The following is a 230686-nucleotide window of genomic DNA, read 5'->3' on the forward strand; positions in this document are numbered from 1 at the left end:
ACTGAAGCCATGCATTTCTTCCGTTTTGTCAGCCCAATGGATTTCTTCTTTGGTACTGAATGGAACCCAGGTTTTAGTACTTCAGGCAATGCGGAAGGCAGTTATGGTCTGCTCCCATTAATTTGGGGAACCTTGATGGTTAGTGGTATTGCACTACTGGTTGCAGTACCTTTAGGTCTCATGATTGCCATTTACTTGGCTGAATATGCTTCTTCAGGCTTCCGTTCTTGGGCAAAGCCAGCTATTGAAGTTCTCGCAGGTATTCCAACCATTGTTTATGGTGTATTTGCGATGATGATCATTGGTCCATTCTTTAGAATGCTCGGTGAACAAGTCGGCGTGAACATCAATGCGACCAGTGCGTTGACGGCTGGATTCGTGATGGGCATCATGATTATTCCATTCGTATCTTCACTTTCAGACGACATTATCACTCAGGTACCTCGTGCATTACGCGATGGTTCTTTGGGTTTAGGTGCAACCAAGTCTGAAACAATCCGAAAAGTAGTTTTGCCAGCAGCTTTACCTGGGATTACAGGGGCTTTCTTACTGGCAGTATCTCGTGCTGTTGGTGAAACCATGATTGTGGTTTTAGCCGCAGGTAATAGTCCATTACTTCATGCAAACCCACTCGAAGCAGTATCAACCGTAACAGTGACGATTGTGAAGCAATTAACAGGGGATACAGATTTTGCCAGCCCTCAAGCATTGGTTGCTTTTGCATTGGGTCTGACCTTATTTGTGATTACTTTGGGTCTGAACATTATTGCACTTTACATCGTGCGTAAATATCGCGAGCAATACGAATGAGCACATCGAATTCTTCTTCTATGGGTCAAACATTTGACTCGCAATCGGCTGCTGAATTGCGCGAAAAACGTAAAAAGATTATTGAAAACTCATTATCTAAACGTCACCGCAAGGAAAAAATCTTTCGTGGATTTGGCTTTGCAGCAGTAATCTCTGGCTTATTCTTCGTGGTTTTACTGTTTGGCAGTATTTTGGCGAAAGGTTTGCCTGCCTTCTGGCAAACCAGTATGTCAGTTCCAGTGTATTTTGACCCAACGATTGTGAATGCGGGTGCTAAACCTGTACAGCGTGTAGGAGAGTCTCCAGCACAGTTTCAAGAGCGTTATGTGGCTTGGCAAACCGAAATGGGAATGGTTGACTGGGATGCACTGATTGTGAATGGTCTGATTAAAAAAGATCCGTCACTGGCAGCTCAACGTGATGAACTTACCAGTATTTATACTGATTCAGAATCGTACCGTTTACGTGATATGGTGTTGGCTGATCCAACGTTGATTGGTAAAACAGAAGATATTAAGTTGTTAACCGATGCCAATGTCGATGTATGGTTGGCGGGGAACATTGACCGTAGTCTTCCTGATGAGCAACAGCAATTAAGCCCTGAAGTTCGTCAGTTGGCTGATTCTATGGAAGCGAAAGGTGTAATTGAAAATACCTTTAACACCAATATTTTCACCAATCCAGATTCACGTAGTGCGCCAGCAACATCAGGTTTAGCAGGTGCATTTATGGGCTCGCTGTTCATGATGTTGATTGTGATTTTTATCTCAATTCCAATTGGGGTGGCATCAGCAATCTATCTTGAAGAATTTGCGCCCAAAAATATCGTTACCGATATTATTGAAGTGAACATTAACAACCTTGCAGCCGTTCCTTCGATTGTATTCGGTTTGTTGGGTGCAGCAATATTTATTGGCTGGATGCAGTTACCATTGTCTGCGCCATTGGTTGGTGGTTTGGTATTAAGTTTAATGACTTTGCCAACGGTAATTATTACCACACGCGCATCTTTAAAAGCAGTTCCGCCATCCATTCGCCAAGCTGCATTAGGTTTGGGTGCATCGCGCATTCAAACTGTATTCCATCATGTGCTTCCTTTAGCACTCCCAGGGATCATGACAGGTTCAATCATCGGTGTTGCACATGCACTGGGTGAAACTGCACCACTACTATTAATTGGAATGAGTGCCTTTGTTGCCAGTATTCCAAGTACACCATTAGATCAAGCCACAGCATTACCTGTACAAGTTTATTTATGGCAGGGTAATGAGTTGCGTAACTTCTTTGAAGGACGTACTGCGGCAGCCATTATCGTACTTCTTGCATTAATGATTGGATTAAACAGTCTTGCAATTTGGTTACGTAAGAAATTTGAAGTCCGCTGGTAATTGAGGGCAATATATGAATACCGTTGTAAATAACTCTTTAGAGCAGGACAAGTCAGTGAATCCACAACAGACTCAATTTACATCTCCTGAAGCTGATTCAAAGCGTCAAACGTCGTTTATTTCGCAGTTTGATACGCAAGCGTCTGCAAAAAAAGAAAATGAAACTGCCAAAGTAAAACTCAGTACTTCTGATGTTCATGTTTATTATGGCGATGCTGAAGCCATTAAAGGGATTGATTTAGAAATTTATCAAAATGAAGTGATTGCCTTTATTGGTCCTTCAGGTTGCGGTAAATCGACTTTTTTACGTACCTTAAACCGCATGAATGACACCATTGATTCATGCCGTGTGACGGGTAAAGTCTTGTTAGATAATCAGGACATTTATGATCCAAATCTAGATGTGGTGTTACTGCGTGCGCAAGTAGGTATGGTCTTCCAAAAGCCAAATCCATTTCCAAAGTCTATTTTTGACAATGTTGCGTATGGTCCAAAACTACACGGTTTGGCACGTGATAAATACGACTTGGAAGAAATTGTTGAAAACAGTTTGCGTAAAGCAGGTCTTTGGGATGAAGTTAAAGACCGTCTGAATCAACCAGGGACAGGTTTATCAGGTGGTCAGCAACAACGTTTATGTATTGCACGTACCATTGCAGTGAGTCCAGAAGTGATTTTGATGGATGAACCATGTTCTGCACTCGATCCAATTGCGACCGCAAAAGTGGAAGAACTAATTTCCGAGCTTTCAACACAGTACACTATTGCAATCGTGACACACTCAATGCAACAAGCGGCACGTGTTTCAGACCGTACAGCTTACTTCCACTTGGGTGATTTGATTGAAGTGAACTCGACAGAAAAAGTGTTCACGCAACCTGATCATCAGCTTACTGAAGCATATATTACAGGTCGTTTTGGTTAATCAGATCTACTTGTATCTAACCGCAAATTTTAATTTGCGGTTTTTTTTACCTGCAAAATTTTTCCTGATTTAAGTTAGAAAGGCCAATAATTACAAGGCAATTTTTATCCCAATATTATTGCAAAAACGATATTGAATTTTCACTATAAAAGCCCCATCTTATACTCAATGTAAACAAAATTGAGAATTACTTACATATGTTATTTCAATTGCCGAAGTTGCCTGCGGAAATACGAGTTAGTCACTTAAATGCACGCGTAAATGAACAAAGAAAAAAAATTGCGCAAACGACTGCTTCAAAATTAGAGCTTTTACAATTGACACAACAATTGGCCAAAGAAGCACGCGCGCGTAAAAAGAACAATCAAAAAATCTATGTATTGGACTTTAAAGGTGATACCGCAGCATCTGCTGTAGATAATATTCGTGAAGAAATCACTCTTATTTTAGCGACTGCTAAGGCAGGTCGTGACCGTGTTGTTGTTCGTTTAGAAAGCCCTGGTGGTATGGTACATGGTTATGGCCTAGCTGCTGCACAGTTAGTGCGTTTACGTGATGCAGGTTTTCATTTAACCATTTGTGTCGATAAAGTTGCAGCGAGCGGCGGTTACATGATGGCATGCATTGCCAGTGAGATTATTGCTGCACCATTTGCGGTGGTTGGTTCTATCGGTGTGGTTGCTCAAGTACCCAACTTTAACCGTTTGCTGAAAGAACATCATGTTGATTTTGAGTTGTACACAGCAGGACAATTTAAACGCACAGTGACTATGTTTGGTGAAAATACCCCTGAAGGTAAAGCAAAATTTGAAGAAGAGTTGCAACAAACCCATGAGTTATTTAAGCACTTTGTCGAAAAATACCGTCCACAGTTAAATGTTGAAAAGGTAGCGACAGGTGAACATTGGTATGGGCGTGATGCGCTAGATTTGAATTTGGTCGATAAACTACAGACTTCAGATGAATACCTATTGAGCTTGTTACCACAACATGACGTTTATGTGATTCAAACTCGTCGTAAACCAACTTTAGGTGAAAAAATTGGCTTACAGGCAGCACAAATTGCAGACCAATTGGTTCCAACTGTGATGCATAAAGTAATGGAAAGTCTAAGTAAGGCAAATGCGAATTTGGTGCAAATGCGCGATCCTAAGCTTTAATTTTAATGCATAAAATGATGAAATTTTAAAATGCCCTTTATGGGCATTTTTTTCTGCTGAATTTTAATTTTCAAATCAACTTGTATTGGTATGAAGCGTTTATTAATTCACAATGAGAAGTTGTGATATGAATCGCACCATCACAATAACCCCAAATGCTAAGATTGACTGAGTGCTTCTTTAACTTACAGTTATTTGGCAGTTGCTCATCTTTCGAATTATCCGAATCGTATTTTTGTCCTGTGTAATACTTATTTTTTAGATGTGGAATTTGCGGTAAGGGCAGGATAGATTAAGTACAAAATGCCATAAATTAAAGAACCTATTGTCGCTAACAGCATGTCCATATGAGCATCCCAGATATCGCCTTGTTGACCGTTATAGTTTTCAGCATCTTCTGGAGAAAGTTGAATGGCAATTAACCATTCGACCCATTCATAAATCAGGCTGGTTGCCATCACAAACTGGATCACTAAAAGGAAAAGTACATAAGGTTTGAGACTAGGTAACCAAACTTGAAACACACGATAGAAAAAAGGATAGAGGAGCAGTCCATAGACCAAATGTACCCATCGATCGTACATATTGCGTGTCCAGCCCATGGTTTGATTTAAATCAAAATGAAAAACTTGCTGGAACCATTCATTATAGGGCACATAGGAATATAAATAATGGGCACCGATAATATGAATGAATAGGAAACCCAAGTACAGGCTAAAAGTAAGAAAACTCAGTCCGATCTTTTTCATCATAATGAACAGAACAATAAGCATAAAAATTGTTCCTGCTTGATGAAGTAAATATGATTCGAATTCTAGGGGATGAATACTGGTAATTAAAATTGTAGTGGCAATGAACGCTAAGCAAAGCCAGTGTTTTAAAGTCAGTTGGTATTCAATCATGTTTTTATGTTCATATCTGTTAAATAGCAGGGCACAAAAAAGCGAAGCCTAAGCTTCGCTTTTTAAATTAACAGCAAATTAGATTTTAGCAATTAAATCTTTAATTTGTTTTGCTTGTTCAGCAGCATTACCTGTGTAACTTGCAGGTGTCATTTCAGCTAAACGTGCACGATCGGCTGCTGGTACAGCTTCAAGTTCATTTCCATTGACAAAGTCAACCATCATCTCACGTGTCATAGCTTGACCGCGTGTAAGGGCTTTCAATTTTTCGTATGGCTTTTCTACGTTATAACGACGCATAACCGTTTGAATTGGTTCAGCAAGTACTTCTTGAGCGTTGTCTAGGTCTTCAAGAATACGCGCAGCATTCAGTTCAAGTTTGCCAATACCTTTTAAGCATGCTTCAAATGCGATTAAGCTTTGAGCAAAACCAACACCCATGTTACGAAGAACAGTTGAGTCTGTAAGGTCACGCTGCCAGCGAGAGATTGGTAATTTTTCACCTAGGTGCGCCAATACAGCATTCGCAAGACCTAAGTTACCTTCAGAGTTTTCGAAGTCAATTGGATTCACTTTGTGTGGCATCGTTGAAGAACCGACTTCACCATCTTTAAGTTTTTGTTTGAAGAAACCTAAAGAAATATAACCCCATACATCGCGGTTAAAATCGATCAAAATCGTATTGTAACGACGTAAAGCATCAAAAAGTTCCGCCATGTAGTCATGTGGTTCAATTTGCGTGGTGTACGGGTTAAAGTCTAAACCTAAAGATTCGACAAATGCTTGGGAATGTGCAGGCCAGTTAATGTTTGGGTAAGCTGATAAATGTGCATTGTAGTTACCCACAGCGCCATTAATTTTGCCCAGTAATTCCACATTTTGGAATTGCTTAATTTGGCGCGCTAAACGGTAAGCTACGTTTGCCATTTCTTTACCCAAAGTTGTTGGGCTTGCAGTTTGACCGTGTGTACGAGAAAGCATTGGTTGTTCAGCGTGTTTCTCAGCCAATACCACAATTGCATCAATAATTTGTTGCATAGAAGCAACCAATACATCACGACCATTTTTCAACATTAATGCATGAGACAAGTTGTTGATGTCTTCAGATGTACATGCAAAGTGAATAAATTCACCCGCATTTTTAAGTTCATCAATATTGGCAATTTTTTCTTTTAAGAAATATTCAACCGCTTTTACGTCATGGTTGGTTGTACGTTCAATTTCTTTAATGCGGTTTGCATCTTCTTCAGAAAATTGAGCAACGATAGCATCTAAAGCTGCATTTGTTTCAGCCGTAAATGCTGGAACTTCAACAATTTCAGGGTGGTTCGCAAGCGCTTGCAACCAGCGCACTTCAACAGTCACACGAGCATGGATTAAACCAAACTCAGAGAGGAAAGGACGCAAAGCATCACATTTGCTAGCGTAACGTCCATCTAATGGAGAAAGTGCAGTTAAAGCGTTCATGGTGATTCCTTAAACTTTGGAATAAAACGTAAAACGAAAATTTCGTACAGCATTAGGTTAAACCACCTGATACTGTAAACGAGCGAGATCTTGAATATCTTGAAGCAATTTACGTTTGCTAAAAATCATGCTCCAAGAGCTTCCTCCAAGCTGACGCCACAAATGTGCCATTTGTAGACCGGTAAAGAGGGCAGCACGAATTCGATTGGTGTGCGCTGTATCCTTAAATGCTTCTGCATTGCCACGTACCATAATCCGAGGATTAATTTGTCCTGCGGTATCGACATAGGTTTGGGCTAAGTTTGCAAGAATGCTCGGATGCGTATAATTATTGTCGAAAAAAGAGAGTTGTTTCAGAATCTTTTGCTGTGATTTTTCAATAATTTCTACAAACTTTGGATTGCTATACACCTTCTTTTCTAATTGTAATAATGCCATAGCATAGGACATCGGAAGCTTAGCATTTGAAAGTTTAGGTAAGCGAGATTTTGGTGCAGGATTAAATGGCTGGGTAATACTACTTTCTAAGGTTTTTAAACCAAGCGAAATATCAGCGAGTTGGTTGAAAAAGTCCAAGGTTTGGCAGGATTGATTGGAGGTCGGACGAATATTTAGGCTGGCTTTAATGAGCTGCTCTAAATAGAAATTCCCGCTATCTCCGATGCTCTGTCGCCCAGAAATAGCGGTCATATGGGTGAGTTGTGTTGCCTGAAACACAGCCGCAAGCGCCAATGCACGATTTTGACGTTGACTTAAAGTTTGAGGCTGTTGAAACGGTAACTCAACCATACCGAACAATCCTTTTATGCAATAAAATCTGGCTTAGGCGCATTGGTATGATGAATGACACCACCACCTAAACAAATATCATCTAAATAAAACACGACACTCTGACCTGGAGTAACAGCACGTTGTGATTCATCAAATTCAACCCGAACACCGTTTGGCATCGTGTCATCTTTATATAATACGCAAGCTTGGTCAGGTTGGCGATAACGGGTCTTAGCTGTACAGCGGAAACCCGTAGCAGGGATGTCTTGTTCACCTGCAACCCAGTCAATCGCTTCACTCCAAAGCATCGTACTTTGCATTAATGGGTGATCATGACCTTGACCGACGACAAGGCGGTTATGTTCAATATCTTTGTGTAAGACGAACCAAGCACCTTCTTCAGCACCTTTCATACCGCCAATGCCAATGCCACCACGCTGACCGAGCGTATAGTACATTAAGCCGTGATGATCACCAACCTCTTTCCCATTATCCAGCACAATTTTTCCAGGTTGAGCAGGCAGGTATTGTTTCAAGAAGTCATTAAATCGACGTTCTCCAATAAAACAAATGCCAGTTGAGTCTTTTTTCTTCGCAGTGACTAAACCTAGTTCTTCTGCAATGCGGCGAACTTCGGGTTTTTCAATTTCACCGACAGGGAACAAGGTTTTATTAATTTCACGACCATGTACGGCATGTAAAAAATAAGTTTGATCTTTGTTTTGATCTAAACCGCGCAGTAAAGGCGCATATTCTTCACCACGAGAGTTGGTTATGGTTTCCCCGCGGCGGCAATAATGACCTGTAGCAATAAAGTCTGCGCCTAAATTCACTGCATGGTCGAGGAAAGCACGAAATTTAATTTCTTTATTGCATAGAATGTCAGGGTTTGGGGTACGACCTGCTGCATATTCAGCAAGGAAGTGTTCAAATACACGATCCCAATATTCCATCGCAAAATTTGCGGTATGTAATTTAATTCCAATTTTATCGCAAACAGCTTGTGCATCGGCAAGGTCTTCCATTGCCGTACAGTATTCCGTGCCGTCATCTTCTTCCCAGTTCTTCATGAAAAGTCCTTCAACTTGATATCCTTGTTGAAGAAGAAGTGCTGCAGATACAGAAGAGTCTACACCACCAGACATACCGACGATGACACGTTGTTGCATAGGATTAAGCATCCAGATTTGAGATAAGAGGAGAGTTTTGATGCTCATAAACGAGCGATAAAGGGTATTTTTGCCCAGCGAGAGCATCTTTGACCGCTTTAATGACTAAAGGGCTACGTGCGCGAGCAGTTTCTTGAAGTTCATCTAGGGTCATCCATTTTGGACCAACAATACCTTGATCGAGTTCAGCTTCAGGAAAATACTCTAGAACATGTGCTAAAAAACAAAATCTAAAATAAGTACGATCAGGGAACATAGGCGGAGTGTAAGTATAAATGCCTAGTAGAGCATCTACTTCAACCGCATGACCTGTTTCTTCCATGGTTTCACGAACCGCTGCTTGAATAATACTTTCACCGCATTCAACATGCCCAGCGGGTTGGTTAAACACCGTATGTGTAATACCTTCGCTGTATTCTTCGACAAACAAAAACTTTCCGTCTTTTTCAACGACAGTAGCTACAGTGACATGAGCTGCCCAAGCGGTCATAAAAAAGTACCATGGAATAAAAGGAGTATTCTACAAAATTTAGAAGGCGGTGGCTATGTTGACAGGCAGTTTTCTTCGGGGGAATCAATCCTCTGTTGTTTTGGTCATTCAGTTTTATTTCTTAAGCTCCCACTAACTTGTGAAATGGTATTAGGGTATTGTGTTATTTTTAAAAGATCTAACGATATATCAAGCCTAATTACGCTTTGAATTGACAGTTTTTGTTTAGATCTGCTGTTCTACAGAGAAATCTATGATATGTTGGTTTAGTTCTAATTTTAATCACATCAAAAATGAAAAAAGCTTTTCCTAATATCTCATTCACGATGACCACAACCTTCTTGCAAGGCTGTGTGTAAATTTTAGAACGTCCCTTACAATTCTATAATCTAACCCTCAGCCAATAATGGCTAGGGTAATGCTCTGTTCATTATTGGTAAGAACGGAGCTCTAAATGTCTAATTTAATTGCACGTAAAGCACTAATTATAGTTGATATGCAAAACGGTTTATTCAAACAAGCTATTGCACCATTCAATAATAATCATGTACTGAATAATATTAATCTTCTGATAGAAAAAGCAGACCTATCTCAGGTGCCTGTAATTTATATGCGTCATGTTAGCTTAGCTCACACGCCTTTAAGTCCAGAAAGCCCAATGACTCAGTTAATTAGTGAACTTAAAATGGGCAATCATTACAATATTTTAGAAAAGCAGTACCCAAATTGTTTTAGAGAAACAAACTTACATAAAATTTTGACTGAGCGTAAGGTCGAAGAGTTAGTAATTGTCGGAATGAAAACAGAGTATTGTATTGATACAACTGTACGAGCTGCGGCTGATTTAGGTTTTAATGTAAGCCTTATTTCGGATGCACATACAACTATTGATTCTGAGCAACTCTCAGCTCAGCAAATTATAATGCACCATAACTCAACGTTGAATGGAGCTTTCGCTAAACTTACTACAAGTGCTGAGTTTAATTTCTAAGCTTACAACGCGAATCTATACCACGTATGGTCACGTAACATTACTTAATAAATGAGACATTAAAAAATAGCCCCAATTTAAGGGGCTATTTAAAATAAAATTTATGCTGAATATTAATCTTGTTCTCGGTAATTATTCGCGACCTTCACATAATGACGTGCAGAGTAAGTTAAAAACTCTTTTTCTTTATCGGTTAATGGGCGTGATTTTTGCACTGGGCTACCGACATAGAGATATCCACTTTCTAGACGTTTACGTGGTGGAACTAAACTACCCGCGCCAATCATTACATCATCTTCGATAATCACATCGTCTAAAACGATACTGTTGATTCCGACCAATACACGATTGCCAATAGTACAACCATGTAAAGTGACATGATGTCCAATTGTGACATCTTCACCAATAATAAGGGGAGAACCGTTTGGTTTAGCATCATTTTTATGGCTAACATGTAGCATACAATGATCTTGCACATTACTGTATTTGCCAATACGAATACTATTTACATCACCACGAATCACAGCGAAAGGCCATATGGAAACATGATCTGCTAGTACGACGTCTCCAATTACAATAGAGGCATCATCAACATAGCAGCTTGCATCAATCTTCGGTTTGCTATCTAGATAAGGACGGATATTTTTTTTCATGTTCATACAGCATCATTCAGCAATTTACAGCAGAGTATAAAAGAAAAAAGCATTCGTATTTGCATACGAATGCTTTAACTTTAGTTTAAGTTGTTAAATCTTAAAATAAGTTTGCGAAGAATTGTTTGATATGATCGATTAAACGTGCAAAGAATCCAGCTTCTTCAACCGCTTGTAATGCAACCAATGGTTTTTCTGAAATCACTTTGCCATCTAAGCTTGCAACGTACTTACCAACCACTTGACCCTTTTGTAAAGGAGCCGTCAGTTTAGGTTGAACCACAAGTTGCGTTTTAATTGCGTCTGCTTTGCCTTTAGGCATGGTTACGTTGAAGTTTTCAGCTAAGCCAATTTGAACTTCGTTTTCTTTACCAAAGTAAACTTTTGCTTTAGCTAAAACTTGGTTTGCAGGCTGTACTTTTACGGTTTCAAAGTTTGCAAAGCCCCAAGCCAGTAAGCTGCGTGTTTGTGTTGCACGCTCTTGTATGGTTGGCGTACCAAATACCACAGAGATCAAACGCATTGGACCACGTTTTGATGAAGTGGTTACGCAGTAACCTGCTTCTTCAGTATGACCTGTTTTTAAACCGTCTACACTAGGGTCTGTATAAAGCAAGGCATTACGGTTGCCTTGTTTAATCCCATTATAGGTAAATTCTTTTTCAGAATAGATTGGATAATATTTTGAACTGTCATGAATGATATGCTGCGCAAGCGTTGCCATATCTTTTGCAGTTGAGTAATGGCCATCTGCTGGCATACCAGTCGAGTTGATGAAGTGGGTATTGGTCATGCCCATACGTTTCGCTTCTTCATTCATCATGTAAGCGAAAGTACCTTCATTTCCAGCAATGTGTTCAGCCATTGCTTTAGATGCATCATTACCCGATTGAATAATAATACCACGCAACATTTCTAAGGCAGTCGCAGTACCGTTTAAAGGAACATACATACATGATTCTGTGCTACTACCACGACACCATGCAGATTCGTTCATACGAACTTTTTCATCTTCAGTGAGCTCGCCCTTCAACAGTTTTTGTTCAATGATGTAACTGGTCATCATTTTTGTCATTGAAGCAGGTGCTAACTTTTCATTTTCATTTTTCGCTGCGAGGATTTGCCCTGTCTCATAGTCCATCAAAACATAAGATTTATTATTGAGTTCTGGCGGCGTAGATAAGACAGTTGCTGCGAAAGAGAAACTTGGTAATAGTAATGTTGCAGCAAGGGCGCTTTTACGGATCATTTCTAGCGGGTTCCAATATCTTGATGTAAGCACAAAGAACTTAGCATTCTAGGACAAAGCATAGCCGACTTCTACCTGTGAAATCGGCTTATTTCAAAAGTATTGTAACCAATTTGTTTCAATTGCTATAGGTGGTCAATTCTTGACAGATTTCTTTATTTTTATCATCGCCCGCAGTTTTAGCATCAGATTTTGCCTCGGCTAAAATTGGTTTAAATTTTTTATTTTTACTTAATTCAGCCAAAGCAGAAACAGCATCCTTTTCTTCAGGAAGATGTTCCTGTGCTAGTTTGGCATAGCCTTGTTCAAAGCCATTTTTATTGTCAATTAGGCTCGGGCAGATTTCTGAAAGTACATAAATGGCAGCGAGTTCTTGTTGAGTAACTGTTTGGTTTGGTGTGACTTCAATATTTTCGTCTTTGCTTTCTTCAGCATGAGCGAAAGAAAAAGTAAAAGCGGTGAGTAAAGCTAAAGATGTTGTTTTTAAAGCGGCGAATTTCATAAAGAATAAACTCAAAAGATCAATCTATTTGAGCTAAGGTTAAACAGATTATGTAGAAATGGAAGAGGGGAAATGTATATAAATGGTTGAAATAGTGAAGAAGTTGTGGACTTTGGAAAAGGCTAGCTTGAACTTACGAATAACTTGACTTGAAGTCATTCGTAAGCAATTTTAGCAATTACGCTTGATATTCAACAACATCCATACATACAGCTTGTTGTTCTTCTTTACTGGTTTCTTGGGCAGCTTTGCGTGTTTCTTGCAAAATAGATTTGTACTCTGGATCAGCTTGCAGTTGATCTAAAGTCATTGAGCCAGTGTAGTCTTTTAAATACATTTGCGTGAGTAATTTTACATTTGCATCTAATTTTGCATTTTTCCCAATAACTGCAGGGCAAACTTCAGCCATAATTTGGGTGGAAGCGATATCTTCTTTTACAATGCTATTTGCTTCTTCTGGGCTTAAACCATCATTTGCGTTAACTGCTTGAGTAAATAAAACTGCAAGACCAAACCCCAAAACACTACGAAATGATAAAGTTTTAATCATTGTAAGGCACTCATTTAGTGATAGATATTGAGCGCTAATATATATAATTTCACATATAATTCAATGAAATGTTCTAGTCAGTCACTTTTTAAAGCGAGTTTTTTGTGAATATTCTTATTGCCAATGATGATGGTGTTTTTGCGCCAGGGATACAAGCTTTAGCACATGCGTTAAAACCATTAGGTCGTGTGGTGATTGTGGCACCTGAAAGTGAACGAAGTGGTTTTTCCAGTGCTTTAACTTTAGATCGACCGCTGCGACCAATCTCAATTGCGCCAGATGTTTGGGCGGTGAATGGCACACCCGCAGATTGTGTGTATCTCTCCATGAATGGACTCTTCGACTTTGAATTTGATTTGGTGGTCAGTGGCATTAATAGCGGTGCCAACCTTGGTGATGACGTGCTGTATTCAGGAACAGTTGGTGCAGCATTTGAAGGGCGTTTAATGAAACAGCCCGCAATAGCAGTTTCTTTAGCAGGAAGCAATGTACGTGGTTATGAGCATCCAGAAGATTATGCAGTTGCGGCAGAATGGGTACACGACTTCATTCAGGCAGGTTTGCCAGAGTTACCACCGCGTCATATTTTGAATATTAATATTCCTGATGTTGCTGAGCTGCAAGGTCAGAAAATTACCTATCAAGGTCGCCGCTATCAATCCAAACCGATTACTAGTCATGTCGATCCACGTGGTCGCCAAGTATATTGGATTGGTTTGTCGGGAGAGGCGGTGGCTGAACCAAAACAAGGAATTGCGGGGATTGAGTCAGATTTCTTTGCTGTTGCAAATGGTTTTGTCAGTATTACACCCATTCAAATGGATGCGACCAATTATGAAATTTTACAGAACTTACATGAACAGTATCGCTAAAGCATCAAAAGTCTTGTAAATGTTGTAACTTTGTGAAAAAGTCCGTGAATGCGGATTTTTTCAAAATATTTTTGCTACTCTTACGCGCATGAAAACCAATAACGACATATATAGAGAGGAAGATAAATGCCTGCGATGTCGCAAAATCGGATCTTTGCTACGCCAACAGCATTGTTGAAAACCCTAGTCATCTCAACAGCTATTGTTACCACTGTTATTTTAAGTGGATGTGCATCCAAACCTCAAATTAATAATCCGACCCGTTACGCGACGGCTCCCGACTATTATACTGTACGCTCTGGCGATACCTTGAGTGGAATTGCGGCACGTTACGGACTAAGTTATGTCAGCATTGCTGATATGAATGATATTGCACCGCCGTATCGTATTTATGTAGGACAGTCACTTAAGTTGAAAGGCTCGGGTAATAGCCGTCGTACTACAACGACACAGGCAGTTACACAAACTGCTCCGATTCAACGTCAGGCAATTACTTTACCAACCACGCCATCAGCCACAACAACACCTTCGACCAACTCTGTACCTGTTACTCCAACGCAGGTAACTTCATTACGTTGGGTTAAGCCATCGAATGGCGCAGTCATTGAAAACTTCAATTTAGCCAATAATGTGAAAGGTATTCGTTATAGTGGTAATGTGGGTGATCCAGTGTATGCCGCAGCAAATGGTCAAGTGGTCTATGCTGCTGATGGGCTGAAAGAATATGGTAATTTAATCTTAGTTAAGCATATTGATGGTTATATTACGGCTTATGCACATAACAGTAAGATGATTGTGAAAAGCGGAGAAAATGTAACGGCTGGTCAAAAAATTGCAGAGATGGGTTCATCTGGTGCAAGCCGTACCATGCTTGAGTTTCAGGTACGTTTAAATGGTAAGCCAATCAATCCGACTAATGTTTTACCAATAAATTAAATTAAGATCATTACAACTTTAAAATTTCACCGTATAATCCAATGAGTTGCTTTTATCGAAAGGTAGGAGCATCTCATAAGTTTAGAGGGAAATTTATGTTAGATCAACTTCGAGCAATGGGAGTGTTTGCTTGTGTTGTGGAAAAATGTTCGTTTAGCGGAGCCGCACGAGAGTTAGGAATTACTACAAGTGCTGTAAGCCAACAGATTCGTTCTTTAGAACACGAGATGGAAGTGATCCTTCTACATCGTTCGACACGGAAATTGAGTTTGACTGAAGCTGGACAAGCTTTTTTTCATAGCTGCCAAGAGATGCTAGCTGCTGCAGAGCGTGGGAAGATTCGTATTAACGAATTACGTGATGACCTAGTTGGGGAGTTGCGTATTGCAACAACTCCAGAGTTAGGTGCAAATCACGTTATTCCTGCATTATCACATTGGATGTCGGCCCATCGAGGTTTAGCTGTTCATTTGGAAGCGGACAATCATTATATTGATTTGATTGAAGGTCGAATTGATATTGCGTTACGCATGAGTCCGAAAATTGAAGATCAAAGTTTACATGCGGTTCCATTGGCCCGCGTTGAACAAGTGTTAGTTGCTTCACCAAGTTATTTAAATCAGACGGCACCAATTTCGCGTCCTGAAGATCTAAAGAATCATGATCTGATTCCCGTTAACTTAATGAAAAACTATGAAAGTTTTGCTTTCCAACATGGCATGTCTGGTGAATCTGTGAGTATTGAAATGAACTCACGTTTGACCACCAATAATGTGTTGGTTGCCAAGTCTTTATGTCTACAAGGACATGGAATTTCTCGAATTTTATATCTTGATGTTCAAAAAGATTTAGTCAATGGTGCATTGGTAGAAGTATTACCAGAGTGGAAATTGCCTAATTTCTATTTATATGCAATTACATCGAAACGTGAACAACAGCCGATGAAAATTCACCGCTGTTTAGATGCATTGAAACAATATTTTTGCCAATTACCCGGTGGCAGAATTTATCAAGAAGCTTCATAAAAAGCTGAAATAAAAAAGCCGCTAAAAGCGGCTTTTTTTGTTAAGCGATGTAACATGTATTACATCGCATTGTGCTTAAGCAAGGTAAGCTTGAATCATAGTGACTAGACGTTGAATCAATTGATCTGCTTGCTCTTGAGTGATGTTTAACGGTGGTAATAAACGAACCACTGAACCCGCGGTTACATTAATAATCAGTTGATGTTGATCGCGTGCAATATGAACTAATTCGGCACATGGTTTAGGCAAATCGATACCAATCATCAAGCCAAAACCACGAACAGCGACTTTTTGATCAGAAAGTTGTTGTGCCAACTCTTGCACAATATAGCTGCCCATATTCGCTGCATTTTCAACTAGGTTTTCTTTCTCGATTACATCGATAACAGTATAAACTACACGCGAACCTAAAGCTGTACCGCTATAAGTTGAACCGTGGTTTCCAGCAGTGAGTACACCTACACCACGACCTTGGGTCATCACAGCACCAATCGGGAAGCCATTACCCAAACCTTTAGCTGTGGTAAGTACGTCTGGTACAATATTGGTATGTTGATAAGCAAAATATTTACCAGTACGACCATTACCTGTTTGAACTTCATCAAGCATCATTAACCAATTGTGTTGATTACAGATACGACGAATATCTTCTAAATAGCTAAAGCCTTGCGGTGCTGTATTTACACCACCTTCACCTTGAATAGGTTCAACCAGAATAGCCACGATATCTGGATGTTGAATAGCAGCTTCTTCAATCGCTTCTACGTCACCAAAAGGTACACGAATAAAACCTTCAACCAAAGGTCCAAAGCCTTCTTGGACTTTCTTATTTCCTGTAGCAGATAAAGTCGCTAAGGTACGCCCATGAAATGAATGATCTGCGACAATAATTTTAGGTGTTGCAATACCTTGTAAGTGTCCGAATTTACGTGCAATTTTGATTGCGCCTTCATTCGATTCTGCGCCACTGTTCGAGAAAAATACTTCTTCCATGCCAGCAACTTGTGCAAGTTTTTGTGCAGCAGCAGTTTGCCAAGGGACTTCAAATAAGTTGCTGGTATGAATAAGCGTGCCCGCTTGTTCTGCAATAGCTTGGGTCACTTCAGGATGCGAGTGTCCTAAACCACAAACTGCAATCCCTGTTAAGGCATCTAAATATTCAGTTCCATCCGCAGTGTATAAATACGCTCCTCGGCCTCGGACAAAGCTGATCGGCTGACGGCCAAACACAGGCATCAAATGAGATGGTTGATCAGTTTGTATAGGGGCTTGAGTAAAGGTATTCATAACTAACTCGTATTTGAAAAGAAATAATAGACTTCACTAGCATCGGTTTACCGAAAGTAGGGGGATGTTAGTGGATTGATTTTACAATTCTGGACAGAACTGAAAAACAAACCCTATATAAGCAAAATCTCATCTAGAATTAAAGCCTGAATGTAAATAAAACTGGAAATATTGCTTTAAGCATACTGTTTTGTTGTGTTTTGGGTATAATGCAAGGCAGATTAGTTGAGGATTCATCAATGACTGAACAAACACGCGATACAGAAGCGTTAATTCGTGACCAGATTGCTAAACACGCAGTTCTTCTTTATATGAAAGGCACTCCGCAATTTCCACAGTGTGGTTTTTCTGCTCGTGCTGTAGAAGCACTCAGTCAAATTGGTCGTCCGTTTGCTTACGTTAATATTCTAGAAAATCCAGATATTCGTGCAACATTACCGCGTATTGCAAACTGGCCGACATTCCCACAATTGTGGATTAACGGTGAGTTGATCGGTGGTAGCGATATCATGCTTGATATGTTCCAAAAAGGTGAATTAAAGCCTTTAGTTGAACAATACAGTCCAGCACCAGAAGCATAATTTGTTTCTGCTGTAAGTAAAAAAGCCAACATCATGTTGGCTTTTTTTTATGCTTGAAAATTAAAACTGATATTGGAGCTTAAGCCATTTTTAAATGAGCTGGCAAAGCTGGAAGTTTCTGGTCTCGTCCTACCATATAGGTGTATTGGGCAAGGCTGAACATTTCGAGATCTTCTTCACTATTGCCATAAGCGTAAATGCTTGCATATTCAGCCACAGAGTATTGCTGAGAAATACGGTTTTTCTTTTCAATTCGACTACAGTCGGCAGATTGATAATATCCTGTAAGTCGACCATCTCGAATTTCAGTTTCAGTACAAATAAGATCAATCGACAATAATTGGCATAATGGTTTTAGATATAAATCGACTGATGCTGAAACCAAAACCACGTCATGTCCAAGTGCTTGATGTTGGCGCAATTGCTCAATAAATTTAGGGTCTAATTCGTGCATCAGTTGATGTGCATATTCTTCAGCAATTTGTAGAATTTCAGCATAATCAATGTCTTTAAACATGCCATAAAACAGTTTTGGTCGCATGGCGTGAGCAGGGTAGACATTTAAATAGTAGGCTTGAATCCATGGTAGGAGTTTCAAGCCTTGTTTGACGATATGTCTTTTGGAGAGTGCAAAAAAAATAAAGCCAGTAAAGCTGTCTTTTTTGCACAAAGTGCCATCAAAATCGAATAATGCTAGATTTTTATGCGTTTCGCCCGTTGCATACATGTTTCATAACGTCCATTTACACGGCTGGCAAACCAGTTGGTATTGTAATCGCGACTTAATTTTGGTCCAGAAATGACGACTTGAGGCATCATGGCATAAAATGCCTTTTTACCCGTTTTTTCTTCATATAATTTAGTCACTGCGCGATAAGTCGCAGTTTCTTCAAAGTCTTTCTCTTTTTCTTTCTTTAAATCGCTGCGAATTTGGCGTGGTGTAACTAAAATATTATTTTGAGCAAATACATTGATTAACTCACGCTCTGATTCACTTTTTGCTGAACGTACAGACCCATCTTTATTATAAAGTAGAAGATCACCGTCAAGGCTAAGTTCAGCTTCGGTCAAGTCATTTAACATGCTTTGGAAAGCTGCATTGCGACTTGAATACATACCTGAGTTGTAATCAGCGAAACGGTAAATCGCCTTGTCATAATCCGCTGGATACATCATTAAACGGTGAATGCCGTAATATAGTCCGCCGTATTGGCTGTATAGGTCTGTACGTAGCTCTGCAATACTGCCACCTTGACGTTTATGTGCTTTGGCATAGCCGATGTGAACCTGCATAGAACCCAAAGTCGTAATTGGGTTCATTTTTTCACCGACATCTTGTCCAACCAATTTGGCTGCGCCTGTAAGTGCGCTGACATGATAATGTTGCGACATGTAGTCGAATATTTCCCGATAAAGTTCGTCCAATTGGCGCTCAGTTTGTACGCGGCGCATTCGGCTTAAGTAATTATCTTCGGGACTAGGCTGGGTTTTTAAAACTTCTTCAAAATAACCAGCAACTGTCCCACCAATGTTTTCACCCAATTTATCGGTAAATCTTTCGGTGAGACGGTCTTGCACTTCTTTAACTGCTTTTTCACCCAAACCAGGCACTTTAGGATCGGCAACAAAGTTAGATTCTTGATCGACTACAGCCACAATACTGCAAATATTTTCTTTAGTTTGAGGAATACCTAACTGCTCGGTAATGTCAAAAATATCTTTGGCCCAAGAACTGCGCTCATTTACACGTGAAGGAATAAGACGATTAATTTGATCACTATTTAAAGTAGGCTCGTCATCTTTCCACCATGAGTGATCGCCGCAGGCAATAAGACTAAATGAGAGTGCTAATACACTTAATGGCTTTAGTGATTGAATTAGGGATACAGAAAAAGCAGTTTTTCTCATAGTCTCTGGACAATAGGTAAGGGGGTGAGCAAATAGAGCAGGTGCAGTATACTATGTTGCTGATTAAAAGTTATGAATATATATGTATATTGCCTCCTATCAACTGTCAAATAATTTAGTTGTTGCCTTTAAAAGATGGATGAGAAGGATGAAGGCTTTTAAATATTTTATTGAATTGCTGGCGGATTCTAAACATGAGGCGATATGAAACCTGATTGTAAACTTTAATCTTTCGTTGTTTTTGTGTTATTTTTGTGTAAATGCTATAATTTTAGCATTGATAATAATTTTTTAAAAAACTGCTTGTCATGATGCAACTACACGTATCCAACTTAACTATGAGCCTGGCTGATCAGGAGCTGAGCTCTATAGCGCGAATACCTGCGATGCAGCGTCGACGGTTATCATCACTTGCGAAACTTGCATTAAATAATGCTATCCACGTTTTAGATCTTGGAAAAGCTGATTATATTGTATGGGTGTCACAATGTGGCGATGAGGCGAAAACCCTCACTATTTTGCAAGATGTGCTGAATGATCAAACACCATCGCCGACCCAGTTTTCGACTTCAGTGCATAATGCAATTTCTGGGTTATATTCCATTTTATGTCAGGATGCCACTCCAGCAACCAGTTTAGCTGGCTCATGGAATGATGGTTTAATTGAAGCATATGCATGGTTAAAAACAGCCCCCAATGCACGCCAAGTCTTAGTGGTTTATTATGAAGAACCATTGCCTGATATTTATGTTGAGCATCAAGCATTTTCTGCTTTTTCGATGGCAGCTTTAGTTTCATTGCAGCCAGTCAATTTGATCGTGAATCCCAATATCCTGCTTGAAGCAGAAGCACATTTTAAACAGGCTTTGAAATTTTATGATTTCTGGCAAAACACTGACCAGAGTCAATACGAAGCGTGGACCAAATGCTAAAAAAATTGCAAGTTAAACAAAAAGCCAATTATATCTGGCGTGTTGGTGCGACTGGATTGAGTTTTGCCAGTTTTGGTCTTGGTGGTGTAGCGATTGGTGCTTTGATTGCCCCAATGGTGAAGTTGAGTTCACAAGACTTGGACATTCGCACGCAGCGGACACAAAAGGTTATTAAGCATAGCTTTAAGGGTTTTACCGAAATGATGGTAAAACTCGGCATTATGACTTATGAAGTTGAGGGCTTAGAGAAACTACAACAAAGTCAACAGGAACTGGTGATTGCCAATCATCCGACACTGATAGATGTAGTGGTTTTAATTGGCTTGATGGAACGGGCGAATTGTGTCGTGAAACAGACGCTATGGTCAAACCCATTTACTAAAGGGCCTGTACAAAATGCAGGTTATATTTTAAATGCGGGTTCTGAGCAATTTATTCAGGATTGCGTGTCAAAATTACAACAAGATCGCGCAGCATCTTTGCTGATTTTTCCTGAAGGGACGCGGACTGCAAAGGGTGAACAGTTGAATGATTTTCAACGTGGTGCAGCTAATATTGCGTTGCGTGCTGGAGTCCCAATTCGTCCCGTACTGATTACATGTACACCATCGACACTCACGAAAAACGAAAAATGGTATCATATTCCAGATCGTCCCTTTCATATTCAAGTGAAAGTACTGGATGCAATTCGTGTGGAAGACGTATTGGATGACGTAACAGTTAATCCTAAAAATGTGCGTCAATTAAATCAACAATTACAGTGGTTTTTTAACCAAGAGTTATCCGTAAATGAGTAATCTTGCTGATGAATTAAAGCAAATGATTATTGATGTCCTTGCCCTTGAAGACATCAGTATTGACGACATTGATACAGACGCACCTTTATTTGGTGATGGTTTGGGTTTGGACTCAATTGATGCTTTAGAATTAGGTTTAGCTTTGAAAAAGCGCTATGGCATACATTTGAATGCAGAGTCGACTGAAACTAAAGAATATTTTAAATCAATTCAAAGCTTAGTAGCTTTGGTTGAAATGCAACAAACGGCATAAGAGGTTGTAATGCTAACTCAAGAACAAGTACTCGAAAAGTTACGTGAATGGATGGATGAACTTTTTGAGATTGAACAAGACGATGTTCAGTTAAATTCAAATCTTGCATCTGATTTAGATGTAGATAGTATTGATGCCATCGATTTGGTGGTAAAAATTAAAGAATTGACAGGTAAGCAAGTCAATCCTGAAGATTTTAAGAATGTCCGTACAGTGCAAGATGTTGTGACTGTTATTCAGAACATGTCTGCTGCATGAGCAATATTTTGAAAGGGGTAGCAGTGGTCGGATTGATCCTCTATCCTTTTTTTGTGGCTTATGCTTTAGCACATGGACAGTATGTTTGGGTTAGCGCCTTATTGATTGCACTGGGTGTTCTTCGTCTATTGAGCAAGGGTAATGCGTTGCTGTGGCCATTAACGGGTTTTGCCATTTTATGTGGTGGACTCAGTTTGATTTTAAAAGATCATGCATGGCTTAAGCTTTACCCTGTCTTTATGAGCCTTGGGGCACTGTTTATTTTTGCTAGTACCTTGATCCGACCACCATCGATGATTGAACGTTTTGCACGTTTGGTCGAGCCTGATTTGCCCAAAGAAGGAGTAGAATGGACTCGTCAAGTCACTAAAGTCTGGTGTGGATTTTTCTGCATCAATGCAGTCATCGCGTTGATCACTGTTTTTTTTGCACCGATGAATATTTGGGTGTTGTATAACGGTCTGATTTCCTATGTCTTGATGGGTGGTTTGTTACTGGGTGAGTTCATCTTGCGCAAACGCCAGCAACGACTGTATCAGGCACAGAAATAACAGCGACTTCGAACTATAGCGATTAGAAATACGGTTTTAAAAATAAATTTTATGTCTTGTCATTTTCAACACCATATACATTCATCTCGTCCCTTGTGTATTCAGGGCGATTTAAGTCTGATTTCTTTCCAAGCCTTTTGGTCGGATGTGGCTGAGCAAGCTGCGCAAATTCAATACTTGAATCAAACTGTATGGGCACTTTGGGAACAAGACAGTTATGAGTTTTTGGTATTATTGTTTGCGGCCTTGCAGGCAGGAAAAGAAGTACTGTTGCCTCCGCACCGGGTTAGTGACTTAGAAAAAGAACTGGCTGATCAGCAGATTTATTTTTTAAAACGTTTGCCGTCGACTGTGCCATCGACGTTCGAACTTCAATTTGATGCTGCCTTTTTCAATCAGGCACAGTTGTATTTCTATACTTCGGGCTCAACTGGGCAGCCGAAAAAGATTCCTCGCACTTTGCAACAACTGTTCAATGAAGTCTGTGGTTTAGAAGCCAGTTTTGATTTGCCAGAGCAGGCGGTAGCCATTGCCACAGTGAGCCATCAACATATTTATGGTTTGTTGTTTAAGTTGTTGTGGCCCTTAGCCAGTGGACGCAGTTTCTATCAAAAACAACTGGCTTTCCCTGAAGATGTGGTTGATGTTCAAAAGAAAATCACCCATGTGCAGCTACCCAATTATGTGATTTCCAGCCCCGCTTTGCTGAAGCGCTGGACCACAGATGTAGTATTGCAAAACTGTCATATGGTCTATTCCTCTGGTGGAAAGTTGGATGCTGGTGTGCGTCCTTTGCTGAACCGTCCGATCACCGAAGTATTTGGTAGTTCTGAAACAGGTGGTATCGCTCACCGTCAGGCAGATGATGCACTATGGACACCTTTTGCCAATGTCGCAATAGAATGTACCGAGCAGCAAGAGTTAGCCGTTAAAACCAACCATGCCTTTAGCACGGATTGGATTTTGACAGGTGATAAAGTAAAGGTCGTGGATGCAGATAATCCCAAAAGCCCATTTCAGTTATTGGGGCGTTTGGACCGCATTGTCAAACTTGAAGAAAAGCGTTTAAGTCTCGATGCAATTGAAGCGAAAATCGCTGAGTTGGCTGAAATACAGCAGAGCCATGTTTTAATTCATGAAAAAGAACAACGTCAGATTTTGGCAGTGGTAGCGGTGCTGACGGATCAAGCTCGGAACCTGCTCAGCGAAAAGGGTAAAGCTGCCTTTACAGCACAACTGAAAAAACAATTGCAACAGAAGCTGGAAAGTATCGCGATTCCGCGGCAGTGGCGGTTTTTAACGCAAATGCCACAAAATGCACAATCGAAGTTGAATAAACAGTATTTAAAATCGCTCTTTCAGCCGATGACCTTGCCTGTGGTATTGACGCAGCAATCTCAAGATACGCAGATCAGTTATGCTTTAGAATTTATTCCAGAGTTGGAGTGTTTTAAAGGGCATTTCCCGAACTTTCCTATTTATCCAGGCGTGGGACAAATTGGTTTTATCCAGCATTTTGCTAAACAAAACTGGGCAGATTTACTGTGGTGTAATGGTTTTGAGCAGTTAAAATTTCAGGGGCTGATCCAACCCTATCAAACGGTAGAACTTGTGCTCAGCCGTAAAGCGCATAAGGTCAGTTTTGAGCTAAAAAACGATGACAAAATATTGGCATCAGGACGTTTGCTATTTGCTGTCCCTTCAGACGTTTAAGCCGAGAGACAAAATGAAACACTGCTTTGTGATTCCTGTGTATAACCATCCGCATTATTTGGCCGCGTTATTGTCACATTTAAGCTCTTTTGAGTTGCCGATTATTATGGTGAATGATGGCAGTGATACTGATTGTACAGCACTGTTACATCAGCTCGCGTATGACCACCCATTAGTCGATCTGGTTGAACATACACACAATCAGGGGAAGGGGCAGGCAGTGACCACTGGGCTAAAGCATGCTTATCAATGCGGTTATAGCCATGCCCTGCAACTAGATGCCGATGGACAACATGACTGGCAGGATGTGCAACGCTTTTTAGACACATCTATCCAACATCCTGAAGTCATGATTATTGGTCAGCCGATTTTTGATGCGACTGTTCCGAAAAAACGTCTCTATGGCCGTTATGCAACGCACATTTGGGTGTGGATTAACAGCCTGTCTTTTGACATTAAAGACAGCATGTGTGGCTTTCGTGTCTATCCTCTGGCGCAGACGGTAAACATTTTAAATACAGCCAAGTTTCAACCGCGTATGGGCTTTGACTCGGAAATTTTGGTGCGTTTGAAATGGGACAATGTGCCGTTTATCAATCTGCCCACACATGTGATTTACCCTGAAGGCGGCATTTCACATTTCGATGTTTGGCGTGACAATCTGGGTATGGCGCGTGCGCATAGCCGCTTATTGGGTGGCATGCTGCTGCGTTTCCCCAAGCTGATTTATCAGAAAGTCAAAGGCTAAGGCGGTCAGAGAAACATATGCAGAAATGGAGCGCCGTGAAAGAGCGGGGCGGGATGTTGCCGCTGATGCTGATGCTGGGTTTCTACCGTTTGGGTGGGCGCTGGCTGTGCCGGGTCATCTTGTACTTTGTGATTTTATGGTACTGGCTCTTTTCCAATACCGCGCGTCAGGCTTCCCTGTTGTACTTAAAAAAACTGCATCATTTTGCAGGTGCACAGTCACCGTTTCAAGCTGAGCCGCAGCTTTGGCACAGCTATACGCATTTGATGCAATTTGGCGAATCTATTTTAGATAAAATTGAAGGTTGGCTTGGGCATATTCCTGAGCAGAACTTAAAGCTACATGGTCATGCGCACTTTCATTCACACTATCAAAAAGGCGCGGTCATTGTGGTGTCACACTTTGGCAATATTGAATTACTGCGTGCAATTAAAGCAGAGCATTCGCAGAAAATTAATGTGTTGGTGTATCAAAAACATGCCACCAAGTTCAATGAGTTTTTAAAAAAACTGAATGAACATGCCGATGTTAATTTGGTTTCGGTGGATGAGCTAGGAATCGAAACAGCACTGATTTTACAGGATAAATTGGATCAGGGTGAATGGGTGATTGTGGCGGCAGACCGCGTACCTGTGCAGTCGGATCGGGTACAATCTGTTGCTTTTTTAGGCGAGCAGGCACTATGGCCGCAGGGCGCTTGGATTCTGGCCAGTTTATTAAAAGCCCCTGTGTTGGCGGTGTTTTGCTATCGAGTCGATACACATTTTGAAGTGCATATTCATCAAGTGGCGGAGCAGTTAAACTGGCCGCGTAAAGAACGTTTACAGGCCATGCAGCAGACCACACGACAGTATGTGCAACTGTTGGAACAGCATTGTATACGCGCGCCCTATCAATGGTTTAATTTTTATAATTTTTGGAATAAAGGATAAGTCTTGTGTTAATTGTTGGGGAAACTCCGCTCAGTATTGAAGATGTTGTGGCTGTAGCGCGTAAAGAAAAACAGGTGGCATTGCCTGCATCTGCTGAATGGACAGCATTGATTCAACGCGGCGCAGATTTCCTCGATCAGCTGTTGCAAGACGAAGGCGTTATTTATGGTGTGACTACGGGTTATGGTGACTCGTGCTTGGTTGAAATTCCAGCCCACCAAGTGCATGAGCTGCCGCTGCATTTGTCGCGTTTTCATGGCTGCGGCATGGGGCAAAACTTAGACCTGATTACAGCGCGAGCTGTGGCGGTGGTGCGTTTATGTTCTTTGGCACGTGGTTATTCGGGTGTTTCACACGCCTTGTTAGAGCGTTTGGTCTGGATGCTGAATGAAGATGTAATTCCTGTGATTCCCTCGGAAGGTTCGGTGGGTGCCAGTGGGGATTTGACGCCATTGTCTTATATCGCTGGGGCCTTGGTCGGTGAGCGCGATGTGTATTATCAAGGTCAGATCGTACCGATTGCACAAGTGTATGCTGAAAAAGATGTGCAGCCGTTGGTGATGCGTCCTAAAGAAGGCTTGGCCCTAATGAATGGTACAGCAGTCATGACCGCGATTGCTTGCCTGAACTATAAAAAAGCAGAACAGATTTCTTTTGCCAGTACTTTGATTACCGCACTGAATGTTTTGGCCTTGGAGGGCAATCCAAGCCATTTTGATGAAGTCTTATTTGCGCAAAAACCACATCCGGGACAGCAACGTATTGCAGCTCAGTTACGTGACTGGTTGAATAGTGAAGTGCAGACCGAGCACCAAAGTTCACGTCTGCAAGACCGTTATTCATTGCGCTGTGCACCACATGTGATCGGTGTATTCGAAGATTCTAAACTGTGGCTGCGTCAGTTTATTGAAAATGAGCTGAATTCAAGTAATGACAATCCATTGATTGACCCAGTGAACCTACGTGTATTGCATGGTGGCCATTTCTATGGCGGACATATTGCCCAAGCCATGGATAGTCTAAAAATCATGATTGCCAATATTGCCGACTTGATGGATCGTCAATTGGCGCAGTTGGTTGATTATAAAATGAACAATGGCTTGCCACGTAATTTAACTGGTTCAAGTGCTGAGCGTTTACCACTGAATCATGGCTTTAAAGCAGTGCAAATCGGGGTTTCGGCATGGACGGCAGAAGCTTTAAAACAGACGCTCGCTGCGTCGATTTTCTCACGCTCAACCGAATGTCATAATCAAGACAAAGTCAGCATGGGCACCATTGCTGCGCGTGATGCCAGTCGAGTCATTACCCTGACCGAACAAGTGATTGCGGCACTCAGCTGTGCAGCGGTTCAGGCGGTTAAACTCAAAGGCGTAGATACAGAACTCAGCCCTGTTTTAACAGCATTTCAACACTGGGTGCTTCAGAGCTTCACCTATGTAGAGGAAGATCGTCCTTTGCAACATGAACTTCAGGCATTGGTCAATCGCTTTGAAGATTTAGAACTGTTAGACAGCATTGCTGTTCAATATTCATAGGAAATGAGCATGTATGCTGATGTAATTATTGAAGTGCCCTTTCATGATGTCGATACCATGCATGTGGTGTGGCACGGTCATTATTTAAAATATTTTGAAATTGCACGATGCAAACTGTTAGATCAATTTCACTATAACTATAACCAGATGCGTGACTCAGGCTATGCATGGCCTGTGATTGAAAGCTATGTGCGTTATGTGCAAGGCATTGAGTTTGAGCAAAAAATTCGTGTGCGCGCTGTTTTGAAAGAATGGGAAAATCGTTTGAAAATTGAATATCTGATTTTCGATGCAGTTTCGGGCAGAAAGCTGACCAAGGGCTTTACTTCGCAAGTGGCGGTACACATTGAAAAACGTGAAATGTGCTTCCAGTCGCCGCAGGTGTTGTTGGACTGTTTAAATGCATGGCCTGAGTTTAAGGCGGAGTAATGCAAGCATGATTCGATACAGACTCTCTAAGACGATTTCCGTTGCGTGTATGGCAAGTGCGATGACTTTGCTTGCTCCCGCAGTGAATGCACAAAATACTGAATTGAAGCAGGTGTTTGCTCAACTCGGTGCAACGCCTGTGGTGCGTGCCCAATTTGAGCAGCAGAAAAAACTGGCAGCTCTGAATAAAACTTATGTGTCCAAAGGCACGGTACTGTTCAGCAAAAATCAAGGTGTGCTGTGGCAGATTCAAAGTCCAGTCAAAGCCGATTTGGTGGTGACACCGCGTAAGTTGGTACAAAAGACGCAGCGTACTTCCAGTCAAATTGAAGTTGACAAAACTCCGTATGGCTCTATAGCGACGATGTTTTTACAGTTGATGTCGGGCAATGAAGCGGCACTCGCTAAAAACTTTAATGTGGTGTCTGCCAACTACAGCCCGACGCAGTGGAATGTCAGCTTAACGCCGAAAAGCAGTCTATTTAAAAAGCTTTTTGTCCAAGTTGATGCGCAAGGTCAGCGCTATGTGGATCGTATCACGATTTTGGAACAGGCTAATAACCGCACCGTCATTCGTTTTAGTCAGCAAACGGCTCAACCTCAAACTTTAACGGCTGCGGAAAATGCGCTTTTCCAATTGGCAAAATAAGTTTAGCGCCCTTTGGCTACTGATTTTGTGTGTCATTGCTTTGGCACTGGGCACGGCTTGGCTGAATAAAGGCATTAAGATTGAAACCAATATCTTTGCTCTGTTGCCTGAGGCTCATCAAGATGCTCATCTGGAACAAGCACAGCAATATGTGAGTCAGCAGTTAAATGATAAAGTTTTTGTGGTGTTGGATGCCAAAACGGATCAGCAATTAGAACAGGCAACACGAGCACTTAAAACCCAAGCTAATCAAAGTCAACTGTTTTTACCTGTTCGTCCACAGCTTGACCCCGATCAATTTGCCCAAGCGCTGTATCAGCATAAAGCAGGGCTATTATCCAAGACTGATCAGCAGCTTGTGCAGGGGCAGGACTATGCTGCGTTGATGGAGCAGGGCTTATTACAACTGATGAGTCCGGGCATGCCGATTACGGCTGAAATGCTCAAGCAAGATCCATTATTGCTGTTTCCCCGTTATGCAGTGGGTTTAAGCGCCTTACAAACCAATGCCGATATCAATTTAGAGCAGGGTTTTGCGACGCTTCGTAATGAGCGGGGCATCTCGCGCCTGATGGTGCTTCAGCTCAATAACAGCCCTTATAACATTGCCTACCAAGAGCAGACCGCTGCCTTTATTCAACGCATTAATCAGCAGCTCAACCAGTTGCAGGTTAAACCGCACTGGACAGGCACGTTATTGTTTGCACAGTTTGGTACCAATTCGGCCAAAGAGGAAATCTCGACCATTGGCGTGGGCTCGACTATTGGCATTTTGCTTCTGGTCTGGTTTGGCTTCCGTTCGATACGACCGATGCTAACGGAAATGGTTGCGGTGGGTACAGGTAGTCTGGTGGCCTTTGCGGTAACATATTGGATTTTTGGCGAAATTCATCTGATGACATTGGTCTTTGGTGCCAGTTTGATTGGAGTCTGTGTCGATTTTTCATTTTACTTCATGGCCATGCAGTCTCAGCACCGTCAGATTGATGGATTTACTGTTTTAAAACCGTTGCTGCCGAGTCTATTTGTGGGGTTGATGACCACGCTATTGGCCTATGTGGTGCTGAGTTTTACCCCATTTCCAGGGTTTAAACAAATTGCAGTTTTTTCCATGGTTGGATTGAGTGCTGCATGGGTGACCAGCATTTTATTACTGCCACGTTTGCCTGCGCTGAATGCGGAACCAGCGATACGTTCACTGGGTTTTATTGGCAAAGCACGTAATTATGTGCAAAGCCACAACACGCTGCGCTATGGCATGATTTCACTGATTGTACTGGTAACAGGCAGCAGCCTCGCCTTTCTGAAAAGTAATGATGACATCCGTAATTTACAAAGTATGGATGCTACCTTAAAGCAAGAAGATCAATACATTCGCTCGCGCTTTATGCAACAGCAAAGCAGTGAATATTTTGTGGTACAGGGCCGAACACCCGCAGAGTTAGAACAGCATGAACAGCAACTGCTGGCAAAACTTGCTCCCTTACAGCAGGTTGGCAAGTTAGATGCTGTGCAAGCTTTAGGGCAGTGGATTCCCTCGCTTGAGCAGCAAAAACAGAATGTTGCGATGTTACAAGCGATTCCTCAGCATGCTTTAGTGGAATATGCACAAGCGTTACAGCTCAATACCGCCGATGTTTTAAATTGGCAAGCGCATTTAAAAGACCAACCGTTATTGACCGAAGCAGTCTTTAAAGATCATCCGTTGCATTTTCTGCAGATGAGCCCCACGCAACGTTTAGTGATGCTACAAAATGTGCATGATGTGAACGCTGTGCAGCAGCTTGAAAATGCTGATGTGCAACTGTTACGTCCTGTTCATCAACTGTCTGAGTTATTCAAACAACATCGTGAACAGGCGCAATGGCTATTGCTTAGTGCTTTGATGATTTTAGCCATTGGCTTGGGTGTACTTTATGGCAAAAAATCTATTCTGCCTTTGGTACTGCCCGTCAGTATGGCTCTAATGACCACTTTTGCGATTCAAGCATGGCTGGGTGTCGAGATTAATTTATTCAGCATTATGGGCACCTTTTTGATCATTGGAATTGGGGTCGATTATGCGATTTTCTACCGCCACGGACATGATCACCCGCAGGTGGTGGGTATGGCTTTATTCCTGTGTATGATGTCGACTTTCTTCGGGTTTGGCTTATTGTCGTTTAGTCATACTTATGCCATTCACAGTTTTGGCTTAACAGTTTTATTGGGCGTTATTTTTTCATTTCTTTACGCCACACTTTTTACATCTTCCGATGCAAAACATGTTGTGGTTCAACAATATCAGCCAAAGAGCTGAGTTAAAGGGTACAGTGCAATGAGCACCATGCAACAGACAGATGTATTAATTATTGGGGCGGGACCATCAGGCAGTTCGGCAGCAGCTTTGCTACGCCAAAAAGGCCATCAAGTCACAGTGATCGAAAAGCAATATTTTCCACGTTTCTCCATTGGAGAGTCCTTATTACCGCAGTGTATGGTGTTTTTAGAAGAAGCGGGCTTATTGGATACAGTTCGTGCACATGCTGATGAATATGCCTTTCAGTTTAAAAATGGTGCAGCTTTTTTAAGAGGCACGCAGCGCAGTTTTTATGACTTTACCCAAAAATTTAGTGAAGGTCCTGGCACCACATGGCAGGTAAGACGTGCCAATTTTGACCAGCTCTTAGCTCAGCAAGCCGAAAAAATGGGCGCAGATATTCGTTTTGGTCATGAAGTTTTGGCGGTCGATGTGGCATCTACACAGCCGATTTTGACGGTCAAAGATGAGCAAGGCAACAACTATCAAATTCAGGGTAAATTCTTATTGGATGCCAGTGGTTTTGGTCGCATTTTGCCAAAGTTTCTTGACTTAGAAAGCCCGTCGGACTTTCCAGTGCGCCGTGCGGTCTTTACCCATATTGAAGATGGTTTGTTGGATGATCCTGAATTTGACCGCGAGAAAATTTTAATTACCGTGCATGAAAAAGACCACCGTGCATGGTATTGGCTGATTCCCTTTGCCGATGGACGTTCTTCATTTGGTATTGTGGCGGAGCAAGATTTTTTTGAAAAATACGGTTATGACGGCAGTGCAGATTATGACTTAGAAGCCTTGCAGAAACGTATTTTGGCCGATGATGCCAGCTTGTCGCATGTACTGCGTCATGCTAAACATGACACTCCTGTACGTACTTTGGTGGGCTACTCTGCCGATGTAAAACATTTGGCATCTGAAAACTATGCACTACTCGGCAATGCGGGAGAGTTCCTTGATCCTGTCTTTTCTTCGGGTGTAACGATTGCCTTAAAATCGTCTAGTCTAGCCGTACCATTGGTCGAGCAAGTGTTGCAAGGTCAGGCAGTAGACTGGATGGAGCAATACGAAAAGCCACTGCGTAAAGGTATTCAAGTGTTCCGTGCCTATGTTGAGTCATGGTATTCAGGTGAGTTTCAGGATGTGGTGTTTTCGACTCAGCAGGATGAAAAAATCCGCCGTATGATTGCATCTTTACTGGCAGGTTATGCATGGGATACAACTAACCCGATCCATCGTAATGCCAAGCAACGCTTGAGCACTTTGGCAGAATATTGCCGCGAAGCACAACAACAGAATGAGTTGCTGACTGATGAAACTTAAGCTGTGTTTAAAGACCATCAGTTGGGTTTTAGCCAGTGCTTTGCTTTGTAGTGCCTGTCAAAGTTGGATCCCTAAAGCGCAAGGATTGGCGACTCCGCAGTGGGTGGCACAAAATTACCAACGCCAAGATCAAATAGAAGTGCAGTGGAAAACCCAGAGTTTTAGTTTCTTACTGTACCAGCAACAGCAGGGACAATCGCTTGATATGTTGGCACTTAGCCTTACAGGGCAGCAGTTGTTTAAGCTCAGTTTTGATGGTCAAAAGGTTAAAGTCGAACAGCGTATTGAGCCGATGAAGTTGTTACCATTTGATTATGTGGTGCGCGATATTCTGTATGCAACTTATCCAAATTTTGCCGCATTACATGCTGCTCAAAATACTGTTATGCAAAAAGTAGATACCATTTATATTCAACAGCAGCCTGTGTTGAAAATTCAGCAAAAAGAGGGCGTGATTGAGCTGGATAATTTGCAAGTGCCATATCAAATGGTGATCAGTGCAGTGAGTAATACTTTAGAAGATGATCAAGGCGGTATCGATGACTAAAAATGTACAGCACACTTCAGCCGTCGGTATTCAGTTCAGTGCAGCGTTGTCGGCTTTGGGACAAAATCCTGCTGAGCTTCAACATGCATTAACAAGCACCGAAAATACCTTGTCGCAACGAGAGGATCTGATTGCTGGGCGTACGGTATGGGTAGGTGCTGCTGATCAAACCTTGATTCAAGATATTCCTGAAGTTTTGAGCCCAATCGATTCGCGTAATTTACGTTTTGCCTTGACGGCTTTGGCAAAAATTGAAACTGAAATTCGTACTTATACCGCACAGTTTCCAAAACAACGTCTTGCGGTGATCATAGGCACGTCAACGTCAGGAATTGCGGATAATGAGTCAGTCTTAAAAGCACAGTTTCAACAGTCAGCATCACAGTCTATACAGCATCAAAAACAAGAAATGGGTAGTTTAGCGAAAGCTTTACAACAATATTTGGGTTGGGAAGGACCTGCCTATACCATTTCTACCGCCTGCTCCTCAGCAGCAAAAGCCATGGCAGCGGGGCAACGTTTGCTCAATGCCGATTTGGCCGATGCTGTGTTGGTTGGAGGCGTTGATACGCTATGTAAACTGACCTTAAATGGTTTTGACAGTTTGGAAAGTTTATCGAGCAGTATTTGTCAGCCTTGTGGTGCTAATCGTGATGGCATCAATATTGGTGAAGCCGCAGGACTATTTTTATTGTCGAAAGCACTAGCACCTGTAATGTTGCTATCGAGTGGTGAGTCAATGGATGCTTGGCATATTTCAGCACCACATCCAGAAGGGCGAGGGGCTGCTGAAGCGATGCAAAAAGCATTAGCTGCTGCACAGCTTGAAGCTCGTGATATTGGTTATTTAAACTTGCATGGTACTTCTACACCGCAAAATGATGCGATGGAGATTAAGGCAGTACAGAGCGTATTTTCAGATGTCACTGTAGCCTTGAGCAGCACCAAACATAAAACAGGGCATTGTTTAGGGGCAGCGGGTGCAATCGAAGCTTTTATTTGCCAACAGGTTTTATTGGATCAATCATGGTTACCGCTGCATCATGCTGGTGAATTGGACGATGCTTTGGCTGGGCAAAATTATGTGCTTGATCCTAATTTAACAGCGCCAATACGTTATGTCATGAGTAATTCATTTGCGTTTGGCGGTAGCAATATTAGTCTAATTTTGGGGACAGTTTTGCCATGATGGATGCAGTAGAGTTTATTCCGCACGAAAAACCCATGGTTTTTGTCAGCCATCTCATTGAAGTGAATGATGAGTTTGCTATTGCAGAACTTCATATCACACCAGATTTGATGTTTTGTGAGTCAGAAGGTTTGCCAACATGGAGCAGTATTGAGCTGATGGCACAGACCATCAGTGTCTATGCAGGCTATAAAGGACAAACTCAGGGATTGCCACCAAAAATTGGTTTTTTATTGGGAACGCGTAAAATGCAGTTGCCTTGTGCCTATTTTAGTTTGGGCGCAACCGTGCGGATTCGGGTAGAACAAAGTTATCTGCATGAGGGTTTAGGGCAGTTTCATTGTGAAATTGAATATCAAGAACACAAATTCAGTGCCATGTTGAGTGTATTTGAGCCTGAAAATATGAACGAAATTATTGGAAAATTAGTGTGAATAAAAGAATTTTAGTAACAGGTTCGAGTCGAGGAATTGGCAAAGCGATTGCTTTAGAGTTGGCCAAAGCAGGCTTTGATGTCACGGTACATGCACGTTCAAGACAGTCAGAAGCAGAAGTAGTGGCACATGAGATTCAAGCCTTAGGTCAAGACAGCCATGTGTTGATGTTTGATGTGAATGATCGTGAAAAAATTGCAACGATTTTAGAGCAAGATATTGCGCAACATGGTGCTTTTTATGGGGTGGTGCTGAATGCAGGACTGACCCGAGATGGCGCCTTTCCTGCATTGACCGATGATGACTGGGATGATGTGGTTTCAACTTCATTAAATGGTTTTTATAATGTGCTAAAACCAGTAATGATGCCAATGATCCGCTTGAAAAAAGGTGGTCGTATTGTGACCTTGTCTTCAGTGTCTGGATTGATGGGCAACCGTGGTCAAGTCAACTACAGTGCGGCTAAAGCGGGCTTGATTGGTGCGACCAAAGCACTGGCGCTAGAGTTGGCAAAACGTAAAATCACGGTGAACTGTGTAGCTCCGGGCTTGATTGAAACTGAAATGGTGACCGAAGAAGTCAAGGAACATGCTTTGAAAATGATTCCGATGCAACGCATGGGGCAGGTGGAAGAAGTGGCTAAAGCCGTGAAGTTTTTATGTAGTGATGATGCCAGCTATATCACCCGCCAAGTGATTTCAGTCAATGGGGGGCTGATCTAATGAAACGTGTTGTTGTGACAGGAATGTCTGGAATTACCTCTTTAGGCGAAACCGCAGACCAAATTTTTGAACAATTTGCACAAGGCAAAAGTGGTATTCGTTATATGCCTGATTGGGAAATTTATTCCGATTTACGCAGTAAATTGGGCGGCCCAGTCGAATCATTTACCGTACCCAAGCATTTTAATCGCAAGGTTACACGAGGCATGGGACGCGTTGCTTTAATGTCGGTGGTCTGTGCTGAAAAAGCATTAGAAGATGCAGGTTTACTAAATAATGATATTTTAAAAAGTGGTGAAACTGGTGTCGCGTTTGGTTCATCTGCTGGAAGTGTGGATGCTGTACGTGAATTTGGTTCGATGTTGATTGATAATAATATGAACCAAATGAATGCGACGACTTATATTCGGATGATGTCACATACCAGTGCAGTGAATATGACCATCTATTTTGGCTTAAAGGGTTTGACGCTGCCAACTTCAAGTGCCTGTACTTCAGGTTCTATGGCCATTGGACAAGCGTATGAAGCTATTAAATATGGCAAGCAAACCGTAATGATAGCAGGTGGTGCAGAAGAGTTGAGTGCCGCAGGTTCAGCTGTGTTTGACGTACTCTTAGCGACCAGTATGCAAAATGATCGACCTGAAGTAACACCACGCCCTTTTGACGCGAATCGAGATGGCTTAGTGGTGGGAGAAGGTGCAGGTTGCCTCATTTTAGAAGAATATGAACATGCCAAAAAACGCGGCGCTACAATTCATGCCGAGATCATCGGTTATGGAAGCAATACTGATGGTCAGCATGTGACTCGACCTGATTCTGAAATGATGGGGCGTTGTATGCAGTTTGCATTGAAAGATGCACAGCTTACTGCCGCTGATATTGATTATGTCAATGCACATGGGACATCAACTGATCAAGGAGATATTGCTGAATCACAGGCGACAGCGCAAATCTTGGGTAAAAAACCGATTAGTTCATTAAAAAGTTATTTTGGGCATACATTGGGGGCATGTGGTGCTATTGAAGCATGGTTAAGTATTGAAATGATGCACCGCAAACAGTTGGTGCCTACGTTAAATTTAGATCAGATTGATAGTGCTTGTGGTGATTTAGATTATATTGTGTCAGGTATGCGTTCCGCAGAAACGCAAATCATCATGAGCAATAATTTTGCTTTTGGGGGGATTAACACCTCTCTAATTTTTAAACGTGTTGAATAAAACAAAGGTTATAATGATGTCTTTTAATAATTTTTTTGCAGCAACAGTATTTTCTTTATGTGGTATTGCTTCTGTTCAAGCGGCAGACCAGATGTATGATTTTAATTTCCAAGATGCGGTGAATCGTGCAATTGCCGATGGGGTATTGGATGGATCCGTTAAATTTTATTTGGCGGGAACCAAGTCGGGTGGCAAAGTGATTCAAAAAGATTTGGTGACCAACAAAAAAACCAATGGTTTTGCCAAGTCAGCAGAAAGTTCATGTGACCATGTATTACGTTCTGCACTGATTCAATTTCAAAACACAGCTAAAGCCAATGGGGCAAATGCCGTGACCAATGTGGTGAGTTTCTATAAATCAAATGAAAAACGCAGCACCACTACATACCAATGTGCGAAAGGAACAGCTCTGGCGGGCGTAGCATTAAAAGGGAATTTGGTGAAATTCTAGAGTAGTCGAGAATATTGACTACCCCAGATATACACATCTTTTTAAGACTGTTTAAACTCGGATTTACCTAAATCCGAGTTTAATTGACCATATTAGATTGTTAATAAGATTAGCTACTCGGATTCTCTACGATGAAATCCTTTCATGGCATCATCAATTTGTATGTCATCCCACTTAGCATGTGTCTTTATTAACTTAGATTCATGAATTGTTCCAAATTTTTTGACATCATGTGGCTTTCTAGATTTACAATAGCCATGTTGATTCGTATCTCTGCTCCAAGCTATTGAATCCTTTCCTAAGCTAAAGGTGCTTTCACAAAGTTCTTGTTGTAACGTGTGAGGAATCATTCCTGACATAATATCGAGTTTTACCATCAGCCTATTATATATTTGCCAATTGAAGCTATTTTTTAACCATACTAAACATTTACGTCATGACTATTGAAGTGACGAAAATGAGGGCTAAAGAATAGCTAAACGTGTTGGAGAGTATTTCAAATTGATTGAGAATGTGGGAATTTAAAAATTGAGTCAAAACAACACTATTAAAGAATTGTTTGATAAATCAATAGACAAGAAACTTTGGGTTGCTCCGATGGCGGGTGTGACAGATCGCCCATTTCGGACACTTTGTAAATACTTTGGTGCTGGACACGCGGTCAGTGAGATGATGACAGCCGATAAAACCCTGCGTATGAGCAAAAAAAGTTTGTATCGAGCTAACTTTGATGGAGAGTTAGCCCCAATTTCAGCACAAATTGCAGGTTCCGATCCGAAAGATTTGGCAGAGGCAGCTCGTTACCAAGTCGCAAATGGAGCGCAAATTGTCGACATTAATATGGGTTGTCCTGCCAAGAAAGTGTGTAATAAGTTGGCTGGTTCTGCTTTATTACAAGATGAAGATTTGGTTGCGCGGATTTTAGATGAAGTTGTTGCTGCGGTAGATGTACCAGTTACCTTAAAAACGCGTTTGGGCTTTTTAAATGGCCATGAAAATATTTTGCGTGTAGCGCAAAGAGCCGAGCAAGCAGGTATTGCTGCTTTGGCATTACATGGGCGTACTCGTGAAGATATGTATTTAAATACTGCACGTTATGACCTAATCAAAGAAGTTAAACAATCACTGAATATTCCCGTAATTGCCAACGGTGACATTGATAGTCCTGAAAAAGCCAAACATGTATTGGACTATACGGGTGCAGATGCAATTATGATTGGGCGAGCAGCACAGGGCCGACCTTGGATTTTTAGAGAAATCGCACATTATTTAACGACAGGACAGCATTTAGCTGCACCACAGATTGCAGAAGTCAAAGAGGTTTTACTCGGACATTTAGCCGAACTCTATCAATTTTATGGTGAATACTCAGGCTGCCGAATTGCACGTAAGCATATTGCTTGGTATACCAAAGGATTACGAGCAAGCAATGAATTTCGCCAGAACATGTATAAGGTTGAAACCACAGCAGAGCAGGCTCAAGTTGTTGAAACTTATTTCAACTTATTGTTGAGCGAAGGTCAAACCATGCACGATGTTCAAGTTGAACAGGTTAATTTACTTGATATTTAAAAGTCGGATGTTAAAAGCCCAGCTATTGCTGGGCTTTTTATTTATTGTGCCTGACTTAATTCCAGCACCAATTGATTGATCAAATCAGCAGCTTCCAATTCCCGAATTTGAGCCACATTCGAGCCTGCCCAGAATGCTCCATAGCTATGGTCACCTTGTTGACTTGCTGCTGCATGTAACTGTTTGGCCAAGTCATAAGCATATGGGTAAGCGGGTACAGCAGGACGGTCTGGTTGATCCACTGTCATGTGCCAAGTGTTTACTAATCCACGGGCAGGGCGACCAGAAATACTGTCCGTAATTTGTGTAACTGGTGCATTTAATAATGCTTTACGATAAGCAGTGTTGGCATTTGAACTTTTACATTGAACAAATGCAGTGCCGAGTTGTACCGCTTGAGCACCAAGCTGTAGTAATGAATGTGCTTGCTGTCCAGTCATGACTCCACCTGCCGCGATTACTGGAATATGGCAATGTTGGCTTAATAGTTGTACTAAATCAGAGGTTTTGATTGCACCATCAATACTTTGATTAAAAATACCACGATGACCACCCGCTTCAATTCCTTGAGCAATTACCATATCAATACCTGCTGCTTCAATTGCTAGTGCTTCTGGCAAGTTTGTCGCAGAGACCATCGTGAGAATGCCAGCAGCTTTTAATGCTGTTATTTGATGTGGGTGTGGAATACCAAAGTGAAAGCTTACGGCTTTAGGTCTGGTTTCAAGCACAAGATTTAAAAAATCATCATTGTCTAAAAAACTTGGATAAATACATTCTAGCTGCTGAGGAGCAACGACATTCAAGCGCGAGAATTGTGGGCTTAAATATTCGATCCATTTCGCTGCAATCGCTTGGTCTAAGACTTGGCTTTGGTGGCAGAAAAAATTTACTTGAAATGGATGATCAGTTAAGGCTTGAGTTGCAAGAATTTGTTCGCGTGCAGAATTTACAGAGCTTGCTCCTAAGCCCAATGAACCTAATCCACCTTGATTAGAAACCTCGGCTGCCAATGTCGGTGTGGAAACACCTGCCATTGGGGCTAGAAAAATAGGATGTTTAATTTCTAGTTGTTCTAGTAAAGACATAATCAGGCTCCATGTATTTACTTAACTGTGCCCAAGCTGAATAAATTAAGCAAATAATATTCACTATTTAATCTAAAAATATGGGTTAGAAAATACTGACTTTGTATGTAATTTTATAATTTATGTGGCTGTGTTATAGAGCTTTAAATAAAAAAATTTAAGCAATAAAAAACACCCTGTAGTAGGGTGTTTTTTACTAAATATTACTGTTGTGCTTTTTCTTTTACATCAGCAGCACCTTGCTCAACAGCACCCGCAACATGTGCTGTTGCATCTTTTGCGGCATCTTTCACGTCTTTAGCAGCAGCTTCGGTTTTAGCAGCAGCCTCATCCGTTGCATTGTCAATTTTATTTACGGCTTCATTGGTTGCAGCTTGAGTTTTGGCAGCAGCCTCACTAGCAGCATTTTCCATATCATGGCTTGCTTGTTGAGCAGCATTTTCCAAATGCTCGCCTGTCGTAGCACCAGTTTCTGGAGCTTTTTCTTTACTACATCCAACTAAAGTCACAGCAGCAGCTAGACCTAAAACAATAAGCAATTTATTCATAAGAAGTTTCCTTTTTATTTGTTCTATCCGACTAAGGGATAGACAAAATATAAAGTAAATTTGCTGAAAGTATGCTCAAAAAATGTTAAGTATTTGTAATTATTATTGATACTCTGATGTGGGTGTGAAACATGTAGGTATTATTCTGTAAATCGTTAGTGATGCCTTTTGTACCAATAAAAATATGAAATTGTTAAGATATACTTTATAGTGTACAGTGATTATGAAGAGCTGATTTTTTATGGCTTGTTTTATTTCTAATAAGTCTAGAAAAATTTTAGGTTGAATATAAATTATTGTTTTGAACAAAAATGCCAATCGAATTTAAATGAATATATATTTAAGTTAATTACATAAATCATCATTTAAAACAAATGCTTAAATTTTATTCAATAAGATTTTAAGCATTAAATTGGATTAAACACATATAAATATTAAGGGATTTTATTATTTACTTTTGATTAAATGTTAAAAAATTGATGTTTTATGTCAATAAAATAATTTATAATGTGAATTAAGTCACACTTTTTCTATTTGGTTAAGTCATGATTTTACAACAATACAAAATTGTTTTTGGTGGGACGATGGGGGCAGGTAAGTCTGCTGCGATTAAAACACTTTCTGATGTAGCAGTAATTAGCACAGAAGCAGTGAATACCGATACCCAAGCTCATTCTAAACTTTTAACCACAGTCGGAATTGATTATGGTGAGATTAAATTAGATGACGATACAAAAATAGGCTTATATGGAACCCCAGGGCAAGACCGATTTGATTTTATGTGGTCAATTGTCTGTAAAGGAGCCATAGGGATAGTATTGCTGATTGATCATAGTAGTTCAGAAAGATTGCTCGATTTAGAATTTTATTTAAACGCATTTGAAAATTATGGTTCTAATATTGTGGTGGGTATAACCCATATAGATGTAGAACATGAATTAAAGTTAAAAACTTATAGAGACTGGATGCGTATCCATCAAAAAAATTATCCTATATTTGCTGTGGATGCGCGTGAAAAAGATGATGTGCTACTTTTAATTGAGACATTAATTGCAATGCTTGAAAGCCAAAACCTTATAGCGATTTGAAGGTGCAGTTCAAATGTCTAGTTTATGTGAAATGATACAGCCATTTAAGAAACTATTCATAAGCAACTATTTGTTTTATAATAATATTATCTATTTTTTGTTGATTGTTTTTTAGCTTTAATTGCTTTGAACTCGTTACCGAATCTCAAAATATCTTTTGAGAATCTGAGTAAAGTTACAGTGGTTAGTATTTTTTGCATTGATTAAGAATAGCCCACTTTATAAATTTCAGAGTATAAGTTTAAGTGAAAAAATTGGGAAAGTTTTTTATCGGTGGTAACACTTGATTGCTCCAATCGTCTTAATGGATTTTGTCCATAATGATAATTTAATTGATGAAAATGTATTTTTACTTTCAAAAATTAAATGAAAAATTGATGGAATTGTCGACGTAAAGATGTGTTTTAAATCTTGAAATTATGGTTAATTTTGAATGAAGAGCATTTTAAATATTGCAGTATTTGGACTAAGTTTAAGTACGTTAGATCATATTAAAACGCAGGTTTTACTTGCACTACCATCTTCAACACAGGTGAAATGGGTAAATTTGGCAGAGAGTAAAATTGATCTGTTGCTTGTAAATGATGTGTTTTTTAATGCACCAGGTATTCAGAAAGTTTTGAGTAATCCACATATTACCTATTTGCGTTTAGTCAAAAAGGTCGAACATGCTGGGCGTATTATAGGTGATCAACTCTTTTACCCTTTTTCAAATTTAGAGCATCTACATGAATGGCTGTCTGAAAAATTGATACCAGTCACGGCTATGCCTTTTTCGTTACCTGTAAGTAATAAAGCAACGTCAATTTTGCCAACGATTACTCCACAGGAACAAATGTCAATCGAGAAGGTATTTGCTGAAATATTCACTCCAAGAAATGGTTTTATTCAATTATTTGATGCGAGTGGTTTTTTAGCTTTGATTGATACACGTACAGAAAGAGTATGGGTAGACGCAGGTAAAACTATTCAACTGAATTCAACTTTGAATCAAACTTATGCAACAGCGCAATTTGTGCAAGACATTACAAAAAATAAAGAAGTTTATGATTTGCGCACATGGTTGTGGAAAGTGGTGAATGCTTCAACAGATTTGAAACTACCTGAGGTTAAGCTAAATCAGAATTTTAAATTAGATCTTTGGCCTCAATTTGAACGTGATTTTAAGCGTAAAGAGTTTCTAAAAATGGCAGCATGTTTCTCGCATGGCGCAAAAATAAGCGATGTAAAACAGTTTTTGAATTTAAGTCATGATCAGATATTGAATTTTGTATCTTGTGCTGTTTTACTGCAATTGGGGCGTTTTGTAGATCAAAATGAAGTGAAGTTTCAGGAAGATACAAAACAAGTAGAATCTGGCCAGGGACATAAACTTCGTAGTTTTATTGGAAAATTACGCAAAAAACTTGGCTTATAAATAATCTGCGCCTAATCATAATTTTAACGGGGTAATTCCCATACCAAGAGGAAACAAGAAATGGCACGTGTTAGTCTAGATGCTCTAACAAGTTTAGATGGTTTTGTAGCAGCAGCACTGGTAGATAGCGACAGTGGTCTTGCTTTAGCTACACAGGGGACTGGTGTAGATTTAGAACTTGCAGCTGCGGGTAATACTGAAGTGATTCGTTCTAAACGCAAAGTGGCAAAAGCATTACAACTCAATGATAATATTGAAGATATTCTTATTTCTTTGGGTAAGCAATACCATTTAATTCGCCCATTAGATACCAATGAATCATTATTTTTGTATTTGGTACTCGACCGCGCTAAATCAAACTTGGCTATGGCTCGTTATGAACTTAAAGGCTTTGAAAAAGGTCTTGATTTTTCTTAATAAAATCAAAGCTATTCAAATGCCAATGTAACTCACATTGGCATTTTTTGGTTCTTATTCTAATAATAAATTTGGTGTGCAGTTTTAAAAGTGCTTAAATGGAGCTGAACTAATTCAGGCAGGGCTTGATAGCCACCAGCCAAGACAAACATCAAAGGAATCTGATGTTTTTTAGCTAATCTGAAAATCATCTCATCCCGTTTTTCTATTAACTCGGTGCTAAACCAAGTAGAACCACAAGGATCATTTTGGTGACAGTCCATGCCAGCCTGATAAACAATTAGATCGGCATTCCATTCAATTGCCCTTTTAAAGGCTTGATAAATGGCGAGGATATATTGGCTAAAATTCCCACTATGTTTATGTATGTGACTGGTTTCAGAACGTTCGTAGGTGGGGCAGCCAAAGGCAAGTCCATAAATACTATAATTAAATAGATTCTCGTATCGCTTGGTAAACTCAGCTGTTCCATTCCCTCCGTGTTGATCACAATCGAGTACAAAAATACGTTTATTAGGAAATGTTTGGGCGATGAGTGCTAAACCATTAAATGTACAAAATGAACTACCGAACTCATAAATAGCGTGATGAAATCCTTGAGCAATATTGGCAGAAATTTGATGTTTCCATGCTAATTCAGCTGCGAGAATCTGTCCTGCATTAATTTGATAAACAGCATCTCTAAGTTGCGTGTTCCAAGGTTTAAAGCCCTGAAATGTTGCCATCTTTTCAGGACTTCCTGTATGAAATGCATCGACATATTCAGGCGCATGTAATTGCTTTAAACTCTCTATTGATAGAGGATGAGGCTCATGAAAATTTGCTATGCCTAAGGGTTTTAATGCCTCAGCCACCGCAGTTAATTTCTCCATACTATTGGTATGAGTTTGTGCGAAGTACTGCGGAGAGTAACAAACCTGAAGCATCGGACTAACCTTGAATCTGCATTAATGCAATATCACGTAATTGTTGGAGTTGAGTCGTTCCTGGACTAAATAAGCCATTATCAACTTGCTGTTTATAATGTGTTGTAAAAGCTCGTTCACGATTTTCTGGTGAAACAGCTAAGGTTGTAAGGCGTAAAAACCAAAATCCATTAATGGCTGAGTAAGGTATAACGTAGCCTTTAAATTTTTGATTGGCTAATTTTTCCTGAATGAGGGTACGATCATAATTCACAGAAAATAATGATCCAGCGGGTAAACATACGCCATTCATTAAAACAGGTTTCAAGCTAATACAAGAGTGATTATCTCCCATATTTAATTTTTCTAATAAAATCGGTTGTTGTTGTTCATCGACAAAAATATTGATTTCACCTTGTCTAAGCATACGACCATGCGCAATTTTAAGGAAGAAATTTTCTGCCATTGGGCATGAACCCACTTTAGGCTTTTCCTCTAAAGCTTTTAATTCGACTAGACCTGTTTGTGCAGACGTTCTAGGTAAAATAATATCGGCAATTAAACTACATAAAAGTTTACTTTCTTCTAATGTTGCCTGTGAAGAAATTCCACGGAGTTTTTGTTGCAGTTTAATTTGCTGCTGTACTTCCAACTTAAGCTGTTCAGGCGTTGAGTCTGGAAGTGTATGTGCTGCATGATTTAGATCTAAATTATGCCAATCTGAAATTGCGAACTGAGATTGCTCCAGCAAAGTTTTTAATCCTTTTGTTTCAAATTGATTAAAAAGTTTTAAATCAGAAAAATCTTGTGGCAATCGAGTGGTATTGATGTATTCAGCCAATACTCGAGTGGCCTGTGTGTAGCCACAGCCTCGGCGTTCTGTCTGATGTGAAAAATGCTCATTGAGCATTTCGGTAAGTTTAGATGATAGCGGATGAATATGTTGTTTGAACAATTGAATAATTTCGTGATCGGTTTCGTTCATCCTTGCCTCATTTTTATACAAAAACATTTTGAAGTACATTTCTTTTAAATGAAATGTCTGATTTATTCTCAAGTTTTATTAGAGATTTATAAGGTCATACAATAGCAAAAAAATATTTGAATAAAATCACTTATACTATTTTTATTCATTATATTGGATGATTTTTATACCTTTGTTCAAAAGTGAATATAAATAACCAGCCTCGAAAGACTGGTCATTCTTTAGGGTTCAGATTGAGTTAGTGTTGAAGATTTGGCTCACTTGCAGACACTTCTACTGTTTCACTACTTTCTTTAAGTAATTCATCAGTCAATTGCTCAGGGACTTTGGCTTTTTTCTTATCTTTTTTGGCTTTTTTCTTTTTTTTCTTTGGCGCTTCTTCAATTTCTGCACCATCTTCGATTGCCTGCCAATATTCAAGCTGTTCCATGACCGCAGCGTAGATTGATCCTTTGCTATAGCGACCTTTTTTATCGAGTGTGCCTACAGGTCGAGCCATTAAAATTTCAAGAGCTTGATCAATCGTTTCAATGGCATGAATATGGAATTGACCTTGTTCAACGGCTTCGCGCACATCAAGACGTAACATTAAATGTTGCATGTTTTGACGTGGAATAATAACCCCTTGTTTGCCTGTAAGTCCTTGTAGTTTACAGGCATCGAAGAAGCCTTCAATTTTAGCATTGACGCCACCAATAGGTTGTACTTGACCTAATTGGTTCATAGAGCCAGTAATTGCCCATGACTGATCAATAGGTAATTGGCTAATTGCAGAAATGAGTGCTGATAGCTCAGCAACAGTCGCACTGTCGCCATCGACCTGACCGTAGCTTTGTTCAAAGGCGAGGGCGGCAGAGAAATGCAGAATTTGCTCACGACCAAAATGTGCTTTTAAGAAGCTCGACATTAAAAGAACGCCTTTGGCATGTAATGAGCCACCGAGTTCAACACTACGTTCAATATCAAGAATATCGCCACCACCTTGATAAACAGAGGCCGTTAGGCGAGAAGGTAAGCCGAATTCAACATCTGCATAGTGGATGACGGATAAAGCATTGATTTGTCCTAAGCGATGACCACGTGTTTCAATTAGTTGTGTACCACGGGAGAGATCTTGCCAATACAGTTCACGCAAATAGCCTAAGCGATACTGACGATGTTGTAAAGCAGTATTAATATGTTTGTCAGCTACAATTTTATCGCCTGCTTGTACAGCATGATGGTGAGCTTCACGAATTAGGTCACCCAAAGTCAACGCGTGGAGCGAGAGGGAGCTTTGGTCTTCGGCTTGGCGGCTCGAATCTGTGAGCAAAGCAGCCAAGGCTGAGCGATCAAAAGGTAATAATTTATCAGCTTGTACATAATCTGCAATCAACTGCATATAAGCTTGTTCATTGGCGTCATTACGTTGCAGTGTGTCGGTAAAATCGGCACGAATTTTAAATACACTACCGAGTTCAGGTTCGAGCTCCAAAATTTCATAATAGACTTCTGGCTCTGCCAATAATACGACTTTGATATTGAGCGGTATTGCTTCAGGTTCAATAGAAATACTGCCCGTAAGCGTTAACATGTGCTCAAGTGAAGACAGCTTTAATTTTCCAGATTTGAGTGCACGCTTTAAACCTTGCCATGCATAAGGTTGTTCGAGTAATTGTTCTGCTTCAAGCATGAGGAAACCTCCATTGGCTTTATGCAATGAACCTGGACGAATCAGCGTGAAATCAGTGGTAATTGTGCCATGTTGTGTGAGTTGTTCGACATGCCCCAATAAATTGTAGTGGGTTGGGAAGTCTTCAAAAATGACAGGCGCACCACTATTCGGCTTATAGGTTACAATAATATTGGCTTGGTAACGTGCTGGTACTCGGCTAAACAGTCCAGGTGTGAAATCATCTTCTTCTTGCTCAAGTACAATCTCAACATTGTTAATAATGTCTTCTGCATAAAGTTTTAAGTATTCGGCTAAACCTTCAACTTTAGAAAACTTATTAAGTAATAGATCAATACGCGGCATGACCACTTGATTGGCAATTTCACGATTCAGTTCTTGAACTTTGTCACGTGCGTCATCTTCCAGATCACCTAAGTGCAGACCTAAACGCTCAAGCTTTTTATCCATATAGCGCATGTTTGAGACAATTTCTGCGCGCTGTTTGCTATTTAATGCATCCAGATCCTTTTGCGACATCTCTTGTAGTTGATCGTCTTTAAATTGCACAGGAATAAAACAGTGCTCATCATGGCGCGTGACTAATTTCAAACTGAGTTCTTCGCCTTCTTTGGTTAATTCAACTAGGGCTTGTTGTTGTTCGTCACCTGTTTGTTGGCGAATTAGTTCAATACGATTGTGATAGGTTTCAGTCGTAAAGCGACGTTCAAGTTGCTTTAAGATGGTTTGCCATGTTTGGTGTAGTAGGGCCTGAAATTTGGGTGCTTGTCCCGCAGGGAGTTGAAGCGCAATCGGTTGGCGAGATGACTTGAAATTATTGACATAAACCCAGTCATTTGGTGTGGGCATGGTTTTGGCGTGTTGTTGCAACAGGCGTTTAACCATGGTGCGTTTTCCTAAGCCCGCAGTACCTACAGCAAAAATATTATAGCCAGAATACGGTAAAGCAATGCCTGCTTCTACAGAAGCACGTGCACGGTCTTGTCCAAGAAAATTATTGAGCGGTTTAATACGTTTAGTTGAAGTCGGAATGTTGGTTAAATTTGGGATATGGGTGAGTTGTTCTGATTTTAAACGTGTTTGATTGAATGTGTTTTGAATTTCGGTTTGCTCGAATGCAGTAATCAAGTGGTTTTGCGGATCTCGTGCTTTATTATTTGAAGGGTTGGAGGATAAAGAAGAATTCATCTGTTCAAGTTTTTGGGTCACTGTGAAATCCAAAACAAAATATTGCGGTAGAGGTTTAAGGTATACAGGTTTAGTGGAAAAATTCAAGCAATGCCGCTGTTTTTCTCGTCAAAATACCGTAATCATTTCATAAATACTGTTGAAACCAGAGCACTTAAACGGTTGAATAGCACACATGATTTTTTGTAGAAAATAATAACCGAATGACAACTCAAGCAAATGGATGGAAAGCGGCATTTCAGGCATTTCTCGATCGGCGAGCAGCAATTATGTTGTTCCTTGGTTTTTCAGCCGGTATTCCGATCTTACTAATCTTCTCTAGTTTATCTCTATGGCTTGGTGAAGCAGGTATTGAAAAAAGTGCTGTGACTTTTTTTAGTTGGGCAGCTTTGGGTTATTCCTTTAAGTTTGTTTGGGCTCCCTTGATTGATGAACTCCCCGTTCCATTTTTAACCAAACGGCTGGGGCGTCGCCGTGCATGGTTGCTGATTGCGCAATGCCTCATTATTTGTGCCATTTGTATTATGGCATTTTCAGATCCTGCTTTAGGACAAAGCTATTTGTACCAAATGGCAGTTGGCGCAGTTTTGTTAGGTTTCTCTGCGGCAACGCAAGATATTGTCATTGATGCCTACCGTATTGAACTGGCAGAAACCGAAATGCAGACGGTTTTGGCATCGACATATAATGCGGGTTATCGCATCGGGATGATTGTGGCGGGTGCAGGAGCGTTGTTTCTGGCGGCGTCATTAGGTACTGCGAAAGGCAATTATATTTATACTGCGTGGAAAACAACTTATCTTGCCATGGCAGCCGTGATGTTGGTGGGTATTCTAACGACCTTGATTATTCGAGAACCCCTAGTCAATCGTGTTTATAAAGAATATCAACGTTCAGATTATTATCGTTTGGTCATGGTGTTCTTTGTTGCTGTTATTAGTTTTGTCTTGTCCTATATTTATTCTGGCACTTTAATCGAAGCTTTGGTTGCATCTTTGGCGATCAAAGATTCATTTCTATTGTTTTGTTTTGAGGCATTACGTTTTCTGGCTTCAGGGGCTATAGCACTGATTGTCGGTGCAGTGTTAGTCAAAATGGGTGCAGTGAATAAGCAAATGGCATTTGAAACGTGGGTCAATCCGATTGCAGATTTCTTTAGACGTTATGGGGTAAAGCTCGCTCTAGTTCTTTTGTTATTGATTGGTTTTTATCGTATTTCCGATATTATTGCTGGTGTGATTTCCAATGTCTTTTATCAAGATCTAAATTTCACCAAAGAGCAAATTGCTGAAGCCGTGAAAATTTACGGTGTCATTTTTAGCCTTTTAGGCGGTTTCTTAGGTGGTTTATTGGCGCAGCGGATGAACATTATGAAACTGATGTTTGTTGGTGCCATTCTTGCAAGTTCAACCAATCTTATTTTTATTGGCTTGGTAAAATCAGGTCAACCTTTGCAGCAAGTCGACGTTTCGATTGGTGCACAGCATTATCAAGTTCAGGCAGATGAAGTGGGTTATTGGAAGCTGAATGTTCCAGCTCAAGTACTGAGTCAGTCCAATCAAATTCATGCTTCAGTTGCATTTGCTGATAAGTCTGATGAAAAATCATCTGTAGAGATGCCTTATTTAATGGGTTCAGCGACTAAAGCCATTATCTTATTTCCGTTAACTGCGGATAATGCTTTAAGCCCGAAAGAGGTTCAGCAATCTGTTGTGGTGAAAGGCCAGATTCAAGGTGTTGATGTTGCACAACTAAAACCAGAGCAACCCATCAGCTTATGGTTAGATGGTCAAGAATATCCTGCAAAACTAGATGCACAAGGCATTTTTAGTGGTGCGATTGATGGCAAGTTATTAGAAAATGCCAAAAATAAGCAGGTGATAGCTCAATTAAATACGCTAAATGCGTCTGAAGTCGTCAAGATTAACCATACTTATCAACTGTCTAAGCAACAATCTGCTTTAGAGTTGACGATAGACCCGATACTCACTTCAGTAGATGCGAAGCAAAATGTGCAAATTACAGGTAAGGTGATTAAATCGTATAGTACGTTATGGCTTTATTTTGCGATTATTGTCGATAATTTGGCTTCTGGATTGGCGGGGGCTGCATTTATCGCTTTTCTTTCTAGTCTGACGAGTGTTTCTTTTACCGCCGTTCAATACGCTATTTTTAGTTCACTGATGACCCTTACACCTAAAATTTTAGGAGGGTATTCGGGTACTATAGTGACTAATATTGGATATCCGAAATTTTTCTTGATGACCACTTTAATTGGAATTCCAATTTTAATTCTGGTGGTTTGGGTCGCGAAGTTACTCCGTGATCATCAAAACAAACAACTTCAACTGAAGGATGAATAATATGCGAATGCTCCATACGATGCTACGTGTAGGCAATTTAGAACAGTCATTAAAGTTCTATACCGAAGTGCTGGGTATGACTTTGCTCCGTAAACGTGATTATGAAGAAGGTCGTTTCACACTGGCATTTGTCGGTTATGGCGATGAAGCCAATAACACAGTGCTTGAATTGACACATAATTGGGATACTGATCACTACGATTTAGGTAATGCTTATGGTCACATTGCAATTGGGGTTGATGATGCCTATAAAGCATGTGAAGAGATTAAAGCACGTGGCGGTAAAGTTGTACGTGAAGCAGGACCAATGAAAGGCGGTGTAACCGTGATCGCTTTTGTTGAAGATCCAGATGGTTATAAAATTGAGTTGATTCAGCAAGATTCAAATGCACGTAATAACTAAGTATCGTGTTATTGATTAACTAAATATCGAATATAGCAGTTGAAAAGCTAGCAATATTTAAATAGCCCAGTAAGATGAAGTTGACCTACGGGTAAAATTTGTCTACTGGGTTTTATTTCATCTTTACTTTTTTAAAATATATATAACAGGACGTTAAGCAATGAACATGCTCAAGCTTCTTGCCTTGGATCGATTCACTTTACTCTTAGTTGCCATGGTTGTACTGGCATCTTTTCTTCCTGTCTCTGGTTCGGCTGCCCATTTCTTTAATGTCATTACTACGATTGCAATTGCAATATTATTCTTCTTACATGGTGCGAAACTTTCCCGTGAAGCAATCGTTCAAGGGATTATGCACTGGAAGTTTCATGTATTGGTATTTGCTTTCACTTTTGCAGTATTTCCAATTTTAGGCTTACTTGCAAAACCTGTCCTGTTACCAATGTTAGGGCAAGAGCTTTATTGGGGTTTCTTGTTCATGTGTTTCCTACCATCTACCGTACAATCATCAATTGCATTCACTTCAGTTGCCAAAGGCAATGTCGCCAGCGCGGTATGTAGTGCTTCATTTTCTAATATCATTGGAATGTTTATTACCCCCATATTGGTGAGTGTGTTTATTCTGGGCAAATCGGAACATGAATTTGATCCAACATCCTCCATCATTCAAATTACCTTATTGCTGTTACTGCCTTTTGTTTTGGGACAATTGTTTCGCCCACTCGTTTACCCACATATGATAAAAGTACCGCGCTTGGTTAAAAGCTTTGACCAAGGTTCGATCTTGATGGTGGTTTATGGCGCCTTTAGTAGTGCAGTCGTTGCGGGATTATGGAATGAAGTGAGTTGGCAAACCTTGTTGCTTTTGGTGTTGGCATGTTCGGTCTTTTTAACCGTAATCATGTTGTTGGCCTATTATCTTCCAAAGGTATTCGGTTTTAACCGTAAAGACCAAATTGCAATTTTTTTCTGTAGTTCCAAAAAGACGCTCGCTAGTGGTGTTCCAATGGCGCAAATTTTATTTATTGGTCAGCCTTTAGGGATGATTGTTTTACCAATTATGATTTTTCACCAAATCCAGTTGATGGTGTGTGGCATCATTGCCAATCGTTGGTCGAAACAAAATCCAGACGAATGAAGAGAATAGTTCGCTATCTGGATTTATTTGGCGTATAATAATGTCCACTTGTTGTGCTTAGCTCTGACGGTATCCGTCTCGGTGGGCCAAGAGAATGGTCTGTTGTGGTGTTGACCTGCTTTAAAGCTTTCCTTGCAATATGCAAGAGTGGTCAATTGCGATGACAGCATAAGCCTTTCTTACACTTAGGAGTAATCGACCATGCGCGCCGATATTCACCCAAAATATGAAAAATTAGTAGCTACTTGTTCTTGCGGTAACGTAATTGAAACTCGTTCAGCTGTTGGTAAAGAAGCTCTTTACTTAGACGTATGTTCTGCATGCCACCCATTCTACACTGGTAAGCAAAAGAACGTTGACACTGGTGGTCGTATCGACAAATTCAAGCAACGTTTTGCTGGTATGTCTCGTTCTATCAAACGCGACTAATACCCCAGTTGAAAAAAAACGAGCCATTGGCTCGTTTTTTTATGTCTATAGAAATATTAAAAAATAAGATAAAAGTACAAGACCTACTGGTCTTGTACATCAATTAAATGATCCAGTTTTTTCTGGAAATAGTCACCTTGCAGATAGCGTGCTTCCACATTCCATGCATTGGCGAACATCGTCATATTATTCAGTTCACGTAATAACATTTGTGTTGCTTTAATTTCATGGAAATGATTAATACGCTCTTGTAATTCTTCAGTAGATTTGTCTGAGTCAAGCATCTGTGCTAACTGATGATGCAACGTCACATGATTAATACTCATCTGATTCAAAATAGATTCGCTATAAATCGAGTTACCAAATTCACGTAATGATATTTCTGCACCGCTCTGAATTAATTGAGCTGTATATTTTTGTGCATCATTTAGATTCTTGGCAATATCTTCTTCAGAGAATTGTAAAATGAGCGGGTGGCTTTGTTTGCTACCCACAATCGTAATTAATTTAGCAATAAATGCAGGGAATGTACGGTCAGAGAAGAGAACTTCTTTGTTTAAATTGACAATAATTTTAGCATCAGGATATTGGGTAATAAAGTTATGTAACTGTTTACATGCCTCAACTAAAATCCAACGATCCAGTTTGATCGAGAATTCTGGGTCATCTGCAAGTTCACGAATTGATGTAATATCTTGCCAAGCATTATTGTAAATGAAGCCGCTGGTAACTTCGTAGGTGTATAGGTTACTATCTTGTTTATCATACAGTTGTTGATATTTAAGATGAATTTCACCCCGCTCTAAACTCTTTTGCAGTGCTTTTAATAAGCTAGAGTGTTCTTGCAAATTCAGATGAGAATCAATTAATTCAATATGAGGATGGGCTATTGGGTTAAGTTCAATATTATTTTGTTCTTGCCCAGATGGTAGAGCTGTGTTGTACGCTCGTTCTATTAGCTGTTGGAACTGTTGCTCATCCTTTATATTGTGTTGAATTAACGTATAACCCATTCTTAAATTTAATGGGAAGGTTTGTTGATTTACACCTAATAATTGTGGTTTAGATAAAGCACTTAATCCAATTAGTTTGGACTCCAACACACTTTCACTAGAACCTTGGAATAGACCTGCATATAACGCATGGTTGACCTTAAACAATGGAACATTGGTTTGTTCTTTTAAGAAGCTATGAATATTCGAAAAATAGGCATTTGAGGTTGCCCAATCTTGTTGGAATATAGATTCGGGACAAGATGCAAGTGAAAAAAGTACAAGCGCATTGAAATCAGCAGGTTGCTTGGCAATGGTTCTGTTAATCAGTTGATAGGTATTGGGTTGTGCGGCAGGGGCTTCAACTTGGGCAACCGTAGGCTGAGCCGATGTAGTGTGTTCAGTTTGATTTAACTCAATCGTGATTTGTAGGGCATCATCTTCAACGGCTGCTAAAAACTCAATTTTTAAAGGATTTGTTTGGACATGACTATTGAGTGTCGTCAGCTCAAAACGACCTTGGTCTAATTGCCCTTGCGATATTTTTTTAAAGCGTAGTTTAAAATCATTCAGATCTTGCGGTTGTAATACATCCAGTAAAGGCAGACCAATAATTTCATCTTCACTTTTTAAACCAAAGAGATGAATATATTCCTCATTGGCTCCGATATGAATTCCTTCTTGAATAATCGCAACAGCTTTATTACTTTCGCTTACCCATGCCTGTGCTTGTGTCTGTACATTTTCAAGCTCTTGCATGAGATGTTGTTGGCCTTGATTCAGGCGACTAAAAGAGAGCGCACGTAATAAAGACAAGTAAAATCGATCTGGAAAATCTAAATTGGCGACATCATAGACGCCTTTTCGAATATAGGTTACGTATTGGTTCGGCTCATAATCATCAGGTTTGAGTAAAATAAGCGGTAATTCAGGTTGCTTAGACAGACGAATAAGACTTAAGGCCTGTTCATATTTTAAATCGTAGGCACGACCGAAAATAACAATATCCCAATTTAAATGGAGTTGCTTTTCGAAAGTTTGTAAGTCATCTAATAAAAAAGCGTGTACTTGATGTTCACTTGTCGTTAATAAATCACAGATTTTGTTAAAACGAATTTGGTTGTCATCGATTATGAGTAAACGAGTTTCCGTACGTTTTAACTTTTTGGACAATAGTGGATTTCTCACTTCAATGCTTCCCATAAATCATGATTCTTAATTTCGTTGGTTTGTTTCCGAATAAAATTTTCAACCAAATGTTCTTGTTGATCATTTAGTAATTCAAAATCGAACCGCATAAAGCTTTGTGTAATTAAATGTGCTTTTAGTAAATAAACTTTCAGTTCATCTTGTTCTAGGCGTAAATGAATTGTTTGTTTTTCTCTGAATAAGTGTGAACCGGGTAAAATGAGGGTGGTTGACACTTCATTCAACTCGGCAGTTTGAACTAATAAGGCTGGATAGTAGTTGCCTGTATTACGATCAGTCTTTACGTAAACTGCACATGGGAAAATATCTTGTGCAAGCATTTCAAGTCCCAGTTCAAGACTTTTCTCAGTCGATTGTTTAATCCAACGGACAACGCCACCACGCCATTCACTTTGAGCATTTTCTTGTACCAGAATAAATTCACCTGTTTTTAAGTTTTTTGGGGTATTCCCAGACCACTTAATGCGGTAACCATTGACACTAATATCAAGAACTTCAGCTGGATAAATTTGTTTTGCTTCACGATCTAAAGTTTTAATATTGCTCGTACTTAATAGATTATGATCATTCATAGAGCTAAAAATATTACTTTCAGATTGCAGACCGTAATGTGCATCTAAATTTAGTGTTTCATTAAAGTTTTTGCCCTTCGATAAATAGAAATGGGCAACATTTAAGCCGAAGCAGATATGCAATTGAGCAGAATATTCATAACGCTCATGGCGGCGTTCAGCATTACTTGTGAGTAAACTATGAATATGGAAGTGTAAAGCAGGGGTGAGGAAAATTTTCTCATTTCGAGATAGATATTCACCATGCTTCCCTTGAGCTTCAGTAAGGTGATCTAATAGATTCTGAGTAGAAATATAAATTGATGGATTAAAACTACTATTTTGATGCGCGTTAAATACAGGTGGATGGTCTAAAGAAGTATCTACAATATAGCGTGATAAAGTCGTTTCTTTAGGTAAAACCTGAATTAACTTTGCCCAATCATAACTACATAAGAACAGCCCTTGAATTTCGGATGGTCGAATCTGATGCGGATTTAGGATGTCTAAAAGAATAATTTGCGCATAGATTTGACCAATCGTTTGTAGTTGGTGTTGCGTACCTTGCAATTGGTTAATGTTGGTTTGATTAAAATTATGTTGAATCGCACTTTCCATTAACTGATGAGTTACTAACCATTGACCAGACAGTGGATTGGTATACAGAATTTGTTGTTGATACAAGAGTTGAGCAAGCTGTTGTAAGCCATAATAACTTGCGAGAATACGTGCAGTTTGCAAGTTTTTCTTTTGACTAAAAGCAAAAAGGGAGAATTTTTGCTGATTCAGTTGTTGGTCACAGCGTTTCGCAATATCAATATATGTTTTTGCAAAACAACTGCGTAATAACATGGCCAATTCAATAATATGGTCATTTCGATCCGTTGTAATTAGACCTTGATTAAAAAAATGTTTTTCTAAGCTGGTTAATACATTTTCAATGGTCGGATGAATAGCATGAATTAAATCAAAACGCAGAGTTTCACTACATTGAAGTTCAGAAATTTCAAGTAGGGCATTAAATAGTGCACGAGAAGAGTCACCTAATTGTAAAATAGATAAATTGGACACCCAATCCTGAATGTCCGTCACCGTGCTTTGGCAAAAACTCAATTTATCCAACTTTAATTCAGTTGGCGTTTGAAACATTTCTGCGGTGCTCATATTCATAATTGTTATTTAACTCAGAAAGTTGAAACTCCAAAAAGCGGTGTTTTGTTTTTTTCGCCCGCAATTTCCCTGACAAGTTTAGGTACCAAATAACCTGGTAAGCTTGCTAAAACCTCTTTATAAATTTCATCGATTTCATTTGAAGCCAAATCAAAATGCTGCGCACCTTTGACTTTGTCAAGAACATGCAGATAGTAAGGCATCACGCCAGCTTCAAATAGTCGATAACTTAGATCGACTAAAACTTGTGCAGAATTATTAACCCCATTTAATAACACTGACTGATTTAAAACGGTGATTTGATTCTGAACCAATGTCTCAAGTTTGGCACAGGTAAAATCATCTAATTCTGCTGCATGGTTTGAGTGTACCACCAGAATTATGCGTAGCCTACTGTTTTTTAATAAAGAAACGAGCTCTTCATCGACACGGTTGGGGATTACAATAGGAACTCGTGAATGAATTCTCAAAAATTTAATTTGTGGGACAGATTCTAGACGTTCCAGCCATAATTTTAATTTACGATTCGAGAGAGTAAGCGGGTCACCACCACTTAAAATTACTTCGTTTACATCAGGCTGACTTTCGATATAAGCACGAATATTGATCCAATCATCATTTTTAGGCAAGTTTTCCTGATAAGGAAAATGTCGGCGAAAACAATAACGGCAATGTACTGCACATGCGCCTGTTAAAGTGAGCAAAAAACGCGATTTATATTTATGTAATACGCCAGGTTGCTGATTGGCTTGTTCCTCACCTAAAGGATCAGTCACAAATTCAGGATGCTCATTTAATTCTAAATGGTGAGGAAGGACTTGCAATAAAAGTGGGTCTAAGGCATCACCGATGTTCATTTTTCCGACGAACGCACGTGGAACACGCAATTTGAACTGTTCAGAAGCCAAGATTGCCCCTGATAATAATTGGTCTGGTGATAACTGGAGCGTCTCAAGCAACTCTAAAGGGTCTGTAATTAAGTTACTCAGTTGAGTTTGCCAGTTTTGCTCTTGATACAAATAGTTTATCATGCCACGTGTTAAAAATAGTGCTAGTCTAGCATTAATAGACTATTCTAGCATTAACAGATTTTAAGTTAGCAAGTTTGGAGTGTGCCAGTCATGGCCAATTATTCTACAAATGATTTCAAGCAAGGCCTTAAGGTGATGCTTGATGGTAACCCATGTTCAATCATGGAAAACGAATACGTAAAACCTGGTAAGGGTCAAGCGTTTAACCGTGTTAAATTACGTAACCTTAAAACAGGTAAAGTTTTAGAAAAAACATTTAAGTCTGGTGACTCTCTTGAAGGTGCAGACATTGTAGAAGTAGAAATGAACTACTTGTACAACGATGGTGAACTTTGGAACTTTATGGATCCTGTAACTTTTGAGCAAATCGCGGCTGATAAAACAGCAATGGGCGACGCTGCAAAATGGTTAAAAGACGATTCAAATGAACTTTGCACGATTATGTTATTCAATGGCGTGCCATTAAATGTAAGTGCACCGAATTTCGTAGTGTTAAAAATCGTTGAAACTGATCCAGGTGTTCGTGGTGATACTTCTGGCGGTGGTGGTAAACCAGCGAAATTGGAAACAGGTGCTGTAGTGCGTGTTCCATTATTCGTACAGCAAGAAGAAAGCGTTCGTGTAGATACTCGTACGGGTGATTATTTAGAGCGTGCATAATGGTTTAAAAATAGACTATTATCGAAGGGATGATGAAAAATCATCCCTTTTTTTATGCCAAAGTCGTAGAGGCAGACTAAAGTAGAAGGAGTAAAAAGGAGTAAAGTCGACAAGGAATTCGGCAGATATAACGCGAACAAAAAAATCAAACTGCTTAATAAATCTTAAATGAGGTCATGAATGGATACGATTCAACGAAAATCTACACTCCCTTCCAAATTGATCTGGAGTTTAGTCGCGATTATAGGCGCGGTATCTTTTGGAATATTGGCGGTTAGTCGCGGCGAGCATGTGAATGCAGTTTGGCTGGTTTTAGCTGCCATCTGTGTATACAGCATTGCTTATCGTTTTTATAGTTTATTTATTGCAACCAAAGTTTTTGAACTGAATCCAAGACGCTTAACTCCAGCTCATCGTTTAAATGATGGTCTGGACTATGTGCCGACCAATAAATATGTACTTTTTGGTCATCATTTCGCGGCAATTGCGGGTGCAGGTCCTTTAGTCGGGCCGATTCTAGCAGCGCAAATGGGATATTTGCCTGGTACCATTTGGTTGTTGGTGGGTGTTGTTCTTGCAGGAGCTGTTCAAGACTTCTTAGTCTTGTTTATTTCAACCCGTCGTGATGGACGATCACTGGGTGAAATGGCCAAGCAGGAGTTAGGATCATTTGCAGGTATTGTGGTCATGCTTGGCGCGCTGGGCGTAATGATCATTATTTTGGCTGTATTGGCTTTGGTGGTGGTCAAAGCACTTGCACATAGTCCTTGGGGTGTATTCACTATTGCTGCAACAATACCGATTGCGTTGTTCATGGGCATTTACATGCGTTACTTACGTCCAGGTAAGATCGCAGAGGTTTCCATCATTGGTTTTGTATTGATGATGGCGGCAATTGTCTATGGCGGTAATGTTGCTGCAGATCCATACTGGGGGCCATTTTTTACTTTAACAGGCGTACAGTTAACGTGGTGTTTGATTATTTATGGTTTTGTCGCATCTGTTTTACCTGTGTGGTTATTGTTAGCACCGCGTGATTATTTATCTACATTCTTAAAAATCGGGGTCATTGCAGGACTTGCAGTCGGAATTATGGTTGCAATGCCGATGTTGAAAATGCCTTCTGTGACGCATTTTGTTGATGGAACTGGTCCTGTATTTGCAGGTTCTATGTTCCCATTTCTTTTCATTACCATTGCTTGTGGTGCAATCTCAGGTTTCCATGCTTTAGTATCTTCAGGAACAACGCCTAAATTGATCGATAACGAAGTCAATATTCGTGTGATTGGTTATGGTGGAATGTTAATGGAATCATTTGTTGCGATTATGGCAATGATTTGTGCGACTGTGCTTGAGCCAGGGGTGTATTTTGCAATTAATGCACCTGCTGCTGTTCTTGGGACGACTGTAGAATCCGCAGCAGAGGCAGTACGAAATTTAGGTTTTGTTGTAACCCCTGAAACGTTAAGTTTGCTTGCAAAAGAGGTGGGTGAAACGACCATTCTTTCACGTACAGGTGGTGCGCCAACGTTTGCAATTGGTATGGCACACATCATTACGGAAATTTTTAATAACCGTTCGATGATGGCATTCTGGTATCACTTTGCGATTCTATTCGAAGCATTGTTTATTTTAACTGCGGTCGATGCTGGTACACGTGCATGTCGTTTTATGGTGCAAGATACTGTAGGTATTGTGGTTCCTTCACTTAAAAACACACACAGTTTTTTTGGAAACATGGTTGGGACAGCAGTTGCAGTTGCTGGGTGGGGTTTCTTCGTTTATCAAGGTGTAGTCGATCCGCTCGGTGGTATTAACAGTTTATGGCCGTTATTTGGTATTGGTAACCAAATGTTGGCAGCTATGGCGTTGATCTTGGGTACTGTCATTCTGTTTAAAATGAAGAAAGAGAAATATGTTTGGGTCACCATTATCCCAACGGTTTTCTTAATCATTACCTGTATGACGGCAGGTTGGCAAAAAATCTTCCATGAAAATCCAAAAATTGGTTTTTTGGCGCAAGCAGATAGATTCTCAGCTGCTATTGCGAAGGGTGAAATTTTAAAACCGGCGAAAACATTTGAAGAAATGCAAACGATTGTATTGTCGAATCAAATCAATGCTGCGCTTTGTGCATTCTTTATGATTGTGGCAGTGGTGATGATCTTTGCTGCGATTGGTGTAATTCGTCGTGCATTGGCAAGCCCAGTTCCAACGGTTAATGAAGCGCCAGCTGTGTATGCAGATCCTGAAGAAGTCACAATTTCTAAGTCACATTAATTTTTGCGATATGACTTTGCAAGTATATAAGGTGAGGTGAGTAAGATGAATCTTAAATTTGCCAAAGGTGGTAAAACGGTGATTTATAAAATCATCAAGATGACCATCATGTCGCAAAAAGGCTTAATTTTTTCGCCAAAAAATTGGTCAAGAATTACAACATTGTGGCAGGGTTTACAGCAAAGCTTTCGGTTGATGGTTGGTGTTCCAGATTATGAAAATTATGTGGAGCATATGAAAAAGCATCATCCTGATTTAACGCCAATGGATGCGAAAACCTTTTATCGTCATTGTATAGATTCACGTTATCCGACGGCTGGTGGCAATTTAAAGAAATGTCCGTGTTGATGGACATTTAGAAAGTCACTGATTCCTTTGGAAAAAGTTAAAAACGGTGTATGTTAATCATGCACCGTTTTTATTGGGGAACATTTGTGATTTGGGCAAAACAGAAAGAAGAGCAGCACTTAGCAGAAGACACACGGAAAATAGATGCCAAAATTCAAGCCTATGCCAGTAAAGTTCAGACTTTTTTGACTCAAATTAACCAGATTATTTTAGATAAAGAGCAACAAACCAAGTTGGCGTTGAGCTGCTTGTTGGCAGGTGGGCATGTACTTTTTGAAGATTTACCTGGTTTAGGCAAAACCACACTCTCTAGTGCTTTGGCGCATATTGCAGGACTACAATTTCAACGTATTCAATTTACTAATGACATGTTGGCCAGTGACGTGATTGGCGTCAATATGTTTAATCAAAAAGAGCATATGTTTGAGTTTAAACAAGGTCCGATTTTTACCCAAATTCTTTTGGCTGATGAAATCAATCGTTGTAGCCCAAAAACGCAAAGTGCTTTACTGGAGGCGATGGAAGAGGGTGCGGTTACTGTCGATGGGATTCGTTATGCCTTACCGCAACCGTTTTGGGTGATTGCAACACAAAACCCGCTATTTCAGAGTGGAACATACGCCTTACCTGAATCTCAGCTAGATCGCTTCTTAATGCGGTTGTCTCTGGGCTATCCTTCGCGCTCAGCAGAAAAATTATTATTACAGCAAGATTCAAGACAAGTTTTAATTTCAACTTTGGCACAAGTCTTTCAGCAAGATGAGATATTGCAATTACAACATTTGGTACAGCAGGTTTATGTGGGCGATGTTGTCATGGATTATCTTCTAGATTTTGCGCAAGAAAGCCGTAAAGGGCGTCACGGTTTATCAACACGCGGGCTATTGGCATTAAAAAAAGCAGCACAAGCACATGCTTTAATTGAACAGCGTAGTTTCGTCACTGCGGATGATGTCCAAGCTGTTTTTGTTGCGGTTACGGCACATCGAATAGGTCTCAGTGAAATTGAAACTGCACAGCTTATGCGACAGATTCCGATCAGTTAATGGCAAGGAAATTTACGTTGATTCAGTCATTGTGGGCGAAATGGACAAAAAAAAGATTTAGTTTTGAGCAACAGAAAATATTGACGCAAAAAGATGTGTTGGTTTTTATGTATCAGCAGGGGTACTTATATCTGGTATTGATTTTAATTACCTTTATTGCGGGTGTGAATTATGCCAATAATTTAATTCTTGGTTTTTGTTTTCTGATTAGTGCCATTTTATGTATTAGTTTTTACCTGACCTTTAAGCAGTTGCATGGTTTGCAGATTGAAGTTTCCTATACGGAACTGGGGCAAGTGGGGCAGCCTTTAAGCTTAGAGCTCTACTTTAAACAGTCTCAACATCAAGCACGTTATTTATGGATGAGTGTTGATACGCAGATACATCGGATCAGGTTTGCAGATCTTCGATATCGCTATGTAATTGAACTCAAAACAAATAAACGTGGAGCATTTGAATATCCTACAATCACGCTTTTTTCAGTCTATCCTTTTGGATTAGTTCGGGCATGGACTTATATGTATTTGAAAGGGCAATCTTGGATTGCACCTCATGCTCAATATTCAATAATGCAACAGCAGTATTCGCGACAAGCACAGGAATTAGATTTGGATGAATTTCGAGAGTTACGTGATTTTCGACAAGGTGATTCTATCCAAGCTGTTTCTTGGAAGCAGGTGGCGCGAGGACAAGGGCTTTATGTGAAAGTTTTTGAGCAACATGATGATTTACATAGCATAGATATTGATTATCTACATATGCCGAGTACAGATCATGAAGAAAAGTTGAGTTTGATGATGGGGCTGGTCGAACAATGTGAGCAACAGCAATATGCTTATCGTTTACTTCTACCACATGCTGAACTGGTCAAAGGGCTTGGGGAGCAACAAATGCTACAAGCTAAACGGTTGCTGGCACAGGCTTAAATAATGAAAAATACACTTAGCTCTTCGGTCAAATTAACCATTTTATTAAGCTTAAGTTTAATTTTGATAGCGCAAGCTGCATATTTGCCAATAATGCTTTCGGCACTTCTACTGACTGCGATTACAACGCTATATATTCATTTTAGACAAAGTGAATTACACGCTTTTTCAAAATTGTGGACAGCTTTGGGGGTACTCGCAGCACTTGCGAGCATTTATTTTAGCTATGGCACCTTTATTGGCGTTGAGGCTGGAGTTGCTATATTAACCACGTTTCTTTTTGCAAAAGCCTTAGAAATTAAAAATACGCGTGATGTCATTATTATTTTTAATTTTGCTTTATTCGTGGCTGCGAGTTCATTTTTATTTAGCCAGTCCATCTGGATGGCAAGTATCGTACTTGCCTGTTTAGTTAGTTGTTTTATGGGGTTATATCGGCTTCAAACCGCAGGTTTTCAGCATCAAGAGAGCATAACAGGTGGGTTTAAGCAGGATTTAAAACATGTTGCAAAGTTCATAGGCCTCGCGCTACCTTTTTTTGTGTTGCTGTTCTTATTTTTTCCACGCTTACCGCCGTTATGGCATATCCCCCTTCCTGAAAATAAAGCCGTTACAGGCATGAGTGATCGCATGTCTCCAGGAGATATTGCAGAATTATCTCAATCCAGTGCTTTAGCATTCCGTATTTTGGGGGATATGTCGAAGCTACCACCACGTTCAGAGCTGTATTGGCGAGCGATGGTACTCGATCACTATGATGGTCAAACGTGGACCAGTAGCCCATTTAATCAGCAAAATTATAACTCTGAAAATCAGACACGACTGGTTCAGCACGTGCAGTTTAAATATCGATATTTAGCAGCGGATCCGCAGAGCAGTTGGGTCATGGGGCTGGATCAATCGATCCCGAATAATCCTCAATATTTCTTAAAAAAAGATGGCAGTATCGTGCCAAATCGCGCTGTACAGTTGAATGAACCGATAGATTTACAGTGGTTAGGAAAAAGCACTCTTGCTGATTTTGTTAAAGAGGATCCAACTACTAGAAAAAGTACCACTAAATACCCAGCGCATTTGGATCTTCGCGCACAAAAATTAGCACAGCAATTATTTGAACAAGCGGGTCATGATCCAGAACGATATATCCATCATGTTATTGATTGGTATAAGCACCAACATTTTGCATATACCCTACAGCCAGGATTACTGGGACAGAACCGTATTGATGATTTTCTTTTTCAATCGAAGCAAGGTTTCTGTGAACATTATGCATCAAGTTTTGCTTTATTGATGCGATATGTGGGACTGCCAGCACGTATTGTCGTGGGATATCAGGGAGGAGATTTAGCACCCGATGGTAAAAGTTGGGAACTTAGACAACTCGATGCTCATGCGTGGACAGAAGTAAAGTTGCATGGTAAATGGATGAGGATTGATCCGACAGCGATTATTGCACCACAGCGCATAGACTCAGGGATGCAAAACTATATGGATGCTGAGCAAAATGTTTGGGGAGCAGAAAGGTCTAATGTGAGTTATCAGCAGTATGCTTTACTAAAAAAAATGCGTATTTGGAGTGATTATGCAAGCTATCAATGGCAAAGTAAGGTAGTTGGCTATAATGCCGAATCACAACAAAGCTGGTTAACTCGTTTAGGTATTCGTTCAACCTATGCAATGGTTATGGTATTGGTCTTAAGTGTTTTATCTCTTTTAGCAGGGTATTTTCTTTTTATCGTTTATCTAAAATGGAAAAATATCTCTGAAATTGATCGTTTACTTTGGCGGTTTTCTAAAAAATTACAGCATGATTTACGTAAGCAGGAGTCTGAAACAATCACTGTTTGGATGCACCGCCTTAGTGATGAAATAGAAATGGATGATATCCAGATCTTTGAAAATATCGCGCATTTACACCGAAAGATTATGTATGCACCGAAGCATAGTGAGCAAGAGATTGAACAATTTGCTGAAATGCTTAAAACTTGCACGTTTGTATTGAAAAATAAAAGAAAGATCTTGTCTAAGTGAAAAAAACTGAATATTATGCGTGACATATAGGCGTATAGCTCAGTTGGTTAGAGCGCTACGTTGACATCGTAGAGGTCTCCAGTTCGAGTCTGGATATGCCTACCAAGACAAAATAAGGGTTTACAAGCAATTTCAACGACTTGTAAGCCCTTTTTTTATGGTTTGAGTTTTGTTGTTTTGCCTAGATATTTTAAAAAATAGTAGAAATAATTAATAAACTTCCCCAGAAATGCACCAAGAATTGCACCAATGAAAATGCCAAAGCCCGTTAAAAGAGGCGATGTTTACCGTATTCAGCTTCAAATTGATGGAAAACGTGTATCTTGCACCCGTGACACCAGTCGAGAATGTGAACAGTGGGCTGCGAAAAAAATATTAGAGTCCAAAATTGCTACCAGAGAAGAAGAGCAAGGGATTAAACCTAAATTTTCCTTTCGAGAGTTGGTTGATCACTACTACGAGCATGTTGGCCAATATAAAGAATCTAAAAGTTCCCGCAGTTGGATTAAAGGTCAGATTGGTATATTTGATGAAAAGTTTGGTTTTCTGTCAGGTACGTCTGTGCATGATATTACGCCAAAGCAACTGACCAACTGGCGCAACCGCAGATCTGGAGAGGTTGGGGCGAATACGGTTTTAAAAGAGATCTCTTTTTATAGTGCTGTTTTTACTTATGCACAAAAAGAGCTGTTTCTAATCGATGAAAACCCATGGATGCTTATTACCAAGCCGAAGAAGCCCAAAGCGCGATCGCGTCGTATTCATAAGTCTGAAATTGAGTTAATGCTGAAAGCGTTGGATTATGAAGTGGGGGAAACTCCTGTTTTGCCACAGCATTATGTTGCATGGGGATTTTTATTTGCTTTGGAAACGGCTGTACGTCGGGGGGAATTAATTACGCTACAGAAAAAAGATGTGCATGAGCATCATATTCACTTGCCGAAAACCAAGAATGGTGAGCCTCGTAATGTACCTTTGACCGAAGAAGCGCGGGCTTTACTGGATTTGATTAAGCATGATGGTAAAAAGGTGATTCCACAGTCTGAAAATGCGTTTCGGTTAATGTGGGAAAGACGAAAGGAAGCGGTGGGTTTGAGTGGTCTGCATTTTCACGATACCCGACATGAAGCCATTACGCGGATGGTTCGAATAAGAAAATTACCTGTAGAGGTGTTGGCCAAGATCACTGGACATAAGAAAATTGATGTGTTGGTGAATACTTATTACAACCCGAATGCGGATGATTTGGTGGAAGCGTTTAACAGGCATAATTAAACCCGCGCAAGGCGGGTGATTAATTATTTTTCTTATTCCTTTCTGCGTCTGTGGGTGCGGGAGGTTTTGGACAGCATGGCATCCGCCAGTTCAGGGTCATATAAATGTTTGCCACAAGTTCCCTGGTTAATGGTTGCCAGTTTGGTTCGGACTGTGGTGTTGGATAAGCCATATTTCTCGGCCAGTTCTGAGGCAGATATGAGTTTACGTTTACCTAAATTTAGGGCTGTGACTTTGCCACCAAAGAGTTTTTGACCCAGTAAAATTTCAGGTGCTCGGTCTGCTTCAACCGTAATCACGTACTCAGCCATTTATGCCTCCCTTGTGTGCCACTGTTCTGAATTGTGCATGAGTTAAGTTTCTATATTTACTGTTGTTTTGTATTTTCATGAGTTGGGTGTTCCTGAAATGGCAGGATTTTGGAATATCCAACAGCGAACGGTATGTTCGCGTAAAGTTCGGTCTTCCAGTGCGTTTTTGACTTCGTCCGCAGGGTAGCGGTGGCTTTTGACCACTCGGCTTTTATCGACAAACTTATAGCGTCTGCTAGAGGTTAAAAGGTTCTTCATTTCTTTGATGTCTGGGAGCTGCTGATAGTTCTTGGCTGCAACTTTGTAAACCTCGTTTAGGTTGATGGCAATTTGGTGCGCATCATGCTCGAAATGGTTAATTGAGAAGTCGCTAGAACGGCTTGAATTGAGGTATTCGTACACGTCCCAGAACTGTTCAACCAATGGGTGATCTCCATTGAGCTGTTTCACGCGTTCATGTGCCATGTCGAGCAGCATGTCTTTGGCGGCACAGACATCTTCAAGATCTAGAACATCGTGCAAAACATGCTTTGCCAAGGCATCTATCAGGGCTGAAACTTGGGCATGGCATAGTGCAATACGGGTATGGGTAATGCCATTGTTATGGAACTCTTTTTCAATTTGATCGAGCTTCTCTGCATAGGTTTGGAGAAAAGCTGTTTCATGACGTAGGCAATGGGTCATGTAGGTGCAGGCATCTTCAATGTTCATGCGGTCGAGTTCATCGACTATGCGTTTGGTTTCGAGTGACTGTCCTTTACGGTCGAAATAGAGGTGTAAAGTACGGGTCAGAATCGCTTCGGATGCCTGAATAGCGGTGTTTTGGCTAATCATGATGGCACCACGAAATGGCGGCTCATAGGTTTCATTGCCTGCGGTTTTTAAGCCTTTAGAGCGAATGGCACGACCGTTGTAGGCATCTTTCAGTTCATCCCATGAAAACTTGGGTTTACCTACGGCATTGCCGTTTTGGTCGTTGCGGTCACCCTCAATAAGTACGACAGGCAAGTTAGAGATTTGGGCGAAATTACGGTACACCGCGACATTGGTGGATTTGTTGGCATCGAAACCTTCATAGTCTGGTCGACCTGAGAGCTTCCACATAAATTCGATAAGGCGTGATTTACCCGCACCTGCTTCCCCGACAATTTCGATAAAAGGGAAAGAGCTGTGCATGGCACGAATTTGTTCGGCAAAGTATGAGCCAGTCCACCACGCCAGAGCGATGAGTCCTTTTGCGCCACGGACACGATAAAAGTCTTTCCACCATGTCGGTTGAAAGGTGGTTTTAGGATTGAGCTGAACATTTGGGCTGTTTGCCAACGTCTTTAATTCAATACGACCAACTTTGTAGAAGTCATGGTCGTTAATCTCAATCACTTGTCCTTTGTAGACAGCATGTTGGTTGAAAATGTACGCCTTAAATTCTTTACTGTAGCCAATAAAGTCGATGGTTTTAACTTCACGTAAACGCTCGGTTTGGTTTTTCATGAAGGTTAAAAGCTGATGGTCATTGCCCGTCCACCATGCACCCACCTGAACTGACAACAGGCGTGGGGCAAACTTTCCTTTTGCCGAGATTTGGTCCGCAGTAAAGGTGGCTTTCATTTCTTTTTCCGAGTCTAAAATTTGGAAGTAGTACCAGGACTCATCGGTAATTTCATTGCGCTGAAAATACAGTGGGTTAAGCTGACGATTACAGATTTCGGAAACGGCAGCACATTGCTGTAAAGCCAGTTCTCGCTTTTGGTTATCGAGCAATAAGTCGCGCTCTGGATCTGTTTCTATGCGCTCCAGTTCTTTGGTGTATTTGTCCATGTCGAGGTTGAACCAGTACAAACGGAAGTTGTGGTTAAACCAGAAGGTTTTTCTGCGGGCATCCTTATGGTTGTAAATGAGCAAACCTGCTTGCTCTGGAGACTCGGCGATAAGCAGTTCGCCATAGTGTTTGTACTGGTCGCGGTATTCGGAATGCAGTTGGTCGCGTTGGTAAAGGTCGTTCCAGTCCAAAGTACCTGATGGCAGGGCTGCGGTGGAGTCCCATTTTTCCTGTAAAGCACGAAGGTGAAACTTCTTGATGGCCTTTTTGCCTGCTTTGTCGTTGTCGAATGCCCAACGTAGACGCGGACGGTCTTTTTTGAGTTCGATACAACGTTCGGCAATTTGCTTGAGGATAATGCTTGGATAGTTAGAGGTTGAAAGGGTAGCAATGCTGGGCTGTTTGCTAAAACTGAGGGCAATAGCATTAAAAATACCTTCAGTAATCCAGATAGAAGGTGCATTACACAAGGCATCGAGCTTGTCTAAAGTCCACGCATGACCTTCGTATTTGCCTATGAAGTTTGCTTTTTGGCGACCAAAACGCTCTGGTCGGTCGATAAAGCGTTCCCAATAAATGCCATTTGCTAGTTTAAAGCGGACGGTTGCGGTGACTTCGTTTGGGTATTTGAGGTCATTTCTGAAGAGTTCTTGCGTGTATAAACCTTTGAGCAAGTTTGGGTCTAAACCACGGGCATGGAGCAGGTAAGCGTCTGCTGCGGCATGCGGGTTTTCTTTGGTGCGTGGAAAGTCTTTAGACCAGTCTTTAAATAGGTCTTCACAGATTTCTTTGACGTGTTCTTCATAGCCGCATTTGTTAAGGCGGGCGCATTTGACCAAACGCGGATTGATTGCATGTGTGTAGAGTTCTTTCTTACCACAGTTTGGGCAGATTCCCTGACGATACCAGTCTCCAACCCGCTTAAAGCTGAAGAGCTGATTTATTTTTTCGTCGATGAGAACGTTAATATTTGACATGTAGACCCACTAAAATTTAACGACTTAACTGTATGAGTTTGTGTACTTTTTTGCTTTTTTGTAGCAATGCGATGTGCATAAAAACTGCTTTGATTACAATTGCGTGTCGCTTGGGGTGTCTTGCAGTTCGGGATGGTGCTTGACCATAAAATCACGGATATAGATGGCAATTTTGGTGTCTTTCTCGAATGCAATTTTCTTTAGGGCTTTGAGCTGTTTTTTAGTCCAACGTACTTGGGTTAGTTCTGTGTGCTTTGGTTTTGTTTGAATGTTTGTTGAAGTCATGCGAAAATCACCATAAAACGTACTTAGATACTTAGAGTTTCTAAATTTAGTACTAAATATGGTGTTTTACAAGTGCTTTTTTAGGAAAAAGTATGAAAAATGATGATTTATTGACTCGTGGTGGTCGTTTAAAAGCAGAACGGAAGCGTTTGGGGATACAGACTCAGGACGAACTTGCAGAAATACTTGGGGTAAAAAAGAACTCGGTTGGGCGTTTTGAGAAGCATAATGAGCCTTTGAACACAGACTATTTGGACAAGCTAGAAGACCACGGCTTTAACATTTCGTTCATACTGTGGGGTAAACAACCAGTTAAAAGTGGTGAGCTTTCTGATGAAGAAGTGAAGCTGCTAGAGCTGTACAGACAGACGCGTGAAGAAATGCGTGGGGGATTGGTTTCACTTGTTGAGACTTATGCGAATCAGTTTAAGAAATAATTCATTTTACTAAGAAATAAATATGTTAAATATACTCATCGTTAATAGCACTATTGCTTTTGTAATTTCGTTTATTGTTTTCAAACTTATAATTCCAAATGTACCTGAAAATTATAAGAAAAAAGCTAATGAAAATTTTGATTCGTTCATATTTGCAATCATTATAATGGGAGGAATATTTCTTTTCCTCTTTTTACCTTTAGTTTTTAAATCTTTAGCTGTAAATGTGTGGGGAATACCTCTTTCAATAGTTGATGAGAAAGGAACAAGCATCCCGCTTAAACTATCTGATTTGGGGCCTTTAGGTGACATATATGGTAGCCTTAATACACTATTTACTTCTATTACGCTTGGTATAGTTGCATATACTGCGGGCTTGCAGCGAAAGGCTAATGAGCAAACTTTTAATGCAACTGAAGCTCAATTGGATCTGGCACAAAATAATCATGAGGAGCAATTAAAAGAGTCACGTAATGCTATATTTACTAATCAGTTTTATGCTTTATTGAATTTTAAGAATGAAAGATTAAATAAGTTAATCTTAAGACCTAAAGATGAACCTATTATTCAAGGTTTTGAGATTTTCGATAAATTTAACAGAGAAGTTTACGCAATCTTTACTCAATACAAGAATAAACAGCATGAGTTAACTTCAGAAAAAGTTCGTGAAGAGTTTAAAAAAATTTCAAAAAAATATAATAATGATTTGATTTCGTATGATATTTTTAGTTATTTAGAGCTTTATGCCGCACTAGTGAATCTTTTACAGTTAACTCCTATGGAGAGAAAAGTTAAACAGTTTTATAAAGAAATGATATGTAGTTCTATGACTCCTACAGAACAATATGTATTATTTTTTTTGGCACCGATGTGGAAAAGAGTAATTATTCCACTTAAAGGATCTTATATTTTTAATACTTTTGAATTAGATGAATTTAATAAGGAGTTTGCAAAGCTTCATTATGATAAAACGTATTTTGCGCACAAATTTAATAGAGAAAGGTTTGATTCTAAGTAAATAAAGAAAAACCCCAGCCTAAGCTAGGGTTTTCCTCATTTATTCTGTACCGCTTTGGAGATCCGCTCGACTTGATAGTGTAGCGTGTTAAAAAGAGCTGTTAACTCTTCACCCATAAGTGGGTGGTCTAAATGCATTTTTGTAAGTGCTGAAAGCGTAAGTTCTAAGTTTTCAAGTGGATACTGAATTTCTTCCAGTATTTGTTCGGCAGTCATATCTTTATGGCTGTTAATTTCGATTGTTGAATGCATTGCTCCCCCTGTCTATTGATCATGGGTTTATTTTCTAAAAAATCTGTACCGAAATATAGGGTAGTGCGACCTGTAATGTCGCACCACAACATGAATATGTAACTAATTCAAGTTTGCTATATAAGTAAGGCGCTGTGTGGCTTTGCTCTACTTTGGAATACGAAGCATCGGTACAGTGAACGGTCAATGGTGCTACGCACAGCGACAGAGTGGTCTATACACTGGGGGAATGGCGCAGTACTGGTTTTTAGCTGCTGCATAAGTTGCTTTTTGGGTGGCAAAGCTGGAATGCAGGCAAGCAGTTGGCTGAGGTTTAGCGCAATGGTGTTGGGCTTTGCACTGTGGTTGAGTTGGTCTATGCCGTAGTCGTAAATGAGCGACCAGATGTTTTGCAGCACTGGCGATGCACCCAACGGACACAGGCAGGCGATAGGCACAATTTCCTTTTGTAGTTTGTGCTGATGAAACCAAAGGACTTCGGCAGTTTCGATAATGCCCTGAGCATTAGTCAGGAGTTGGCTGACGCTGAGTTGCGGACCGCCCGACACCAGTTGAACAATGGCACCTGTTTTTAGTTCGTCCCCACAAATGTGTTGGTTTTGCAGTTGGGTTGCCATGTGGTTGAAGGCTTGGATGTAGGCTTCTTTTATTTGGGCTGCTTTTGCGCCAGTAAAACCCATAACTAAAAAGATAAAGCCGTCTTTGGTCATTTCATAATATTTGGAATCGCGGGTGACAGCTCCAGCCTGAATAGGTTGCACGTGGGCTGAAAAGTTAGCCCACGTGAATTCAGGCGAACATTCTAGGTTTTCAATTTTCTGTAGAACGTTTTTATGGTGCTTACCAAAGTATTCGGCAACTTTTAAGCTGTCGGTTTTGATGAGGTCGTTTTGTATATAGACCGCATGTTCGATGTCGATAAGTTCGTTCATGATTATGCTCCCCAAAATAGAATGGAGAAGGTCATGGCAGCCATGCTTATAAATACAGTGGCTTCGACAAAGTTCTTGAGCAGTTTTTGGTGTTTGAGTTTTCTTTGGCGTAGGAGGTACGCGTTTAGATCGTAGATGGGAGTGTGTTCTTGTACTTTATTTTGCGTGCACGAATGCGTAGAAGCGAATGTTTTCATTGGCTTGTCCTGTTAGTCAAGTTTTAAACCTGACACCATCACTTTCCTAGGGTAATGGTGGCAGACTGAACAAGGCTAGGAAAACCGTTCTAACAGTAACGGCCAGCGCGAAGCTGCCTCATCCAGCCTACCAAAAAAGGCGTAGCCGAATTTTACGCAAAAAAATAGCCGCATGGGCGGACTTTTTTACGCCTGTTAGATTATGCAGGTTTCCTAGGCCTGACCACAGATTTTGCTGTGGTAAATTTAGAGTAGCTTAGATACTATAAGGGAGTCAATACTTTATAAAAAATTATGAATTGGGTGGGGTTTTGGGGTGAGTAATATTAATAAAATTAGCTTAGATGAAATTTCAACGAATTTAATAAAACAGAAAGAAAACTTATTAAATATTCTAGAAGTTCTCAAAGTTAATGTTGTTGAAAGTAAATTTGATAATATTGAAACTATTACCGAACTTGTTTATTTTTCAGGTTTTAATATTGATTTGGCAGTTGAACTAATTAATAAAACTGATGACCTTGAATTCTCAGACTATGATTTTATTATCAATAGAATTCATGCAAATAATGACCATATTGAATATCTTTATATTTTAATTGAAAAGAAGGATTTCACAACAGGTGGTTGGACTGAGCAAATAAGAGTGATTTTTAATAATATTCAAGAAATATGTATAAATATAGAAAAGAATAAAAAAGTTGAAGAACTTAGGAACTATAAAATTGAAGCTGAAAATTTAATTCTAAGCCTTAAAGATGAACAAGAAAATCTAAGAAAAAAGGTTAATCAGGTTGATATTATTTCTAATGATCTAAAAAATAAGGAAGTACACAAAATATTCGAAGATGACTCTGAAAAGTTTAAGAATTTAGCTAGACTTTATGAAATTGCATTTTATGTAGCACTGGCATTTTTATTTTTATATTTCTTTGGTTGGTATATAGAGGTTGATACAGCAAACGTTAAATTTAAGTTTGCAGAACAGTTCCATGGGAATCATACACCTACGTTCTATGTGCAAAAAATTTCTTTACTTATTCTTTCTACTACGCTTGCTGCTTTCCTTTTAAAGCGTTCATTTATGAACCGTCGTTTAGCTGATGATGCTTACCGCACAGCAAAAGAGCTGGATGCACTTCCACGCTATATGGAAGGTATGCCTGAAGAAATGAAAGAAAAAATTCGCTTTGACCTTGCTTATAAGTACTTTGGGAATGGTATTCACCATGAAAGTTATACAGGTGGTGAAAACTTGATGCATGAAAACATTAAGGCAAATACTGACTTTATAAAAGCAGTGAAGGATTTGACACCAAAGGTGGAAGTGCCGAAGGTGGATAAAGCTCCGAAAGATGCGGCTTGATTGGTCAGTTTTAATAGATTTGTATTGTAGGTTTTTATTATGTTAGAGGGTGGTTTTGGCGTGAATATGAATTTTGGTATAGATGTAAATGGAGAAAATGAGAAAAGAGAAAAAATATTCCAGGAAAATAAGACACAAGTTTTTGAAAACCTAAATTATATTAAAAATAAAATTAATGATGAGGATTTATTGGTTATTGTTCGAAATCTAATTAAAGAATTGGAGAAATACAATAGTATTAATAATTCTTTACTTTTTCAGGCAATTCTTGATTTAATGGATGATACTTTAAAAGACTTTAATGAATCTTTAGCTAATGAAAATAAAGAGTTTATTGAGAAGGTTAGGGGGGACTTGTTAGCAATTAATAGCTTGTTAGATGCTTATATTACTTCTGGTCGGCATTTTCAGCATGTGTTAGTAGAATATTTAGGTAAAGCATATAAAGAAGTAAGTAATGAAGTTTCAAGCTTTAGAAGAGCGCGAGCAATTGCAGATAATGCACTGACCGAGAATATTTATCATAATGCTGTAGAAAAATATCGTGGTTTAGAAATGGGCTATAGAACATATTTTTATAGAGCAATTGGAATTACTATTGGGCTTTCACTATTAGGTTTATTTTTAAAAAATTGGTTAGTTACTGAATATTTAGGAAATATCGAGTTTTGGGTCCTAAAACTTTCAATCCTTGCTGTAGGTATTACCTTAATTACTTATTTCTTAAAACAATCTGCTCACTACCAGCGCCTTGCCGACCAAAACTACCAAACTCAAGTAGAGCTGCAAGCATATCCAAGTTTTATGGAAAGCATACCAACAGAAGAAGCAGCTTCTGTGCGTAAAGAACTCGCATTGAAATATTTTGGCCGTGAAATAGATGGAGCTGCTCATAAAGACATGAGTAACCTGATCTCTGACCAAATGAAAAGCACAACGGAAATGGTGAAAGCTGCGACTGATGTGTTGACGTTAAAGCAGAAAGGGGGAAGTAATGGCGGTTAATTTGAATGGTGACTTAGATGCGACCCAAGTATTCCTAAAAATTTTAGAACAAAATTATGGCCTAGAACTTATCTATGCTTTGATCGTTATTGCCGCGTTGGTGGCATCTACTTATTTCATTGCTAAATCTGGTGTGGTCGCAGGAATAAGAGACTATTCAGACCACAGAAGAAAAAAGCGTAACGAACAAATTACTGAGCAAGAAAAGCTTTTAGAAGATGAGTTTTTAAAAGAATATGCTAGTGAATTGGAGTACCACGTTAAGGTTTCAAAGCTTGAAAATTATCTCAATATTAAAAATAAAGATTTAGATTTGCTGGCACTTATTATGTCGTGTCGTGACCGAGTAAAAGCGGTAAGGCTGTTTAAAATAGGAAAAGATTATCTTGAAAAGGATGAAGAAACCAATCTATATAAATTAAAGCCTAAGTATACTGAGAAGAAATTAAAGTCTGATTCTTTATGGGGTACATTTTGGTACATTCTTATTAATATATTTGGGGCAAGCCCTTTAATTTTAATGATACTTCTTCCTGTCCTTTACAAAGAAAAGGCTCCAGCAATTTCAAGTAGTGTATTCACTGTAGTGTTTCTCTTTTTTATCGCGGTTTTCATATTTTCTTTGTATGTACTTTGGGGCTTTTTAAAACCAGAAGCTGCACAGAATTTTTTAAAACTAGAAAAAATTAACAAAGATAAAAGTAAAAGAAATGCTTTAGACGAAGCTGCTTAAAAGGGTTGATACATTACCTTTTGCATAATGTATTTGCATTTGTTTTGGGTGGAATAAGATAAATTAATGGGCAAGAGAAGGGCTTAGTGGATGCTAAATAAATTAGAGAAATCTTTGGAAACGACTTTATTAGGGTTTAAGAATTAAGATGACATTAAATTCTCAAATTAGGATGGACCAAATTTTAACTGAATTTAAAGGTTTTTATCAGTTATTTCTTGATGGAAAAGTTATTTTTCCTGATGACTATTCTGAAAATGATAAAATTGAGTTCAAGTCAGGAATGGATAGTTGTGCGAGAACTCTCCAAGACTTTTATAGGTTTTTGCAAGATAATAAAAATTTAATAGATGAAGTATTAGATCAATATATCTCTGAGAAATTAGATTCATTATCCGTTTACCATATTAGAAAATTAAAGTTTGGTAAAGATGGAAAATTTATTTATGGAGATAAATGGATACCTACTAATGTTATGGGTTGGCTAGATGAATATAAAATTTTTGCATCAAACTTTATTAGTCAAAAAATGTCAGCTAAGAAGATGATTGATGATGAAGTGAGTGTGTTACGCAGTAAAATTGAAAACTATACAGCAGCCCAAATTTTTGAAGGAAATTTAGAGGCTTATAATATTTATAACACGAGCAGTAAGAATAATTTTAATTTAGCAATTTTTTTTGAACTCCTCTTTATTGCGGTTCTAATTGGTGCAGGTATTTTTACGTATGCGTCGTTTGAAAAATATCAGTCATTAGAAACACTTATGAATACACAGTCAATAATTTTTTTTATTGTCTCCAAAATTTTTATGACTGGTATTGTTGTTGCGCTCTGTACTTATTTTATTAAGCGTTCATCTCAACATAGAAAGATGGCACAGATTGAGCAGTCTACAGCTTTAGAGTTAAAAGCTATGGGACCTTATTTAAAAGGTGTATCAGACGAAAAGATTGAAGAAGTAAAGTTATCACTTATATCGAAGTATTTTGGTGTTACAAGAGTTGAAAATGAAGATTTTCATATCAATGAGGCTTTATTAAATAATTTAAAAGCAGCATCAGAAATTCTTAAAGCTAGTTCAGAAGCTGCTAAGTCTGTTGCAGATGTTGCTAAAAAGTAAACCATATAAAAGCTCGAAAACGAGCTTTTAAATGAACATTAAGAATGCTTATGGCAGTTAAAACCATAATTTTAGTGCTGCAATAATATACGAACATCGCCAGATGATCATGCACAATAAAATGAGAATACTAACTTTCCAGTAGCCATATTTTTCCATGATTACCTCAAAACTTTTGATGATTAATGCTATACTTTCAGACATGATTTGATCCTTAGTCGTGTAGGGATTGAATACAGAAACCTCAAAGACTCTGAATCTTTGGGGTTTTGTTTTGTCTGATGAGTCTATTTTTGAAAGAAGCATTTTTCACGGACTTCAATTTGTAAGAGGGGATGCTACAAATTGAGATTTTTATTTTTGAATGTGATTTGCTAAGTGAAATACGATTTAACTAATGAAATATAAGAAAAAAATACCGACAGAAATACAGCCGATTAACGTCCCCATTAAAAAAGGATAAAGCCACATTTACACCTCCTTGACTTTAACCTTTACCGTCAAACGCTCAATTACGCTATATTCCTGTTTCAACATGCTTTGCATACGAATGTACTGGTAATCCAGCATCATCCATAAAACCAGCAAAGCCACCACAAACAAAACAATGAACAGCACTGCAAAAGAAATCATCGGTATAAACTCCGTTTCAGTTCCAAATTACTCTGGCAAGCCACACACAAAGTCACAGCACCATACTTCTGACGCTCTGGTGGAATGTCATTGCCACATTCTTCACACTCGGTAAGAGAAGGCTTTGAATAATCTTTAGGTTGAATTTGAACTTGTTCTAACTGGCGTTGTTGCGCGATATCGATAATGTCAGCCATGACGACTCCGAAGTTGACGTGGATCATGGCTAACGACTGATTTAGCAATAGCACATGGGGCAAGGGGAAGCATGACTTCAGGGTTAGGCATAGCAGAAGGAGAAATAGTGGCAGCCCACTCCATATGCGCCCGACCAGTCCAACCACACTCTAGGTTTTGACACTGACCGTACAGGGTTTTTAAAAGAGCATTTTCAATGTGAGAATGACGGATGATGACTTTAAAACCGCAATGCGGACAGGTGTTCTGATTTCTTGTATTTGCCATGAAGTACCTTTTATAGGTTTATATTTTTAATTGTATAATAAAAGTATTAAATATAGTGCTTTTATATTGATAAATGTATTAAATAACGTTATTTTAAATAGACCCTCTTTATAGCTGCCTGTGAACAACTGGCAGCTTTTTTTATGTCGCACCTTTGGCTTTTTGAATACGTGCCCATTCACGTTTCACTGCCACTTGCGCGGTTTTTTTAGATTTATAAGTTCGCACCAAAATTAAGGGCTGACTTTGATCTCCCACAGTTAAGACCTGTGGTTTAGGTTTTGCCGAGTACCAAGTTTTCACGCCTGTATAAGTCTTATAGTTTTTCGCCTTTCTTTGCCCTGAATGGGTCTTAGTTTTTTTCTCTTGCTCAATTTTAGTGGTGTCATCAAACAACACAGACACATCATCTGCATTGGGCAATTGCACCTCAAGCTCTATGCGAGTGGTATAGCCAGAAGACTCATTTAAATCATGGGTAATGGTTTTGCCGAGCCAAACAATTTCATCAATTTGTGCCTTTAAACCCACAAAAGAAAACTCTTGTTCCGGGAGTAAATCTGGTCGACCTTTTGCCAAGGTATAAGACAGTGAAAGCTCTGCACGTTTACAGCGTTTTAACTCTGCCAAAGCTGCTAGTTCAGCAGTTTTTTTATCCCGATGAATAAAGCGGATCTCTTTGGGGTTGTCGGTATGGCTGCCAACAACGACATAGAGTTTTTCACCCTTTTGAGGGTTGTGATAATAGGCTTTCACACATTCCACTTTGTCGTGACTTTGACCGTATGAATAACTGTGTTGGTCGCCATCGGTTCTGACCAATTCAACTGCGGGCAGGCTAAGTCCTGAACTGGTTTGAGCTTCACCAATGGGCAGTAGTAGCAGGGTATTATTTTTGACCGTGGCAATGGCATCGTGTTCATCGGCTATGCGCGTCATAATGTTGGCATCGGAATCGTTCTGGTCGATGTGTGAAACCAAGCGGCTGCTTAAGCTGGCATGCACCAATACCTTTAAACCATATTCAAACGCCAATGCCTGAAATATCTCACTGACTGTTTGTTGATGGAAAGATCGTTCTCGCTTTTGTCTGAAGGCTTCGGCAAGGTCGGTACTTTCTGCCGAAATTCTGAGTACATCGGGTGCACCAGAGTGTGAACCACCAGTGACCAGATAAGTACCTTTATAGATTAAACCTGTATCTGACCAACCGAGCCAGACTTTCATTTCTGCACCGACAGAAGGAATATCTAAAGCATGGTCACTGTCGTCTAAAGTCAGATCGACACTGTCGGCCACCATGCCTCGGTTGTCTTGCAAGGTCAGCCCGATCAGCCGTGAAGCAAGGGTAGATGAAATATCAACGTCATTTACAGTAATGCGGTAAATAGCATGCGGGTAATTGCTGAGGTTTGAATAGGGCGTTGTATTTGATGGAAGGAAGCTCATAGGAATAAGCCTCCTAAACTTAACAATGCCTGACCTGTAGGACCAATCAATTTCTTGGTGGTGTCTTCGGTGATGGTTAGAGAAATACTAAAGCTGATTTTTCGGGTACCGCCATTATGGAAAAAGTTGGAACGAGTTTCCTGAACTTCTTTAATGACCACCAGACCGTAAATTTTGCCTGTGCCTTCAATCAGAATGTATTGCTTGCCTGTGTCGCCCATATTACGCAGCATATCCAACGAGTTTTGATAGCCCGTAATTTCAGGATAGATGCCTCCAGATAAGTTAATGGTTTCTTCATCTTTGCCTGTGAACTGATATGCAGGGGTATTCCCGACACGGTTATTGCTTGGGTGTCGCCATGCAGTCGTACGTTGTAGATCCTGATAGGAAACGGTAGAAAGTTCAAATACAAATAATCCTAAAGCCATCATCATGTGCACTACTCCCGATCGGTCAACATACGACGAAGTTGGGCATTGCGCTGCCGATCACGCTGCTCTAAGGCTTGACGTACTTCATTGGCTGCATTGTGCAGTGGTCCTTGTCCACTGGTATTGATGTGGATTTGAATGCTGTCACTGTTGGTAATGCTGATGCTTCTTGGGCTTTGAATGGCAGCAACACGTTGGAATTTTGGGGCTTGTTGGCTGCGGTCACTTTGTCCATTGAGGTGCTTTGCAGGTACAGGTTTTTCAGTGAGTCCAACCGTGTCTATAAAAGGTCGCTTCATACCTGAGCCGACAATAGGCATGGAGGTATCGAAAATGCCGAGGGTTTGTTTGAACTGGGTTTGCAGTGCTGGAGTACGGTTATTTAGCCCAACCCCAATGCCATCGACAATATGACCACCCATGCCTGCCATGACACGGCTGGGGGAGTGAATATCCATTTTCTTACGCATGAAGTCGGGCATGTAGTTGGTAATTTCAGACCATATATTTTTTAGTCCAGGGAACATGGATTCTATGCCGTTGATTAAGCCTTTAATCAACATGGAACCGAAGCCAGTGAATTGCTTAGGTAAATCGATTCCGAACCATGAAAGGACATCTGCAAAGGCAGAATAGAAAACGCCTAAAGGCGACCAGTTCAGGATGAGCGCGGTAACACCTAAAATACCGCCATTGAATGCGGTTTCGATTGTGGACCAAATACCTGTAAAAAATCCCGATATAGGCTCCCAATTCCTATAGATGAGATAAGCTGCCCCTGCGATTGCAGCAACTACACCTAAAATGATGAGTCCTACAGGTGAGAAAATTGCACCCAAAGCACCGAAGCCTATGCCAAGTACACTAAAGGTCATTTTTAAAATGGCGAGTGGACCGAGTAAGGTAGTAATGCCTAAAGCGAGGGCAGAAATACCCCCCAATAAAATAATGCCACCAACGGCAACTTTAGTCAGTGTAGCTGCCAAAGCTGGGTTTTCTTTTGCCCAGTTCCGCACATCATTGGTAAAGGAACGGACTTTAACAATGACTTTATTCAGTGGAGGAAGTAACACGTTACCAATATCAATGCCTAAAGCAGCGACACTATTTTTGAGCAACTGAATATTATTGGCAGAGGTTTCTGCACGAGCTGCATATTCTTGCTCCATAGAGCCTGCATATTTGCTTTTGTCTGCTACTAAGCCTAAATTCTTTTCCAATGCGCTCATGTTGGTGAGTAGTGGAGCAATGGCACTTAAAGATTCTTTGCCGAACAGATCGGAGAGTACGGCAGCTTGTTTGTATTTTTCTAAGGTCGCAATTTTCTTGAGTACCATGAGGGTTGTGCCATTAGCATCTTGCTGCATGTCTTTTGCGACTTTGCCGTAATCTAGACCAAGTTCTTTATAGGCTGCGATTTGTCCTTTCGTTGCAGACTCACCCGCGACTAAAGCCAGCATGGTGTTTTTAATCCCTGTTGCTGCAATTTCTTCTTGAATGCCCATGCCTCGCAAGGTTGCACCAAGAGCAGCAATACTGGAAGCAGCATAGCCACCCACTTCACCTAAAGGTCCAATACGTTGCACAATTTCCAAAATGCCTTTGGCTGCGGCAGGTGTGTTATTACCAAGATAGTTAATCTGGTCGGCAAGGGTGGTGACTTGAGCTTGTGACATACGAAAGGCCGTACGTAGCTCTGCCATGGATTGACTTGACTCTTCTGCGGAAATATCGAAAGCGACACCCATTTTCACGGCTGTTTCAGCAAAGGTGGTCAATTCCTTACTGGCAATGCCTGACTGTGCACCTGCTGCGACAATAGCCGCAATGTCTTTGGCTGCCATGGGCAAGCGTGTCGACATTTCGACAATTTCATTGTTAATGGTTTTGAACTCGGCTGCCGTGCCGTTAAAAACCTTTTTGACATCGGCCAAGGATGATTCATAGTCGATTGCCAGTTTGACAGGTACGGTCATGGTTGCAGTTGCAACACCTGCAACCATTAAGCCTTTTTTGGCGAAGTCTGAACCTTTTTGCAGGATGGCTTGGGTTTTGGCAAAACGCTTTTGAGCCTCACTATTTTTGTCTAGCTCATTGCGATGTTTATTTAACTTCATGGTGGTTTGGTGGATTTTGTCTTTCAGGGCACTTTCTTCATCGCTTAATTGCTCTACACCTTTGGATAGCTTATCGACGTTCATCCCAGACTTTTGTAGGGCTTGGATATGTGACTGTAATTCACTGCGTTGAGTGGCTTCGGTGGATTTAAGTCGACGAATGCCTTGTTCAAGATTCTTGATTTTGTTGAGCTGAGTTTCTGTCAGTGTATTGCCACTTTTCTGCAAAGTTTGTAGTTGTTTTAACTCGCTACGGTATTCTTTTGCTTTATTGGTTGTAGCTTCTAATGCCGTTTGGGTTTCTTTATAACGGTTGATATTGCCTTGCTGATCTTGCAAGGCTTTAAGTTCGGTACGGGTTTGTTTGAAGGCGCTGCTGAGGTCATGTGAACCCCCAATAATCGCCTTCATAGGTCCTGTGATTCTGTCTTTTGCATCAAAAAGAACTTGTAAATTTAAGGTCGACATTGGTGGGTGTTACCTTTACTCGTGGGTTTGGTTACGCTCTAAAGCCTTTTGGTGCCACATAAACAAATCACTTAAACTCATATCTGCGAAGTCTCGTGGCGACCAATGAAAGATCAGAGCGATGTTTGCGATGACATCTGGAATGCTGTCTATAACTGGATATCGGTCGCTGCACGCTGCGACTTCGGCATCAAAAAATAGATGATGTGTCCTGCAATTTGTCCCAGATCGACAGGGTCAATCAGTGGCATGGCTTCACGAGGGATTTGTGGCCAAACACATTTGGGAATGACTTGGCAAATGGCATTTACATCGGAACGGTAAATGTCTTGTAGGGACAATCCCGCAAGTGCCACTGTGCCTGGTTTACGAATGATGACTTCGGTAATGGTTTGCCCACCGACTTGAATAGGGGTTTCAAGGGTGTATTTGGCTTCGTTCGGGTTTTGAATAGCAGCTAGGTTTTCAGCTTGTTGTTGCGTGGTCATGTTTATAAATTCCTGAATATGAAAAGAGTCCTACTGCATGACGTGATGCAGTAGGTAAGGCATTACAGTCCGCAGGCTTTGCGCTGCGCTTCTAAACGGTCGACGCCATTGACGAATTCTTTCATCGCCAAAATATCAATTTCGATTTCTTTCTTGCCGTTGACTGTGAGCTTGTAATAGGTCCATTTGGTTTTGATGGTTTGTTCGGTGTCATCACCTGGCTTTTGTGTGCCCATGTTGATTTCTTCATGTCGACCGCGAAGTACAACTTCGACAGGAGTGACAGCACCCGTGTCATCTTGTTGGTAAGCACCAGCGAAGCGCAGCAAGACACCAGAGACAGAGGTAATGCCGTATTGACGAATTGAGGTTAGGTTGAGTCCACCAACTTTCCATTCAAAGTCGATAGAGTCTTCAGACATACCTTGATCGATCGCGACTGGAGCATTCATGCCACCACCACGCCAGTTCTCAAAGTTACGTCCTAGGGTGGGTAGGGTGCATTCAGCGATTTCACCCACTAATGATTCAGCATCATTAAACAGGTTCAGGTTTTTAAGTTTGTTTGGTAGTCCCATGTGTTTTACTCAAATAAGGGGTGGACAAATCACAGCGTTATGCCGTGATCCGTGCGCCAAAATCTGCAAGATAGTCGTCTGTGATCATTTGGTAGAAACCTAGATCTTCGAGAGGTGGAACAGGACCGTAGTCATAAGACAGTCGGAATTTGCCAGCTTTGAGGTTTTCAACAGGGTTCTTGGTTTCGTCATACCAAGCCTCACCACCCATGAGATAGCCGTTATTGGTCAGGTCACTGAGTTTGGCGCGAATGCCTTCAATCAGGTCACTTGCCAATGATGGATGCAATGGTTTATCGACTGCCCACATGTGTGCTTCGGCAATTGTGTCGGCAATAATCTGCGCGGTACGGGTATAGTTCTCGAAAGGAAATAGACCGTCAGTGTCGCAGGTACGTGAACCCCAGAAGCGGAAGCCATCTTCACGGATCAGTGTGGTGATGCCATTTGAGTTGAGGTAGTCGGCATCGGTTCCTGTTTGTTGTAAGTCCCACCAGACATCTTTGTTGATACCGACCACACCATTGACCGCCACATTGGAAATGACTTTGTGCCAACCTGTCAGGTTGTCGATTTTGGCACGTAGACCTAGCGCATAAGCCACAGGGGAAATGGCTTCGTTTTGGGATATTTCCGTGTTGAAGCGGATGAACTGTGGCCAGATGAGCATAAGCTCGCGGGCTGTAAAGGATTCACGATAAGCCACCACTTCTTCTTTTGTTTCGCAGCCATAGGCGTATGCATAAGCAAATGCGCGTAGCTTTTGTGCAGTGCTTACAAGTGCAGTGGTTACAGCTTGGGTATCAAGTCCTGGTGCACCAATGAGGCGAGGGGTGACGCCAAGTTTTGCTTTGGCTGTAAGCAAAGCTTTTAAGCCTGTGTATTGACCTGCTGCTGTGGTGGTGCCAATGACAAGCGAGCTTTGTTCTGCTTCGGTTTGTGCACTATCTACACGGACTACCACTACGGTCGTGTTAGTCTGATCGACAATTGCTTGTAGTGAAGATTTTAATGTACCAAGTACACCAGCTTTACCAATTACACTTTGGATATTGGTGACAAGCACAGGTGTATTTAGTGGAAACAGCGTAGCATCGGCATCTGAAGCAATTGCAATTAAGCCAATAATACTGGTAGCCACCGTTCGGATGGAACGTGTACCGTTATTGACTTCTGCAACTCGGACACCGTGGTGATATTCATCTAATGCCATAGGGCAACCTTTTGTTGATGTTCTAGTTCAACAAAAGGCTTGCATATAAAACCCCACGTTTTAAGCGTGGGGTTTTGTAAGAGGGTATGCTACAAATTCAAATTTAGAGAGTAGAGGCATAAAACCACATTTCATCGACTTGCTTAGCAGTTAAATTCAGAAATCCAAGCATATATTGAACAGATTGATTACTACGTTCGAACCGTTCTGATTCGTTGTATTCAATTTGAATACGGGTCTTGAGGGTTGGATCTTCAATTGTATTGATGGTCTGCTCGACGGTTTCGAGTAGGTTATTTTCCAATAATGCCAATTTAAACTGACGACGGGTGAGTGATTGGAATTGAGCCAGTCGAAGCTGTTCTTTTTCTTCATCACTGAGATAGTTTTGTGGATTGAGATGGCGATCAATTTCATCTGTGGTCATTGCTACAAATTCATCTGTAATTAAATCATCTTGTGAACCATCTGCTTCGAAAGCATAGACTTCACCTGTAGGGTTCTTAAAGTATTTCATTATCTTAACTCCGACCAGAATGCGATGGTGTTGGCTGTACTTGTCACACTATAGGTTGCACCTGCTGGAACAATGGCCTGAACTGCTGCACCACCACCAACTTGGTTTTGACGACCACGATCTACAGCAACTCCACCAACTGTAAGCGTCATTTCACCTTGGTTACTCTGCTCCCATGCGACAGATACCATGATGGGTTTACCTGTAGAATTGGTGTACGTAGTCGCAAGTGAACGACTTGCTGTTAAGTTTTGCCATGTTTGGCCAACACCTAAGCCAACTGTATCGATAGAAATATTACCTGAGCCATCGAAAGTGGCTGAACCTGTAATGGCACCTGTCAGGGCAATAGTACGCGCTGTTTGCCATTTGGATGCACTCGCGGCATTGCCAATGAGATCTCCTTCAAATTTGATCGCATACATTGACCCAATTGTCTTGATATCACCTTTTGAGTAAATTCCATTCGCTGGAACTAATGATGCATCTGCATATGCATTCGATACTAATAAGCCGCCTACATTAATATTTTGAGCAGAACCAGAATTAAAAAAGCCGACCGCTACGGCAGAATTCATCCCATTTTTAAGTGTAATTGAGGCATTAAAAGTCACTACCCCTGTAATGGTTCCACCTGTCAAAGCAAGCTTTGTATCATCAGCGATTGTAATATTTTCTGAACCATCAAAATTGACACCATTAATTGACCGTGCAGTAGCAAATTTGGTTGCAGTCGCGGCATTGCCTGTAATGTTACTGTCAGTGAAAGCAAACTCTTTCCAGCCTGACCATGTAGAACCTGCATTCGAGGTAATACGGTAAGCGATTCGCTGGTTGTTTAGACTAGTATAGATTTGTCCACGGTAACCGTTAGAACCACCTGCATCTAGAACATTCAAATTTCCGACATTATTTGTAAAGGGGAAGTTATTTGCCGTTGTTGCACTGGCAAAAGTGTCATTACCATAGTTCGCAGGGGCCGTCAGATTATTGATGTCGGCTACCAATGATTGTGTACGAATAGCAGTACCAATACCAAAGTCGCCTGACTTTAAAATAGCATTCGGATTTTTATCTAATGTGGATGTAGTGACATTTTTACTAGCAGCATCACCTAAATCTGAATTAACGACTAATGTTTGCGAACCTGTTTTTAATGGCAATGAGAACGATGCAATTTGACCACTTCCAGAGCCTAATGTTGATTTAGGACGTACAGCAAAATATGGATAACCACTGTCTGAACATTCAATGATGGCACCATGCTCACCTGCGGTATTCGGTGAAAATTCCAGTCGAGGATATGCATTACGATCAATTCTTAAAACTTGAGAGGATGCCGTACCTGTTAAAACAGGAGATGCTAGTGGGGCTTTTTCATCTTGCAGTTTTTTACCCTGTGCAGCCGTTAATGCCTGATCGGTAGCAGTGCTGGTTAAGGAGTCATTTAATTGCACTACACCACTTTGATTAACTGAAGCGGAACGAATGTTCTGTTGCGAAATACCTGTAATTTGTCCTTTATCATTGACCGTGATGGATGGAATTTGAATGGTTGAGGTATAAGTTCCTGCAACCACACCAGAATTGGCCAATGTTAAAATACAAGATGCATTTGCTGAACCATCAATGGAAAATGAACCAGTTGCTGCACCTGAAAAACTAACAGTACGTGCTGTTTGCCATTTGGATGCACTCGCAACATTGTCGGTGAGGGTAGCTAAGGTTTGGCTCCCTGTTTTGTTGGGAAAATAGAAAATAGCAATTTGCCCTGTTGAACTATTCAATGTTTCTTTAGGACGAATGGCAAAGTATGGCATTCCAGATGGAGCCATTTCTAAGATTGCGCCATTGGTTGCCCCCTTCGGTTTGAATTGGAGGGATGGGTAAGATGTATTTTCATTGCCTGCAACTAAAACTGGTGCTGAGATTCCACCTGTGAAATCTGCACCTGCAAGTGCTGCTTTTTCATCTTGAAGTTTCTTACCTTGCTTGGCAGTCAACGGTTTCGTTGCATCATTGGTGGTCAGGTTATCCACCAATTCATTACGACGAAGATAATTGGTATCGACCCATGCTCTAGTCGCGTAAATTAATGAATTATCTAAATAGAGTGCGATAACTTCAGCATTTTGAATATTAATAACGAGCTTCAGCGCAATTTCACGTGCGCCACCTTCATCGGCTAAAGGTTTGTAGGTTGGTGGATAGTTGGCATTCACCACCATGGTCGAACCTGCATAAAGCCCAAGTTCACGAATATAGAAACCACCTGTAGTTGAAGGAATAATAGCTTCACAGACGATTTGATTGGTGTTGTTTGGATTGATCTCGACTACATTGAGAGCGATACGAGCTTTTTCATTTACTAATGCAGTTCGCGTTTCTAAAGGAGTAGGCACTGAGCCATTGCCATCCCCAACCGCAATATGAGAATAGTTGATTTTATTATTGAGGGTTGCACTGGCAATCAGTGCTTTACCGTTATTGGTTAAAATACCTTTGTAGGTTGCTGCCATATTCTACTCGACATAAATTGTGACTGTTTCCGCGCCATGAGTGCCGACAGCAACTCGCGGAATACAGATGGGTTGAACGTTAATAATTAAATTGGTGAGGTGACGACTGGCAGGCTTTGCATCTTTTACAAGCCGATTCACTTCAGCATAGGTGTCTTCTGTCAGTTCCAGACCATTGAGATTTAGTTCTAAGGTGAAAGTTCCAGGTGTACCCATCGGGGTGGCTTCGAACCATTCTTTGAAAATGCACTGATAGCCAAACTGTGCCAGTACTTCACGAACCGCCTGACGCGTTCCTTTAATTTGATGTTGACGAAAGGATTTTTTAATCAGTTGACGCTGTAATGACGGTTGCCAACTGGTGTCCCATGAGTCGACTGAATACTGCCAAGCAAGAAATGATAAAAATGGATCTGGCGCATCATCGATGGAAGCCAGTGTTTTGATTGCTACAGGTAAGGCACTATTTTGTGATGTGACTGCTGTGACATTTCGCTCGAATTGAGTGCTATTCGGAGGGAGTAATTGGCTCATTCAACCCCTCCGATCGTTACTGAAATACTGGTGCAATAGGATGCTTGGGCAGGTGTTAATACGAAATCTGCCGCAGGGCTAATCAATTCGACTCGATTTACACCATCAATATGTAAAGCTGCATAGATTGCAGACATGCGAATGGATCTGCCCAATCGTTTTTGTTTGGTGGCGTAGGCAGTTACATTGGCAATTGCTTGTTGCAACAACGTTGCTGCTTCTGGATCTTTGCCAATGTAGAGTTTGGCATTAATGGCATAGTTAACAATCGATGCCGACTGAACGGTGACTCGATCACCAATAGGACGAACATCTTCTGCGGTCACCGCATTTGTGACAATTTGAATCAGTTCTGGAGAAGCAGATCCGGTTAAAGAGTCCGCTTGTAAAATGGTTAAAGTGACAAAGGCAGGTTGAGGTGAAACCACCGAAACATCCCCCACACGGCCATCGGCATCACGGGCAAATTTTTTATAAGCTGCTTCAGGTCCTGCAACAGATAAGGTATCAAAAGCCAGTTGAATCCGTTCACGGAAAGCATCGTCTGATTCCATGACTGCTTCAGTTGGTGGTGTAGTGGAATTATCGGCTGGAGAAACAACTAGACGTTTAACATTGAAGTTAGCGCCGAGTTGGTCTAAATCATTTTTTGTTGCATAAGCCAATAACAGGGCACGAGCAGCCTGATTAATCCGATTCCGTAAAATCATTTCCCGATAACAGTTTTCTTGAACCAGTTTAACCAGAGGTTCACTTTCACGTGTCAGCGTTTGGCGAATAGAGGGTTGCTCTTCGCTTGGCCAGAGCTGAATAAGTGCTTCTTTACGCTCGGTATATAGAGCTTCAAAGTCAATTTCTTCGATGATATCTGGTTGAATCAATTGCGAAAAATCAACACTCATAGCGAAGACCCGTAATTTAAAGGAATAGAGAGTTTCTTGGTTTGATCTGTACCGACGAGCTGCATTTCTAGGTCAATCTGGAAGCGACTATCTTCGGCTTTGGAAAACTTGGCACTGGTCAGTTTGACTCGGTCTTCCCAAGTCATAATGGCTGTAGCACTGGCTGCCATGACTTGCAGACGCACAGCATCATTAAAGGGTTGGTCAATCAGTTTAAAAATCATGGAGCCATATTCACGACGCATAACCCGACTCCCAATCGGGGTGAATAGAATGTCCTGAATAGACTGTTTGATGTGGGGAATCACATCAAGGCTTTGACCAGTTTCACGTGACATCATGCTTTGGATACTCCTGTATCAGAGCCACCCGCTTGAACCCCACCATGTTTATGATTTTTCAGGCTAATGCTTCCAGCTTTTACATCAGCTTCGGTACTAAAGTTACCTGAAGAATGACTGCTGCCTTGAACGAGTTGGCTACCGCCTACGGTGTTATTGCCAGTCATTGCTGTGCTGCCATTCACTTGCAGATTTCCATTGATGGTGGTGTCACCATTCACGGTAATTCCTCCAGTTGCGGTGAGAATGGCAGTACTGCCATTGGGAAGAATTGCCTGTAAGGAATGGTTGGCTGTGTCATAGCTGATCATGGCACCATCTTCATAAACTCTTAATTTGATGTTGGGATTCAATGACGGAGTGGGAAACGCTTCATTATTTAAACCCACCAAAACAATGCCGAGCGTCAGCTCACCTGTAGGGCTAAAGACCACACACTCTTCATTGATACTAGGTAAGTCATGGCTCAGGTCTGCACCTGCACGAAGATTGAATAGACGTAATTCATCAGTCACGATATCGCCTAGATCGACAGTGACTGTATGAAAAGGTTTAGCAGGGGTAACGCTTTTAATTCGACCTAAACGGATCAAATTTTCTAAGCGACGATGGATTTCAGCACTCATGTGCCTACTTTGCGTTAAGGCTGTGTGTCTTGCATTAATGGCAATTTGTAAGAGGGGATATTACAAATAGAACTTCTTCATTTTAGCGACAAAGTTAAGTTTTTAAGTGTCGCATTACAGAGTCTTCAATCAATTGAATATCAGTTGGTGTGAAGCCTAACAGTTCACGTTTGGGGTAGGTAATAGTAGGGCCATTTTGACTGACGCGAGAACGTAAACCTTCTTGATGAATACGTGCCACAAAAACGACATTAGTTAAAAACCCAACATTGACTTTGTCGGCATTGGAGAAGTTTCTGAAATAACGTTGAGCACGTAATTTGGTAAACATTTTGCGACGGATCCGTTTACCGTCTCGTAACCGTCTTGGAGTATAGCTAGAACCATCGGGATTAAGTTGAGCCGCAATCCGTTGTTGTTGGCTCTGTCTCAAATCTGCACCGACTTTTTTATTCAGTTTAGACATTTCGCCATCACTGAGTTTATTCAGTAATGGCGTCAGGTATTTAACCAAATCATCTAAGTTTTCACGCATGGTTTAACTCACTGAGGTTTTTTTGCCAAAGGCATTTCAAGTGCAACAGTATTAGAAGGCTCAATACTGGTCCATGTTGCTAGAATATTGCCTTGCTCATCTGCCATTTCACACTCGGTCACGGGCAATGCTGGTGAATATTGAGGTTCATCAGGATAAGAAAAATTGTAGCTGCCATTGTCTTGTCTTTGAATAATCACACGTTCTGTCAGCTCAAATTCAAACATCACATCGGCTTTGTCATTGTCCAGAAATTCAGCTTCAAACTTCACAGCATTCTTGTTCTTGTCTAAATTGGCGAGCAATTCAGACTGATTCACCCGCAGCCATTGAAATAGCAAGAAGGCAATCAAGTCGGGATCCCCCGTGAAGTCCTGAATAATGAACTTCACAGGAGAAATGCTTTCCATGCCGTAGCCGTTGGCAAGGGTAGAACGATAGCGACCACTTTCAATATGCATGCTGAGTTTGTCTGGATTATCCTGAAGAAACTTCAGATGGCTCACCAAATACTCTCGAAGGTTATTGGGCTTTTTCATGCTGCATTGCTCTGATAGCTAGGATCTAGGCGGTTCATAATGCGAAGAAACTTGGTGTCATAGCCGAGTTTTTTATAATTGCGACCGTTATACAGACTAAATACAGCATCCCAGTTCTCCTGGCGTAATGCCTCCAGTAAAGTCCACTTTTTGCCAGCGACCGTACCTGACTTGAACTCGCAGAAACGTAGAAAAGCTTCAAACTGTAGGCTTTCACTTTGATAGTGCTGTTCGATAAATTCTTGTACAGATGAATAGCCAAGGTCTTTCCAGTTTTCACCCATCAATTGAAAACGTCCCCATGACGCAGACATCAAGGCACAGTCTTCATCAATTTGTTTGGCCAAAGCCAAACGGGTGTATTCAGCCGCATTACCATGATAGCCACCAGTCTGGGTGTTCACGATATTGGGGTACTGCTTCATCATTTGGTCAGCAAAGTCTTTTCCACATTTCTGGTTGAGGTAAAAATACATACGGTGACGTTCAAACAGAATCTTTGGTCGACCATCAGGCAAATAACCATCGCCAAGTGTTTCAACTTCAGCAATTGCGCGAATGACAATTTCAGGGACACCTAGACGTTTAGCACCAGTCACTAAGTCTGCATCTTTTAGGTGTTTAGAAAAGTCCAGCCCTTTAAGTGCATTCAATGTTGCATTCCCAACAATGCCATCCACTTTTATGCCGATTTTTTTCTGGAATTGAATCACAGCATATTCAGTACTTTCACCAAAATCACCATCTACAGATAAGGCTTTATTATTTTTCCCTTTCACACCCTGTTTAATCAGGAGTTGCTGTAGCTCAGAAACGGCTGAACCTTTACTTCCAAACTTCAATAATTTCATGATGGACTCCAGATCAGTTTGGCAACATTACCGCGACTACGTAGCACAATCAGGGCAAGTAATATGGCGAAGATGGCATCCCATAGGGTGACAGGATCTTTAAAGAAAAGAATGTGCACAGACTGCCCAAGGAATGAGGCAATCAGTAAAGCTGCAAGCCAAGAATAGCCACGGTGAAATGATGTTTCTTCACGGCTAAAGCAGACAATCCGAACACCACAAAAGAGATAGGCTAAAACAGCAATGGTTTGAAATAAGAGTTCGATCATGAGGCACCTCCACCTCGAAAAGTTTTCCAAATGTCAGAAAGTTTGGATGCCTTTACCCAATCTACGGCCTTCACCAAAATGAACAGCGAGAAGGTCGATGCAATCAAGGCAGCAGTGGCATCACTGGTGATAAAGGTTCGACTGGTAATTTCAGGGGCAAGTAAGTAGCCAATACCTGTCGAAAGCAACATGGTGCGCAGACGCTGCCATGCCGATAAGTCCTTTTCATAGGTCGCAATAAACGCAGCACCCAATACAGCGCCCAGCAAGGCATTACCGTTAATAAAGGGTAGAATGGAAACAGCACTTAGACTGAGGGCTGTTGCGGTGGTGGTTGTAGCAGTTGGTTCAGGCATGCTTAATCCCATAAGTTAATTGTTTTTGTTGTCTGCTGTTGCGTAGGGATATCAGGCAAAATCACTTCTGTGCCCAGCGTGAGTATTGGTCCTTGTTCAGCCAGATCAGGGTTATATTCCAATACAGTTTCTGTGACACCCGCAGTCCGACCGTAATAACGCCAGCAGATCAGATCAATCGTGTCCCCCTGAACAGACTTCACTTTTTTCATATCAATTCCACAGTACAGCGACTTGTCCCCAACAAGTCCCGGATAGCCCAACGTAAGTTACGTCGATGGTCATCAATGGTCGGTGCTAATTGTTCAGCACGTTTCTGAGCATCACTGGTGCTGTCATAGCTTCGATATTTTTCGTTAATGTCTGCGGCAATGGCTGAATGAACTGCCCGTAAATACAACAGTTCAGTGTTGGGCTTGCCATCGATCGTGGATGTTGCAAGTTCGTTGAGCGTTGCTGCTTTTAATTTAAGTGCGCGCAGTTGGTCGTTAATTTCCAATATGGCTGCGATAGCCGCATCTTTCAGACGCGCATTTGAAACACTGCCATCTAAGCGCACGGATTCACGGATCAGGTTCAATTGCAGATTGGGAAAGAAGCTATCATTCACAATCAGCTCATCTGGTGTGGTGGTTGGGGCATTAAAGCTAAAACCAGTCATCGTCATATCCTAGGTGGTCGGTGGATGATGGTTCAGAACAACAACTTAAAAGTTTTGTCATCCCCATCATGCCGACCAGGTGCGGGGGGCACAGGTTAAGAAGACGCAGCAGCTTGCTGTTCCTCTAATTGTTTGGCCAAGAGCTTTTCGGCACGATCAAGGTCTTGCTTACAGCCGACATTGTCTTTCTTGGCAATGGCTTTTTTCATGTACTCAATGGCAGGCACATAGTTCTCGACAGAGAGAAAAATCTTGCCAATTGCACAGTACAACTTGGCGCGAATCGGGTCGTGCAGGTCATAGCTTTCAGTGAGCTGTTCCGCTTGAAGCAAAATGTTCAAATCAAACACATCACCCGCTTTTAGTTTGCTCAAAGCAGCATTGGCAATTTCTTCTGCCACAATGCTTGGGGTGTCACGACTGAATGAATCAGGCATATCTAAACCATGTGCTAAAGCAAACACGGCAATTTTTAAGCCCAAGTCAAACATGCCAGCATCTAAACACCACAGCATGATGGTGGTGACAATTTCGTCCTCCACCTTTTGATTGGCAACCAAAATACCTTCGACATAAGGCAGGTATTTCGGAATCAATTTGGCTTTTGCTTCAGCACGGCTTTCATCCGATTTAATGTGTGAAAGCAGTGATTTATCGTTTTTCAGTTCAGCCAGTTGAAGTTGGTAAACGGAAGCATCTTGGCGGGTTGCACCAAAGGCATCCGCCTTAGCAGATTTCTCTGCTAAAACGCGAAGGAAGTGATTACGTGCATGGTTCATAGATCACCTACAGGACTTCAATGTTTTCAACCAAAGCCACTTTTTCATAGGCTTCAATCACATAGTCTTCGTTGCTTGACTGATAGTCAGCAACACGGTTTTTCTCAGGTTCTTCACGAATGAAGCGACGTTTACCACCTTCTTGGTAGTAAATAGACAGGTTATCGAGAGAGGTGATCAGGAAGGCATTGTCTGGGAAGAACGGTACGCGAACAGCAGGTAAGCCACCAATCTGTTTTTGACCTACTAAAACCTGACCCGCAAGTGTGTTTTGGTTGTCTTGGTCTTGGTTCAAAATGGCAAAGTTTTTATCGTTCAATAATGAACGACCACAAATCACCACAAGGTCTGTTGCATCTTGATGCACTTCATCAATCAAGCTATCTACAGACTGTTTGACCAAGGCATCTAAGTTTTTATAGTCACCTGAAGAACCGATGGTGATTTTTCCTGAACCGACGACAACTTCGGTCATGTTGCGTTCAGGGCTTCGGGTACGAATTTTATGTAGCCAGCCTTCGTTTACATCTTGCAGCAATGGATTGGTATTGCGGTTGGTGGTTGCTGCAATGCTTGTACCATTCCAGCCAATCATGATGCGGTCTAAACCAATGGCTTTGGCACAGGCACCCGCCCATTTTTCAGGGAAGTCGGCAAACTTTGCCCAGGCATCAATTTTTGAATAGAGCAAGGCAATGTCAAAGTCGGTCTTTTGACAAGCATAGGTATTTGCCGATAAACCTGTCGGATCGGATGGATTACGTTTGGCATCACCAGTGGTATCGGTACGCCCAGCAATGGTGCTATTTACAGAAAGACCAATGGCTTGACCTGTCGCTTCAACCACTTCAATGACATTGATGCGCCCTAAAAACTCACTAGAGAGTTGAATCTTTTCTTCCAGCTTTTGTGAAGGTGTCGGGGCAACAGTGAACTGAACCGCTGCACTGTCCACTTCGTTAATTCGGGCAACTTCACCCATGTAGTGATTAAACTTTTTACGTGTATCGTTACGCATGATTAAAGAATTCCGTATTAATAAACAACAGCAGCATTACTGCCCGAATGCCCAGTGCTTTCAGGTCGCTTGTGATGATTTGGGTCAGGTTGATGATTGAATGAATCTGAAAGGGCGTTGTGCTTTTGCTCAAGTTCGCTGTACTTGGTTTGCAGCTCATTCAGTTCTTGCTGCATTTTTGAGAAAGCCGTACTTTGCTTGCCAAAAGTTTCTGCAATTTGCTCGAGTACTTTTTTGACTTCGGTAAAGTTCAGTTTGGCTTCTGCGCCTTGCTGTTCAATTTGAGGAGAAAACAGGTCACTGAACTTCTGAACCATTCCAGCAAATAAGCCTTTGCTGTCATCTTCAAATTCAATTTGAGCTTCTTCAGCAATTGAGAAGGCATTCTTTTCTGCATTTTCACCAAACTTGGCAACCATGCTAGAAAAGCTCAATTTTTCAGTGCCGATAGAGGCAGGGGAATCGGTCACAGCCAAGCCCACCAAATAGGCTTCGCCTTTGCCTTGGAAGTTCGGGTCAATTTCAATACTGGTGAAAATCTTCTGACGCTTTTTATTCATTTCCACCAAGTCGGCAGTTGCATCAATTTGTGCAAACAATGCCAGTTTCTTTTCACCGTTAATGTCGACTTCTTCGGCTTTTGCAGCAAGTACATCACCATAAGCACGGAAGGAAGAATCGGGCATTACACCACGTAAGTGTTCAACCCAAATACGAGCGCCATATACAGACTGGTTGTAGTTTTTTGCAGCTTGTTCAATCCAAGAGCGTTCAATCACGCGCTTATCAATAGTTTCTCCTTCGACTGCAACACGAAAGAACTTAGATTTATTTGTCATGTGTTTAACCGTTCTGGAATTTACTCATCAAATAATGAGCATCATTAAAAGTCCGACGGCATTAGTAAATAAATTGGATTTGTAAGAGGGGATGCTACAAAAAGGAAGTATGATTTGAATGTGTAAAAATTGAGGAATCAAACCTTTATTTCTTTGGAAGAGATATGTGATTTGATCAATAATGTTAATTTGAAAACGATAACAATTTAGGCAGCTTAAAAATTTCGCATAATAGCCATTATGCTAAATAGTAAAACTACACGAAATGGCACATATGATGTAAATATGAATAGAATTGGAGATTGAATACTGTGTTTGAAAACTTTAATAGAAATATAACTTTTTTAGGTGAAGGGATATATGACCCTAATTCATTTATAGGTTTGTGGCTCGATTACTGTGTTTGGTCTGATCTTGAATACTGGAAATTAGAAAAAGATTTATTAAGTATCAACTTTCATTATCCAAAGAATACACCGATTCCTCGAAATGTTTTATGGGGTGTTATGAGGATCACACAATTAATGATTGTTTCTGATTGGGATAATTTTTCTATTTTGAAAGAACATGAATTATATACCGTAGATGAAGATTGGGGAATTCCAACTATTTATGATAGATATGAAAGATTTAAATATGTATTAGGGATTTTATTTACTGATGAAACAGATCTAGATCACATAAATTTTGGATATAGTTTCAAAGCCAATTAGAAGCATTAACATAATGCATGTTATACGTAATTTAACTTTTTATTTCATATAATTCAGTGTTTTAATTTGTTTTACAAATCCAAACTTGCTCCAATCCTTACAGCTACTGCCAACGTTATCCAAACTTTTAAATAAACCTTCTTTGTAAGAAGGGATGCTACAAAAGCCAAATCAAGCATTGTGCAAAATGCATTGCTTTAATTGGCGCATGAATACATTTGACACCGAACGCTTTGAGCTAACTTTCGACAACCGAGTAAAGGCAAAGTTCCTTTACTGGATGGGTTGGCGTATTAGCAGCATTGCGGAATACCTACAGGAAAATGAAAAGACCGTTCACTCATGGAAAGCCCGTGATGAATGGGACAAAGACGCACCTGAAGGAATTGCAGCACAGGCACTCGAAGCTCGTTTATGTACCCTGTATTTATTAGAGAAGAAAACACCAGGGGATTTCAAAGAAATCGACCTGTTAGAACGTCAAAAAGATAAATACGCCCGACGCGAAAAATATCTGACTGATGGCGGTAATGAAGCCGACATTAACCCAAAAATTCAAAACCGTAATGCCAAACCGAAAAAAATGCCGAAGCGTAATCTCATTACACAGGCAATGATTGAAAAGGTTCAGGCAGATTTTGAAGAAGGGTTGTTCGACTACCAACGAACATGGTTCAAAGCCAAAAATCAGCGTTCACGTAATATCTTAAAAAGCCGCCAAATTGGGGCAACCTATTACTTCGGGCGTGAAGCCTTTGTCGATGCCATTACAGGCGGGGGCAATCAGATTTTTCTTTCTGCTTCCAAAGCACAGGCGCACGTTTTCAAATCCTACATTAAGTCTTTTGCAGCAGAGTCGATTGATCTGGATTTACAAGGCGATCCAATCGTCCTTAACTTTGAAGAAGGTCCTCCTTCAGAACTCATATTCTTAGGCACCAATGCCAAAACTGCTCAGGGCTTCCACGGCAATTTTTATTTTGATGAATACTTTTGGGTGCATGGCTTCCAGACCTTACAGAAAGTTGCTTCTGGTATGGCTATGCACAAACGCTGGCGCAAAACCTATTTCTCCACACCATCTTCAAAAAGCCACGAAGCCTATAACTTCTGGACAGGGGAAATCTTTAACAAAGGCAGAGCCAAAGACAAACGCCCGAACATTGATGTCAGCCATGAAGCCTTAAAAGATGGTCGATTGTGTGAAGACAAAATTTGGCGGCAGATTGTCACCATTTTAGATGCCGAACGCGGTGGTTGTGACCTGTTCGATATTGATGAATTACGCTTTGAGTATTCGGCAGAAAGTTTTGCCAACTTGCTCATGTGTATGTTCATGGATGATGGACATTCTGTCTTTCCACTTTCAGTCATGCAGCCATGCATGGTGGACTCATGGGTACTGTGGGACAGAGACTTCAAACCATTAGCCCTGCGTCCATTTGGCTATCAGGAAGTGTGGGTCGGTTATGACCCTGCCGAAACTGGTGACACCGCAGGCTTAGTGGTCATCGCACCGCCATCTATCAATTACCCAAAATTCCGCTTATTGGAACGCCATCAATTCAAAGGCATGGATTTTCAGGCACAGGCGGCTTACATCAAAAAAGTCTGTGAAAACTACCGTGTGACCTACATTGGTTTAGACACTACAGGCATGGGGACGGGCGTTGCCCAATTGGTACGCCAGTTCTTCCCAGCACTGACCACCTTTAGCTATTCGGTCGAAGTCAAAACCATGTTGGTACTGAAAGCGATGGATGTGGTACATCAAGGTCGTTTTGAGTTTGATGCAGGCTGGACCGATGTTGCACAAAGCTTTATGGCCATTAAAAAGACCATGACAGGCTCAGGTCGTCAATTCACTTTTGAAGCCACACGTTCAGAAGAAGTCGGGCATGCCGACCTTGCTTGGGCATGTATGCATGTCTTTGCCAATGAACCACTGGAAGGGCGTAACGTCCACAATACTGCTGCAATGGAAATATTCTAATGTCTGAAACTCAAAACTTGCCTGCTGTGGCACAAAACAATGGCATTCAAGCCTTTACCTTCGGTGACCCTGAACCTGTCATGAATACGCATGACTACATGAGCATGTTTCAGGTGTATTGGAATGGAACTTACTATGAACCACCAGTGAGTTTAGAGGGTTTGGCAAAGTCTTTCCGTTCTACGCCTTATTTGTCGACCGCTATTATTTATAAACGCAATCAGTTGGTTTCTGCGTTTAAGCCTAATAAGTTGATGTCTTCCAAAGCCTTTGAGCAATTGGTCATGGACTTTTTGGTGTTTGGCATGGGATATGTAGAAGCCATAAAAAGCCGTTCAAACCAAGTGGTGCAGGTAACCACGCCTTTGGCCAAATACATGCGACGTAAACAAGACCCGAAAGAATTTCTAATGATTACGGAAAACTGGAAGTACCACCATTTTGAGCGTGATTCGGTTTTTCAGGTACGTGAGTGCGATATTAATCAGGAAGTGTATGGCACACCTGAATATTTGGCGGCTTTGCAGTCTGCTTGGCTAAATGAGTCGGCAACTTTGTTCCGTCGTAAGTACTATAACAATGGTTCTCATGCTGGGTTTATTTTGTACCTGACCGATCCACAGCAAAATGAAGACGATGTAAACAATTTACGTCAGGCACTCAAAGACAGTAAAGGACCAGGGAACTTTAGAAATCTGTTTTTGTACTCACCGAGTGGTAAGCCTGATGGTATTAAGTTGATACCCGTGTCGGAAGTGGCAGCAAAGGATGAGTTTGCACATATTAAGTCCATTACTAGGGATGACATTTTGGCAGCTATGCGTACACCGCCTCAGTTACTTGGCATTATTCCTAATAATACGGGTGGTTTTGGGTCTATTACGGAGGCACAAGAAGTTCATTGGAATGCGGAGATTAGACCACTTATGCAACGGATTGCGAATCCGATTAATGAGTGGTTGGGAAGGGAAGTAATTGGATTTGAAACTAAAGCAGTTGGCTAGATAGCATAACCAACTGCATATTCAATTTAAGGTCTATGAATTCGATCACCAAGATAAAACAAAGACATAGCCGTAATGCTGAACAACTGGCTGACAAAAAACATTAGTGGAATTAAAAGTAATCCATAGACCAGATGAAAATAGAGATCTACAAAATTAATTTGGATTGACTCAAAAATATATTTAATTACAAGGCAGTAGAGAATTATGAAAATACTAATCCAAGCCAAATAAGCAAATGTATTCGTTAAGAATCTTCTGAATGTCATATTGTAGTTATTGCAATCAATAGGACAGTCATCAAAGTCAATCTCATCTAATTTAGGGTTATTAAACGAAACTATTGCTGCTAATGCTGCAATATAAAAACCAGGTAAGGTTTGTAGAAAACTCGTTAATAAACCAAAAGCATCACCTTTAAAAAATATTTTGAAGTCATTAAATATAAGGAGTAACACCATTAGGAGACTAACAATAAATGCAACAGTAGTAGGTAAATAAATATCTATCCACTTCTTTGCATTATATTTTACCCCATTACTTTTTTGAGCTTGCCATGTAATTTTAATATAGTCTAAAGGTCTAAATATCAGTTGAATCATGATCATCGACCTCATCTCTGAACATGTTGGTCATTCTACGGCATAAGTCATTATCAAAGGTAGAGTCTTGCGACTTATTTTGTCGTTCAAATTTATTAATCCATTTTCTTTTCGTAGCGAAATCTGAAACATGCTCATCGGTTGGATTAAAGCTAACGGTTCGCTTGTGAGACCCTTCTGGGTAACAGAGCTTATAGGTTATTTCTTTGGTTGCCTTTGATGTGTCAGTACCAAAACGCTTCTTAGCAACTCTTTTAAGACCAGAGTAAATAGTCTTCAACCCTTTATTACCATCTGTAAAAACAGGTTTGAGTTGGATTGACTGTAAGGTTTCATTCAGAAAGGGAGCTTCGCTATGAACTTTTGTAATATTTTTTTCTGAAATTACAATGTGATAAAAATTTCCAGCTTCCAATTGCTTTACAAATTCTTGATCTGTTACAGGATCTGTTTTAGCTTTAATTGCAAATTTCATCTGATAATTTGTGTGACCATTTGGGATTGTGCCAGCATAGTCTTCTTGGAAAAAATCTGGTTGGAAGTTTTCAGAATCAATTTTATCTAGAATTTTCTGCAATAGTAAACGCACAATTTGCTCTGAAATTTTACGATTACCTTCAATGAGCATGCGCGCACATACGCCTTCAGTTTGATCTAGTGGCAAAAATAAAACATGAGCTCTGATGAGGTGACTTTCATCTACATCAAAAGAAACAATTTCAGTTTTTCTCTTCTTTTTATTATGTTTGATTACATCTTCTGCTTGGCTGTCATCACAGTTAATGACGCATTCATAAATGCCTTTTTTATTTTGTCGAATACCTGAAAAATTGTAGGTATAGCGTTCTCTAGACTCTAACTCTACAGTTTGGTAATCATAATCCATTATTAAAGTAATAATGTCTTCAAATTTGAGTAGGGACTTAGGCTCACCAGAAAGTTTCTGTTTTGGCTTTTTTATTGGAGCGAAATAAATTTCATGAAAAGTAACTGGAATATCATGGCGAACACTCTTCTTTAACTCTGACGTTGCAATGATAGGATCTGATACTGCACTAGTCATGAATAACCCTCTATTTTATATTCTAATACTTGTAATAGTATCTAAGATATGGAGTTAAATCTATAAAAGTAACGAGTTTGTTTTTTAGTTTTGATATTTATCTTTTATGAATAAAGATCGAGTCAATAAACTTTAATGAAGTAAAAGTTAGTAGTTAAAATAAAAAAAAGATACTAAGATTATTCTTGTAATATATTGTAAAATATAAAAATGTAATTCTAAGAAGGTATTAATAACACAATGGCAACCACAATTTCGATTTTTAATAACAAAGGCGGTGTAGGTAAAACGACAACCATTTGGAACTTGGCAATTTCGTTAGCAGACAAAGGAAAGAATGTTTTGTTAATTGATTTTGATCCTCAATGTAATTTGTCGATTGCTAGTGTGGGTGATGAAGAATTTTCTGACCTTCTAGAGAGATCAACTAAACATCCATTTGGGCAAACAATTAGAGACTATGCTTTACCCTATATACAACGCAATAAAGCTGGAACTGTGCATACTCATGAATTAAAGACTCCGCCACAGTCAGGAACATGTCATATTGTTCCTGGAGATTTTTGGTTAAATAACTTTTCTGACATTCTCAGTGTTGGTACTGATGTTGTAAGTGGTTCTGGTTTATACCGTTTTATGATTCCGCAACTAATAACTGAAGAAGCACAAACTATTAATGATATTAACTATGATTATGTCCTGATTGATTTGCCGCCATCATTTAATACACTTGTAAGATCTGCTTTATATTGTTCAGACTATTTCTTAGTACCTTGTACTGCTGATTTATTCTCTGCGTATTGTGTAGGACTAATTGGTGAAATGCTTCCATTGTTTGTTGAAGATTGGGAGCAGGGGAAGAAAAGATTTTTAGCGAGTGATCCAAGTGATGAACTAATTAGAACTAAAGGTATGCCGAAATTTGGTGGTTGGATCTTTAATGGATTTGATACAAGACGCCAACCTGGTACTGATATTAAAAAGGAAGTGGGTGCTGACGCCGCACATCTTGTTGCGATTTCAAAGGCTATTGAGGAGAAAATGATCCCAAGTTTGCAAGAAATCAATACTTATGATGCAGTTCCTGAATTTATTATTACAGAACCTGTTGCAAAAATTGAAGATCTAAATGTAATGGCACCAGATAGTATTTATCAAAATATACCAATCAAATACTTATCCAGTGTAAGACCTACAAATGAATTGAGAAAAAGAGGACAGTGGGCTCCAAATCAAATTGAATTGATGCAAGAAATGGATGCTGTGTACGATTCTTTAGCTGATTATATTATTGATAATTTCGTGTGATAAAAAAGAGAGAGCGAAAGCTCTCTTTTTTAAAAATTAGCTTAAGGATTTAAGTTTTTCTAATTTCTTAATTTTTTTATTTTTATTTGGGTCATACTTATGGCATGTTAAACAATGGTCGCAATTGAGGGGTAGATTTCCATAAAAATCTTTCCAATTTACACCATAGTGCTCTTTGTAAATCTCATCAGGATAAATCGGCTTATCGTAAATACGAGTAAAAACATCAAGAGGCTCTGAAACAATATCCCAAGTAATAATATCCATAGCACTTACAATGTTGCTAGCTAAGACCTGATTATAAAGAATATTTTCAACGTGCTTACAATTGTCTTTAGCTTCTCCACAAATGTTACATTGATTCATGAAATATTGACACTTAACGTCATCATATATCCTTCCTGCTCTATGAATACAGTCTAAGGGATCAGATAAACATATCGAGCATATATATTTTTCTTTAGCTCTGATGCTAAATCCAAAATCAAGATGTAATAACATATTTGGGCATTGAGTTCGATGGTACCCAATATTTTGGTCAATTGGGCAACCATGATTTATATTTAAATACCTTCCAATAGCATGCATTAAAATAGATAATCCAACTCTTGAATTTTGGTAATACCAAAAACAATTCAGTAAATGATCAAGTGAGCGACGTAAATAAAACTCTTCATCATCTGGATAACGTCTTGATAGTCTCATTGACTGATTGAACATATGCCATGACTCAGAAGCTAATTCTGACGGGTTTCCAAAAAATGAAAGTTTAGCCTTAGAATACATTTTTAACTCACTTAAAAATTCCAACGTCTTTCATTTTTTCCAGCGTTTCATTAATGTTTTCAGAAACCCCTTCAAGCTCTATTTCTTTAGGCTTCCCATTTTTATCGTAACCGCTGTATCTTATTTTAATAATTTTATTCTTTTCTTGCCCTGAATAATAATTCACTTTGAGCCAATCAGTTATGAAGTTTGCAAAGATAGAAAATGGTATACCGTAGATAAGTGGTAAAATGATTTCTGCACTTTTAGTTACATAATACTGATGTTCATCACTTCTTAATACATTAACTGTAAACCCAGACTCTCTTAGATCTTTAGAAAACTCTATAGCATGTGCATTTAGTAAACATGTATTTTCATCTAAAGCTTCAGGAAGTACATAAAGTATTCCTGGTTCAGGTTCTAGATCCAAAGTTTCAAAGTAATGTGAAATATTTGAATCTTTGATTTGGTAACTCATATTCTACTCTGTTGTTTTAAAGTGATTGGTATAAATGCGGTGTGTATCACATCTTGACCCACCCATAGTATCTAAGCTACTCTAAAAAAACCACCTACATCGTGGTCGAGTTTCGCAGCTCGCTATCAAAAGGCAGATAAAATCCGCTGCTCAAGCGGTATTTTTTTATCTGAAGAATCCGTGTACCTTTCGTTATGGTAGATCGGATGAGGCAGCCTTCGGGCTGGCCGTTTCCTTTTGACGGTACTGCGAACCTCATTCGGTCTGCCACCAAATTTTCGCAGGTTTGGTGGCTGTAAGAACCTTTCAAAAGGAAAGCCATAATGAATAAAACTATTCAGGCACAAACACGCCTAGATCAAATTTGTTTTCAACGTCTAACTTCTCCAGACTTTGCACAAAAACTAAGTTTTAAATCACGCATCATCCATTGGATGAAAGGCGGTGCAAAATGAATGCACTCGATCTTAGCCAAGCTGTCTTTATTCAAGACCAAAAAATCAAAACCGATAGTCTCAAAGTGGCCGATGCATTTGGCAAAAGGCACACTCATGTTTTACGAGCTATTGAATCCTTAGATTGTCCAAAAGAATTTAACGAGCCCAATTTTGGGCTGGTTGAATATATTGATGCGAAAGGTGAATCTCGTCCTATGTACGAAATGACCAAAGACGGTTGGATGTTCTTGGTCATGGGCTTTACTGGAGAGAAAGCAGCACAAATCAAAATCGCATTTATCAATGCTTTTAATGCTATGGCAACGCTACTCCAAAACCAACAACTCATCGAGCAGCAGGGCATACAAGTCGGTACAAAGGTACGCCTAAACTCAGGCAGTCCAGAACTCACCGTAAACCAACTCATTACCAATGCAGAAGGCGTACTCGACCAAGTCGAAGTTATATGGTTTAGCAACCGACTGCACAAAACCAAACTGTCTATACATGCAGTCGTCCCAGTGGTCACACGTAACAACGCAGTACTGCAACACTTTTGGGAAGCCGTCCACAAGTACGGTCTACATCTACTCAACCATAGCCACAAGGCAGACCACATCGCATTGAACCTACCGCAAGTCTGCGCAGCCATCCACGGACTACCAGACAGCAAAGCACTCATACAAGAACTTGCAGCCAGTATCTATCCATACCCGCATTACATACAACACGGTCATGCCGTGCGTAGCGTGATAGATGACAAAACCCATCGCTGCATAGTGTTCAAGCAAACCGCAGTACAGTTGGGAGGTGTAGCATGATTCCACATCTTAAAGCAGGCAACCCACCAGCAGACCTAGAAGACCTATTGGAAACTGTAGGCGACTCTATAGAAAAGCTGGAGCTGTTCATCTCTGCCATGTCCCGCATGCACTATGACGATGGCATTCCAAGTGGCGAGTTCAATGCCATCATGTGCAGCCTTCACCTCCAAGTCCACGAGATCCAACAGCAACTCGCAGCAAAACCATAAACAAAACCATCCTAAGAATGTGCAGCCACCTGCACATTCAGGATTCACGCGGGCGGTTGACCCCCCACGTCACCTGCGGGCTTTTTGTCTCGGAATCACTTTAAAATTTCGGGACAAAAAGTTCCCCCCAACGCCTTATATAGACTGGGCTTGGCATAGAAAAAACAGAGGAAAGGGCAGTTCTGCAAAAATCCCGACAAATCTGCAAAACCCTGCACCTAAGAAAAACTGACCATAAGAAAGCAAGGGAAAAGTAGGGGAATCTAAGGGTCAAAATGACTTTCCCGAATTCTGTAACCCCTTCAAAAAAACGCTAAATTCACGATTTTATTAATGTATAAACAATAACTTACACGGTTACTCAAGGTGAGTAACTTAGCGAAACCCACAACCTTTAAAATTAAGTAAATTATTGATAATAAATAATATATTTTGAAACCGAGGGTTACAGTAAAACATCGTAACTCGTTACAGAATCGTCACGCAATCGTTACAGTATCTCTAAGGGTAATATTTATATTAATTTCAATATATTAAATACTACTTTTAAAAATCGTTACTCTAGTTACAGCTTTTGAACCATACCCAAAAGTTAAGAATTATTTTAAGATTTGCCTGAAATTGTATTTTAAATGATCAATCATCATTTATGGGACTTTATTTCATTGTCTATATATCGCGAAAATTCCCCAAATTTTCCCCAGCCTGATATAAGCCATTATTTTTGAATAAGATGCGCTGAATTTGATATCGTAGAGGTCTCCAGTTCGAGTCTGGATATGCCTACCAAATATAGCTGTTAATTCAGCAACTTAAAGCCCACTTCAAAAGTGGGCTTTTTGTTTTCGGGGAACTTTCGGGGTATTTTCGGGGAATGAAATATTTTCCAACTGTTAATAACTCGCCCATTTAAATTTAAAAACGATAACTAACGATACTCTAAGTAAGGGAATATTAACGAAATGAATAATGTTGGATTTAGTCATGGAAAAGTTGATATGACAGTTATTGAAGAAGTCGAGGAAACTTTGGGAATTAAATTTCCAGAGAGTTACAAAATCCTACTTTCTGAAAACGACTACTTGGATCCAGTAAAAAACTGTTTTACCTATACTGAGCCTTCAGGAGATATTAATGAGAATAGTTTTATATATGCAGGATATAATGATGAGATATATGGCGATAAAGTTAAATATTTGAATCAAGATTATAAGGACTACTATAAACAAATAGTACGGTTTGGATGTACAGGGAACGGGGATGATGTTGGGTTTGATTATAGAAGTAATAAAGTTGAACCAGCCGTTGTTTTAATATTACATGATTGGTTCTATGACCAAGATGAAGAAAATGAGAAAGAGTGGGTTGTGACGTTAGCAAAAAATTTTGACGAATTTGTTTGTAATTTATATGAGCCTATCATTTGATTAAAAAATGAATTACGTATAGCGTGCATTATGTTAATTTTAGATAAACTTTAAAGAACAAAAAATATGTGTGAATGCCAATCTGTAGGTAATTTTTTTGTATGTCCTACTAGTTTTTCAGATGTTTTCAGTCATAACTACAATATGAAGTATAAGTTTCCTCACTACTTCATTGAAGATCCTCCATGTGAGGAAGCCAAACCAGAATTTGATTATGGTGAGTTTTATTATGTTTGTGCCGAGTGTCAGCAAGCTTGGTATTTTGAATGTTATCCAGAAACACCAACATGCCCAATTTTTGGAATTAAAATTCCAGATATGAGCCAAGTATTAAGCCAAAACCGAATAAACAGTATTAAACAATTCTTAGTTGTTTTGGCTCATGAAGGCTTTTCAGAAAATAAGTGTATTCATAACGGATGTATGGATTATTCACTTAATGGAATTAAGGTATGTCTAAATCATTTTGGCTATAAGTTTAGTCCTCATTAAAAGATTCATTTAACATACTGGTGATTATATGAAATCAAAAGCTGATGATCCATTGAATGAACGCATCAGCTTTATTAGTATGACTATCGGTAGCTAATCCGCTCAGGTTTAGGCGCTTCATGACCTTCTAAATAGTGGTCGGTCATTTTCACATTTGCATGTCCAGCCAGTGCCTGTGCGTACTTTTTCCCATACTTTTGCGTAATGTTATAAATACCCAAAGCACGTAAGTCATGCAGCGATGGACGTTGGTTTGGTTCCAAATGATCATACGCACCAGACAGGTCCCGATACTTCTTAAACTGCTTGGTAATGTGATCTTCCGTTACTGCAAAAGGATGCAGTTTCGCATTACGGATTTGCTCATTAATGCGTTCTGGTCGAGTCGCAATTAGGTAAGGGCAGCGCAGCTTCATAGAATGCTCTACACACTGCAGTACAACTTCTCTTAACTCTGGATGCATATCCACTTCAATAAACACAGGCTTGTCGTAATTCAGCGATTTATGCTGCAGTACGGTCATGGTGTTGTCTTTAATGTTAATGCTTGAATGTTCCATTACCACCAGATCGGCACGCCGTTGAATAGAATGCAATGCAAGATCTATTGCCAGTTTTAACCAGAGCGGACAAACCGACTTCACTAATTCAATTGACTCGTTGGAGTGACGAGTACGCAGCTTTTCAGGTCGTATTGGTTTTAATGTTTTCTCGGCAATATTGTCTGGTACCCAGCCGTTGGCCACTAAATATTTCCAGATGTCGATAAGCTGTGAACGGTGCTTTTCTGCCTGAAAGTCTGTTTGCTTTTTCAGGTATTCTGAAATCATGAGCAGGGTAATATCGGTACAGTAAAGATGCCCCCACATGTCCTGATATTTCCCAATATTCGCCGTGACATTGACCAAGGTATTTTTGGCAAGTTTCTTCTTGGGTAAATGCAGCTTTTCATATTCACCCAATGCTTGGCCAAAGTTGGGAACACTACTTTTTTTATGTGCTTTTTCTACTGAAGATAGAATTTTAGACACAATGTCTGGGTTACGCTCAAGCACCGTGTTCAGTGCTTGAGCAGCCTTAATGGCTTCGATTCGGTCTTTACCTAATGACTTGCGCTGTCCGTTTGGTAGTAGGTAACGAAAGTACATGGTGCCGTTGGGCTTTTTGTCTACTTCGACATGGGGAGGTAGGTCCAAGTTCCCCGATTTACGACCTCGAGGAGCCATATTAAATCTCCGCTAGTATTCGGTCTGCAATAGAGTTACCCGTTTTAGGTGGAGACTCTAGTTCCACCTTAGGTACATCATCTGAATAGTACAAAGGTACACCCCAAGATGTGCATTCGACATACCATTGTTTACCAATTTTTTTACCACTGAGCCAGCCACGTTTTATATGGCTGACCAGTGTGTCGCGTTTTGGGCGGGATGCTTCGTCTTGCCAATAGCGTTCAGCAAATACGCTGAGCTTGAGGCGTAGGATATTAGACATAACCTTAACCTCTAATTACGAAATTGAAGAATTGGACGATTACCCAAAGAACGAAAGTAAGTAGAGCAAAAAGGCTAAACTCTTTAGCATTGGTATAAATAATTTGCCAGCGTGAAGGATGTAGGTCTGCAGTAGTAGGGTGTTGGAAAAGGATAGGCGTCGTTTGACTGGATATAGGTTTTTGTTCCATACTCATCTCGCAGTTATCTGTAAAGCACCCATGAGTTCGAAGGCAGGGGTGCTTTTTTGTTGTGTACGAGAATAAATATTACCAAAAAGGTAATTTATTGCAAGCTAAAATTACCTTTTATTATTGTAACAACTCCATCTATTAAATGGCATTTTAAAGTGCTGTAACATTAGGAAAAAATATTTTTTTAATAATATGTGATAATTCATTCTTTATAAAAAGACCTAAACCTTCAGCCATCAATGGTGGTACAGCATTACCTACTTGAGTGTATTTAGGACAACTATGTTTTCTTCTTTCTCCACCTGTTGTGTAGGGCCCTTGAAAATTATACCAATCTGGGAAAGATTGTAGTCTAGCAAATTCTCGAACAGTTAATATTCTTGCTTCGTCATAATGCAGCATATCTTCAGGTACAGTTGTCACAGTTGATGCTGGTAAATTCTTATCTAAAACTTTAGTAATGAGCTTCTTTGTGTATATTTCATTTTCTAAATAAGGTTTAGGTAGAGTAGTTCGACGGCGCAAGTTATATTTAAATTTTTGTTCAGGACAGTCAACATCTTGCAATATCTTGGAAAATTTTTTTAGTGTATTTTCATTGTGATTTGCTAAGCGTAAGCCTGATGGTAGATAATCTTCTTCTAGTCCTTTCCTAAGTAATCTAATGTAAGGGTTATTAATAATATTATTTCTTGATGCAATTTGAAAAAATAATTTACTGTTAATGTCAGTGGCATTGATCTGAGGATAAGTTTGCTTCGAGTTACATTGTGTTTTTAAATCATGTATAGCCTCTCCAACGTTGACGATTTCGGGGAGCCCCTTTAATTTTTTAAACTTACAAGCGAATTCTTCTAGTTTAGACTTAATAATTGGTGAAAATTGATTCGAGATCTCAAGAATTTCGTTAGTATGTAAATTACTTAATTGGGATTTTATTTGATCAAATCTGATTCCAATTAATATGAATCGAATACGTTGTTGTGGAACTCCCCAAATTGAGGCATCCTCAATAAAAGTAATAGGTAGATACCCTAACTCAATTAATTTAAGTTTGATTTCATGAGCTGGAGATGGGCTATCACTTTTAATTTTATAAGTTATACCCTTAACATTCTCCATAATAATAAATTTGGGCTGAACTAAATTTACTACTTTTAAGTAATCGTATACTAATTGGCTTCTAGGGTCATCTGGATCGCGTCTTCCAGCTGTTGAAAATCCCTGACAAGGAGGACCTCCAACAACTAAATCAACGACTTGTTTATGACCTAAATTTTCAAGAAAATTACATTTATCTTCAAGTAATTGATGAATGTCATGATTTTTAAGTGGAATCTCAGAAGTGTCCCATTTAAAACAATTAGTTAGTGACTGGGATGGTGTAACGAGATTGCTTTTTAAGCTATTAAAGGCGTCAGGGTTTTTTTCAATAGCGTAAAGACCTGTAAACCCTGCATTGAGTAGCCCTAATGAAAGTCCGCCGCAGCCTGAAAACAAGTCTATGAAACGCATATATATAACAAAACTTATAAGTTACGATGAAGTATATTGAATAATGTGAAAAAAAGCCAGGACTCTATTCTTTTTTTACACTATCAAGATTGCCATTGGTAAGCAAAGCCTTTAAATCAGTAAAATTATCTCTGTGAGTCAGAAGGTTCTGTCTCAAATTTTGAAACTCATTTTCTCCAAATGTCTTTTCATTAACTTTAAAAATTAGTTTACCATCTTCGATAATAGGCTTAGCATGGGCTAAAGAGTTTCTTGGTTTGATAACTTGATCATCGTAATTATTAATAATTTCGAAAATATTAGAAATATTATACTCATCTAATAATTTTTCCAAAAAACTTTTTAGGATTTGAGATTTTATCGAGCTACCACAGGCGCGGTGCTCAATAAGGTTTTGAAAGTTGCAGCCATCAACACTCTCAATAATTTTTTTAATTTGCTTTAAATTTGATGCATTTGAGTCTTCAATTTTACTTTGAATATACTTGTAAGTTTTATTTTTTTCCTCAGGGCATTCAATTCGATTATGAAGACTAGTTAAAATGTTAATGATTTCTTCATCAAAATCACTAACAACTTCCATCACAATTCCACGCATATGATTCAAGTCTAGAATTTTTTTGATTCTATTATAGATAATATTATAGGCTTCATTTTGAAGGGTAAACCGTTGTACACAGAAAATACCATCGATATTTTGGTTGAAAATTTGCTCACGCAGAGCTGTAGGTGTTGAAGAGCTATAGAAAATTATGTCTGTAAGAATTTGAGAGTTTCTTAATTTTTTTGCTATTTTTGCACCATCAATATCAGGCCGACCTAGATCATAATCAAGTAAAATAAGATCACTATCCTCTACAGAAGTTTTGATTGTGTGAATAATATTATTCAAGTCGCCTGTAGGTTTGTTCCAATCTACAATGAGATTAAACCCTAATCTACTTAGTCTGGCCCTTAAACGGTCTTCAACTTCTTTTACATTGTGAGGCTGATCTTCGAGCCATAAAATTTTATAATCTAAACGCATAACTATACCAGTCTGATAATAAATTGAGTACCGTTTTCGAAGCTTTCATTTAAAGTGATACTGCCGCCCATTTGTTCAATAATATGTTTAACATGATATAAGCCTAAACCAGATCCTTCAGTTGTACTGAACCCTTTTTCAAAAATTCTATTTTTTTCAAATGCATTAATTCCATTGCCATCATCAGAAACTTTAATTTCGATTTGCTTAGCATTCATTTTTTCGATACTTAAATTTACTGAAGTAGAACCTGCTTTTCTGGCATTATCTACTAGATTATCTAAAACCATAGAAAGCTCAATTGGTAGGAAAGTTCTTTCGAATACGGCAATATCACTAGAGAATGAAATTTGAAGTATATCTCCTGCATAAAGTTTGCAAATCCTCTCTAGATACTCTTTTATAAATAAAATTAAGTTTTCGGTTATAGTTTCTGATTGAAGTCTAAAATTTGCATGTGTAGCAAAACGTGACACCGCAAGTATTTGTTGATTCTTAAATGTTAATTGTTCAAAAATATTGATTAGGTCTTCTTTTCCAAAGTCTTCGTTATGATTTAACTTATCGATTTGATTAGCTAATAAATTATGGATGGAAGATGAATAAATGCCAATTTGATGATGTAAATTTACTATATTGTCCTTATCTAGGGATGAATTTGCAGTAAGAAATAAATTTCTTTTCTTTTCTTCCTCATATGCTTCAGAAATTTTCTCTTTTTCGATTATGATTTCTTGCTTTTCTTTAGCAATATGTCTGGTTTTTTCTTCAGCAATTAATTGTAATCTTTCATATTCTCTACTTTTTAGTTCAGATAATCGTGCTTCTTCCTCAGCTCTTTTTCTAGCCTCTTCAGCTTCGTATGCTTCTTTTTTTGCTAACTCTTCAGCTTGTTTTAATTCTAAATATCGGAGTTCTGCTTTATTAATTTTATCCCATAGTTCAGCATTGTCAGATTTCTTTGCTACAGACTTTAATCCCTCAATAGTGTCTTCGAACTCTTTGGATTTTTCATTTAGAATAGTAACTAAATTTCTACTATAATCTAGTAATTCAATATTGTTAGCATTTGCTAACCTTGAAACAATAGTAATGATTCTTGCCTTAGCTAAATCGGTATTTAATCTTTCAGGTGTATCCAAATCTTTATCTAAAGAATCACGCCAAGTAACATCAACAACATAGTTTTCTAATCGCTTAATACATTTTTCCATGAAGCATGCTTCTAATTGAAGATATGCAGGAGTTTCAATTAGACCTTGATCACGACTTGTTGCTTCTTTGAATTGTTCTTCGGTACCATTAACATCAATTTTTCCAATTATGTCACGTGTACCCAAATATCTTGCATAACCTTGTTGTTTTCTTCTATCTAATTGGAACGTGTCATCGCCTTCATTTCCAATAGGATATACTCTAAAACCATTTCGAAAAACAAAAATTGATCCAAAAGAGACGGAGGTGATACCCATTCGTCTTTTAAAAGTCATCTTTGCGGCAGTATTTAAGTAATAGACGCTGGAAGAAAATTCGGAATCTTTAATATATTTATATTCATTTGGTTCTTTAATTTTATAGATTAATTCACCACGATCAATAAGTGTTGAAGTGATATAGTTGCCATTATCAGTATACTTAACCTCAAGATGTGTAGATTTTGATTCTAATGTATCAAAAATAAAGTTTTTAATAGGTCCATTTACAATAGGAATATAATCATCAGTATTATCCGCAGATTCATGTTCTTTAATATCTTGTTCTAATTCATTTGGAGCATAAATTATAATTTCAAAATCATTTTTTTGTTGAAATGGATTTATAAGTTTAGCTAAAGAACTACGCAGTTCTAGTAGTTTTTTTCGATTCCAACTTTCGCGTAAGTTTTCAATTTCAATGATCGTTCCATGTTTAGGTAATATTATAGAGTCACATAATGAAAACTGATTAAATAGATCGAGAGAGTATTCGATGTTATCTAACTTAAATCTTGAGTTGGAATTATTGTAGACCTTAATAGCTTCAAATCTTTCTAAGTCATTCGATTCAAATTTATCCCACTCAATATCTAAAACTTCATTATGGTTTAAGTTATCTTTGTGTATTGTTTGAAGCTGTAAGTTTTTACCTAGTCGATCACAAGAAAATCTTCCAACACCTTTACTACCTGCGTATACTTTGTTTGTTACACTATGTCGATAATCAGTTTTTTGATTTTCAATTTTCTTTTCTGAATATGCTACAAATAGCCATTTATTTAATAAGTCTTCATGAGTCATGCCATGACCATCATCAATGATAATGATACGTTCATTATCAAAATATAATTGAACTTTTTTTGCTTCTGCATCAAATGAGTTTTTGACCAATTCAAAAATCGCTACAGTATCATTTATAATTAAATCACGACCAATAATATTTTTTAGTCCTGAGCTTACTTTAAAATTTAATTGTGTAGTCATGTTATCTCTATTAACTTATTGGTCTGCGATTCATTGTTAAGGTTGCAAATTTCGGTTGATCTGGATTGTATTCTATAAGGTGTAAGTAATGAAGATAAACGGATTTACTTTGCTCATCATCTTCAATTGACGTTAACCAAAATGAAGGTCCTTCACATGCACATTGATGTTCATCCTCGTCATACATTGAAAATTTTTCACCACATGCCCAGCACCAAATATTGAAATTAGAACATTTATCACATTTTGCAGAGCAAGTAACTGTCAGTGGTGAATCATCAATTATAGAAGGGTTAAGTTCCCATAGAATATTTCCTTCACATTGATTTAATTTACAATTATCCCAACCATACATGACAAAATTTTCAATTTCTTCTTCAGTAAGAATACGTATAGTAATTAATTCTTGTGCTCGTCGAAGTGCACTTTGAGTGTAGCCACTTGGACAAATTAATATGCCTCTCTGTGCATTAACATCACGCATCATTCCTTCAAATTCTTCAACTTTTTTAATATCTATTGGTCTTTTCTGATACTTACTATCTACGATAATTCTTTTATTGCTTTCTCCATTTTTACTATCTAGAAGTACATCAATTTGTCGAGATCTACCGCTAATAGAACCTATAATTTTTGCATTTGGTACGATGGTAGTATCAAAATCATTTTCGTCAAACATTAAATGAGATACTATTTTTTCATAGAGCTTCGAATCCAACTTCATTGTCAAACATCCCTATATAACCCAACGACTTTTCCAACCAGTTTGCAGCCTTCACGAAGCTCCATGATTTTTCCAAGCCATTTTGGGTTTAAGGGTTCTAAATACATACCGTTGCTTTCTACTATCAATTTTTTGAAAGTAGCCTCTGTTTCACCATCGCAAGCAACAATAACCAAATCACCTGTTTTTAAATCACTTATTTGAAAGTCAGGGTTCACATAAATTTTATCGCCAGGGCGGAAGTCTGGAAGCATTGATTCACCTGATACTTCTAGTCCGTAACCGTGTTTTCCACACTTAGGGTTTGGTGGTAACCATTCTTCAAACTGTGTACCCGCAGGCACAGCTTCAACAGTTGTCCAAGCACCAGCTTGAACCCAAGAAATGACTGGAACAAATTCACCTTTCATAGGGATTGGTTCAGAGACATTACCATCAGTTATATTTTGCTCATCATGTGGTAGGTCTAACCAACCATGCGGCTTATCGAATGCTAATTCAATTTCGCGGGCAACTTTATTGCCAATACCTTTAATTGGGTTCGTACCTGCAAATTGGCTAGTTTGAGATTGTCCTTTTCCAATTTTGTCAGCAAAACTAGACACGCCACCAACTTGATCAACAAGTAAGCGAGTGTTTTTGTATCTGATTGATTTGCTGTCCATATATTTCCTTTAATTTTTCTGTGACAAGTCACATTTGTTAATTGTAGTTTCATCACCAAAAAGGTAAACAAGAAAAAAGATTGTATTTACATTACCTAAAAGGTAATATTTCGATTGATACGAGAGGATCAATCAATGAATTTCCGAGATTTTATACTTCAGCAAAGCCCAAATGAATTAGAACAATATGCAAAAGATGCAGGAACAACAGTTGGTTATATAAAAACTCATTTATTTTATGGGTATAAAGAGCCTCGTAAAAATCTCCGCAAAGCCTTGTCTACAGCGAGTAAAGGAAAAGTTTCTGAAGCTGAAATTCATCAACATTTTGGTTTATATCCTGCATTAGTAGACAACAACCAAAATGGTAATAAGACAGCCATCTAATAAACACGTTCAAAGGAACCCGTTATGAACATATTAGATGCTGCTTATCACACCGTACACGACTACAAAGGTGGAGCAAACGCACTCGCACCACGTATGGGCATCAAAAGTCCCGCCGTGCTCAATAGCAAAGTCAATCCAAATACAGACACCCATCACTTAACGCTACTAGAAGCATCCAAGTTGATGACGCTGACCAACGACTACCGAATTCTACAAAGCCTAAATGCCGTACACGGCAAGGTCGCTATAGATCTGCCCGATATACCAGAAAACCGAGATACAGCACTCACAGATTTGGTGCTGAGCTTTGGAATGAAAGGCGGAAACGTCTACACGCTGTTTAAAGAAATGATGGCAGACGGACGCATCACACGCGGGGAAGCCATAGACATGTCTAAGGTCATTCACCGAATACACGAAATACTTGCCGAACTGGATGCACAAATACACCAGTGCGTAGACGACAAATAGAGGTAAACCCATATGAGTTTAGATGCAACGATTTGGGCTTGGAGAGCGGAAGTAGACAGTTCTACACAACGCCTCATATTACTTTCACTGGCAGACCGCGCAGGGGAAGACCACAAATGCTACCCAAGCATTATGCGAATGGTTAAAGACACCAAGATGAACCGCAAAACCATCATCAAAGTTTTAGACGACCTAGAGAAAAAAGCCCTGATTAAATTTACAGGCAGCATCGTCGGTAACGGCGTAAAAGTTTACCAATTGCTGGGTGTGGTCGGACGGGAAGATGAAACAACCAGTACCAAAAAGGGGACTAGTGGTAAAAACGGAACTAGTTCCAATTTAGGTACAGGTTCCAATATTGGGACTAGTACCGAAAACGGCACTGGAACCAGTCCCGAAAACGGTACCGAGACCAGTACCGAAATTGGGACACAGAATCTCCCAAGGAATCTCCCAATTGAATCTAAAAACAAAAAAGATTGGCTTTGCTTCAAAAAACTTCGAGAAGAAATTTCTTTGGCCGATGACAGCATCGATCCAAAAACCATCCTGACAGCGAAATGGGCTGAACGGGAAAAACGAGCATTCGAGATTTACAACCAAGACAAATCCCTATGCGATGAACTCATGAACTTCCACTTTGCCGATTGGTTGCTGAACGCCTATCGAAGCAAGTATTCCCAAGAGACCAAAACGGGATACAGCAAAACACCTACAGCCAATAACCCAAAACACCTGACTGAAAAACAGATAGCCACTTTCGCGCAGAAACTTGCTCACCATCCTGAGTTCTCAAGCAAGTACAGCGAACCAGGTGAGTCCTTTGAAAAACTTGCAGCACGTATCGCCGTAAAACTCGAAGATCCAACCCAAGCCAAAAAATGGGAGTCCTACCTGAAACAGGTTGGCTTCAGTGGCAACTTGAAGGAGGCAGCATGATTCCACACGGCGCAACCCACATTGAAAACGATGGAACCTTTTGGAATTGCACCAACGGCGTTTGGACTTACTGGAGTGAAGCCTTTGGATGGTGCGGATACATCGGGGCAGTCAATCAGATGTTCTTAGACAACAAAAGCGAATTGGGGACCATGTACGCATGAAAATCATGATTGGAATTGATACAGGGGTGAATACAGGTTTCGCCGTTGCAGCAGACCGAGGCAATGGTGGTGAGCTAGAACAGGTAGAGTCTTTATCCATCACACAGGCAATGGAGAAAGTACAACATCAAGTACAGACATGGGGAATCCAAAACGTGTGCCTATATATAGAAGATGCTCGGCAACGTACTTGGTTTACGGGTGGCCGTGAAAAGGCACAGGGCGTTGGATCTGTTAAACGTGATGCACAGATATGGGAAGACTGGTGTAAAGAGCAGGGTTATCTTCACAAGATGATTCACCCACAGAACAACAGTACCAAATATAAAGCGGAGACCTTTCAAAGAATTACCGGTTGGCTTGGTCGTACCAATGAACATGCCCGTGATGCAGCGATGTTGGTCCACCGCCGTTTTGCGAGATTTTGAGGGGGAATGGGATGAATGTAGTGGCAAAGCAAGAACATATTTTACAGGCAGTCGATTGGACACGTTTTGATTTAGAGGGGTGGTTATATCAATTTGGTACTTGGATGAATTCCGTATCTGTTACATGTGGGAAGAGTATCAATCCAATTGCTATAGCGATGGATAGCGCTGTGAAAGCGCAAAAATATAAGAAGCTGACTAAAGTGCAGCAACAGCAGATTATTGTGGATTACTTAACTGGTGATTTTGAACCGCCAAAGTCGCGACGTAGCAAACTAACTTGTCAAATTGATGATAATGAAGCCCGTGCCGTACAACGTCTAATATTAGATATGCTTGGTCAGTCTGAGATTATGGATGATTGGATGGATGCAATTATCGACCGTTACTTTTATGGCAACTCATGGGCTGAGATGGTGACAGATGAACGCAGTCAGATGGATGCACGTATGGATGTTAAATGTGGCTTGGCTGCGTTGCATTGTCGGTATGGGTTTATTGAGTATTAGATAAAAGCTAATGAAAAAATTAGTTTTTGGCTAATTTTATGATGTAATAAGTTGGTTTTTAATAAGTAAGCCGTGACTTACTTTCTAGGTAAAAAATATATGTCTGAATCGAATGATACTCATCGTATGACCCCTGAGCAATTAAGACAGGCAGGAGAGTTGTTATACGGCAATCAATGGCAAAGTGATCTAGCAAGAGCGCTTGAGGTTGATGCACGCCGTGTTAGAGATTGGTTGCAGGAAAGAAGACCAATTCCAGTCGGTGTGAAGACTGAAATTATTGAATTATTGAAAAAGAATAGTTTGGATACGGCAAATTATGCTGAATCGTTAAATGCTATATAAAAACAAAGATAGATAAAAATACTTGATGTACCCTAATTTTAGGGTACAATTATTCATGAGGTATGCCTGTAGGTGGCAGCCATTATCCGAACCCGAGGTGGTTAATCATGAATAATTTAGTTTTTAATGCACTAGAATTGCATCCAGTCCAACAGAATGACAATCAAATTTGGATTACATCATCTGAGTTAGCGAGAGCATTAGGTTATGCACGTGCTGATGCCGTAACCAAAATTTATGATCGAAATTTAGATGAATTCACCGAAGATATGACTCAAGTTATTAGTAATCCTCAGACCCCCAATTTGGGGTTACGGATATTTAACTTGCGTGGTTGCTATCTCATTACATTTTTTGCTCGTACACCAGTTGCCAAAGAATTTAGAAAATGGGTGTTAGATATTTTAGAAAAAGAAAGCAAACCGAAAGTTTTGACTGATATAAGAGATCGCATACAGCTAGCAGAAGCCGTAGGGGTTTTAGTCAGTAAATCTAACTTCAATACAGTTGAAGTTTATAAGATGATTAATCAACGCTTTGATGTGAACAAAGTCGATGAGATTCCACTTAAAACTTTGCCTTACGCCGTAGAGTATGTACATAACCTAACCGCGGTAGTCGCACGAAGTAATGAGCTACAACGCCAAGAACAAAAACAGATTCAGAAGTTGGTTGAAGCAGTCATTAATCAAAACTTTAAAATGATGAATGTTTGGAATGCGCTCAGATTCTTAAACATGCAGGACTATCTCAAGTATACAAGTTTAATCGTTCGAGCAAATGAACTGGCGCTTGATGTGAGCAGACGCTATAACATGCGCGGGTCAAACAGTCAGCCACTTATTAGCAAAGATTTCCGCGTGGTGAACATGTCTAACGGGGAAATTATGGATACCAATCCGAATTGGTTTAATGCGGAAGCTTAGATATCTCTTAACTGCATTAAATAATTAATGCAGTTAATCCTCCTTTTTTAATTAAATGAAATATGCTAGAAGAATATTAACTTTTAAACGGTAAGAAAAATGGCTAAAACTATTAAATGGTGGATAGAACGTAATTATAAAACTAAAAAATCTCTAACAGATGAGATACGAAATCTTATCAATCAGATTGATGATGATTGCTTTATTACTGAAGAAAAAGATATAGAGCTTCTTACATGGGTTCTTTCGCATCACCATGATTATTTAAATAAAATTAATGGTTCTACAAATTTCAAAATTAGAGTAAGGCGCTCTTTGGTTAATAGCGGTAACAAGGAGTTATTAATCTTGAGAGATGATGGAACTGAGATAGATATCAGCTGGACTAAAGCTCTAAATCCTCAGGGCTCATCTACTCACAAGGAGGACTTGAGAAATGCAGCTGTACAAGCAGTTAATGATCAAATAATTGAATTCAAAGATAAAAATACAGACACTATTTGTTGTCTTTGTAAGAAGCAAATAGAAGATAAAATAGAGGCTTGTCATTACGAACCTAGACTAAATGAATTATTAACACAATTTTTTGGTAATGATGAAGAAATGGAAAAAATAGATATTAAAGATGGTAGCTATGCATCAAGATATTTTAATCCTGAGCTAAGTGAAAAATGGGCTACTTTTCACGCCAATCAAGCAACGCTCAAACCAGCCCATAAAAAATGTATTCGACAACGGAAAAGTAATTAATCTAAATTTTAATGACATTAGTTGCTTTTCGTAAAATGTAGTAATTGAATTTAAAAATTTAACTAAGAAATTCAAAAGCTCACAATATTTTGAGCTTTTTCTTAAATAATTAAGTAGTAAGTTATGTATAACCTAGACCGTATAGAACAATTACTGAATAAATCACATCAACTAGAAATTGAACTTATATCACCGTCTATTGATCTTAATTTGTATGACGATTCACAAAGACTATTAGCTGTAGCAAGTCTAGCAATGCTATCTGTAGAACATTCAGCAGGAGTACGATACTTATTTAAAACGAAATGTATTGCTTCTGCTTTTGCTTTATTTCGCTTGCAATATGAAGCATTAGTTAAAAGTTTGTGGGTATTCTATGTGTCAAAAGATGAGGATATTGATTCGATAGTAGGAGAGTTGGAAGAAGCGAGAATAACTAAAAATAAAAAAGTTTTTCCGCCTATATCAAAAATGCTTGAGCAACTTTTATCTGCTAATACCCCTGCACATAGTCATGTATTATCTTTAGTTGAGTTGAAAAATTATTCTTGGGATGCAATGAATTCGTTTGTGCATTCAGGTTTGCATGCTGTACGAAGAAACATAACGGGCTATCCGACAGAATTAATCTATACCATTATTAAGCAGTCGAATAATTTACTGTATTTATCTGCTTATTTGAGAGCAGTCATAACAGGTAATCCGAATATAATTAAAGAGGTATCTCTTGCGAGACAAAGGCATATGGTCTGCTTTCAAATGGTTGCTTGACCCTGTACAAAGGATGTGGCATATTTCTGCTATAGTGAGCGAAGTTATAATAGTTCACTGATTATTAAGCCTGACATATTTGTTGGGCTTTTTTATTGCTTGAAAAATATACAATTTCATATATAAATAAATCTGTACTCTGAAATTGGAACTGACCAAGAATATGGGCTTAAATTTTCGAAAAAGCTTTAAGATCGCACCAGGTGTTCGCTTAAATGTTGGTAAAAAAGGTTTAAGCAGTGTTTCTCTTGGTGGGAAAGGTGCGAGAGTGAGTGTCGGTAGAAAAGGCACACGAACAACAGTAAGTGCTCCTGGCACTGGTTTGTCATACTCAACATATAAACCGCACAAGAAAAATAACACTGATCGACAACGACCTGACTATAGCAACCCAAATAATTTAATTGGCTATCCAAAATCAGAATGGATGGCAGCGGGTATAGTTGGGTTGATAGTTTTGATTGGATTTATATGGTTCATTGGTTAAGAGAACACCTCTAAATAAACAGATCTTTTGTTTTCAATTAGAGTTGAATTAATTAAAAGAAAAAATAATATTTTATTGCAAACTGTTTTTATTCTATAGTGCTAATCTTTTAAAGATCATAAAACATTATCTACATGAAATTTATAATGAATATTTTATTTAAAACCCTAATAAGCCTGTTTTTTTGTCTGAGTTTCACTGCGAATGCACAGGATGTCCAAACCATTAAAGAACAACCGAAAGGCGTAAAATGGCAAAGAGCACCAATAATAAAATTCAAGAATAGAGAACTTTTAGGATATGACCGAATAGTGAGGGTTGAGTTTAAGACGAATGCAAATGGTATTATTAAATCCGCAGAAGTAATAGAAAGTAGTGGGCTTGAATCAATAGACACAAAAGTACTAAATGCAGTAAAGCGTTCTAAATTTCAGCCTTATCAAGAGAATGGAATTTATTATCCTATTAGAGCAGTACAACCTTTTTTATTAGAGGTTTCAAGAGAGCCTAAATATAAACATTATCCGAAATTCTTTTTTGTGAAGCAAAAGCTTGAAGGTCAAACCTTATACGTTGGAATATATGCAGAAGCTGATGATAATGGAAATTTAACCAAATCTGAGATTAAAGTGAGTAGTGGATTACCAGAATTGGATAATTATGCTTTAAATGAATATCGTAAGCAGGCTAATTTTTATCCATTAATTGTTAATGGTAAGCCATATCCTATACGTATTACTAGTTCTTTTAGATTTTCTGAAGACTCAAATACGATCGACTAGTTGTTATTTAAACAGTTAAATTTTACCAGTCTGAATGAACTAAATCTGACAATCTTTTAAATTGTAAGTAAACCATCTTCGGGTGGTTTTTTATTCTCCTTGGCCGAATGGATTACGGCACATAAGACCGCACTGCTTGAGAAAGTTGGTGCGGTTTTTCTTTTTTATTCCGAGGTGTCTATGTCTTGCAAAGGCTGTGAAGAACGCCGTCAAAAACTAAAGGCAATGTATGAGTACAGCAAACAACGACTGCAACTTGCAATCAATCGTCTTACAACTGGTACAGCAGAACAATCAGTTGGTGGAACAGAACAACAAACTGACCGATCAAACCAATCAACTGATCCAACAGAACAACCAACTCATACAAATCAACAGTGACCAGACTGCACAGATCCGCATGCTGCTCGATGAGATCGTTGGCGATGAGGATGAACCACAATCACGTAACTTGGATGATGACTAAGGGTTTGCCCCATGAAACTACAGACACTTAAGCCAAGGCTAGAGATACGCCGTCAACAGACTGAACCCAAGAAAAACTGGGGAACAGGTCGTGGTGGTCGCCCTTGGCGTAGACTAAAAGAAAGCATCCATGTACGTGATGGTTATACCTGTCAACTCTGTGGTCTAGTCACACATCAATTGGAATGTGACCATAAGATCAACACGGCGCAAGGTGGAACAGATGACCCAAGCAATCTTTGGTCGTTGTGCATTGACTGCCATAAGAAGAAAACCCAGCAGGAGAGCAGACTATGATTGAAAAAAGAGCTCATCGCCGTTGGGAGGGGGGAGGTAAAAAGTTCAAAATCATTTATCAGCGGACACCACCGCCCATCTCACGTATAAAAAAATTTCCCTTTTTAGTTAAAAGTTAACTTTTAGAGTTAAGGAGTCGCAATGGCTTTAACAGCAAAAATGAAAGCTTTTGCTCAAGCTGTTGTTGATGGTATGAGCAATAAAGATGCTGCAATTTCAGCAGGATACAGTGAAAAATCTGCAATGCAGCAGGGTTCAAAATTAGCAAAAATCCCTGAAGTAATTGCATATATCGAACAATTTAAATCAGTCAAAAAGTTAACTTCTAAATCTGAAAAGTTAACTCCAGAAAAACCAAAAGTTAACTCCGTGGATAGTGGGGAAAATGACAACCCTTTGGATGATGAGAACTACGCCAAAGATGATCCACTCCAATTTCTTATTGATGTGATGAATAAAAGCGATGACATGTTCATGCGGGTGAATGCTGCTAAGGCCGCATTGCCTTACGTGCATGGCAAGGTTGCTGACAAAGGCAAGAAAGAATCTAAAACAGAAGAAGCTAAGAAAGCCAGTCAAACTGGAAAGTTCGGCACTTTGAATAATCAACTACCGAGTTAAAACATGACCGCAATGCTCCCAGAATGGACAACAGCTTGCCCAGACTGGGAGGAGCGTATTGTCAAAAAACAGTCGCTCATGCCATGTGCACCATTATTTCCTCAAGTGGCAGATGTTGCAGAGCGCATTTTTAAAGAGCTGATTCTTGTTGATGTGATGGATAGCCCAAAGATGGGTGATGTCACACTGGATTGGGTCATTGAATTTGTCCGTGCAATTTTTGGAGCATACAACCCACACACAAAACGCAGACTGATACGAGAGTTCTTTCTTCTGATTTCCAAGAAGAACACCAAGTCTACGATTGCTGCAGGTGTGATGCTGGTTGCGTTATTGTTGAATGACCGACTTTCAGCAGAACTTATTATCTTGGCACCAACGAAAGAAGTTGCAGACAACTCTTTCAACCCGATCCGAGACTTCATCAAAGCAGATGAAGAACTCAGTGCAATGATCAATATTTCTGAGCACACTAAAACAGTAACGCATTTAGGCACTGGTGCCACACTTAAAGTGATTGCAGCCGAATCTAATGCCGCGGCAGGTAAGAAAGCCTCTATCATTTTGATAGATGAGGTTTGGCTTTTTGGTAAACGTGCCAATGCGGAATCTATGTTCCGTGAAGCAAAAGGTGGATTAGCATCACGACCTGAAGGATGCGTAATTTACCTTTCCACCATGTCAGATGAAGTGCCTTGCGGTGTATTTAAGCAATTATTGGATTATGCCCGCGATGTAAGAGATGGAATCAAAGAGGATAAAGCCTTTTTACCGCTGATTTATGAATTTCCTAAACACCTGGTGGAAGCTGGTGAGCACTTAAAACCAGAGAATTTCTACATCACCAACCCGAATTTAGGTGCTTCTGTTGACCTTGAGTATCTGATTTCAGAGTTCAATAAGGTTAAAGATGCGGGTGAAGAGTCACTTCGAGACTTTCTTGCCAAGCATTTGAACATCGAAATCGGCATGAACCTGCGTGCAAACCGTTGGGCAGGTGCTGAATATTGGAATCAGCAAAAGCATGTATTCGGTCTTGAGCAACTGATTGAACAATCAGAACTGATCACCTTGGGAATTGATGGTGGTGGACTTGATGACTTACTTGGCTTTGCTGCCTTAGGGCGGTTGAAGAAAGATCCTCGTATCTGGTGGTTATGGAGTCGCGCTTGGGCAAATAAACTTGCCTTAGAACGCCGTAAAGAGAACATTCCCAAATATAAAGACTTCGAGCAAGAAGGGAGCCTTGTTGTTGTCGATAGAGTGGGTGAAGACATTGACCAGCTGGCGCTAATCGCAAAGCAAATTTATGACAGCGGTAAGCTCGACAAAATTGGACTAGATCCGCAAGGTCTAGGTGGTCTTATTGATGGATTAACTGGTGCAGGCATCCCTGAAGAGGTTCTTGTAGCGGTACCACAAGGCCACAAGCTCATGGGCTATATCATGACAACCGAGCGGAAATTGGCAGAGGGCAACCTTTGGCATGCAGGGCAACAACTTATGGTTTGGTGCGTAGGCAATGCACGAGTCGTGATGATCGGTAACGGGATGCGAATTACTAAGCAGGACTCTGGTATTGGCAAGATTGACCCAGTGATTGCGATGTTTAACGCTGTGGCATTGATGAGTCTTGCACCTGAAGCAAAGAATTTTGACATTGACGGGTATTTAGAGGATGTCGTGATAGCATGAGCGATTTACAAGACACGGGTTTTTGGTCCCGTTTCTGGTCACGATTGACTGGAAGAACCCAATTGAAAAAGGGGGATACTTCATATCCTTTTGATAGCTATCTGTCATCTGGTGGAGCGGTCGTCAGCCCTGAAACAGCCTTAAAGCTTTCAGCAGTTTGGGCATGCGTGAAATTGCGTGCTGAAACCATCTCAACACTACCATTGCATTTATATGATTCAAATAAAAAGATCGCCAAAGATCATGGTCTTTACCGAGTTTTACATGATTCGCCCAATGCAGATATGTGCGCAAGTGAATTTTGGCAGATCCAATCTGCATGTTTAGATCTATGGGGTAATGCCTACAGCTATATTACACGCCGAAATGATCGAAGCGTTATTTCATTAGAGCCACTTTTCCCTAGTGAAATGGTTAAGAAGCGCTTGAAAGATGGTGGCTTTGAATATCATTACACCGAAAATGGCAAAGTTAAAATCTATACTGATGATGAAATCTTGCATTTTAAAGGTTTCACCTTGGATGGTTACGTTGGACTTTCAGCAATTCAATTTTTTGCCCAAACCATAGGCATGCAGTTTGATGCTAATAATCAGGCTCAAGACTGGTTTAAAAATGGATTAAAGGTTGGTGGATTCCTTGAAACAGGGGAGCAAACGCTCACAGGTGAGCAGCGTACACGGATGCGCAACCATTTAGCAGAGTTCAGTAAGCCTGAAAATTCAGGTAAATACATGATTCTTGAGGCGGGGATGAAGCTTGCTTCTGCCAGCGCTATTCGAATTAATCCGATTGATGCGCAACTTCTTGAATCTCGCTACTTTGGAATTGAGGAAATTTGTCGTGCATTTGGGGTTCCACCGCAATTGATTGGACATACCAATAAAGCAAGCTCTTGGGCATCTAGCCTTGAGCAGACTAATCAAGGTTTTTTAACCTACTCACTGAATCCTCAATTGGTTCGATATGAGCAAACCATTTCTCGCAAATTGCTATTGCCGCAGGACAAATACAAATATCGCCCTAAATTTGCGGTAGATGGTCTATTGCGTGCAAATAACACAGCAAGAGCAGATTTCTACGTGAAGATGACCCAAAACGGGCTATATACCCGAAATGAAGTACGTGAGCTTGAGGATATGCCACGTGCTGAAGATCCAACGGCAGATCAACTCATGGTGCAAATGCAAATGGTGTCTTTGGGACAAGAACAGGGGAAAACAAGTGAATAGAAAAAGTTTTAATTTAGCAATTAAAGCCGTCCAAGAGGACGGTTTTTTTTCGGGCTATGGGGCGGTTTTTGGAAATATCGATTGGTACAACGATGTGATTTTGCCAGGGGCTTTCAAAGTATCCCTCGATAAATGGAAAACCAAAAATAAATTTCCACCAGTGCTTTGGAACCACAACGACAGCGAACCAATTGGGATCTACACCAACCTTTACGAAGACGAAAAAGGACTATTCGTTGAAGGTAAATTGCTTATTGATGATGTGCCGAGAGCTAAATCCACACATGCACTTCTGAAAGCGGGTGCCATTGATGGTTTAAGCATTGGATATTCCACCAAGAAGGCAAATCAGCAAGGCAATGGGATTCGAGAGTTGATCGAGGTTGATATTGGTGAAATCTCTATCGTGACTCAGCCAGCGAATGATCGAAGTCTGATTACTTCAGTTAAATCCAAATTAGATGAAGGCGAACTGCCAACGTTACCAGAATTTGAAAAATTCTTGAGAGAGTCAGGATTTTCAAAATCGCAATCTACTGCCATCGCTAGCAAAGGGTTGCGCTCTCTTCTGAGCGAGTCAGAGGAAGAAATCAAAGAAGCGAAATCAATTTCAAATGCTTTAAATATCTTAAAAGGAGTCAGCAATGCCTGATCAGAATTTAGAACAACTCGCTCAAGAGTTTAAAAAACAAGTTGATGAAGTCAAAGGAATCGCCGAAGACTTCAAAGGTAAGCGTGAACATGGTGATAAAATTGCGGAAGGTGCCAAACAGGCAGCCGATGAAGCGATTACCAAGCTGAATGAAACCAAAGCGCGTTTAGATGAACTTGAGCAGAAAATGGCCCGCCGTCCGGGCGATGCACCTGAAGAATTTAAGTCTTTGGGGCGTCAGTTTGTGGAAACTGAGCAATTTAAATCATTGCAAGGTTCAGCTGGACAGCGAGGTAAAGCAAATCTTGAAATTAAAGCCACGATTACTTCTGCAACAACAGATACAGCAGGTGCAGCAGGCGATTTAGTGCAAACCACACGTATTCCTGGCATCGTTGCGCCACCTGAGCGTAAGCTTACGATTCGTGATTTGCTTATGCCTGGTCGTATGGATGGCAACGCTTTGGAATTCGTACAAGAAACAGGTTTTACCAATGCTGCAGCAATGGTCGCGGAAGGTGCATTGAAGCCACAGTCTGATATCAAATTTGATTTGAAATCGACAAATGCAAAAGTAATTGCACATTTCATGAAGGCATCGCGTCAAATTTTGGATGATGCATCGCAGTTACAGTCTTATATTGATGGTCGCTTACGTTATGGCTTGGCGTTCAAAGAAGAAAACCAAATTCTGAATGGCGATGGTACTGGTCAAAACTTACTGGGTATCATTCCACAAGCAACCCCATATGTTCGTCCAGCGGGTGTCACAACTTCAGCAGAAAGTAAAATTGATACCTTGCGCTTCGCAATGTTACAAGCAGTCCTAGCTGAATATCCAGCAAGTGGACATGTATTGAACCCGATTGATTGGGCTGCAATCGAAACACTGAAAGACACTTCGGGCCAGTACATTATTGGCAATCCACAGGGAGCATTAAACCCAACTTTATGGAAATTGCCAGTTGTAGAAACCCAAGCAATTACAGTGAATAAGTTCCTGACGGGCGCTTTCTCTATGGGGGCTCAACTGTTTGACCGCTGGTTATCTCGTGTTGAAGTAGCGACAGAAAACGAAGATGACTTCATCAAAAACATGGTAACAATTCTTGCTGAAGAGCGCTTGGCTTTGGCGGTGTATCGTCCTGAAGCATTCATCTATGGTGACATTGTTCCTGTACCTTAATCGATTTAAATAAGGGGCATTTAGCCCCTTATTTTTGGAGTTTAAAATGGCAATTTATACAGTTAAGTGTGAGCACTATGGCGATAAATTCTATCGTACAGGTGAACAACGAGAAGCCAATCCTAATGATGTAAAGCATTTAGTTGCTAAAGGGGTATTAGCGGAAGCTTCTGAAGTAGTTGAGCCAAAAGTTAAGAAAACACCAGCCAAGCAGGTGAAACCTGATGATCAATCTACAGAAAGCTAAAAAGCATTGTCGAGTGGACGATGACACTGAAGATGATCTTATAGAGGACTGGATTGTTGAAGCCAACGTCGTAATTCAGAATGATCTAGACCGTAAGATTATTGCAGATGAAGCAGACCGTATCAATGAAACAGATTTGGTTGATAACGAAGCATTAGATTCTGCACGCCTTATCTTTGTTCAGTACCGTTACAGCCGAAGCTTAGACGATAAACCACAGGCTTATTGGTCATTGTTGCAAAAATTCAGAGAAATGGGAGTTTAATTTATGGACTTAACCCAAGAACTCTGCCATCGAGTCACGATCCAAAGTAAAACTGTAACTTACGATGAAAACAACCATGAAACTGAAACGTGGGCTGAGTTCAAAAAGCTCTGGGCTAAGGTTGAGTTTTTATCAGTTAAAGATGCAATCAATGCCAAGGCTTCTGGATCACTAACTACAGCCCGTCTAAAGCTGCGTAAACGTAGTGACATCACTACAGAAATGCGCGTGCTTTGGGACGGGTACACCTTTCAGATTGTTTCACCACCTAAGCCTGACAATGAGAACGGTAAGATCTATATGACGTTGGAGCTTGCAGTAATGGAGTAGGCCATGGTTGTTGAGGTTGAAATAACGGGGATGGATGAAATTGAGCGAAAGCTCAGAGCCTTGGCTAATCCACGTTTAGCAAAAAATGCTGCAAGGCGTTCAGCGCGTAAAGCTATGGCAATTGTCCGTGATGCAGCACGTAACAATGCAAAGACTTTAGATGATCCAAGTACATCAGAGCAAATCTATAAAGAAATTGTAATGCAGCCTGGCAAGTCTAGGGACAAAAATACTGTGGTTATGCGAGTTGGTGTCCGTGGTGGGGCAAGAATTCCATATACAAACAATGCTCAAAATAGACGATCAGGTAGAGTAGGTCAGTCTTACAAAACTGATGGTCGCGTATTTTATTGGAGATTTCTAGAGTTTGGTACATCCAGACAACCACCAACCCCATTTATGCGACCTGCTTTAGAAAACAATATTCAGGCTGTGACAGATTCATTTGCACAGAACTTTAGTACTGAGCTCGATAAGGAACTTGCAAAACTATGAATATTCTTCCAGTGGTTCCAACATTAAAAGCAGATTCAAATGTCACAGCATTACTAGGGAATAATCCCTTAAAAGTGTTTGAGGATATTGCACCAGCAGGTACAGCATATCCTTATGCAGTTTGGTCAGTTGTGACTGCAAATCCTGAAAACAACTTGGACTGTGCAGCGGATATTGATCATGTCTCATTCCAGATCGTAGTTTATGACAGCAGTCAAAAGTGTGCTTCTGATATTCGAGCAGCCATTCGTACTGCACTTGAACCATATTGTTATGTAACCAGTATTCACCCCAACCATTTTGAGCGAATTCTCGATACTAATGTTTTTGGACGTGGGTTTGATGCGAATTGGTGGTTAAACAGATAACAGATTTATTTTCCAACTTAACCGCCTTAAAGGGCGGTTTTTTATGCCTAAAAAGAGGAGTAGCTACTCATGGCACGTATTAAAGCGCAACGTACGCAAGTATTTGCTGTTATCGCAGGTGCAGTTGTACGCTTCAGTTGCCCTAAAGCATTTACTTTTGGAGAGGATTCCTTTTCTAAGATTGATGCAACTTGCTTGGATTCAGACACGAAGGATTATGAGCGCGGTTTACGAGATCCTGGTGAAGGTTCCATTCAGATTGACCTAGATGATGAAAACGCAAGCCATTTACAGCTTATCGCGTTAGCTGATTCTGGTGAAAAGGTTGAGTGGTATGTTGGTTCCAGTCATAACCAAACACCGCCAACTTATGATGTTACGACAGGTATTGATCTACCTGAAACACGAATTTGGTGGTCTTTCCAAGGCTACTTAAACCCAGCAGCACCAACCGTTGAACAGGACTCATTGATTGGTTACACCTTCACCTTGGTACGTACATCCGCTGTCATCACAACTCCACGAGTGATTCCATAATGGCTAAAACAAATCTTAAAGCCCTTCGAAAAGTTACCCAAAGTGGTGCGCCAATTGAGCGAACAGTAACATGGAAGGTATTTGCTACAGAAGAGAACCTTGAAGACCTTAAAGAGCTCACGAGTAAATCGGAGATGACTGTCGGTGATGAAGTTGAACTTGAAGGACAGGTCTTTATTAAGCGACTTTCATTCATTGCTCAGCAAGAAGTAGCAAAGGCTTTTGAATGGGATATCGTGACAAACCCAGATGACCCAGTGTTAAAAGAAATCAATGGTAGTCGTTTGGTCGCTTCACGTTTGATTGGTTCGATTTGTGAAGATGGGAAAGGAACGCCGTTTTTCACTTCACTTACTGATGTATATACTTCTGATCCAAAGTTCATTGATGCGGTATATCAAGAAGCTGACAAGGTGAACAACTTTACGGGAAAGTCACCGAAGAAGAATTCGAGCGAAATGAATTCTGGTGCGAACTTGTCCTCAACGGAATCGGTGGAAGTACCATCGAAGAAGCGCAAGCAAACATAAACAATGCTGAACTAAACATTTGGAGAGCCTACCGTAAAAAGTATGGCTCTTTATTTTTTGGGCGTAGGCTCGAACATGCTTTTGGTAACTGGACAGCGCATTACACTAGCTTGAAGATTCACAAGGAAGTAGATCCTTATGACTTCATGCCAAAAATGAACAGCGTAAGGAAATATCTCTTGAAGAATATATGGAAGCTAATTTTGGTACGGGGTAAGGAATCAGCTTAGGTTGGTTTCTCCTGCGTCTAGATAGAGCATCATAAATAAAGATAGCCTCCTTCAGGAGGTTTTTTATTGCCTGAGGAAAAGTTATGGCAGCAGCTTCACTGGGCAGACTAACCCTAGATTTAGTCGCACGAATTGGGAGTTTTACTGGGCCAATGACAAGAGCGGAACGTCAAGCAAGAAATTCAAGCAATAATATTGCAGACAGTTTTAGCGTTGCAACTGTGGCTGCGACTGCATTGGGCGCAGCTGTCGCAGGAATTTCAGTAGGTGGTTTAGTTGCTTTTGCTGATCAAACGATTCAAACAGGCAGTGATATTAAGAAATTTGCACAATTGGCAAATACTACTTTTAGAGATTTCCAATATTACGCAAAAGGTGCTGAAACAGCAGGTATCTCAATGGAGTCTTTTGCAGACAAAATGAAAGATATGCAGGATCGTATTGGTGATTTTCATCAATCTGGTGGAGGTCCATTGGCGGACTTTTTTGAGAATATTGCCCCAAGAGTTGGCGTAACCATTCAGCAATTTCAGAAACTTTCAGGTCCAGAGGCGTTACAGCTGTATTACAACTCGCTTCAAAAAGTAAATGCTACCCAGAATGATATGAAGTTTTATATGGAAGCGATCATTTCTGATTCGTCGCTGCTTATTCCATTGCTTGAAAATGGTGGTGAAGGCTTTAAGAAATGGGGGGATGCTGCTGAAAGAGCCAATGCAATTTTGTCAGATGATATGATTCAAAGTCTTGTGTTGGCTAAAGAAAATGTCCAGTTATTAAATTTACAATGGGAAGGCTTGCAAGCGACTTTTGTGAATGCTGTTGTACCAGTAATTCAAACTGTATCCGATAATATGGATGATATTAAAGCGGTAGCTCTTGCACTAACCGCTGCGATAGCAACTAAGTTAGTTGTTCAGGGGACAATTTTAGCAGGCACATTTACTATGGCTGCAATTCGTGCAGGGGTAATGGAAGTATCATTAATGGCACTTCAAGGTAGGGCTACCGGAACTGCAGCTAGTATGGGGATGCTTCGGGGGGCAATGGCGTTTCTTGGTGGACCAGCTGGTTTAGCTATGCTAGCTGTTCAGGGGATTGCTGCTGGAGCAGCGTTTCTGTATATGAAAAAGTCTAGCGATTCTTTAGATCCATCTTTAAGTACACAGGGTAAATCGATTGCTGAATTAACAGCAGAATATGAAAAGCTGGATGCCACTCAGAAGCGTGTACTCACTCGAAAAGCAACTGATGAACTTAACGAGGCCAATAAAGTTTATCGAGAACAAAGAAATGAGCTTCTTGGGCTTATAGATGCAATCACACGTAATTCTCAAGTTTCGGAAAAAGACCGTGAGATTGCCTCTCAACTTTTCGAACAGTATCGACAAGGTAAAATTAGTTCAAATCAGTTGGCTACAGCAGTTAATAGCTTGATGACAGTAAGTAATGCTGCAAAATCAAGTATTGATAGTAAGTCAGAGGCAGTTGGCAAAGAGTCTAATGCAGTCAATAATGCAAAATCTATCCTTGCTGCATATAACGGTAAAGTTAAAGAAAGTACTAAAACAAATCAAGAAAATACCAGATCAATTTTTGATCAGGCTAGTGCATTTTCAATCTTAACCCAAAAGCAACGAGAGGCGCTAAAGGATATTCAGGATCAAGTTGCTAAAGCTAATTATATTGATGCGAATATGGCTGCTGGTTGGAGTCGAGATAAGGCAGAATATTTTGCCGATTATCGACAAAACGCTGGGCTGAGTTTTATAGGAGCTTCATTATCTGCTCAAGAAATTAAACAAGTTGAGGCAGGCTATAAGCTTCAACAACAAACCAAGGCGCGGGAAGAGTCTGAGAAGAAAATTGAAGAATCAACCCGCAAACAAGTTGAATCACAGGAAAAGCTGAATAAGTTGGTTGGTGCTTCAGCTCTCAGTGGTTTAAGAATTAAATCTGCTGAATCAATCGCAGGAGGGCAAATCAGAGCGTATACAGCTGATTTTGCACAACTGGCTCAAAAACAACTTGGAGATGAATTAAAGAGATTTACCGCATTCAATGATACCTACCACAAAGGAACAAATAGCAAGCATGCGACAGGAAATGCTTTTGACTTCACTATTGCCGATTCAGCTAAATCTGCTGTAACCGTAGCGGAGCTTAAAAAACTTGCAAAGAGCTATGGTTTTGTTATTCGTGTTTTGGATGAGTATAAGCAGAAATCTTCACGAGCCACAGGTGGGCATTTACATGTTTCGGTACTTGGATATAAAGGCAATGCCGAAGCTGTTTCAGATGCTAAAGCTGCTGTTGAATTAGTCAAAGATACCGAAGCCGAAATCGAGGAGGAAAAAAAGCAAGCAGAAGAACGAAGAAAATCTGTTATGCAAATTTACTTCACTGAAGAAGAGCAAATGGCTGAAGATAATAAGGAGAAGTTGCTTCTTATTCAAAAAGCATTCGCAGGTGATCAGACTGCTATCAAGGAGTATACAGAAAAGCAAAAGATCGCTTATCAAGAGGATGTTGAAAACTATCGCCGTGCCCAAAAGGAAAAGTTCGATGCATCAAAAAATGACTTACTTGGGCAATTAGCAAATGCTGAGGATGCAATTTCTTTATTTGGTGTTGCAAATAAGTACGGCAAGAACTCACTTCAATATCAGAATGCAAGCCTAAGTATTACGTCAAAGCAGGCTAAATCTGCTGAATTTGACCGCTATACAAATAGCGTTAATCAAATTGGGAATGAATATGGTGCGCCTGATGAGGTTGAAAAGCGCTATGAGCTAATTGAGTTAGCCAAGAAGCTCCATCTTGAAAACATGAAGGCTTTGGATGCTGATTACCTTGCCAGTACAAAGCAAATGGCTTTGGATCAGTACCAACAGCAATTGGATATGTGGCAAGGGCTTTTGTCGAATGGACAAAATACATTTTCACAACTAACTCAATCAGTCAAAGATAGTGCAGGTGAGCAGTCTGGTTCATACCGAACAATGTTTGCCATGCAGCAGGCATTTTCTGTTGCATCTTCAGTAGTTGCGGCTTGGACTGCATATACACAGGCATTTGCTGATCCAAGTGCAATGACCTTACCGCAAAAGTTCGCAGGCGGTATGGCTGTCATGACTGCATTAGTACCTGCTTTGGCAACTATTTCATCGATGGCTATTCAAGGCTTTGCAGGTGGTGGCTTCACTGGTTATGGTGGTAAGTATGAGCCTGCTGGTATTGTTCACCGTGGTGAAGGTGTCTTGACGCAAGAAGAAATTGCAGCATTGGGTGGTCCAGCAGGGTTCTTTGCTTTACGCCAGTCTATTAAGAATGGTTTTGCAGATGGAGGATTGGCCCTTGATGCTCCTAAAGTCCTGAATATGCAAAGTTCCAAAATGAATGGTTATCGTGAGCAGGCTACTCAGTCACCGAAACAAGTCATCGATAACCAATTGCGAGTCATTATGGTTAAAAATGAGGATGAAGCAAAAGAACTTCTATATAGCCCAGACGGTCAAAAAGCCTTTCTTTATCATATGAAACGAACTGGCTATGCGAAACGGTAACCACCGTTCTAGGCAATTTTCAATATTAGGGGGATACTGGGTAAACCTATGGCTAGTGAATATAGTTTTTAGTATGATTCATCTGTTTGAAAATTCATGAAAAAAATAATTTTTTGAAGAGGGTAAAATGAAACTAAAAGCTATATTTACTACTTTATTAGCATTAACAGCTATGAATACATGGGCTTTGGATTTGGATAATCTAACTCTAGATGATTGTAAGGATAATGCAGATATCTTAGGTTATATGATGACTATCAAATCACAATGTAACCTTGATGAAGAAAGTGCGAACAGCGAAATTGCTGAAGCTATTTTCCAAATGAGCAAACAATGTATAGCCCAATATGGTGAAACCACAATGGGGAATGCAACTCGTGTTGGTATATTCTCAACCAAAAGTGAACTGGAAGAAACTGGCAGAAACGCAACTTGCTTAAGAGCACTGACGGATTATCCAGAACTTTTTGATTAATTTAATACTGTAATTGACCGTCCAAATGGGCGGTTTATTAATGCCTAATATTTGAGGACAAAATGAAAATACAAACAGCATATGGTGAGGTGCATGTATTAACAAATTGCCCTCTACTTGAATCTACTGAACGGCTTGAGTTCTTAACTGAAGTTCATGAATCATTTGAGGGGAGTGAAGAACGTAGTGCATTGCGAGATGCACCACGGCAGATCCTCAGCTTTAAGTACGTGCAAATGCAGAAAGCCATGGGCGACATGTTCCATATGCTGTATGCCAATTTACGTAAGTACTGGGGCATACCACTTCGACAAGTAAAGCGAAGCATTCCTGATATTGCTGAGGATGATTTTATTATCCTGGATACATCAAGTACTCAAGCCGACTTAAAAGTCGGTTTCGCTTTTATAGAGAGTCGTGAAGGTGTTGAGGTGGTCGAAATTACCGAGATCGGGCGCTACATCATTGTACAAGAAGAAATTCGAGATCCTGAAACCAATGAAGTGATTCAGCCATTAATCACTGAATATCAGGACGGCTTTCGACTTTCAGCAAATATCACGGTAACCAATGCGGTGATGATGCCTTTGCGGATCTGCATTATTGATGGCGATGCCTCGATCAATGCGGGTGGTTTCTGGTCCAATGCTTCGGTGGTCTTTCGTGTGATTGCTGAGGATTTGCCCGAACATGATGGTGATGAACCAATGCAATACTTGGGCGATGACCTGTATTTCAATCCCTTGCGCTTGGATGGTGATTCTTTAGAGATGACCTTGACCCAGCAGCAAAGCATTGTCGATGGAAGCATTGGTGGATTTCAGCAATTTACCCATCATGCCAAGCCGCGCTACATGAAGCCGTTTAAATCAGTACTAAAAGACTGGTTAGAATTTCATGAATACCGACGTTTTCTGTTTCGACGCATGGGACGTTTAAAAGCATTTTGGATGCCGTTGTATGAAAAGCATTTGCATATCACCAACACAGGCACGGTCTATAACGTACTGAATACAGATACCGCATATTTCTTGGAAGCGGATCGCGAGCATATTGCCGTCAAGATTAATGATGTCTGGATGGCACATGCGATTACAGCCAAAACAGCAACGACTTTGACAGTTTCACCCGCTTTGAATGTGCTAGTGAGTGACATTCAGAAAGTGTGCTATTTGGGTCTACATCGCTTTGATGCAGATCAAATTGAATTTCAGTTTTTAGGTGCTGGAATCACACAAGTCACGGTGCCAATAACGGAGTTATCTTCATGAAAACACGTGTCGAGCTGTATCAGCTTAAGCATGGGGATAAGACTTGGAATTTTACCAGTGCACGTAAAACTGTGGTCCATAACAGTATTGAATATTTACCAGTTCGTGGCTTACAACGTACTGTGATTGAAGATGAAAGCATTGATAAATGTGATACCGAAGTGACTTTTCCGCAAATGAATTTGCTTAATGCAGATGGGGATGATCTGAAAGCTGTATTCATTAACAAGATATTCTATGGCGGGGTAACGATCACCATTTTAGAGCTTTTAAATAATCAAACACTGGTATTACACAAAGGTCGCGTGACTCAACCTAAGTTTGATGAATCAGCCGATACCATGACGCTTGTTTGTGAAACTGGGGAATCATTCTTAAATCGAAATATTCTAACGCGGAAGTTTCAGGCCACATGCCCAAATTCAATTTATGATCGCTTCTGCGGTCTTTCTTTTGATGAATGGTCGTTTGATGTGACGATCACTGCAATCAGCGGTTTGAATATTTCATTTACGGTCAATCCAACCCAAGTACTGGATGAAAATGGTGATCCAGTTCTGGATGAGTTTGATCAACCCATGATGGAAACCAAAACCTATGCTGCAGGCTATTTGGATCTCGGATTACTACTTAAAGATGGGGTGCATACCTTATTGCACACTGGATCTGGTACGGGTGCCAAGCTGTATCGGCAGCATGTCGGTTTGACTGTTGGGGATGTGGTGCGTGTTGCACCAGGTTGTGATCAGTCTTTGAAAATGTGTCATGAGAAATTTGCCAATAATTTACGGTTTGCTGGGCATCCATTTATTCCGAATAGCAACCCAATTTATACGCAATTAATTAAATGAGGAGAGTCAAATGGTTATTGCACCTTGGGTAATTTACGCCATGCTTGCGTTGATGGTGGCCACAGCAGCATATAGCTACTACACCATGCGCAAAATGCAAAAGAAAAATAAGCAAGAGGCTAATCAACTGGATGGAACGATTGCAGATGAAGGAACTTCATTTTCAGACATTGCGGGAAGTCCGCACATGTATGGCAACATGACGCATATTTGGGGGCAACGAACTACACCAATTAAATCCAAGTCAGGTAAGTAATGAAAATCTATATGTGTGATTTACGCAAAACCCAGATGTGTGCTCGCGGATCGCGGGCATTTTTTTGTCCAAAGGTTGGGATTGGAAAGACTTTCTCGAAAATGGAATTGATCTAGAGAAAGTTGAAAAAGCTAATGATGCAATGGCGCAGCAAGTTGTGGAGTATGTAAAAAATGGGCGGGAGCAGTAAGCAAGTCACAGGCTATCAATACTTTGCCAATTTCCTTTTGTTTATTGGTAATCCGATTGAAAAATTGCTGGGCATTAATTTTGATAAGCGTGGATGGGCAATCCCATTACTTGATGATCAGGGTAATCCATTGGATGTTGGAACGATCAATAAACCAAATTTGTTTGGGGAAAATGAGGGAGGCATTGCAGGACAAATCCATGCACGTTATGGCACAGCCAATCCTATGCCAGTCTCTTTTTACACAGATTATCTTGCTGAAAATGACTTACCACCATTGGCTTATCCGTTTCAATCCTATCTTGCATTTGAAGATTTTTATCTGGGGAACTCAGGCTATCCAAAAGAAATGTTGCTGTGGCCGAAGCGAATTCACGTTAAAAATGATGGTAGTCCACAATGGCATGATTCAATGTCAGAAATACCATCAGAAATAACAAGTGACGATAGTGTCAGTGTTCCATACTTGGCAACTATAGGATTAATGTTGAAGGATGATATTGAGGAAAACACATCATCAAGTGCTGGGTTTGCAGAATGGGATAAGTCGCTAGCTTTTAATTATATTTTAACAAGTAGCCAAATTGATTATGCTGGTAACTCATGGGATGACAATAATCCAGAACATAATAGTCGCTATAAGGGAGATGTTACAGGTGGATTTAATTTTATTGGATCATCTCAAGCTACAACAAAAATATTTTTTACGCTTCATACTGATGGTGCTAGGGATTATGCTTATGTTCCTATGGTTTATTTTAATAATCAAAGTGTTATTGAGTTCAGCGTTAATCATGTTGAATTGACAGGCAACCTAACTAGACATGAGTATTCTATTACTTTCTTTGGTGACTCTCTATCTGTAAATATAACTTGCAAACCTCATCAAATATCCATAAATCAACAGTCAAATAGGATTTTTCCACTTAGTGTTCAAGTTTTTTATCCTGATGTATATAAAAATATCTCATATTCTGGAGATATAAATCCAGTCCATAAAATACGTGAAATATTAACTGACGACACGGCAATGAATATGCCTGAATCTGACATAAATGACGTTAATTTTGCTAAAGCTGCAGATAGAATATGGGAGGAAAAACTAGGAATTTCATGGGCGATCACTGAAAAATCATGTGTGGATGCCATTAATGAATTGTGCTCGCACATTGAAGCGGGGATTCGAGTCAATCGTCAAACAGGCTTATATGAAATGGTGCTGTTTCGTGACGACTGGTTTAAAGAAGATGAAATTCACACACTTGCTGAAAGTAAGATTAAATCTATCTCATTTGAAGTCCAGAATGCAGATGATGTAGTGAATCAACTTAATGTGAGTTATTACGATCGCAATAATATTAAAAATGCATCATTTTCAATTTCTGAAAATGCATCCATCAAGAATATGAGTGGTCGAGTGAATGCTGAGAGTTCAGATTTTCCATATTTTATGAATCAGCGTAATGCTGCAGTCGTAGCGCAATGGAAGCTCAAACAATTCACAACACCGTGTTGGAAAGGATCTTTTACGACTGGCTACAATCAGGCACGTAAGTGGAACCGCTATGACATTGTGAAGCTAAATTGGTCACGCAAAAACATTGTGGATTTACCTGTGCGTATTATGAGCATCAATCTCGGTGATGGCATAGACAATACTGTCAGTATTGATTTTGTTGAAGTTACCCATTTCTCAGATGAATTAACATCTACAGTCGTTATTGATGACAAGATTGATGTGACACCATTGCCACCGCAACCCATTTTATTTAAAGCTTTTGAGTTATCTTATTTTGAGGCGGTACAAGCTTATGGGCAACGTACAGTAGATGATGAGTTAGCTTATAACCCAGATGCAGGGTATGTTGCTGTCGTAGCACAACGTTCTCAAAATAACTCGCTGAATGCCCAAATGCATACAGATGCTGGCACTGGATATGAAAATTCCGCAGTGATTCAGTACTGTGAAACAGCTCAACTCGATCAGTTGATCGATCGCCTTACTTCATCTTTTATTTTAAAAAATGTTGGGGATCTGGAATCGGTTCGAATTGGAAGTCAAATCTTTATAAACAATGAAATTATGGTGTTTCAGGGTTTTGATACAGCATCTAAGTTATTAACAGTAAAGCGCGGTGCTCTGGATTCAATTCCGCAAATTCATGCTGATGATAGTGTCTTATTTTTTGCAGATGACTTTGTTGCAATTGATTCGACTGAATATGCAGATAGTGAAGTGATAAATGTAAAAGCATTATCAACGACGCCAAGCGGTGTTCTTGATCTTAATGCTGTCACGGCACAATCTGTAGAAATTCAGTCGCGTGCTATTTGCCCATATCCACCTGCGAATGTGAAAATCAATGATGCGTACTATCCTGAAACATTGGTTGTGACAAATGATATTGTGTTGACTTGGGGGGATCGAAACCGTGTGCAGCAAACAGGAGGTTCAATTTTAGGCTTCTATGATGCAGGGGTAACTATTGAGGCAGAGGTAACGTATAGCTATGAGTTAATTTCTGAAAACGTGGTTTTAGATTCAGGTGCGAATATTACAGCAAATACGATCACCATTCTGTCTTCTGTACTACTGCAGAACCAACCGCATACCTTAAAACTTTGGTCTGTTCGTGATGGTTATGCATCTTACCAAATTTTTGAACATGCTTTCTTTGTCGAATCTGCGAGTCTGATTTTGACTGCGACTGTAACCAAATCACAGGTGGCAGGGAACACGGTGCCTGTGGCAAATATTACGGTGAATGTGGATGAATCATTATCAGCCAATATGAAGTTTGACGGTTCAAGCATTAGTGGAAAGGCTCAGGCTGGAGCAACAATCACAATCAAAATTGAGGAGTAAGTATGGCGACATATACAGCAACAGCGGATGCAAATGGGGACTTTACGGTCCCTTTTTCAGCTAATTACACCTCGGGTCAAAAAATTATAGTAACTGCGGAGAAGGATGGCGCTACAAAATCGATTGAATTGTATGCTCCTAGCGAAGTAACTGGCGGAGGGGTGATTAAATTTAGCGGCACATATTCCAACTTCCCTCAGAATATAGGCGTAGTCACGCTAACAAGCCAAATCTCTGGAATAATCCAAGCCAATGCAATGAAATCTGGAAGTAGCGCAGATAATATTTTTTACTGCGCAACAGGTTTGATTATTGAGGGTGCAGTAACGGAAATCAAAGACTATGGTTTTGATGGTTGGTATAAAGCCTATCAGTTAACACTACCAAGTGGCTTGATAAAGATAGGACCGTATAGTTTTCAGCGATTTGGCAGCGCTGCTACAGTGGACTTTGGGATTACTTTGCCAAATACTGTGACAACACTGTCAAATTATTCATTTTATTACGCGAATATGAAGAGTTTTGATATAGGAACTGGTGTCACAACGATCCCTCAATGGTGTTTTGCGTACACAGCAAAATTAGAAACTTTTAATTATAGAAACGTGACGACTATTGCTGACAATGCTTTTTCCAGCACAAATTTAAAATATAACTTAATCCCAAATACTGTAACGTTGTTGCAGTCTGGTTGCTTTCAATTTGCAAAATCAATTGAAGTGAGCGTTGGTTCGGGAATTACGACAATTCCAACATTCGCCTTTTACCAAAACACTTCATGTTTAAAATTTACAATCGGTGTGAATGTCTCAAGTATTGGGGCTAATGGGATGAGTTATATGACAGCATGTAATGAATTAATTTGCTTACCGGCAGTTCCACCAACAATTACGAGCACAAGCTTAACTTCATTAAAAGCAACGTGTGTTATTAAAGTTCCAGTCGGGTCGCTTTCTGCATATCAAACAGCCACCAACTGGTCCGCGTTTGCTAGTCAAATGGTAGGTGTATAGTACAAATCACTTAAGAAAATACATAGCACCCGAATGGGTGTTTTTTTATGTCTGAAAAATAGGGGAAGGGCATGTCTGAAACAACAACTGCAGTTGCTGAAACTTCAGCTGCGATTGCGGGAAAAGTCACTACAGCAACAGGTACAGGGGTAACACTTGTATCCTGGGCAGCAACATGGGACTGGGGTTTTTTAATTGGTGTTGGAATTGGTTTGGCTGGTTTGATTATTAGCTTCATGAATTTCCTATCGAATCGCCAATTTCAGAAACGTAAAGATCAACGTGAGCAAGAAATACATGAACTAGAAAAGCGCAAATTAAACGGGGAGTGCAATGTCAAAGACTAAATATTGGGTGATGGGATTAGCAGCTTCGGCTGCTTTTTTTTCGTCCCTAGAATTGCATGAAGGTTATTCTGCCAAGCCTTATAAAGATAGCGGTGGTGTAGTAACTCAAGGTATTGGCTCAACAGTAAAACCGAATGGCCAATCGATCAAAATGACTGATCCACCCATTACCCGCAAAACAGCTTTGGAATGGGCAAAGGCGCATGTGGCCAAAGATGAAGTGGCTTTTCGTAAATCTATGCCAGGAGTGAAATTGTCTCAGATTGAATATGACATTTATCTCGACTTTACTTACAACTTTGGCCAAGCCAATTGGAATCAATCTTCCATGCTTCGCAATTTGAAAGCGGGGCAGTACGTGCATGCATGCAAATCTCTTTTGAAGTGGAAGTATGTGGCCAAGAAAGATTGCTCAATTCGTAAGAACGGCTGTTATGGCGTTTGGGTTCGTCAGCAAGAGCGTTATCAAAAATGTATGGAGGCGCAGTGATGCCAATACTCATAGCCTTTTGGAACTTCAAATACTGGATCGCAATAGCGGTCTTTTTTGTTTTATGGATCTGCCAAATTGCATACAGCAATCATTTGGCTGGGCAATTAAAAGATGCAGATTCCAAATGCATTGCAAAAGTGCAGGAAATTGAACAGAAGCACTTAAATGCCCTGGCAGCCAAGCAAGATCAAATCAATAAAGTGAGTTCAGATTATGAAGCTGAAAAATCAAAGCAACGTGTCAAAGTCGAAACGGTTACACGTGAAGTGCAAAAGATCATTGATCGTGATGTGTATCAGCAGCATTGTTTTGATGATGATGGGGTGTCAGCAATCAACTCACTTATCGCCAACGATTCCAGCGAACCTCCTTGAGCCGTGTGCTGATTTGCAAAAGCTAGAGTCAGGGCAGGGTAAAGACGTTATGCTTTGGTCGATTGATACAGTCGCTAAATATAACGACTGTAAGGCGAAACACAGTGCTATTGCGGATGCCCTCAATTGAGGGCAGTTCGAATAATCGCCACTAATAGCAGAAAATCAAGGTATCAGTTGAGGTTTAAAAAAATATAGAATCTTTATTAAATTTCTCAAATAGTTCAATAATTATTGGATATTTAAGATCTAGCTGATCCCATATTTCTTTCGGTAAAGGAATAAATTGTAATGTATCTTGCCCATCTGAATGATTACAGAATCGAATTTCATAATCTGGTTGGATTATTTCATTTAACGAAAGTAAGGTGGTATTGCGATCTGCACCTGCACCTTGATACGGAATAATCAATGATTTATCTGCATAAGAAATGCTAATAGTAAAACCTTGCATATTATTAGACTTTTCTAGTTGAGAAGAGAGAATTCCAGTCTTTAAAATATTTTCACAGTATTGGATAATTTCGCTATCGTCTTCCCTCCAATCTATAGTCATTACAATATCAGAGCGGTTTTCAAGAATCTCGTCCTCTAGCTCATTTATGTAATTCTCAATATAAGACTCAATTACTTTGAGTTTCTCAAGGCTATAATTATTCATTTTTGGGACTCGTCTATTTTTCAAAACTAATAATATCTTATAATTTAATTATTAGTAGAAAATCTAAAATTAAGATAATGCACATTATACGTAATACTTGAAATTTTTATATAAGCATCAATATCTTATTTGAAACCATGATGGGGTTCAGCGCACTATCATGGTTTCTTTGTGATCATTTGCATATGTTCATATCGCCGTAGGTGTGTAGTGGGTTAATGAAAAAAGCCCTCGAAATGATGCCAGTTTCGAATAAGCTCCATTAGGTTAAATAACTGGTTTCACAAATTAAAGATTTGGAAATCGAACCTTTGTTTCAGCTTTTCTAATTTCATTACTAGTAAAAGAAATAGTTGTTCCTAATGAATAAGCATGGATTCCTTGGATAGAATCATTAGATGATTCATATGAAATATAAAACCCATTATCAACCCGTTCTACCCATTCAAAATTATTTTTATATTTTTCAAATAGATAGTTAATTAATTTCTTTTTTGTTTCTACATCATCTATATCAATTTCATAAGCAATAGAATGAAGTTTACCTTTCCACTCTTGAAGGGAAATAAATCCTACTGGTGTTTTTAATCTGTACCAGTTTGATTCTTTAATGAAATTTACTCCTGAAGTCTTTGCTTCTAAGCTGAATTTAGTTTGAATATCTGAAAAATTAGAACCAATTTCAAATATAAATGGTTCTAATATCATATTTGCCTTCAATGTATTGGTCTCTGCATGTGATAGATTATTGATAGAAGTTGAAATTAACGCGACAACTAGCATAAAAGCTTTGAGCATAAGTAATTTTTAAAATTAATAATTCATAAAATCAACATAATACACCATTTGCAAAATTCTTGAAATTTTACATTGAGCATCAATATCTTATTTGAAACCATCATGGATTGGGTTCGACCAATCATTAAGAAGTTGGTTCAGAATTTTGCATAAATAAAGCGCCGTGGGGCACTTTATCTTTATATGAGGTTTATCGGCTATACATATTTTTTAAGGTAGTGTATATTGTATATATACGCTATACGAATGGATGCTAAAGCTTGATTAAGAGTTTTAAACATAAAGGTCTTCAGGCTTTTTTCCAAACTGGTACAACAGCAGGTATTCAAGCAGCGCATTCTGCCAAATTACGTTTAATCCTTGCGGCATTACATGCTGCCTCTACAGTGAATGATCTAAGAACTCCACCCAATTGGCGATTGCACAAGTTAAGTGGAAATCTACAAGATCAATGGTCGCTGACTGTAAACGGTAATTGGCGGGTAATTTTTAAATTTGAAGATGGTGATGTCTACATTGTGGATTATCTGGACTATCACTAAGCCCAGCGCAGGAGTACTAAAATGAATATGATGTTCAATGCACCACATCCTGGTGAAATGTTACGGGAATACATTGGTGAAACTCCTGTGACGGAGGCTGCTCAAGCACTAGGGGTTACTCGTGCAAATCTGTCTCGTATTTTGAATGGTCATACTGGTATTTCAGCAGATATGGCAATTCGTTTAAGCGAGGCTTTGGAAACATCACCAGAGTTTTGGTTAAATTTGCAGATGCAGCATGACTTATGGAATGCCAGTCAACGTCAGAGACCAGTCATAAAGAAATTGGTTCAGAATTTTACATAAGAAGAGCGCCGTGAGGCGCTCTACTTGCTTAGTTTCAGATTAAAATTACTAGTCTTTATTGCATTTAGCATCTTGACCTAGAGCACGGATTTTATCTTGCTCTAAACGTTTATTTAATACATTTTGATTTGCATTGTCCGTTAATAGACTACCTCGAATTGTATAGAGGGTAAGCTTCGATGTATTTGAATCAATAGGCGTAATGGTTGTCTTAAAGATATAAGTTCCATACGGTGGTCTGCCGTAAAAGGTCCCGATGCTGTTTTCACGATCCAAATTAGCATCAATTTTTAAGGAATCATTTAAAGTTCGGTATTCCATACACTTGACGTATGCTTGCTTTAAATTTGCATACGATTGTACATAATCCAAAGGAACTTCTACTGAACCACCACCATTAATTGATTTCGTTACTAATTCAGCGTCTGAAGTGGGTAGCATCATACGGACGCAACCTTGTAATGCTAAAACAGAAACCAACAGCCCCAAAGTGCTTCCAAACTTAATAAACTGATACACGTTTGAAATTCCCATGCTCAATACCTTGAATGATTCGTTTTTTCACTATAATTGATTCAGGTTCATTAGGCTTGAATTTTGAATCGATTTCATATTCAGCAATGAAAACCTGTGCTTTGCCATTAGGGATTCTGTCTACCCCAATTACATAGTCTTTATTTGCTTCTAAAGTTACATTCTTAATCTCTGTGAAATAGCTGTGACTTCCAACACCACTCACAAAAACAAGGTCATGTTGTCCGACCGGTAATTTTAACTTTGATTGAGAATAATCAAATCTTGTCATGGTCGTTGAAGGGCTGAGCATAGAGTTTTCAATAAACTTTACACGTTTTTGATCAAAGTTGTAGAGGGTATAAGGGTATGCACTTAGTGAACCAGATCCTTGAAAAAATTCGTATGGAATGGTTTTTATAGTTGCATATTGTTCAGTAGAGCTGACAAGTTGATTGGTATATGCTTCTCGCTTTTCTTCAATTGATGCTTTTGGTGATACGTTTAAATAACGTACTTCATCAGGTATGTGTAATGGCAACATAGATACAGATTTCTTATTATCTGCATTTGTAACAACCTGGCATCCAGAAAGGATGCCAAAAAGTCCTATAAGTAAAAGTGGTTTTATTTGCATTATCATGAATCCAAAATTAGTCATATTTTTTGGTGTGAATAATTTACTTAAAATATATGACCACTTAAATACATTAGATTACATTTAAATCTAATAGGTTGAATTGCGAGCGATATAAGCGGTTGTATTTTTACAACCATCTATTTTTTCTTCTTCGGGCACTTCTTACCGTTTCCACCCGACAAGCATTCACATGCTTGACCATCGCCGTCACGGTCTAAACTTTTCCAGCCTGTTTGTCCTGATTATTTGCGTTGTTCATACCATTTCAGTGCTTGCTGCTGAGTAGAAAAGTCAGCGCATTATCTGAAGTCAAACAGTGATTTGCATTGTTGCTCGATGAATCAGTCACAAGCCGTATAAAAGTTATTTAACTTGATAAATCCTTGAATTATCCTGATTTTTTTATTGACAAATTTGTTAAATAGACATAAATAGGGAAGGTTAATTGGTTCGTCATCAGCTGTTCAAGGGGGATAATAACTATTTTGAACAGATGGCAAAGTCAGTTGTGATAGAAAATGATTAAACTCAATAGTTGATAGAAAGTTTTATGAAATATATATTGGAATTTTTACATTTCTTTGGCTCAATATTATTAGCTAATATTGAAGTTAAATTCCCTAAAATTTATTCTTTTATGTATTCTATTCTTGTTGGTTTTTTTGAAATTAAATTAATATGTTTTTTTAATAAAATTATTTTAATTTTAAAGTATTTAATAAAATTTTCCTTATTCTCTATTGTTTTTCTTACATTCCTAGTGCTGTTTGTTAATTTTTCTGAGTTTGTTATACTTTTGGTCTTGAATTTTACTATCGGGTTGAAAGAGTCTTTTAGTAATGCAACTACAGAGAATAAACTTTATTTGATTGATTTGTATATTTTTCTGGCTTATTCTTTTGTTAAGAGAAAGGATGCATCATTAAGAATATATAATTATATTGGAACTTTGAGAAATAAATACTTTGATTCAAAAAATAAGGAAAATGTTGAAAAGTATAAAAGTGTTATCTTGTTTTTTTGTGTTTATGCTTTTATTTGTTTTGTAGGGTTAATTTTTTATAAAATAAATGGTCATGGATGGAATGCGGGTAATAAGGGGGATATAATTAATATATTTATTTGGGCTACTTATTTAATTGCTCCATTAGTTGTAATATGGGCATTTAGTGATTGGAGGAATGTGCATAATAAACAAGTTGAAAAAGATTTATCTATTTCTTCTTATAATAAAATGGATGAAGTAGTAGATTTAATACATGGTATTTATTTTTCTTTGAGAAGATTAAAGAATGCGAGATTCGATGAAATTGATATTGTGAATTTTAAAATTGTAGAAGATAATTGTGCTCTATTAAAAGAAAAACATACTTTGTTAATTTCGAGTTTAAATTTAACTGGCTATCTTTCTGTGGAAATAGAGGGGGAAAAGAAAGAAATAGATTTTTTGAGTGAGATATATTCAACTGAATTTCATAAATATACAAAAAATTCAAAGAATTTGATGGAAGAAATCAGGAAAAAGTATAATAGAATGAGAGACGATGAAGATTTTATTTATAATGCGGATATAAATATTTTAAAAACAGTACTTTATAGTAAGATTGAAGATAGATTTGATAAAGTTAGTAGCGCAGTAGTTGGGAGTGAATTTTTCAAAGAATTTGATGAATTAGATCAAACCCATAAGCAACTCTCAATAAATTCTCAATTTATTCTGGATTCTATAAAAACAGGAATTTTTGTGAAATAAAATAAAAAAGCACCTTAAGGTGCTTTTTATACCTAAGATTATGGAATCTTGGAATGAAATTTGAATAGAAAATTTTCATCATAAACTAGGTTAAGGAAACGGAGTTTCATCTAAAACCATTTCTCTATAGGAGCGTGCTAGGTTCTTGGCATTAGTTTTCCAATTGTGAATTATTTTAAAATAGCGATCTTTAAACAAATTCTTATCAAGGAATAGTACATTATTTCCATCAATATTTTCACCAATAATATTATTTCTTATTTCTTTTATAAAAATTTCTAACTCATCAAAAAATTCAAAACCAATATTATAAGTTTTTGATAATGCATCTCTTTTTCCTTTGATTAGAGAAATATTAGATTTTGCACGATCAGATTCATAGTAAAGATTTAAAAATTTATTATAATTATCTTCAGGAATATAACCAATAGAGAAATCATATTGTTCCAACCATTTCAAATCATCTAAAGTTATATAATGTGAAATTGTATTTTTAAATAGTTGATAAAGGTTTCCACTTTGATTTTCAAACGATAAGCTTGGGAAGTATTTCAGTTTAAGTTTATTTGGAACAAAGTCTATTGAATGGACATCATCCCAATAAAGTACATCTATCGCAAACTCAGTCAAATTAGGGCGGGTGTGAAAGGCCCCATTTTTGATATAATTTTGGACATGTAAGTCTCTTGATGCTGTAGTAGTAAATAAATAATGGCTAATTTGATTTGGATATGAATCTGATTTTTTGAGTTCTTTATTTATGTCATTTAGAGTTAATTGATTTGTATATTTACATTGAATAACCCGATTATGGTATTTTGAAAATATATCAACACCATGTTGTGTTTGTCCTGTTCTACCATAAAGCTGAAATCTTCCATTCTCTAGTTGATCTTTACGTTTATAGTATTGATCGCCTAGATATATTGATAGTTCTTCCCAATCTTGATGATTCCTAACTCTTAAATCTAACATCGGTTTCTCTATAGTGGGTTATTAACAAGTAAAAGGTTTATCTTATTGACACTAGCCTGTTAATTTAATCAAGCTCGACTTAAGTCCTTTCAAGCCAACTAAACTAAATTCAGTTTTCATCACTTTTTTTTGAAGTGCTGACATAGTGATCTTCCACAACTAGCCATCCTAAACTTTTCTTACCATTGTCCACAATATTAAGATGATTATTGCCTTGAGCAACAATTACGTCTTTAGTAAAAAATTGGAATGCTTTCCAAATAGAGGTGCGGCTTAAAGTCACGAGTGCCAGCTCGATATCGATTTTTAGGTCGCTAAGCGGTTGAGTGTAGTCTAAATCTAATGTATTCAGCAGCTTCCCATAAATCACACGCTTCTTCCCATCACGTAATGGAATAATTTTTATATCAGCTTGTGAATTGCTAGTACCTGAAGTTTCTAAAAAACTTTCTTCAAGACGAGCCACAATATCGGAGTTCATAGAGCGATTTAATTCTTTCGCAGATTTTGAAATCTTATCCTTTAATTCGGATGAAAGACGTAAGTTGTATTGAATTGTTAGGTGTCCACTATCACTCATAGATATCTCATAGTTAAGTCAGCGCTGACTTAACTATCATAATGATATTAAGTGGGTATTGACAATAATACCCGAACAATAGTACAAATAATTATACCCGATTAATATTATTAGGTGCTAAACATGAGTGAACATAAAAATCCTCAATACAATTTAAGATTGCCCAAAGAGTTAAAAGATTTCTTAGCAGAACAGGCTCAAAAAGATGGACGTTCTTTGAATAATTTCATCGTGAAATCGTTAGACGAACTTAGAATGACTATTCTGAAAAAAACAGATTAAAAACAATGAAGCCCCTCTATCTTGGCGGACAAGGGGCTTCTATCTAATCCCTGCAAGGAGATAAGACATGAACAGTCTATCATTTAATGCAACACAATTTCATCCAATCCAACGAAAGGATGATCAAATTTGGATTACATCTGCTGAGTTAGCAAATGCATTAGGTTATAAGCAAGCAGATGCAGTAACCAAAGTATTTAACCGTAAGTCTGATGAATTTACTTCCGATATGACACAAATGATTGAGAATCCTCAGACGCCCAATTTGGGCGTACGGGTTTTTTCACTACGTGGTTGCCATCTCATCACATTCTTCGCCCGCACACCAGTCGCCAAAGAATTCCGCAAATGGGTACTCGACGTATTGGAAAAAGAAATACAGCATCAGCAAATCGACACTCGAGTAAAAATCAACGCAGAGCAACAAGCCATACTCAAAGAAATTGTCGACCGACGTTGTGAGGGTAGTACAAAGAAACGCACCGAACTCTGGGCTAGACATAACAAGCACTTTCGCATCCCACGTTATAGCGAACTCTTAGCCATGCATTTTCAAGATGCTGTGGACTATCTAGAAACTATGCAGATTAAAACCAAAGGAGACATTCATATAGATGAAAACCAAACTATAGAAATGCTCTGTGGTCATGCTCGACTATTCCAAGCATGGTGGAATACCCATAGCCCTGCACTGGCAAAACTCAATCCGCAACTGGTCTATATGCTGCATGACAATATGTTCTATATGACCTATGCCATATCGGATCTGTGCAAAAAGTACAATGTAGAACTGCCAGCTTATGACTACCAACATATGTTCGAGTTGAAGACTTTACCGCATGAAAGGTACAGCCTAATCAAGTAAAAATGACCGCCTGAAAGGGCGGTTTTTAATTGCTAAGTTATGGCTATGCCAAAGCGACATATAAGATGAATTTGCTATTAAGAGTTTTAGGGAAAAGGCTTAAAAAGTTGTAGAGAAATGAAGTGCTAAATTATTGATTTTATTGGGGCTAGTTGGGTAAGTTTTTGACCAAAAAAAGCTCAAAAATAACCCGTGAAATTGTTATATTCCAATGGCTTATATCAGGTTATAGCTTGATATTGACATCGTAGAGGTCTCCAGTTCGAGTCTGGATATGCCTACAATATATTTATCAAAGGTTTATAAGCGAAAACAGTAGCTTATAGGCCTTTTTTAATGCCTTTCGTTTGCTTTAGTTGCTGCATTTAATTCTGCTAATAAAGTTTATTTTATGTCGAGATTTGTGGAAAAAAACAGATTGGAACGCATTGAATAAAACGTGGTAATTAATTTTTGTACAACTTTGCAAAGATGGTAAGTACACATGAAATTACCTAAGCCTAAGCAGTGTGGAAGTAGTTGGTCTGTATCGATCATGGTCTATAGTAAAGGCACGTAACCTTTCTAGAATTGACTTATAAAATCATGAGCATCATCGAAGGTCCGACATTATGAGTAAATAAATAGGATTTGTACTACAAAATACATAGCATACTTTGAAGCAAAAAACTGAGTAAAAGTCACATAAATAATCAGTCGTTCCTAAAGATCTAAAGCAAAATTATGTTTTCAAACTATTATTTATATCATTAGACCGAATAGTAAAATTTAATAAACAAAATGAAACAATATCGGTTCAGGCTGAAAGGAGTACTTCTTTACAGCCTAATGCCAAAATGCTAATAATCATAATGTTTGATCTAGAATAAATTAATCACTTAAAGGAGACCTAAAGTGATGAATAGAATAGATTTAAAATTAATAAAAAATGGTACGGGAGAGGAGTTAGTTTTAAAATATTGTATCGTTCAGTCAATAATGATTACTAGTAAAGACATAGAGGTACCTGTTGAAGAGGGGGATTTTCTTCACCATTCATTGCCCGATGGAATGGTTGAAAAATACGTAATAGATGAAGTGATTTCAAATAAAGATACAAATCCACATTACGAAATTTATGTTTCAAAACTGAATTAAATTAATTATTTAAACTACCCACAATGCTCAGAGGATGAAAATTATCTGAGCATTGTTTTTCAAAGAAAAATTCTAAAAAGCATAACTGAGTAGGTTTAACTTTTCTTATATGAAATGTTCACAATTAGTCTGTAAAAAACTTTGTAAGAGGGATGAGACAAACCACAAAAAATGATCTGAGTGATGAAAACTGAATAACAAGAAAAAAGCCAAGAACTACAATTCTTGGCTTTTGATTTCCAACCCATATATGAGGTAATGATTAAAAACATGAGTCATAATGATGCGAAATATTAGTTAAGTTTCTAGGAGTAACAATCGAAGCTAGTAACTTAAGAGAAAATTCTACTTTTAGATCCTATTATTTTTAGGGGGGATTACCAAACCAGAGATTTTTGTGAAAATATTTTGGAATCTCACTTCCATCGCCATAATCTTAATGGTGATAAACAGACTTCCAAATATAGGTTTATCTTATATCAGGCTATATGAATGATGAGAAAACTAGCTAAAAATAAGGAATTACGTATTTGGCCGTATATAGTTTCCTAATATTTTACTTGGAGTTTTGACGGTTCAACTTGCATAGACCCATTCAATTATTGATATTTAAAATATTGTAACGTTTAAGGGATGTTACAAGCAAACTAATCAAGAATTGATTGATCGTCGTATAATATAAAAAGTTATTGGCTAATGATTCGAGAATAAAAATGACAACTAAGAAATTACACTGGTACATGGTTAACTTGAATTTTTTACAAGATAGCAATCCAATCCCTAAGAACCATGTCGTGTTTCTTCCAATGGAAGAGAAATGTGAAAATATAAATGCAGCCATGGTGAAGCATTTTTCGATGTTGGGCAAAGACTGGCTAGAAAATAATGGGCATCCACAAATTATGGACATATTTGCAACGTGTATTACTTATTTAGGATTTATGTCGAATGAAGAGTTTTATGCGGAATAATTTATATCGTTCATGAAAATTGTTTTAATTGGACGGTCTCTAAATCTCTCTTCTAATTAGCGTGTTGAACGTGTTCATTCGATGAGTTGTATTTAGACCTCATCTGATAAGAGTATTTCTTCAATCACACAGTTAAGTCGAAAGTATTCGCTGTTGGTCGACGTTTAGGGCTTTAAAGACAATATCGTGTGCAGCCATCGAGAGAGCTATACTGAAATTCATTTAAAACCTATCGCTTGATCGTGAACATTCATACCAAATGAAAATTACTTTATGACAGAGTTTTTTTCAATCAGTTTGACTTGATGAATGGATAGCACTTTATACATAGTCCCTAAGGGCAATAGATTCGAAACAGTCATATCAACACTGTTTGCAAACCTAGAGTATCAATATTTCTAGTCGCGTACATTTCAAATATTAAGGATTCTAGTTCAGCATTGGCTCGCGTATTCAGAAACTTTAATGGATATTCACGCTGGGGATTTAATTCATCAAGATCCTTGCGCAGACTATTTTTCCCATCATTTGTGTAGCATTGGTCTAGAAATCCCCATCTTTGACAAACCAGACCTACATTGGTGATCTCTTTAAATAATTTAAGCCATACAAATTGTGGTTTTATTTCTGTATTCATAGACACCAATCATATTGAAAGAATGTCTATGAATCACACAGATAATAATAGTAAATTTAAAAAATACATGTTTTCAATAAATTACACATATATGCTAACTGAATTCAGCTACTCGACAATCTTGCCATTCCTAATATTATCAACATTTTTATTCATTAAATGTCTTACTATATTTTTGAACATTATCCCTTGAATAAAGCTAAGTTGTTGTTGATGTTGGTTATAAAAATCATCAGGGCTATCAAATATTCCAAAATCTTGATTAATTCCTTTATCCTGAATATAAGTATTGCTTAAATTCCAGTCTATAGGCGGATTTTCAAAATTCTCTGTAAAGACCCCAAATCCGCAGAAAATATTTGAAGGACTCTTATACATTTTTTGTAGATTCGTTAGGTATTCTTTATCCAGAATTACCCCTTCTAAAATAAACCAACTTTCATTTACATAGACTTCTACCCAACTATGCAGAATATTTTGTGGAGACAGCTTGTACCAAATGCCATCAATAGCCCCTTTTTGTAAGCTTTTATCGATTGTAAAACCATGCAACCGGGTTGGAATTTTGACGGCTCTTAATAAAGCCATCAATAAAGTCGCTTTGGTGTTGCATTGACCATAACCGTCATTCAAAACAGTAGATGCTGGAATTGAGTCTTTTAAATTATAACCAAATTGAATTTCATCTCTTACAAAGTTATAGATTTGCTTCACTTTTCCAATATCACTCAACTTATGCCATTCTTTCTCTTGAATTAAATTTTTAATGAATGGGTGGTTATAATCGAGTAGTGACGTTGCTTTAAGATATTGTTCCATAATTTATATTCCAAATCTAAAGTGAGTAATTGGATTAAAAACTATGGAGTAAGTCTGAAGTCAAGGTTAAGCAGAGAAATACGCCCCGACCATCTAGATATATTCAAATATGAGTCTATTTAAGAAACTCATATTTTTAACAATAACGACTCGTGTATTGCCCTTATAAAGGATCTAACTATTTTTTGGGTGGAAGGAGGATGGTTCATAAATAACATGGTAATAAGCTTATGTTCGGATAAGTTCGAAATTGACACATAATCAAACAGAATGTGCTTAAGTGAATTAAATTTCTTCTTTGGGTGGAGGAGACTCAATTCGTTGAGTGGGTGTTTAGTGAATAATATATGAAGATCTATCGTCAGATTTTTATGAGAAAAATTTGAAAGGACTTATTTGAAGAATTTTATTTCTAAGTTGTTGAATAATAATGAATAAATTGGTTTTCATTAATGATTATAATTTTGCAGTTATAAATTGCTGGTGCAATAGATTCTGTATGAATGTAGCACACTGAAATATTATTTATAAACAATTGAAAAATATAATTTTTAAATGAGTCGGCTCTATTTGATTTAAACAAAGTGAACTAGAAAAAAATATAGTGTATATTTTACCAATAATTAAAAAATTTATTTTATTATAATGAAAAAGTTCCTTATACCTGTGTTTCTATTGATGGTCTGTATCTTAGGATTGAGCGTATATTACGAATCTGAGAACAGGCAGAAGCAAGAAATTGATCGTTTGATAAACGAAGCACATAGCTCACTCCAAAAAATTGAAGCTGATGCTCAATCAAAAAATATTTTGAGGAAAAAAGATCAATAGCAGTACGAATTTATTTTTGTAATTAAAGATTTAAATTTACTCGTATCTCATTTTTTAAGGCTTAGTCGCTGCCGTGCATAAATTCTAGAAACAACGTGAAAATCAATATGTTATAATCCACGCCGAATTTAAAGAAATGTTTATGTTTTTTATTTAAGCTATTGATTTAGAAAGTATAAGTGTTAAGGCTGCATAATATATGCAGCTTTTTTCGTTTACTTGAAAAGGAAGCCTTGTGTTTGGCAATGACCGTTTCCTTGTTTAGCTTAAAAAAAAGCATTAGATATTTGGCATACCCATTGCTTTAAATTTCGAGAATCAAATGGCAAAAAGTTTATTTTTAGTCCAATTCGGAATTTTGGCATAATGTTTTTTTACAGGGGCTAGGTCATGACGACTCCTAATCCATCTTCAGAAAACGTACTTGAACGCTTATTTAAATTAAGCGAAAACAAGACGACTTTTCGTACTGAAGTTCTTGCAGGTGTAACCACTTTTTTAACCATGTGTTACATCATTATTGTTAATCCAATGATTTTATCCGAAACAGGGATGGATCATGGAGCAGTCTTTGTCGCAACATGTCTCGCAGCAGCGATTGGCTGTTTAGTGATGGGGATTATTGCGAATTATCCAATTGCTTTAGCACCTGGTATGGGTCTTAACGCCTACTTTACCTATTCTGTTTGTATGGGGATGGGTGTGCCATGGCAAACTGCTTTGGCAGCAGTATTCGTTTCTGGTTTGGTTTTTATTGCCATTAGCATGTTTAAAATCCGTGAAGCGATTGTCAATGCAATTCCAATGTCACTTAAGTTTGCAATTGGCGGTGGTATTGGTTTGTTCCTCGCACTAATTGCGTTAAAGAACTCAGGCATTATTGTTGATAATCCAGCAACACTGGTTGGTTTAGGTGATCTTAAGCAACCGACCGTATTGTTGACGTTGTTTGGATTTTTAATGATTGTGGTACTACACCAGTTTAAAGTACGCGGTTCGATTATTATCAGTATTTTAGTACTGACTGCAATTTCTACCGTGATGGGGCTAAGCGAATTCAAAGGTGTTGTAGGCGAAATTCCTTCAATTGCACCTACATTCTTACAGATGGATTTTGAAGGCTTATTTACCGCGAGTCTAGTGGGCGTCATTTTTGTCTTCTTCTTGGTGGACTTATTTGACTCAACAGGTACTTTAGTAGGGGTCGCGCATCGTGCTGGCTTACTGCAAGATGGTAAATTACCTCGTTTGAAAAAAGCATTATTTGCTGACTCAACAGCTATTGTTGCAGGTGCTGCACTAGGTACATCATCAACCACGCCTTATATTGAGTCTTCAGCAGGTGTCGCAGCAGGTGGTCGTACAGGTCTTACAGCTGTTGTGGTTGGTGTTTTATTTATCTTGTGTTTGTTTTTAGCCCCATTAGCACAATCTGTACCTGGTTTTGCAACTGCTCCTGCATTGTTATTTGTGGGTGTGTTGATGATTCAGGGGATTACCCATATTGAATGGGATGATATTACTGAAGCTGTGCCTGCATTCCTAACGATCGTATTTATGCCATTTTCATACTCAATTGCAGATGGTATTGCGATGGGCTTTATTAGCTATGCGTTAATTAAATTATGTACTGGCAAGGCTTCAACTGTTCCTTATATGGTTTGGATTGTTGCAGTGCTTTGGGCAATTAAATTTGCATTTTTTGGTGGTTAATACCCACACCAATGTTAAGGGTGTAAACTTGTTTACACCCTTTTTCTTTTTTAAGGATAAGGTATGAATCAACTTGAGCTCATCCGTGCTTTACCAAAAGCAGAATTACACGTTCATATTGAAGGGACTTTTGAGCCTGAACTGATGTTTGCAATTGCACAACGTAATCAGATTGAAATTCCTTATAAATCAGTTGAGGAAGTCAAGCAAGCCTATAATTTTCATAACCTGCAATCCTTCCTAGATATTTATTATGCGGGTGCAAACGTACTGGTGCATGAGCAGGATTTCTATGATTTGGCTTGGGCATATTTCGAAAAATGTCATGAAGATCGTGTCATGCATACAGAAATGTTCTTTGATCCGCAAACACATACCGATCGTGGTGTTGCATTTGAAACCGTAATTAATGGTTTACAGCGTGCTTGTGATGATGCTCAAACAAAATATGGTATTAGTTCACATTTAATCATGTGTTTCTTGCGCCATTTAAGTGAAGAAGCTGCATTTGACACATTGACACAAGCGATGCCATTTAAAAATCAAATTATTGGTGTTGGGCTCGACTCTAGTGAAGTTGGACATCCACCTTCAAAATTTGAACGCGTCTTTGCCAAAGCACGTGAAGCAGGTTTCTTGGTCGTTGCACATGCGGGTGAAGAAGGTCCAGCAGAATATGTATGGGAAGCTTTAGACTTACTTAAAGTGAATCGTATTGATCATGGGGTACGTTCAGAAGAAGACCCTGCTTTAATGCAACGTTTAATTGCAGAGAAAATGCCGTTAACGGTTTGTCCACTCAGTAACTTAAAGCTGTGTGTAGTTGATGATATGGCAGAGCATAATATCCGCCGTTTATTGCAGCAGGGTGTGCATGTCACAGTCAATTCAGATGATCCATCATATTTTGGTGGTTATATGAATGACAATTTCATTGCGATTACAGAAGCATTATCTTTGTCGAATGATGAATTGAAAAAATTGGCTCAGAACTCTTTTGAAGCATCATTTATTAGTGATGCTGAAAAGCAAAAATGGATTACAGCAATCCAGAGCCTGTAATTCTTTTAATATAAAAAAACCGCACGAGATTGTGCGGTTTTTTATGATTAGGTTTTACTTGGGTTGGCGGGTCATACTTGTGAGCACACTATCTTTATCGATAAAGTGGTGTTTTAATGCAGCAACAATATGTCCTACAACCAATAAACCTGCTGCCCAAGATAGATAGATGTGTAACGGTTTTACAATTTCCAATACATCATAATTTTCTTCTAGAAGGCGAGGAATCTCAAACATATATAAAACAGGTGCTGGATGACCTGCGCTCCAACTGAATAAACATCCCGTGATTGGTAAGGCAAGTAACATTAGGTATAGCGCTAAATGCCCAAGATGAGCCAATACCTTCATTGTTGGAGACATGCTGTCTGGCAGTGAAGGGGCTGGATGCGTATAACGCCAGAAAATACGAATCATGACTAAGAAGATAATGGTCGTAGCAATGTTCTTGTGTAAGGTGATGACGTCACCTTTGAAACTTCCATCAGTCTCATAGCTTAAAAAGTTCCCACTATAGAAACCAATGATCCAAGCGACAATAAAAATAATCGCCATGATCCAGTGTAAGACTTGCGCAGTACGCGTGTAATAGGGGGATGTATTTTTCATAAAGTAGGAGTGAATAGGCTGAATAATTTTTATAATCTTACTGAAGTTAAAATTACAAAAAAATGCAAATTCTGCAACGATGCGTATATTTGTTGCAACGCTGATGCTATTTGATGAGTTTTGTTGCTAAATTGCACAACCAATTGATCATTAAGTCAATCAGGGCTTTTTATTTACTGGTGTTGCGGCACAATAGCGCTACTTTAAATCAATCATCAAGGTAATATTGTGAAAAAAAGATTAGCTGCATTTGCGCCTGTTATTTTAGTTCTAACGGCTTGTGCTACAACAGAAACAGTAACAACTACGGCAGCGACAACCCAGCAAGTAGGGATGGCAGCGATCAAAATTGCAATCAATTCAAAATGTGTGACAGAATTAAATAATACTCCTGCTTGGAAAAAGTCTACACAGCTTATGACTGCTGAGCAAAAACAAAATATTCAAACGGATATTTGTGGTTGTGTGAGCGAAAAAGCACCACAAAATGTGACGACTGTAGATTTGGCGACTGCTGCTATAGACCCTGCAGCACGTGCAACGATAGTCAATAATGTTGTGACGAAAACCATTCAAAGTTGTGTGAGTGAAGCAGTAAATAAATAATTTGAAAAGCTAGGAATCTCCTAGCTTTTTTATTGCAATACTTTTTGTGCTTTATCTTATTTTATTTTATATTGTTCAGAACAATAAATGACCTATAAATCTATTAACGTAAAACAAAGGTTGAATAATGATGAAAAAATATAAGTTTTTAATGTGTTTAACTGGAGTATTAATGCTCTCTGCGTGCGTATCTTCACCATTATCTGGTTCAGAATCAGATGGCATTTCTGTGATTCGAATAGCGTCAAACCAAAAATGTATGAAGGAAATTGAGAGTAATCCTACTTGGATTGTAGGTAGTAAACTTTTATCTAAAGATCAAAAACAAAAGAAAAAACGTGAAGTATGTAAATGTGTGGGCGACAATGCACCGAAAATGTTCTCTAAAGAGCAATTGGCTTTAGCAGCTATAGATCCGAAGGCAAAAGATGCTTATTCGACATTGGCTGCAACAAAAACTTCTGCAACATGCACAGCTGAAATGTTAAAATAAGTATATTGAATATATGATTAATTCTAAGATGGCTGATTTTCCAGCCATTTTTTATGAGAGTAAGACATGCGAGTAGCGGGTGTAGATGAAGCAGGGCGTGGTCCTTTAGTTGGTTCGGTTGTGGCTGCAGCTGTCATTCTTGATCCGAATAATCCAATTGAAGGGTTAAATGATTCTAAGAAACTCACAGAGAAAAAGCGTGAGAAGTTATTTTTAGAGATTCAAGAAAAAGCATTGGCATGGGCAATTGCAGAAGCCAGTCATGAAGAAATTGATGACATCAATATTCTACAAGCATCATTGTTGGCAATGCGCCGTGCAGTGGAGGCATTACAAATCACACCAGAGCATGTCTTGGTGGATGGAAATAAGATTCCACAAGGTTTAAGCATGAGTTGTGATGCTGTAGTTGGAGGGGATGCATTGCATGCAGAAATTTCTGCGGCCAGTATCTTGGCCAAAGTCACGCGTGATCGAGATATGGTGGCTTTAGATCAGAAATATCCACAGTACGGTTTTGCCAAGCACAAAGGTTATCCAACCAAAGCGCATTTTGAAGCTATTGCGATACACGGTGTTATTGCAGAACATCGCCGCAGTTATGCACCAGTAAAGAAAGCCTTGTCACAATTTGACTAGGCTAGAAAATTTAAAGCGGCTTAGAAAAGCCGCTTTAGGAGATAACGTTTAATTTTAACGATTAAAGTTATTCTGGGAGTAATTATCTTCTTCAAAAGAAGGCTGATAATCTTGATCGAGATGTTGCAGGTGTTCGTGCATCGCACGTTCATGTTGAATGCGTTGATAGATTTCTTCGCGATGAACTGATACTTCTTTTGGAGCATTTACGCCAATACGAACTTGGTTGCCTTTAACGCCAAGTACAGTAACACTGACTTGATCCCCAATCATTAATGTTTCTCCGACACGTCGGGTCAGAATCAGCATGTTTATCTCCTTGCAAAATGCTAAACCTGCATTGATTAAAAAGTTAAAAAAACACAACCTTCGTTATAAAGAAAATTTTAACAGAACTTATAAAGACAAATAGGTAGGTATTTATAGAATTCTGTTGAAATTTACTAAAACGCCTCTGGGCTAATATAACAGAGCCACTATAGAAAAAACTATAGTGGCTCTGTATTTTTATAGGATTTTAAAGAAATTGTCTTACAAAAGACAATTATCTTTTAAGCGCGTGCGCTTGACTCGCCATGTTCACGGTCTAGACCAAATGCGGTGTGTAAACAACGAACAGCAAGCTCTAAATAGTTTTCTTCAATAAGTACAGAAATTTTAATTTCTGATGTTGAAATCATTAAAATATTAATGCTTTCATCTGCCAATGCTGTGAACATTTTGCTCGCAACACCTGCATGTGAGCGCATACCAACACCAACGATTGAAACTTTAACGATATCATCACGAGTTACAACTTCACAGCCTTCAATGCTGCTGGCTGTTTGCTCTAAAATTGCCTTTGCTTTTGCCAAGTCAGTACGATTTACAGTAAAAGTAAAGTCTGTTGTACCATCTTCTTCTACGTTTTGGATAATCATATCCACTTCGATATTGGCATTGCTGATCGGCGATAAGATTTTAGATGCAATTCCTGGTTCATCAGGAACACCCAAGATAGTGAGTTTTGCTTCGTCACGGTTAAATGCAATACCTGCAATGATTGGTTGTTCCATATCGTCTTCTGCCTCAGTCGTAATTAGTGTGCCTACGTTTTGTTTGAAATCTTCATCAAATGCACCGTCATCATCATTATCAAAGCTTGATAATACGCGCAGTGGAACTTGATATTTACCTGCGAATTCAACAGAGCGGATTTGTAAAACTTTTGAGCCTAAAGATGCCATTTCTAGCATTTCTTCAAAAGAGATACGGTCAACTTTTTTCGCTTTCGGTGCAACACGTGGGTCAGTGGTATAAACACCATCCACATCGGTATAGATTTGGCATTCATCTGCTTTTAGTGCAGCCGCTAAAGCTACCCCAGAAGTATCTGAACCACCGCGACCTAAAGTTGTGGTGTTGCCATCAGCATCAAAACCTTGGAAACCAGCAACGACAATGACACGACCTGCATCTAAGTGCTCAGTCATTACGTCAGTATCAATCGATTCAATACGAGCTTTGGTAAACGCGCTGTCCGTTTTAATACCAACTTGGCGACCAGTGAGTGACTTAGCTTCAACGCCAATTGAATTGAGCGCCATCGCTAACATGGAAATCGTTACCTGTTCACCCGTTGAGACCATTTGGTCAAGTTCACGTGGGTCAGGGGTGTCCGTAATGGCTTTCGCGAGAGCTAATAAGCGGTTTGTTTCACCACTCATTGCTGATACTACAACCACTACCTTGTGGCCGTGGTCATGCCAGCGCTTCACACGACGAGCAACATTTAAAATGCGCTCGGGGGTACCCATAGAAGTACCGCCATATTTTTGAACGATTAATGCCATAGTTGTTCCATATAAGCCATGACCCCGAAGTGCCAATCAGGGTCAGTTACACAAAAGGTGAAGTTTTATTTTGCTTCAAGCCAAGCAGTTAAATCTGCCATCACTTTTGCAAACTTCTCGTTTAGTGGCGCGCCACCTTGTGCCAAGTCAGGTTTACCACCACCTTTACCACCAAGCTCATTCGCTAAGTGTTTGATGATGTCACCCGCCTTTATAGAAGCAGTAAATTCTTTTGCTACAGATGCGATCAAGCTAACCTTGTCACCCTCTACACCTGCAAGAACGATTACTGCATTTTCTAATTTTGATTTCACACCGTCATGAAGGTTGCGAAGTGCTTTAGCATCCATACCTTGAACAGTTGTGATTAACGTTGTGCGACCTGCAAGTGTTTGAACTTGGCTTAAAAGTTCCGCAGCTTGCAAGCTTGCTAATTTCTGATTGAGTTGTTCAATCTGTTTTTGCAATGCAGATGAAGTTTCAACAATTGCTTCAACTTTTTCTACAGTTTGATCTTTCTGAGCTTTCAATACACCATTGATATGCACAATATCTGCTTCAGCTTTTTGTACAACTTCTAAAGCTTTAGTACCTGTTACTGCTTCAATACGACGTACACCCGCAGCTACACCACCTTCAGAAGTGATTTTAAATAAGCCGATGTCGCCAGTACGTTGTACGTGAATACCACCACATAGTTCAATCGAGAAGTTCTTCTCTTCAATAATTGAACCCATTGAAAGAACACGAACCTCATCGCCATACTTTTCACCAAACAACATCATCGCACCTTTGGCTTTTGCAGATTCGATGTCAAGAAGTTCAGTGCTAACAGCAGTATTTGCGATCACCTCAGCGTTGACCAAACGCTCAATTTCTTGAAGTTGTTCAAATGAAACTGGCTGATCGTTGGCGAAGTCAAAACGTAAAATATCACTAGCAACTAAAGAGCCTTTTTGCTGGACATGTGAGCCTAGAATTTGGCGCAATGCAGCATGTAAAAGGTGAGTTGCAGAGTGATTACGCGCAGTTGCGGCACGAATATCTGCTTTTACGATGGCGTCAACAGTTTGTGATGCTTTTAGATGACCAACAGTCACGATGCCTTGATGGACAAATGCACCGCCTGATTTTTTAGTATCTTGAACTTCAAAAATACCAGTTTCATTTTTGAAGATACCTGTATCACCAATCTGACCACCACTTTCAGCATAGAAAGGTGTTTGATTCAACACGATGAGGGCTTCATCACCTTCAACGACTTCATCAACTTGCTCACCATCTTTATACAAGGCAATAATTTGACCTTGTCCAGCAGTTGCATTGTATCCATCGAATTGTGTTTCACCTTCAACTTTTACAACGCTGTTGTAGTCAATCGCGAATTTACCAGCATCACGTGCGCGTTGGCGCTGTGCAGCCATTTCAACTTCAAAGCCAGCTTCGTCAATCGTCAAATCACGTTCACGTGCGATATCAGCTGTTAGGTCAGTAGGGAAGCCGTAAGTGTCGTAAAGTTTGAAGACAACTTCACCTGGGATTACAGAACCTTTCAGTTGAGTCAATTCAACTTCAAGCAATTTCAAACCTTGCTCTAAGGTTTTAGCAAATTGCTCTTCTTCTTTCAAAAGCTGTGCTTCAATGCGCGCTTTGTTTGCTTCCAGCTCAGGATAGGCAGCACCCATTACTTCAATTAAAGGCTGCAACATTTTATGGAAGAATGAGCCTGTTGCACCCAATTTGTTACCATGACGCACTGCACGGCGGATGATACGACGAAGCACATAACCACGACCCTCATTTGAAGGGTTTACACCGTCTGCAATCAAGAAGCAGCAAGAACGAGCATGGTCAGCAACCACTTTAAGTGAAGCAGGGTACTGAACAGGCGTGCCTTTTTCTTTTGCTTCAGCTTCTAAGGCTGTTGTATCTAAACCAATAATTTCCGCCGCAGCTTTTAATAGGTGTTGGAATAAATCGATTTCGTAGTTTGAATTTACGTGTTGTAAAACCGCAGAAATACGTTCCAAGCCCATACCTGTATCAACAGAAGGTGCTGGAAGAGGGTGAAGCACGCCATCCGCAGTACGGTTAAACTGCATGAATACGTTGTTCCAGATTTCAATGAAACGGTCGCCATCTTCTTCAGGTGTGCCTGGTAAGCCACCCCAAATATGATCACCATGGTCAAAGAAAATTTCAGAACATGGACCGCAAGGACCTGTATCGCCCATTGCCCAGAAGTTATCTGATGCGTATTGACCACCTTTGTTATCACCAATCCGAATAATGCGTGATGCATCTAAACCAATTTCTTTGTTCCAGATGTCAAATGCCTCATCATCAGTGTGATAAACCGTGGCATACAGTTTGTCTTTTGGTAGTGCTAACCATTTATCGCTAGTCAGGAATTCCCATGCAAATTTGATGGCATCGCGTTTGAAATAATCACCAAAGGAGAAGTTACCTAACATTTCGAAGAAAGTGTGGTGGCGTGCTGTATAACCGACGTTATCTAAGTCATTGTGTTTTCCGCCAGCACGGACACACTTTTGCGATGAAGTTGCACGAACATAATCACGTTTTTCAAGACCTAAAAAGCAGTCTTTAAACTGGTTCATACCAGCATTTGTAAATAATAATGTTGGGTCGTTGGCGGGTACTAGAGAACTCGACGCGACACGTGTATGCCCTTGCGATTCAAAATAGCTTAAAAAAGCTTCGCGAATTTCAGCTGATGTCATAAAACGAGTACTCACAACCAAGTCACTCCATAAATCTTGAATTTGGCTAAATGTATTGTTTATAGGTGGTTTTAGCACATTCTATAAAATACAGGCTTAATTTTTTAAAACGCCAAATTATAACGGAAAAAGCCCCATGCACAATCACTTTACTATGAATTAATGACAAAACTATGGAATTGTAAGTCATCCTTTAGTCTGTATTTATTTTATGTAAATAAACTTTTTAAGATTTTCTAAATTAAGTGAACACAGTAGAAGGGGTGTTCAGGTTGAATTGGGTGGTATTTTTCGTCAAGGCTGTCATTTTTTTAATTTTATGCTGGATTTGCAAGAAAACATCTTGGCTAAAGTACAAAATCTATTAACATAAGGCAGCTTAAATTAAGGTTTCATACAAAGGAAAAGTCATGCAAAAAGTGGCGATTAATGGATTTGGTCGAATTGGTCGTAACGTTTTACGGGCTTGGTTCGAAAATCCTAAAGATTTCCATTTTGAGATTGTAGCAATTAATGATATTGCTGATGTTGAAACCTTAATTCACTTGTTTAAGTACGATACGACACATGGTCGCTTCAAGGGTAAAGTTGAACTTGAGCATGAAAACGAGCAAATTTATTTGCATATTCACGCAGGACTTGCCAGTCTAAAAGTTCAAGTTTTGTGTGAGGCTGAACCTGCCAATTTGCCTTGGCAGCAGTTAAATATTGATGTGGTATTGGAATGTACGGGTTTATTCCGTTCGCGTGAAGCGGCTACTCGTCATATTCAGGCAGGGGCAAAGCGTGTGATTATTGGCGCTGCGCCTTTTGATACGGTCGATGTGGCGATAGTTTATGGTGTAAATCATCATGAAGTGAAAGCTTCAGATCAAATTATTTCCAGTGTGTCTTGTACCACGCAGGCATTAGTACCTTTAGTTAAAATTATTGATGATGCTTTTGGGATTCAAACGGCATTAATGACCGAGATTCATGCGGTAACCGCTGATCAGTCGGTTTTGGATCATGCTCATCGAGATTTGCGTCGCGCCCGTGCATCTGGGCAAAATATTATTCCAACGACATCTTCGGCTTTAGGAGCATTAAAGCAAGTGATGCCGAAAATGGAAAACCGCATTGATGGTTATTCTATTCGTGTTCCAACTATTAATGTGGCTGCGATTGATTTGAGCTTTGTGTCGCAATCGCCAGTTACCGTACACAGACTGAACGAAGTGTTGATTGGTGCTGCAGAAAGTGATTATGCTGAAATTATGCAAGTGACCGATGAAGCATTAGTGTCTAGTGATTTTAACCATTCACCTTATTCACTGATTGTAGACTTAAGTCAGACTATGGTGGTGGGGCATCAGGCGAAAGTATTTGCTTGGTATGATAATGAATGGGGTTATGCCAACCGCTTACTAGATTTATGTGAGTCTTTTGTATAAGTCATCAAGCACCTTATTGGGTTCTGCAAATAAGGTGCTTTAGCTGTTATTCTTCTTCAGTTTCGTTCAAAAAGCCTTCTTGAATTTCTTTAGGCATATCTTGATGCCACCAAGTGTAGATTTCGGCTTTGATGTTGAGATCTTCATCTGGATCATTAAACGGTTCATCGTCCTCACGAACGAGCTCATCACCTTCAAATTTAAACCAGAACTCCCACGGGTCATCATCACCACAACCCCATGCTTGTACATGTAATGCAGGGACTAAGGCTTTTAAGAAAAACATGATGGCTTCCATAATGTCATCGCCAGCCGAACCGTGGACAAAGTGCAGAATACTAAACCCTGCAAGCCGATAGACTGTTTCTGGTGCAAGGTCATACTCGATTTGATCTACTTGATCGATAAGTTCTTGTGCAAGTTCAGCACCATATTCAGAATTGATTGCGCTAGCCAATTGCACAAAAGTCACTGGATTGTCTTGATGTTGTTGGAACAGATGGTCGAGTTGATCCATGATTGCACTATCAGGATGGTGATAGTAAAGATTGCTATGTAATTCCATAGTGATGATCTCAATAAACAGTTTTTTCTAAAGTTGAATAATTGTTAGCGAATAGAATATATCGATTGATGTGCATTTCTGGAACAGAAAACATGTATCAAAATATCATTACTGTAGATTTGGTTGTCTTTCTTGATATAAATGACATATATGAGGACTGAATATTTGAAAAATATCGAGTTTATCTTTTACTTTTTATAAAAAATTAGAGTCATCTTGGCATATTATAAAAGAAAGACATAATGACAATGAGAAACATATGATGATGTTAATCTGGGGATTTATCCTGCTATTGGCAGTTGCAGTTATTTTTCTGGTGTGGTTTCAGTTTAAACAGCAAGGTGAAAGTACAGGAGATACAGAGTATCAGCAAAATCTTGAGCAGAAAGTGGTACATCTTGAAGAAAATTTAAAGAAAACGCTTGAAATTATGCAAGACCTTGCTAAAAAAATGCATGTACAACAAGAAGTAATTGATAAAACTGTAAAAAGAACGCATCAATTGGAATTGCAAAATGCTGAATTAGTTAGCTTATTGAGCAAATCAGTCGAGCAAACAAATCGCTAATGCTGAGTCAACTACGCCAATTTTTTTAAATCAAAATTTGGCGTAGTAATGCTGCACTTAACATACTAATGACCACAGTCGAAAGTAGCGGCAGCCGAGATGCTGCCAACAAAGTAATTACGATTGCAATTAAGTCTGCTGGGTTATCTTTGACAAAATAAGGTGCAATGACTGAAATCAGGACACAGCCTGGTACAACTTCTAAAATCCTTTTATGTTTGGCCGACAAGGTTTTATTTTTTAATAAAACATAGCCCAATAAACGGGTCAAATACGTGGTAAGGGCGATGAATAGAATCGCAATCAAAGTGCTGGCATGGATCATTCGTTTTCTCCTATTAAGAAAAATGCAGATGCGATGCCACTGATTGCACCTAAAGGGACATGCCAACCTGCGGGTAAATATAAATAGGCAATCGCTGCAACGACCAAACTGACTAACCAAGGTCGTGCTGCAGTAAAACCAGTCCACATTCCGCGCAATAGAACTAAAATAATGGCTGGGAATGCCATATCAAAACCATAAGGGTGAATATCGCCCAAAACTGGACCAAGAACAGCCCCTAGGGTGGTGACTGATACCCACATGACATATAACGCTAAGCAAACTCCTGCGTAGTAGGGCATATTAAATGCATGCCTTAGTCCAACTTGATGAATCCTTTTTTGTGCGTTGGATAATCCTAAGGCCCAACTTTCATCGCAAAGGAAAAAGAGTGCAGGGTAGACTTGATGGTCAGGTAAATGTCTTAAATAGGGGACGAGGCTTGCTCCCATAAGGAGATGTCGACTATTGATTAAAAAGGTAATGAACATCAGCAGTAGGAATTGTGGGGGATTGGTCCACATTTCCAGAATGGCAAATTCTGAGCCACCCGCAAAATTTAAACCCGTTAAGAAGGATACTTCTACAATGGAAAAACCCTTTTGAGCGGCTTGGGTTCCGAGTACTAATGCCAAAGGAACAAAACCAAGCAGCATGGGAAGCGTTGTTTTAATGCCACGAAAAAATTCAGCTTGGTTTTGACTGTTTAAAATCAACGAATGCGATGAGCTGCTTTTAAAAGTGGACATGGGGGAACCTCACAAAGTAGGAGGTTATTTTAAAAACTTTATGATGATATTTGACGCCAAAATAAGCGGTATTTGAGGTAAGTTGAGCATAAAATTGCTCTAAAGTTAAAATATAAAGTATTTAGTGCTAAAAAGGTGAATATGGATAGAATTGACCGACGCATCTTGCAGACGCTACAGCAAGATGGAAAATTGGCGAATAATGAATTGGCGCAGCAGGTTGGTCTATCGGCTTCACCATGCTTGCGTCGCGTGAAGCAGTTAGAAGATGCTGGGATTATTGAAAAGTATGTGGCTTTGGTGAATCCACAGAAGGTAAATTTAGGCTTAACTGTATTTGCACGAATTTGGTTAAAAGGGCAAGATGCAAAAACGGTCAATCACTTTATAGATTCAGTCCGTGAAATTCCTGAAATCGTGGAATGCCAATTGATGGCAGGGGATTGTGACTTCTTTTTAAGAATTGTGGTGTCTGATTTAGATGCTTATCGAAAATTCCAAATTCAGCATTTAAATAAAATTACAGGTATTCAGAACGTAAAAACTGAAATTCCACTTCAGAGTATTAAACAGACAACTGAACTGCCTCTATAGCTACAAGCGCATAGAAAGAAATCAATTTGTTGATAACAATCGTTGACTTAGTGTGTGATTGAATGATGCGAAATTTGTGCAGAGAATGGTATTAAATGTAAAAAATCTCAGTGCATGGTGTGAACTATCGTGCTAAACTAGGAGAAATCGGGTGTGCTCCCGATTTTTTTATGCGGATTACTTCCGCGCTGACAAGAATTTAGGTTTACAACATGCCCATTTCAGAGACATGGTTATTACCTGATGGTGTAGCTGATGTATTACCAGAGCAAGCGCAAGTAATTGAAAACTTGCGCCGTGACGCCTTGGATTTCCTCGCATCTCGAGGTTATCAGTTGGTGTACACGCCGTTTATTGAATACATAGAATCCCTTTCTTCTTTATCCGAATCAAATCACGATTTAGACCTTGCAACTTTTAAAGTAATCGACCAATTATCTGGACGTTTGCTTGGGGTGCGTGCGGATATGACGCCACAAGTGGCGCGTATAGATGCACATGTTCATCCTGTGGAAGGTGTGGCTCGTTATTGTTATGCAGGTACTGTTCTACATACCAAGCCGCAAGGCTTTAATACCACACGTGCGCCATTACAACTGGGTGCAGAATTGTTTGGTTCTGACAGTATTGATGCTGATGTTGAAATGGTCGATGTAATGCTAGGTCTGATTGAAAAAGCAGGCTTGGTAGACGGTGTCCATCTGGATTTGGGGCATGTAGGTTTATTCCGTAGCTTGGTTAAGCGTGCGGGTTTAAACAAAAATACTGAACGCGAACTTTCAGACCTTTATCAACGTAAAGCATTACCTGAGCTGGCAGAATTTACGCAAGATTTGAACTGCGGTGCTGATTTTTATGCATTAGGTCGTTATTCAAGTGATCTTGATGCCTTACAAACTCATCTTAGTGCAGAAATTTTAGCAGACACAGCATTCAAACATGCTTTGGATGAGTTAAAAACCACGCAGTCTGCAATTCAGGCACGTTGGCCAAATCTCCTGATTGGCGTTGATGTTGTAGAGTTACGCTCATACCACTACCACACAGGTTTAATGTACGCCGTGTATGCACCAAACCGAGCTGCTTCTTTGGCACAAGGTGGTCGTTATGATGGTATTGGTGAACATTTTGGTCGTGCGCGTCCTGCAACAGGTTTTAGTTGTGACTTATATGCACTCAGTGCAGGGCAGTTTAATGCAATCTCTGTGGTTGTTGCGCCTAAAGGTATGAATGCTGATTTACAACAAGCGATTGCAGCGGTTAGAGCACAAGGCTTAAGTGTAATTCAGTTATTGGGTAATGATGATTTAAACTCTATTCCAAATGCAACACATCAACTGGTTGATGTTGCTGGTGAGTGGCAAGTTAAACCAATTTAACCACTGCGAGTAGTGTTCATGTCACTACTTGGAGTTTTAATTTTAACAGCATGATGTAATGAGGCTATTATGGGCAAAAATGTTGTGGTACTTGGTACCCAATGGGGCGACGAAGGTAAAGGTAAAATCGTCGACCTGCTCACAGATCAAGCGGCTGCGGTAGTTCGTTATCAAGGCGGACATAACGCAGGTCATACTCTCGTGGTTGGTGGTAAGAAAACTGTATTACACCTCATTCCATCTGGTATTTTACGTGAAAACGTATTGTGCTTAATTGGTAACGGTGTTGTGCTTTCACCAGAAGCGTTAATCAAAGAGATGACTATTCTTGAAGAGCAAGGCGTACCAGTTAAAGAGCGTTTACGTATTTCTCCAAACTGTCCATTGATTCTTCCGAACCACATTGCACTTGACCAAGCACGTGAGAAAAAGCGTGGCAATGCAAAAATCGGTACAACGGGTCGCGGTATTGGTCCAGCGTATGAAGATAAAGTGGCGCGCCGTGCTGTACGTGTCGCAGACTTGGTGCGTGGCGGTGAAGCATTAAAAGCACAATTGGCTGAAGTGTTGGATTACCATAACTTCCAGTTAACTCAATACTACGGTGTTGAAGCGGTTAAGTTGGAAGATGTGATTGCACTTTGTGATCAATGGCGTGAAGTTGTTGCTCCGTTAGTGGTTGATGTAACTACAGAATTGCATAACTACCGTAAAAACGGCGACAACATTATGTTTGAAGGCGCTCAAGGTTCATTACTTGACGTTGATCATGGTACATATCCATTTGTGACTTCTTCAAACACGACCGCGGGTGGCGTAAGCTCTGGTTCAGGTTTGGGTCCATTACATTTAGACTATGTTTTGGGTATCACTAAAGCGTATACAACACGTGTAGGTGCAGGTCCATTCCCAACTGAATTGCATTACGATGCAGCGACTGATACAGGTGATGCAATTGGTCGTCACTTAGGAACTGTAGGTCATGAGTTTGGTGCTTCTACAGGTCGTCAACGTCGTTGTGGTTGGTTTGACGCAGAAATTCTTCGTCGTTCTGTAGACGTAAACTCACTTTCAGGTATTTGCTTAACTAAACTTGATGTATTAGACGGTTTAGAAGAAGTGAAAATCTGTGTGGGTTATGAAAATACAGATTCAGGTTGTGTAGGTTCTTCTGATGCGCTTGCGTATGAAAACTTAAAACCAATCTACGAAACAATGCCTGGTTGGACAGAATCAACAGTTGGTGCAACCAGCGTTGAACAGCTTCCACAAAATGCAATTAACTACATCAAGCGTATTGAGCAGTTAATTGAATGCCCAATTGATATTATTTCAACGGGTCCAGATCGTGCAGAAACTATCGTATTGCGTCATCCATTTGATGCTTAATCGATACTAGTTCATGCTAAAAAGCCTCGCAGATGCGGGGCTTTTTCTTGTGCGTTTAAATTGAAAAATTTTACGGTTTTGAAATCCAGACTAAAGTTGCATTTGCTTGTACACTTTTTCAAAATAGCCTTGATACAATAACTTAACAGTAAATCTGGATTTAGGCAGGATGCACAAAAATATTTCAAATACCATTTTATATTCTTTAATTTTTGCTATGGGCGGTGCGCCCACGATTGCCATGATGATTATTGAAGGGCAAACCACTGATCCTAATGTAATTTATAATGCTTTAATTGGATTGTCTGTGATTATTGCTTGTGTTTTGGTGCCTATTGTTCTGATTCAAAATGCCTATTTATGGTTTAAACGTAATGATGAGAAATTAGCAGAAAAAATCAAACCTGTAGGGCAGGTTTATCTCGTATTGAATGTGGTGTGTTTAATTTATTGGTTAAGTTACCAGTTTATGTATTAAGTCAATTACATAAATACTATGTTTATGAAGTTGTTATTCATTCAAAGCTCCACATTGATTGCTTATAATGCGCATATATTAAAGTGATCCAAGAGTGGTGGAGATTAAAATAATGAAGAACAAACTGATGTTGAGTTTGTGTGTAGCAGGAGCTGTTACACTTTCTGGTTGTACAACAGTTGCTGATATGGCGGGTGCAGATACAGCATCTTTAAATGTTGCAGCAACCCAAGGTTTTAACAAAACTGTTCAGGAAGCTCGTGGGAACAATACGCTAGATACCTCCTCTTCGACGTATAAACGAATTTATTCAGTATTTACGCGCTTGAAACCTTATGCTGATCAAATGAACCAAACGGGTACTAAATTTGATTGGCAATTGGCAGTATTAAAATCTGATCAAGTCAACGCTTATGTAGCACCAGGTGGTAAGGTTGTGTTCTACACTGGTATTGTAAACAAACTCAACCTGACTGATGCTGAAATTGCTGCAGTGATGGGTCACGAGATGATTCATGCTTTAGAAGAACATGCAAAAAACAAAATTGGTGCTCAAGCATTAACAGATCTAGCACTAGGTATTGGCTTGAGTTATGCAGGTGATAGTGTAGGCCAATTGGGTGCTGCGGCTGCACAGTTGGGGACACAAGTTGGCGTGGGCTTGCCTTACTCACGTAGCCTAGAAAGCCGTGCTGACCAAGGCGGATTGATGCTCATGGCAAAAGCAGGCTATAACCCTCAAGCTGCAATTACGCTTTGGGAAAAAATGAACAAGCTGGATGGTGCAGGTGGCTCATCGTTCTTGTCAACTCACCCATCGAACAGTCAACGTATTGATGCAATGCGTAAAAATTTACCAGCAGCGCAAGCGGTATATAACAAGCGCTAATTGTTTGGTTGGAGTGGAAAAAGGATGCTGTGGCATCCTTTTTTGATTTGAGAGTATCTGTATTTTAAACAGAAGATAAGTCTACGGTAGGTGAAGCAGTGCTTCAACTGAGTGAATGACAGTGAAATCTCTATGGTGCAGGATTGGGTTGCTGACGGTGAATTGCTTCAATGCCTTGAATTACTTCGGAAGGCAGATCAAGTTCAAAGGCAGCGATATTTTCTTTAAGTTGATCTAGGTTGGTCGCACCAATAATGGTACTGGTCACAAAAAACTGTTGTTTAACAAAAGCGAGTGCCATTTGTGTCAAACTTAGACCGTGTTGCTCTGCGAGAAGTGCATATTGTTCCGTTGCCCATTCGCTTTCTGGATTGCTATAACGGCTAAAACGTGAAAATAAGGTAATTCGTGCATTCGTTGGGCGGGCACCATGACGGAATTTACCCGTTAGGTAACCAAAGGCAAGTGGGGAATATGCCAGTAGTCCTACACCTTCATATTTTGCTATTTCAGCCATTCCAACTTCATAACTACGATTCAGTAAATTATATGGGTTTTGCACACTCACGATTTTTTCGAGGCCTAGTTGCTCTGCTAAATGGATAAACTTCATAGTTCCCCATGGAGTTTCATTAGAGAGTCCAATGTGGCGAATACGTCCTTTTTTAACTTCATTCGCTAGTGCGAGCAATGTGTCGGCAAGTGCTGTAATTGGTTTTTCGTCTAAGGCTTCTGCATTCCCATAGCCCAGTTTGCCAAAGAAATTAGTGTTACGCTGCGGCCAGTGTAGTTGATAAAGATCAATATAGTCTGTTTGTAGGCGTTTGAGTGAGTCGTCCAAAGCAGAAGCAATTTCATTCGCAGTAAAACGAGTTTGTCCGTCACGAATATGGCTTCCACCTTGTGAGGGGCCAGCAATTTTAGAGGCAATAAATAATTGATCACGACCACCATGTTGCGCAAGCCAATTACCCATAATGGTTTCAGTACGACCTTGCGTTTCAGGTTTTGGTGGGACAGGATACATTTCTGCGGTATCCCAGAAGTTGAGTCCATGCTCTAAAGCATAATTCAGTTGTAGAAAAGCTTCTTGCTGTGTGTTTTGTTCACCAAAAGTCATGGTACCCAAACAAATTTCTGGAACAAGAATGCCACTATCGCCTAATGGTTTGAATTGCATAAAGACTATCCTGAATAAGAGCTGAACAATTTTTTCAGACTATCGTAAACAGGTAAGTTTGTTAATGAATACTTGTAAGTTGTTTTGTGAAAAAATTGAATTAGTTAGCATAAAAAAAGCAAATCATTCGATTTGCTTTTCTAAGATAATCAGAAGAATTACTCTTCATCATCTTCGTAGTCATCATCAGTATTTGGCTGTTCTAAAGATACATCAAAAATAAGAATTGCTTTACCGTCAGTTTGAATCATGCCTTGGTCTTCGAGGGTTTTAAGTACACGACCAACCATTTCGCGTGAACAACCTACGATACGACCAATTTCTTGACGTGTAATACGGATTTGGCGACCATTTGGTAAAATCATGGCTTCTGGCTGTCCTGAAAGATCAATCAAGCAGCGCGCAATACGACCAGAAACATCAATGAAGGCAAGGTCTGTTACTTTACGTGTGGTGTTTTTTAAACGACGAACCAATTGAGCAAATACAGCATAGCTCAAGTCAGGGTATTGTTTACTTAACTCATGGAAGTTTTCATAGGTAATTTCAGCAATTTCACAAACATCACGTGTACGTACTTCTGCAGTACGTTGTGGATTTGATTCGAAGAGCCCCATTTCCCCAAAGAAGTCCCCAGGGTTTAAATATGCAACTACAATTTCACGTTCATCATCTTCACGTAAAATAATAGATACTGACCCTTTTAAAATCAAATAAAGTGATTTTGATTCCGTCCCTGCATCAACAATAGTTGTACGTTTAGGGTAGCGGTTTATATATGCTCGTTTTAATAATGCTTTGACTGATTCAGGTAATTGACCTGGCGATAGCGCATCAGTGCTCAGCTGTGAAAAGTTTGAAGTCATGCTTTTGGTTTCCGAAAATGGATAAATAATAGATCGCACAAGACCTAAAATGAACTTGTCACACTGAAGAGGTGAAATTCCTTATCAACTCAAATTATGTTAGTGTACAGGTACACGGTAAATTTATAGCTTTTTTTAGGTAGTTGCAATGCAAACAAGTGTACATTGGCTAGAGAATGTTGCTTTTGAAGCGAAATCAGAAAGTGGCCATAGTGTGGTGATGGATGGATCCCCAGAGTATGGTGGTGAAAACCGTGGACCACGTCCCATGGAGCTTATATTAATGGGACTTGGTGGGTGTGCTTCCTTCGATATTGTGACCATTTTGAAAAAATCTCGTCAAGATGTGACAAATGTTGTATGTCAACTTAAGGCAGAACGTGCCGATAGCATTCCTGCTGTATTTACCAAAATCCATTTGCACTTCGTGGTAACGGGTACTGCGGTGAAGGAAAAACAGGTTGCGAAGGCTGTCGAACTCTCTGCAGAAAAGTACTGTTCAGCAAGTAAAATGTTGTCTGATGGTGGTGTAGAAATTACCCATGATTTTGAAATTATAGAAGCTGTATAAGCCTGAGAAAGCTGGTGATTCATCAGCTTTTTTTTGACTTTAAATATGCTAACTTGCATTCGAATATGCAACAAAAAATTTCTAGAGTTTGGTTTTAATTGGGTCAATTTTTTAGATAGAGAAAAATTACATCAATACTCTTGAAAATAAAAATAATCAGACCAATATTATAACTAACATCTATAATATTTTTTAATTTAAGATATTGAAAAATATATAAAAATTTATTTGAAATCTAAAAATAAGTTCCCATATATCTTACAAGTTAAAAATTTGTTGTGAGGAATAACAAGAATGCGTTTTGAAAAATTTACAAACCGCCTACAGCAAGCCCTTTCTGATGCTCAATCCTTGGCAATGGGGAAAGATCATACCTCCATTGACGGCATTCATGTGCTATCGACTTTATTGGAAGAAGCTTCGAATGCCAGTATTTTGCAACAGGCGGGGGCAAATCTACGTGAATTGCAAACCAAGTTGCAACAAGCATTGAAAGATGCACCTACGCTCGCTAACCCAACTGGTGAAATTAACCTTAGCCCAGAATCAGTTAAAGCGCTGAATTTGGCAGATAGTTACGCCCAAAAAGCTGGAGATGAGTTTCTATCTACTGATTGGGTGTTAATAGGTTTAGCGGAAGTTGGCGCAACCAAGTCTTTATTAAATAGCGTAGGGGTAACCAGTGATAGCCTACGTAAAGTGGTTAATAAAATTCGAGGGGATGAAAAGGTCATGAGTAATAATCATGAAGATCAACGTGACTCATTGAATAAATACACGATAGACCTGACTGAACGAGCCTTAGCAGGCAAACTTGATCCTGTTATTGGGCGTGATGATGAAATTCGTCGTACGATTCAGGTGTTGTCTCGTCGTACCAAAAACAACCCCGTACTGATTGGTGAACCAGGGGTGGGTAAAACGGCCATTGTTGAAGGTTTGGCACAGCGTATAGTGAATGGTGAAGTACCTGAAAGTTTGAAAGGTAAACGTGTTCTCTCTTTAGACTTAGGTTCTTTACTTGCGGGTGCGAAATATCGTGGCGAATTTGAGGAGCGCTTAAAAGCTGTTCTTAAAGATTTAGCCAAACATGAAGGTGACATTATCCTATTTATTGATGAACTGCACACCCTTGTAGGTGCAGGGAAAGGTGATGGGGCAATGGATGCAGGGAATATGTTGAAACCTGCTTTGGCACGTGGTGAATTACGTTGTGTTGGTGCGACTACACTAGATGAATATCGCCAATACATTGAAAAAGATGCTGCACTAGAACGTCGTTTCCAAAAAGTTTTGGTGGATGAACCAAGTGTGGAAGATACCATTGCAATTTTACGTGGTTTAAAAGAGAAATATGCAACGCATCACGGTGTGCAGATTTTGGACTCTGCCATTATTGCTGCTGCAAAAATGTCGCATCGTTATATCACAGACCGTCAATTACCAGATAAAGCCATTGATTTGATTGATGAAGCTGCATCACGTATTAAAATGGAGCTGGACTCTAAGCCTGAAGCACTGGATAAGCTGGATCGTCGTCTTATTCAATTGAAAATGCAGCTAGAAGCGGTCAAGAAAGATGAAGATGCAGGTGCGAAAGGCGAGATTAAGCATCTTGAAGAACAAATTGCAACGGTAGAGAAAGAATATAACGACCTTGAAGAAATCTGGCGTGCCGACAAAGCTTTAGTTGAAGGCAACAAAGATATTCAAATCAAGTTGGATCAGGCGCGTATTGCTTTAGAAAAGGCACAGCGTGAGGGTGACTTGGCTGAAGCAGGTCGTCTGCAATACGGCGTGATTCCTGAGCTACAGAAGCAATTAGAGCGTATTGAGGTTGCTGAAGAAAACGAAGCACCAAAACTACTACGTAACAAAGTTACAGACAATGAAATTGCTGAAGTGGTAAGTGCTGCAACAGGTATTCCAGTCGCTAAAATGTTACAAGGTGAACGTGAAAAGCTGTTACAGATGGAAGAGTTCTTACATAACCGCGTAGTTGGACAAAATGAAGCTGTTGTAGCAGTATCGAATGCGGTTCGCCGTTCGAGAGCAGGTTTGTCTGATCCAAATCGTCCAAGCGGTTCATTCTTGTTCCTTGGACCAACAGGTGTGGGTAAAACTGAACTTACCAAGGCATTGGCAAACTTCTTGTTTGACAGTGATGATGCGATGATTCGTATCGATATGAGTGAGTTCATGGAAAAACACTCGGTCAGTCGTTTAGTTGGTGCACCTCCAGGTTATGTTGGCTACGAAGAAGGTGGTGTATTGACTGAAGCTGTACGCCGTAAACCGTATAGTGTAGTGCTGTTTGATGAAGTTGAGAAAGCACATCCTGATGTATTCAATATCTTGCTACAGGTGTTGGATGATGGTCGTCTTACGGATTCGCAAGGTCGTGTGGTTGACTTTAAGAATACAGTGATTGTGATGACTTCTAACCTTGGTTCACAAGATGTACGTGAATTGGGTGAGGGGGCTACGGATGATGAAGTGCGTGCAGTAGTGATGAGTGCAGTTTCTCAACACTTCCGTCCAGAGTTCATTAACCGTATTGATGAAGTCGTGATTTTCCATTCGTTGAAAAAAGCACAGATTCGAGGTATTGCGGATATTCAATTAGATCGTTTACGTAGCCGTTTAGCTGAACGTGACTTGAGTTTATCTGTTGAAGATACTGCCTTCGACTTATTGATTGATGCAGGTTTTGATCCAATTTATGGTGCACGTCCATTGAAACGTGCCATTCAGCAACAAATTGAAAATCCACTGGCTCAGAAAATTCTGGCTGGAGAGTTTCAAGCTGGAGATACTATCTTGGTCAAATCAGATCATCAACATTTGTTGTTTGATAAATTGAAATTAAGTTAACTTTAAGTCTAAAAAAACCAGCTTCGGCTGGTTTTTTTACATTACAAGACTTGTATTAATTTGATATTTTGGGTCATAAACTGACAATTAAATGCATAATAGCGTGATAAGAATCACCTATAAGTCCCTTATATGTAAAATAATTATCTTTATATGGTGTTTTTGATTATACTGCGCAAACATAAGAAATACACAATATGAGATATATTCATGTCGAAAATAAAATGGGGTGTTGGTGGCGTCGTTGCAGTTGCTACATTAGCGGTGGGGGGAAATTTATATGCAGATAAAAGCTTGCAAACTTACTATCAGCAAGAAGCGAAACAACCAAGTAAAAATCTAAGCTTGAACTATCAAAACTTCCAAATGGGGGCTTTGCAAGGTAGCGCCGACTGGACAGCTGAGTTGATTCTTGATCCATGTAAGCCAAAAGAAGTGATTAAACTCACAGGGCGCGATCAGATTAAACGTAGTTGGAATGGTTACCAAATTCAATCAGATGTTAAAGTTGTACAAGCAGATAGTGCTTTGAAATCTTTAGTGAATCAACCATTAAAGCTTAACACACATGTGAATTGGTTAGGGACAATGAAATCTACCTTGACCACCCCCGTGATTGTGCGAAATGAAGCCAAAATACAGACGCGTTTAGATCCAGTCACTTTGGAATATCGTGCGAAGCCTGTGAATGATCAATTGCAAATGCAGGACTTGAAATTAGACATTCCTAATTTGACTGTGATGGATGCAGAAACTCATTTTCAAATGACCGGTTTGAAAATTGAAACCAATCAAGGGTTGAATGGTAATTATCTGGAAGCAGGAAAAACGACGGTTCAAATGGATTTGCTGAAAATGGCAGATCGAGGTTTGAATAACCCAATAAGTGCTGAATTAAAAAATTATCGAGTTGAAGCAGAAAGTGATCTTACAGATCGCGTTTTAAATACAAAAATGGCAGTTCAAGTTGGTGAAATGAAAATGACATTTTCACCTGTCATACAAAATGTGAAGTTTAACTTTAACGTACAGGATGTAAACCGTGCCAAACTCCAAGCGTTGTTCGACATTATTGAAAAGAGTGAGAATAGCTGTTTAGCCCAAGAGAAATTATTACAAGATTTGGAACCTGCTTTACTTGCAGTCATTAATGAAGGTTTTAAGTTCGATTCTAGTGATAATCAAATCAAGATTGGGACAGGTGAAGCTAAAGCCAGTCTAACAGGTCGTTTTATGCCAAGCCATCAAAAGACCTTAAAAGGCATGGTCGCTATGGTGCCGAGTCTAGTTGAATATAAGGCCGATGTGCAATTTGATAAGAACATGGTCGCTTCAATCATGAATAGCATTCCGGGTAAGGCAGGTCTGTCGATGTCGGATCAAGATATTGAAACGATGCTCAGCAGTATGCAGCAATCAGGACAGTTGAAACGTGATGGTGATGTGATGAAAATGTCGATGGAATATAAATATGGCGAGAAGAAATTTTTAACAGAATGATTTTATAAAATATTTTAAAACTAAAGCTCTATTTTACCTTCGTGTGTATTAGGTGAGATAGAGTTTAATTGAGTTAGACTTAGAGATATTAATCAACAGCAAGTTTTCTTGAGCAAGTAAATTCTTGAATTAAAGACCTGTAGGTTTATTGATGATGCCTCAATGAGAAGATGAGCCTTCCCACTATGCTAGATGGGGAGGTTGAATAGATTTAGAACTTCATTACAAAAAATAGGGCTATTGGTACAGTGATCAACGCTAGCATTGTACTCAACATTACTGATGTGGCTGCTTTTTCAGGATGAAGTCCTAACGTATTAGAAATAACCACAACATTACCAGCCATAGGTGTAGCAACCATTAGGGCCACAATTTGAAGTATTTGTTTGTTTACAGGAAAGATAAACATAAAAATTAAAATGCCAAAAACTGGATAAATAAGATGTTTCCAAGCCAAAGCCAATACTGAGAAAAGCCAATCAATCTCAATTTTTGAAAATTTTGCAATTGTAATCCCAATGGTCATCATCCCCAAAACGCTATATGCACCTTTAAAATTCGCCAAGAAGGAAAGGAAGACTTCATCAAATTGAATATCGAGATATTTAAAAATCATTCCTAAAAATGCAGCATAAAGAATAGGCATTTTTATGACTTTTAAAATACTTTCTTTAATGTTTAGTGAGCCTTTAGCAGTAATCAAATAACCCACAGTAAATTCATATAGGTTAATACCAATGATAATAAAAATAGCCATGGCTATTTGTGTTTTATCAAAAATTGCAAGAATCAATGGCAATGCGAAATACCCTGTGTTACCTGTACCTGCTGCGAAGCCAAAGAGATTTACTCGACTGTCTTTCCAGAAGCATCTTGCAAAGAGTAGCCCCGCTACAGCCATGAACGATGCCACTAAAAATGCGCTTAAAGAAAATTTGAGATAGGTCCAATTTGCTGGTGATTCGATAATTGAATAAAAAATTACGAATGGGGAAATAATATAAACAAGCAAGGTTGAAATATCTTTGGAATCTAATTTAAATTTCTTACCCACACCCCAGCCAATAATTGAGATTGTGATTAACAAGAAAACTCTGATTACAACTTCAAAAATCATTGAATAACCAACTATTGAATGTCCAAAACGGTTGCAGATGAGAATGTGTATGTGCCATAACATCCCTGCAACCAGCGGTTACCTTTAACTTCACTACGTCTATGTAAACAACGGAGGTTATTAAAAATGATGAGATCACCAGCATTCCATGATTTCTGAATTTGATTCTCAGAAACTATTGCTTTCAGTTCATACAATGCTGATTCACTGTCTTCATCTGTTGCATTAAGGTTGTGTAATGCTGCTTTAATCTCATAGTTCCCATCGACCAAGTCAAAAATTGAACTCTTTATTCGCTTATTCTGTACTTTAAATGTTTCTGGTGCTGTATGGACGAATCTTGACTCAGCCAACACACTTTTAGATTTATGACTTAATTTTTTAATTACATCCGAAATCTTTACCAAATTAGTAGCAGTTCGTTGTTCATCTACAAGGCACATTAATGACAGAGTATGTGGTCTAATATTTCGAGACAAATAAGCTCCCTCGGTATGAAAGTCAAACTCTGCCATTCTTACAGAAGAAATGTGGGTATTATTTTTTAAGTCCTTAGGTGTGATTTCATGTACTAATGCTCCTTTTTTTTCTTCTTTGTAAGCAAAAGGATTTAAACCACACGCTTTTGTAACCCCTAGTAGCACGAGTTCTGAGATATACCCTTTAGAATAGGGTCTTGCAGCACTGGATGGAGGTTGGCATAGCTGATCATCAATAGGTAAATTGCAAAACTCAAGTAATCCACCTCCTACTTTTAATTCATTAAGATGAATATCTCTCAAATTTAGATATTTTTGTGCTAATTTCGCACAATGTTCAATGAGTTCTGTCGAAAGGCATTCATTAATTGGGGGCAATAATTTTAAGTCATTTTTCCAAGCATTAGCCAAATTCTTATCAATCTTAATTTGCATGTTTTACCTATTTCGGAATTCAATTCTTATAAAGTCTTTGGATGTGTACTATTTAAATAACCGAGAAAAATGTTGATATTTATTCTTTGGATTCTCCCTTGAATGTGAAAATATAATGAGAATGTGTTCTTAATTATCCTTCCTGTTCGTAATTAAATAATGTATTCATGCGTATTTTCAATTACATAGAGTTTTAAATATTCTCAATGAAATAATAAGAATAAAATCGGATTATTTACCAATCAGTAAAATATTATTTGTAACTGAAATAATTAATACAATTGAAGGTCTATATTTAAGATTTATTAATCAATTAAGTCATTGGCAAATTATTTAAAATACTAGGATTAGTTATGCATTTTTTGCATAGGTTTCTACTTTTTTTCATTATTAATTTTCTTTTAATTTGTTTAAATTCCATCCATTGTTTCTGAATCAAATAGGATTTGATTTTGATGAAATTAGATTAAAGCTATATTTTTCAATATCTTGCTTTGTCGTTTTTAAGGTTGTAAAAGGACATTTGATATGAATCAGAAAAAACTGCTGAAGTTTATTCTTATTGCCATGGTTTTAGGCATCGTTATTGGTTGCATCTTCCACTATTATTTAACACCTGTTCAAGCCGAAAATATTGCGTCATATTTCAAAATTTTAACCGATGTATTTTTAAGATTAATTAAAATGATCATCGCGCCATTGGTGTTTGCAACGATTGTTTCAGGCATTATCTCAATGGGTAAATCCTCAGCTTTAGGTAAAATCACCTTAAAGGCAATGAGTTGGTTTATTGGTGCATCATTCATCTCTCTTTTATTGGGTTTAGGACTCGCTAATTTTTTCCAAACAGGCGTTGGAATGAATTTACCTATTCCGACTGCTCCAGTCGATGTAGGGGTTAGCGCAACAAACCTCAGTTTGCAAACCTTCATTACTCATATATTTCCAAAAAGCTTTGCTGAAGCGATGGCGAATAATGAGATTCTTCAGATTCTTATCTTCTCTATATTTTTCGGTTCAGCGTTGGCTTACGTTAATCATCTGCAAAAAGATGGCTCTATCATCGGTAAGATCATTGATGAATTAAGCTTGGTAATGTTTAAGATTACTGATTACGTAATGACATTTGCCCCAATTGCTGTTTTTGCTGCTGTTGCAGGAGCAATTACTGTAAAAGGTCCAAAGATTATTCTTGATTATGGCTCGTTCATGGCTGAGTTTTATGCCAGCTTATTTATTCTTTGGGCAGTTATCATCACGGCTGGATTTATCTTTTTGAAAAAGGATGTGTTCAGATTGTTAAAAACAATCCGTGAACCAGTTGTTTTGGGTTTTGCTACAGCGAGTAGTGAGTCTGCATATCCAAAATTGATGGAATCTTTAGAGAAGTTTGGAGTTCCTAAGCGAATCACTAGTTTCGTTTTACCATTAGGTTATTCTTTCAACCTTGATGGTTCGATGATCTATATGACATTTGCCGTATTATTTATCGCACATGCATATAACATCGACCTTAGTCTTTCTCAACAACTGTTGATGCTTTTGACTCTAATGATTACCAGTAAGGGTATTGCGGGTGTTTCTCGTGCTTCACTGGTTGTTATTGCTGCTACATTGTCTATGTTTAAACTTCCAGAAGCAGGGTTATTACTTATCCTTGCAGTTGATCACTTCCTTGATATGGGTCGCACAGCAACCAATATTATCGGTAATAGTGTAGCAACGGCTGTTATTGCTAAGACAACGAAGTTGGATGAAGAGGAAGTTCCAAGCCTGATTGTTGTAGATGCCCCACAAAGTGAAAAGCTTTAGTATTGGTTGCGCACTAAAAAATCACTTCTAAAAAAAAGACCGCTTTAGCGGTCTTTTTTTTAACTGAAAGATTAGACTGGGTGATGCTGAATTTTCCAAGCACGATGGATTTTTTGATTGCGCTTGAAGTCTGGCCCAATGGTTTCTTGGGTGATTTCTTGCACGTTAAACATCGCTTCAATTTCTTCATCTAATTCAAAACCACGATAGTTATTAGAGAAGTAAAGCGTTCCTTCCGTGGTTAAACGGTTCATAGCACGTTTCAGTAGAGACACGTGGTCACGCTGTACATCAAAGGTGCCGTAGAACTTCTTCGAATTCGAGAAGGTTGGTGGATCGATGAAAATCAAGTCATATTGCTCATGACCTTCTTTGAGCCATTCAAAACAGTCGCTAGCAAAGAATTGATGCTGTTCATCGGCATGATCGACAGTTAAACCATTTAAGACGAAGTTTTCTTTTGACCAGTTCAGATATGTATTCGACAAATCCACACTAGTGGTACTTGCTGCACCGCCTAAAGCAGCATGTAAGCTTGCTGTTGAGGTATAGCTATACAAGTTTAGGAAATGCTTACCACGCGCTTCTTTGGCAATACGCAAACGAATTTGACGGTGATCGAGGAACAGGCCTGTATCAAGATAATCCGTCATGTTAACTAAAATTTTCGCTTGACCTTCTTGCACGATAAAACGTTTAGATGCCGTACTTTGTTTAGTGTACTGATTTTTACCTTCTTGACGCGCACGGGTCTTGATAAAGATCGCATCACGCCCCAGACCTGTTACGGCACGAATCGCAGCTAAAGCCAAGTTAAAACGCTTTTTGGCTTTTTCAGGATCAATGCTTTTTGGTGGCGCGTATTCTTGCACATGCAGACGGTCGCCATACAAGTCAACGGCTACATTAAAATCAGGTAAGTCGGCATCATATAAACGTAAACAGAAAATGCCTTCTTTTACTGCCCATTTTTTCAGGGTCTGCATGTTTTTCTGTAAGCGATTGGTAAAGTCTTCTGCACCTTCAATTGGGTCAAATTGCAGGGGTTGCCAAGTTTCAAGGAATGGCTTCATGACGGTTGCAGGCTTGATCTTGCCTAAGCGGACGTAGATTGGCAATTTACCATTCATCAAACGCATAGTTTGCGGATCACTAAATGCCATCACGTCCGCTTGTTCAACGGCTGCTGCAATCACAGCGGCAGTTTGATTCGGGAAGTTCTTTTGTAATAACCCAGATAGACCCAAATACAATGCACGGTTCGATGCTTTATCACCTAAACGTTCACCATAAGGAGGGTTTGTGACGATAAAGGCTGTTTTATTGCCGACTTCAAAATCTGGCCAGTCAGAAAGGGTGCGTTCTTCAATCTGAATTTGCTCGAGCAGGCTCTCAAAACCCGCAGCGATAATATTTTGTTTAGTTGCCTTTACTGCTTCCCAGTCTGCATCAAAAGCATAAAACTTTGGTAAAGGTTGAGCCAGACCTTGTTGATGACGTTCAGCAGCTTCCGCTTTAATTGACATCCATAATTCATGGTTATGACCATTCCAACCATTAAAACCAAAACGACGCACTAAACCAGGGGCACGGTCAGTCAACAACATTAAAGATTCAATAATGAAAGTACCCGAACCACACATTGGGTCCAAGATAATGTCTGGTCGTAATTGTTGAAGTTTGGCTTTTTGCAAAATTGCAGCCGCCAAGTTTTCTTTGATTGGGGCATCCGTCATATAACGACGATAACCACGTTTATGTAAAGAATCGCCCGATAAGTCTAAGCAATAAGTATGTTCAGTTTTACCTGCAAGGACGTATAGAGTAATTTCAGGTTGCTTGGTATCAATGCTTGGTCGACGACCAACAGCTTCCATGAACGAGTCCACCACACCATCTTTAACACGTAAAGTTGCGAATTGGCTGTTCACCATAATTTCGCGTTCAACGTGCAAACGGATAGCAAAAGTACTTTGTGGTGCAAAAATAAGTGACCAGTCAAAGCTGATTGCGCCTTCATACAGTTCTTCAGCAACATCACGCGCATCATGGCTGCGTTCAAGTTCATGGGTATGAATAGGGAGCAGAACACGTGAAGCCAAACGTGACCACATGCAAATACGATAGGCTTGTTCTAGCGTGCCTTTAAAAACTAAACGCCCTGGAAAGCGTTCAATTTGTTCGATGCCTAGACCTTGTAATTCTTCTTGGAGTAAGGTTTCTAGCCCATCTGCACATGTGACCCAATAGTTGCTTAAACGGGAAGAGCTATTCATAAATTAGATAGACCAAGATTTAAAAAAATACTTGGCAAAGTTTAACTGATTTTGGCTTTGAAAGCTTTTTAAATTGCGTGTTTGCATAAGCAGATCATAAAAAAATGCACTTTTACCGACTTGGTTCTCAAAATTGGTATGTATTTTGCTAAGTTAAGTCCATTAAATGGCGATGTGCATTTGAAATTTCACTTCATTTGCGCAATCTGCTGTGAAGTCATTATTCGTATTAAATTCAATAAAACTGGGGGATTGAAAAAGATGTCTAATCATGGATTCGTTGCTCATCCTGAGGCTTTTTCCGCTGCAACTTTAATTTATACGCGTTTGCGTCGTGTGTCCGGGCGTGTCATTGACGCGATGTACCTCGCTGAAAATAAGGATTATGCCCGTCATGTGGTCGATTTGGCTTTGGCTACAGGAGATACAGAGTTAGTTCGTCAGGCTGAACGCTTAAGAAGTTTCATGGATTTGGATACAGTGATTGAACCAGAGGTAGTGGCTGAAACCGTAGTTGAGCCGACACAGTATCGCGAGGATGAAGTGACCGAGGAAGAAATTTATCGTGCACAGGTGCATCATCACTATATTGGTGCATTACGCTAAATCTTGTTGCAGATTAGTTTACTTATCATCTTGTTTAAGCCAATCACCTTAAAACTCAAATTTATGGTGATTGGTAGACTCAGTGTTGAGTGGTAAATTTTGTTTAAATTATCTTATTTAAATAATGCATAGGAAAATAAGAAGTCATTTTAAATCTCGTCAAATTTTCTGTTGAGTGTCGAAAACTTCATCTGCCAAATTGGGGGAATCTCTGTATAATACGTTAACTTAACGTATAAGGAATCTCTCATGCACTTGGCGGAATTGCATACTCCGAGTCAGATTCAACTCAATAAAGAAGGAAATTTAAAGCATTTCCTGACCATCGAAGGGCTATCTAAAGCCACACTCACGAAAATATTGGACACGGCGCAGTCCTTTTTTAATGACCAAAATCAGTTGATTACTAACAACCTGCTTGAAGGTCGTACGGTGATGAACCTGTTTTTTGAAAACTCAACTCGTACTCGTACAACATTTGAAGCGGCAGCGAAGCGTTTATCTGCAAATGTATTGAATATTGATATTGCGCGCTCAAGTACGTCCAAAGGTGAAACCTTACGCGACACGCTTTGGAATTTAGAAGCGATGGCGGCAGACATCTTTGTGGTGCGTCATTCATCTTCTGGTGCAGCACATTTCATTGCTCAGACAGTTTGTCCGCATGTCGCAATTATCAACGCGGGGGACGGACGTCATGCGCATCCAACCCAAGCCATGTTAGACATGTTAACCATTCGCCGTGAAACCAAAAAGCCATTTGAAGAACTAAGTGTGGCGATTATTGGTGATATTAAACATTCGCGTGTGGCGCGTTCAGATATTGCTGCTTTACAGACTTTAGGTTGTAAAGATATTCGTGTGATTGCTCCAAATACATTATTACCGTATGGCTTTGAAGAATATGGTGCAGGTGTTCGTCTATTTAATAAAATGGATGAAGGTGTGAAGGATTGTGATGTGATCATTACCCTGCGTATTCAAAATGAACGTATTGATTCACCCGCATTATCTTCGCAGTCTGAATTTTACAAAATGTTTGGTTTGAACAAAGAACGTTTAGCATTGGCGAAACCTGATTGTATCGTGATGCATCCTGGTCCAATGAACCGCGGTGTTGAAATTGATTCAAGTATTGCAGATGGTCCGCAATCGGTAATCTTAAATCAGGTCACCAACGGTATTGCGGTACGTATGGCTGTTTTAGCCTTATCAATGCAAGGCCAATTACAAGAACAAGGTCTATTAGAAGCGATTGCGGGATAAGAGAAAGTCATGAGTATTGTAAAAATTGAAAATGTCCGTGTCTTAGACCCAATTCAGCAAAGCGACTCGGTGCAAACAGTTTATTTAGAACAGGGTAAATTGGTTTCCGCTACAGATGAAGTTGAAGTTACCTTAGATGGTCAAGGCAAATGGTTAATGCCAACCATGGTCGATTTGTGTGCGCGTTTACGTGAGCCAGGTCAGCAGCAGCATGGTACGCTCAAGTCGGAAGGTAAGGCTGCACGTGAGAATGGTATTCTGCATGTGTTTACGCCACCAGATTCAAAGCCAATTGTGCAAGATAATGGTGCTTTGATTCATGGTCTGGTTGAAAAAGCCATGTTAGATGGTGGTATTTACCTTCAGGTGATTGGTGCGCAAACCCAAGGTTTAAAAGGTCAACAACCTGCGAACATGGCAGCTTTGAAAAAAGGTGGTTGTACCGCGGTTTCAAATGCCAATGCACCTTTTGCGAATGATGATGTGGTCATTCGTACATTGGAATATGCAGCAGGTCTTGGTTTAACTGTTGTGTTCTATGCAGAAGAACCACAAATTGCTAAAGATGGTTGTGTACACGAAGGTTTTATTGCCTCACGTCAAGGTTTGCCAATGATTCCAGCTTTGGCTGAAACGGTAGCGATTGCTAAGTATTTACTCATGATTGAAGCAACAGGTGTAAATGCACACTTTAGCTTGCTGTCATGTGGCGCTTCGGTGGAGTTAATCAAGATTGCCAAAGAAAAGGGTTTACCCGTAACCGCTGATGTGGCGATGCATCAACTACACTTAACAGATCGTTTAATTGACGGTTTTAATGCATTGGCACATGTGCGCCCACCATTACGTTCTGATAAAGATCAAGAGCGTTTACGCCAAGGTGTAAAAGATGGTGTAATTGATGCAATTTGTACTCATCATGAACCATTGAGCAGCTCGGCTAAAATGGCACCATTTGCAGAAACTGAACCTGGTTTTACTGCATTTGATACTTATGTTTCCTTAGGTGTGCAATTGGTCAAAGAAGGTTTATTTACGCCTTTAGAATGGGTAGAGAAAGTAACTCTAGCACCTGCCAAAGTTGCGAATATGCAAGAGCGTTGGGAACAAGAAGCGGGATGGGTATTGATTGACCCAGAAATACAGTGGACTTTAACCAAAGAAAGCATTCTTTCACAAGGTAAAAATACCCCATTAATTAATCAGACTTTAACAGGAAAAGTGCTGCAAACTTTTCATGCCTAATTTTTGAGTGTTATAAAAAGCCAGCAATCGCTGGCTTTTTTATGCCTAAAAATTTGAGATAGATCAAAGGGTGTAGAAAATACAATAATTTACACTGTATAAAAATTGAACATATAAACTAACTTAATAAAACAACAAAAGAATAAGAGGGCAGGAAATGCTGACCAATATCATTGAATTACTACAGCAACAAGTCACACCTATAGTTCTGCAATCTGAGACAGAGCATTTGCTGGAAAAGAAACATGCTCTAGATAATTTTTATCCCATTTTACTCAGTTTATTAAAAGAAAAACCAGATTATATTACCGAGTTACAGAACCATCTTAATCCCAGATTGAGTGATCTTTTTAAGACACATCAATCGCTCAAAGAAAAATTTATTGAAGCGATTGGTGCGACAGCACCGCCATCTGAAATTGAAGAAACATTGAATCATGCGATTGCACCGACTTTGGGGGTTTTAGAGACACAGGCGGGTTCAAGTGACCAGCATGCCATAGAGCATTTTTTACTTAATCACAATACGGACATTGCAGTAGCTTTACCTTTGTGGGCTAAACCACTACTTGCCGCACTAGGTGTGAATACACTAGTTGGTCAAACTTTAAATCAAAGTCCAAGTAACGCTTCATATATTGGTGCAAAGAGGCAAAACCGTTGGTGGATACCTGTTTTATTTATTGTCGCATTGGGGTTGATCTGTGCTTTACTTTTTAAAATGTGCAGCCGAGTTGAACAGCCTACGACTGTGGCAGACAGTTCAAATGTTCCCAGTCAACCAGCAAAATTTCAGTTAACCACTGGACAAGAAGGAATGTTGATGACATGTCAGATCTTCACATCAAATAAGTCGTATATTGATATTTTACAAGCAGAAGTGAAACAGATATTTGCACATCCCGTTGGATGTGGTGTTGATGACAACAATCAATTACACGAAAACTTTATCGATCAGGATGCAATACCTAGTGTCTTGAAAATCATCAAAGGAACGCCAAATGTATCAATTACTTGGTTGGGTGATCAATTGTCGATTCAAACCGAAAGTAATACAACCGCAACAGAGCTAGCCCAAAAAATTCGACCATTAGTGAAAAATATGCAAATAGTGACGCAGCAACCTATAGATGTAAACCAAGTGGTTGGCAGTAGTGTGAGCGATGCTGAAAAAGCATTGGCGAGTTTAAATCCAGAGCATATACGTGCCTTAGACGTGGCGACGGCACTGAATTTACAAATCATCAATTTTGAACCTTATTCAAGTGAAATTCCTGAAATTAATAAATCGATTTTAGATCAAGCGGCTGCATTAATTCGGCGTGCACCGCAAGTTAATCTGGTGATAGAAGGGCATACGGATAACGTAGGTACGGCACAAGACAATAAAGAGCTGTCAGTGAAACGTGCTCAAGCGGTTATGAATTATTTAATTAAACAAGGTGTTGATCCTGCAAAATTGCAAGCTGTGGGCATGGGTGCTGAAAAACCTATTGCAGACAATAGTACGCCAGAGGGACAGTTTAAGAATCGTAGAATTGAATTTACTGTGCTCAATACTGAAACAGGTAAAGCACGTCAAGTGAACGAGCAAGGTATAAACACTGAAGGTTATTAAGACTAGAATCTAATAGGGACAGAGCATATCTTATTCATGGTTATGCTCTTAACTTTGTATATGGTGCTGCTTAGAAAAAATATAGAAAAGTTTTGTAAATCCAATGCTTTGGTTAAGCGAATATTAAGAATATTGGTCTAAAATAAGGATTTATGCAGTATCAATAAAAATCAAGACGAGAGCATTGATGAGAAGATCTATACATCTAGAGAAGCATAATTTAGAAAAAACGGGTTGGTTACGTGCGGCAGTTTTGGGGGCGAATGATGGCATAATTTCAGTCACCAGTCTGGTAATTGGTATTGTGGCAAGTGGTGCAGGGCAACAAACCATTCTGATTACTTGCTTAGCAGGATTGATTTCGGGTGCCATCTCCATGGCTGCGGGGGAGTATATTTCGGTTAAGTCGCAAGCTGATATTGAAGAAGCTGATCTAGCATTAGAGAAACGTGAATTAGAAAATAATCCAGAACAAGAATTAAGAGAATTAACCCAAATTTATATTCATCGTGGTTTAGATGAAAAGTTAGCACATGAGGTGGCAATTCAGTTAACAGCCCATGATTCTTTGGGAGCACATGCCCGCGATGAAATTGGCATTGTTGAAATGACTGCAGCAAAACCAGTGCAAGCCGCTTTGTCTTCGGCTTTATCATTTTCGGTTGGGGCAGCCATTCCGTTGTTGGCTGTGCTTATCGCACCACAACATTATTTAGCCAGTGCGATTGTGATTGTTTCTATTTTTGCTTTAGTCGGTTTGGGTGCATTAGCAAGCTATACTGCAGGATCATCCATTTGGAAAGGGGCTTTAAGAGTGCTGTTTTGGGGATGCTTCGCCATGCTCATTACCAGTGCCATTGGGTCATTGTTTAATGTAAACGTCACATAACGAATAAAGTCTATAATATGAGTTTACTTTCCGACGAAATGCAATTCAAGCTTGAGTAAATTATTTGCCATTCGATAAAAATATGATAATTATAATGCAATGTATCTAATCATCTTGATACATCGATGTTTCAGGACCGAAACAAGCGCGAGACAGAAAAAATTAAACAAGGAGTTTAAAATGTTTCAATTACTCAGAAAGTTACTTTGTTTCCACATTTATGAATATGAACAAATGCAGGAAATAGGTGAGCATCTGGAATGTAGAAAATGTGGTGAGAACAAAACCTCCTAGTCTTGGAATTGTTCTAACTAAATCCGAAGTGAGTTAATCATTTCGGATTTTGTACATTTGGCATTAGTCAAATTGATCTGTTCCTTTTTCATCAAATTTATTCTCTCATCCCTTAAAGCCATTACAATGTTTTCATCTTGTATTAATCAATTCACTATGTCTAAAGATTTTCAAAAACAAACGTATATTGTAGATGACCAACTTGCGGATACACTGACATGGTTGTGCCATCATCAAGACTGTTATGAACGTTTCGAATATGATGCAGTAGCCGAACAGTTAACGGTTTTCCACGCCAACGGTGCCGATATTATTCGAAAAGGGGATTATCTCACTGCGCAATACGGCATTTTGATTACTGCGCATAATTTTGCAGGTTAAGCTGCTGATCATTGATTCAGTGAATATAAAAATCTTAAATCAAATTCAAATAAAAAAGCCAATTCATAGAACTGGCTTTTTTATTGAGCTTAAGAACTAGAAGTTCTATTAGCCTGCCATAGCATCTACTGAAAGTTCAGAAACAGTTGGTTTTGCTTTTTCAGCAACTAAGCCTAATTTATTAAATAACTGCTTGTCGCGACCTTCACCTGCATTTGGTGTAGTCAGTAATTTTTCACCAGAGAACAGTGAGTTTGCACCAGCCATAAATGCCAATGCTTGGTCTGAATCAGACAAAGATTCACGACCTGCAGAAAGACGAATATAGCTTTTTGGCATAATGATACGTGCAACAGCAATGGTACGAATCCATTCAGTCACATCGAGCTTTTCTACATCCGCTAATGGTGTGCCTTCAATTGGAACAAGCATGTTGATTGGCACTGATTCTGGCTGAATAGGTAATGTTGCGAGTTCAAGTAATAGCCCAATACGATCGGCAGTGTCTTCACCCAAACCCACAATACCGCCGCTACACACTTTCATGCCTGCACCACGTACATATTCAAGCGTATTTAAACGATCATCGAAAGTACGGGTACTGATGATATTTGAATAATACTCACGCGAAGTATCAAGGTTGTGGTTATAGTAATCTAAACCTGCATCTTTTAAGCGTTCAGCCTGAGACTGGTTTAACATGCCTAAGGTCATGCAAGTTTCCAAACCTAAAGCTTTTACTTCACGAACCATCTCAAGCACATAAGGCATATCACGCTCATGCGGGTTACGCCATGCAGCACCCATACAGAAGCGAGAAGAACCAGACGCTAATGCTTCTTTAGCTTCGCTAATAACTTTTTCTACAGCAATACGCTTTTCTGCTTCTAGTTTTGAATCATAACGTGCAGATTGAGAGCAGTATTTGCAATCTTCAGGGCATTTGCCTGTTTTAATTGATAATAAAGTGCTGACTTGAATGGTATTGGCATCGAAATGCTCACGATGAACTTTCTGAGCTTGGAAAACCAAGTCTAAAAAAGGTTGTTCGTATAAAGCTTGAATTTCTTCACGCGTCCAATCATTACGTACAGTCATTCTAGGAAGTCCATCATCTGTATTCTTTATTGGCTTTTATCATACAGATTTCGTGCCAAAACCAAAGGCAAAAAAAACCAAAACTTATAGTATCTGACGATTAAAATATGGCGATGTAATGAATGATTAGATAGAAGATTTAGTCACAAAGTCGGCTATTTTTACTGAGTATTCCATGCAAAGTTTTTGTTTGATCCAATAAATTTTGTGCCAAACACGTAACTATCCTTTTTATAAAACAATAACTTTGCAAAGAACTGTAAATATAACAGTTTTATGTTGACGGCAGATTCATGATTTTAAACTGATTGTGATTTAATCAATTGTTCCTGAATGGCCCAATCAATATGGACTTGCACAATATCATCATGCAAGTGACGAGTTTCGTGCAAAGTTTGTAGAATTAAGCTAGAAAATGGTGCATTTCCCAAACCAATTGCAATATTACGCATAAAACTTTGATAGCCTGTGCGCCGTATTGGGCTGCCTTCGGTATTGCTTAAAAAAGTTGCTTCATCCCAGTGCCATAAATCTAATAAAGTGACCCGATCTAGATCATGGCGTGGATTAAAATCTTCAATACTGGCTTTTTGCGCAAAACTGTTCCAAGGGCAAATGAGCTGACAGTCATCGCAGCCAAAAACCCGATTGCCGATTCCCCGCCGGAGTTCTTCTGGAATAATGCCTTTGTATTCAATGGTCAAATAAGCAATACATTTACGTGCATCAAGCATATAGGGTTCTACAATGGCTTGTGTCGGGCATATATCAATACAAGCAGTACAGGAGCCACAATGTTTTGTGGTTGGACCATCAAAAGGTAAATCAAGAGAAGTAAACAATTCCCCTAAAACAAAAAATGAACCTGATTTTTTATGAATGAGTAAAGTGTGTTTGCCTGTCCAACCCATCCCTGCATTTTCTGCCAAAGACTTTTCAAAAATGGGTGCGGAATCTGCAAAAGGACGAGATTCGAAATCACCCACACGTTCTCGAATACGAGTTGCTAATGTTTTTAAACGGCCACGCATAATCTTATGATAATCCCGCCCACGTGCATAACGCGCAATAATGGCGGCATTCGGTTCATTGGGAACGTAACGTGGTTTGGGGGTTTCGACCAAATAGTTCATCCGAACACAAATAATGCTACGTGTGCCTGGAACCAGTAGGGTGGGGTCAGCACGCTTGTCCAAATTTTCTTCAAGATAAGTCATATCTGCATGATAACCACGTTTTAAATATTCTTTAAAACGTTCTAATTCTGCTTGAGCATCTGGTTTGGCAATGACACAATCAGCAAAACCCAAGTCTAAAGCCTGCGTTTTGATCCATGTTTTTAGCTCTTGAAGATCAAGCTGTTGCAGTGAGATGTTTGAGGAAGAAGAGGTCGAAGCCATAAACCAATAATAGGGGAAATCATGCAACGTTCAGTTTACCATAGCAGCGAAATTCAAGCATGGGAGCAACGTTGGTTTGCTCAGCAAAATTCATCATTAGGTTTAATGCAGCAAGCCGCTTGGACAATTGTGCAACAGTTATTTCCACAATTTGAACAAAAGCAGATTAAAAAAATAGCGGTGTGGTGTGGGCAAGGCAATAATGCTGGGGATGGTTATTTTATTGCAGGCTACTTAAAACAGGCTGGTTTTCAAGTCACTGCATTAACTACTGAACGTGGACCATCACCAGACTTACATCAGGCATATTTATTTGCCCAGTCGCAGAATGTATCTTTTGTTGAGATCGAAACAGGATTTTCAGGGTCTAAGTCACCACAACAATTAGAATATTTTGAATGTCATGTAGATGCTTTATTTGGAATAGGACTGAACCGTGAGTTGAGTCAAGATTGGCAAAGGATTATTCACTTATTCAATGTACAAACTGGATTAAAAATAGCCGTTGATATTCCGAGTGGCTTGCAGGCGAATACAGGTCAGGCTTTACCTTGTGCCATTCAAGCCGACCAAACCTTTACTTTACTGGGTTATAAAGCAGGCTTATTTACAGGGCAAGGTAAAGAGTTTGTAGGAAAATTACATTTACTCAGCCTTATTCCACCTGATGAGAAACTACATCCAATTGCTCAGTTATCGCCTAAGAATCTTACATTACCGCAACGGCAAGCCTTCGGACATAAAGGTAGTTATGGTCACGTACTTGTGGTGGGTGGTCATGCGGATATGGGTGGAGCAGTCATCATGGCGGCAGAAGCTGCTTTTCATACGGGGGCTGGAAAAGTCAGTGTGGTCTGTCATGCCAAGCACCACTCATCAATTTTGGCGCGTGCTCCGAATATGATGCTACGTGATATTAATGCTTTGAATTCTGAGGCAATTCAACAGTTATTAAGCCATGTCGATGCTGTTTGTTTTGGTATGGGGTTGGGGCGTGATGATTGGGCTGAGCAGATTTTTCAGCAATGGTTCGAACTACTCAATCAAAGTACACATTTAGAAGTGGTGTTGGATGCGGATGGACTTTGGTTTTTAGCGAAAGAAAAGCAAAAGTTGAATGATCATATCTATGCAACACCACATTCAGGCGAAGCTGCGACCTTATTGGATTGTACGGTTAAAGAGATTGAACAAGACCGTATTGCCGCGATTCATCAATTACGCGAGACCTTTGCTGGACAGTGGGTGTTGAAAGGTTCGGGTAGTTTGATTTTGGAGGATAAATTGTATATTTGTACTCAAGGTAATGCGGGTATGGGAACTGGCGGCATGGGAGATGTGCTCGCAGGTATGGTGGCGAGTTTAAAAGCTCAATTTCATGATCAAATTGCCTTACATCAAATTGTCAGTTTACATGCTCAAGCTGGTGATGTATTGGCTGAATCGGGGATGCGTGGTTTACAGGCACATGATATGGGACGAGCAATTTATTCTGTTGTGAATGGAGGTTAAAATGCAAAAAGCATTTCGGCTCATCATTTCAGGACGGGTTCAGGGCGTTGGCTATCGTCGATGGTTTTATCAGCAGGCTCAAGCTTTAGCATTACAAGGTTATGTCAAAAATTTAGCTACAGGGGAAGTAGAGGCTTTGGTGATCACTGATGCAGAAAATCTACCTCATCTGATCGAACTGGCTTATTTAGGACCATCTCATGCAAAAGTGCAGCAGGTGAGAAGTTGTGAAGTATCACAAGCTCTCGACGTGACTGACTTTCAGATTATCCGTGAATAAACAAAATTATCGAATAATTAACGACGTCGGCTACTTGAGCGACTTCGCCCACGAGCCATGCCGCCTAAAGCATTGAGTACAGCCAATTTACTCATACTGCCCGAGGCATGCGCATGACAGATGGCAGCAGCCAGTGCATCGGCTGCATCCGCTTGTGGAGTCACACTTAAATTCAGAAGTTTTACCACCATCATTTGAACTTGTTCTTTATCCGCAGCGCCATAGCCAACTACAGACTGTTTAATTTGACGGGCAGTATATTCAGCAACTTGCAAATCCAGATTTACAAGCGCAGCAATTGCTGCGCCACGAGCTTGTCCTAATTTTAGTGCCGAATCAGGGTTTTGAGCCATAAATACTTGTTCAACTGCTGCCTCAGTCGGACCGTGAAATTTCACAATCCGTTCAACACCTGCAAAAATACGTTTTAGGCGTTCTGGCATGTCTTGGCTTTCGGTACGGATGGTGCCCGCATCGACAAAGCGTAATTTTTGACCGTCTTTTTCTATAATTCCATAGCCTGTAAGGCGTGAACCTGGGTCAATCCCAATAATTAATGACATAGTAAAAAACTTGGTAAGATTTGAAAAAATGATGCAGAGATTGCAATCGATCTGTGAAGTATATGATTTTATAGATATGAAAGAACAGTTATTTCGCTTTAACTAAGGTGTTGTTGAGCGATCTGGCTAAATTTTCACAGGCCTATTTGTTGGTGATGATTTTGAGTGGTCGTAAAGAGCGTGATCACCAAAAGTAAAACCCGAAAATTTTACAATTAACGGGTTATAAAAGCGGGTTAAAATTTCCACTGTAATGTAAGCGATGCATTTAGTGGATCGCCGGGTTGAATCCAAAGCTCGCTATAACTTGCAACATAATAGGTTTCGTCCAATAAATTATTGATATTGAATTGATAACGGAGTTGCTCTGATGGCGCATAATAGGCGTGTAAATTGACTAAAGTGTATTCTGGTAGCGTAAATCCATTATCACTGCTATGCCCACTACGGTCTCCGACATAAATCGCAGTTGCACCGATGCCCATTTTACTGGCGTTTGCCAGTGACCATTCGTAATTTCCATTGATTGAGCCACTGTGTTTTGGCACATTACTCAATCTGGAACCTTTTATAAGGGTTTGGTCTTTTTCAACTTTTGCATCGGTATAGCTATAATTGGCACGTACAGAGAGTTGATCATTAAGCTGCATTTCTAAATCAAGTTCAATGCCTTGACTAGAGACTTCACCTGCCGCAACTTGATAATTAGCGTCTGTAGGGTCGGTGGTTAAGACATTTTCTTTTTTCATTTTAAATAAGGCGAGACTAAGCAGGCTCTGAGGGTTGATCTGGTATTTGCTCCCAAGCTCGTAACTTATACCTTTTTCTGGGCTAAAAACTTGGTTATGACGGTCTATACCACTGTTCAGTGCGAAAGAGTGTCCATAATTTGCATACCAAGACCAATTATCATTTAGCCGATAATTTACCCCTAATCGTGGGCTGGTTTGTTGTAGGTCTCTTTTACTCGAGCTATCAATTAGTTTATTTTGAAAATCTTGCGTGATATGGTCAAAACGTGCGCCAAGTAGGACGCTCCATTGATCATTTAGAAAAACTTGATCTTGAAGATTCAGGGCAAAATAGCTCTGTTGTTCTTCGGTATTAATGAACAACGGAAGTTCAGGAAGATATTGTCCATATACGGGGTTATAGATATCGATCGTATTGGGGACACTCGTGCTGTGATTACGTCGCAATTGAAGTTGGCGATAATTCAGATGGCCAATTTCACCGCTAACTAGAACTTCGTGTCTGGCCCAATCTTGTTGAATTACGCCCAGTAATTCCGTTTGAAAAAGTGCATCATCACTTTTATTGTCACGATAACGACGTTGTCGTTCTAGGGTTTGACCATCGCTTTGAATTTTACGCGGCTCACTAGAAAAACCTCTTAATTGAGCATCTTTAAAGCTCAAGGCATTATTGATTTTCCAAGCATCATTATATTGATGTGAGAGACGAAGCTGGTAAAAATTGTCCTTTTGAAGATGCTGACCATCATTGGGTTCGCCTGAAAAGGTTTCTGGTTGCATGACAAATTGTTTTTGATAACTGCTGATTCCACGGTCGAAAGTTCCCCTTTGTTGCGTAAACTCGCTATCAAAATCGAATTGAGTTTGATCAGAGATTTTCCAAGTCAATTGAGGTGAAAAAAACAAACGTTCACTGGATACATGGTCACGGAAACTTTGATTATCTTCATGTGCAATCGCAAATCGATAAGCAATATCGTTATTGATAGGAGCTGTATGCTCAAAGCTCGCTCGATATTTTTCTAGGCTATTGGCACGTAGGTTAATTTCACTTTGGGGTTCCCATTTCGGCTGCTTAGTATTGATATTCAAAAGTCCACCTGTTTCACCACGACCATAGAGTGCTGCCGTAGGACCCTTTAAAAAGTCAAGTGATTCGATATTGACCATATCCCGCGGGGCGCTGAGTCCACGATTGACGCTAAGCCCATTTCTAATGATTTGAGCCCCAATATTGGGGTCGGTATTAAAACCCCGAAATGAATAGTTGTCCCAAAAGCCACCTCCATAGTTGGTTTGATGATAGACACCACTGACCTGAGCCAGAGCATCGTCTATACGTTGTACATCTTGTTGCTGAATAAAGTCTTTGGACAGTAGGCTGCGACTAAAAGGGATATCGAGAATATCATGTGAAAATTTAGTTAATGCTGTGGTTTGCTTTGAACTTTCTGTTAACGTTTCGGCTTGTAATTGTATGGTTTTAAGGACTTCTGGTGTACTTTCAGCCCAACAGAATGGAGTAAAGAGAGATAAGCTGAGGCTAGAGTAAAATATGTGAACAGGTTGTTTCATACGTCATAAGAAAGATTAATGTAATGTTATAACATTTTATATTTTTATACATGGAATGCTAGCGTAATTTCTATTTGAAATACAAATAACAAAAATGAGTAATACTCATGATTTCTCAAATTTAATTTTGAACTGATTGAGATACATATAAATTTTAAGTGTGTTTTAACAATCACCTTATAAGAACGACACTAAAATACTCATTGAATTTGAATTGTTTCTACAATTTTTTGACCAAAGACTTTAAAAATAAAAAACTGCCCTTATAGATATTCTTAACCATAGAAAAATGCTGAACAGTGTGACAGTCATTGAACATGGTCATTTTTATTATTTTAGAGATTTGATTAATTTTCATGAAATTATTTCTGATTGTACTTGCTGGCTTAATTCTAGAAGTATTCGTCTGGATCGGCGTGGGTGACCTCGTTGGTAGTATGTGGTACGTGTTTTTCTGGTTTGTGGCTGCCTTCTTTATTGGATTAAATATTATCCGTAAATATTCGGCGGGAATTATGCCGCAGATGCAACAAATGCAATCAGGTCAAGTAAGTTCAGACCCAGCATTTACAGGAAATTTACCTAAAATCTTTGCTGGTTTTCTATTATTGATTCCTGGTTTAGTTAGTGATGTATTTGCAGTGTTACTGCTAATTCCAGCTGTTCAAAAAGCATTACAAGCGGCATTTATGAAAACCATGATGAAACGCCAACAAGCCATGATGAACAAAATGATGGGTGGCATGATGGGCGATATGGGTGGGGCAACAGGCGCTCAAGGGCAGAATCCATTTGCTGATTTAATGCGTCAAATGCAAGATATGCAAAATCAGCAGGGTGGTGGTCAATACCGTGATTCAAGCATTATTGATGGTGAAGCACGTGAAGTAACCCCTGAAGCCAAGAAAATTGAAATGAAAGATGTAAATAAATAATCTAACTGATTATCTATATATCTGAACCGAAGTCCTTCAAAAGTACTTCGGTTTTTTTATCCTTAATACGTGATTAATGCAATAAAAATTTAAACAGGCGTTATAATTCACCCATTGAAAAAAGGTCATTTTATAAAAATATGTCTTTATTACTTACTATCTGTGCTTTACATTTTGTCGCACAATTAACCCCTGGGCCTGATGTTTTATTGATTGCAAAAAGCTCAGCTTCTACAACACGTTTGAATACCTTAAAAATTATTCTAGGGATATCGGCAGGGATTGTCGTTTGGGTGGTGTTAACCTTATTGGGCTTTACCGTATTAGTTGAACAATTCCCTTGGATTCAGCAAATTTTGATGCTCATAGGGGGATTCTTCTTGGCTCGTATGGGTTGGGGAATGCTGAAGGAGGGACTTACTTCTGCACAAACTCCTCAACTTGAAGGGACTTTAACTCTGCCAAATGGTCAGCAAAAGTATTTCTTATTGGGATTATTCACCAATTTGTCTAATCCAAAGACTTTAATCTATTTCAGTAGTGTCTTCTCCTTAGCACTGGGTTCATCTGCAAATGCCAATTTAAAAACTCAATTGGCATTTATTATCCCATTGCAAACGTTTTTGGTATTTAGTTTATTCATGTTCATCATGTCTACGCCAAAAATTAAAGCGTTGTATCAGCGGTCAGGACACTATATTGATATTCTTTCGGGTGCTTTATTTCTAGTGTTTGCGCTATGGCTTTGGTACGACGCTATTCAGATGTTTTAGATTGAGCATTGGTCTCTTGAATCTGTGTGGAAGCCGAGTTTGCAGTTGTGGTATTTTTCGTAGTTTCTGCATAGCTATTGGGTTTGAGTGTGGTTTCGGTATTTTCTGAGCCTTGAAATTTTCGGCTACGGTTTGCACGCTCACGTAGACCACCTTTTTTAATCAATTGTACCATTGCTAAAATCCACACTGAAAAACTGGAGTTGAGCTACTATAGTACTTGAATTATGGAAGGAGTTGAATTTTAAGATACTTAAACTTCCGTACATATTCATCAAGGTCATAATTTTCAGAAAAGAAAAATCAAAACAATAGACTGGTTGTTCATTTATTAATTTTTGAACTTCACAGTCGACTTTTCTTTGTGACTTGGCTTGTGCATTTACAAATACTCACATAACATGAAGAAAGATTACATTGCCATGGACTTGGGAGTGTGAAAATGAATACAACCACTACAGTGAAATAGGAGTATACCTATGCTGTATCAATACCATTGTGCTTGCTGTGATTTAGTGGTCGATTCGGATGTTAAAGAGTGTCCGAATTGTGGCTCACATAACATTCGAAGTCCATTTGGGTTCTGGATTTTTTGTATAGCGACGTGTTTAGCCGTTGTAATTGTGTTTAAAATTGCGCAAGTTTATCTTCATAATCAGGCTGAAGCACCTGTACAGCCAACTTTACTTGAAACATTACATTTAAGTAATGATAAGTCCTGACAAATTCAAGACTTATCCTTTTAAAGTGGGGCATGGTTGATTTTTGAAAGATCTGTATTCACCTGAAAAATTTTGCTGCGAATATTGGTAATGCCGAAGCTTTCTAAACGTGCGCTGTGCATGACTAAATAGCGCTTTGCATTTTCCATCGAATCAAATAGGTAGACTCCACCTGCTTCTTGGGCATCATTATTTTCTGTCCAGATTTTCCAAATAAGCCCAGTTTCCTGATTAATACTTTCTGCAAGTGAAGTAAATGCTTGAGTCATTTCTTCTGCAAAAGGTCCAGTACTGGGAAAATCAATTTGTAATAAAACAGTCATGTGAATAACCCCGAAAATTTATAGTGTTGTACGATTTTATCGCAGTGTTTGGTTTAAAAAAGTGACCGCAAAAAATAAAAAGGAGATCTCATCAGATCTCCTTTAAGCGCTATTTAAACAACTTTATCAGGTGTCATTAATACCTGATTAATATACAATTTTATTAAGCGATCACGAGAGCCAATAGCTTTTTGGTAATGGGTTGAATTGAGCAACAAACAAGCACCATAAGTGACAGTCCAAACATAAGATTGATAGTCTCGAATGGACATTGCACTGTTGTTTTCTTTTAAATATTTATCAGTGATTTCTTTAATACTTAAAATCCGCGCTTCACGGATTTTATAGAGTTCATCAAATAAGTTATTCAGTTTACGTTCGTTGTTGGTCAGACGTTCTTCAATCACATGCAGCAATATTGTACGGTTTGAATTTAACATGTTGTAGAGCATGTATTCTGAAACATACGAATTGATGTCTGTGTTGAATTTGTGTGAAATATCAAGTAAACGTTTTTCGTTTAGAATAATAAGTTCTAAATAAAGTTGATTTTTACTGTCGAAATGCTTGTAAATTGTGCCTTTGGCAATATCTAATTCAGAAGCAAGTTCTTCAAGAGTAATGTCCTGATTATTATCGAGTAATAATTTCTCGGCCATTGCTAAGATTTTTTCTTTACGCAAAAGAAAATTTTGTTGGCGTTCTGAATTCATGCATATGTTCCGTATAAGATCACTATAAAAGAACTTGTGAGAAGACTATAGCAATTTTTTCTTGAACATAATTAAACTATTGTAGAAGAAATGCCGATAAAAACAACAATTAGCCTAGTTTAATTAAGCTTGAAACAGCCATGCTATAACCTGGGGGGGAGATATCTAAATTTGGATACCTATCATTAATTTGGTCAAAATAATGATTTAAAAAGGGTTTGTAAAGTTTAAGCAGAAAGCAAATTGAAAGAAATTATGATAACAAAATTTTTCCTTAATTAAATCAGATAATTATTTTTAAGATTTTGCCTTTATTTGAAATTTCTAAAAAGTATCACATTGATTATCTGACGCATTGTTAACTTCTGTGTGAGCAAAAGCCTCCTTTATTTCGATTCAATAAATTCAATTGGGTAATTAAAAAGTTTCCTTGAATAATAAATACAAGAAATGTCAATTAAATTGGTAGTGTAACTGCAGGGTATTTTTCCATGTAGCTTTCACCAGAACTACCATAATAAACGACGTAACGTGCTTCTAAATTAACGGTGTAGCGAATTATTCCAGCAGACCAGATTGCTTGTAAAAACTCTGGAAATGAGGTGTGTCCTGCTTGGTCTGCTCGTAATGCTTGGATGAGTAAGTCTTGATTAAATGTAGGAATGTCTGTTGCCGTTGTAATCAGTGATGGATGAGGAAAAATGACAGCCCCACTATTGGTCTGATAAAGACTTTGGCAACATGGAAGAATCCATTCATTTATGGTTACGCCTGCTTCGCGTAAAGCTTCGGCTAAATAAGGAAATCCACCAATTTGAGGGCGATGATTTATGCCTTTTTGTATTGCTTGTTCGATGATTTCTATAGCTGTACTCATATTTTTACTTCATTATTCGGCTGATTTTATTATGACACGAACCAGTTGATCTTCAGTGCTTTTTAACTTTATTCGCTCGAAATATTGGACGCTTTTGGGGATATTTAAGTCTTTAAAACTAGGTCTTCAGATGAATGTTTTTGGGTTTTTATTCGGTTGAACTTTTTAATAAAATTATTTCGTATAAAAAGAAAATAAGTCTGAGAAAAGCATTGTTCTATGCGTAAAAATTGTGAATACTCATGCCCGAAAATTCATGCTGTAAGATTATCTTTTGGGGTTAGGCAATAACTGTGAATACGTATCCATTTTCATTTTCTCATTTACAAAAAGCATTACTGACAGTTGGTTCATTTTCATGTCTAGGACTAAGCTCAGGAATGGCTTATGCAGCAGATGAAAATGAAACTGCACAACTTGCGACAATTACAGTAACTGCTGAGCAAGCGCAGGCTGCGTATTACCAGCCTCAAGTGAATTTGATGGGGTTTACACAGCAAACTCAGGCTGAAATACCTGCTTCACTGACGACAGTTACAGCACAACTTATTGCAGACCAACATGCCAAAACACTGACTGATGTCGTTAAAAATGATGCAGCCGTCGGTGATGGTTATGCACCAATTGGTTACTACCCAAATTTTATGATGCGCGGTTTCATGCTCAATGCAGGGTCAAGCTATTTACTGAATGGTAATCTACTTCGTGGCCAACAAAATGTAGCCCTTGAAAATAAAGCACAAGTTGAAATTTTAAAGGGAATTAGCGCCATTCAAAGTGGCATGTCTACGCCTGGCGGTGTAGTCAACTATGTGACTAAACGCCCTGAAAATATCCGTTCTTTAACGGTTGAAGGGGATAGTCATGGAGGCAATCGTGTAGCGACTGATCTTGGTGGGTTATTCGGGGAACATCAGCAGTTTGGTTATCGTATAAATCTTGCAAAAGAAGAAATCCACCCTTATGTGGATCATGCCGATGGTCAGCGTGTATTTGGTTCTTTGGCTTTGGACTGGAAAGTATCAGATCGTTCAAAATTGGAGTTTGATATTGAGTCACAACGTCAGCGCCAGCGTTCAGTACCAGGCTATCAGTTACTTGATGGCACAACTGTACCGACTGGGGTGGAATGGGATCGGTTACTCGGTTATCAAAGCTGGGGTAAACCTGTTACCAATGAAAGTTTAAATGCTGGCTTAAAATATACCTACCAGTTTAATGACAATTGGACAGGGAATTTGGTAGCTTCACAAAGTCGTGTAGTGGTCGATGATTATTCAGCATTTCCATATGGCTGCGCTTATAGCAATGAGTGTCAATATACAGGTTTAGGTAATACCTTTGACCAAAATGGTAATTACGATATTTATGAGTTTCGCAGTCCAAATGACAGTTACCTGACCAATCAGTTTAAAACGGGTCTAAACGGGAAGTTCAATACAGGAACGTGGCAACATAGCCTGAATTTAGAATTATCGCAGACCTATAAACGCCACGCGCAGTACGATGCGATTTTTGAACCAGTAAGCAATGATTTTGACGCTATAGGGAACATTAATAGTGACCCTATTGAATATATCCCAAGTGAAAAATTCTTAGGTAATCACTATAAATCTCTTGATAGTCAGCAGACAGCCTTAAACGTATTGGATCAGATTGCTTTTAATGCTCAATGGTCGGTTTTATTGGGCGGTAAGCTGTTGCATTTAAATGAAAATGCTTATGCCGCAGATGGAAGTAATATTCGAGAAACCAATTTAGATCGTTTCTTGCCGCAATTCGCCGTGATGTATCAACCGTGGGAGCATACTCATGTTTATGCGTCTTATGCCAAAGGTTTAAGTGACGGTGGACAAGCGCCATGGTATGCCTTCGGTAATCCTGATAAAGGTATCGCAGGCAATGCTTATGAGACTCTAGCGCCTGTCCATTCAACTCAATATGAACTGGGAATCAAGCAGCAGTGGCAGGCATTTTTATTCACCGCAGCCTTGTTCGATCTCAAACAGGATAATCAATATACGAACTTAGACAATGTGTATGTCACAGATGGTGAACAGCATAATCTGGGTCTTGAACTGGGTGTACAAGGGCGCTTAAGCCAAAACCTTGATATTTCATCAACACTGGCGTTGACTCATTCACAACTTAAAGGCATTGATGTTGCTGAATATAGTGGACATCAAATGCAAAATGTGCCGAAACTACGCTTTGCCAGTCATGTTTCATATACTGTGCCACAAGTGGAGGGATTGAGATTATTGGCAGGTATGCAATACAGCAGCGATAAATATGTGAATAAAGCAGGCACGGTTAAAGTTCCAAGTTTTACAGTGTTTGATATTGGTTCAGCTTATAATTTCCGCGCTTATGGGTATGACAATACGCTTCGTTTAAACATTGATAACGTGTTTAACAAAAAATATTGGCGTGATGCGGGCAGCTTTGCTGGAGATGATTACTTATTCTTAAGTGCACCGCGTTCAGCACAATTCTCATGGACAGTGAATTTCTAGTTTAATATTTTCTAGCCGCTTAATTGAGGGACATTTGTCAGATGGCGAATGTCCCTTATTTATTTTAAGGTTGAAGCACCTTTTTATAAGCTGATTTTCTTTGTTTCAGTTTTATAAATTTTGAACAGCCATAGCGAAACTTTAAAGCGAATCTGGTTTACGGGGATGGATGGGAGCTGTAAAAGAAGGTTTTTAAGTTTTACCTATCAAATTCTGCTGACCTAGAATTACGGGTGTGGAACATATCGATAACTTGACTATATCTGTATATACCTTTTGAGGGGTACAGGGTAAACTGCGAAGAATTAAGTTAATCTGTATCGAGTAATTACATGGCAATAAAAAAAGAGCCTAAACAAGACCTAGAGCTAACCATTGATGCAGATAGCCCAATCCCTATTTACATGCGAGTGAAGCAATTAATTACCACCAAAATTAATCAAGGGTTATGGTCGACCAATCAAAAAATTCCTTCTGAAAGTGAATTGGTTAACCAGTTGGGTTGTAGTCGTATGACCATTAATCGTGCGCTACGGGAGCTAACGGCAGAAGGTGTATTGGTTCGAGTTCAAGGGGTGGGTTCTTTTGTCGCAGAGCAACAAGGACAAACTTCGTTGTTTCAAATTAATAATATTGCGGATGAAATTCAAGCCCGAAAGCATGAGCATCGTGCCGAGGTCATTGTTCTAGAAAGTCTTCGGGCAAATGCATTACAAAGCCTGCAAATGGAGGTACAAGAAGGTCAGCTACTTTATCATTCGATTATTATTCATTATGAAAATGATATTCCTGTGCAAATTGAAGATAGATTGGTCAATTCATATTTGGTGCCGAATTATTTAAAACAAGATTTTTCGCAAATAACGCCGAATGCTTACTTAATGCAAAATTCACCAGTGACTGAGGGAGAGCATATTGTAAAAGCAGTTTTGGCATCTGCCCAAGAGTGTAAATGGCTCAAAATCAATAAGGCAGAACCTTGTTTATTTATTCAACGTAGAACATGGTCAAATAAAAACCTCATTTCTAGTGCGCGTTTGATTTATCCAGGCAATCGATATCATTTGGAAGGTAAGTTTAATCCCTAAGACAACAGATGGATGTAAATAGGCATTTAAAGTAGCTTATATCTCAGTGCGAAGCTTTGTTGAGACCCGATAAAAGTTCAAATTTAAAAAATGAATCCTTCAATTTGAAGATTTATCTATCATCATCCACAACGTTGTTACTCTGGTATGTTCAATAAAAAAGTTGGTTGAACAGAGTGAAGTCATACAAGTTTTAAGCTTAAAACTTGGAAATTCAAATTTCTTTCGGAAATGCATAAGTCTTCTTATGCATTTTTTTTGTATTTAAATTAATGGGTTGATGGAGAATTAAAAAAATTATTGTATTAATGAAAAAATATATAGTATATATATGTATATACAAGTACAAACATGTAGTTTCCCATAAGATGATTCTTGTGGACATTATTTTTAAAAGGAAAGGAGTCTGTTTGTGAAAGCAAATAATCCACGTTATCGTGACATTGAAATTCGTGCACCTAGAGGGACAACTTTAAATACAAAAAGCTGGTTAACAGAAGCGCCGTTGCGCATGTTAATGAATAACCTTGACCCTGATGTGGCTGAAAATCCCAAAGAACTTGTTGTATATGGTGGTATTGGCCGTGCAGCACGTGACTGGGAATGCTTCGATAAAATTTTAGAAACACTCAAAAAACTTGAAGAAGACGAAACCCTTTTGGTGCAATCAGGTAAACCGGTAGGTGTATTTAAAACCCATAAAGATGCACCGCGTGTGTTAATTGCCAATTCAAACTTGGTGCCACACTGGGCCAATTGGGAACACTTTAATGAACTCGATGCCAAAGGTTTGGCCATGTATGGTCAAATGACAGCAGGTTCATGGATCTACATTGGTAGCCAAGGCATTGTACAAGGGACTTACGAAACTTTCGTTGAAGCAGGCCGCCAACACTACAACGGTGATCTAAAAGGCCGTTGGGTTCTTACTGCTGGTTTAGGCGGTATGGGGGGCGCTCAGCCTTTAGCTGCAACACTTGCAGGGGCTTGTTCTTTAAACATTGAATGCCAACAAACCAGTATCGACTTCCGCTTACGTACTCGTTATGTAGATGAACAAGCGACTGATTTAGATGATGCTTTAGCGCGTATTGACCGCTATACAAAAGAAGGTAAAGCAATTTCAATTGCGCTTCATGGTAACGCTGCTGAAATTTTACCTGAGCTTGTACGCCGTGGTGTACGTCCTGACATGGTAACCGACCAAACAAGTGCACACGATCCACTCAATGGCTACTTACCAGTAGGCTGGACTTGGGATGAATACCGTGAACGTGCCAAAACTGAACCAGAAGCTGTTGTAAAAGCTGCAAAACAGTCGATGGCAAAACACGTACAAGCAATGCTTGATTTCCAAAAAATGGGTGTTCCAACATTTGACTATGGTAATAACATCCGTCAAATGGCGAAAGATGAAGGCGTAGCAAACGCTTTTGATTTCCCGGGCTTCGTACCTGCTTATATCCGTCCATTGTTCTGTCGTGGTATTGGTCCATTCCGTTGGGCAGCGCTTTCTGGTGACCCAGAAGACATTTATAAAACAGATGCCAAAGTTAAAGAGTTAATTCCTGATGATGAACATTTACATCACTGGTTAGACATGGCTCGTGAACGCATTAGCTTCCAAGGCTTACCAGCGCGTATTTGCTGGGTTGGTCTAGGCTTACGTGCAAAACTTGGTTTGGCATTTAACGAAATGGTTCGTAGCGGTGAGTTGTCTGCACCAGTTGTGATTGGTCGTGACCATTTAGACTCAGGTTCGGTTGCAAGTCCAAACCGTGAAACTGAAGCAATGCAAGACGGTTCAGACGCAGTATCAGACTGGCCTTTATTAAATGCATTGTTAAATACAGCGGGCGGCGCAACTTGGGTGTCTTTACATCACGGTGGTGGTGTAGGTATGGGCTTCTCTCAACACTCAGGCGTTGTAATTGTGTGTGATGGTACAGATGAAGCTGCTGCACGTATTGCTCGCGTACTGACCAATGACCCTGCAACAGGTGTTATGCGTCACGCCGATGCAGGTTATGAAATTGCGATTAACTGTGCCAAAGAGCAAGGCTTACACTTGCCAATGATCACGCAATAAAAATACATGGAAGAACTAGCGGTGCTTTTTGCAATTGTGAAAAGCACCGTCTCAGCAGAATATAGTGCAAAAAATTAGGAAGCCAACATGGAATTACTTATCCAACCGGGAAAATTGACCTTAGCCGATTTACGTCAAGCGTACCTTAACCCGATCAAAGTTAAATTAGATGAAAGTGCTTCATCTGCAATCAATGCAAGCGTGGCTTGTGTAGAGCAGATTGTAAATGAAGGGCGTACAGCTTACGGCATTAATACTGGTTTTGGTTTACTTGCTTCGACCAAGATTGCTCCTGAAGATTTAGAAAAATTACAGCGTTCATTAGTTCTTTCACATGCGGCAGGTGTAGGTGAAGCACTTGATGATGCAATGGTTCGTTTAATTATTCTATTGAAAGCAAATAGCTTGGCGCGTGGTTTCTCTGGTATTCGCCGTAAAGTCATTGATGCTTTGTTGGCTTTAATTAATGCTGAGGTTTATCCGCATATTCCTCTTAAAGGTTCAGTAGGTGCATCAGGTGACTTAGCACCACTTGCACATATGTCCCTAATTTTATTGGGTGAGAGTAAAGCACGTTATAAAGGTGAATGGTTACCAGCAGTTGAAGCTTTAAAAATTGCAGGCTTAGAACCAATTTCTTTGGCTGCTAAAGAAGGTCTAGCGCTTTTAAATGGTACACAGGTTTCGACTGCTTATGCTTTACGCGGCTTATTTGAAGCGGAAGATTTATTTGCTGCTGCGACAGTTTGTGGTGGTTTGAGTGTTGAAGCGATGCTGGGTTCACGCTCACCGTTCGATGCACGTATTCACGAAGTACGCGGTCAACGTGGTCAAATTGATGTTGCTGCGGCTTATCGCGATTTATTGACTGATTCGAGTGAAATTTCTCGTTCACATGAAGAATGTGGCAAAGTTCAAGACCCGTATTCATTACGCTGCCAACCACAGGTGATGGGTGCATGTTTAACGCAAATCCGTCAGGCTGCTGAAGTATTAGAAATTGAAGCCAATGCCGTATCTGATAACCCGCTTGTGTTTGCTGAACAAGGTGACGTGATTTCTGGTGGTAACTTCCATGCAGAACCTGTTGCAATGGCGGCCGACAATTTAGCATTGGCAATTGCAGAAATTGGTTCACTGTCTGAACGTCGTATTTCGATGATGATGGACCGTCACATGTCACAACTTCCACCGTTCTTGGTGGCAAATGGTGGTGTTAACTCAGGCTTTATGATTGCTCAAGTTACCGCTGCTGCTCTTGCAAGTGACAACAAAGCGCTTGCACATCCAGCAAGTGTGGATAGCTTGCCAACTTCAGCTAACCAAGAAGACCATGTATCAATGGCTCCGAATGCGGGTAAACGTCTTTGGTATATGGCTGACAACGTTCGTGGCATTTTAGCTGTTGAATGGTTAGGCGCTTGTCAGGGTCTAGACTTCCGTGAAGGCCTAAAAAGCTCGCCTAAACTTGAACAAGCTCGTAAAATCTTGCGCGCTCAAGTGCCTTACTACAGTGAAGACCGTTTCTTTGCTCCTGATATTGAACAAGCAAGTGAATTACTCTCAAGCGGCTGCTTAAACGAGTTACTTATTCCAAAACTACTCCCTAGTTTATCTGAAGTGTGATTAATAAAACGGTCACATGGAGTGGCCGAATCTAACTAAATATCCTCAAGGATTGGAGATTATAATGTCACAAAGCTCCACATTACAGCGGGGGTTGAACACCCGCCACATTCGTTTCTTGGCATTAGGCTCAGCAATTGGAACTGGGCTTTTCTATGGTTCGGCAACTGCCATTAAAATGGCAGGGCCTTCAGTATTACTTGCGTATATCGTTGCAGGGATTGCAATTTATATCGTGATGCGTGCACTGGGTGAAATGGCTGTCCAAAACCCAGTTTCTGGCTCGTTTAGCCACTATGCTTCGCAGTACATTGGTCCTTTAGCGGGTTTCACCACAGGGTGGACTTATGTCTTTGAGATGATCATTGTTGCTTTAGCTGATGTCACTGCTTTTGGTATTTATATGGGGTTCTGGTATCCCGATGTGCCACGGTGGATCTGGATTCTATCGCTGATTATGTTCTTGGGGGCAATTAACTTGATTCACGTTAAAGTCTTTGGTGAACTCGAGTTTTGGCTTTCTATTGTCAAGGTGAGTGCCATTGTTGCCATGATTTTAGGTGGAATAGGCTTAATGTTCTATGGATTCCATGCTGACCATAGCAGTGTGGTACCAGGGATTCAAAATTTATGGATTTATGATGGCTTTATGCCACATGGGATTGCAGGCCTAGTGGCATGTTTATCTGTGGTTGTATTTGCTTTCGGTGGTATCGAAATTATTGGTATTACAGCAGGTGAATCACAAGATCCAAAAACCACGTTACCAAAAGCAATTAATGCAGTTCCAGTACGTATTTTACTTTTCTATGTACTGACCATTTTTGTACTGATGTCGATTTTTCCATGGAACCAGATCGGTAGCCAAGGTAGTCCTTTCGTACAGATTTTTGAGAATTTAGGCATTAAATCGGCGGCAACAATTTTAAATATTGTTGTTATTACAGCAGCAGTTTCAGCGATTAATAGTGATGTCTTTGGTGCAGGGCGTATGCTTTATGGCATGGCAAACCGTGGTCAAGCACCTCGAATTTTCCAAAAATTGTCACGTAATGGTGTGCCATGGATGACTGTTGTGGTTATGGCTGGTGTGCTATTAATTGGTGTAGTGCTGAACTATCTGATTCCTGAAAATGTATTCATGATCATTGCCTCAATTGCAACTTTCGCAACCGTTTGGGTATGGCTCATGATCTTGCTTTCACAAGTCGCGATGCGCCGTAAGTTATCTACTGCTGAAATTAAAGCACTTGATTTTCCTGTAATTGGCTGGCCGTATGCTCCTGCTTTTGCAATTGGTTTTATGGTGTTCATTTTAGTCATGATGGGTTATTTCCCAGACTCGCGTCCTGCAATTTATGTCGGAATCACATGGCTTGTTCTGTTAATGATTGCTTATCGTATTTGGGTAAAACCTCAGCAAAATTTGGGAAAGCAAAATAATTCAGTCCCGCAAAATATTGAGATAGAAAGCTAACAAATGAACTGCCCAATGGTTTAACGATTGGGCAGTTTCGAGGATAGGCTAATGAAAAAACTCTGGCAAAATTGCCACATTGCAACCATGCAAAATGGGCAATATTCCTACATTGAAGATGCTGCAATCGTTACAGATGGGCATCTCATTCAGTGGATTGGAAAACAACAAGAACTTCCTGCCGATACTTATTCAGAAACAGTTGATTTAAAAGGCGCTTGGGTAACCCCAGGGTTTATTGATTGTCATACACATAGTGTATTTGGTGGCAACCGTAGTGTTGAATTTGAAAAGCGTTTACAGGGCGTAAGTTACGCTGAAATTGCTGCAAGCGGTGGCGGTATTGCCAGCACAGTGCGTGCAACGCGTGAAGCAAGCGAAGAACAATTACTGAAATCAGCTCTTAAGCGTATTCGTTGTATGCAACAAGACGGTGTAACGACCATCGAGATTAAGTCTGGTTACGGACTGAATTACGAAAATGAACGCAAGATGCTTCGTGTGATTCGTCAAATTGGTGAAGCTTTACCAATGACGGTAAAAAGTACCTGCCTAGCTGCGCATGCTTTGCCGCCAGAATACAAAGACCAAAGCGATGCTTATATCGAGCATATCTGTACAGAAATGCTGCCTAAACTGCATGCTGAAGGTTTAGTCGATGCAGTTGATGCGTTCTGTGAGCATTTGGCATTTTCACCTGCTCAGGTCGAACGTGTTTTTAAAACAGCACAGTCTTTGAATCTACCGGTTAAGCTTCATGCTGAACAGCTTTCATCGCTAGGTGGCTCAAGTTTGGCAGCACGTTATCATGCTTTGTCGGCTGACCATTTAGAGTACATGACCGAAGATGATGTCAAAGCCATGGCAGAGTCGGGCACGGTTGCTGTGTTATTGCCGGGTGCTTTTTATTTGCTGCGTGAAACACAATACCCACCGATTGAAAGTCTTATTAAACATGGCGTGCGTATTGCGCTGTCGAGTGATTTAAATCCGGGTACATCTCCAGCACTTTCTTTACGTTTAATGCTCAACATGGGCAGTACGTTATTCCGTTTAACGCCTGAGCAAGCTTTAGCTGGTGTCACCATTCATGCTGCACAAGCACTTGGTTTAGAGCAAACACACGGCAGTTTGGAGCAGGGTAAAGTCGCTGACTTTATAGCTTGGGATATTGAGCATCCATCTGAAATTATTTACTGGCTTGGCGGCGATTTGCCTAAGCGAGTCGTTCAGCATGGACAAGAAGTTATTTTTTAAACGGTGTCACATGAATCACACATTTAAATGGCAAGGTCGCCATGATGGCGAGGGTGAAGCACACCAACGTATTCACCATATTATGAATAAAACCCAACATGCTGAATTTGCGTTGATTGGTTTTAGCTCTGATGAAGGCGTGAAACGTAATAAAGGCCGAGTCGGTGCTGCCGATGCGCCAGATGCAATCCGTAATCAGCTTGCCAATTTACCTATTCATCGTCCAGTCAGTATTGTCGATTTGGGTACAGTGACTTGTGAATATGACAATTTAGAGCAAGCCCAAACCGAGTTGGCGGAGCAAGTCGCAACTAGCCTACAAAATGGTTTAAAACCGATTGTACTTGGTGGTGGACATGAAGTTGCATTTGGCAGCTTTAGCGGTCTGTTCCAATATGTACAAGCCCACACGCCAGATAAAAAAATAGGCATTATTAATTTCGATGCCCATTTCGATTTGCGTGAAGCAGAGCATGCCACTTCTGGAACACCTTTTTTACAAGCAGCGCGACTTTCAGAACAGCATCAAAAACAATTTAATTATTTATGTATTGGGGTCGCTAATCACGCCAATACTAAAGTTTTGTTTGATACAGCCGATGCGTTGAATTGTTCATATTTACGTGACCATGAGGTTAATATTTTTAACTTAAACAACGTGCTCGCGGCAGTTGATGCTTTTATTGAAAAAGTAGACTGTTTGTACGTTACGATTGATTTAGATGTCTTCGCAGCTGCGGTTGCACCGGGAGTCAGTGCACCAGCTGTAAAAGGAATTGATTTAGCCACTTTTGAAGCAATTTTTAAGCATATTCAAGAGACTGGGAAAATCAAACTTTTAGATATTGCTGAATGCAATCCTAAATTTGATTTAGACAATAGAACAGCAAAACTGGCTGCGTATATTGTTTATCAATATTTGTTTAATCAATAAGTTAAAGATATATTTTAAAATCAGGTCTTCAGTTAAGGCCTGATTTAAAAGGCTATAAAAAATATAATAATGAAAAATATAGTTTGTTTTAGAATTTAAAATGGAAAAAGCCTTAAAAAAATATCAAGCTATTATTTTTGATATGGATGGTACTCTAGTCGACTCCTTTAGCTTCTTTTTAGGTGCTTTAAATCAACTTTCTACAAAGTATAACTTTAAATCAGTAGGCCTTCATGAGGTTGAGTATTACAAACAACTCACGCCTAGAGAAATTATGAAAGAGATGAAAGTCTCCAGATGGAAACTGCCTTGGATTGCTAAGGATTTCATTCGTTTAATGAAAGAAAGAGATCAAGAAATTTATATGTTTGAAGGTATGCAGGATCAGCTAATAGAACTGCATAATCGAGGGTATACGCTCGCAATTATTACTTCAAACTCTAAAGAAAACTGTCAAAATCTTCTGGGTGCAGAGCTATGTGAGCTTTTTGCTCATATTGATGGTGGTTCTTCTGTATTTGGTAAGGCAAAAAGAATTAGGCGTGTTCTCAACATTTTAAATTTAAGTAAAGAGCAGGTCATTTATGTCGGCGACCAAATGACTGATGGCGAAGCGGCTCATAAAGCAGGCATTGATTTTGCTGCGGTAGGTTGGGGTTATACGTCGGCTGAAAAATTAAAAACCATTCAACCCAAAGTTTTGCTCAAAGATTTGGCAACCATGAAAGAATTTTTCTAAATATATTAAGTGCAGGATAAATCATGAGTAACAATAACAACCCGATTGGAATGATTGATTCTGGTTTAGGCGGGCTGTCACTATTTAAGCATATTCGGCAGGCCCTTCCGAATGAAGACATTATCTATTTCGCGGACTCGAAATATGTTCCTTATGGAGACAAAGAAAGTGACTGGATTGTTTCAAGAACCACTCACTTAATCTCGAATCTTATAAATGACGGGAAGTGCAAAGCGATCGTTGTTGCTTGTAATACCATGACGGCTGTAGCGATTGAGACGATTAGAGCGCAAATTAATGTGCCACTTATTGCGATAGAACCAGCGGTAAAACCCGCAGTAGCAATGACACAAAGCAAGCATATTGCTGTCTTGGCAACTGCAACGACGGTTAAGGGCAAAAACTTAAAAAGTTTAATTAAAACTTACGCACAAGATATTAAAGTGTCTCTAGTGCCGTGTATTGGCTTAGCCGAAAAAATTGAAACAGGTAAAGCACATACCGCGGAAGTTAAAGATTATTTAAAAAATATTTTAGCGCCGTTGGTCGAGCAAAAAGTCGATACGATTATTTTAGGATGCACACACTATCCATTTGTCTCAGATACGATTCAGGAAATTGTAGGTCATGATATTCAAATTATTGAGCCTTCGGAAGCTGTAACAGCGCAATTAATTCGGCAACTCAATCAATATCATTTAAGTTCTGAACGTACACATGAGGGGAATCATATTATCTGGACCAGTTCAGACCCGTTGGAAGTTGCGGACGTGACTTTTTCTTTGTTAGGTACGCATTTACCCGTAGAAACTACAGATTTTTAAAGTTAAGAAAACGTCTAAGCCCATAAAAATGAGTCTACCCATAAGGGATGTAGATTTTTTGATTTCGTAAATTTTTGACTGATGTAATTGGCTAAAGCAGTCAACGAATTTAGTCTGATTTAAAAGCTCGAGATGATTTCGGGCTTTTTTATTTAATTTTATGCAGTCATAAGCCTGAAATGAGCATCTTTAAACAAATAAAATAAAGGTTAAATAAATTTAAATATCTTGTTTTATATGGTTATTTAAAAAATTTACGCAACATTTACGTTACTTCATGGCATGCCTCATTTATCTTGAGTTCATTCAAATGAATAGGGCTAGAGATGATGAGTAGCTTACTCGCGATACAAGATAAACAACACGGTTCGAGAATAAACATCCCCCTTGATCCTTCAACTTTGGATTTAAACGAAATATTGTTTTTAGAAGAAGTAGAGAACTATTTCACTCGATATCCCAATACCAAGCATATTGATATTTGTCTGCATGACATTAATGGCCATATGCGTGGTAAACGTATCGATGTAAGCAGTCTTAGAAAACTGAGTAAAGGGTGTTATTTTCCGCTCTCGATTTATGCGATGAGCCTAGATGGGGAGGTGATAGAAGAAACTGGATTGGGAAAACAAATTGGAGAGCCAGATTATTTTTGCAAACCAGTATTAGGAAGTTTGCAGCCTTGTCCGTTAGAGCCTGAATTGAATGCTCAATTATTATTAAGTATGAAAGAAGGGGGCGCTGATTGCGAATATGAACCACGAAATATTTTAAAGAACATATTGGCACAACTAGAAAAGCAGCATTTATATCCATGTATGGCTGCGGAATTAGAGTTTTACCTATCCGATCTGAATGCAAATGCAGGGATTATGGTATCTGGTCAATGTTTTGATGTTCAGGCGCCTAATAGCTATCAACAGGTTCTAGATGAAGTTGAATATATTGCTGCTTTGCAAGGTATAAACATTACGGGCATTGTGGCTGAATCATCTGCTGGGCAATATGAAATTAATATTCAGCATATGGACGATATTCTTAAATTATGCGACCAAATTATGCTTTTAAAGCGCACGATCAAACAAGTGGCTTTAAAAAATGGATTAAAGGCCAGTTTCTTAGCAAAACCTGATCTTCATAAAGCAGGGAGTGGTATGCACTTTCATATGAGTCTTTTAGATCAAGCCATGCGGAATGTGTTTCGTATGCAGCCAAATGAATCGGTATCGGCTGAATTATTAAAAGTGATTAGCGGGCTGATTCTACTTTTACCTCCAAGCATGGCGATACTTGCACCTAATATCAATTCTTTTCGACGCTTTCAGAAAGGCAACCATGTGCCTTTAGAGGCAAATTGGGGACTGAATAACCGCAATGTCGCAATTCGGATTCCATGTTCGGATGCTGAAAATAGTCGATTAGAATATCGAGTGGCAGGTGCAGACTGTAATCCATATTTGACCATTGCCGTGATTTTGATTGGAACATTACATGGCTTGACCCATCCTTTAGTCGTTCCTACAGCAACGAACCAAATGAGTGATCCTACTGAACGTATTTTTTTAGCGACAAATCAGTTGGATGCTTTAGCACTGTTTAAAGAAAACCATATTTTACAGAGCTATTTGGGTAAGCGTTTTATGGAACTTTGGTGTGCTGTTAAACGTGCAGAACATCAGCATGTGTATAGTCAAATTACTTCCATAGAACAAATGTGGAATATTTAAAGCCTCAATATAGCCGTATGAATAAAGTTGAATCATCTGATAGAGAATTGACTCGCATGATCGTCAACTGTCCCTGAAATATAATTTTTAAAATGTCGATGTGGAATTATGAATGCATAAATATCATGCATCCTCTAAGTATAAAAAATGATTGATATGGTGATAAAAGAACAAGGTATTTCAAAAATGAACTGAATAGAACTTTGATTCAGCATTGGATATGGTTGATCAAGAAATGATTTTTAACAGTATTTCGAATTTTAGGCAGGGTAATTGATTCAAGTGTTACATCTATGTTAGTTTTCCGCGTTCATCATTTCAGACGGGATAGGATTGAGAGCATCTTTTGTGCTCGCTTTAATAGCGATGTGGATACATGTTGCAGTTTTTTTGCAGCCCTTGTTACCTGAGAAACTGCAAATTGCTCAGGTCTGTATCACTATTGCTGAATTAGCAGTCCAGACGAAAGCAACTCAACAGACTAGCCATCATGCACATGCTGAATCTATGCATGATCTGCAAAATATGCAGCATTCGCCATCTCAGCATCAACATCATTTAGATCATCACTGTATTTTCTGTACGGTATATGGGCATTTAGTTGCTCATTTGAATCTTGGTATCCAAGAAGTCTTTACGCGTATGCAAGTTCGTATGCTTGCATTCCAAAAAGCATTTAAGCACGTCTTTTTTGTTTTACAGCGGCTATTTCTCACTCCTCAAGGGCGAGCCCCACCTTTATTTGCCTAAATTTCACAACATTTTAGTCAGAGAGCTTTTCTAAGCATGAAAAGTTCTCATGGAATTTTACGCATTAAAGGAATTGAAATGTCTCAATTCAAGTTAAATCCGTTCCTTAAAGGAAATGGCGGTATGGTTTCGCTATATGTTCAAACACAGATTAACCCTCGAATTTTTAAAGTTTTATGCAGTGTAATACTCGGTGCAATATCTGGCTTAAATGCTCAAACCAGTCATGCAGCAGAGGTTGAAGCAAAAACAGAAACAACCCAGTTGTCGACCATTACTTTGACTGCTGAAAAGCAGGATGAACGGCATACCTCATCTCAGGCGATTACCCAGTTTAATCATGACTTATTAGACGTTCCATTTACGAAGTCCCATGTTTCCAATGAGGACATTCAAAATCATCATGTTCAGCGGGTTAGTGATGCTTTGTCATTGGTCAATGGTGTGGTTTATCAAGACAGTTATGGTGGTGGTTTTTGGGATAATTATTCTTTTCGAGGATTTAGCACAGACCCCAATATGGGCACCATCTATATGCGAAATGGTTTAAGTTCAGTGAGTGGTATTCATACACCACGAGACATGGTGAATATCCACGCGATTGATTTCCTAAAAGGCCCTATGGCAGCGATGTATGGGCAAGGTGCAATTGGCGGGATTATGAATATCACCACCAAACAGCCCGAATGGGAATCTATAAATAGCCTAAGTCTAAGTGGCAGCACCCTTGAAGAATATCGTGCTGCATTGGATACCACAGGTGCAATGAATCAGGATGTGGCTTATCGACTGGGTTTGGCTTATGAAAATAATCAGAGCTTTCGAGATCAAGTAGATAATCAACATTATTATATTGCGCCGCAACTGGCTTGGAAGCTTTCAGCGCAAACCCAGTTGAATTTGGATACCGAGTTTGCTCAATCGAAAGGGGTATTCGACCGAGGTATTCCAATGGTTAATGGGCAATTGAACCTGAACAAAAAAACATTTTTGGGCGAACCTAGTGACGGTGATATTGAAATTCAAGATCAAATGGTTCAACTGCGTTTGAATCATGCATTTAATGATGATTGGAACAACACCACGGCAATCACCTATAGTCATGGTGAGCGAGCGGGTACGTCGACTGAAATTTCTTCCATCACCACAGATGGACAGACCGCAAACCGTTTCCGTCGTTCACGTCAATTTGAAACCGAGACGACAAACTTTCAGTCGATTTTGCGGGGTAAATTGAATACAGGATCAATTCGACATGAGTTGGTCACGAACATAGAAGCAGGTCACTATACGATTGATCAGTTACAACGCCGTAGTGCCGCGGGAGCATCGAGTCAGATTGATCTTAATCACCCCGTATATGGTCAGAATATTTTGCCATTAACACGAACCACCAAAAATACCAAAGAAACGCAGCAAATGCTGGGCTTTAACCTGCAAGATCAAATCTTCTTGAATGATCAGTGGAATGTACTTGTTGGTGGGCGTTTAAATCGTTTAGAACAGCAAATCGATGACCATCGTAGTGGAAAATCTGCTGAACAAGCGTTTACACCATTTACTCCTCGAGCAGGAATCAATTATCAACCCACTGAGAAACTATCTTTCTATACGAATTGGGGCAAAGCATTTGAACTGAATACAGGATTAAATAAAAACAATGACTTGTATGATCCTGAGAAAACTGAAAGTTGGGAAGTCGGTGCAAAATATCAATTCCAAGCCAAAAGTTGGTTGGGACTCACTTATTTTGATCTCGATAAACAACATCTTTTAACCGAAGGGATTAGTGATAGTTACGTCGATAGTGGACGCGTGCAAAGCCACGGGGTTGAATTTGAATTACAACACCAGTTCACAGATCATCTGCGTTTAAATGCAAATTATACGTTTACGGATGCATCTATCGTTGAGAGTGAAGTTGAGGCAAAAGGGTCAAGATTAAAGAATATCCCGAAGCATACGGCAAATTTGAGTGCGAATTACCAATTCAACTTTGCAGGATATGATGCAGGCTTGATTGGTCATGTGAATTATTATGGCAAGCGCAGTGCAAACTATATTGATAATGGTACGAGCTTACCTGATTTTACGGTCGTAAATGTGGGGGCATATGCACAACTTCGTCCTGATTTACGCGTGCAACTTAATATCGATAACCTGTTTGATCAAGATTATTACGTTGCAAGCTATACCAATAATTGGGTTCAATCTGGTGAACCACTTAAGGCAACCGCTACCTTGAACTGGACCTTCTAAATGAAAAAAACATTACTGTGTTCATTCGTTTTTGCCAGTTTATGTTTAGGCTGTAGCCAGTCAAAACAAGCTGAACATTCAACCCGTGAAACTGAAAAATCCACAAAAGCTGTAGATCCGCAATTGCAACTGTGGGTGGGGCAATACCGAGGCATTACGCCATGCGTGACTTGTCCCACGTTCTGTGATGGCTGTGAAGGATCTACAATTGACCTGACATTAAATCAGGATCAAAGCTTTGAATTGGTGCGGACAGCCAATAGTGGCAACAAGAAGTCTGAAACTTTTAACGGGAAGTTTGCGTTTAATGATGATGGAAAGCTCCAGATTCAACTTCATGGTGTAAAAGAGCGTAACCTCATCGTATGGGGGCAAAATTATGTGGAAATTATTGACTCTAATTTGGGGCGACCATTTGATGCATTTGAAGATTTTCAGTTGGAGAAATTGAGTTAGCATATTGTCATCAAAATCGTGATGCCAAGCTTGCACGGGTCGAATTGACCAAGGACAGATTTTTGATGTTTCCCTGAGAATTCAGGGGAATATCACAATGTTTCATCAATACAGGATTCATCTGCACAGTGAATGATATACATATTGTTCAGATGTGTTTTGTTTTGAAAAATCGAGCAATTGAATATAGTGCACATTTAAAATGCACGGGCTTATGGGAAAAATTGCATAAATCTCAAGATAGCATTTCCACTTTGAGCCAGAAATCTGTAAAATCTACGCGCATTCGTTAAGCCGTTTTTTAATCAGCGCCAAGCCTTTGGCTGATTCTTTTTGCAAACCAATTTCTTCATTGCATTCTGCTTTTAATTCAATATTTTCGACGCTTATCTGTCTGATGTAGGCATATAAGCATCATTAGGTGCCAACATGGAAATTAAAGTCAATTATCTCGATAACCTTCGACTCGAAGCTAAATTTGATGACTTTACTGTAATTGCTGACCAACCTATTCGCTACAAAGGCGATGGTTCAGCCCCAGGACCATTCGACTATTTCTTAGCATCTTCAGCGATGTGTGCCGCTTACTTTGTTAAGGTCTATTGCCTTGCACGTAACATTCCAACCGATAACATTCGCTTATCGCAAAATAATATTGTTGATCCTGAAGACCGATATAAACAGATTTTTAAAATCCAAGTTGAGCTACCAGCCGATATTTCAGAAAAAGATCGCCAAGGGATTTTACGCTCGATTGACCGTTGTACAGTAAAGAAAGTGATCCAAACAGGACCTGATTTTGTCATTGAAGAAGTTGAAAGTATTGATGCAGATGCACAAGCGCTTTTAATGCCGAATCTGGCGTCTGAACACTTGACTCATATCACAGGCAAGGACTTACCTTTAGAGGAAACTATTGCCAACATGTCAGGCTTATTGGCGAACTTAGGCATGAAAATTGAAATTGCGTCTTGGCGCAATATTGTGCCAAATGTATGGTCGTTGCATATTCGTGATGCGCATTCTCCAATGTGTTTCTCTAATGGCAAAGGTGCAACGAAAGAAAGTGCTTTAGCTTCAGCCTTGGGCGAGTTTATTGAACGTTTGAACTGTAATTTGTTCTACAATGATCAATTCTGGGGTGAAGAAATAGCCAATGCCGAATTTGTACATTATCCAGATGAAAAATGGTTCCAACCTGGTCCAAACGGTGAATTACCACCAGAGATTCTGGATGAGTATTGCAAAGCAATTTATGACCCTGAAAATGAACTTTTAGGCACGCATTTATACGACACCAACTCAGGCAATATCGAGCGTGGTATTTGTTCATTACCTTACGTGCGTCAGTCAGATGGTGAAGTGGTGTACTTCCCAACCAATTTGATTGAAAACTTATATTTAAGTAATGGGATGAGTGCAGGTAACACGCTTGCAGAAGCGCAAGTTCAATGTTTATCCGAGATTTTTGAACGTGCAGTGAAGCGTGAAATCATTGAAGGGGAAATTGCACTTCCAGACGTACCTGCGGATGTACTGGCGCAATATCCGAGCATCATTGAAGGGATTAAAGGCTTAGAAGAGCAAGGGTTCCCAATTTTGGTGAAAGATGCATCATTGGGCGGAAAGTACCCAGTGATGTGTGTCACCTTAATGAATCCACGGACTGGTGGCGTATTTGCTTCGTTTGGTGCTCATCCAAATATGCAAGTGGCGATTGAACGTAGCTTAACTGAATTAATGCAAGGTCGTAGTTTTGAAGGACTAAATGATTTACCATGTCCAACTTTTAGTTCGCAGGCGGTCACAGAACCGAACAACTTTGTAGAACACTTTATCGATTCAAGTGGCTTGGTGTCTTGGCGTTTCTTTAGTGCGAAATCAGATTATGATTTTGTCGATTGGGATTTTAGTGCTGAAGGGCATGCGAAAAATGTCGATGAAGCCAAAATCTTGTTTGATATCCTCAAAGATATGGGCAAAGAAGTTTATATGGCTGTTTATGAGCATTTAGGTGCTACAGCCTGCCGTATTTTAGTGCCTGGCTATTCAGAAGTTTATTTGGTTGAAGACTTAATTTGGGACAATACCAATAAGGCGTTGTGGTTCCGCGAAGACACGCTGAATTTACACCGTTTAGATGATGAGCAGCTTGAAGCCTTGGTTGAACGTTTAGAAGAAAGCGAGTTGGATGACTACACCGATATCAAAACCCTGATTGGGATTGAGTTTGATGACAATACGGTTTGGGGACAACTTACGATACTTGAACTCAAGCTGATGATTTATTTGGCTTTACAGCAATTTGAAGAAGCCAAAGACTTGGTTGAAACTTTCTTGCAATACAACACCAATACAGTGGAACGAGGTTTATTCTACCAATGTTTAAATGTTGTGTTAGAAGTTGAACTCGATGATGAAATGGAACTTGAAGATTATGAAGTCAATTTCCGCCGTATGTTTGGTGATGAACACATGGATGCAGCCGTGGGTTCAGTCGATGGTAGTGTTCGATTCTATGGTTTAACGCCAACCAGTATGAAACTTGAAGGGTTAGATCGTCATCAACGTTTACTTGATAGTTATCAAAAACTACATGCTGCACGTGCCAAATATTCGAATCTTGCCAAAGTCAAATTGTTGGCCTAATTGATTTAATTTGAGTTGCAATAAACCTAATAATTTTAGTCATACCTCTTGAAAAAGGGGTGTGACTTTTTCTTGCTGTCATTATTAAAAATGGTCTTATTTAAGCACCAAGATTTGTATATGAATGGCTGACTTTTAAACGCAGCATATAAAAAATTATTCAAAATTTTGGGCTATTTTGAGTTTTAAAAAACCATAATTTTCTAAGTGATCCATGTCAGAAGTTCTCCTGATAAGCGAAGCCAAATGCAGGGTAACTTTTTCCTTTGTTTTGTAAATATTGCTTATTTTGATCAAAAAAAGAACATTTGAAAGTTGAATTGTATATTAAAAAATTAGAACTTTATCTCCTTTGTTTTCATAAAATTTATATGAGTTTTTAAAATTTAGTCAAAATATATTTTTAAAAAATATATAAAAATAAATATATTTAAATTTTTTGTTGCTGATATTTGAAGTGAAAAATTTCATCTGATTGCGTTAAATTCTTAGAACTATTTATTAAATAAATGTTCACTATCATTTATTTGTATTTTATTATTTTGCGATACATTTTGATACAACTCTAAGCGCAATGGAACGCTAGACAATTATTTGATGATTATGAATCGAACGTTTCCTAACCATCAAACAATTGGAGAAACAACAATGCAACTGGAAAACAAAAATTGTAAGAAACGTATCGTAATTGTCGGTGGTGGAGCAGGTGGGCTCGAACTCGCGACGCGTTTAGGGAACCGTTTAGGTAAAAAAAATAAAGCCGAAATTATCTTGGTCGATGCAACTTTAACCCACATTTGGAAACCGCTTTTACATGAAGTGGCTTCAGGAACATTGAATTCGCATGATGATGAATTGAATTACTTTGCACATGCCAATAAAAATCATTTTGAGTTCTTTTTGGGGAAAATGATTAATATTGATCGCACCGAAAAAAAGATTCAACTTGCGGAATTAAGCTCTCATCTAGGTGAGAAAATTGCACCATGTCGTTCTATTGCTTACGATATTTTAGTTGTTTCAGTAGGATCAACTTCAAACGATTTTAATACTAAAGGTGCTAAAGAGCATTGTGTGTGTCTGGATTCGCGTGCTCAGGCAGATTATTTACAGAAAGAGTTTTTAAATCTATATCTCCAAGCTCAAGCCAATACCCTAATTGAAGATACACAGGGTAGCTTACTGAATATTGCGATTATTGGTGCGGGTGCAACTGGGGTCGAATTGGCAGCGGAATTGCATTTCGCGGCACATCAATTTTGCAAATATGGTTTAGATAGTATTCAACCAGATAATGTGTGTATTACCCTAATTGAGGCGGCAGATCAAGTATTGCCAGTGCTGAACTCTAAAATATCAAGTTTGGCTGAAGCAGAATTAGTCAACATGGGTATTCAGGTCAGAACCAAAAGTCGAGTACAAAAAATTGATGAAACACATATTTATTTTGATGATGGAACGCAATTAGCTGCTGACTTAAAGGTCTGGTCTGCAGGAATTAAAGCCCCAGATTTTCTCAATAACATTGCAGAATTAGAAACCAATCGTATTAATCAGCTCATCGTTAAGCCGACTTTGCAAACGACACGAGATGATTCAATTTTTGCAATGGGGGATTGTGCAAGTTATACACCAAAAGGCAAGGAGCGTCCTTTAGCACCGCGTGCTCAAGTCGCCAATCAACAGGCAATTTTTTTGGAAAAAGCCTTAGCGGCTTATATCGCTGGTCAACCACTTCCAGAATTTGTCTTTAAGGATAAAGGCTCACTCGTGTCTTTAAGTGACCGTAATAGTGTTGGACATGTTATGGGCAATATCAATATTGAAGGGTTTGTAGCTCGTTTAATGTATATGTCACTATATCGATTTCATCAGATCGCTTTGCATGGATTATTTAAAACCAGCATTCTGATGTTAAAGGATGTTTTATCTAAGTCGGCTAGACCACAATTAAAAATGCATTGATATTTCACAGATAAATTTAGTTTATTGATATAAAACGGTATAGCGATTAGCTCAAATTTGAGCTAATCGCTACTCTGTTATTGGGTTAATGATCAGGTTAAATTTGAGCTTATTTTGTTCTTATGCAAATTTTCTTGAAATTCATGATCATTGTGCGTGCTTTAATTCAATAATTTTCATGTTTTATACCGTCTAGGGACGCATAAGAGTTTCAAGTTATGATTTCGACAGAATTGTAGTCTGCAGCTATCCTTACTTATGCCATGTCGTAAAATGCTAAATCAATGTCGTCTAATGCGAAGTTGTCACCCTAGCTATGTTGTAGTTTGAGTACATGCTTCTTTAAGCACCGAATAAGAATACGACACGGATAGTAAAATGACGATGAATAAAGCAATCAGGTTCTATGAAACAGGAACCCCTGAAGTAATGCGTTACGAGGATATAATAGTCGGTGAGCCGGATACTGGGCAAGTAAGACTGCGACATGTAGCTGTTGGTTTGAACTATGCTGATACTTATTTTCGTGATGGTACTTATCAAATTCCTTTAGCCAATGGTATGGGGGTAGAAGCTGCAGGCGTAATTGAAGCTGTGGGTGAGGGTGTGACCGACTTTAAAGTCGGGGAACGTGTAACTTACACAGGGTTTTTAAATACCTTAGGTGCATATAGTACGGCACGTTTAATTGCAGCAAATGTTTTAATCAAATTACCAGAAGAAATTTCCTGCGAGACAGCAGCTGCAATGACCATGCGCGGTTTAACTGCTAGTTATTTAATGCGTCGAATTTATGACTTTAAGGCAGGAGATACAATTTTATTACACGCTGCGGCAGGTGGTGTGGGTTTGATTGTGGCGCAGTGGGCAAAGTTACTCGGTTTAACCGTTATTGGCACAACCTCTTCGGATGCAAAAGCTGCGATTGCCAAAGCACACGGGTGTGATCATGTAATTAACTATAGCCATGAAAATGTTGCAGAGCGTGTACGTGAGTTAACCAATGGTGTTGGTGTTAATGTCGTTTTTGACAGTGTGGGTAAAGATACCTTTATGTCGTCTTTAGACTCATTAAAACGTCGTGGTTTAATGGTGTGCGTTGGTACGGCATCAGGGCCGATTCCAGACTTCAACCCAGTTTTGCTGGCACTAAAAGGCTCATTATATATTACCCGTCCAGCACTTGCAGACTACATTGCCGACCCAGTGGAGAAACAAGCTTTAGCCAATGAACTGTTTGATCATGTTGCAAGTGGTCGAATCAAAATTGAAATTAATCAACGTTATGAGCTGAAAGACGCAGTACAGGCACATCGTGATTTGGAATCACGTAAAACCACAGGTTCTTCTATTTTTGTAATTTGAAAAGGATTTCATATGCAAATTGAACAATTAAGCTGCCATATTGGCGCAGAACTAAGCGGGATAAATCTGGCAGATGCAATTCATGATGATGGTCTGTTCTCTGAAATTCGCGCTCATCTTTTAAAACATCGTGTTTTGTTCTTAAGAGATCAAAATCTAACTCGTGCTGAGCATGTGGCATTTGCAGAGCGTTTTGGACAGTTGGAAGACCATCCTGCGGTGGGAAGTCACCCAGAGCATCCAGGGTTGGTGCAAATTTATAAAAGTCCAGAAAGTCCAATTGATCGCTATGAAAACGCGTGGCATAGCGATGCCAGTTGGCGCAAAGTTCCACCAATGGGTTGTGTCCTGCGTTGTATTGAGTGTCCTCCAGTTGGTGGCGACACCATGTGGACGAATATGGTGATGGCGTATGAAAATTTACCAAATGATGTTAAGGCCAAAATTGCCAATTTACGCGCTTACCACAGTATAGAAGCTAGCTTTGGTGCAGCGATGCCGATTGAAAAACGGTTAGCTCTGAAACAACAGTTTCCAGATGCAGAGCATCCTGTGGTTCGTACCCATCCAGAAACAGGCGAAAAAATTCTGTACGTGAATGCATTTACGACGCACTTCAGTAATTTTCATACCAAAGATATGGTGCGTTTTGGACAAGATGCCAATCCGGGTGCTGCTGATCTAATGCGTTATTTAATTTCACAGGCTTATATTCCAGAGTACCAAGTTCGCTGGCGTTGGAAGCCAAACAGTATTGCCATTTGGGATAATCGTAGCACACAGCATTATGCAGTCATGGACTATCCTGCATGTCACCGCAAAATGGAACGCGCGGGCATTATTGGTAATGCCACTTACTAAGTTTAAGAATTAAAACATTTTACTCAATTCACAATTTGAACACTATACGAGGAGATGCATATGCAATTCTTTGATGATTCTTTGCACCCAGAAAATATGGAAAAAGTGGTTATTACGGTTGCACCTTACGGCCCAGAGTGGATGCCAGAGGATTTTCCAGAAGATATTCCAGTAACCATGGATGAGCAAATCCAAAAAGCGGTGGAGTGTTATGAAGCAGGTGCATCGGTACTTCATTTGCACGTGCGTGAACTTGATGGCAAAGGCTCAAAACGCTTATCTAAGTTTAATGAACTGATTGCAGGTGTGCGTGAAGCTGTACCTGACATGATTATTCAGGTCGGTGGTTCAATTTCATTTGCACCTGAAAGTGAAGGTGAAGCTGCCCTTTGGCTTAGTGATGATACGCGCCATATGCTCGCAGAACTAACCCCAAAGCCAGATCAGGTGACGGTTGCAGTGAACACTACGCAAATGAATATTATGGAACTTCTGTATCCTGAATATTTGAAAGGTACATCACTTGAACATCCTGCCATTCAAGAAGCATATGCCGAAATGACTGTACCCGCAGGACCGGCATGGTTAACTGAGCACTTAAAGCGTTTGTGTAAAAATGGCATTCAGCCGCACTTTCAATTAACTGGTATGCATGGTTTAGAAACCTTGGAACGGATGGTGCGTAAAGGTTTATACATGGGGCCATTGAATCTGACATGGATTGGTATTGGTGGCGGTTTTGATGGTCCAAATCCATTTAACTTCTTTAACTTTATTCACCGTGTCCCAGATGGCTGTACTTTGACCTCAGAATCATTGCTTAAAAACGTTTTGCCATTTAACACCATGTCTATGGCGATGGGTTTGCATGCGCGTGTAGGTAATGAGGACACAATTATCGATCATCGTGGTGAGCGTTTTAGTTCTGTGCAGCAAATTCAACAAACTGTTCGTATTGCGCATGAGCTTGGTCGTGAAGTAGCAAATGGCAAAGAGGCACGTGAGATTTATCGCATAGGCGTGCAATACAACAGTATTGAAGAGACCTTACTCGCCAATGGTATGGCACCGAACCGAAAAGTAGGTCAAAAAGGGGTTCCTCAACGTACTGGTGAAATTATATTTGACCAAACGTCATATGACATAAATCGTAAAGTTGGTTAATGGCTAACGTATCAAACGAACGCAACAGCAGCCGAGTCAAATGGAATGTTGGTTTGGCTAAGATACTAAGTTGATTGTGCGGCGGATCAGGCACAATTTTTATGAAGAATGAGAATTAGAAAGTATAAGAAACACAAGGAGGTCGTATGGGTGCACATCAGTATGCCAGTTCTACAGATGGCTTAGATACATCAGTCGACATACCACGTAAGTATGCGTGGTTAGTTTTTGCTTTAACTTTTGGTTTGCTTATTTCGGACTATATGTCGCGCCAAGTGCTTAATGCGGTTTTTCCTTTAATTAAAAATGAATGGGCCTTGTCAGATAGTCAGCTCGGCTTATTAAGTGGCATCGTCGCTTTAATGGTTGGATTGTTAACATTACCTTTATCAATATTGGCTGACCGTTTCGGCAAAATTAAAAGTCTCACTTTTATGGCTGTGTTATGGAGTTTGGCAACGCTTGGTTGTGCAATTGCGGAAAATTACCAACAGATGTTTATCGCCCGTTTTATGGTGGGTGTCGGTGAAGCAGCTTATGGCAGTGTAGGGATTGCGGTAGTCGTAGCCGTCTTTCCCCGTGAAATGCGTGCAACATTAGCCAGTGCATTTATGGCAGGTGGAGTGTTTGGTTCCTTCTTGGGCATGGCTTTAGGTGGTGTTATGGCTGAACACTATGGTTGGCGTTGGGCATTTGGTGGCATGGCGGTGTTTGGGTTGTGTTTAGCACTTTTATACCCAATGGTCGTCAAAGAGAAAAAGATAGGAATTCAGTCCCGTAAGATTAAGTCTGAAGCCAAACCTGATCAATTTAAACAACCACTAAAATCTATTTATTCCAGCCGTTCTGTGCTTGCAACCTATATTGGCAGCGGTTTGCAGTTATTTGTTGGGGGCACAGTCATCGTTTGGTTGCCGAGTTACCTCAATCGATTTTATGGCATGAGTACAGATAGAGCAGGTGTTATCGCTGCGGTGATTGTGCTGAGTAGTGCAATTGGCACCATTCTTTGTGGAATGTTGTGTGATCGTTTGGGGCGTAATCGACCTGATCGCAAAGTGAGTCTAGCAATCGCATTTTGTTTGATTGGTTGTGTTCTGTTGTCAATTGCCTTTGGGATGCCTGCTGGAAATGGGCAACTGCTCATGATCTGTATTGGGATGTTTATTGCACTTGGAACCAATGGTCCTTCTAGTGCGATGGTCGCAAACCTGACCCATAATTCTGTACATAGCACAGCATTTGCAACCTTAACTTTAGCCAATAATTTTCTTGGTTTGGCTTTAGGTCCTTTGGTTATTGGAAAGATATCGGATGTGATTGGCTTGCACAGTGCCTTTCAACTTATGCCTTTAATGAGCATCGCTGCGGCAGCCGTATTTTTCTATGCTAAACGTCACTATCTTCGAGACATCACTCGTTTTGAAGCACAAACCAAATTGGAACCGACTCAGTTATTTAATACAGGTGATCGCTGATGTCTC

At 39.4% G+C, this 230686-nt stretch carries 239 protein-coding genes, 1 tRNA gene and 2 pseudogenes (2 of these 242 only partly in view); 151 read left to right on the plus strand and 91 right to left on the minus strand.

The genetic code is table 11. The annotated features are described in order from the left end of the window. The 4 genes from pstC to sohB all read left to right on the plus strand — a co-directional run. Nucleotides 1-810 carry the 3' portion of a phosphate ABC transporter permease subunit PstC gene (pstC, locus tag F4W09_RS01625; RefSeq protein WP_016166806.1) on the plus strand. It extends 570 nt beyond the left edge of the window, so the window shows 810 of its 1380 coding nt (coding positions 571-1380); its start codon lies off the left edge, out of view; the stop codon is at nucleotides 808-810. Beyond that, on the plus strand, nucleotides 807-2198 hold the full coding sequence (gene pstA, locus F4W09_RS01630) for a phosphate ABC transporter permease PstA (RefSeq protein WP_151503794.1): 1392 nt from the start codon (nucleotides 807-809) through the stop codon (nucleotides 2196-2198). Before pstC ends, pstA begins: the two co-directional genes overlap by 4 nt. Nucleotides 2199-2211: 13 nt before the next feature. Further along, nucleotides 2212-3123 carry a phosphate ABC transporter ATP-binding protein PstB gene (pstB, locus tag F4W09_RS01635; protein WP_016166804.1) on the plus strand — a complete coding sequence of 304 codons (912 nt, stop codon included), beginning with the start codon at nucleotides 2212-2214 and terminating at the stop codon, nucleotides 3121-3123. Nucleotides 3124-3320: 197 nt separating this feature from the next. Then, the gene (sohB, locus tag F4W09_RS01640; protein WP_016166803.1) at nucleotides 3321-4283 is read left to right on the plus strand and encodes a protease SohB; all 963 of its coding nucleotides are present in this window, start codon (nucleotides 3321-3323) and stop codon (nucleotides 4281-4283) included. A 251-nt stretch (nucleotides 4284-4534) separates the two neighbouring features. Here sohB and F4W09_RS01645 read toward each other — a convergent pair whose 3' ends face one another. The 5 genes from F4W09_RS01645 to F4W09_RS01665 all read right to left on the minus strand — a co-directional run bounded on the left by F4W09_RS01645 (nucleotide 4535) and on the right by F4W09_RS01665 (nucleotide 9082). After that, nucleotides 4535-5185 carry a DUF2238 domain-containing protein gene (locus tag F4W09_RS01645; RefSeq protein WP_151503795.1) on the minus strand — a complete coding sequence of 217 codons (651 nt, stop codon included), beginning with the start codon at nucleotides 5183-5185 and terminating at the stop codon, nucleotides 4535-4537. 78 nt (nucleotides 5186-5263) lie between these two features. Beyond that, a complete protein-coding gene (gene purB, locus F4W09_RS01650; protein ID WP_151503796.1) occupies nucleotides 5264-6652 on the minus strand; it encodes an adenylosuccinate lyase in 1389 nt (462 codons plus the stop codon). A gap of 57 nt (nucleotides 6653-6709) precedes the next feature. Continuing rightward, complete coding sequence (gene hflD / locus F4W09_RS01655; RefSeq protein ID WP_016166800.1) at nucleotides 6710-7441, minus strand: high frequency lysogenization protein HflD; 732 nt, start codon at nucleotides 7439-7441, stop codon at nucleotides 6710-6712. A gap of 14 nt (nucleotides 7442-7455) precedes the next feature. Continuing rightward, nucleotides 7456-8592: a tRNA 2-thiouridine(34) synthase MnmA gene (mnmA, locus tag F4W09_RS01660; RefSeq protein WP_151503797.1), complete on the minus strand. Its 1137-nt coding sequence runs from the start codon at nucleotides 8590-8592 to the stop codon at nucleotides 7456-7458. Nucleotides 8593-8596: 4 nt separating this feature from the next. After that, nucleotides 8597-9082: an NUDIX hydrolase gene (locus F4W09_RS01665; protein WP_151503798.1), complete on the minus strand. Its 486-nt coding sequence runs from the start codon at nucleotides 9080-9082 to the stop codon at nucleotides 8597-8599. A gap of 454 nt (nucleotides 9083-9536) precedes the next feature. On the opposite strand from F4W09_RS01665, the gene F4W09_RS01670 reads away from it, so the two are divergent. Continuing rightward, nucleotides 9537-10073, plus strand: coding sequence for an isochorismatase family protein (locus F4W09_RS01670; RefSeq protein ID WP_151503799.1), 537 nt, complete (start codon nucleotides 9537-9539; stop codon nucleotides 10071-10073). A gap of 113 nt (nucleotides 10074-10186) precedes the next feature. Here the strand turns inward: F4W09_RS01670 and F4W09_RS01675 are convergent, their stop codons facing one another. The 4 genes from F4W09_RS01675 to F4W09_RS01690 form a co-directional block, all read right to left on the minus strand. Continuing rightward, complete coding sequence (locus F4W09_RS01675; protein ID WP_151503992.1) at nucleotides 10187-10726, minus strand: gamma carbonic anhydrase family protein; 540 nt, start codon at nucleotides 10724-10726, stop codon at nucleotides 10187-10189. A gap of 100 nt (nucleotides 10727-10826) precedes the next feature. After that, a complete protein-coding gene (dacC, locus tag F4W09_RS01680) occupies nucleotides 10827-11975 on the minus strand; it encodes a D-alanyl-D-alanine carboxypeptidase PBP5/6 (protein ID WP_016166794.1) in 1149 nt (382 codons plus the stop codon). Between the two features lie 118 nt (nucleotides 11976-12093). After that, complete coding sequence (locus F4W09_RS01685; protein ID WP_044740267.1) at nucleotides 12094-12477, minus strand: MCR_0457 family protein; 384 nt, start codon at nucleotides 12475-12477, stop codon at nucleotides 12094-12096. 178 nt (nucleotides 12478-12655) lie between these two features. Further along, complete coding sequence (locus F4W09_RS01690) at nucleotides 12656-13027, minus strand: MCR_0457 family protein (RefSeq protein WP_016166792.1); 372 nt, start codon at nucleotides 13025-13027, stop codon at nucleotides 12656-12658. A 104-nt stretch (nucleotides 13028-13131) separates the two neighbouring features. Here F4W09_RS01690 and surE point away from each other — a divergent pair, with 104 nt between their 5' ends. The 3 genes from surE (at nucleotide 13132) to F4W09_RS01705 (ending at nucleotide 15860) form a co-directional block, all read left to right on the plus strand. Then, nucleotides 13132-13899, plus strand: a complete 768-nt coding sequence (gene surE / locus F4W09_RS01695; protein ID WP_151503800.1) for a 5'/3'-nucleotidase SurE — start codon at nucleotides 13132-13134, stop codon at nucleotides 13897-13899. Between the two features lie 126 nt (nucleotides 13900-14025). Next, nucleotides 14026-14835 (plus strand): peptidoglycan DD-metalloendopeptidase family protein, encoded by an 810-nt coding sequence (locus F4W09_RS01700; protein WP_151503801.1) that lies wholly within the window; start codon nucleotides 14026-14028, stop codon nucleotides 14833-14835. Between the two features lie 95 nt (nucleotides 14836-14930). Beyond that, on the plus strand, nucleotides 14931-15860 hold the full coding sequence (locus F4W09_RS01705) for a LysR family transcriptional regulator (protein WP_016166731.1): 930 nt from the start codon (nucleotides 14931-14933) through the stop codon (nucleotides 15858-15860). A 75-nt stretch (nucleotides 15861-15935) separates the two neighbouring features. Here the strand turns inward: F4W09_RS01705 and F4W09_RS01710 are convergent, their stop codons facing one another. After that, a complete protein-coding gene (locus F4W09_RS01710) occupies nucleotides 15936-17147 on the minus strand; it encodes an aspartate aminotransferase family protein (RefSeq protein WP_151503802.1) in 1212 nt (403 codons plus the stop codon). Nucleotides 17148-17386: 239 nt separating this feature from the next. On the opposite strand from F4W09_RS01710, the gene grxD reads away from it, so the two are divergent. After that, on the plus strand, nucleotides 17387-17728 hold the full coding sequence (gene grxD / locus F4W09_RS01715; protein ID WP_016166729.1) for a Grx4 family monothiol glutaredoxin: 342 nt from the start codon (nucleotides 17387-17389) through the stop codon (nucleotides 17726-17728). Nucleotides 17729-17807: 79 nt separating this feature from the next. On the opposite strand, the gene F4W09_RS01720 is transcribed toward grxD, so the two are convergent. Both F4W09_RS01720 and F4W09_RS01725 read right to left on the minus strand, forming a co-directional pair. After that, nucleotides 17808-18455, minus strand: coding sequence for an HAD-IB family hydrolase (locus tag F4W09_RS01720; protein ID WP_016166728.1), 648 nt, complete (start codon nucleotides 18453-18455; stop codon nucleotides 17808-17810). Then, nucleotides 18422-19636 (minus strand): DUF1615 domain-containing protein, encoded by a 1215-nt coding sequence (locus tag F4W09_RS01725; RefSeq protein WP_104441759.1) that lies wholly within the window; start codon nucleotides 19634-19636, stop codon nucleotides 18422-18424. The genes F4W09_RS01720 and F4W09_RS01725 overlap by 34 nt, the downstream gene beginning before the upstream one ends. A 308-nt stretch (nucleotides 19637-19944) precedes the next feature. Here F4W09_RS01725 and F4W09_RS01730 point away from each other — a divergent pair, with 308 nt between their 5' ends. The 20 genes from F4W09_RS01730 to dusB all read left to right on the plus strand — a co-directional run bounded on the left by F4W09_RS01730 (nucleotide 19945) and on the right by dusB (nucleotide 38193). Then, on the plus strand, nucleotides 19945-20568 hold the full coding sequence (locus F4W09_RS01730) for a beta-ketoacyl synthase chain length factor (protein WP_151503803.1): 624 nt from the start codon (nucleotides 19945-19947) through the stop codon (nucleotides 20566-20568). Continuing rightward, nucleotides 20562-21365: a lysophospholipid acyltransferase family protein gene (locus F4W09_RS01735; RefSeq protein ID WP_151503804.1), complete on the plus strand. Its 804-nt coding sequence runs from the start codon at nucleotides 20562-20564 to the stop codon at nucleotides 21363-21365. Before F4W09_RS01730 ends, F4W09_RS01735 begins: the two co-directional genes overlap by 7 nt. Further along, nucleotides 21358-21618, plus strand: coding sequence for a phosphopantetheine-binding protein (locus tag F4W09_RS01740; RefSeq protein ID WP_016166724.1), 261 nt, complete (start codon nucleotides 21358-21360; stop codon nucleotides 21616-21618). The genes F4W09_RS01735 and F4W09_RS01740 overlap by 8 nt, the downstream gene beginning before the upstream one ends. A 9-nt stretch (nucleotides 21619-21627) precedes the next feature. Then, entirely contained in the window at nucleotides 21628-21876 is a 249-nt protein-coding gene (locus F4W09_RS01745) for an acyl carrier protein (protein ID WP_016166723.1), read from the plus strand. Then, nucleotides 21873-22427 carry a COG4648 family protein gene (locus F4W09_RS01750; RefSeq protein ID WP_151503805.1) on the plus strand — a complete coding sequence of 185 codons (555 nt, stop codon included), beginning with the start codon at nucleotides 21873-21875 and terminating at the stop codon, nucleotides 22425-22427. The genes F4W09_RS01745 and F4W09_RS01750 overlap by 4 nt, the downstream gene beginning before the upstream one ends. 51 nt (nucleotides 22428-22478) lie before the next feature. Further along, a complete protein-coding gene (locus tag F4W09_RS01755) occupies nucleotides 22479-24140 on the plus strand; it encodes an ApeI family dehydratase (RefSeq protein WP_151503806.1) in 1662 nt (553 codons plus the stop codon). 13 nt (nucleotides 24141-24153) lie between these two features. Continuing rightward, nucleotides 24154-24888, plus strand: coding sequence for a glycosyltransferase family 2 protein (locus F4W09_RS01760; protein ID WP_151503807.1), 735 nt, complete (start codon nucleotides 24154-24156; stop codon nucleotides 24886-24888). A 17-nt stretch (nucleotides 24889-24905) separates the two neighbouring features. Continuing rightward, a complete protein-coding gene (locus tag F4W09_RS01765; RefSeq protein ID WP_151503808.1) occupies nucleotides 24906-25820 on the plus strand; it encodes a lysophospholipid acyltransferase family protein in 915 nt (304 codons plus the stop codon). A gap of 5 nt (nucleotides 25821-25825) precedes the next feature. Next, nucleotides 25826-27358 carry an HAL/PAL/TAL family ammonia-lyase gene (locus tag F4W09_RS01770; RefSeq protein WP_151503809.1) on the plus strand — a complete coding sequence of 511 codons (1533 nt, stop codon included), beginning with the start codon at nucleotides 25826-25828 and terminating at the stop codon, nucleotides 27356-27358. Between the two features lie 9 nt (nucleotides 27359-27367). Beyond that, the gene (locus tag F4W09_RS01775) at nucleotides 27368-27787 is read left to right on the plus strand and encodes an acyl-CoA thioesterase (RefSeq protein WP_005090845.1); all 420 of its coding nucleotides are present in this window, start codon (nucleotides 27368-27370) and stop codon (nucleotides 27785-27787) included. Nucleotides 27788-27794: 7 nt separating this feature from the next. Then, a complete protein-coding gene (locus tag F4W09_RS01780; protein WP_151503810.1) occupies nucleotides 27795-28436 on the plus strand; it encodes a LolA family protein in 642 nt (213 codons plus the stop codon). Then, nucleotides 28411-30735 carry an MMPL family transporter gene (locus F4W09_RS01785; RefSeq protein WP_151503811.1) on the plus strand — a complete coding sequence of 775 codons (2325 nt, stop codon included), beginning with the start codon at nucleotides 28411-28413 and terminating at the stop codon, nucleotides 30733-30735. The genes F4W09_RS01780 and F4W09_RS01785 overlap by 26 nt, the downstream gene beginning before the upstream one ends. A gap of 18 nt (nucleotides 30736-30753) precedes the next feature. Then, complete coding sequence (locus F4W09_RS01790) at nucleotides 30754-32055, plus strand: NAD(P)/FAD-dependent oxidoreductase (protein WP_151503812.1); 1302 nt, start codon at nucleotides 30754-30756, stop codon at nucleotides 32053-32055. Further along, nucleotides 32045-32602, plus strand: a complete 558-nt coding sequence (locus F4W09_RS01795; RefSeq protein ID WP_151503813.1) for a DUF3261 domain-containing protein — start codon at nucleotides 32045-32047, stop codon at nucleotides 32600-32602. The genes F4W09_RS01790 and F4W09_RS01795 overlap by 11 nt, the downstream gene beginning before the upstream one ends. Continuing rightward, nucleotides 32595-33791, plus strand: coding sequence for a beta-ketoacyl-[acyl-carrier-protein] synthase family protein (locus F4W09_RS01800; RefSeq protein WP_151503814.1), 1197 nt, complete (start codon nucleotides 32595-32597; stop codon nucleotides 33789-33791). Before F4W09_RS01795 ends, F4W09_RS01800 begins: the two co-directional genes overlap by 8 nt. Next, the gene (locus tag F4W09_RS01805) at nucleotides 33788-34225 is read left to right on the plus strand and encodes a hotdog family protein (RefSeq protein ID WP_151503815.1); all 438 of its coding nucleotides are present in this window, start codon (nucleotides 33788-33790) and stop codon (nucleotides 34223-34225) included. The genes F4W09_RS01800 and F4W09_RS01805 overlap by 4 nt, the downstream gene beginning before the upstream one ends. Beyond that, nucleotides 34222-34947: a 3-ketoacyl-ACP reductase FabG2 gene (locus F4W09_RS01810; RefSeq protein WP_151503816.1), complete on the plus strand. Its 726-nt coding sequence runs from the start codon at nucleotides 34222-34224 to the stop codon at nucleotides 34945-34947. Before F4W09_RS01805 ends, F4W09_RS01810 begins: the two co-directional genes overlap by 4 nt. Further along, nucleotides 34947-36170 carry a beta-ketoacyl-ACP synthase gene (locus F4W09_RS01815; RefSeq protein ID WP_151503817.1) on the plus strand — a complete coding sequence of 408 codons (1224 nt, stop codon included), beginning with the start codon at nucleotides 34947-34949 and terminating at the stop codon, nucleotides 36168-36170. Before F4W09_RS01810 ends, F4W09_RS01815 begins: the two co-directional genes overlap by 1 nt. A gap of 16 nt (nucleotides 36171-36186) precedes the next feature. Further along, a complete protein-coding gene (locus F4W09_RS01820) occupies nucleotides 36187-36621 on the plus strand; it encodes an excinuclease (RefSeq protein WP_044740285.1) in 435 nt (144 codons plus the stop codon). A 555-nt stretch (nucleotides 36622-37176) separates the two neighbouring features. After that, on the plus strand, nucleotides 37177-38193 hold the full coding sequence (gene dusB, locus F4W09_RS01825; protein ID WP_272482699.1) for a tRNA dihydrouridine synthase DusB: 1017 nt from the start codon (nucleotides 37177-37179) through the stop codon (nucleotides 38191-38193). 41 nt (nucleotides 38194-38234) lie between these two features. Here dusB and F4W09_RS01830 read toward each other — a convergent pair whose 3' ends face one another. Both F4W09_RS01830 and F4W09_RS01835 read right to left on the minus strand, forming a co-directional pair. Next, entirely contained in the window at nucleotides 38235-39281 is a 1047-nt protein-coding gene (locus F4W09_RS01830) for an NAD(P)H-dependent flavin oxidoreductase (protein ID WP_151503818.1), read from the minus strand. Between the two features lie 203 nt (nucleotides 39282-39484). After that, nucleotides 39485-39829 (minus strand): hypothetical protein, encoded by a 345-nt coding sequence (locus tag F4W09_RS01835; protein ID WP_044740289.1) that lies wholly within the window; start codon nucleotides 39827-39829, stop codon nucleotides 39485-39487. 545 nt (nucleotides 39830-40374) lie between these two features. Between F4W09_RS01835 and F4W09_RS01840 the strand changes: the two genes are divergently transcribed. The 3 genes from F4W09_RS01840 to F4W09_RS01850 all read left to right on the plus strand — a co-directional run bounded on the left by F4W09_RS01840 (nucleotide 40375) and on the right by F4W09_RS01850 (nucleotide 42751). Then, complete coding sequence (locus F4W09_RS01840) at nucleotides 40375-40917, plus strand: GTP-binding protein (protein WP_044740290.1); 543 nt, start codon at nucleotides 40375-40377, stop codon at nucleotides 40915-40917. A gap of 433 nt (nucleotides 40918-41350) precedes the next feature. Then, nucleotides 41351-42334: a hypothetical protein gene (locus F4W09_RS01845; protein ID WP_151503819.1), complete on the plus strand. Its 984-nt coding sequence runs from the start codon at nucleotides 41351-41353 to the stop codon at nucleotides 42332-42334. 60 nt (nucleotides 42335-42394) lie between these two features. Continuing rightward, nucleotides 42395-42751, plus strand: coding sequence for a hypothetical protein (locus F4W09_RS01850; RefSeq protein ID WP_016166703.1), 357 nt, complete (start codon nucleotides 42395-42397; stop codon nucleotides 42749-42751). A gap of 59 nt (nucleotides 42752-42810) precedes the next feature. Here the strand turns inward: F4W09_RS01850 and F4W09_RS01855 are convergent, their stop codons facing one another. From F4W09_RS01855 to F4W09_RS01865, 3 genes are all read right to left on the minus strand, one after another. Beyond that, entirely contained in the window at nucleotides 42811-43677 is an 867-nt protein-coding gene (locus F4W09_RS01855) for an arginase family protein (protein WP_151503820.1), read from the minus strand. Between the two features lie 4 nt (nucleotides 43678-43681). After that, a complete protein-coding gene (locus tag F4W09_RS01860) occupies nucleotides 43682-44641 on the minus strand; it encodes a hypothetical protein (RefSeq protein WP_104441771.1) in 960 nt (319 codons plus the stop codon). A 238-nt stretch (nucleotides 44642-44879) separates the two neighbouring features. Continuing rightward, nucleotides 44880-47522, minus strand: a complete 2643-nt coding sequence (locus F4W09_RS01865; RefSeq protein ID WP_151503821.1) for a Lon protease family protein — start codon at nucleotides 47520-47522, stop codon at nucleotides 44880-44882. A 182-nt stretch (nucleotides 47523-47704) separates the two neighbouring features. Between F4W09_RS01865 and F4W09_RS01870 the strand changes: the two genes are divergently transcribed. The 4 genes from F4W09_RS01870 to rpmE all read left to right on the plus strand — a co-directional run bounded on the left by F4W09_RS01870 (nucleotide 47705) and on the right by rpmE (nucleotide 51834). After that, nucleotides 47705-49864 (plus strand): AmpG family muropeptide MFS transporter, encoded by a 2160-nt coding sequence (locus F4W09_RS01870; protein ID WP_151503822.1) that lies wholly within the window; start codon nucleotides 47705-47707, stop codon nucleotides 49862-49864. 1 nt (nucleotide 49865) lies between these two features. After that, a complete protein-coding gene (gene gloA / locus F4W09_RS01875) occupies nucleotides 49866-50267 on the plus strand; it encodes a lactoylglutathione lyase (RefSeq protein WP_016166698.1) in 402 nt (133 codons plus the stop codon). A 160-nt stretch (nucleotides 50268-50427) separates the two neighbouring features. Then, complete coding sequence (locus tag F4W09_RS01880) at nucleotides 50428-51405, plus strand: bile acid:sodium symporter family protein (protein WP_151503823.1); 978 nt, start codon at nucleotides 50428-50430, stop codon at nucleotides 51403-51405. Nucleotides 51406-51606: 201 nt separating this feature from the next. Then, nucleotides 51607-51834 carry a 50S ribosomal protein L31 gene (rpmE, locus tag F4W09_RS01885; protein ID WP_016166696.1) on the plus strand — a complete coding sequence of 76 codons (228 nt, stop codon included), beginning with the start codon at nucleotides 51607-51609 and terminating at the stop codon, nucleotides 51832-51834. Between the two features lie 83 nt (nucleotides 51835-51917). Here the strand turns inward: rpmE and F4W09_RS01890 are convergent, their stop codons facing one another. From F4W09_RS01890 to epmB, 3 genes are read right to left on the minus strand one after another with little or no spacing between them, the layout of a single operon-like run. Continuing rightward, the gene (locus F4W09_RS01890) at nucleotides 51918-54029 is read right to left on the minus strand and encodes an EAL domain-containing protein (protein WP_151503824.1); all 2112 of its coding nucleotides are present in this window, start codon (nucleotides 54027-54029) and stop codon (nucleotides 51918-51920) included. Beyond that, on the minus strand, nucleotides 54011-55756 hold the full coding sequence (locus tag F4W09_RS01895; protein WP_026441062.1) for a cyclic-di-GMP receptor FimW-related protein: 1746 nt from the start codon (nucleotides 55754-55756) through the stop codon (nucleotides 54011-54013). Before F4W09_RS01895 ends, F4W09_RS01890 begins: the two co-directional genes overlap by 19 nt. Before the next feature lie 14 nt (nucleotides 55757-55770). Continuing rightward, nucleotides 55771-56787: an EF-P beta-lysylation protein EpmB gene (gene epmB / locus F4W09_RS01900; protein WP_151503825.1), complete on the minus strand. Its 1017-nt coding sequence runs from the start codon at nucleotides 56785-56787 to the stop codon at nucleotides 55771-55773. A gap of 90 nt (nucleotides 56788-56877) precedes the next feature. Between epmB and efp the strand changes: the two genes are divergently transcribed. The 8 genes from efp to F4W09_RS01940 all read left to right on the plus strand — a co-directional run bounded on the left by efp (nucleotide 56878) and on the right by F4W09_RS01940 (nucleotide 65353). Next, complete coding sequence (gene efp / locus F4W09_RS01905; protein ID WP_016166692.1) at nucleotides 56878-57447, plus strand: elongation factor P; 570 nt, start codon at nucleotides 56878-56880, stop codon at nucleotides 57445-57447. 180 nt (nucleotides 57448-57627) lie between these two features. Then, nucleotides 57628-59727 (plus strand): carbon starvation CstA family protein, encoded by a 2100-nt coding sequence (locus F4W09_RS01910; RefSeq protein WP_151503826.1) that lies wholly within the window; start codon nucleotides 57628-57630, stop codon nucleotides 59725-59727. Nucleotides 59728-59772: 45 nt separating this feature from the next. Further along, a complete protein-coding gene (locus F4W09_RS01915) occupies nucleotides 59773-60075 on the plus strand; it encodes a YbdD/YjiX family protein (protein WP_044740299.1) in 303 nt (100 codons plus the stop codon). 86 nt (nucleotides 60076-60161) lie between these two features. Further along, on the plus strand, nucleotides 60162-61121 hold the full coding sequence (locus F4W09_RS01920) for an AAA family ATPase (RefSeq protein WP_418655077.1): 960 nt from the start codon (nucleotides 60162-60164) through the stop codon (nucleotides 61119-61121). A 20-nt stretch (nucleotides 61122-61141) separates the two neighbouring features. Further along, on the plus strand, nucleotides 61142-62047 hold the full coding sequence (locus F4W09_RS01925; protein WP_418655078.1) for a DUF58 domain-containing protein: 906 nt from the start codon (nucleotides 61142-61144) through the stop codon (nucleotides 62045-62047). A 3-nt stretch (nucleotides 62048-62050) separates the two neighbouring features. Next, the gene (locus F4W09_RS01930; protein WP_151503829.1) at nucleotides 62051-64078 is read left to right on the plus strand and encodes a transglutaminase TgpA family protein; all 2028 of its coding nucleotides are present in this window, start codon (nucleotides 62051-62053) and stop codon (nucleotides 64076-64078) included. 28 nt (nucleotides 64079-64106) lie between these two features. Beyond that, nucleotides 64107-64183 (plus strand) — tRNA-Val (locus F4W09_RS01935). Between the two features lie 144 nt (nucleotides 64184-64327). Further along, entirely contained in the window at nucleotides 64328-65353 is a 1026-nt protein-coding gene (locus F4W09_RS01940) for a tyrosine-type recombinase/integrase (RefSeq protein ID WP_151503830.1), read from the plus strand. 32 nt (nucleotides 65354-65385) lie between these two features. On the opposite strand, the gene F4W09_RS01945 is transcribed toward F4W09_RS01940, so the two are convergent. From F4W09_RS01945 to F4W09_RS01955, 3 genes are all read right to left on the minus strand, one after another. Beyond that, nucleotides 65386-65664 (minus strand): helix-turn-helix domain-containing protein, encoded by a 279-nt coding sequence (locus tag F4W09_RS01945; RefSeq protein WP_151503831.1) that lies wholly within the window; start codon nucleotides 65662-65664, stop codon nucleotides 65386-65388. 75 nt (nucleotides 65665-65739) lie between these two features. Beyond that, nucleotides 65740-68460, minus strand: coding sequence for a toprim domain-containing protein (locus F4W09_RS01950; protein WP_151503832.1), 2721 nt, complete (start codon nucleotides 68458-68460; stop codon nucleotides 65740-65742). Nucleotides 68461-68553: 93 nt separating this feature from the next. Then, nucleotides 68554-68745: a DCL family protein gene (locus F4W09_RS01955; RefSeq protein WP_044738561.1), complete on the minus strand. Its 192-nt coding sequence runs from the start codon at nucleotides 68743-68745 to the stop codon at nucleotides 68554-68556. Nucleotides 68746-68837: 92 nt separating this feature from the next. On the opposite strand from F4W09_RS01955, the gene F4W09_RS01960 reads away from it, so the two are divergent. Then, nucleotides 68838-69182 carry a helix-turn-helix domain-containing protein gene (locus tag F4W09_RS01960; RefSeq protein ID WP_151503833.1) on the plus strand — a complete coding sequence of 115 codons (345 nt, stop codon included), beginning with the start codon at nucleotides 68838-68840 and terminating at the stop codon, nucleotides 69180-69182. Nucleotides 69183-69204: 22 nt separating this feature from the next. Then, nucleotides 69205-70200 carry a hypothetical protein gene (locus F4W09_RS01965; protein WP_151503834.1) on the plus strand — a complete coding sequence of 332 codons (996 nt, stop codon included), beginning with the start codon at nucleotides 69205-69207 and terminating at the stop codon, nucleotides 70198-70200. A 35-nt stretch (nucleotides 70201-70235) separates the two neighbouring features. Here F4W09_RS01965 and F4W09_RS01970 read toward each other — a convergent pair whose 3' ends face one another. Together F4W09_RS01970 and F4W09_RS01975 are read right to left on the minus strand one after the other, a co-directional pair. Then, on the minus strand, nucleotides 70236-70451 hold the full coding sequence (locus F4W09_RS01970) for a hypothetical protein (protein WP_151503835.1): 216 nt from the start codon (nucleotides 70449-70451) through the stop codon (nucleotides 70236-70238). A gap of 116 nt (nucleotides 70452-70567) precedes the next feature. Then, nucleotides 70568-71383 (minus strand): Rha family transcriptional regulator, encoded by an 816-nt coding sequence (locus tag F4W09_RS01975; protein WP_151503836.1) that lies wholly within the window; start codon nucleotides 71381-71383, stop codon nucleotides 70568-70570. A 513-nt stretch (nucleotides 71384-71896) separates the two neighbouring features. Between F4W09_RS01975 and F4W09_RS17215 the strand changes: the two genes are divergently transcribed. The 4 genes from F4W09_RS17215 to F4W09_RS02005 all read left to right on the plus strand — a co-directional run bounded on the left by F4W09_RS17215 (nucleotide 71897) and on the right by F4W09_RS02005 (nucleotide 75807). After that, the gene (locus F4W09_RS17215; RefSeq protein ID WP_215899314.1) at nucleotides 71897-72946 is read left to right on the plus strand and encodes a radical SAM family protein; all 1050 of its coding nucleotides are present in this window, start codon (nucleotides 71897-71899) and stop codon (nucleotides 72944-72946) included. A 39-nt stretch (nucleotides 72947-72985) separates the two neighbouring features. Continuing rightward, nucleotides 72986-73951, plus strand: a complete 966-nt coding sequence (locus F4W09_RS01990) for a hypothetical protein (protein WP_244948526.1) — start codon at nucleotides 72986-72988, stop codon at nucleotides 73949-73951. Next, nucleotides 73941-74684, plus strand: coding sequence for a hypothetical protein (locus F4W09_RS01995; RefSeq protein WP_151503838.1), 744 nt, complete (start codon nucleotides 73941-73943; stop codon nucleotides 74682-74684). The genes F4W09_RS01990 and F4W09_RS01995 overlap by 11 nt, the downstream gene beginning before the upstream one ends. A gap of 148 nt (nucleotides 74685-74832) precedes the next feature. Further along, the gene (locus tag F4W09_RS02005) at nucleotides 74833-75807 is read left to right on the plus strand and encodes a hypothetical protein (RefSeq protein WP_171492374.1); all 975 of its coding nucleotides are present in this window, start codon (nucleotides 74833-74835) and stop codon (nucleotides 75805-75807) included. Between the two features lie 471 nt (nucleotides 75808-76278). On the opposite strand, the gene F4W09_RS17080 is transcribed toward F4W09_RS02005, so the two are convergent. The 26 genes from F4W09_RS17080 to F4W09_RS02130 all read right to left on the minus strand — a co-directional run bounded on the left by F4W09_RS17080 (nucleotide 76279) and on the right by F4W09_RS02130 (nucleotide 94938). Continuing rightward, a complete protein-coding gene (locus F4W09_RS17080) occupies nucleotides 76279-76440 on the minus strand; it encodes a hypothetical protein (protein ID WP_165493925.1) in 162 nt (53 codons plus the stop codon). Further along, on the minus strand, nucleotides 76437-76637 hold the full coding sequence (locus F4W09_RS02010; RefSeq protein WP_131321813.1) for a TraR/DksA C4-type zinc finger protein: 201 nt from the start codon (nucleotides 76635-76637) through the stop codon (nucleotides 76437-76439). The genes F4W09_RS17080 and F4W09_RS02010 overlap by 4 nt, the downstream gene beginning before the upstream one ends. Continuing rightward, nucleotides 76630-76905, minus strand: a complete 276-nt coding sequence (locus F4W09_RS02015; protein WP_151503841.1) for an ogr/Delta-like zinc finger family protein — start codon at nucleotides 76903-76905, stop codon at nucleotides 76630-76632. Before F4W09_RS02015 ends, F4W09_RS02010 begins: the two co-directional genes overlap by 8 nt. Before the next feature lie 141 nt (nucleotides 76906-77046). Further along, nucleotides 77047-78354 carry a contractile injection system protein, VgrG/Pvc8 family gene (locus tag F4W09_RS02020; protein ID WP_151503842.1) on the minus strand — a complete coding sequence of 436 codons (1308 nt, stop codon included), beginning with the start codon at nucleotides 78352-78354 and terminating at the stop codon, nucleotides 77047-77049. Beyond that, a complete protein-coding gene (locus F4W09_RS02025) occupies nucleotides 78351-78791 on the minus strand; it encodes a phage tail protein (protein WP_151503843.1) in 441 nt (146 codons plus the stop codon). The genes F4W09_RS02020 and F4W09_RS02025 overlap by 4 nt, the downstream gene beginning before the upstream one ends. A gap of 5 nt (nucleotides 78792-78796) precedes the next feature. After that, nucleotides 78797-81373, minus strand: coding sequence for a phage tail tape measure protein (locus tag F4W09_RS02030; RefSeq protein ID WP_151503844.1), 2577 nt, complete (start codon nucleotides 81371-81373; stop codon nucleotides 78797-78799). Between the two features lie 15 nt (nucleotides 81374-81388). Next, nucleotides 81389-81526, minus strand: a complete 138-nt coding sequence (locus F4W09_RS17375; RefSeq protein ID WP_151503994.1) for a GpE family phage tail protein — start codon at nucleotides 81524-81526, stop codon at nucleotides 81389-81391. Then, nucleotides 81523-81861: a phage tail assembly protein gene (locus F4W09_RS02040; RefSeq protein WP_151503845.1), complete on the minus strand. Its 339-nt coding sequence runs from the start codon at nucleotides 81859-81861 to the stop codon at nucleotides 81523-81525. Before F4W09_RS02040 ends, F4W09_RS17375 begins: the two co-directional genes overlap by 4 nt. A gap of 62 nt (nucleotides 81862-81923) precedes the next feature. After that, a complete protein-coding gene (locus F4W09_RS02045) occupies nucleotides 81924-82439 on the minus strand; it encodes a phage major tail tube protein (RefSeq protein WP_151503846.1) in 516 nt (171 codons plus the stop codon). A gap of 37 nt (nucleotides 82440-82476) precedes the next feature. Then, a complete protein-coding gene (locus F4W09_RS02050) occupies nucleotides 82477-83652 on the minus strand; it encodes a phage tail sheath protein (protein ID WP_151503847.1) in 1176 nt (391 codons plus the stop codon). Nucleotides 83653-83755: 103 nt separating this feature from the next. Further along, nucleotides 83756-84169: a hypothetical protein gene (locus tag F4W09_RS02055; RefSeq protein ID WP_044738544.1), complete on the minus strand. Its 414-nt coding sequence runs from the start codon at nucleotides 84167-84169 to the stop codon at nucleotides 83756-83758. Next, on the minus strand, nucleotides 84169-86688 hold the full coding sequence (locus F4W09_RS02060) for a phage tail-collar fiber domain-containing protein (protein WP_151503848.1): 2520 nt from the start codon (nucleotides 86686-86688) through the stop codon (nucleotides 84169-84171). Before F4W09_RS02060 ends, F4W09_RS02055 begins: the two co-directional genes overlap by 1 nt. Nucleotides 86689-86691: 3 nt before the next feature. Then, nucleotides 86692-87222 carry a phage tail protein I gene (locus tag F4W09_RS02065; RefSeq protein ID WP_151503849.1) on the minus strand — a complete coding sequence of 177 codons (531 nt, stop codon included), beginning with the start codon at nucleotides 87220-87222 and terminating at the stop codon, nucleotides 86692-86694. Next, on the minus strand, nucleotides 87219-88124 hold the full coding sequence (locus tag F4W09_RS02070) for a baseplate J/gp47 family protein (RefSeq protein WP_151503850.1): 906 nt from the start codon (nucleotides 88122-88124) through the stop codon (nucleotides 87219-87221). Before F4W09_RS02070 ends, F4W09_RS02065 begins: the two co-directional genes overlap by 4 nt. Then, nucleotides 88121-88465 (minus strand): GPW/gp25 family protein, encoded by a 345-nt coding sequence (locus F4W09_RS02075; protein WP_044738540.1) that lies wholly within the window; start codon nucleotides 88463-88465, stop codon nucleotides 88121-88123. The genes F4W09_RS02070 and F4W09_RS02075 overlap by 4 nt, the downstream gene beginning before the upstream one ends. Continuing rightward, on the minus strand, nucleotides 88462-89091 hold the full coding sequence (locus tag F4W09_RS02080) for a phage baseplate assembly protein V (protein WP_044738539.1): 630 nt from the start codon (nucleotides 89089-89091) through the stop codon (nucleotides 88462-88464). Before F4W09_RS02080 ends, F4W09_RS02075 begins: the two co-directional genes overlap by 4 nt. Before the next feature lie 94 nt (nucleotides 89092-89185). Next, nucleotides 89186-89626 carry a phage virion morphogenesis protein gene (locus F4W09_RS02085; protein WP_151503851.1) on the minus strand — a complete coding sequence of 147 codons (441 nt, stop codon included), beginning with the start codon at nucleotides 89624-89626 and terminating at the stop codon, nucleotides 89186-89188. Between the two features lie 8 nt (nucleotides 89627-89634). Continuing rightward, nucleotides 89635-90165 (minus strand): phage tail protein, encoded by a 531-nt coding sequence (locus tag F4W09_RS02090; RefSeq protein WP_044738537.1) that lies wholly within the window; start codon nucleotides 90163-90165, stop codon nucleotides 89635-89637. Then, complete coding sequence (locus F4W09_RS02095; RefSeq protein ID WP_151503852.1) at nucleotides 90162-91016, minus strand: N-acetylmuramidase domain-containing protein; 855 nt, start codon at nucleotides 91014-91016, stop codon at nucleotides 90162-90164. The genes F4W09_RS02090 and F4W09_RS02095 overlap by 4 nt, the downstream gene beginning before the upstream one ends. After that, the gene (locus F4W09_RS02100; protein ID WP_151503853.1) at nucleotides 91013-91285 is read right to left on the minus strand and encodes a phage holin family protein; all 273 of its coding nucleotides are present in this window, start codon (nucleotides 91283-91285) and stop codon (nucleotides 91013-91015) included. The genes F4W09_RS02095 and F4W09_RS02100 overlap by 4 nt, the downstream gene beginning before the upstream one ends. Beyond that, entirely contained in the window at nucleotides 91282-91641 is a 360-nt protein-coding gene (locus tag F4W09_RS02105; protein WP_044738534.1) for a putative holin, read from the minus strand. Before F4W09_RS02105 ends, F4W09_RS02100 begins: the two co-directional genes overlap by 4 nt. Nucleotides 91642-91643: 2 nt before the next feature. Continuing rightward, nucleotides 91644-91853, minus strand: coding sequence for a tail protein X (locus tag F4W09_RS02110; protein WP_044738533.1), 210 nt, complete (start codon nucleotides 91851-91853; stop codon nucleotides 91644-91646). Further along, nucleotides 91850-92302, minus strand: a complete 453-nt coding sequence (locus F4W09_RS02115; protein ID WP_151503854.1) for a head completion/stabilization protein — start codon at nucleotides 92300-92302, stop codon at nucleotides 91850-91852. The genes F4W09_RS02110 and F4W09_RS02115 overlap by 4 nt, the downstream gene beginning before the upstream one ends. A 95-nt stretch (nucleotides 92303-92397) precedes the next feature. After that, nucleotides 92398-93081 carry a phage terminase small subunit gene (gpM, locus tag F4W09_RS02120; protein WP_151503855.1) on the minus strand — a complete coding sequence of 228 codons (684 nt, stop codon included), beginning with the start codon at nucleotides 93079-93081 and terminating at the stop codon, nucleotides 92398-92400. A gap of 7 nt (nucleotides 93082-93088) precedes the next feature. Beyond that, the gene (locus tag F4W09_RS02125) at nucleotides 93089-94099 is read right to left on the minus strand and encodes a phage major capsid protein, P2 family (protein ID WP_151503856.1); all 1011 of its coding nucleotides are present in this window, start codon (nucleotides 94097-94099) and stop codon (nucleotides 93089-93091) included. Nucleotides 94100-94116: 17 nt separating this feature from the next. Beyond that, nucleotides 94117-94938: a GPO family capsid scaffolding protein gene (locus F4W09_RS02130; protein WP_131321777.1), complete on the minus strand. Its 822-nt coding sequence runs from the start codon at nucleotides 94936-94938 to the stop codon at nucleotides 94117-94119. Between the two features lie 240 nt (nucleotides 94939-95178). Between F4W09_RS02130 and F4W09_RS17450 the strand changes: the two genes are divergently transcribed. The 4 genes from F4W09_RS17450 to F4W09_RS02150 all read left to right on the plus strand — a co-directional run bounded on the left by F4W09_RS17450 (nucleotide 95179) and on the right by F4W09_RS02150 (nucleotide 98648). Continuing rightward, nucleotides 95179-95244: a toxin C-terminal domain-containing protein gene (locus tag F4W09_RS17450; protein ID WP_151503995.1), complete on the plus strand. Its 66-nt coding sequence runs from the start codon at nucleotides 95179-95181 to the stop codon at nucleotides 95242-95244. 5 nt (nucleotides 95245-95249) lie between these two features. Continuing rightward, complete coding sequence (locus F4W09_RS02140; protein ID WP_052662042.1) at nucleotides 95250-95651, plus strand: Imm41 family immunity protein; 402 nt, start codon at nucleotides 95250-95252, stop codon at nucleotides 95649-95651. Between the two features lie 208 nt (nucleotides 95652-95859). Further along, nucleotides 95860-97644 (plus strand): terminase large subunit domain-containing protein, encoded by a 1785-nt coding sequence (locus tag F4W09_RS02145; RefSeq protein WP_151503857.1) that lies wholly within the window; start codon nucleotides 95860-95862, stop codon nucleotides 97642-97644. Further along, on the plus strand, nucleotides 97644-98648 hold the full coding sequence (locus tag F4W09_RS02150; protein WP_151503858.1) for a phage portal protein: 1005 nt from the start codon (nucleotides 97644-97646) through the stop codon (nucleotides 98646-98648). The genes F4W09_RS02145 and F4W09_RS02150 overlap by 1 nt, the downstream gene beginning before the upstream one ends. 26 nt (nucleotides 98649-98674) lie before the next feature. Here the strand turns inward: F4W09_RS02150 and F4W09_RS02155 are convergent, their stop codons facing one another. Both F4W09_RS02155 and F4W09_RS02160 read right to left on the minus strand, forming a co-directional pair. Further along, entirely contained in the window at nucleotides 98675-99250 is a 576-nt protein-coding gene (locus F4W09_RS02155) for a hypothetical protein (RefSeq protein WP_151503859.1), read from the minus strand. Beyond that, the gene (locus tag F4W09_RS02160) at nucleotides 99231-100313 is read right to left on the minus strand and encodes a hypothetical protein (protein ID WP_151503860.1); all 1083 of its coding nucleotides are present in this window, start codon (nucleotides 100311-100313) and stop codon (nucleotides 99231-99233) included. Before F4W09_RS02160 ends, F4W09_RS02155 begins: the two co-directional genes overlap by 20 nt. Nucleotides 100314-100553: 240 nt before the next feature. On the opposite strand from F4W09_RS02160, the gene F4W09_RS02165 reads away from it, so the two are divergent. Further along, nucleotides 100554-101621, plus strand: coding sequence for a ParA family protein (locus tag F4W09_RS02165; RefSeq protein WP_151503861.1), 1068 nt, complete (start codon nucleotides 100554-100556; stop codon nucleotides 101619-101621). Between the two features lie 36 nt (nucleotides 101622-101657). Here F4W09_RS02165 and F4W09_RS02170 read toward each other — a convergent pair whose 3' ends face one another. Continuing rightward, nucleotides 101658-102431 carry a hypothetical protein gene (locus tag F4W09_RS02170; RefSeq protein WP_171492375.1) on the minus strand — a complete coding sequence of 258 codons (774 nt, stop codon included), beginning with the start codon at nucleotides 102429-102431 and terminating at the stop codon, nucleotides 101658-101660. Further along, the gene (locus F4W09_RS02175) at nucleotides 102415-102867 is read right to left on the minus strand and encodes a hypothetical protein (protein ID WP_151503863.1); all 453 of its coding nucleotides are present in this window, start codon (nucleotides 102865-102867) and stop codon (nucleotides 102415-102417) included. The genes F4W09_RS02170 and F4W09_RS02175 overlap by 17 nt, the downstream gene beginning before the upstream one ends. A gap of 323 nt (nucleotides 102868-103190) precedes the next feature. On the opposite strand from F4W09_RS02175, the gene F4W09_RS17380 reads away from it, so the two are divergent. The 5 genes from F4W09_RS17380 to F4W09_RS02195 all read left to right on the plus strand — a co-directional run bounded on the left by F4W09_RS17380 (nucleotide 103191) and on the right by F4W09_RS02195 (nucleotide 106256). Next, nucleotides 103191-103322, plus strand: coding sequence for a hypothetical protein (locus F4W09_RS17380; protein ID WP_272482697.1), 132 nt, complete (start codon nucleotides 103191-103193; stop codon nucleotides 103320-103322). After that, on the plus strand, nucleotides 103319-104125 hold the full coding sequence (locus F4W09_RS02180) for a Rha family transcriptional regulator (protein ID WP_151503864.1): 807 nt from the start codon (nucleotides 103319-103321) through the stop codon (nucleotides 104123-104125). The genes F4W09_RS17380 and F4W09_RS02180 overlap by 4 nt, the downstream gene beginning before the upstream one ends. Continuing rightward, nucleotides 104122-104337 carry a hypothetical protein gene (locus tag F4W09_RS02185; RefSeq protein ID WP_151503865.1) on the plus strand — a complete coding sequence of 72 codons (216 nt, stop codon included), beginning with the start codon at nucleotides 104122-104124 and terminating at the stop codon, nucleotides 104335-104337. Before F4W09_RS02180 ends, F4W09_RS02185 begins: the two co-directional genes overlap by 4 nt. Nucleotides 104338-105299: 962 nt before the next feature. Beyond that, entirely contained in the window at nucleotides 105300-105764 is a 465-nt protein-coding gene (locus F4W09_RS02190; RefSeq protein WP_151503866.1) for an SMI1/KNR4 family protein, read from the plus strand. 66 nt (nucleotides 105765-105830) lie between these two features. Next, nucleotides 105831-106256: a hypothetical protein gene (locus F4W09_RS02195; RefSeq protein WP_151503867.1), complete on the plus strand. Its 426-nt coding sequence runs from the start codon at nucleotides 105831-105833 to the stop codon at nucleotides 106254-106256. 83 nt (nucleotides 106257-106339) lie between these two features. On the opposite strand, the gene F4W09_RS02200 is transcribed toward F4W09_RS02195, so the two are convergent. The 7 genes from F4W09_RS02200 to F4W09_RS02235 all read right to left on the minus strand — a co-directional run bounded on the left by F4W09_RS02200 (nucleotide 106340) and on the right by F4W09_RS02235 (nucleotide 114330). Then, complete coding sequence (locus tag F4W09_RS02200) at nucleotides 106340-107482, minus strand: tyrosine-type recombinase/integrase (protein ID WP_151503868.1); 1143 nt, start codon at nucleotides 107480-107482, stop codon at nucleotides 106340-106342. Nucleotide 107483: 1 nt separating this feature from the next. After that, complete coding sequence (locus F4W09_RS02205) at nucleotides 107484-107747, minus strand: hypothetical protein (protein ID WP_151503869.1); 264 nt, start codon at nucleotides 107745-107747, stop codon at nucleotides 107484-107486. A gap of 343 nt (nucleotides 107748-108090) precedes the next feature. After that, nucleotides 108091-109455, minus strand: a complete 1365-nt coding sequence (locus tag F4W09_RS02215) for a DNA cytosine methyltransferase (protein ID WP_151503871.1) — start codon at nucleotides 109453-109455, stop codon at nucleotides 108091-108093. Nucleotides 109456-109519: 64 nt separating this feature from the next. Further along, nucleotides 109520-110482, minus strand: a complete 963-nt coding sequence (locus F4W09_RS02220; RefSeq protein ID WP_151503872.1) for a PleD family two-component system response regulator — start codon at nucleotides 110480-110482, stop codon at nucleotides 109520-109522. Nucleotides 110483-110484: 2 nt separating this feature from the next. Then, entirely contained in the window at nucleotides 110485-112941 is a 2457-nt protein-coding gene (locus tag F4W09_RS02225; protein ID WP_151503873.1) for a sensor histidine kinase, read from the minus strand. A gap of 10 nt (nucleotides 112942-112951) precedes the next feature. Beyond that, nucleotides 112952-113665 (minus strand): restriction endonuclease, encoded by a 714-nt coding sequence (locus F4W09_RS02230; protein ID WP_151503874.1) that lies wholly within the window; start codon nucleotides 113663-113665, stop codon nucleotides 112952-112954. 2 nt (nucleotides 113666-113667) lie between these two features. Next, nucleotides 113668-114330, minus strand: coding sequence for a LexA family protein (locus tag F4W09_RS02235; protein WP_151503875.1), 663 nt, complete (start codon nucleotides 114328-114330; stop codon nucleotides 113668-113670). A 135-nt stretch (nucleotides 114331-114465) separates the two neighbouring features. Here F4W09_RS02235 and F4W09_RS02240 point away from each other — a divergent pair, with 135 nt between their 5' ends. From F4W09_RS02240 to F4W09_RS02420, 37 genes and pseudogenes are all read left to right on the plus strand, one after another. After that, nucleotides 114466-114717 (plus strand): hypothetical protein, encoded by a 252-nt coding sequence (locus F4W09_RS02240; RefSeq protein WP_151503876.1) that lies wholly within the window; start codon nucleotides 114466-114468, stop codon nucleotides 114715-114717. A 24-nt stretch (nucleotides 114718-114741) separates the two neighbouring features. Then, nucleotides 114742-115191, plus strand: a complete 450-nt coding sequence (locus tag F4W09_RS02245) for a phage regulatory CII family protein (RefSeq protein WP_151503877.1) — start codon at nucleotides 114742-114744, stop codon at nucleotides 115189-115191. A gap of 12 nt (nucleotides 115192-115203) precedes the next feature. Further along, nucleotides 115204-116130, plus strand: a complete 927-nt coding sequence (locus tag F4W09_RS02250) for a helix-turn-helix domain-containing protein (protein ID WP_151503878.1) — start codon at nucleotides 115204-115206, stop codon at nucleotides 116128-116130. Between the two features lie 160 nt (nucleotides 116131-116290). Next, complete coding sequence (locus tag F4W09_RS02255) at nucleotides 116291-116722, plus strand: hypothetical protein (RefSeq protein WP_151503879.1); 432 nt, start codon at nucleotides 116291-116293, stop codon at nucleotides 116720-116722. 11 nt (nucleotides 116723-116733) lie between these two features. Beyond that, nucleotides 116734-117231 (plus strand): hypothetical protein, encoded by a 498-nt coding sequence (locus F4W09_RS02260; protein WP_151503880.1) that lies wholly within the window; start codon nucleotides 116734-116736, stop codon nucleotides 117229-117231. Between the two features lie 99 nt (nucleotides 117232-117330). Continuing rightward, nucleotides 117331-117576, plus strand: coding sequence for a helix-turn-helix domain-containing protein (locus F4W09_RS02265; protein ID WP_171492376.1), 246 nt, complete (start codon nucleotides 117331-117333; stop codon nucleotides 117574-117576). A 107-nt stretch (nucleotides 117577-117683) separates the two neighbouring features. Continuing rightward, nucleotides 117684-118502 carry a BRO-N domain-containing protein gene (locus F4W09_RS02270; protein ID WP_151503881.1) on the plus strand — a complete coding sequence of 273 codons (819 nt, stop codon included), beginning with the start codon at nucleotides 117684-117686 and terminating at the stop codon, nucleotides 118500-118502. Between the two features lie 99 nt (nucleotides 118503-118601). Continuing rightward, nucleotides 118602-119252 carry a DUF3223 domain-containing protein gene (locus F4W09_RS02275; RefSeq protein WP_151503882.1) on the plus strand — a complete coding sequence of 217 codons (651 nt, stop codon included), beginning with the start codon at nucleotides 118602-118604 and terminating at the stop codon, nucleotides 119250-119252. 123 nt (nucleotides 119253-119375) lie between these two features. Continuing rightward, complete coding sequence (locus tag F4W09_RS02280) at nucleotides 119376-120023, plus strand: DUF6988 family protein (RefSeq protein ID WP_151503883.1); 648 nt, start codon at nucleotides 119376-119378, stop codon at nucleotides 120021-120023. 163 nt (nucleotides 120024-120186) lie between these two features. Beyond that, nucleotides 120187-120510, plus strand: coding sequence for a DUF4236 domain-containing protein (locus F4W09_RS02285; protein WP_151503884.1), 324 nt, complete (start codon nucleotides 120187-120189; stop codon nucleotides 120508-120510). A gap of 146 nt (nucleotides 120511-120656) precedes the next feature. Continuing rightward, the gene (locus F4W09_RS02290; protein ID WP_151503885.1) at nucleotides 120657-121292 is read left to right on the plus strand and encodes a TonB family protein; all 636 of its coding nucleotides are present in this window, start codon (nucleotides 120657-120659) and stop codon (nucleotides 121290-121292) included. Between the two features lie 229 nt (nucleotides 121293-121521). After that, on the plus strand, nucleotides 121522-121758 hold the full coding sequence (locus F4W09_RS02295; protein WP_171492377.1) for a hypothetical protein: 237 nt from the start codon (nucleotides 121522-121524) through the stop codon (nucleotides 121756-121758). A gap of 11 nt (nucleotides 121759-121769) precedes the next feature. After that, nucleotides 121770-122054 carry an HNH endonuclease gene (locus F4W09_RS02300; RefSeq protein ID WP_044738591.1) on the plus strand — a complete coding sequence of 95 codons (285 nt, stop codon included), beginning with the start codon at nucleotides 121770-121772 and terminating at the stop codon, nucleotides 122052-122054. 141 nt (nucleotides 122055-122195) lie between these two features. Beyond that, nucleotides 122196-122675 carry a terminase small subunit gene (locus tag F4W09_RS02305; RefSeq protein WP_151503886.1) on the plus strand — a complete coding sequence of 160 codons (480 nt, stop codon included), beginning with the start codon at nucleotides 122196-122198 and terminating at the stop codon, nucleotides 122673-122675. A gap of 3 nt (nucleotides 122676-122678) precedes the next feature. Further along, the gene (locus F4W09_RS02310; RefSeq protein ID WP_151503887.1) at nucleotides 122679-124370 is read left to right on the plus strand and encodes a terminase large subunit; all 1692 of its coding nucleotides are present in this window, start codon (nucleotides 122679-122681) and stop codon (nucleotides 124368-124370) included. Next, a complete protein-coding gene (locus F4W09_RS02315) occupies nucleotides 124367-125602 on the plus strand; it encodes a phage portal protein (protein WP_151503888.1) in 1236 nt (411 codons plus the stop codon). The genes F4W09_RS02310 and F4W09_RS02315 overlap by 4 nt, the downstream gene beginning before the upstream one ends. Next, a complete protein-coding gene (locus F4W09_RS02320) occupies nucleotides 125595-126254 on the plus strand; it encodes an HK97 family phage prohead protease (RefSeq protein ID WP_151503889.1) in 660 nt (219 codons plus the stop codon). Before F4W09_RS02315 ends, F4W09_RS02320 begins: the two co-directional genes overlap by 8 nt. Beyond that, nucleotides 126247-127440 carry a phage major capsid protein gene (locus F4W09_RS02325; protein WP_151503890.1) on the plus strand — a complete coding sequence of 398 codons (1194 nt, stop codon included), beginning with the start codon at nucleotides 126247-126249 and terminating at the stop codon, nucleotides 127438-127440. The genes F4W09_RS02320 and F4W09_RS02325 overlap by 8 nt, the downstream gene beginning before the upstream one ends. 46 nt (nucleotides 127441-127486) lie before the next feature. Next, nucleotides 127487-127687, plus strand: coding sequence for a hypothetical protein (locus F4W09_RS02330; RefSeq protein ID WP_151503891.1), 201 nt, complete (start codon nucleotides 127487-127489; stop codon nucleotides 127685-127687). Beyond that, entirely contained in the window at nucleotides 127665-127952 is a 288-nt protein-coding gene (locus F4W09_RS02335) for a head-tail connector protein (protein WP_151503892.1), read from the plus strand. Before F4W09_RS02330 ends, F4W09_RS02335 begins: the two co-directional genes overlap by 23 nt. Before the next feature lie 3 nt (nucleotides 127953-127955). Further along, nucleotides 127956-128282 (plus strand): phage head closure protein, encoded by a 327-nt coding sequence (locus tag F4W09_RS02340; RefSeq protein WP_151503893.1) that lies wholly within the window; start codon nucleotides 127956-127958, stop codon nucleotides 128280-128282. 3 nt (nucleotides 128283-128285) lie between these two features. After that, complete coding sequence (locus F4W09_RS02345) at nucleotides 128286-128777, plus strand: HK97-gp10 family putative phage morphogenesis protein (protein ID WP_151503894.1); 492 nt, start codon at nucleotides 128286-128288, stop codon at nucleotides 128775-128777. After that, on the plus strand, nucleotides 128774-129145 hold the full coding sequence (locus F4W09_RS02350) for a DUF3168 domain-containing protein (RefSeq protein ID WP_151503895.1): 372 nt from the start codon (nucleotides 128774-128776) through the stop codon (nucleotides 129143-129145). Before F4W09_RS02345 ends, F4W09_RS02350 begins: the two co-directional genes overlap by 4 nt. A 69-nt stretch (nucleotides 129146-129214) precedes the next feature. Continuing rightward, nucleotides 129215-129682 carry a phage tail tube protein gene (locus tag F4W09_RS02355; protein WP_116763080.1) on the plus strand — a complete coding sequence of 156 codons (468 nt, stop codon included), beginning with the start codon at nucleotides 129215-129217 and terminating at the stop codon, nucleotides 129680-129682. Next, entirely contained in the window at nucleotides 129682-130212 is a 531-nt protein-coding gene (locus F4W09_RS02360) for a phage tail assembly chaperone family protein, TAC (RefSeq protein ID WP_151503896.1), read from the plus strand. Before F4W09_RS02355 ends, F4W09_RS02360 begins: the two co-directional genes overlap by 1 nt. A gap of 17 nt (nucleotides 130213-130229) precedes the next feature. Further along, nucleotides 130230-130429, plus strand: a pseudogene (locus F4W09_RS17260) (hypothetical protein). A gap of 96 nt (nucleotides 130430-130525) precedes the next feature. Next, a complete protein-coding gene (locus tag F4W09_RS02370) occupies nucleotides 130526-134008 on the plus strand; it encodes a hypothetical protein (protein ID WP_151503897.1) in 3483 nt (1160 codons plus the stop codon). Between the two features lie 127 nt (nucleotides 134009-134135). Further along, entirely contained in the window at nucleotides 134136-134483 is a 348-nt protein-coding gene (locus F4W09_RS02375; protein ID WP_151503898.1) for a hypothetical protein, read from the plus strand. 62 nt (nucleotides 134484-134545) lie between these two features. Next, on the plus strand, nucleotides 134546-135754 hold the full coding sequence (locus F4W09_RS02380; protein ID WP_151503899.1) for a hypothetical protein: 1209 nt from the start codon (nucleotides 134546-134548) through the stop codon (nucleotides 135752-135754). Further along, a complete protein-coding gene (locus F4W09_RS02385) occupies nucleotides 135751-136605 on the plus strand; it encodes a phage BR0599 family protein (RefSeq protein ID WP_151503900.1) in 855 nt (284 codons plus the stop codon). The genes F4W09_RS02380 and F4W09_RS02385 overlap by 4 nt, the downstream gene beginning before the upstream one ends. A gap of 10 nt (nucleotides 136606-136615) precedes the next feature. Further along, on the plus strand, nucleotides 136616-136861 hold the full coding sequence (locus F4W09_RS02390; protein ID WP_016167355.1) for a hypothetical protein: 246 nt from the start codon (nucleotides 136616-136618) through the stop codon (nucleotides 136859-136861). Nucleotides 136862-136925: 64 nt separating this feature from the next. Further along, the gene (locus F4W09_RS17385) at nucleotides 136926-137051 is read left to right on the plus strand and encodes a hypothetical protein (protein ID WP_272482698.1); all 126 of its coding nucleotides are present in this window, start codon (nucleotides 136926-136928) and stop codon (nucleotides 137049-137051) included. Between the two features lie 37 nt (nucleotides 137052-137088). After that, nucleotides 137089-139917, plus strand: a complete 2829-nt coding sequence (locus F4W09_RS02400) for a phage tail protein (RefSeq protein WP_171492378.1) — start codon at nucleotides 137089-137091, stop codon at nucleotides 139915-139917. Between the two features lie 2 nt (nucleotides 139918-139919). Next, entirely contained in the window at nucleotides 139920-140930 is a 1011-nt protein-coding gene (locus F4W09_RS02405; protein ID WP_151503902.1) for a leucine-rich repeat domain-containing protein, read from the plus strand. 71 nt (nucleotides 140931-141001) lie between these two features. After that, entirely contained in the window at nucleotides 141002-141277 is a 276-nt protein-coding gene (locus tag F4W09_RS02410) for a hypothetical protein (protein WP_016167876.1), read from the plus strand. Further along, nucleotides 141264-141767: a lysozyme gene (locus F4W09_RS02415; RefSeq protein ID WP_151503903.1), complete on the plus strand. Its 504-nt coding sequence runs from the start codon at nucleotides 141264-141266 to the stop codon at nucleotides 141765-141767. Before F4W09_RS02410 ends, F4W09_RS02415 begins: the two co-directional genes overlap by 14 nt. After that, entirely contained in the window at nucleotides 141767-142144 is a 378-nt protein-coding gene (locus F4W09_RS02420; protein WP_151503904.1) for a hypothetical protein, read from the plus strand. The genes F4W09_RS02415 and F4W09_RS02420 overlap by 1 nt, the downstream gene beginning before the upstream one ends. Before the next feature lie 184 nt (nucleotides 142145-142328). Here F4W09_RS02420 and F4W09_RS02430 read toward each other — a convergent pair whose 3' ends face one another. Together F4W09_RS02430 and F4W09_RS02435 are read right to left on the minus strand one after the other, a co-directional pair. Further along, nucleotides 142329-142805 (minus strand): hypothetical protein, encoded by a 477-nt coding sequence (locus tag F4W09_RS02430; protein WP_151503906.1) that lies wholly within the window; start codon nucleotides 142803-142805, stop codon nucleotides 142329-142331. Nucleotides 142806-143093: 288 nt separating this feature from the next. Then, on the minus strand, nucleotides 143094-143513 hold the full coding sequence (locus F4W09_RS02435) for a hypothetical protein (RefSeq protein ID WP_244948528.1): 420 nt from the start codon (nucleotides 143511-143513) through the stop codon (nucleotides 143094-143096). Between the two features lie 350 nt (nucleotides 143514-143863). Between F4W09_RS02435 and F4W09_RS02440 the strand changes: the two genes are divergently transcribed. Beyond that, nucleotides 143864-144145: a type II toxin-antitoxin system RelE/ParE family toxin gene (locus F4W09_RS02440; protein WP_044738568.1), complete on the plus strand. Its 282-nt coding sequence runs from the start codon at nucleotides 143864-143866 to the stop codon at nucleotides 144143-144145. Between the two features lie 21 nt (nucleotides 144146-144166). After that, nucleotides 144167-144451 (plus strand): HigA family addiction module antitoxin, encoded by a 285-nt coding sequence (locus tag F4W09_RS02445; RefSeq protein WP_104441814.1) that lies wholly within the window; start codon nucleotides 144167-144169, stop codon nucleotides 144449-144451. A gap of 48 nt (nucleotides 144452-144499) precedes the next feature. On the opposite strand, the gene F4W09_RS02450 is transcribed toward F4W09_RS02445, so the two are convergent. From F4W09_RS02450 to F4W09_RS02460, 3 genes and pseudogenes are all read right to left on the minus strand, one after another. After that, nucleotides 144500-144985: a hypothetical protein gene (locus F4W09_RS02450; protein WP_104441815.1), complete on the minus strand. Its 486-nt coding sequence runs from the start codon at nucleotides 144983-144985 to the stop codon at nucleotides 144500-144502. Then, nucleotides 144954-145601 (minus strand): hypothetical protein, encoded by a 648-nt coding sequence (locus F4W09_RS02455; protein ID WP_151503908.1) that lies wholly within the window; start codon nucleotides 145599-145601, stop codon nucleotides 144954-144956. The genes F4W09_RS02450 and F4W09_RS02455 overlap by 32 nt, the downstream gene beginning before the upstream one ends. A 140-nt stretch (nucleotides 145602-145741) precedes the next feature. Beyond that, nucleotides 145742-145903, minus strand: a pseudogene (locus F4W09_RS02460) (excalibur calcium-binding domain-containing protein); the annotation flags it as partial. Nucleotides 145904-146154: 251 nt separating this feature from the next. On the opposite strand from F4W09_RS02460, the gene F4W09_RS02465 reads away from it, so the two are divergent. Further along, entirely contained in the window at nucleotides 146155-147357 is a 1203-nt protein-coding gene (locus tag F4W09_RS02465; RefSeq protein WP_151503909.1) for a hypothetical protein, read from the plus strand. A gap of 90 nt (nucleotides 147358-147447) precedes the next feature. Here the strand turns inward: F4W09_RS02465 and F4W09_RS02470 are convergent, their stop codons facing one another. Both F4W09_RS02470 and F4W09_RS02475 read right to left on the minus strand, forming a co-directional pair. Beyond that, nucleotides 147448-148332, minus strand: coding sequence for a hypothetical protein (locus F4W09_RS02470; protein ID WP_151503910.1), 885 nt, complete (start codon nucleotides 148330-148332; stop codon nucleotides 147448-147450). Nucleotides 148333-148441: 109 nt separating this feature from the next. Beyond that, nucleotides 148442-148912, minus strand: coding sequence for an Arc family DNA-binding protein (locus F4W09_RS02475; RefSeq protein WP_151503911.1), 471 nt, complete (start codon nucleotides 148910-148912; stop codon nucleotides 148442-148444). Nucleotides 148913-149035: 123 nt separating this feature from the next. Between F4W09_RS02475 and F4W09_RS02480 the strand changes: the two genes are divergently transcribed. The 4 genes from F4W09_RS02480 (at nucleotide 149036) to F4W09_RS02500 (ending at nucleotide 152167) form a co-directional block, all read left to right on the plus strand. Continuing rightward, nucleotides 149036-149194 carry a YlcI/YnfO family protein gene (locus F4W09_RS02480; RefSeq protein WP_151503912.1) on the plus strand — a complete coding sequence of 53 codons (159 nt, stop codon included), beginning with the start codon at nucleotides 149036-149038 and terminating at the stop codon, nucleotides 149192-149194. 67 nt (nucleotides 149195-149261) lie between these two features. After that, the gene (locus F4W09_RS02485) at nucleotides 149262-150059 is read left to right on the plus strand and encodes a BRO-N domain-containing protein (protein ID WP_151503913.1); all 798 of its coding nucleotides are present in this window, start codon (nucleotides 149262-149264) and stop codon (nucleotides 150057-150059) included. An 897-nt stretch (nucleotides 150060-150956) separates the two neighbouring features. After that, nucleotides 150957-151196, plus strand: a complete 240-nt coding sequence (locus F4W09_RS02490) for a hypothetical protein (protein ID WP_052662040.1) — start codon at nucleotides 150957-150959, stop codon at nucleotides 151194-151196. Between the two features lie 713 nt (nucleotides 151197-151909). Then, a complete protein-coding gene (locus F4W09_RS02500; protein WP_151503914.1) occupies nucleotides 151910-152167 on the plus strand; it encodes a hypothetical protein in 258 nt (85 codons plus the stop codon). A 358-nt stretch (nucleotides 152168-152525) separates the two neighbouring features. Here the strand turns inward: F4W09_RS02500 and F4W09_RS02505 are convergent, their stop codons facing one another. Both F4W09_RS02505 and F4W09_RS02510 read right to left on the minus strand, forming a co-directional pair. Further along, the gene (locus tag F4W09_RS02505; RefSeq protein WP_151503915.1) at nucleotides 152526-152804 is read right to left on the minus strand and encodes a hypothetical protein; all 279 of its coding nucleotides are present in this window, start codon (nucleotides 152802-152804) and stop codon (nucleotides 152526-152528) included. A gap of 108 nt (nucleotides 152805-152912) precedes the next feature. After that, nucleotides 152913-153623, minus strand: coding sequence for a transglutaminase-like domain-containing protein (locus F4W09_RS02510; RefSeq protein WP_151503916.1), 711 nt, complete (start codon nucleotides 153621-153623; stop codon nucleotides 152913-152915). Nucleotides 153624-154844: 1221 nt separating this feature from the next. Between F4W09_RS02510 and F4W09_RS02515 the strand changes: the two genes are divergently transcribed. Continuing rightward, nucleotides 154845-156167: an NCS2 family permease gene (locus F4W09_RS02515; RefSeq protein WP_151503917.1), complete on the plus strand. Its 1323-nt coding sequence runs from the start codon at nucleotides 154845-154847 to the stop codon at nucleotides 156165-156167. Nucleotides 156168-156230: 63 nt separating this feature from the next. Next, on the plus strand, nucleotides 156231-157229 hold the full coding sequence (locus tag F4W09_RS02520; protein ID WP_016166587.1) for an adenosine deaminase: 999 nt from the start codon (nucleotides 156231-156233) through the stop codon (nucleotides 157227-157229). A 54-nt stretch (nucleotides 157230-157283) separates the two neighbouring features. Here F4W09_RS02520 and F4W09_RS02525 read toward each other — a convergent pair whose 3' ends face one another. Then, nucleotides 157284-157838, minus strand: coding sequence for a cytochrome b (locus F4W09_RS02525; protein WP_151503918.1), 555 nt, complete (start codon nucleotides 157836-157838; stop codon nucleotides 157284-157286). A gap of 228 nt (nucleotides 157839-158066) precedes the next feature. Here F4W09_RS02525 and F4W09_RS02530 point away from each other — a divergent pair, with 228 nt between their 5' ends. The 3 genes from F4W09_RS02530 to rnhB all read left to right on the plus strand — a co-directional run bounded on the left by F4W09_RS02530 (nucleotide 158067) and on the right by rnhB (nucleotide 159576). Further along, nucleotides 158067-158444: a hypothetical protein gene (locus F4W09_RS02530; RefSeq protein ID WP_151503919.1), complete on the plus strand. Its 378-nt coding sequence runs from the start codon at nucleotides 158067-158069 to the stop codon at nucleotides 158442-158444. Nucleotides 158445-158571: 127 nt separating this feature from the next. Next, nucleotides 158572-158937, plus strand: coding sequence for a hypothetical protein (locus F4W09_RS02535; protein WP_228155303.1), 366 nt, complete (start codon nucleotides 158572-158574; stop codon nucleotides 158935-158937). A gap of 66 nt (nucleotides 158938-159003) precedes the next feature. Beyond that, on the plus strand, nucleotides 159004-159576 hold the full coding sequence (rnhB, locus tag F4W09_RS02540; protein ID WP_151503920.1) for a ribonuclease HII: 573 nt from the start codon (nucleotides 159004-159006) through the stop codon (nucleotides 159574-159576). Between the two features lie 54 nt (nucleotides 159577-159630). Here rnhB and csrA read toward each other — a convergent pair whose 3' ends face one another. The 3 genes from csrA to alaS all read right to left on the minus strand — a co-directional run bounded on the left by csrA (nucleotide 159631) and on the right by alaS (nucleotide 164167). Continuing rightward, nucleotides 159631-159885 carry a carbon storage regulator CsrA gene (gene csrA / locus F4W09_RS02545; protein WP_016166582.1) on the minus strand — a complete coding sequence of 85 codons (255 nt, stop codon included), beginning with the start codon at nucleotides 159883-159885 and terminating at the stop codon, nucleotides 159631-159633. A gap of 242 nt (nucleotides 159886-160127) precedes the next feature. Continuing rightward, entirely contained in the window at nucleotides 160128-161408 is a 1281-nt protein-coding gene (locus F4W09_RS02550; RefSeq protein WP_016166581.1) for an aspartate kinase, read from the minus strand. A 65-nt stretch (nucleotides 161409-161473) separates the two neighbouring features. Next, nucleotides 161474-164167 (minus strand): alanine--tRNA ligase, encoded by a 2694-nt coding sequence (gene alaS, locus F4W09_RS02555; RefSeq protein ID WP_171492379.1) that lies wholly within the window; start codon nucleotides 164165-164167, stop codon nucleotides 161474-161476. 395 nt (nucleotides 164168-164562) lie between these two features. Here alaS and F4W09_RS02560 point away from each other — a divergent pair, with 395 nt between their 5' ends. Continuing rightward, on the plus strand, nucleotides 164563-165585 hold the full coding sequence (locus F4W09_RS02560) for a type I glyceraldehyde-3-phosphate dehydrogenase (protein WP_151503921.1): 1023 nt from the start codon (nucleotides 164563-164565) through the stop codon (nucleotides 165583-165585). A 46-nt stretch (nucleotides 165586-165631) separates the two neighbouring features. Here the strand turns inward: F4W09_RS02560 and F4W09_RS02565 are convergent, their stop codons facing one another. Continuing rightward, on the minus strand, nucleotides 165632-166150 hold the full coding sequence (locus F4W09_RS02565) for a hypothetical protein (protein WP_151503922.1): 519 nt from the start codon (nucleotides 166148-166150) through the stop codon (nucleotides 165632-165634). 262 nt (nucleotides 166151-166412) lie between these two features. On the opposite strand from F4W09_RS02565, the gene F4W09_RS02570 reads away from it, so the two are divergent. After that, nucleotides 166413-166718, plus strand: a complete 306-nt coding sequence (locus tag F4W09_RS02570; protein ID WP_151503999.1) for a hypothetical protein — start codon at nucleotides 166413-166415, stop codon at nucleotides 166716-166718. Between the two features lie 25 nt (nucleotides 166719-166743). On the opposite strand, the gene F4W09_RS02575 is transcribed toward F4W09_RS02570, so the two are convergent. Continuing rightward, on the minus strand, nucleotides 166744-167043 hold the full coding sequence (locus tag F4W09_RS02575) for an AzlD family protein (RefSeq protein ID WP_016166576.1): 300 nt from the start codon (nucleotides 167041-167043) through the stop codon (nucleotides 166744-166746). Then, nucleotides 167040-167792, minus strand: coding sequence for an AzlC family ABC transporter permease (locus tag F4W09_RS02580; RefSeq protein WP_151503923.1), 753 nt, complete (start codon nucleotides 167790-167792; stop codon nucleotides 167040-167042). The genes F4W09_RS02575 and F4W09_RS02580 overlap by 4 nt, the downstream gene beginning before the upstream one ends. A gap of 141 nt (nucleotides 167793-167933) precedes the next feature. On the opposite strand from F4W09_RS02580, the gene F4W09_RS02585 reads away from it, so the two are divergent. The 5 genes from F4W09_RS02585 (at nucleotide 167934) to F4W09_RS02605 (ending at nucleotide 172521) form a co-directional block, all read left to right on the plus strand. Then, nucleotides 167934-168386: an Lrp/AsnC family transcriptional regulator gene (locus F4W09_RS02585; RefSeq protein ID WP_151503924.1), complete on the plus strand. Its 453-nt coding sequence runs from the start codon at nucleotides 167934-167936 to the stop codon at nucleotides 168384-168386. Nucleotides 168387-168598: 212 nt separating this feature from the next. Next, nucleotides 168599-169765, plus strand: a complete 1167-nt coding sequence (locus tag F4W09_RS02590) for an ATP phosphoribosyltransferase regulatory subunit (RefSeq protein ID WP_044738510.1) — start codon at nucleotides 168599-168601, stop codon at nucleotides 169763-169765. Nucleotides 169766-169834: 69 nt separating this feature from the next. After that, nucleotides 169835-171154, plus strand: coding sequence for an adenylosuccinate synthase (locus F4W09_RS02595; RefSeq protein WP_044738509.1), 1320 nt, complete (start codon nucleotides 169835-169837; stop codon nucleotides 171152-171154). Nucleotides 171155-171323: 169 nt separating this feature from the next. Beyond that, complete coding sequence (locus tag F4W09_RS02600) at nucleotides 171324-171632, plus strand: hypothetical protein (protein ID WP_016166571.1); 309 nt, start codon at nucleotides 171324-171326, stop codon at nucleotides 171630-171632. 112 nt (nucleotides 171633-171744) lie between these two features. Continuing rightward, on the plus strand, nucleotides 171745-172521 hold the full coding sequence (locus tag F4W09_RS02605) for a M48 family metallopeptidase (protein WP_151503925.1): 777 nt from the start codon (nucleotides 171745-171747) through the stop codon (nucleotides 172519-172521). A 130-nt stretch (nucleotides 172522-172651) separates the two neighbouring features. On the opposite strand, the gene F4W09_RS02610 is transcribed toward F4W09_RS02605, so the two are convergent. Both F4W09_RS02610 and crp read right to left on the minus strand, forming a co-directional pair. Beyond that, nucleotides 172652-173701, minus strand: coding sequence for an NADP(H)-dependent aldo-keto reductase (locus tag F4W09_RS02610; protein WP_151503926.1), 1050 nt, complete (start codon nucleotides 173699-173701; stop codon nucleotides 172652-172654). 158 nt (nucleotides 173702-173859) lie between these two features. Continuing rightward, nucleotides 173860-174567 (minus strand): cAMP-activated global transcriptional regulator CRP, encoded by a 708-nt coding sequence (gene crp, locus F4W09_RS02615; RefSeq protein WP_044738506.1) that lies wholly within the window; start codon nucleotides 174565-174567, stop codon nucleotides 173860-173862. Nucleotides 174568-174715: 148 nt separating this feature from the next. Between crp and F4W09_RS02620 the strand changes: the two genes are divergently transcribed. The 3 genes from F4W09_RS02620 to F4W09_RS02630 all read left to right on the plus strand — a co-directional run bounded on the left by F4W09_RS02620 (nucleotide 174716) and on the right by F4W09_RS02630 (nucleotide 179512). Beyond that, nucleotides 174716-175138, plus strand: coding sequence for an OsmC family protein (locus F4W09_RS02620; RefSeq protein ID WP_044738505.1), 423 nt, complete (start codon nucleotides 174716-174718; stop codon nucleotides 175136-175138). Between the two features lie 294 nt (nucleotides 175139-175432). Next, nucleotides 175433-178012, plus strand: coding sequence for an ATP-dependent chaperone ClpB (clpB, locus tag F4W09_RS02625; RefSeq protein WP_151503927.1), 2580 nt, complete (start codon nucleotides 175433-175435; stop codon nucleotides 178010-178012). A 210-nt stretch (nucleotides 178013-178222) separates the two neighbouring features. Beyond that, a complete protein-coding gene (locus tag F4W09_RS02630) occupies nucleotides 178223-179512 on the plus strand; it encodes a DUF945 family protein (protein WP_151503928.1) in 1290 nt (429 codons plus the stop codon). Nucleotides 179513-179723: 211 nt separating this feature from the next. Here the strand turns inward: F4W09_RS02630 and F4W09_RS02635 are convergent, their stop codons facing one another. Together F4W09_RS02635 and F4W09_RS02640 are read right to left on the minus strand one after the other, a co-directional pair. Continuing rightward, entirely contained in the window at nucleotides 179724-180629 is a 906-nt protein-coding gene (locus F4W09_RS02635) for an AEC family transporter (RefSeq protein ID WP_151503929.1), read from the minus strand. 11 nt (nucleotides 180630-180640) lie between these two features. Next, a complete protein-coding gene (locus F4W09_RS02640; RefSeq protein ID WP_151503930.1) occupies nucleotides 180641-181543 on the minus strand; it encodes a TauD/TfdA family dioxygenase in 903 nt (300 codons plus the stop codon). A 528-nt stretch (nucleotides 181544-182071) separates the two neighbouring features. Between F4W09_RS02640 and F4W09_RS02645 the strand changes: the two genes are divergently transcribed. Beyond that, nucleotides 182072-183355, plus strand: coding sequence for a dicarboxylate/amino acid:cation symporter (locus F4W09_RS02645; protein ID WP_044738502.1), 1284 nt, complete (start codon nucleotides 182072-182074; stop codon nucleotides 183353-183355). A 71-nt stretch (nucleotides 183356-183426) separates the two neighbouring features. Here the strand turns inward: F4W09_RS02645 and rlmKL are convergent, their stop codons facing one another. After that, nucleotides 183427-185631, minus strand: coding sequence for a bifunctional 23S rRNA (guanine(2069)-N(7))-methyltransferase RlmK/23S rRNA (guanine(2445)-N(2))-methyltransferase RlmL (gene rlmKL / locus F4W09_RS02650; protein WP_044738501.1), 2205 nt, complete (start codon nucleotides 185629-185631; stop codon nucleotides 183427-183429). Between the two features lie 252 nt (nucleotides 185632-185883). Here rlmKL and F4W09_RS02655 point away from each other — a divergent pair, with 252 nt between their 5' ends. The 6 genes from F4W09_RS02655 (at nucleotide 185884) to F4W09_RS02680 (ending at nucleotide 191930) form a co-directional block, all read left to right on the plus strand. Next, nucleotides 185884-186237, plus strand: a complete 354-nt coding sequence (locus tag F4W09_RS02655) for a hypothetical protein (protein ID WP_171492386.1) — start codon at nucleotides 185884-185886, stop codon at nucleotides 186235-186237. 249 nt (nucleotides 186238-186486) lie between these two features. Beyond that, nucleotides 186487-187503, plus strand: coding sequence for an aspartate carbamoyltransferase catalytic subunit (locus tag F4W09_RS02660; RefSeq protein ID WP_016166559.1), 1017 nt, complete (start codon nucleotides 186487-186489; stop codon nucleotides 187501-187503). 9 nt (nucleotides 187504-187512) lie between these two features. Continuing rightward, on the plus strand, nucleotides 187513-188748 hold the full coding sequence (locus tag F4W09_RS02665; RefSeq protein ID WP_151503932.1) for a dihydroorotase: 1236 nt from the start codon (nucleotides 187513-187515) through the stop codon (nucleotides 188746-188748). Between the two features lie 157 nt (nucleotides 188749-188905). Continuing rightward, nucleotides 188906-190366: an OmpA family protein gene (locus F4W09_RS02670; protein WP_151503933.1), complete on the plus strand. Its 1461-nt coding sequence runs from the start codon at nucleotides 188906-188908 to the stop codon at nucleotides 190364-190366. A 187-nt stretch (nucleotides 190367-190553) separates the two neighbouring features. Beyond that, nucleotides 190554-191255 (plus strand): VIT1/CCC1 transporter family protein, encoded by a 702-nt coding sequence (locus F4W09_RS02675; RefSeq protein ID WP_151503934.1) that lies wholly within the window; start codon nucleotides 190554-190556, stop codon nucleotides 191253-191255. 450 nt (nucleotides 191256-191705) lie between these two features. Next, on the plus strand, nucleotides 191706-191930 hold the full coding sequence (locus F4W09_RS02680) for a hypothetical protein (protein WP_016166554.1): 225 nt from the start codon (nucleotides 191706-191708) through the stop codon (nucleotides 191928-191930). A gap of 108 nt (nucleotides 191931-192038) precedes the next feature. On the opposite strand, the gene bioB is transcribed toward F4W09_RS02680, so the two are convergent. Beyond that, nucleotides 192039-193028 carry a biotin synthase BioB gene (bioB, locus tag F4W09_RS02685; RefSeq protein WP_151503935.1) on the minus strand — a complete coding sequence of 330 codons (990 nt, stop codon included), beginning with the start codon at nucleotides 193026-193028 and terminating at the stop codon, nucleotides 192039-192041. Nucleotides 193029-193327: 299 nt separating this feature from the next. Then, complete coding sequence (gene queG / locus F4W09_RS02690; RefSeq protein WP_151503936.1) at nucleotides 193328-194428, minus strand: tRNA epoxyqueuosine(34) reductase QueG; 1101 nt, start codon at nucleotides 194426-194428, stop codon at nucleotides 193328-193330. Between the two features lie 21 nt (nucleotides 194429-194449). On the opposite strand from queG, the gene F4W09_RS02695 reads away from it, so the two are divergent. Together F4W09_RS02695 and F4W09_RS02700 are read left to right on the plus strand one after the other, a co-directional pair. Further along, nucleotides 194450-195940: an NAD(P)H-hydrate dehydratase gene (locus F4W09_RS02695; RefSeq protein ID WP_151503937.1), complete on the plus strand. Its 1491-nt coding sequence runs from the start codon at nucleotides 194450-194452 to the stop codon at nucleotides 195938-195940. 1 nt (nucleotide 195941) lies between these two features. Beyond that, on the plus strand, nucleotides 195942-196220 hold the full coding sequence (locus tag F4W09_RS02700; RefSeq protein WP_151503938.1) for an acylphosphatase: 279 nt from the start codon (nucleotides 195942-195944) through the stop codon (nucleotides 196218-196220). Nucleotides 196221-196237: 17 nt separating this feature from the next. Here F4W09_RS02700 and ruvC read toward each other — a convergent pair whose 3' ends face one another. Further along, nucleotides 196238-196783, minus strand: a complete 546-nt coding sequence (ruvC, locus tag F4W09_RS02705; RefSeq protein WP_016166549.1) for a crossover junction endodeoxyribonuclease RuvC — start codon at nucleotides 196781-196783, stop codon at nucleotides 196238-196240. 236 nt (nucleotides 196784-197019) lie between these two features. Then, the gene (locus F4W09_RS02710; protein ID WP_151503939.1) at nucleotides 197020-199113 is read right to left on the minus strand and encodes a TonB-dependent siderophore receptor; all 2094 of its coding nucleotides are present in this window, start codon (nucleotides 199111-199113) and stop codon (nucleotides 197020-197022) included. A 356-nt stretch (nucleotides 199114-199469) separates the two neighbouring features. On the opposite strand from F4W09_RS02710, the gene F4W09_RS02715 reads away from it, so the two are divergent. Together F4W09_RS02715 and F4W09_RS02720 are read left to right on the plus strand one after the other, a co-directional pair. Then, on the plus strand, nucleotides 199470-200048 hold the full coding sequence (locus tag F4W09_RS02715; RefSeq protein ID WP_016166547.1) for an FxsA family protein: 579 nt from the start codon (nucleotides 199470-199472) through the stop codon (nucleotides 200046-200048). Nucleotides 200049-200188: 140 nt separating this feature from the next. Further along, on the plus strand, nucleotides 200189-200821 hold the full coding sequence (locus F4W09_RS02720) for a LysE family transporter (protein WP_016166546.1): 633 nt from the start codon (nucleotides 200189-200191) through the stop codon (nucleotides 200819-200821). Here F4W09_RS02720 and F4W09_RS02725 read toward each other — a convergent pair. Next, a complete protein-coding gene (locus F4W09_RS02725) occupies nucleotides 200805-200996 on the minus strand; it encodes a hypothetical protein (RefSeq protein ID WP_151503940.1) in 192 nt (63 codons plus the stop codon). The two genes, F4W09_RS02720 and F4W09_RS02725, sit on opposite strands and share 17 nt — an antisense overlap. 304 nt (nucleotides 200997-201300) lie before the next feature. On the opposite strand from F4W09_RS02725, the gene F4W09_RS02730 reads away from it, so the two are divergent. After that, a complete protein-coding gene (locus tag F4W09_RS02730; RefSeq protein ID WP_151503941.1) occupies nucleotides 201301-201543 on the plus strand; it encodes an FmdB family zinc ribbon protein in 243 nt (80 codons plus the stop codon). A gap of 20 nt (nucleotides 201544-201563) precedes the next feature. Here F4W09_RS02730 and F4W09_RS02735 read toward each other — a convergent pair whose 3' ends face one another. From F4W09_RS02735 to F4W09_RS02745, 3 genes are all read right to left on the minus strand, one after another. Next, nucleotides 201564-201866 (minus strand): monooxygenase, encoded by a 303-nt coding sequence (locus tag F4W09_RS02735; RefSeq protein ID WP_151503942.1) that lies wholly within the window; start codon nucleotides 201864-201866, stop codon nucleotides 201564-201566. Between the two features lie 113 nt (nucleotides 201867-201979). Beyond that, nucleotides 201980-202579 (minus strand): TetR/AcrR family transcriptional regulator, encoded by a 600-nt coding sequence (locus tag F4W09_RS02740; protein ID WP_016166542.1) that lies wholly within the window; start codon nucleotides 202577-202579, stop codon nucleotides 201980-201982. Nucleotides 202580-203036: 457 nt separating this feature from the next. Continuing rightward, nucleotides 203037-203456 carry a DUF1398 family protein gene (locus F4W09_RS02745; RefSeq protein ID WP_044740611.1) on the minus strand — a complete coding sequence of 140 codons (420 nt, stop codon included), beginning with the start codon at nucleotides 203454-203456 and terminating at the stop codon, nucleotides 203037-203039. Nucleotides 203457-203749: 293 nt separating this feature from the next. Between F4W09_RS02745 and F4W09_RS02750 the strand changes: the two genes are divergently transcribed. The 20 genes from F4W09_RS02750 to F4W09_RS02845 all read left to right on the plus strand — a co-directional run. Beyond that, nucleotides 203750-205972 (plus strand): TonB-dependent siderophore receptor, encoded by a 2223-nt coding sequence (locus F4W09_RS02750; RefSeq protein ID WP_151503943.1) that lies wholly within the window; start codon nucleotides 203750-203752, stop codon nucleotides 205970-205972. A gap of 332 nt (nucleotides 205973-206304) precedes the next feature. After that, a complete protein-coding gene (gene hutC, locus F4W09_RS02755; protein ID WP_171284973.1) occupies nucleotides 206305-207060 on the plus strand; it encodes a histidine utilization transcriptional repressor HutC in 756 nt (251 codons plus the stop codon). 412 nt (nucleotides 207061-207472) lie between these two features. Continuing rightward, entirely contained in the window at nucleotides 207473-209149 is a 1677-nt protein-coding gene (gene hutU, locus F4W09_RS02760) for a urocanate hydratase (protein WP_151503944.1), read from the plus strand. Nucleotides 209150-209236: 87 nt separating this feature from the next. Continuing rightward, complete coding sequence (gene hutH / locus F4W09_RS02765) at nucleotides 209237-210775, plus strand: histidine ammonia-lyase (protein WP_046812104.1); 1539 nt, start codon at nucleotides 209237-209239, stop codon at nucleotides 210773-210775. A gap of 64 nt (nucleotides 210776-210839) precedes the next feature. Beyond that, the gene (locus tag F4W09_RS02770) at nucleotides 210840-212252 is read left to right on the plus strand and encodes an amino acid permease (RefSeq protein ID WP_087400287.1); all 1413 of its coding nucleotides are present in this window, start codon (nucleotides 210840-210842) and stop codon (nucleotides 212250-212252) included. A gap of 51 nt (nucleotides 212253-212303) precedes the next feature. Then, complete coding sequence (gene hutI, locus F4W09_RS02775) at nucleotides 212304-213509, plus strand: imidazolonepropionase (protein WP_151503945.1); 1206 nt, start codon at nucleotides 212304-212306, stop codon at nucleotides 213507-213509. A gap of 10 nt (nucleotides 213510-213519) precedes the next feature. Further along, nucleotides 213520-214443 (plus strand): formimidoylglutamase, encoded by a 924-nt coding sequence (gene hutG, locus F4W09_RS02780; RefSeq protein ID WP_151503946.1) that lies wholly within the window; start codon nucleotides 213520-213522, stop codon nucleotides 214441-214443. Between the two features lie 100 nt (nucleotides 214444-214543). Beyond that, nucleotides 214544-215182, plus strand: a complete 639-nt coding sequence (locus F4W09_RS02785) for an HAD family hydrolase (protein WP_151503947.1) — start codon at nucleotides 214544-214546, stop codon at nucleotides 215180-215182. Nucleotides 215183-215205: 23 nt separating this feature from the next. Further along, nucleotides 215206-216006 (plus strand): glutamate racemase, encoded by an 801-nt coding sequence (gene murI / locus F4W09_RS02790; protein WP_151503948.1) that lies wholly within the window; start codon nucleotides 215206-215208, stop codon nucleotides 216004-216006. A gap of 326 nt (nucleotides 216007-216332) precedes the next feature. Further along, nucleotides 216333-217733, plus strand: a complete 1401-nt coding sequence (locus F4W09_RS02795) for a glutamine synthetase family protein (RefSeq protein ID WP_418655075.1) — start codon at nucleotides 216333-216335, stop codon at nucleotides 217731-217733. Nucleotides 217734-218060: 327 nt separating this feature from the next. Continuing rightward, entirely contained in the window at nucleotides 218061-218483 is a 423-nt protein-coding gene (locus tag F4W09_RS02800) for a DUF2946 family protein (protein ID WP_228155368.1), read from the plus strand. Nucleotides 218484-218561: 78 nt separating this feature from the next. Continuing rightward, nucleotides 218562-220742: a TonB-dependent receptor gene (locus F4W09_RS02805; RefSeq protein WP_244948529.1), complete on the plus strand. Its 2181-nt coding sequence runs from the start codon at nucleotides 218562-218564 to the stop codon at nucleotides 220740-220742. Then, nucleotides 220743-221198 carry a copper resistance protein NlpE N-terminal domain-containing protein gene (locus F4W09_RS02810; RefSeq protein ID WP_151503949.1) on the plus strand — a complete coding sequence of 152 codons (456 nt, stop codon included), beginning with the start codon at nucleotides 220743-220745 and terminating at the stop codon, nucleotides 221196-221198. Nucleotides 221199-221627: 429 nt separating this feature from the next. After that, nucleotides 221628-223847, plus strand: a complete 2220-nt coding sequence (locus F4W09_RS02815; RefSeq protein ID WP_151503950.1) for an OsmC domain/YcaO domain-containing protein — start codon at nucleotides 221628-221630, stop codon at nucleotides 223845-223847. 648 nt (nucleotides 223848-224495) lie between these two features. Next, nucleotides 224496-225812: an NAD(P)/FAD-dependent oxidoreductase gene (locus tag F4W09_RS02820; protein ID WP_151503951.1), complete on the plus strand. Its 1317-nt coding sequence runs from the start codon at nucleotides 224496-224498 to the stop codon at nucleotides 225810-225812. A gap of 378 nt (nucleotides 225813-226190) precedes the next feature. Continuing rightward, the gene (locus F4W09_RS02825; RefSeq protein ID WP_016166528.1) at nucleotides 226191-227177 is read left to right on the plus strand and encodes a quinone oxidoreductase family protein; all 987 of its coding nucleotides are present in this window, start codon (nucleotides 226191-226193) and stop codon (nucleotides 227175-227177) included. A 12-nt stretch (nucleotides 227178-227189) separates the two neighbouring features. Next, nucleotides 227190-228038, plus strand: coding sequence for a TauD/TfdA dioxygenase family protein (locus F4W09_RS02830; RefSeq protein ID WP_044740623.1), 849 nt, complete (start codon nucleotides 227190-227192; stop codon nucleotides 228036-228038). A gap of 60 nt (nucleotides 228039-228098) precedes the next feature. Then, entirely contained in the window at nucleotides 228099-229202 is a 1104-nt protein-coding gene (locus F4W09_RS02835) for a beta-keto acid cleavage family enzyme (protein WP_044740624.1), read from the plus strand. 146 nt (nucleotides 229203-229348) lie between these two features. Beyond that, a complete protein-coding gene (locus tag F4W09_RS02840) occupies nucleotides 229349-230680 on the plus strand; it encodes an MFS transporter (RefSeq protein WP_044740625.1) in 1332 nt (443 codons plus the stop codon). After that, nucleotides 230680-230686, plus strand: partial view of a DsbA family oxidoreductase gene (locus F4W09_RS02845; RefSeq protein ID WP_151503952.1) — the beginning only. 647 nt of this gene lie beyond the right edge of the window; 7 of the gene's 654 nt are visible here — the first part of the coding sequence; the start codon lies at nucleotides 230680-230682; its stop codon lies beyond the right edge, outside the window. Before F4W09_RS02840 ends, F4W09_RS02845 begins: the two co-directional genes overlap by 1 nt.

Origin of the sequence: Acinetobacter tandoii (assembly GCF_008867985.1) — a bacterium.
GTDB lineage: Bacteria > Pseudomonadota > Gammaproteobacteria > Pseudomonadales > Moraxellaceae > Acinetobacter > Acinetobacter tandoii.

Coding starts and splice junctions, on each gene's coding strand:
- bioB (WP_151503935.1), bottom strand. CDS start 193,028: ATGACTGTACGTAATGATTGGACGCGTGAAGAAATTCAAGCTTTATAC.
- F4W09_RS01730 (WP_151503803.1), top strand. CDS start 19,945: ATGATGCAACTACACGTATCCAACTTAACTATGAGCCTGGCTGATCAG.
- F4W09_RS02825 (WP_016166528.1), top strand. CDS start 226,191: ATGACGATGAATAAAGCAATCAGGTTCTATGAAACAGGAACCCCTGAA.
- F4W09_RS01755 (WP_151503806.1), top strand. CDS start 22,479: ATGTCTTGTCATTTTCAACACCATATACATTCATCTCGTCCCTTGTGT.
- F4W09_RS02380 (WP_151503899.1), top strand. CDS start 134,546: ATGAAAATACAAACAGCATATGGTGAGGTGCATGTATTAACAAATTGC.
- F4W09_RS02835 (WP_044740624.1), top strand. CDS start 228,099: ATGCAATTCTTTGATGATTCTTTGCACCCAGAAAATATGGAAAAAGTG.
- F4W09_RS02065 (WP_151503849.1), bottom strand. CDS start 87,222: ATGAGCCAATTACTCCCTCCGAATAGCACTCAATTCGAGCGAAATGTC.
- rpmE (WP_016166696.1), top strand. CDS start 51,607: ATGCGCGCCGATATTCACCCAAAATATGAAAAATTAGTAGCTACTTGT.
- F4W09_RS02805 (WP_244948529.1), top strand. CDS start 218,562: ATGTCTCAATTCAAGTTAAATCCGTTCCTTAAAGGAAATGGCGGTATG.
- F4W09_RS01945 (WP_151503831.1), bottom strand. CDS start 65,664: ATGGCTGAGTACGTGATTACGGTTGAAGCAGACCGAGCACCTGAAATT.
- F4W09_RS01710 (WP_151503802.1), bottom strand. CDS start 17,147: ATGAATACCTTTACTCAAGCCCCTATACAAACTGATCAACCATCTCAT.
- pstA (WP_151503794.1), top strand. CDS start 807: ATGAGCACATCGAATTCTTCTTCTATGGGTCAAACATTTGACTCGCAA.
- F4W09_RS01940 (WP_151503830.1), top strand. CDS start 64,328: ATGAAAATGCCAAAGCCCGTTAAAAGAGGCGATGTTTACCGTATTCAG.
- F4W09_RS02610 (WP_151503926.1), bottom strand. CDS start 173,701: ATGCAATTCAAACCATTAGGCGATAGTGGCATTCTTGTTCCAGAAATT.
- F4W09_RS01955 (WP_044738561.1), bottom strand. CDS start 68,745: ATGACTTCAACAAACATTCAAACAAAACCAAAGCACACAGAACTAACC.
- F4W09_RS02840 (WP_044740625.1), top strand. CDS start 229,349: ATGGGTGCACATCAGTATGCCAGTTCTACAGATGGCTTAGATACATCA.
- F4W09_RS01700 (WP_151503801.1), top strand. CDS start 14,026: ATGCCTGCGATGTCGCAAAATCGGATCTTTGCTACGCCAACAGCATTG.
- F4W09_RS02050 (WP_151503847.1), bottom strand. CDS start 83,652: ATGGCATTAGATGAATATCACCACGGTGTCCGAGTTGCAGAAGTCAAT.
- F4W09_RS02715 (WP_016166547.1), top strand. CDS start 199,470: ATGAAATTATTTCTGATTGTACTTGCTGGCTTAATTCTAGAAGTATTC.
- F4W09_RS02570 (WP_151503999.1), top strand. CDS start 166,413: ATGATGTTAATCTGGGGATTTATCCTGCTATTGGCAGTTGCAGTTATT.
- F4W09_RS01780 (WP_151503810.1), top strand. CDS start 27,795: ATGATTCGATACAGACTCTCTAAGACGATTTCCGTTGCGTGTATGGCA.
- F4W09_RS01760 (WP_151503807.1), top strand. CDS start 24,154: ATGAAACACTGCTTTGTGATTCCTGTGTATAACCATCCGCATTATTTG.
- F4W09_RS02150 (WP_151503858.1), top strand. CDS start 97,644: ATGTCTGAAACTCAAAACTTGCCTGCTGTGGCACAAAACAATGGCATT.
- F4W09_RS02245 (WP_151503877.1), top strand. CDS start 114,742: ATGAACATATTAGATGCTGCTTATCACACCGTACACGACTACAAAGGT.
- F4W09_RS02350 (WP_151503895.1), top strand. CDS start 128,774: ATGAATATTCTTCCAGTGGTTCCAACATTAAAAGCAGATTCAAATGTC.
- F4W09_RS02090 (WP_044738537.1), bottom strand. CDS start 90,165: ATGAAAAAGCCCAATAACCTTCGAGAGTATTTGGTGAGCCATCTGAAG.
- F4W09_RS02405 (WP_151503902.1), top strand. CDS start 139,920: ATGGCGACATATACAGCAACAGCGGATGCAAATGGGGACTTTACGGTC.
- F4W09_RS02390 (WP_016167355.1), top strand. CDS start 136,616: ATGGTTATTGCACCTTGGGTAATTTACGCCATGCTTGCGTTGATGGTG.
- F4W09_RS02585 (WP_151503924.1), top strand. CDS start 167,934: ATGGATAGAATTGACCGACGCATCTTGCAGACGCTACAGCAAGATGGA.
- F4W09_RS01880 (WP_151503823.1), top strand. CDS start 50,428: ATGAACATGCTCAAGCTTCTTGCCTTGGATCGATTCACTTTACTCTTA.
- F4W09_RS01685 (WP_044740267.1), bottom strand. CDS start 12,477: ATGAAATTCGCCGCTTTAAAAACAACATCTTTAGCTTTACTCACCGCT.
- hutH (WP_046812104.1), top strand. CDS start 209,237: ATGGAATTACTTATCCAACCGGGAAAATTGACCTTAGCCGATTTACGT.
- F4W09_RS02720 (WP_016166546.1), top strand. CDS start 200,189: ATGTCTTTATTACTTACTATCTGTGCTTTACATTTTGTCGCACAATTA.
- F4W09_RS02550 (WP_016166581.1), bottom strand. CDS start 161,408: ATGGCATTAATCGTTCAAAAATATGGCGGTACTTCTATGGGTACCCCC.
- ruvC (WP_016166549.1), bottom strand. CDS start 196,783: ATGTCATTAATTATTGGGATTGACCCAGGTTCACGCCTTACAGGCTAT.
- F4W09_RS01970 (WP_151503835.1), bottom strand. CDS start 70,451: ATGCATTCAACAATCGAAATTAACAGCCATAAAGATATGACTGCCGAA.
- F4W09_RS02445 (WP_104441814.1), top strand. CDS start 144,167: ATGAATATGATGTTCAATGCACCACATCCTGGTGAAATGTTACGGGAA.
- F4W09_RS02175 (WP_151503863.1), bottom strand. CDS start 102,867: ATGAGTTACCAAATCAAAGATTCAAATATTTCACATTACTTTGAAACT.
- F4W09_RS01850 (WP_016166703.1), top strand. CDS start 42,395: ATGGCACGTGTTAGTCTAGATGCTCTAACAAGTTTAGATGGTTTTGTA.
- F4W09_RS02385 (WP_151503900.1), top strand. CDS start 135,751: ATGAAAACACGTGTCGAGCTGTATCAGCTTAAGCATGGGGATAAGACT.
- F4W09_RS02180 (WP_151503864.1), top strand. CDS start 103,319: ATGAATGCACTCGATCTTAGCCAAGCTGTCTTTATTCAAGACCAAAAA.
- F4W09_RS02015 (WP_151503841.1), bottom strand. CDS start 76,905: ATGGCAAATACAAGAAATCAGAACACCTGTCCGCATTGCGGTTTTAAA.
- F4W09_RS02560 (WP_151503921.1), top strand. CDS start 164,563: ATGCAAAAAGTGGCGATTAATGGATTTGGTCGAATTGGTCGTAACGTT.
- F4W09_RS01690 (WP_016166792.1), bottom strand. CDS start 13,027: ATGATTAAAACTTTATCATTTCGTAGTGTTTTGGGGTTTGGTCTTGCA.
- F4W09_RS02165 (WP_151503861.1), top strand. CDS start 100,554: ATGGCAACCACAATTTCGATTTTTAATAACAAAGGCGGTGTAGGTAAA.
- hutC (WP_171284973.1), top strand. CDS start 206,305: ATGGCAATAAAAAAAGAGCCTAAACAAGACCTAGAGCTAACCATTGAT.
- F4W09_RS02605 (WP_151503925.1), top strand. CDS start 171,745: ATGAAGAACAAACTGATGTTGAGTTTGTGTGTAGCAGGAGCTGTTACA.
- F4W09_RS02295 (WP_171492377.1), top strand. CDS start 121,522: ATGAGTACAGCAAACAACGACTGCAACTTGCAATCAATCGTCTTACAA.
- F4W09_RS02485 (WP_151503913.1), top strand. CDS start 149,262: ATGAACAGTCTATCATTTAATGCAACACAATTTCATCCAATCCAACGA.
- F4W09_RS02435 (WP_244948528.1), bottom strand. CDS start 143,513: ATGATATTAGAACCATTTATATTTGAAATTGGTTCTAATTTTTCAGAT.
- F4W09_RS02160 (WP_151503860.1), bottom strand. CDS start 100,313: ATGACTAGTGCAGTATCAGATCCTATCATTGCAACGTCAGAGTTAAAG.
- F4W09_RS02595 (WP_044738509.1), top strand. CDS start 169,835: ATGGGCAAAAATGTTGTGGTACTTGGTACCCAATGGGGCGACGAAGGT.
- F4W09_RS02810 (WP_151503949.1), top strand. CDS start 220,743: ATGAAAAAAACATTACTGTGTTCATTCGTTTTTGCCAGTTTATGTTTA.
- F4W09_RS02095 (WP_151503852.1), bottom strand. CDS start 91,016: ATGAAATTATTGAAGTTTGGAAGTAAAGGTTCAGCCGTTTCTGAGCTA.
- F4W09_RS02275 (WP_151503882.1), top strand. CDS start 118,602: ATGGCTAAAACTATTAAATGGTGGATAGAACGTAATTATAAAACTAAA.
- F4W09_RS02205 (WP_151503869.1), bottom strand. CDS start 107,747: ATGTCTAATATCCTACGCCTCAAGCTCAGCGTATTTGCTGAACGCTAT.
- F4W09_RS02680 (WP_016166554.1), top strand. CDS start 191,706: ATGTCTAAAGATTTTCAAAAACAAACGTATATTGTAGATGACCAACTT.
- F4W09_RS02360 (WP_151503896.1), top strand. CDS start 129,682: ATGGCTAAAACAAATCTTAAAGCCCTTCGAAAAGTTACCCAAAGTGGT.
- F4W09_RS02230 (WP_151503874.1), bottom strand. CDS start 113,665: ATGAAGTTGGATTCGAAGCTCTATGAAAAAATAGTATCTCATTTAATG.
- F4W09_RS02060 (WP_151503848.1), bottom strand. CDS start 86,688: ATGGCAGCAACCTACAAAGGTATTTTAACCAATAACGGTAAAGCACTG.
- F4W09_RS02465 (WP_151503909.1), top strand. CDS start 146,155: ATGAAATATATATTGGAATTTTTACATTTCTTTGGCTCAATATTATTA.
- F4W09_RS02510 (WP_151503916.1), bottom strand. CDS start 153,623: ATGGAACAATATCTTAAAGCAACGTCACTACTCGATTATAACCACCCA.
- F4W09_RS01645 (WP_151503795.1), bottom strand. CDS start 5,185: ATGATTGAATACCAACTGACTTTAAAACACTGGCTTTGCTTAGCGTTC.
- F4W09_RS02255 (WP_151503879.1), top strand. CDS start 116,291: ATGAAAATCATGATTGGAATTGATACAGGGGTGAATACAGGTTTCGCC.
- F4W09_RS02145 (WP_151503857.1), top strand. CDS start 95,860: ATGAATACATTTGACACCGAACGCTTTGAGCTAACTTTCGACAACCGA.
- dacC (WP_016166794.1), bottom strand. CDS start 11,975: ATGATCCGTAAAAGCGCCCTTGCTGCAACATTACTATTACCAAGTTTC.
- F4W09_RS02190 (WP_151503866.1), top strand. CDS start 105,300: ATGAATAATGTTGGATTTAGTCATGGAAAAGTTGATATGACAGTTATT.
- F4W09_RS02285 (WP_151503884.1), top strand. CDS start 120,187: ATGGGCTTAAATTTTCGAAAAAGCTTTAAGATCGCACCAGGTGTTCGC.
- F4W09_RS02375 (WP_151503898.1), top strand. CDS start 134,136: ATGAAACTAAAAGCTATATTTACTACTTTATTAGCATTAACAGCTATG.
- clpB (WP_151503927.1), top strand. CDS start 175,433: ATGCGTTTTGAAAAATTTACAAACCGCCTACAGCAAGCCCTTTCTGAT.
- F4W09_RS02535 (WP_228155303.1), top strand. CDS start 158,572: ATGATGAAAAAATATAAGTTTTTAATGTGTTTAACTGGAGTATTAATG.
- F4W09_RS02700 (WP_151503938.1), top strand. CDS start 195,942: ATGCAAAAAGCATTTCGGCTCATCATTTCAGGACGGGTTCAGGGCGTT.
- F4W09_RS02735 (WP_151503942.1), bottom strand. CDS start 201,866: ATGACTGTTTTATTACAAATTGATTTTCCCAGTACTGGACCTTTTGCA.
- F4W09_RS01725 (WP_104441759.1), bottom strand. CDS start 19,636: ATGAGAAAAACTGCTTTTTCTGTATCCCTAATTCAATCACTAAAGCCA.
- efp (WP_016166692.1), top strand. CDS start 56,878: ATGGCCAATTATTCTACAAATGATTTCAAGCAAGGCCTTAAGGTGATG.
- F4W09_RS02675 (WP_151503934.1), top strand. CDS start 190,554: ATGAGAAGATCTATACATCTAGAGAAGCATAATTTAGAAAAAACGGGT.
- F4W09_RS02520 (WP_016166587.1), top strand. CDS start 156,231: ATGAATCAACTTGAGCTCATCCGTGCTTTACCAAAAGCAGAATTACAC.
- F4W09_RS02260 (WP_151503880.1), top strand. CDS start 116,734: ATGAATGTAGTGGCAAAGCAAGAACATATTTTACAGGCAGTCGATTGG.
- F4W09_RS02340 (WP_151503893.1), top strand. CDS start 127,956: ATGGACTTAACCCAAGAACTCTGCCATCGAGTCACGATCCAAAGTAAA.
- F4W09_RS02330 (WP_151503891.1), top strand. CDS start 127,487: ATGGCAATTTATACAGTTAAGTGTGAGCACTATGGCGATAAATTCTAT.
- F4W09_RS02325 (WP_151503890.1), top strand. CDS start 126,247: ATGCCTGATCAGAATTTAGAACAACTCGCTCAAGAGTTTAAAAAACAA.
- F4W09_RS01895 (WP_026441062.1), bottom strand. CDS start 55,756: ATGAATATGAGCACCGCAGAAATGTTTCAAACGCCAACTGAATTAAAG.
- F4W09_RS02695 (WP_151503937.1), top strand. CDS start 194,450: ATGCAACGTTCAGTTTACCATAGCAGCGAAATTCAAGCATGGGAGCAA.
- hflD (WP_016166800.1), bottom strand. CDS start 7,441: ATGGTTGAGTTACCGTTTCAACAGCCTCAAACTTTAAGTCAACGTCAA.
- F4W09_RS01830 (WP_151503818.1), bottom strand. CDS start 39,281: ATGTCTTTACTAGAACAACTAGAAATTAAACATCCTATTTTTCTAGCC.
- F4W09_RS02025 (WP_151503843.1), bottom strand. CDS start 78,791: ATGATGATGGCTTTAGGATTATTTGTATTTGAACTTTCTACCGTTTCC.
- pstB (WP_016166804.1), top strand. CDS start 2,212: ATGAATACCGTTGTAAATAACTCTTTAGAGCAGGACAAGTCAGTGAAT.
- F4W09_RS02115 (WP_151503854.1), bottom strand. CDS start 92,302: ATGACTGGTTTTAGCTTTAATGCCCCAACCACCACACCAGATGAGCTG.
- F4W09_RS02470 (WP_151503910.1), bottom strand. CDS start 148,332: ATGTTAGATTTAAGAGTTAGGAATCATCAAGATTGGGAAGAACTATCA.
- F4W09_RS02660 (WP_016166559.1), top strand. CDS start 186,487: ATGCACTTGGCGGAATTGCATACTCCGAGTCAGATTCAACTCAATAAA.
- F4W09_RS02410 (WP_016167876.1), top strand. CDS start 141,002: ATGTCTGAAACAACAACTGCAGTTGCTGAAACTTCAGCTGCGATTGCG.
- F4W09_RS02515 (WP_151503917.1), top strand. CDS start 154,845: ATGACGACTCCTAATCCATCTTCAGAAAACGTACTTGAACGCTTATTT.
- F4W09_RS02315 (WP_151503888.1), top strand. CDS start 124,367: ATGAGCGATTTACAAGACACGGGTTTTTGGTCCCGTTTCTGGTCACGA.
- F4W09_RS02130 (WP_131321777.1), bottom strand. CDS start 94,938: ATGACAAATAAATCTAAGTTCTTTCGTGTTGCAGTCGAAGGAGAAACT.
- F4W09_RS02055 (WP_044738544.1), bottom strand. CDS start 84,169: ATGAAATACTTTAAGAACCCTACAGGTGAAGTCTATGCTTTCGAAGCA.
- F4W09_RS01815 (WP_151503817.1), top strand. CDS start 34,947: ATGAAACGTGTTGTTGTGACAGGAATGTCTGGAATTACCTCTTTAGGC.
- F4W09_RS02525 (WP_151503918.1), bottom strand. CDS start 157,838: ATGAAAAATACATCCCCCTATTACACGCGTACTGCGCAAGTCTTACAC.
- grxD (WP_016166729.1), top strand. CDS start 17,387: ATGACTGAACAAACACGCGATACAGAAGCGTTAATTCGTGACCAGATT.
- F4W09_RS02250 (WP_151503878.1), top strand. CDS start 115,204: ATGAGTTTAGATGCAACGATTTGGGCTTGGAGAGCGGAAGTAGACAGT.
- F4W09_RS02265 (WP_171492376.1), top strand. CDS start 117,331: ATGTCTGAATCGAATGATACTCATCGTATGACCCCTGAGCAATTAAGA.
- F4W09_RS02370 (WP_151503897.1), top strand. CDS start 130,526: ATGGCAGCAGCTTCACTGGGCAGACTAACCCTAGATTTAGTCGCACGA.
- F4W09_RS02785 (WP_151503947.1), top strand. CDS start 214,544: ATGGAAAAAGCCTTAAAAAAATATCAAGCTATTATTTTTGATATGGAT.
- queG (WP_151503936.1), bottom strand. CDS start 194,428: ATGGCTTCGACCTCTTCTTCCTCAAACATCTCACTGCAACAGCTTGAT.
- F4W09_RS02450 (WP_104441815.1), bottom strand. CDS start 144,985: ATGGGAATTTCAAACGTGTATCAGTTTATTAAGTTTGGAAGCACTTTG.
- rlmKL (WP_044738501.1), bottom strand. CDS start 185,631: ATGAATAGCTCTTCCCGTTTAAGCAACTATTGGGTCACATGTGCAGAT.
- F4W09_RS02645 (WP_044738502.1), top strand. CDS start 182,072: ATGAATCAGAAAAAACTGCTGAAGTTTATTCTTATTGCCATGGTTTTA.
- F4W09_RS01740 (WP_016166724.1), top strand. CDS start 21,358: ATGAGTAATCTTGCTGATGAATTAAAGCAAATGATTATTGATGTCCTT.
- F4W09_RS02040 (WP_151503845.1), bottom strand. CDS start 81,861: ATGACCACGCAACAACAAGCTGAAAACCTAGCTGCTATTCAAAACCCG.
- F4W09_RS01840 (WP_044740290.1), top strand. CDS start 40,375: ATGATTTTACAACAATACAAAATTGTTTTTGGTGGGACGATGGGGGCA.
- csrA (WP_016166582.1), bottom strand. CDS start 159,885: ATGCTGATTCTGACCCGACGTGTCGGAGAAACATTAATGATTGGGGAT.
- crp (WP_044738506.1), bottom strand. CDS start 174,567: ATGACTTCAAACTTTTCACAGCTGAGCACTGATGCGCTATCGCCAGGT.
- F4W09_RS01750 (WP_151503805.1), top strand. CDS start 21,873: ATGAGCAATATTTTGAAAGGGGTAGCAGTGGTCGGATTGATCCTCTAT.
- F4W09_RS02740 (WP_016166542.1), bottom strand. CDS start 202,579: ATGAATTCAGAACGCCAACAAAATTTTCTTTTGCGTAAAGAAAAAATC.
- F4W09_RS01835 (WP_044740289.1), bottom strand. CDS start 39,829: ATGAATAAATTGCTTATTGTTTTAGGTCTAGCTGCTGCTGTGACTTTA.
- F4W09_RS01800 (WP_151503814.1), top strand. CDS start 32,595: ATGACTAAAAATGTACAGCACACTTCAGCCGTCGGTATTCAGTTCAGT.
- F4W09_RS01890 (WP_151503824.1), bottom strand. CDS start 54,029: ATGGGAAGCATTGAAGTGAGAAATCCACTATTGTCCAAAAAGTTAAAA.
- sohB (WP_016166803.1), top strand. CDS start 3,321: ATGTTATTTCAATTGCCGAAGTTGCCTGCGGAAATACGAGTTAGTCAC.
- F4W09_RS01820 (WP_044740285.1), top strand. CDS start 36,187: ATGTCTTTTAATAATTTTTTTGCAGCAACAGTATTTTCTTTATGTGGT.
- F4W09_RS02270 (WP_151503881.1), top strand. CDS start 117,684: ATGAATAATTTAGTTTTTAATGCACTAGAATTGCATCCAGTCCAACAG.
- F4W09_RS02335 (WP_151503892.1), top strand. CDS start 127,665: ATGATCAATCTACAGAAAGCTAAAAAGCATTGTCGAGTGGACGATGAC.
- F4W09_RS02085 (WP_151503851.1), bottom strand. CDS start 89,626: ATGCGTGAAAACTTAGATGATTTGGTTAAATACCTGACGCCATTACTG.
- F4W09_RS01790 (WP_151503812.1), top strand. CDS start 30,754: ATGAGCACCATGCAACAGACAGATGTATTAATTATTGGGGCGGGACCA.
- epmB (WP_151503825.1), bottom strand. CDS start 56,787: ATGATAAACTATTTGTATCAAGAGCAAAACTGGCAAACTCAACTGAGT.
- F4W09_RS02430 (WP_151503906.1), bottom strand. CDS start 142,805: ATGAATAATTATAGCCTTGAGAAACTCAAAGTAATTGAGTCTTATATT.
- F4W09_RS02155 (WP_151503859.1), bottom strand. CDS start 99,250: ATGATTCAACTGATATTTAGACCTTTAGACTATATTAAAATTACATGG.
- F4W09_RS02770 (WP_087400287.1), top strand. CDS start 210,840: ATGTCACAAAGCTCCACATTACAGCGGGGGTTGAACACCCGCCACATT.
- F4W09_RS02490 (WP_052662040.1), top strand. CDS start 150,957: ATGAATAGAATAGATTTAAAATTAATAAAAAATGGTACGGGAGAGGAG.
- F4W09_RS02565 (WP_151503922.1), bottom strand. CDS start 166,150: ATGGAATTACATAGCAATCTTTACTATCACCATCCTGATAGTGCAATC.
- F4W09_RS01785 (WP_151503811.1), top strand. CDS start 28,411: ATGCGCTTTTCCAATTGGCAAAATAAGTTTAGCGCCCTTTGGCTACTG.
- purB (WP_151503796.1), bottom strand. CDS start 6,652: ATGAACGCTTTAACTGCACTTTCTCCATTAGATGGACGTTACGCTAGC.
- F4W09_RS02185 (WP_151503865.1), top strand. CDS start 104,122: ATGATTCCACATCTTAAAGCAGGCAACCCACCAGCAGACCTAGAAGAC.
- F4W09_RS02070 (WP_151503850.1), bottom strand. CDS start 88,124: ATGAGTGTTGATTTTTCGCAATTGATTCAACCAGATATCATCGAAGAA.
- F4W09_RS02620 (WP_044738505.1), top strand. CDS start 174,716: ATGCAAACAAGTGTACATTGGCTAGAGAATGTTGCTTTTGAAGCGAAA.
- F4W09_RS02725 (WP_151503940.1), bottom strand. CDS start 200,996: ATGGTACAATTGATTAAAAAAGGTGGTCTACGTGAGCGTGCAAACCGT.
- F4W09_RS01960 (WP_151503833.1), top strand. CDS start 68,838: ATGAAAAATGATGATTTATTGACTCGTGGTGGTCGTTTAAAAGCAGAA.
- F4W09_RS01745 (WP_016166723.1), top strand. CDS start 21,628: ATGCTAACTCAAGAACAAGTACTCGAAAAGTTACGTGAATGGATGGAT.
- F4W09_RS01930 (WP_151503829.1), top strand. CDS start 62,051: ATGAAAAATACACTTAGCTCTTCGGTCAAATTAACCATTTTATTAAGC.
- F4W09_RS02010 (WP_131321813.1), bottom strand. CDS start 76,637: ATGGCTGACATTATCGATATCGCGCAACAACGCCAGTTAGAACAAGTT.
- F4W09_RS01805 (WP_151503815.1), top strand. CDS start 33,788: ATGATGGATGCAGTAGAGTTTATTCCGCACGAAAAACCCATGGTTTTT.
- F4W09_RS01775 (WP_005090845.1), top strand. CDS start 27,368: ATGTATGCTGATGTAATTATTGAAGTGCCCTTTCATGATGTCGATACC.
- F4W09_RS01975 (WP_151503836.1), bottom strand. CDS start 71,383: ATGAACGAACTTATCGACATCGAACATGCGGTCTATATACAAAACGAC.
- gpM (WP_151503855.1), bottom strand. CDS start 93,081: ATGAACCATGCACGTAATCACTTCCTTCGCGTTTTAGCAGAGAAATCT.
- F4W09_RS02600 (WP_016166571.1), top strand. CDS start 171,324: ATGCACAAAAATATTTCAAATACCATTTTATATTCTTTAATTTTTGCT.
- F4W09_RS02030 (WP_151503844.1), bottom strand. CDS start 81,373: ATGTCGACCTTAAATTTACAAGTTCTTTTTGATGCAAAAGACAGAATC.
- F4W09_RS02305 (WP_151503886.1), top strand. CDS start 122,196: ATGGCTTTAACAGCAAAAATGAAAGCTTTTGCTCAAGCTGTTGTTGAT.
- F4W09_RS02830 (WP_044740623.1), top strand. CDS start 227,190: ATGCAAATTGAACAATTAAGCTGCCATATTGGCGCAGAACTAAGCGGG.
- F4W09_RS02290 (WP_151503885.1), top strand. CDS start 120,657: ATGAATATTTTATTTAAAACCCTAATAAGCCTGTTTTTTTGTCTGAGT.
- F4W09_RS01995 (WP_151503838.1), top strand. CDS start 73,941: ATGGCGGTTAATTTGAATGGTGACTTAGATGCGACCCAAGTATTCCTA.
- F4W09_RS02500 (WP_151503914.1), top strand. CDS start 151,910: ATGACAACTAAGAAATTACACTGGTACATGGTTAACTTGAATTTTTTA.
- F4W09_RS01860 (WP_104441771.1), bottom strand. CDS start 44,641: ATGAACGAAACCGATCACGAAATTATTCAATTGTTCAAACAACATATT.
- F4W09_RS02455 (WP_151503908.1), bottom strand. CDS start 145,601: ATGCAAATAAAACCACTTTTACTTATAGGACTTTTTGGCATCCTTTCT.
- F4W09_RS02710 (WP_151503939.1), bottom strand. CDS start 199,113: ATGAAACAACCTGTTCACATATTTTACTCTAGCCTCAGCTTATCTCTC.
- F4W09_RS01795 (WP_151503813.1), top strand. CDS start 32,045: ATGAAACTTAAGCTGTGTTTAAAGACCATCAGTTGGGTTTTAGCCAGT.
- F4W09_RS02125 (WP_151503856.1), bottom strand. CDS start 94,099: ATGCGTAACGATACACGTAAAAAGTTTAATCACTACATGGGTGAAGTT.
- F4W09_RS02475 (WP_151503911.1), bottom strand. CDS start 148,912: ATGAGTGATAGTGGACACCTAACAATTCAATACAACTTACGTCTTTCA.
- F4W09_RS02110 (WP_044738533.1), bottom strand. CDS start 91,853: ATGAAAAAAGTGAAGTCTGTTCAGGGGGACACGATTGATCTGATCTGC.
- hutG (WP_151503946.1), top strand. CDS start 213,520: ATGAATCACACATTTAAATGGCAAGGTCGCCATGATGGCGAGGGTGAA.
- F4W09_RS02745 (WP_044740611.1), bottom strand. CDS start 203,456: ATGAGTACAGCTATAGAAATCATCGAACAAGCAATACAAAAAGGCATA.
- F4W09_RS02225 (WP_151503873.1), bottom strand. CDS start 112,941: ATGACTACACAATTAAATTTTAAAGTAAGCTCAGGACTAAAAAATATT.
- F4W09_RS02590 (WP_044738510.1), top strand. CDS start 168,599: ATGCCCATTTCAGAGACATGGTTATTACCTGATGGTGTAGCTGATGTA.
- F4W09_RS02665 (WP_151503932.1), top strand. CDS start 187,513: ATGAGTATTGTAAAAATTGAAAATGTCCGTGTCTTAGACCCAATTCAG.
- F4W09_RS02640 (WP_151503930.1), bottom strand. CDS start 181,543: ATGCAAATTAAGATTGATAAGAATTTGGCTAATGCTTGGAAAAATGAC.
- F4W09_RS01735 (WP_151503804.1), top strand. CDS start 20,562: ATGCTAAAAAAATTGCAAGTTAAACAAAAAGCCAATTATATCTGGCGT.
- F4W09_RS02480 (WP_151503912.1), top strand. CDS start 149,036: ATGAGTGAACATAAAAATCCTCAATACAATTTAAGATTGCCCAAAGAG.
- F4W09_RS01910 (WP_151503826.1), top strand. CDS start 57,628: ATGGATACGATTCAACGAAAATCTACACTCCCTTCCAAATTGATCTGG.
- rnhB (WP_151503920.1), top strand. CDS start 159,004: ATGCGAGTAGCGGGTGTAGATGAAGCAGGGCGTGGTCCTTTAGTTGGT.
- F4W09_RS02200 (WP_151503868.1), bottom strand. CDS start 107,482: ATGGCTCCTCGAGGTCGTAAATCGGGGAACTTGGACCTACCTCCCCAT.
- F4W09_RS02420 (WP_151503904.1), top strand. CDS start 141,767: ATGCCAATACTCATAGCCTTTTGGAACTTCAAATACTGGATCGCAATA.
- F4W09_RS02580 (WP_151503923.1), bottom strand. CDS start 167,792: ATGTCCACTTTTAAAAGCAGCTCATCGCATTCGTTGATTTTAAACAGT.
- F4W09_RS02575 (WP_016166576.1), bottom strand. CDS start 167,043: ATGATCCATGCCAGCACTTTGATTGCGATTCTATTCATCGCCCTTACC.
- F4W09_RS02075 (WP_044738540.1), bottom strand. CDS start 88,465: ATGATGTCACGTGAAACTGGTCAAAGCCTTGATGTGATTCCCCACATC.
- F4W09_RS17380 (WP_272482697.1), top strand. CDS start 103,191: ATGAATAAAACTATTCAGGCACAAACACGCCTAGATCAAATTTGTTTT.
- F4W09_RS02215 (WP_151503871.1), bottom strand. CDS start 109,455: ATGCGTTTCATAGACTTGTTTTCAGGCTGCGGCGGACTTTCATTAGGG.
- F4W09_RS01705 (WP_016166731.1), top strand. CDS start 14,931: ATGTTAGATCAACTTCGAGCAATGGGAGTGTTTGCTTGTGTTGTGGAA.
- F4W09_RS02505 (WP_151503915.1), bottom strand. CDS start 152,804: ATGAATACAGAAATAAAACCACAATTTGTATGGCTTAAATTATTTAAA.
- murI (WP_151503948.1), top strand. CDS start 215,206: ATGAGTAACAATAACAACCCGATTGGAATGATTGATTCTGGTTTAGGC.
- F4W09_RS02635 (WP_151503929.1), bottom strand. CDS start 180,629: ATGATTTTTGAAGTTGTAATCAGAGTTTTCTTGTTAATCACAATCTCA.
- F4W09_RS17080 (WP_165493925.1), bottom strand. CDS start 76,440: ATGATTTCTTTTGCAGTGCTGTTCATTGTTTTGTTTGTGGTGGCTTTG.
- F4W09_RS01915 (WP_044740299.1), top strand. CDS start 59,773: ATGAATCTTAAATTTGCCAAAGGTGGTAAAACGGTGATTTATAAAATC.
- F4W09_RS02630 (WP_151503928.1), top strand. CDS start 178,223: ATGTCGAAAATAAAATGGGGTGTTGGTGGCGTCGTTGCAGTTGCTACA.
- F4W09_RS02220 (WP_151503872.1), bottom strand. CDS start 110,482: ATGCGTTTAGATTATAAAATTTTATGGCTCGAAGATCAGCCTCACAAT.
- F4W09_RS01720 (WP_016166728.1), bottom strand. CDS start 18,455: ATGTATGCAACGGGCGAAACGCATAAAAATCTAGCATTATTCGATTTT.
- F4W09_RS02105 (WP_044738534.1), bottom strand. CDS start 91,641: ATGCCTGAACCAACTGCTACAACCACCACCGCAACAGCCCTCAGTCTA.
- gloA (WP_016166698.1), top strand. CDS start 49,866: ATGCGAATGCTCCATACGATGCTACGTGTAGGCAATTTAGAACAGTCA.
- F4W09_RS02195 (WP_151503867.1), top strand. CDS start 105,831: ATGTGTGAATGCCAATCTGTAGGTAATTTTTTTGTATGTCCTACTAGT.
- F4W09_RS02020 (WP_151503842.1), bottom strand. CDS start 78,354: ATGAGCTTCCTTCCATCAAATACAACGCCCTATTCAAACCTCAGCAAT.
- F4W09_RS02045 (WP_151503846.1), bottom strand. CDS start 82,439: ATGGGACTACCAAACAAACTTAAAAACCTGAACCTGTTTAATGATGCT.
- F4W09_RS02730 (WP_151503941.1), top strand. CDS start 201,301: ATGCTGTATCAATACCATTGTGCTTGCTGTGATTTAGTGGTCGATTCG.
- F4W09_RS01990 (WP_244948526.1), top strand. CDS start 72,986: ATGTTAGAGGGTGGTTTTGGCGTGAATATGAATTTTGGTATAGATGTA.
- F4W09_RS02240 (WP_151503876.1), top strand. CDS start 114,466: ATGAATTTCCGAGATTTTATACTTCAGCAAAGCCCAAATGAATTAGAA.
- F4W09_RS02310 (WP_151503887.1), top strand. CDS start 122,679: ATGACCGCAATGCTCCCAGAATGGACAACAGCTTGCCCAGACTGGGAG.
- F4W09_RS02345 (WP_151503894.1), top strand. CDS start 128,286: ATGGTTGTTGAGGTTGAAATAACGGGGATGGATGAAATTGAGCGAAAG.
- mnmA (WP_151503797.1), bottom strand. CDS start 8,592: ATGCAACAACGTGTCATCGTCGGTATGTCTGGTGGTGTAGACTCTTCT.
- F4W09_RS02795 (WP_418655075.1), top strand. CDS start 216,333: ATGATGAGTAGCTTACTCGCGATACAAGATAAACAACACGGTTCGAGA.
- F4W09_RS02005 (WP_171492374.1), top strand. CDS start 74,833: ATGACATTAAATTCTCAAATTAGGATGGACCAAATTTTAACTGAATTT.
- F4W09_RS01950 (WP_151503832.1), bottom strand. CDS start 68,460: ATGTCAAATATTAACGTTCTCATCGACGAAAAAATAAATCAGCTCTTC.
- F4W09_RS01965 (WP_151503834.1), top strand. CDS start 69,205: ATGTTAAATATACTCATCGTTAATAGCACTATTGCTTTTGTAATTTCG.
- F4W09_RS01845 (WP_151503819.1), top strand. CDS start 41,351: ATGAAGAGCATTTTAAATATTGCAGTATTTGGACTAAGTTTAAGTACG.
- hutI (WP_151503945.1), top strand. CDS start 212,304: ATGAAAAAACTCTGGCAAAATTGCCACATTGCAACCATGCAAAATGGG.
- F4W09_RS02815 (WP_151503950.1), top strand. CDS start 221,628: ATGGAAATTAAAGTCAATTATCTCGATAACCTTCGACTCGAAGCTAAA.
- F4W09_RS02100 (WP_151503853.1), bottom strand. CDS start 91,285: ATGATCGAACTCTTATTTCAAACCATTGCTGTTTTAGCCTATCTCTTT.
- F4W09_RS01855 (WP_151503820.1), bottom strand. CDS start 43,677: ATGCTTCAGGTTTGTTACTCTCCGCAGTACTTCGCACAAACTCATACC.
- F4W09_RS02415 (WP_151503903.1), top strand. CDS start 141,264: ATGTCAAAGACTAAATATTGGGTGATGGGATTAGCAGCTTCGGCTGCT.
- F4W09_RS02080 (WP_044738539.1), bottom strand. CDS start 89,091: ATGAGTGCTGAAATCCATCGTCGCTTAGAAAATTTGATCCGTTTAGGT.
- F4W09_RS01870 (WP_151503822.1), top strand. CDS start 47,705: ATGACAACTCAAGCAAATGGATGGAAAGCGGCATTTCAGGCATTTCTC.
- F4W09_RS02355 (WP_116763080.1), top strand. CDS start 129,215: ATGGCACGTATTAAAGCGCAACGTACGCAAGTATTTGCTGTTATCGCA.
- F4W09_RS01675 (WP_151503992.1), bottom strand. CDS start 10,726: ATGAAAAAAAATATCCGTCCTTATCTAGATAGCAAACCGAAGATTGAT.
- F4W09_RS01665 (WP_151503798.1), bottom strand. CDS start 9,082: ATGACCGCTTGGGCAGCTCATGTCACTGTAGCTACTGTCGTTGAAAAA.
- F4W09_RS02300 (WP_044738591.1), top strand. CDS start 121,770: ATGAAACTACAGACACTTAAGCCAAGGCTAGAGATACGCCGTCAACAG.
- F4W09_RS01765 (WP_151503808.1), top strand. CDS start 24,906: ATGCAGAAATGGAGCGCCGTGAAAGAGCGGGGCGGGATGTTGCCGCTG.
- F4W09_RS01670 (WP_151503799.1), top strand. CDS start 9,537: ATGTCTAATTTAATTGCACGTAAAGCACTAATTATAGTTGATATGCAA.
- F4W09_RS02670 (WP_151503933.1), top strand. CDS start 188,906: ATGCTGACCAATATCATTGAATTACTACAGCAACAAGTCACACCTATA.
- F4W09_RS02235 (WP_151503875.1), bottom strand. CDS start 114,330: ATGGACAGCAAATCAATCAGATACAAAAACACTCGCTTACTTGTTGAT.
- F4W09_RS02280 (WP_151503883.1), top strand. CDS start 119,376: ATGTATAACCTAGACCGTATAGAACAATTACTGAATAAATCACATCAA.
- F4W09_RS02820 (WP_151503951.1), top strand. CDS start 224,496: ATGCAACTGGAAAACAAAAATTGTAAGAAACGTATCGTAATTGTCGGT.